This window comes from Sulfitobacter sp. SK025 (assembly GCF_003352105.1).
Classification (GTDB): domain Bacteria; phylum Pseudomonadota; class Alphaproteobacteria; order Rhodobacterales; family Rhodobacteraceae; genus Sulfitobacter; species Sulfitobacter pontiacus.
Genome location: NZ_CP025808.1, coordinates 768,736 through 994,444 on the forward strand (window position 1 = coordinate 768,736; position 225,709 = coordinate 994,444).

228 protein-coding genes, 3 tRNA genes and 1 pseudogene (2 of these 232 running past the window's edge) are annotated in these 225,709 nt (G+C 61.1%); 123 read left to right on the forward strand and 109 right to left on the reverse strand.

The features are described from left to right. The 6 genes from hydA to C1J04_RS03645 form a co-directional block, all read left to right on the forward strand. Positions 1-107, forward strand: the 3' end of a protein-coding gene (gene hydA / locus C1J04_RS03620) for a dihydropyrimidinase (protein WP_009825999.1). 1,354 nt of this gene lie to the left of the window's left edge; only the last 107 of its 1,461 coding nucleotides appear in the window; its start codon lies beyond the left edge, outside the window; the stop codon is at positions 105-107. Between the two features lie 7 nt (positions 108-114). After that, positions 115-786, forward strand: a complete 672-nt coding sequence (locus tag C1J04_RS03625) for a hypothetical protein (RefSeq protein WP_009826000.1) — start codon at positions 115-117, stop codon at positions 784-786. Further along, entirely contained in the window at positions 783-1,559 is a 777-nt protein-coding gene (locus C1J04_RS03630; protein ID WP_009826001.1) for an ABC transporter ATP-binding protein, read from the forward strand. The genes C1J04_RS03625 and C1J04_RS03630 overlap by 4 nt, the downstream gene beginning before the upstream one ends. Before the next feature lie 69 nt (positions 1,560-1,628). After that, the gene (locus C1J04_RS03635) at positions 1,629-2,495 is read left to right on the forward strand and encodes an ABC transporter permease (protein WP_009826002.1); all 867 of its coding nucleotides are present in this window, start codon (positions 1,629-1,631) and stop codon (positions 2,493-2,495) included. Then, positions 2,492-3,331 carry an ABC transporter permease gene (locus tag C1J04_RS03640; RefSeq protein WP_009826003.1) on the forward strand — a complete coding sequence of 280 codons (840 nt, stop codon included), beginning with the start codon at positions 2,492-2,494 and terminating at the stop codon, positions 3,329-3,331. Before C1J04_RS03635 ends, C1J04_RS03640 begins: the two co-directional genes overlap by 4 nt. A 47-nt stretch (positions 3,332-3,378) precedes the next feature. Beyond that, positions 3,379-4,368, forward strand: a complete 990-nt coding sequence (locus C1J04_RS03645; protein WP_005851387.1) for an ABC transporter substrate-binding protein — start codon at positions 3,379-3,381, stop codon at positions 4,366-4,368. 102 nt (positions 4,369-4,470) lie between these two features. Here the strand turns inward: C1J04_RS03645 and C1J04_RS03650 are convergent, their stop codons facing one another. Together C1J04_RS03650 and C1J04_RS03655 are read right to left on the reverse strand one after the other, a co-directional pair. Then, on the reverse strand, positions 4,471-5,022 hold the full coding sequence (locus tag C1J04_RS03650; protein WP_005851389.1) for a L,D-transpeptidase: 552 nt from the start codon (positions 5,020-5,022) through the stop codon (positions 4,471-4,473). Between the two features lie 138 nt (positions 5,023-5,160). Continuing rightward, the gene (locus C1J04_RS03655; protein ID WP_005851393.1) at positions 5,161-5,367 is read right to left on the reverse strand and encodes a cold-shock protein; all 207 of its coding nucleotides are present in this window, start codon (positions 5,365-5,367) and stop codon (positions 5,161-5,163) included. Positions 5,368-5,762: 395 nt separating this feature from the next. Between C1J04_RS03655 and C1J04_RS03660 the strand changes: the two genes are divergently transcribed. Beyond that, the gene (locus tag C1J04_RS03660) at positions 5,763-6,722 is read left to right on the forward strand and encodes a response regulator (RefSeq protein ID WP_009826004.1); all 960 of its coding nucleotides are present in this window, start codon (positions 5,763-5,765) and stop codon (positions 6,720-6,722) included. Between the two features lie 99 nt (positions 6,723-6,821). Here C1J04_RS03660 and ettA read toward each other — a convergent pair whose 3' ends face one another. Then, a complete protein-coding gene (ettA, locus tag C1J04_RS03665) occupies positions 6,822-8,477 on the reverse strand; it encodes an energy-dependent translational throttle protein EttA (protein WP_005851397.1) in 1,656 nt (551 codons plus the stop codon). Positions 8,478-8,845: 368 nt separating this feature from the next. On the opposite strand from ettA, the gene C1J04_RS03670 reads away from it, so the two are divergent. The 3 genes from C1J04_RS03670 (at position 8,846) to C1J04_RS03680 (ending at position 11,558) form a co-directional block, all read left to right on the forward strand. Then, positions 8,846-9,286: a universal stress protein gene (locus C1J04_RS03670; RefSeq protein ID WP_037954115.1), complete on the forward strand. Its 441-nt coding sequence runs from the start codon at positions 8,846-8,848 to the stop codon at positions 9,284-9,286. Between the two features lie 11 nt (positions 9,287-9,297). Continuing rightward, the gene (locus C1J04_RS03675) at positions 9,298-10,851 is read left to right on the forward strand and encodes an alanine/glycine:cation symporter family protein (protein WP_005851401.1); all 1,554 of its coding nucleotides are present in this window, start codon (positions 9,298-9,300) and stop codon (positions 10,849-10,851) included. Positions 10,852-10,964: 113 nt separating this feature from the next. Further along, a complete protein-coding gene (locus C1J04_RS03680) occupies positions 10,965-11,558 on the forward strand; it encodes a nicotinate-nucleotide adenylyltransferase (protein WP_009826007.1) in 594 nt (197 codons plus the stop codon). Here C1J04_RS03680 and C1J04_RS03685 read toward each other — a convergent pair. After that, positions 11,523-12,347, reverse strand: a complete 825-nt coding sequence (locus C1J04_RS03685; RefSeq protein WP_009826008.1) for a DMT family transporter — start codon at positions 12,345-12,347, stop codon at positions 11,523-11,525. The two genes, C1J04_RS03680 and C1J04_RS03685, sit on opposite strands and share 36 nt — an antisense overlap. Positions 12,348-12,435: 88 nt before the next feature. Here C1J04_RS03685 and C1J04_RS03690 point away from each other — a divergent pair, with 88 nt between their 5' ends. After that, the gene (locus C1J04_RS03690) at positions 12,436-13,947 is read left to right on the forward strand and encodes a D-alanyl-D-alanine carboxypeptidase/D-alanyl-D-alanine-endopeptidase (RefSeq protein ID WP_009826009.1); all 1,512 of its coding nucleotides are present in this window, start codon (positions 12,436-12,438) and stop codon (positions 13,945-13,947) included. Positions 13,948-13,962: 15 nt separating this feature from the next. Here the strand turns inward: C1J04_RS03690 and C1J04_RS03695 are convergent, their stop codons facing one another. Then, on the reverse strand, positions 13,963-14,385 hold the full coding sequence (locus tag C1J04_RS03695; RefSeq protein ID WP_037944901.1) for a tellurite resistance TerB family protein: 423 nt from the start codon (positions 14,383-14,385) through the stop codon (positions 13,963-13,965). Positions 14,386-14,504: 119 nt separating this feature from the next. Here C1J04_RS03695 and C1J04_RS03700 point away from each other — a divergent pair, with 119 nt between their 5' ends. The 3 genes from C1J04_RS03700 to C1J04_RS03710 all read left to right on the forward strand — a co-directional run bounded on the left by C1J04_RS03700 (position 14,505) and on the right by C1J04_RS03710 (position 19,010). Next, on the forward strand, positions 14,505-16,085 hold the full coding sequence (locus tag C1J04_RS03700) for a lysine--tRNA ligase (RefSeq protein ID WP_009826010.1): 1,581 nt from the start codon (positions 14,505-14,507) through the stop codon (positions 16,083-16,085). A gap of 62 nt (positions 16,086-16,147) precedes the next feature. Further along, positions 16,148-16,561, forward strand: coding sequence for a DUF4864 domain-containing protein (locus C1J04_RS03705; protein WP_009826011.1), 414 nt, complete (start codon positions 16,148-16,150; stop codon positions 16,559-16,561). Between the two features lie 160 nt (positions 16,562-16,721). Beyond that, positions 16,722-19,010 (forward strand): glycosyl hydrolase family 28-related protein, encoded by a 2,289-nt coding sequence (locus C1J04_RS03710; protein ID WP_037954117.1) that lies wholly within the window; start codon positions 16,722-16,724, stop codon positions 19,008-19,010. Here the strand turns inward: C1J04_RS03710 and C1J04_RS03715 are convergent. Next, on the reverse strand, positions 19,007-19,681 hold the full coding sequence (locus tag C1J04_RS03715) for a hypothetical protein (protein WP_009826013.1): 675 nt from the start codon (positions 19,679-19,681) through the stop codon (positions 19,007-19,009). The genes C1J04_RS03710 and C1J04_RS03715 overlap by 4 nt on opposite strands. Before the next feature lie 128 nt (positions 19,682-19,809). Then, entirely contained in the window at positions 19,810-19,995 is a 186-nt protein-coding gene (locus C1J04_RS03720; RefSeq protein ID WP_005851419.1) for a PLDc N-terminal domain-containing protein, read from the reverse strand. 155 nt (positions 19,996-20,150) lie between these two features. Here C1J04_RS03720 and C1J04_RS03725 point away from each other — a divergent pair, with 155 nt between their 5' ends. Then, positions 20,151-20,429 carry a hypothetical protein gene (locus C1J04_RS03725; protein WP_009826014.1) on the forward strand — a complete coding sequence of 93 codons (279 nt, stop codon included), beginning with the start codon at positions 20,151-20,153 and terminating at the stop codon, positions 20,427-20,429. 73 nt (positions 20,430-20,502) lie between these two features. Here C1J04_RS03725 and C1J04_RS03730 read toward each other — a convergent pair whose 3' ends face one another. Then, on the reverse strand, positions 20,503-20,757 hold the full coding sequence (locus C1J04_RS03730) for a hypothetical protein (protein WP_009826015.1): 255 nt from the start codon (positions 20,755-20,757) through the stop codon (positions 20,503-20,505). A 167-nt stretch (positions 20,758-20,924) separates the two neighbouring features. Between C1J04_RS03730 and C1J04_RS03735 the strand changes: the two genes are divergently transcribed. Further along, positions 20,925-21,110 (forward strand): DUF3008 family protein, encoded by a 186-nt coding sequence (locus C1J04_RS03735; RefSeq protein WP_005851426.1) that lies wholly within the window; start codon positions 20,925-20,927, stop codon positions 21,108-21,110. A gap of 9 nt (positions 21,111-21,119) precedes the next feature. Here C1J04_RS03735 and uvrB read toward each other — a convergent pair whose 3' ends face one another. Then, positions 21,120-23,336, reverse strand: a complete 2,217-nt coding sequence (uvrB, locus tag C1J04_RS03740) for an excinuclease ABC subunit UvrB (protein WP_009826016.1) — start codon at positions 23,334-23,336, stop codon at positions 21,120-21,122. 100 nt (positions 23,337-23,436) lie between these two features. After that, the gene (locus C1J04_RS03745; protein WP_009826017.1) at positions 23,437-23,721 is read right to left on the reverse strand and encodes a hypothetical protein; all 285 of its coding nucleotides are present in this window, start codon (positions 23,719-23,721) and stop codon (positions 23,437-23,439) included. A gap of 140 nt (positions 23,722-23,861) precedes the next feature. Between C1J04_RS03745 and C1J04_RS03750 the strand changes: the two genes are divergently transcribed. The 7 genes from C1J04_RS03750 (at position 23,862) to C1J04_RS19680 (ending at position 30,930) form a co-directional block, all read left to right on the forward strand. Continuing rightward, a complete protein-coding gene (locus C1J04_RS03750; protein ID WP_005851432.1) occupies positions 23,862-24,173 on the forward strand; it encodes an ETC complex I subunit in 312 nt (103 codons plus the stop codon). 130 nt (positions 24,174-24,303) lie between these two features. Beyond that, positions 24,304-25,230, forward strand: coding sequence for an MYG1 family protein (locus C1J04_RS03755; RefSeq protein WP_005851434.1), 927 nt, complete (start codon positions 24,304-24,306; stop codon positions 25,228-25,230). A gap of 126 nt (positions 25,231-25,356) precedes the next feature. Beyond that, complete coding sequence (gene selA / locus C1J04_RS03760) at positions 25,357-26,727, forward strand: L-seryl-tRNA(Sec) selenium transferase (RefSeq protein ID WP_009826019.1); 1,371 nt, start codon at positions 25,357-25,359, stop codon at positions 26,725-26,727. After that, positions 26,724-28,595: a selenocysteine-specific translation elongation factor gene (gene selB, locus C1J04_RS03765; protein WP_009826020.1), complete on the forward strand. Its 1,872-nt coding sequence runs from the start codon at positions 26,724-26,726 to the stop codon at positions 28,593-28,595. Before selA ends, selB begins: the two co-directional genes overlap by 4 nt. Positions 28,596-28,636: 41 nt before the next feature. Then, positions 28,637-28,731: transfer RNA gene (locus tag C1J04_RS03770), tRNA-Sec, on the forward strand. Between the two features lie 63 nt (positions 28,732-28,794). Next, positions 28,795-30,384, forward strand: a complete 1,590-nt coding sequence (locus tag C1J04_RS03775) for a TlpA family protein disulfide reductase (RefSeq protein ID WP_009826021.1) — start codon at positions 28,795-28,797, stop codon at positions 30,382-30,384. 24 nt (positions 30,385-30,408) lie between these two features. Beyond that, entirely contained in the window at positions 30,409-30,930 is a 522-nt protein-coding gene (locus C1J04_RS19680) for a UGSC family (seleno)protein (protein ID WP_302621061.1), read from the forward strand. A gap of 71 nt (positions 30,931-31,001) precedes the next feature. Here C1J04_RS19680 and nagA read toward each other — a convergent pair whose 3' ends face one another. Together nagA and C1J04_RS03795 are read right to left on the reverse strand one after the other, a co-directional pair. Beyond that, positions 31,002-32,132, reverse strand: coding sequence for an N-acetylglucosamine-6-phosphate deacetylase (gene nagA / locus C1J04_RS03790; protein ID WP_009826023.1), 1,131 nt, complete (start codon positions 32,130-32,132; stop codon positions 31,002-31,004). Continuing rightward, the gene (locus tag C1J04_RS03795) at positions 32,129-33,004 is read right to left on the reverse strand and encodes a BadF/BadG/BcrA/BcrD ATPase family protein (protein ID WP_005851462.1); all 876 of its coding nucleotides are present in this window, start codon (positions 33,002-33,004) and stop codon (positions 32,129-32,131) included. The genes nagA and C1J04_RS03795 overlap by 4 nt, the downstream gene beginning before the upstream one ends. Positions 33,005-33,173: 169 nt before the next feature. On the opposite strand from C1J04_RS03795, the gene edd reads away from it, so the two are divergent. Then, entirely contained in the window at positions 33,174-34,976 is a 1,803-nt protein-coding gene (gene edd / locus C1J04_RS03800) for a phosphogluconate dehydratase (RefSeq protein ID WP_009826024.1), read from the forward strand. A gap of 21 nt (positions 34,977-34,997) precedes the next feature. Continuing rightward, a complete protein-coding gene (gene eda, locus C1J04_RS03805) occupies positions 34,998-35,645 on the forward strand; it encodes a bifunctional 4-hydroxy-2-oxoglutarate aldolase/2-dehydro-3-deoxy-phosphogluconate aldolase (RefSeq protein WP_005851466.1) in 648 nt (215 codons plus the stop codon). Here eda and C1J04_RS03810 read toward each other — a convergent pair. After that, a complete protein-coding gene (locus C1J04_RS03810) occupies positions 35,642-36,166 on the reverse strand; it encodes a winged helix DNA-binding protein (protein ID WP_174226595.1) in 525 nt (174 codons plus the stop codon). The two genes, eda and C1J04_RS03810, sit on opposite strands and share 4 nt — an antisense overlap. A gap of 184 nt (positions 36,167-36,350) precedes the next feature. Here C1J04_RS03810 and C1J04_RS03815 point away from each other — a divergent pair, with 184 nt between their 5' ends. Beyond that, a complete protein-coding gene (locus tag C1J04_RS03815; protein ID WP_009826025.1) occupies positions 36,351-37,268 on the forward strand; it encodes a lipid A-modifier LpxR family protein in 918 nt (305 codons plus the stop codon). A 93-nt stretch (positions 37,269-37,361) separates the two neighbouring features. Next, positions 37,362-38,435: a Hint domain-containing protein gene (locus tag C1J04_RS03820; RefSeq protein WP_009826026.1), complete on the forward strand. Its 1,074-nt coding sequence runs from the start codon at positions 37,362-37,364 to the stop codon at positions 38,433-38,435. Positions 38,436-38,468: 33 nt separating this feature from the next. On the opposite strand, the gene C1J04_RS03825 is transcribed toward C1J04_RS03820, so the two are convergent. Further along, on the reverse strand, positions 38,469-39,038 hold the full coding sequence (locus C1J04_RS03825) for a TlpA disulfide reductase family protein (RefSeq protein WP_009826027.1): 570 nt from the start codon (positions 39,036-39,038) through the stop codon (positions 38,469-38,471). 22 nt (positions 39,039-39,060) lie between these two features. Here C1J04_RS03825 and argH point away from each other — a divergent pair, with 22 nt between their 5' ends. From argH to C1J04_RS03850, 5 genes are all read left to right on the forward strand, one after another. Beyond that, a complete protein-coding gene (gene argH / locus C1J04_RS03830; protein WP_005851479.1) occupies positions 39,061-40,452 on the forward strand; it encodes an argininosuccinate lyase in 1,392 nt (463 codons plus the stop codon). Further along, the gene (locus C1J04_RS03835) at positions 40,449-40,628 is read left to right on the forward strand and encodes a hypothetical protein (protein ID WP_009826028.1); all 180 of its coding nucleotides are present in this window, start codon (positions 40,449-40,451) and stop codon (positions 40,626-40,628) included. Before argH ends, C1J04_RS03835 begins: the two co-directional genes overlap by 4 nt. Beyond that, positions 40,625-40,828 (forward strand): hypothetical protein, encoded by a 204-nt coding sequence (locus tag C1J04_RS03840; protein ID WP_005851483.1) that lies wholly within the window; start codon positions 40,625-40,627, stop codon positions 40,826-40,828. The genes C1J04_RS03835 and C1J04_RS03840 overlap by 4 nt, the downstream gene beginning before the upstream one ends. 148 nt (positions 40,829-40,976) lie before the next feature. Then, positions 40,977-42,242 carry a diaminopimelate decarboxylase gene (gene lysA, locus C1J04_RS03845; RefSeq protein WP_009826029.1) on the forward strand — a complete coding sequence of 422 codons (1,266 nt, stop codon included), beginning with the start codon at positions 40,977-40,979 and terminating at the stop codon, positions 42,240-42,242. 39 nt (positions 42,243-42,281) lie between these two features. Further along, entirely contained in the window at positions 42,282-44,873 is a 2,592-nt protein-coding gene (locus tag C1J04_RS03850; RefSeq protein ID WP_009826030.1) for a TIGR02302 family protein, read from the forward strand. A 52-nt stretch (positions 44,874-44,925) separates the two neighbouring features. Here C1J04_RS03850 and C1J04_RS03855 read toward each other — a convergent pair whose 3' ends face one another. After that, positions 44,926-45,834 (reverse strand): zinc-ribbon domain-containing protein, encoded by a 909-nt coding sequence (locus tag C1J04_RS03855; protein ID WP_009826031.1) that lies wholly within the window; start codon positions 45,832-45,834, stop codon positions 44,926-44,928. 165 nt (positions 45,835-45,999) lie between these two features. Between C1J04_RS03855 and C1J04_RS03860 the strand changes: the two genes are divergently transcribed. From C1J04_RS03860 to C1J04_RS03870, 3 genes are read left to right on the forward strand one after another with little or no spacing between them, the layout of a single operon-like run. Further along, positions 46,000-46,677 carry a cell division ATP-binding protein FtsE gene (locus C1J04_RS03860; protein ID WP_037954577.1) on the forward strand — a complete coding sequence of 226 codons (678 nt, stop codon included), beginning with the start codon at positions 46,000-46,002 and terminating at the stop codon, positions 46,675-46,677. Beyond that, the gene (locus C1J04_RS03865) at positions 46,674-47,579 is read left to right on the forward strand and encodes a cell division protein FtsX (protein WP_009826033.1); all 906 of its coding nucleotides are present in this window, start codon (positions 46,674-46,676) and stop codon (positions 47,577-47,579) included. Before C1J04_RS03860 ends, C1J04_RS03865 begins: the two co-directional genes overlap by 4 nt. Next, on the forward strand, positions 47,579-48,310 hold the full coding sequence (locus C1J04_RS03870) for a lysophospholipid acyltransferase family protein (RefSeq protein ID WP_009826034.1): 732 nt from the start codon (positions 47,579-47,581) through the stop codon (positions 48,308-48,310). Before C1J04_RS03865 ends, C1J04_RS03870 begins: the two co-directional genes overlap by 1 nt. A 110-nt stretch (positions 48,311-48,420) precedes the next feature. Here C1J04_RS03870 and lpdA read toward each other — a convergent pair whose 3' ends face one another. The 13 genes from lpdA to C1J04_RS03935 all read right to left on the reverse strand — a co-directional run bounded on the left by lpdA (position 48,421) and on the right by C1J04_RS03935 (position 61,333). Then, the gene (gene lpdA / locus C1J04_RS03875; protein WP_009826035.1) at positions 48,421-49,809 is read right to left on the reverse strand and encodes a dihydrolipoyl dehydrogenase; all 1,389 of its coding nucleotides are present in this window, start codon (positions 49,807-49,809) and stop codon (positions 48,421-48,423) included. Between the two features lie 147 nt (positions 49,810-49,956). Then, the gene (locus tag C1J04_RS03880; RefSeq protein ID WP_005851499.1) at positions 49,957-50,352 is read right to left on the reverse strand and encodes an MAPEG family protein; all 396 of its coding nucleotides are present in this window, start codon (positions 50,350-50,352) and stop codon (positions 49,957-49,959) included. Between the two features lie 12 nt (positions 50,353-50,364). Continuing rightward, positions 50,365-50,751 carry an MAPEG family protein gene (locus C1J04_RS03885; RefSeq protein WP_005851501.1) on the reverse strand — a complete coding sequence of 129 codons (387 nt, stop codon included), beginning with the start codon at positions 50,749-50,751 and terminating at the stop codon, positions 50,365-50,367. A gap of 30 nt (positions 50,752-50,781) precedes the next feature. Then, positions 50,782-52,311, reverse strand: coding sequence for a 2-oxoglutarate dehydrogenase complex dihydrolipoyllysine-residue succinyltransferase (odhB, locus tag C1J04_RS03890; protein WP_114865247.1), 1,530 nt, complete (start codon positions 52,309-52,311; stop codon positions 50,782-50,784). A gap of 2 nt (positions 52,312-52,313) precedes the next feature. Then, positions 52,314-55,277, reverse strand: coding sequence for a 2-oxoglutarate dehydrogenase E1 component (locus tag C1J04_RS03895; RefSeq protein WP_009826037.1), 2,964 nt, complete (start codon positions 55,275-55,277; stop codon positions 52,314-52,316). Between the two features lie 76 nt (positions 55,278-55,353). Beyond that, a complete protein-coding gene (gene sucD / locus C1J04_RS03900) occupies positions 55,354-56,241 on the reverse strand; it encodes a succinate--CoA ligase subunit alpha (RefSeq protein WP_009826038.1) in 888 nt (295 codons plus the stop codon). Between the two features lie 43 nt (positions 56,242-56,284). Then, positions 56,285-56,629 carry a hypothetical protein gene (locus C1J04_RS03905; protein WP_009826039.1) on the reverse strand — a complete coding sequence of 115 codons (345 nt, stop codon included), beginning with the start codon at positions 56,627-56,629 and terminating at the stop codon, positions 56,285-56,287. Continuing rightward, complete coding sequence (locus tag C1J04_RS03910; RefSeq protein ID WP_009826040.1) at positions 56,626-57,087, reverse strand: hypothetical protein; 462 nt, start codon at positions 57,085-57,087, stop codon at positions 56,626-56,628. The genes C1J04_RS03905 and C1J04_RS03910 overlap by 4 nt, the downstream gene beginning before the upstream one ends. Before the next feature lie 91 nt (positions 57,088-57,178). Continuing rightward, entirely contained in the window at positions 57,179-58,372 is a 1,194-nt protein-coding gene (gene sucC, locus C1J04_RS03915) for an ADP-forming succinate--CoA ligase subunit beta (RefSeq protein ID WP_009826041.1), read from the reverse strand. 281 nt (positions 58,373-58,653) lie between these two features. After that, positions 58,654-59,691: a MaoC family dehydratase gene (locus C1J04_RS03920; protein WP_009826043.1), complete on the reverse strand. Its 1,038-nt coding sequence runs from the start codon at positions 59,689-59,691 to the stop codon at positions 58,654-58,656. Further along, entirely contained in the window at positions 59,691-59,894 is a 204-nt protein-coding gene (locus C1J04_RS03925) for a DUF1737 domain-containing protein (RefSeq protein WP_009826044.1), read from the reverse strand. Before C1J04_RS03925 ends, C1J04_RS03920 begins: the two co-directional genes overlap by 1 nt. A gap of 18 nt (positions 59,895-59,912) precedes the next feature. Continuing rightward, the gene (locus tag C1J04_RS03930; protein WP_009826045.1) at positions 59,913-60,470 is read right to left on the reverse strand and encodes an NnrU family protein; all 558 of its coding nucleotides are present in this window, start codon (positions 60,468-60,470) and stop codon (positions 59,913-59,915) included. Between the two features lie 5 nt (positions 60,471-60,475). Further along, positions 60,476-61,333: an HpcH/HpaI aldolase/citrate lyase family protein gene (locus C1J04_RS03935; RefSeq protein ID WP_009826046.1), complete on the reverse strand. Its 858-nt coding sequence runs from the start codon at positions 61,331-61,333 to the stop codon at positions 60,476-60,478. A 174-nt stretch (positions 61,334-61,507) separates the two neighbouring features. Here C1J04_RS03935 and C1J04_RS19420 point away from each other — a divergent pair, with 174 nt between their 5' ends. The 11 genes from C1J04_RS19420 to C1J04_RS03985 all read left to right on the forward strand — a co-directional run bounded on the left by C1J04_RS19420 (position 61,508) and on the right by C1J04_RS03985 (position 70,253). Continuing rightward, positions 61,508-61,684, forward strand: coding sequence for a hypothetical protein (locus C1J04_RS19420; protein WP_009826047.1), 177 nt, complete (start codon positions 61,508-61,510; stop codon positions 61,682-61,684). Between the two features lie 120 nt (positions 61,685-61,804). Next, positions 61,805-62,827, forward strand: coding sequence for a PRC-barrel domain-containing protein (locus tag C1J04_RS03940; protein WP_009826048.1), 1,023 nt, complete (start codon positions 61,805-61,807; stop codon positions 62,825-62,827). Positions 62,828-63,015: 188 nt separating this feature from the next. Further along, positions 63,016-63,978, forward strand: coding sequence for a malate dehydrogenase (gene mdh, locus C1J04_RS03945; protein ID WP_009826049.1), 963 nt, complete (start codon positions 63,016-63,018; stop codon positions 63,976-63,978). A 434-nt stretch (positions 63,979-64,412) separates the two neighbouring features. After that, on the forward strand, positions 64,413-64,796 hold the full coding sequence (gene sdhC / locus C1J04_RS03950; RefSeq protein ID WP_009826050.1) for a succinate dehydrogenase, cytochrome b556 subunit: 384 nt from the start codon (positions 64,413-64,415) through the stop codon (positions 64,794-64,796). 11 nt (positions 64,797-64,807) lie between these two features. Further along, positions 64,808-65,179 carry a succinate dehydrogenase, hydrophobic membrane anchor protein gene (sdhD, locus tag C1J04_RS03955; RefSeq protein WP_009826051.1) on the forward strand — a complete coding sequence of 124 codons (372 nt, stop codon included), beginning with the start codon at positions 64,808-64,810 and terminating at the stop codon, positions 65,177-65,179. A gap of 31 nt (positions 65,180-65,210) precedes the next feature. Next, entirely contained in the window at positions 65,211-67,016 is a 1,806-nt protein-coding gene (sdhA, locus tag C1J04_RS03960) for a succinate dehydrogenase flavoprotein subunit (RefSeq protein WP_005851527.1), read from the forward strand. A 100-nt stretch (positions 67,017-67,116) separates the two neighbouring features. Beyond that, positions 67,117-67,434 carry a hypothetical protein gene (locus tag C1J04_RS03965; RefSeq protein WP_235208538.1) on the forward strand — a complete coding sequence of 106 codons (318 nt, stop codon included), beginning with the start codon at positions 67,117-67,119 and terminating at the stop codon, positions 67,432-67,434. Further along, positions 67,434-68,249, forward strand: a complete 816-nt coding sequence (locus C1J04_RS03970; RefSeq protein WP_009826052.1) for an FkbM family methyltransferase — start codon at positions 67,434-67,436, stop codon at positions 68,247-68,249. Before C1J04_RS03965 ends, C1J04_RS03970 begins: the two co-directional genes overlap by 1 nt. A gap of 53 nt (positions 68,250-68,302) precedes the next feature. Then, positions 68,303-69,082: a succinate dehydrogenase iron-sulfur subunit gene (locus tag C1J04_RS03975; RefSeq protein WP_005851531.1), complete on the forward strand. Its 780-nt coding sequence runs from the start codon at positions 68,303-68,305 to the stop codon at positions 69,080-69,082. Positions 69,083-69,143: 61 nt separating this feature from the next. Beyond that, positions 69,144-69,359 carry a hypothetical protein gene (locus C1J04_RS03980; RefSeq protein WP_009826053.1) on the forward strand — a complete coding sequence of 72 codons (216 nt, stop codon included), beginning with the start codon at positions 69,144-69,146 and terminating at the stop codon, positions 69,357-69,359. 51 nt (positions 69,360-69,410) lie between these two features. After that, positions 69,411-70,253 carry an urea carboxylase-associated family protein gene (locus tag C1J04_RS03985; protein WP_009826054.1) on the forward strand — a complete coding sequence of 281 codons (843 nt, stop codon included), beginning with the start codon at positions 69,411-69,413 and terminating at the stop codon, positions 70,251-70,253. A gap of 79 nt (positions 70,254-70,332) precedes the next feature. Here C1J04_RS03985 and deoD read toward each other — a convergent pair whose 3' ends face one another. The 3 genes from deoD to C1J04_RS04000 form a co-directional block, all read right to left on the reverse strand. Continuing rightward, positions 70,333-71,043, reverse strand: coding sequence for a purine-nucleoside phosphorylase (gene deoD, locus C1J04_RS03990; RefSeq protein ID WP_009826055.1), 711 nt, complete (start codon positions 71,041-71,043; stop codon positions 70,333-70,335). 82 nt (positions 71,044-71,125) lie between these two features. Next, positions 71,126-71,440: an H-NS histone family protein gene (locus C1J04_RS03995; protein ID WP_037954132.1), complete on the reverse strand. Its 315-nt coding sequence runs from the start codon at positions 71,438-71,440 to the stop codon at positions 71,126-71,128. A gap of 85 nt (positions 71,441-71,525) precedes the next feature. Further along, positions 71,526-73,493, reverse strand: coding sequence for a protein meaA (locus C1J04_RS04000; RefSeq protein ID WP_009826057.1), 1,968 nt, complete (start codon positions 73,491-73,493; stop codon positions 71,526-71,528). A 205-nt stretch (positions 73,494-73,698) separates the two neighbouring features. On the opposite strand from C1J04_RS04000, the gene C1J04_RS04005 reads away from it, so the two are divergent. The 3 genes from C1J04_RS04005 (at position 73,699) to C1J04_RS04015 (ending at position 78,204) form a co-directional block, all read left to right on the forward strand. After that, positions 73,699-75,045, forward strand: coding sequence for a 1-acyl-sn-glycerol-3-phosphate acyltransferase (locus C1J04_RS04005; protein ID WP_009826058.1), 1,347 nt, complete (start codon positions 73,699-73,701; stop codon positions 75,043-75,045). Between the two features lie 164 nt (positions 75,046-75,209). Further along, positions 75,210-76,490, forward strand: a complete 1,281-nt coding sequence (ccrA, locus tag C1J04_RS04010; protein WP_009826059.1) for a crotonyl-CoA carboxylase/reductase — start codon at positions 75,210-75,212, stop codon at positions 76,488-76,490. A gap of 178 nt (positions 76,491-76,668) precedes the next feature. Further along, on the forward strand, positions 76,669-78,204 hold the full coding sequence (locus tag C1J04_RS04015) for an ATP-dependent DNA helicase (protein WP_114865248.1): 1,536 nt from the start codon (positions 76,669-76,671) through the stop codon (positions 78,202-78,204). Here C1J04_RS04015 and C1J04_RS04020 read toward each other — a convergent pair. The 12 genes from C1J04_RS04020 to C1J04_RS04075 all read right to left on the reverse strand — a co-directional run bounded on the left by C1J04_RS04020 (position 78,201) and on the right by C1J04_RS04075 (position 88,172). Continuing rightward, positions 78,201-78,971, reverse strand: a complete 771-nt coding sequence (locus C1J04_RS04020) for a TIGR02186 family protein (RefSeq protein ID WP_009826061.1) — start codon at positions 78,969-78,971, stop codon at positions 78,201-78,203. The two genes, C1J04_RS04015 and C1J04_RS04020, sit on opposite strands and share 4 nt — an antisense overlap. Beyond that, positions 78,968-79,876, reverse strand: coding sequence for a sulfite exporter TauE/SafE family protein (locus C1J04_RS04025; RefSeq protein ID WP_005851548.1), 909 nt, complete (start codon positions 79,874-79,876; stop codon positions 78,968-78,970). The genes C1J04_RS04020 and C1J04_RS04025 overlap by 4 nt, the downstream gene beginning before the upstream one ends. 79 nt (positions 79,877-79,955) lie before the next feature. Beyond that, a complete protein-coding gene (locus C1J04_RS04030) occupies positions 79,956-80,924 on the reverse strand; it encodes an ABC transporter permease (protein ID WP_005851549.1) in 969 nt (322 codons plus the stop codon). After that, positions 80,924-82,054 carry an ABC transporter permease gene (locus C1J04_RS04035; protein WP_037954135.1) on the reverse strand — a complete coding sequence of 377 codons (1,131 nt, stop codon included), beginning with the start codon at positions 82,052-82,054 and terminating at the stop codon, positions 80,924-80,926. The genes C1J04_RS04030 and C1J04_RS04035 overlap by 1 nt, the downstream gene beginning before the upstream one ends. A gap of 1 nt (position 82,055) precedes the next feature. Then, positions 82,056-83,684 (reverse strand): ABC transporter ATP-binding protein, encoded by a 1,629-nt coding sequence (locus C1J04_RS04040; protein WP_009826063.1) that lies wholly within the window; start codon positions 83,682-83,684, stop codon positions 82,056-82,058. 2 nt (positions 83,685-83,686) lie between these two features. After that, positions 83,687-84,682, reverse strand: a complete 996-nt coding sequence (locus tag C1J04_RS04045) for a BMP family lipoprotein (RefSeq protein ID WP_005851554.1) — start codon at positions 84,680-84,682, stop codon at positions 83,687-83,689. A 160-nt stretch (positions 84,683-84,842) separates the two neighbouring features. Beyond that, on the reverse strand, positions 84,843-85,259 hold the full coding sequence (locus C1J04_RS04050) for a GNAT family N-acetyltransferase (protein WP_037954138.1): 417 nt from the start codon (positions 85,257-85,259) through the stop codon (positions 84,843-84,845). After that, a complete protein-coding gene (gene tsaB, locus C1J04_RS04055; RefSeq protein WP_037954140.1) occupies positions 85,256-85,912 on the reverse strand; it encodes a tRNA (adenosine(37)-N6)-threonylcarbamoyltransferase complex dimerization subunit type 1 TsaB in 657 nt (218 codons plus the stop codon). Before tsaB ends, C1J04_RS04050 begins: the two co-directional genes overlap by 4 nt. Next, the gene (locus C1J04_RS04060; RefSeq protein ID WP_005851560.1) at positions 85,905-86,465 is read right to left on the reverse strand and encodes a NifU family protein; all 561 of its coding nucleotides are present in this window, start codon (positions 86,463-86,465) and stop codon (positions 85,905-85,907) included. The genes tsaB and C1J04_RS04060 overlap by 8 nt, the downstream gene beginning before the upstream one ends. Before the next feature lie 98 nt (positions 86,466-86,563). Continuing rightward, a complete protein-coding gene (locus C1J04_RS04065) occupies positions 86,564-87,022 on the reverse strand; it encodes a universal stress protein (protein WP_005851562.1) in 459 nt (152 codons plus the stop codon). Between the two features lie 32 nt (positions 87,023-87,054). Beyond that, positions 87,055-87,921 (reverse strand): branched-chain amino acid aminotransferase, encoded by an 867-nt coding sequence (locus tag C1J04_RS04070; RefSeq protein WP_005851564.1) that lies wholly within the window; start codon positions 87,919-87,921, stop codon positions 87,055-87,057. Between the two features lie 14 nt (positions 87,922-87,935). Continuing rightward, positions 87,936-88,172 carry a hypothetical protein gene (locus tag C1J04_RS04075; protein ID WP_005851566.1) on the reverse strand — a complete coding sequence of 79 codons (237 nt, stop codon included), beginning with the start codon at positions 88,170-88,172 and terminating at the stop codon, positions 87,936-87,938. 124 nt (positions 88,173-88,296) lie between these two features. Between C1J04_RS04075 and C1J04_RS04080 the strand changes: the two genes are divergently transcribed. Then, positions 88,297-89,004: a M48 family metallopeptidase gene (locus tag C1J04_RS04080; RefSeq protein ID WP_005851568.1), complete on the forward strand. Its 708-nt coding sequence runs from the start codon at positions 88,297-88,299 to the stop codon at positions 89,002-89,004. A 9-nt stretch (positions 89,005-89,013) separates the two neighbouring features. Next, entirely contained in the window at positions 89,014-89,364 is a 351-nt protein-coding gene (locus tag C1J04_RS04085) for a YigZ family protein (protein WP_009826067.1), read from the forward strand. Positions 89,365-89,371: 7 nt separating this feature from the next. Here the strand turns inward: C1J04_RS04085 and trhA are convergent, their stop codons facing one another. From trhA to rimO, 3 genes are all read right to left on the reverse strand, one after another. Next, positions 89,372-89,992, reverse strand: coding sequence for a PAQR family membrane homeostasis protein TrhA (trhA, locus tag C1J04_RS04090; protein WP_009826068.1), 621 nt, complete (start codon positions 89,990-89,992; stop codon positions 89,372-89,374). A gap of 123 nt (positions 89,993-90,115) precedes the next feature. Next, positions 90,116-90,493 carry a hypothetical protein gene (locus tag C1J04_RS04095; RefSeq protein WP_037954142.1) on the reverse strand — a complete coding sequence of 126 codons (378 nt, stop codon included), beginning with the start codon at positions 90,491-90,493 and terminating at the stop codon, positions 90,116-90,118. Positions 90,494-90,709: 216 nt separating this feature from the next. Then, a complete protein-coding gene (gene rimO / locus C1J04_RS04100; RefSeq protein ID WP_009826070.1) occupies positions 90,710-92,080 on the reverse strand; it encodes a 30S ribosomal protein S12 methylthiotransferase RimO in 1,371 nt (456 codons plus the stop codon). 64 nt (positions 92,081-92,144) lie between these two features. Here rimO and C1J04_RS04105 point away from each other — a divergent pair, with 64 nt between their 5' ends. Continuing rightward, complete coding sequence (locus tag C1J04_RS04105; RefSeq protein ID WP_009826071.1) at positions 92,145-94,088, forward strand: AsmA family protein; 1,944 nt, start codon at positions 92,145-92,147, stop codon at positions 94,086-94,088. 169 nt (positions 94,089-94,257) lie between these two features. Next, on the forward strand, positions 94,258-95,484 hold the full coding sequence (gene trpB / locus C1J04_RS04110) for a tryptophan synthase subunit beta (RefSeq protein WP_005851582.1): 1,227 nt from the start codon (positions 94,258-94,260) through the stop codon (positions 95,482-95,484). A gap of 75 nt (positions 95,485-95,559) precedes the next feature. Here trpB and C1J04_RS04115 read toward each other — a convergent pair whose 3' ends face one another. The 8 genes from C1J04_RS04115 to trpA form a co-directional block, all read right to left on the reverse strand. Then, positions 95,560-96,153, reverse strand: a complete 594-nt coding sequence (locus tag C1J04_RS04115) for a DUF4893 domain-containing protein (RefSeq protein ID WP_009826072.1) — start codon at positions 96,151-96,153, stop codon at positions 95,560-95,562. Next, positions 96,153-96,542, reverse strand: coding sequence for a DUF2237 family protein (locus C1J04_RS04120; RefSeq protein WP_009826073.1), 390 nt, complete (start codon positions 96,540-96,542; stop codon positions 96,153-96,155). Before C1J04_RS04120 ends, C1J04_RS04115 begins: the two co-directional genes overlap by 1 nt. Beyond that, entirely contained in the window at positions 96,539-97,711 is a 1,173-nt protein-coding gene (locus C1J04_RS04125) for a serine hydrolase domain-containing protein (protein WP_037954144.1), read from the reverse strand. The genes C1J04_RS04120 and C1J04_RS04125 overlap by 4 nt, the downstream gene beginning before the upstream one ends. Positions 97,712-97,778: 67 nt before the next feature. After that, positions 97,779-98,813: a DUF2332 domain-containing protein gene (locus C1J04_RS04130; RefSeq protein WP_037954146.1), complete on the reverse strand. Its 1,035-nt coding sequence runs from the start codon at positions 98,811-98,813 to the stop codon at positions 97,779-97,781. After that, positions 98,810-99,541, reverse strand: a complete 732-nt coding sequence (pth, locus tag C1J04_RS04135) for an aminoacyl-tRNA hydrolase (protein ID WP_009826076.1) — start codon at positions 99,539-99,541, stop codon at positions 98,810-98,812. Before pth ends, C1J04_RS04130 begins: the two co-directional genes overlap by 4 nt. Before the next feature lie 152 nt (positions 99,542-99,693). After that, positions 99,694-100,341 carry a 50S ribosomal protein L25/general stress protein Ctc gene (locus C1J04_RS04140; protein ID WP_005851594.1) on the reverse strand — a complete coding sequence of 216 codons (648 nt, stop codon included), beginning with the start codon at positions 100,339-100,341 and terminating at the stop codon, positions 99,694-99,696. Between the two features lie 225 nt (positions 100,342-100,566). Then, positions 100,567-101,733 (reverse strand): alpha-hydroxy acid oxidase, encoded by a 1,167-nt coding sequence (locus tag C1J04_RS04145; RefSeq protein WP_009826077.1) that lies wholly within the window; start codon positions 101,731-101,733, stop codon positions 100,567-100,569. Positions 101,734-101,830: 97 nt separating this feature from the next. Then, positions 101,831-102,622, reverse strand: coding sequence for a tryptophan synthase subunit alpha (trpA, locus tag C1J04_RS04150; protein WP_009826078.1), 792 nt, complete (start codon positions 102,620-102,622; stop codon positions 101,831-101,833). Positions 102,623-102,799: 177 nt separating this feature from the next. Between trpA and C1J04_RS04155 the strand changes: the two genes are divergently transcribed. The 4 genes from C1J04_RS04155 to C1J04_RS04170 all read left to right on the forward strand — a co-directional run bounded on the left by C1J04_RS04155 (position 102,800) and on the right by C1J04_RS04170 (position 105,384). After that, complete coding sequence (locus C1J04_RS04155) at positions 102,800-102,991, forward strand: hypothetical protein (protein WP_005851599.1); 192 nt, start codon at positions 102,800-102,802, stop codon at positions 102,989-102,991. A 59-nt stretch (positions 102,992-103,050) separates the two neighbouring features. Next, complete coding sequence (ychF, locus tag C1J04_RS04160; RefSeq protein WP_005851601.1) at positions 103,051-104,148, forward strand: redox-regulated ATPase YchF; 1,098 nt, start codon at positions 103,051-103,053, stop codon at positions 104,146-104,148. Positions 104,149-104,405: 257 nt separating this feature from the next. Further along, positions 104,406-104,495: transfer RNA gene (locus C1J04_RS04165), tRNA-Ser, on the forward strand. A gap of 181 nt (positions 104,496-104,676) precedes the next feature. After that, a complete protein-coding gene (locus C1J04_RS04170; protein ID WP_009826093.1) occupies positions 104,677-105,384 on the forward strand; it encodes an SDR family oxidoreductase in 708 nt (235 codons plus the stop codon). A gap of 108 nt (positions 105,385-105,492) precedes the next feature. Here C1J04_RS04170 and C1J04_RS04175 read toward each other — a convergent pair whose 3' ends face one another. Both C1J04_RS04175 and C1J04_RS04180 read right to left on the reverse strand, forming a co-directional pair. After that, complete coding sequence (locus tag C1J04_RS04175; protein ID WP_174226620.1) at positions 105,493-106,329, reverse strand: NAD-dependent epimerase/dehydratase family protein; 837 nt, start codon at positions 106,327-106,329, stop codon at positions 105,493-105,495. 102 nt (positions 106,330-106,431) lie between these two features. Beyond that, complete coding sequence (locus tag C1J04_RS04180; protein WP_114865249.1) at positions 106,432-107,634, reverse strand: NAD(P)/FAD-dependent oxidoreductase; 1,203 nt, start codon at positions 107,632-107,634, stop codon at positions 106,432-106,434. 305 nt (positions 107,635-107,939) lie between these two features. Here C1J04_RS04180 and C1J04_RS04185 point away from each other — a divergent pair, with 305 nt between their 5' ends. The 4 genes from C1J04_RS04185 (at position 107,940) to C1J04_RS04200 (ending at position 110,459) form a co-directional block, all read left to right on the forward strand. After that, complete coding sequence (locus C1J04_RS04185; RefSeq protein WP_005851609.1) at positions 107,940-108,482, forward strand: sigma-70 family RNA polymerase sigma factor; 543 nt, start codon at positions 107,940-107,942, stop codon at positions 108,480-108,482. Further along, positions 108,479-109,171: an anti-sigma factor gene (locus tag C1J04_RS04190; protein ID WP_009826096.1), complete on the forward strand. Its 693-nt coding sequence runs from the start codon at positions 108,479-108,481 to the stop codon at positions 109,169-109,171. The genes C1J04_RS04185 and C1J04_RS04190 overlap by 4 nt, the downstream gene beginning before the upstream one ends. A 404-nt stretch (positions 109,172-109,575) precedes the next feature. Further along, positions 109,576-110,070, forward strand: a complete 495-nt coding sequence (gene msrB / locus C1J04_RS04195) for a peptide-methionine (R)-S-oxide reductase MsrB (RefSeq protein ID WP_005851613.1) — start codon at positions 109,576-109,578, stop codon at positions 110,068-110,070. Further along, on the forward strand, positions 110,070-110,459 hold the full coding sequence (locus C1J04_RS04200; RefSeq protein ID WP_009826097.1) for a DoxX family protein: 390 nt from the start codon (positions 110,070-110,072) through the stop codon (positions 110,457-110,459). Before msrB ends, C1J04_RS04200 begins: the two co-directional genes overlap by 1 nt. Here C1J04_RS04200 and hrpB read toward each other — a convergent pair. Beyond that, positions 110,433-112,847 carry an ATP-dependent helicase HrpB gene (gene hrpB / locus C1J04_RS04205; RefSeq protein WP_009826098.1) on the reverse strand — a complete coding sequence of 805 codons (2,415 nt, stop codon included), beginning with the start codon at positions 112,845-112,847 and terminating at the stop codon, positions 110,433-110,435. The two genes, C1J04_RS04200 and hrpB, sit on opposite strands and share 27 nt — an antisense overlap. Positions 112,848-112,957: 110 nt before the next feature. Here hrpB and meaB point away from each other — a divergent pair, with 110 nt between their 5' ends. Continuing rightward, positions 112,958-113,929, forward strand: coding sequence for a methylmalonyl Co-A mutase-associated GTPase MeaB (gene meaB, locus C1J04_RS04210; RefSeq protein WP_005851619.1), 972 nt, complete (start codon positions 112,958-112,960; stop codon positions 113,927-113,929). Positions 113,930-113,938: 9 nt separating this feature from the next. On the opposite strand, the gene C1J04_RS04215 is transcribed toward meaB, so the two are convergent. The 3 genes from C1J04_RS04215 to fsa all read right to left on the reverse strand — a co-directional run bounded on the left by C1J04_RS04215 (position 113,939) and on the right by fsa (position 116,476). Beyond that, on the reverse strand, positions 113,939-114,886 hold the full coding sequence (locus C1J04_RS04215; protein WP_009826099.1) for a tyrosine recombinase XerC: 948 nt from the start codon (positions 114,884-114,886) through the stop codon (positions 113,939-113,941). After that, positions 114,883-115,590, reverse strand: a complete 708-nt coding sequence (locus C1J04_RS04220) for a DUF484 family protein (RefSeq protein ID WP_005851624.1) — start codon at positions 115,588-115,590, stop codon at positions 114,883-114,885. Before C1J04_RS04220 ends, C1J04_RS04215 begins: the two co-directional genes overlap by 4 nt. A gap of 232 nt (positions 115,591-115,822) precedes the next feature. Next, complete coding sequence (gene fsa / locus C1J04_RS04225) at positions 115,823-116,476, reverse strand: fructose-6-phosphate aldolase (RefSeq protein WP_009826101.1); 654 nt, start codon at positions 116,474-116,476, stop codon at positions 115,823-115,825. Between the two features lie 163 nt (positions 116,477-116,639). Here fsa and C1J04_RS04230 point away from each other — a divergent pair, with 163 nt between their 5' ends. The 4 genes from C1J04_RS04230 (at position 116,640) to C1J04_RS04245 (ending at position 121,555) form a co-directional block, all read left to right on the forward strand. Beyond that, positions 116,640-118,790, forward strand: coding sequence for a primosomal protein N' (locus C1J04_RS04230; RefSeq protein ID WP_050766235.1), 2,151 nt, complete (start codon positions 116,640-116,642; stop codon positions 118,788-118,790). Positions 118,791-118,933: 143 nt separating this feature from the next. After that, positions 118,934-120,166 (forward strand): MFS transporter, encoded by a 1,233-nt coding sequence (locus C1J04_RS04235; RefSeq protein WP_009826103.1) that lies wholly within the window; start codon positions 118,934-118,936, stop codon positions 120,164-120,166. 59 nt (positions 120,167-120,225) lie between these two features. Continuing rightward, positions 120,226-121,098, forward strand: a complete 873-nt coding sequence (locus tag C1J04_RS04240; RefSeq protein WP_009826104.1) for a 50S ribosomal protein L11 methyltransferase — start codon at positions 120,226-120,228, stop codon at positions 121,096-121,098. A 109-nt stretch (positions 121,099-121,207) separates the two neighbouring features. Further along, positions 121,208-121,555: a hypothetical protein gene (locus C1J04_RS04245; RefSeq protein WP_009826105.1), complete on the forward strand. Its 348-nt coding sequence runs from the start codon at positions 121,208-121,210 to the stop codon at positions 121,553-121,555. A 133-nt stretch (positions 121,556-121,688) separates the two neighbouring features. On the opposite strand, the gene C1J04_RS04250 is transcribed toward C1J04_RS04245, so the two are convergent. Next, positions 121,689-121,907 carry a DUF1127 domain-containing protein gene (locus C1J04_RS04250; protein ID WP_005851636.1) on the reverse strand — a complete coding sequence of 73 codons (219 nt, stop codon included), beginning with the start codon at positions 121,905-121,907 and terminating at the stop codon, positions 121,689-121,691. A gap of 330 nt (positions 121,908-122,237) precedes the next feature. Between C1J04_RS04250 and ruvC the strand changes: the two genes are divergently transcribed. The 16 genes from ruvC to folD all read left to right on the forward strand — a co-directional run bounded on the left by ruvC (position 122,238) and on the right by folD (position 137,642). Beyond that, the gene (gene ruvC / locus C1J04_RS04255) at positions 122,238-122,744 is read left to right on the forward strand and encodes a crossover junction endodeoxyribonuclease RuvC (protein WP_009826106.1); all 507 of its coding nucleotides are present in this window, start codon (positions 122,238-122,240) and stop codon (positions 122,742-122,744) included. Beyond that, positions 122,741-123,409 carry a Holliday junction branch migration protein RuvA gene (gene ruvA / locus C1J04_RS04260; RefSeq protein WP_009826107.1) on the forward strand — a complete coding sequence of 223 codons (669 nt, stop codon included), beginning with the start codon at positions 122,741-122,743 and terminating at the stop codon, positions 123,407-123,409. Before ruvC ends, ruvA begins: the two co-directional genes overlap by 4 nt. 49 nt (positions 123,410-123,458) lie before the next feature. Next, positions 123,459-124,478, forward strand: coding sequence for a Holliday junction branch migration DNA helicase RuvB (gene ruvB / locus C1J04_RS04265; protein WP_009826108.1), 1,020 nt, complete (start codon positions 123,459-123,461; stop codon positions 124,476-124,478). A 47-nt stretch (positions 124,479-124,525) separates the two neighbouring features. Next, positions 124,526-125,149, forward strand: a complete 624-nt coding sequence (locus tag C1J04_RS04270) for a hypothetical protein (protein ID WP_009826109.1) — start codon at positions 124,526-124,528, stop codon at positions 125,147-125,149. Next, positions 125,146-125,532 (forward strand): tol-pal system-associated acyl-CoA thioesterase, encoded by a 387-nt coding sequence (ybgC, locus tag C1J04_RS04275; protein ID WP_005851645.1) that lies wholly within the window; start codon positions 125,146-125,148, stop codon positions 125,530-125,532. The genes C1J04_RS04270 and ybgC overlap by 4 nt, the downstream gene beginning before the upstream one ends. Positions 125,533-125,664: 132 nt before the next feature. Next, a complete protein-coding gene (gene tolQ, locus C1J04_RS04280; protein ID WP_005851646.1) occupies positions 125,665-126,360 on the forward strand; it encodes a protein TolQ in 696 nt (231 codons plus the stop codon). A 3-nt stretch (positions 126,361-126,363) separates the two neighbouring features. Then, entirely contained in the window at positions 126,364-126,843 is a 480-nt protein-coding gene (tolR, locus tag C1J04_RS04285; RefSeq protein ID WP_005851648.1) for a protein TolR, read from the forward strand. Positions 126,844-126,845: 2 nt separating this feature from the next. Then, a complete protein-coding gene (locus C1J04_RS04295; protein WP_009826110.1) occupies positions 126,846-128,015 on the forward strand; it encodes a hypothetical protein in 1,170 nt (389 codons plus the stop codon). Beyond that, complete coding sequence (gene tolB, locus C1J04_RS04300) at positions 128,012-129,334, forward strand: Tol-Pal system beta propeller repeat protein TolB (protein WP_005851653.1); 1,323 nt, start codon at positions 128,012-128,014, stop codon at positions 129,332-129,334. The genes C1J04_RS04295 and tolB overlap by 4 nt, the downstream gene beginning before the upstream one ends. Positions 129,335-129,434: 100 nt before the next feature. Beyond that, positions 129,435-129,959 (forward strand): peptidoglycan-associated lipoprotein Pal, encoded by a 525-nt coding sequence (gene pal / locus C1J04_RS04305; RefSeq protein ID WP_005851654.1) that lies wholly within the window; start codon positions 129,435-129,437, stop codon positions 129,957-129,959. Between the two features lie 28 nt (positions 129,960-129,987). Beyond that, positions 129,988-130,839 carry a tol-pal system protein YbgF gene (gene ybgF / locus C1J04_RS04310; RefSeq protein ID WP_005851655.1) on the forward strand — a complete coding sequence of 284 codons (852 nt, stop codon included), beginning with the start codon at positions 129,988-129,990 and terminating at the stop codon, positions 130,837-130,839. A 4-nt stretch (positions 130,840-130,843) separates the two neighbouring features. After that, positions 130,844-132,103: a tRNA lysidine(34) synthetase TilS gene (gene tilS / locus C1J04_RS04315; protein WP_009826111.1), complete on the forward strand. Its 1,260-nt coding sequence runs from the start codon at positions 130,844-130,846 to the stop codon at positions 132,101-132,103. A 78-nt stretch (positions 132,104-132,181) separates the two neighbouring features. Further along, positions 132,182-134,098, forward strand: a complete 1,917-nt coding sequence (ftsH, locus tag C1J04_RS04320; protein WP_037954161.1) for an ATP-dependent zinc metalloprotease FtsH — start codon at positions 132,182-132,184, stop codon at positions 134,096-134,098. Between the two features lie 115 nt (positions 134,099-134,213). Beyond that, complete coding sequence (locus C1J04_RS04325) at positions 134,214-134,795, forward strand: MOSC domain-containing protein (RefSeq protein WP_009826113.1); 582 nt, start codon at positions 134,214-134,216, stop codon at positions 134,793-134,795. A 173-nt stretch (positions 134,796-134,968) separates the two neighbouring features. Then, positions 134,969-136,645 carry a formate--tetrahydrofolate ligase gene (locus tag C1J04_RS04330; RefSeq protein ID WP_009826114.1) on the forward strand — a complete coding sequence of 559 codons (1,677 nt, stop codon included), beginning with the start codon at positions 134,969-134,971 and terminating at the stop codon, positions 136,643-136,645. 94 nt (positions 136,646-136,739) lie between these two features. After that, the gene (folD, locus tag C1J04_RS04335) at positions 136,740-137,642 is read left to right on the forward strand and encodes a bifunctional methylenetetrahydrofolate dehydrogenase/methenyltetrahydrofolate cyclohydrolase FolD (RefSeq protein ID WP_009826115.1); all 903 of its coding nucleotides are present in this window, start codon (positions 136,740-136,742) and stop codon (positions 137,640-137,642) included. Here the strand turns inward: folD and C1J04_RS04340 are convergent. From C1J04_RS04340 to C1J04_RS04415, 15 genes are all read right to left on the reverse strand, one after another. Continuing rightward, positions 137,639-138,067: a PaaI family thioesterase gene (locus tag C1J04_RS04340; RefSeq protein ID WP_009826116.1), complete on the reverse strand. Its 429-nt coding sequence runs from the start codon at positions 138,065-138,067 to the stop codon at positions 137,639-137,641. The two genes, folD and C1J04_RS04340, sit on opposite strands and share 4 nt — an antisense overlap. A gap of 41 nt (positions 138,068-138,108) precedes the next feature. Next, positions 138,109-138,774 (reverse strand): ligase-associated DNA damage response endonuclease PdeM, encoded by a 666-nt coding sequence (gene pdeM, locus C1J04_RS04345; RefSeq protein ID WP_009826117.1) that lies wholly within the window; start codon positions 138,772-138,774, stop codon positions 138,109-138,111. A gap of 258 nt (positions 138,775-139,032) precedes the next feature. Continuing rightward, positions 139,033-141,477, reverse strand: a complete 2,445-nt coding sequence (locus C1J04_RS04350) for a ligase-associated DNA damage response DEXH box helicase (protein WP_009826118.1) — start codon at positions 141,475-141,477, stop codon at positions 139,033-139,035. Between the two features lie 102 nt (positions 141,478-141,579). Beyond that, the gene (locus C1J04_RS04355) at positions 141,580-142,887 is read right to left on the reverse strand and encodes a hypothetical protein (protein ID WP_005851665.1); all 1,308 of its coding nucleotides are present in this window, start codon (positions 142,885-142,887) and stop codon (positions 141,580-141,582) included. A 61-nt stretch (positions 142,888-142,948) separates the two neighbouring features. Then, positions 142,949-143,443: a prepilin peptidase gene (locus C1J04_RS04360; RefSeq protein WP_009826120.1), complete on the reverse strand. Its 495-nt coding sequence runs from the start codon at positions 143,441-143,443 to the stop codon at positions 142,949-142,951. A gap of 3 nt (positions 143,444-143,446) precedes the next feature. Then, positions 143,447-144,301 (reverse strand): tetratricopeptide repeat protein, encoded by an 855-nt coding sequence (locus C1J04_RS04365; protein WP_009826121.1) that lies wholly within the window; start codon positions 144,299-144,301, stop codon positions 143,447-143,449. Between the two features lie 28 nt (positions 144,302-144,329). Next, entirely contained in the window at positions 144,330-144,884 is a 555-nt protein-coding gene (locus C1J04_RS04370; protein WP_009826122.1) for a tetratricopeptide repeat protein, read from the reverse strand. Positions 144,885-144,940: 56 nt separating this feature from the next. Next, entirely contained in the window at positions 144,941-145,897 is a 957-nt protein-coding gene (locus C1J04_RS04375) for a type II secretion system F family protein (protein WP_373276849.1), read from the reverse strand. A gap of 12 nt (positions 145,898-145,909) precedes the next feature. Further along, positions 145,910-146,872 (reverse strand): type II secretion system F family protein, encoded by a 963-nt coding sequence (locus C1J04_RS04380; RefSeq protein WP_005851670.1) that lies wholly within the window; start codon positions 146,870-146,872, stop codon positions 145,910-145,912. A gap of 12 nt (positions 146,873-146,884) precedes the next feature. Beyond that, positions 146,885-148,330: a CpaF family protein gene (locus C1J04_RS04385; RefSeq protein WP_009826123.1), complete on the reverse strand. Its 1,446-nt coding sequence runs from the start codon at positions 148,328-148,330 to the stop codon at positions 146,885-146,887. Positions 148,331-148,369: 39 nt separating this feature from the next. Beyond that, positions 148,370-149,608 (reverse strand): AAA family ATPase, encoded by a 1,239-nt coding sequence (locus C1J04_RS04390; RefSeq protein ID WP_037954165.1) that lies wholly within the window; start codon positions 149,606-149,608, stop codon positions 148,370-148,372. Positions 149,609-149,880: 272 nt separating this feature from the next. Further along, positions 149,881-150,585 carry an OmpA family protein gene (locus C1J04_RS04395; RefSeq protein WP_009826125.1) on the reverse strand — a complete coding sequence of 235 codons (705 nt, stop codon included), beginning with the start codon at positions 150,583-150,585 and terminating at the stop codon, positions 149,881-149,883. Then, positions 150,572-152,011 (reverse strand): type II and III secretion system protein family protein, encoded by a 1,440-nt coding sequence (locus C1J04_RS04400; RefSeq protein ID WP_005851674.1) that lies wholly within the window; start codon positions 152,009-152,011, stop codon positions 150,572-150,574. The genes C1J04_RS04395 and C1J04_RS04400 overlap by 14 nt, the downstream gene beginning before the upstream one ends. A 211-nt stretch (positions 152,012-152,222) precedes the next feature. Next, on the reverse strand, positions 152,223-153,086 hold the full coding sequence (gene cpaB / locus C1J04_RS04405) for a Flp pilus assembly protein CpaB (RefSeq protein ID WP_009826126.1): 864 nt from the start codon (positions 153,084-153,086) through the stop codon (positions 152,223-152,225). 393 nt (positions 153,087-153,479) lie between these two features. After that, complete coding sequence (locus C1J04_RS04415) at positions 153,480-153,668, reverse strand: hypothetical protein (protein ID WP_009826128.1); 189 nt, start codon at positions 153,666-153,668, stop codon at positions 153,480-153,482. A gap of 375 nt (positions 153,669-154,043) precedes the next feature. Between C1J04_RS04415 and C1J04_RS04420 the strand changes: the two genes are divergently transcribed. Further along, entirely contained in the window at positions 154,044-154,835 is a 792-nt protein-coding gene (locus tag C1J04_RS04420) for a lytic transglycosylase domain-containing protein (protein WP_009826129.1), read from the forward strand. 77 nt (positions 154,836-154,912) lie between these two features. Here C1J04_RS04420 and C1J04_RS04425 read toward each other — a convergent pair whose 3' ends face one another. The 6 genes from C1J04_RS04425 to tldD all read right to left on the reverse strand — a co-directional run bounded on the left by C1J04_RS04425 (position 154,913) and on the right by tldD (position 162,754). Next, entirely contained in the window at positions 154,913-155,539 is a 627-nt protein-coding gene (locus C1J04_RS04425; protein ID WP_009826130.1) for a 3-oxoacid CoA-transferase subunit B, read from the reverse strand. Next, complete coding sequence (locus C1J04_RS04430; RefSeq protein WP_009826131.1) at positions 155,539-156,243, reverse strand: CoA transferase subunit A; 705 nt, start codon at positions 156,241-156,243, stop codon at positions 155,539-155,541. The genes C1J04_RS04425 and C1J04_RS04430 overlap by 1 nt, the downstream gene beginning before the upstream one ends. Positions 156,244-156,446: 203 nt before the next feature. Next, a complete protein-coding gene (locus C1J04_RS04435) occupies positions 156,447-157,019 on the reverse strand; it encodes a L,D-transpeptidase (protein WP_005851682.1) in 573 nt (190 codons plus the stop codon). Positions 157,020-157,121: 102 nt separating this feature from the next. Beyond that, the gene (topA, locus tag C1J04_RS04440) at positions 157,122-159,788 is read right to left on the reverse strand and encodes a type I DNA topoisomerase (protein WP_009826132.1); all 2,667 of its coding nucleotides are present in this window, start codon (positions 159,786-159,788) and stop codon (positions 157,122-157,124) included. A gap of 245 nt (positions 159,789-160,033) precedes the next feature. Then, positions 160,034-161,173, reverse strand: a complete 1,140-nt coding sequence (gene dprA / locus C1J04_RS04445; RefSeq protein ID WP_174226596.1) for a DNA-processing protein DprA — start codon at positions 161,171-161,173, stop codon at positions 160,034-160,036. Positions 161,174-161,329: 156 nt separating this feature from the next. After that, positions 161,330-162,754 carry a metalloprotease TldD gene (gene tldD, locus C1J04_RS04450; protein WP_005851686.1) on the reverse strand — a complete coding sequence of 475 codons (1,425 nt, stop codon included), beginning with the start codon at positions 162,752-162,754 and terminating at the stop codon, positions 161,330-161,332. Between the two features lie 179 nt (positions 162,755-162,933). Here tldD and coxB point away from each other — a divergent pair, with 179 nt between their 5' ends. The 10 genes from coxB to C1J04_RS04500 all read left to right on the forward strand — a co-directional run bounded on the left by coxB (position 162,934) and on the right by C1J04_RS04500 (position 170,892). Beyond that, on the forward strand, positions 162,934-163,830 hold the full coding sequence (coxB, locus tag C1J04_RS04455; RefSeq protein WP_037954173.1) for a cytochrome c oxidase subunit II: 897 nt from the start codon (positions 162,934-162,936) through the stop codon (positions 163,828-163,830). A gap of 63 nt (positions 163,831-163,893) precedes the next feature. Next, positions 163,894-164,829: a heme o synthase gene (cyoE, locus tag C1J04_RS04460; RefSeq protein WP_009826135.1), complete on the forward strand. Its 936-nt coding sequence runs from the start codon at positions 163,894-163,896 to the stop codon at positions 164,827-164,829. After that, a complete protein-coding gene (locus C1J04_RS04465; RefSeq protein ID WP_005851690.1) occupies positions 164,829-165,005 on the forward strand; it encodes a hypothetical protein in 177 nt (58 codons plus the stop codon). The genes cyoE and C1J04_RS04465 overlap by 1 nt, the downstream gene beginning before the upstream one ends. Beyond that, a complete protein-coding gene (locus tag C1J04_RS04470) occupies positions 165,005-165,580 on the forward strand; it encodes a cytochrome c oxidase assembly protein (protein WP_005851692.1) in 576 nt (191 codons plus the stop codon). Before C1J04_RS04465 ends, C1J04_RS04470 begins: the two co-directional genes overlap by 1 nt. Positions 165,581-165,603: 23 nt before the next feature. Continuing rightward, positions 165,604-166,407: a cytochrome c oxidase subunit 3 gene (locus tag C1J04_RS04475; RefSeq protein WP_005851694.1), complete on the forward strand. Its 804-nt coding sequence runs from the start codon at positions 165,604-165,606 to the stop codon at positions 166,405-166,407. A 120-nt stretch (positions 166,408-166,527) separates the two neighbouring features. After that, positions 166,528-167,208, forward strand: coding sequence for an SURF1 family protein (locus C1J04_RS04480; protein ID WP_009826136.1), 681 nt, complete (start codon positions 166,528-166,530; stop codon positions 167,206-167,208). A gap of 5 nt (positions 167,209-167,213) precedes the next feature. Then, on the forward strand, positions 167,214-168,602 hold the full coding sequence (gene thrC, locus C1J04_RS04485) for a threonine synthase (RefSeq protein WP_009826137.1): 1,389 nt from the start codon (positions 167,214-167,216) through the stop codon (positions 168,600-168,602). Beyond that, positions 168,599-169,861 carry a M16 family metallopeptidase gene (locus tag C1J04_RS04490; protein WP_037954175.1) on the forward strand — a complete coding sequence of 421 codons (1,263 nt, stop codon included), beginning with the start codon at positions 168,599-168,601 and terminating at the stop codon, positions 169,859-169,861. The genes thrC and C1J04_RS04490 overlap by 4 nt, the downstream gene beginning before the upstream one ends. Further along, positions 169,861-170,445: a GNAT family N-acetyltransferase gene (locus C1J04_RS04495; protein WP_005851700.1), complete on the forward strand. Its 585-nt coding sequence runs from the start codon at positions 169,861-169,863 to the stop codon at positions 170,443-170,445. Before C1J04_RS04490 ends, C1J04_RS04495 begins: the two co-directional genes overlap by 1 nt. A gap of 9 nt (positions 170,446-170,454) precedes the next feature. Then, positions 170,455-170,892: a VOC family protein gene (locus C1J04_RS04500; protein ID WP_009826139.1), complete on the forward strand. Its 438-nt coding sequence runs from the start codon at positions 170,455-170,457 to the stop codon at positions 170,890-170,892. Between the two features lie 58 nt (positions 170,893-170,950). On the opposite strand, the gene C1J04_RS04505 is transcribed toward C1J04_RS04500, so the two are convergent. After that, positions 170,951-171,550, reverse strand: coding sequence for a GcrA family cell cycle regulator (locus C1J04_RS04505; RefSeq protein WP_009826140.1), 600 nt, complete (start codon positions 171,548-171,550; stop codon positions 170,951-170,953). Between the two features lie 432 nt (positions 171,551-171,982). Here C1J04_RS04505 and C1J04_RS04510 point away from each other — a divergent pair, with 432 nt between their 5' ends. The 3 genes from C1J04_RS04510 (at position 171,983) to C1J04_RS04520 (ending at position 175,134) form a co-directional block, all read left to right on the forward strand. Beyond that, positions 171,983-173,158, forward strand: coding sequence for an aspartate aminotransferase family protein (locus C1J04_RS04510; RefSeq protein ID WP_037954177.1), 1,176 nt, complete (start codon positions 171,983-171,985; stop codon positions 173,156-173,158). Between the two features lie 75 nt (positions 173,159-173,233). Then, a complete protein-coding gene (gene argF / locus C1J04_RS04515; RefSeq protein ID WP_009826142.1) occupies positions 173,234-174,139 on the forward strand; it encodes an ornithine carbamoyltransferase in 906 nt (301 codons plus the stop codon). Further along, entirely contained in the window at positions 174,136-175,134 is a 999-nt protein-coding gene (locus tag C1J04_RS04520; protein ID WP_009826143.1) for a 2-dehydropantoate 2-reductase, read from the forward strand. Before argF ends, C1J04_RS04520 begins: the two co-directional genes overlap by 4 nt. A 24-nt stretch (positions 175,135-175,158) precedes the next feature. On the opposite strand, the gene C1J04_RS04525 is transcribed toward C1J04_RS04520, so the two are convergent. Both C1J04_RS04525 and C1J04_RS04530 read right to left on the reverse strand, forming a co-directional pair. Continuing rightward, complete coding sequence (locus tag C1J04_RS04525; RefSeq protein ID WP_009826144.1) at positions 175,159-176,640, reverse strand: inorganic phosphate transporter; 1,482 nt, start codon at positions 176,638-176,640, stop codon at positions 175,159-175,161. 87 nt (positions 176,641-176,727) lie between these two features. Next, positions 176,728-177,186 carry an NUDIX hydrolase gene (locus C1J04_RS04530; RefSeq protein ID WP_009826145.1) on the reverse strand — a complete coding sequence of 153 codons (459 nt, stop codon included), beginning with the start codon at positions 177,184-177,186 and terminating at the stop codon, positions 176,728-176,730. 153 nt (positions 177,187-177,339) lie between these two features. Between C1J04_RS04530 and gndA the strand changes: the two genes are divergently transcribed. Beyond that, positions 177,340-178,767 carry an NADP-dependent phosphogluconate dehydrogenase gene (gene gndA / locus C1J04_RS04535; protein ID WP_009826146.1) on the forward strand — a complete coding sequence of 476 codons (1,428 nt, stop codon included), beginning with the start codon at positions 177,340-177,342 and terminating at the stop codon, positions 178,765-178,767. A 9-nt stretch (positions 178,768-178,776) separates the two neighbouring features. On the opposite strand, the gene truA is transcribed toward gndA, so the two are convergent. Continuing rightward, positions 178,777-179,565, reverse strand: coding sequence for a tRNA pseudouridine(38-40) synthase TruA (gene truA / locus C1J04_RS04540; protein WP_005851709.1), 789 nt, complete (start codon positions 179,563-179,565; stop codon positions 178,777-178,779). A 92-nt stretch (positions 179,566-179,657) separates the two neighbouring features. On the opposite strand from truA, the gene C1J04_RS04545 reads away from it, so the two are divergent. From C1J04_RS04545 to C1J04_RS04565, 5 genes are all read left to right on the forward strand, one after another. Further along, positions 179,658-181,070, forward strand: coding sequence for a YcjX family protein (locus C1J04_RS04545; protein ID WP_174226597.1), 1,413 nt, complete (start codon positions 179,658-179,660; stop codon positions 181,068-181,070). Next, positions 181,067-181,522, forward strand: coding sequence for a GNAT family N-acetyltransferase (locus tag C1J04_RS04550; RefSeq protein WP_005851714.1), 456 nt, complete (start codon positions 181,067-181,069; stop codon positions 181,520-181,522). The genes C1J04_RS04545 and C1J04_RS04550 overlap by 4 nt, the downstream gene beginning before the upstream one ends. Continuing rightward, on the forward strand, positions 181,522-182,523 hold the full coding sequence (locus C1J04_RS04555; protein WP_009826149.1) for a YcjF family protein: 1,002 nt from the start codon (positions 181,522-181,524) through the stop codon (positions 182,521-182,523). The genes C1J04_RS04550 and C1J04_RS04555 overlap by 1 nt, the downstream gene beginning before the upstream one ends. Before the next feature lie 196 nt (positions 182,524-182,719). Continuing rightward, the gene (gene ileS, locus C1J04_RS04560) at positions 182,720-185,635 is read left to right on the forward strand and encodes an isoleucine--tRNA ligase (RefSeq protein ID WP_009826150.1); all 2,916 of its coding nucleotides are present in this window, start codon (positions 182,720-182,722) and stop codon (positions 185,633-185,635) included. A gap of 33 nt (positions 185,636-185,668) precedes the next feature. Then, positions 185,669-186,127, forward strand: a complete 459-nt coding sequence (locus C1J04_RS04565; RefSeq protein WP_009826151.1) for a methylated-DNA--[protein]-cysteine S-methyltransferase — start codon at positions 185,669-185,671, stop codon at positions 186,125-186,127. Positions 186,128-186,169: 42 nt separating this feature from the next. On the opposite strand, the gene C1J04_RS04570 is transcribed toward C1J04_RS04565, so the two are convergent. Beyond that, entirely contained in the window at positions 186,170-186,865 is a 696-nt protein-coding gene (locus tag C1J04_RS04570; protein ID WP_009826152.1) for a CDP-alcohol phosphatidyltransferase family protein, read from the reverse strand. Between the two features lie 188 nt (positions 186,866-187,053). Between C1J04_RS04570 and rpmB the strand changes: the two genes are divergently transcribed. The 3 genes from rpmB (at position 187,054) to C1J04_RS04585 (ending at position 188,374) form a co-directional block, all read left to right on the forward strand. Next, the gene (gene rpmB / locus C1J04_RS04575) at positions 187,054-187,353 is read left to right on the forward strand and encodes a 50S ribosomal protein L28 (protein WP_005851725.1); all 300 of its coding nucleotides are present in this window, start codon (positions 187,054-187,056) and stop codon (positions 187,351-187,353) included. Between the two features lie 99 nt (positions 187,354-187,452). Beyond that, the gene (locus tag C1J04_RS04580; protein WP_009826153.1) at positions 187,453-187,929 is read left to right on the forward strand and encodes a hypothetical protein; all 477 of its coding nucleotides are present in this window, start codon (positions 187,453-187,455) and stop codon (positions 187,927-187,929) included. After that, positions 187,844-188,374, forward strand: coding sequence for a copper chaperone PCu(A)C (locus C1J04_RS04585; protein WP_037954180.1), 531 nt, complete (start codon positions 187,844-187,846; stop codon positions 188,372-188,374). Before C1J04_RS04580 ends, C1J04_RS04585 begins: the two co-directional genes overlap by 86 nt. A gap of 39 nt (positions 188,375-188,413) precedes the next feature. Here C1J04_RS04585 and C1J04_RS04590 read toward each other — a convergent pair whose 3' ends face one another. Together C1J04_RS04590 and C1J04_RS04595 are read right to left on the reverse strand one after the other, a co-directional pair. Continuing rightward, positions 188,414-189,127, reverse strand: coding sequence for an NAD-dependent deacylase (locus C1J04_RS04590; protein ID WP_009826155.1), 714 nt, complete (start codon positions 189,125-189,127; stop codon positions 188,414-188,416). Between the two features lie 58 nt (positions 189,128-189,185). Further along, a complete protein-coding gene (locus C1J04_RS04595; RefSeq protein ID WP_009826156.1) occupies positions 189,186-190,151 on the reverse strand; it encodes a LysR family transcriptional regulator in 966 nt (321 codons plus the stop codon). A gap of 181 nt (positions 190,152-190,332) precedes the next feature. On the opposite strand from C1J04_RS04595, the gene C1J04_RS04600 reads away from it, so the two are divergent. The 6 genes from C1J04_RS04600 to C1J04_RS04625 all read left to right on the forward strand — a co-directional run bounded on the left by C1J04_RS04600 (position 190,333) and on the right by C1J04_RS04625 (position 193,531). Continuing rightward, positions 190,333-191,214, forward strand: a complete 882-nt coding sequence (locus tag C1J04_RS04600) for a carbon-nitrogen hydrolase family protein (protein ID WP_009826158.1) — start codon at positions 190,333-190,335, stop codon at positions 191,212-191,214. 81 nt (positions 191,215-191,295) lie between these two features. Beyond that, on the forward strand, positions 191,296-191,514 hold the full coding sequence (gene infA, locus C1J04_RS04605; RefSeq protein WP_005851736.1) for a translation initiation factor IF-1: 219 nt from the start codon (positions 191,296-191,298) through the stop codon (positions 191,512-191,514). A gap of 54 nt (positions 191,515-191,568) precedes the next feature. Then, positions 191,569-192,147, forward strand: coding sequence for a Maf family protein (locus tag C1J04_RS04610; RefSeq protein WP_009826159.1), 579 nt, complete (start codon positions 191,569-191,571; stop codon positions 192,145-192,147). Continuing rightward, on the forward strand, positions 192,144-193,166 hold the full coding sequence (locus tag C1J04_RS04615) for a ribonuclease E/G (RefSeq protein WP_114865253.1): 1,023 nt from the start codon (positions 192,144-192,146) through the stop codon (positions 193,164-193,166). The genes C1J04_RS04610 and C1J04_RS04615 overlap by 4 nt, the downstream gene beginning before the upstream one ends. After that, positions 193,163-193,354 (forward strand): DNA gyrase inhibitor YacG, encoded by a 192-nt coding sequence (locus C1J04_RS04620; RefSeq protein ID WP_009826161.1) that lies wholly within the window; start codon positions 193,163-193,165, stop codon positions 193,352-193,354. The genes C1J04_RS04615 and C1J04_RS04620 overlap by 4 nt, the downstream gene beginning before the upstream one ends. Positions 193,355-193,456: 102 nt before the next feature. After that, a tRNA-Phe gene (locus tag C1J04_RS04625) sits at positions 193,457-193,531 on the forward strand. Positions 193,532-194,173: 642 nt separating this feature from the next. On the opposite strand, the gene C1J04_RS04635 is transcribed toward C1J04_RS04625, so the two are convergent. The 4 genes from C1J04_RS04635 to C1J04_RS04650 all read right to left on the reverse strand — a co-directional run bounded on the left by C1J04_RS04635 (position 194,174) and on the right by C1J04_RS04650 (position 196,625). Continuing rightward, positions 194,174-194,776 carry a sulfite oxidase heme-binding subunit YedZ gene (locus tag C1J04_RS04635; protein ID WP_050766220.1) on the reverse strand — a complete coding sequence of 201 codons (603 nt, stop codon included), beginning with the start codon at positions 194,774-194,776 and terminating at the stop codon, positions 194,174-194,176. A gap of 58 nt (positions 194,777-194,834) precedes the next feature. Further along, positions 194,835-195,680, reverse strand: coding sequence for an SDR family oxidoreductase (locus C1J04_RS04640; RefSeq protein ID WP_037954183.1), 846 nt, complete (start codon positions 195,678-195,680; stop codon positions 194,835-194,837). Positions 195,681-195,743: 63 nt separating this feature from the next. Then, entirely contained in the window at positions 195,744-196,154 is a 411-nt protein-coding gene (locus C1J04_RS04645) for a nuclear transport factor 2 family protein (RefSeq protein WP_235208608.1), read from the reverse strand. A gap of 186 nt (positions 196,155-196,340) precedes the next feature. Beyond that, entirely contained in the window at positions 196,341-196,625 is a 285-nt protein-coding gene (locus C1J04_RS04650; protein WP_009826165.1) for a DUF2218 domain-containing protein, read from the reverse strand. 116 nt (positions 196,626-196,741) lie between these two features. Here C1J04_RS04650 and C1J04_RS04655 point away from each other — a divergent pair, with 116 nt between their 5' ends. Further along, positions 196,742-197,605, forward strand: coding sequence for a LysR family transcriptional regulator (locus C1J04_RS04655; protein ID WP_254655143.1), 864 nt, complete (start codon positions 196,742-196,744; stop codon positions 197,603-197,605). Positions 197,606-197,770: 165 nt separating this feature from the next. Here C1J04_RS04655 and C1J04_RS04660 read toward each other — a convergent pair whose 3' ends face one another. Further along, on the reverse strand, positions 197,771-198,640 hold the full coding sequence (locus C1J04_RS04660) for a LysR substrate-binding domain-containing protein (RefSeq protein ID WP_009826167.1): 870 nt from the start codon (positions 198,638-198,640) through the stop codon (positions 197,771-197,773). Between the two features lie 164 nt (positions 198,641-198,804). Here C1J04_RS04660 and C1J04_RS04665 point away from each other — a divergent pair, with 164 nt between their 5' ends. Next, positions 198,805-199,920 (forward strand): S-(hydroxymethyl)glutathione dehydrogenase/class III alcohol dehydrogenase, encoded by a 1,116-nt coding sequence (locus C1J04_RS04665; protein WP_174226621.1) that lies wholly within the window; start codon positions 198,805-198,807, stop codon positions 199,918-199,920. Positions 199,921-199,989: 69 nt separating this feature from the next. Here C1J04_RS04665 and tcuB read toward each other — a convergent pair whose 3' ends face one another. Genes tcuB through C1J04_RS04680 form a run of 3 tightly spaced genes read right to left on the reverse strand, consistent with a single transcriptional unit; the run spans position 199,990 to position 203,109 of the window. Then, entirely contained in the window at positions 199,990-201,057 is a 1,068-nt protein-coding gene (gene tcuB, locus C1J04_RS04670) for a tricarballylate utilization 4Fe-4S protein TcuB (protein WP_114865254.1), read from the reverse strand. Further along, complete coding sequence (tcuA, locus tag C1J04_RS04675) at positions 201,047-202,432, reverse strand: FAD-dependent tricarballylate dehydrogenase TcuA (protein ID WP_009826170.1); 1,386 nt, start codon at positions 202,430-202,432, stop codon at positions 201,047-201,049. Before tcuA ends, tcuB begins: the two co-directional genes overlap by 11 nt. Next, positions 202,429-203,109, reverse strand: a complete 681-nt coding sequence (locus tag C1J04_RS04680) for a GntR family transcriptional regulator (RefSeq protein ID WP_009826171.1) — start codon at positions 203,107-203,109, stop codon at positions 202,429-202,431. The genes tcuA and C1J04_RS04680 overlap by 4 nt, the downstream gene beginning before the upstream one ends. Before the next feature lie 88 nt (positions 203,110-203,197). Here C1J04_RS04680 and C1J04_RS04685 point away from each other — a divergent pair, with 88 nt between their 5' ends. After that, on the forward strand, positions 203,198-204,244 hold the full coding sequence (locus C1J04_RS04685; protein WP_009826172.1) for an AbrB family transcriptional regulator: 1,047 nt from the start codon (positions 203,198-203,200) through the stop codon (positions 204,242-204,244). On the opposite strand, the gene C1J04_RS04690 is transcribed toward C1J04_RS04685, so the two are convergent. The 6 genes from C1J04_RS04690 to C1J04_RS04710 all read right to left on the reverse strand — a co-directional run bounded on the left by C1J04_RS04690 (position 204,219) and on the right by C1J04_RS04710 (position 210,466). Continuing rightward, positions 204,219-205,193: a D-2-hydroxyacid dehydrogenase family protein gene (locus tag C1J04_RS04690; protein WP_009826173.1), complete on the reverse strand. Its 975-nt coding sequence runs from the start codon at positions 205,191-205,193 to the stop codon at positions 204,219-204,221. The two genes, C1J04_RS04685 and C1J04_RS04690, sit on opposite strands and share 26 nt — an antisense overlap. A gap of 8 nt (positions 205,194-205,201) precedes the next feature. Further along, positions 205,202-205,360 carry a hypothetical protein gene (locus C1J04_RS19280; RefSeq protein WP_009826174.1) on the reverse strand — a complete coding sequence of 53 codons (159 nt, stop codon included), beginning with the start codon at positions 205,358-205,360 and terminating at the stop codon, positions 205,202-205,204. Positions 205,361-205,367: 7 nt separating this feature from the next. After that, a complete protein-coding gene (locus C1J04_RS04695; RefSeq protein WP_037954185.1) occupies positions 205,368-206,183 on the reverse strand; it encodes a universal stress protein in 816 nt (271 codons plus the stop codon). 1 nt (position 206,184) lies between these two features. Next, positions 206,185-207,273, reverse strand: coding sequence for a 4-oxalomesaconate tautomerase (locus tag C1J04_RS04700; protein WP_009826176.1), 1,089 nt, complete (start codon positions 207,271-207,273; stop codon positions 206,185-206,187). Between the two features lie 11 nt (positions 207,274-207,284). Beyond that, complete coding sequence (locus C1J04_RS04705; RefSeq protein ID WP_009826177.1) at positions 207,285-209,315, reverse strand: tripartite tricarboxylate transporter permease; 2,031 nt, start codon at positions 209,313-209,315, stop codon at positions 207,285-207,287. Positions 209,316-209,389: 74 nt separating this feature from the next. Then, positions 209,390-210,466 carry a tricarboxylate transporter gene (locus C1J04_RS04710; protein ID WP_009826178.1) on the reverse strand — a complete coding sequence of 359 codons (1,077 nt, stop codon included), beginning with the start codon at positions 210,464-210,466 and terminating at the stop codon, positions 209,390-209,392. Between the two features lie 150 nt (positions 210,467-210,616). On the opposite strand from C1J04_RS04710, the gene C1J04_RS04715 reads away from it, so the two are divergent. Continuing rightward, positions 210,617-211,288 carry a response regulator transcription factor gene (locus C1J04_RS04715; RefSeq protein WP_009826179.1) on the forward strand — a complete coding sequence of 224 codons (672 nt, stop codon included), beginning with the start codon at positions 210,617-210,619 and terminating at the stop codon, positions 211,286-211,288. Then, positions 211,285-212,655 carry a sensor histidine kinase gene (locus C1J04_RS04720; protein WP_009826180.1) on the forward strand — a complete coding sequence of 457 codons (1,371 nt, stop codon included), beginning with the start codon at positions 211,285-211,287 and terminating at the stop codon, positions 212,653-212,655. The genes C1J04_RS04715 and C1J04_RS04720 overlap by 4 nt, the downstream gene beginning before the upstream one ends. Positions 212,656-213,147: 492 nt before the next feature. Here C1J04_RS04720 and C1J04_RS04725 read toward each other — a convergent pair whose 3' ends face one another. From C1J04_RS04725 to C1J04_RS04740, 3 genes are all read right to left on the reverse strand, one after another. After that, positions 213,148-213,930, reverse strand: coding sequence for a DUF4437 domain-containing protein (locus C1J04_RS04725; RefSeq protein WP_368074097.1), 783 nt, complete (start codon positions 213,928-213,930; stop codon positions 213,148-213,150). Positions 213,931-214,945: 1,015 nt separating this feature from the next. Then, on the reverse strand, positions 214,946-215,932 hold the full coding sequence (locus tag C1J04_RS04735) for a zinc-dependent alcohol dehydrogenase family protein (RefSeq protein WP_009826183.1): 987 nt from the start codon (positions 215,930-215,932) through the stop codon (positions 214,946-214,948). Positions 215,933-216,126: 194 nt separating this feature from the next. Continuing rightward, positions 216,127-216,972 (reverse strand): enoyl-CoA hydratase/isomerase family protein, encoded by an 846-nt coding sequence (locus tag C1J04_RS04740; RefSeq protein WP_009826184.1) that lies wholly within the window; start codon positions 216,970-216,972, stop codon positions 216,127-216,129. Between the two features lie 381 nt (positions 216,973-217,353). Between C1J04_RS04740 and C1J04_RS04745 the strand changes: the two genes are divergently transcribed. The 6 genes from C1J04_RS04745 to C1J04_RS04770 all read left to right on the forward strand — a co-directional run bounded on the left by C1J04_RS04745 (position 217,354) and on the right by C1J04_RS04770 (position 221,317). Further along, complete coding sequence (locus C1J04_RS04745; RefSeq protein ID WP_254655146.1) at positions 217,354-218,343, forward strand: thiamine pyrophosphate-dependent dehydrogenase E1 component subunit alpha; 990 nt, start codon at positions 217,354-217,356, stop codon at positions 218,341-218,343. A gap of 15 nt (positions 218,344-218,358) precedes the next feature. After that, positions 218,359-219,378, forward strand: a complete 1,020-nt coding sequence (locus C1J04_RS04750; protein ID WP_009826186.1) for an alpha-ketoacid dehydrogenase subunit beta — start codon at positions 218,359-218,361, stop codon at positions 219,376-219,378. A gap of 76 nt (positions 219,379-219,454) precedes the next feature. After that, positions 219,455-219,688, forward strand: coding sequence for a biotin/lipoyl-containing protein (locus tag C1J04_RS04755; protein ID WP_005851830.1), 234 nt, complete (start codon positions 219,455-219,457; stop codon positions 219,686-219,688). Then, positions 219,685-220,356 (forward strand): 2-oxo acid dehydrogenase subunit E2, encoded by a 672-nt coding sequence (locus C1J04_RS04760; RefSeq protein ID WP_009826187.1) that lies wholly within the window; start codon positions 219,685-219,687, stop codon positions 220,354-220,356. The genes C1J04_RS04755 and C1J04_RS04760 overlap by 4 nt, the downstream gene beginning before the upstream one ends. Beyond that, positions 220,353-221,051 (forward strand): lipoyl protein ligase domain-containing protein, encoded by a 699-nt coding sequence (locus C1J04_RS04765; protein WP_009826188.1) that lies wholly within the window; start codon positions 220,353-220,355, stop codon positions 221,049-221,051. The genes C1J04_RS04760 and C1J04_RS04765 overlap by 4 nt, the downstream gene beginning before the upstream one ends. Before the next feature lie 56 nt (positions 221,052-221,107). Continuing rightward, positions 221,108-221,317 carry a DUF1330 domain-containing protein gene (locus C1J04_RS04770; RefSeq protein ID WP_009826189.1) on the forward strand — a complete coding sequence of 70 codons (210 nt, stop codon included), beginning with the start codon at positions 221,108-221,110 and terminating at the stop codon, positions 221,315-221,317. Positions 221,318-221,619: 302 nt separating this feature from the next. Here the strand turns inward: C1J04_RS04770 and C1J04_RS04775 are convergent, their stop codons facing one another. From C1J04_RS04775 to C1J04_RS04785, 3 genes are all read right to left on the reverse strand, one after another. Continuing rightward, positions 221,620-223,386, reverse strand: a complete 1,767-nt coding sequence (locus C1J04_RS04775) for a sigma-54-dependent Fis family transcriptional regulator (protein ID WP_162797823.1) — start codon at positions 223,384-223,386, stop codon at positions 221,620-221,622. Between the two features lie 167 nt (positions 223,387-223,553). Then, complete coding sequence (locus C1J04_RS04780; protein WP_009826192.1) at positions 223,554-224,336, reverse strand: SDR family NAD(P)-dependent oxidoreductase; 783 nt, start codon at positions 224,334-224,336, stop codon at positions 223,554-223,556. Positions 224,337-224,378: 42 nt separating this feature from the next. After that, positions 224,379-225,155: a CmcJ/NvfI family oxidoreductase gene (locus C1J04_RS04785; protein ID WP_009826193.1), complete on the reverse strand. Its 777-nt coding sequence runs from the start codon at positions 225,153-225,155 to the stop codon at positions 224,379-224,381. A 157-nt stretch (positions 225,156-225,312) separates the two neighbouring features. Between C1J04_RS04785 and C1J04_RS04790 the strand changes: the two are divergent. Then, a pseudogene (locus tag C1J04_RS04790) lies at positions 225,313-225,709 on the forward strand (LysR substrate-binding domain-containing protein); it runs 509 nt beyond the window's last position.

Here is a 225,709-nt window from a genome sequence, read left to right on the forward strand (position 1 = left end):
CGCGGCCTGCTTTCCCGTCGGCCAACCTTGCGTTGAGCAAGTGGAAAGAGTTGACTGCGCCGAAACTGATCAAACGCGATCCGCTGAACATCCCTGCGGGGATCTGAGGCTATAATGTATGAACAGCAAAGCCGGCAACCGCAGATCTTCTATAGCCTTTGGTCTCCAGCTATTGGGGATTTCATCGTCAAGCTTGGATGCCTAGAAACTCTTTTAGATGAAATTGCATGGCAAGCGCACAGCGGCCTAGATCGATCAGTGATTTACGCACTCTCAAAGGATGTACCAAAGTCTTTTCAAGACAAGTTCAAGCTTGTGAGAAAGCTGATAGACTCTGACTTAGTAGCCAAACCGGAACGCGCCATCTTAAACTTGGGTGGTTGGCCTCAAATAGATGTTTTAGTCTCAGAAATCTTGGAGTTTCGAAACGCAGTTGCTCACGGGCAGGTCTCTATGGTCAGCAAAAGAGAAATAGTGTTTCAAAGATTCAAACTAAAGCGGATCGAGCCTAGTAAGACGCATAGTGCTACATATCAGAACACGGAAATGAAGTTTGAGACGCTTGCGAGGGTTAACTCTGAGTTAGCAGGTCTCATGTTGGTTATGGAGCTGATAATTCAAGGTATTTCCCACGGAACGGTCGCTTGGAATGAAATGGAGGTGCATCGAACTCCAAATGCACTGGTCCGAGAAATATACGACCTCCATCATGAGAAGATGCTAAATGCAGGGTATATTCGCATTCGAAACGGCTCGTATAGGTTAAACAAGGAAGAAGAAGCTTGAAAACAGTGATTAGCGCCCAGAACCTATCCCTGACATTTGAAACCAACGACGGCCCTGTGCATGCGCTGAAAGATGTGTCGCTTGATATCGAGAAGGGCGATTTCGTCAGCTTTATCGGGCCGTCGGGCTGTGGCAAGACGACGTTCCTGCGCTGTATGGCGGACCTGGAGCAGCCCACGGGGGGCGAGATCACGGTGAATGGCGTCAGTGCTGCCGAGGCACGGCGGGCGCGGGCCTATGGCTATGTGTTTCAGGCGGCGGGGCTTTATCCCTGGCGGACGATTGGCGGTAATATCCGGCTGCCGCTTGAAATCATGGGGTATTCCAAGGCGGATCAGGCGGCGCGGGTTCGCCAAGTGTTGGAGCTGGTGGAGCTGGCAGGGTTCGAGCGCAAGTTCCCTTGGCAGCTGTCGGGTGGGATGCAGCAGCGGGCCTCGATCGCGCGGGCGCTGGCGTTTGACGCGGATATCTTGCTGATGGACGAACCCTTTGGCGCGCTGGACGAGATCGTGCGCGACCATTTGAATGAACAGCTGCTACGCCTGTGGGCGCGCACCGAAAAGACGATTGCTTTTGTCACCCACTCGATCCCGGAGGCGGTGTATCTGAGCACCAAGATCGTGGTAATGAGCCCGCGCCCCGGACGGATTGCAGATGTCATCGACAGCCCTTTGCCGAAAGAGCGCCCCCTGGACATTCGCGAAACGCCCGAGTTTCTGGAGATCGCGCATCGGGTGCGGGAAGGATTGCGGGCAGGGCATGCGGATGATTGATCGCGCGCCTGCTGCAGCCCGGCCCTTCGGGGAGGATTTTAGGACCATCTGGAAGCAGGGGGGCGCGCGATGAGGTCGAGCTTCTTGCCTGTCCTGACTGTGGTCGGGGTCTTGTTTGCGCTTTGGTATGCGGCGGCGGTCTGGCTGAATGCGGACTGGACCTATGACAAGGCCACGCGGTCGGGCGAGACGGTGACCGCCACGTCACTGGTCGCGGATACCTGGGCGCAGAAAAAGCCCAAACTGCCCGCGCCGCATCAGGTCGCGTCAGAGATCTGGGACACGACGGTGATGAAGAAAGTCACGTCGAAGCGGTCCTTGGTCTATCATTCCTGGATCACGCTCAGCGCGACCCTGCTGGGCTTTGGCATGGGCACCTTGCTGGGCGTCTTGCTGGCGGTGGGGATCGTGTTCAACCGGGTGATGGATATGTCGGTGATGCCTTGGGTGATCGCCAGCCAGACCATTCCCATTCTGGCGATTGCGCCGATGATCATCGTGGTTCTGAACGCCGTGGGCGTGTCGGGGCTGCTGCCGAAAGCGATGATCAGCATGTATCTGTCGTTCTTCCCCGTCGTTGTCGGCATGGTGAAAGGGCTGCGCAGCCCTGACCAGATGCAGTTGGACCAGATGCGCACCTGGCATGCGAGTGCGGGTCAGACCTTCTGGAAGCTGCGGTTGCCTGCGTCGATGCCGTATTTCTTTACCTCGCTCAAGATCGCGATGGCTGCGTCGCTGGTGGGGGCCATCATTGGTGAGCTGCCAACGGGTGCCGTGGCGGGTCTGGGGGCGCGGTTGTTGGCTGGCAGCTACTATGGCCAGACGATCCAGATCTGGAGCGCATTGATCATGGCGGCGGCCTTGGCGGCGTTGCTGGTGGGGATCATCGGCTTGATCCAGCGTGTGACATTGAAACGGATGGGGATGGCGCGATGATCTGGCTGGTTTTTGCCGCAGTGGCCTGGGCCTTTGGCATTTGGGTCAACATCCGGTTGGCGCGATTGCGGCCGGCCCGCTGGGTGTCCCTTGCAGCGCCCTTGGTTTTTGGCGCGACGCTGATCGCTGTCTGGGAAGGCATTGTGCGCGGGCTCGAGATTTCGCAGGTCTTGCTGCCTGCGCCGTCGCTGATTGCCCTGCGGCTGGTGTCATCGCTTGATATCCTGTGGGTGGATTTCGTGCAGACGGTGCTGAAGGGCGCGTTATCGGGCTATGTGCTGGGCTGTGGTGCGGCTTTTTTGATCGCCGTTGCGATTGACCGTTTCCCCTTCTTGCAACGGGGGCTTTTGCCGGTGGGGAACTTTGTGGCCGCGCTGCCGGTGATCGGGATGGCCCCGATTCTGGTGATGTGGTTCGGCTTTGACTGGCAGTCCAAGGCCGCCGTGGTCGTGGTCATGGTGTTCTTTCCGATGCTGGTGAACACGGTGCAGGGCTTGCAGGCCACCGACGCCATGCAGCGCGATCTGATGCGGACCTATGCGGCCAGCTATTGGGCGACGCTGTTCAAGCTGCGCTTGCCTGCCGCGATGCCTTTCGTGTTCAATGGGCTGAAGATCGGCACGACCCTTGCCTTGATCGGGGCGATTGTTGCTGAATTTTTCGGCTCTCCTGTGCGGGGGATGGGGTTTCGGATCTCTACCTCGGTGGGCCAGCTTGCGCTTGATCTGGTCTGGGCCGAGATTGTTGTCGCGGCGATTGCCGGGTCCGCATTCTACGGCGCGATGTCATTGTTTGAACGGCGGGTGACCTTTTGGCACCCGAGCCAGCGGAACTAACGCGGAACTAACCAAGACGACCAACCAACCAAGAGGGAGATATAAAAATGAAAAAACTATCAACATATGTCGCCGGGGCCGCTGTGGGCCTGATGGGGACCATGGCCCAAGCGGCGGATGATGTGACGCTTCAGCTGAAGTGGGTCACGCAGGCGCAGTTCGCGGGCTATTATGTGGCGCAGGACAAAGGGTTCTATGACGAAGAAGATCTAAACGTCACGATCAAGCCTGGCGGTCCGGACATTGCGCCGACACAGGTGCTGGCCGGTGGCGGTGCCGATGTCGCCGTTGAATGGATGCCCGCCGCTTTGGCCGCGCGCGAGAAGGGTCTGCCGATGGTGAACATCGCGCAGCCGTTCAAATCCTCGGGCATGATGCTGACCTGCCGCAAGGATGCCGGGATCGAGACCACGGATGACTTCAAGGGCAAGACGTTGGGCGTCTGGTTCTTTGGCAATGAATTCCCCTTCCTCAGCTGGATGAGCAAACTTGAGCTGCCAACCGAAGGCGGTGAGGATGGTGTGACCGTGCTGAAACAAGGCTTTAACGTGGATCCGCTGCTGCAAAATCAGGCCGCCTGCGTGTCGACCATGACCTATAATGAATACTGGCAGGTGATCGACGCAGGTCTGACGCCGGATGATCTGAACGTGTTCAAATACGAAGAGCAGGGCGTTGCCACATTGGAAGACGGGCTTTACGCGCTGGAAGAGAACCTTGCCGATCCGGCCTTCGAGGACAAGATGGTGCGCTTTGTGCGGGCCTCTATGAAGGGCTGGAAATACGCCGAGGAAAACCCCGATGAAGCGGCGGAAATCGTGTTGGACAACGATGCCTCCGGTGCGCAAACCGAAGAGCATCAGAAACGCATGATGGGCGAAGTGGCCAAGCTGACCGCAGGCAGCAACGGTGCGCTGGACGAGGCGGATTACGAGCGGACCGTGCAATCGCTGCTGTCCGGTGGGTCGGACCCCGTCATCACGGTAGAGCCGTCGGGCGCATGGACCCATGCGATCACCGACAAAGCCTTGAACTAAGGCGCGCTGAACTAAGGGGACACGTCCCCGACACAGTGCAGAAATGCGAAGGGGCTGGCAGCGCTGCCAGCCCCTTTTGCGTGGTGAATAAAGCCAGCGGCGTTAAAGCACCGTGACCTTGGTGCCGATGGGCACACGTTGGTACAGGTCTTTGACGTGTTCGTTCAGCATGCGGATACACCCGTTCGAGACAGAGCGCCCGATGCTGCTGGGTTGGGTGGTGCCGTGGATGCGGAAATATGTATCGCGGCCGTTCTGGAACAGATAGAGCGCGCGCGCCCCCAGCGGATTGGACGGGCCACCGGGTTGCGCATCGGTATTGCCGATGAACCGCGCATAGGTCTTGGGTTCCCGTTCGATCATCTCGTCCGTGGGGCGCCAGGTGGGCCATTCCTTTTTGACGTCGATCGTCGCGGTGCCGGTAAACTCCAGCCCCGCCTTGCCGACACCCACGCCGTATCGCATGGCCTGACCGGGGGCGGTCACCAGATACAGGTAGTGGCTGCGGGGCAGGATCAGCAGCTCGCCCACGGCATATTGTGGTTTGATCGACACCATTTGCGGCGTGGGGTCATAGGCGGCACCCGCGGCAAACAGCGCGTGGGGAAAGGCGAGGGCGGCCAAAGAACCTGCGATAAACTGACGGCGGCGCATGGGGGGGCTCCTTTAGGATGTGATGCCGGTATTTTGCCCCTTGGGTTGTGTTTGGCAACCCTGAGGACATAAAAAAACCGGCTGTCCCGTGAGGGTCAGCCGGCAAATTCATCCTGCGGGCCTAAGGCCCTGCATGGCTTATGCCAGTGCGATGTTCGACGCGGATTCGCGGCCGTCACGGCCAGCTTCGATGTCGAATGTCACTTTCTGGTTGTCGGCCAGACCGGTCAGGCCTGCGCGCTCAACAGCGGAGATGTGTACGAATACATCTTTGCTGCCGCCATCGGGTGCGATAAAGCCGAAGCCTTTTGTTGTGTTGAACCATTTTACGGTGCCAGTGGCCATATCCGTAGTCTCCTCTAGTATGCCATCCGCGTCGTGCGATGGCTTGGCGTTGTCGGTCTGGATCGAAGTCTGAACGCCGTATGAGGGAGACAGTTGGTCGAAAAAGAATAACGTTAGCCATTCGGATATGGCAGGTCGTGGGGATTCGCGCAAGGGGCTGTCAATGGGCCTTGAAAAACAGGCCGATCCTTGCTGATTCCGGCACATTTGCGCCTTATTCTTCGGAGAGGCAAGGTGAAACCCTAACGCGCATTGGCAGAGGCAGCGGGGCAAAGGGTTAACGGATTGGCCGAAATTGCCTAACTGCTGACAGATTCATCTGCGATTTTGCTCCGAGCCATAAGAGAATTTAACCAGTCCCCCTTCTGCCGACACGACAACGAGTGAGCCACCGTATGAAAATCCTAGCCGTAGATGACGATCCCACCATTCTTGACCTGTTGCGCGACTGTCTGACGCCGTCGCTGGGGTTCGATCTGGTCTGTGCGGACTCGGCCGAGGATGGGTTGGCCAAGATCGACGAACACGGGGCAAGCTTTGACTGCTTCTTGCTGGATATCATGCTGCCCGGCGTTGACGGGATCACCCTATGTGACGACATCCGCAATATGCAGGCCTATAAAAGTGCGCCGATCATCATGATCACCGGCAGCCGGAAACATGACCTGATGGACACCGCCTTCCGCGCCGGGGCGACGGATTTCATCTTCAAGCCCTTGAACGGGATCGAGTTGGGCGCGCGTATCAACATGGCGGGCATGCTCAGCGACAGCCTGCGGCGTGAACGCGAGGCCGCGCATACGCTGGCGGAGCTGTCGGGCCTGATGAAGGTACGGGTCGAGGAAAGCTTTGATCTGAACGTTGTCGGCGTCGACGATCTGCACGGGTTCGAAAACCACATGCTGCGTCTGCCCGAAGGCTGCTATGCCATGAGCCTTTTTGCGGTCAAACTGCCGCAAATCCGCAATATCTTCGAGACCGCAAGCCCGGCTGAGTTCTGTCGCCAGATGGGCTTGGTCGCGCAGGCCACGGTCGCTGCGCTGGCCCATGAGAAATGCTTTATGGGCTATGCGGGCGAGGGGATCATCGTGGGCACCGTGATGGGCCGCCACCGGATCAAGCCCGAAGAGATACAGAAAGACATCGAAGACATCCTGTCCCATGATGGCACCGCCGCACGTATCGGTGGGGATTTCAGCGCCGATGTCACGGTGAAGCTGGTGTCGAACCAGCGGCTGTGGTCGGGGCTGTCTGCCTGCAACACGCTGCGCGATTTTCTGGGCCGTGAAACCGTGCCCGACAGCACCAGCACCGACCGCACCGATGGCTATACGGAACTGGCCGACGGGCTGTAACGGCACACCCGTGCCGCGTCGCTGCGGCGCGTTGACCGACACATAAAAAGGCCCCCGCAGTTTCCTGCGGGGGCCTTTTTCTTGAAGCTTTCGCTTAGATCAGCGCGAGAATTTCTTGTGCTTCATGCGCTTGGGTTCCATGGCGTCTTCGCCCAGACGACGCTTCTTGTCCTCTTCGTAGTCAGAGAAGCCGCCTTCGAACCATTCAACATGCGCGTCGCCTTCAAAGGCGAGGATGTGCGTACAAATCCGGTCGAGGAAGAAACGGTCGTGCGAGATGACCACGGCGCAACCCGCGAAATCGACCAGCGCGTCTTCGAGTGCGCGCAGGGTTTCAACGTCCAGATCGTTGGTAGGTTCATCGAGCAGCAGCACGTTGCCGCCTTCTTTCAGCAGACGTGCCATATGCACACGGTTGCGTTCACCGCCCGACAGCAGGCCGACTTTCTTCTGCTGGTCACCGCCCTTGAAGTTGAAGGCGCCGCAATAGGCGCGGGAGTTCACTTCGGCATCGCCAAGCTTGATGATCTCGGCCCCGCCCGAAATGGCCTGCCAGACGTTGTCATCAGGGTTCAGGTCATCGCGCGACTGGTCAACATAGGACAGATCAACGGTATTTCCGAGTTCGATCGTGCCGGTATCGGGTTGTTCGTGGCCAGTTATCATCTTGAACAGGGTTGATTTACCCGCGCCGTTGGGGCCGATCACGCCAACGATCCCGCCTGGCGGCAGAGAGAAGTCCAGCTTTTCGATCAACAGCTTGTCGCCCATGGCTTTGGACAGGCCCTCTACCTCAAGCACCTTGTTGCCCAGACGGGGACCGTTGGGGATAACGATCTGGGCACGGGTCAGGCGTTCGCGCTCTGAGCTGTCGGCCATCTCGTTATAGGACTTGATCCGCGCTTTGGATTTCGCCTGACGGGCCTTGGCCCCCTGACGCATCCATTCCAATTCGCGCGACAGGGTCTTTTGCTTGGACTTATCCTCGCGGGCTTCCTGTTCAAGCCGTTTGGCTTTCTGGTCGATCCAGCTGGAATAGTTCCCCTCGTAGGGGATGCCATTGCCGCGGTCGAGTTCCAGAATCCAGCTGGTGATGTTATCCAAGAAGTACCGGTCGTGGGTGACGATCAGGATCGTGCCCTTATAGTCGATCAGGTGCTGTTGCAGCCACGCGATGGTTTCCGCGTCCAGGTGGTTGGTCGGTTCGTCAAGCAGCAGCATTTCGGGCGCTTCCAGCAGCAGCTTGCACAGCGCCACGCGGCGGGCTTCACCACCGGACAGTTTGGTGACATCGGCATCGTCGGGCGGGCAGCGCAGGGCTTCCATCGAGACGTCGATCTGGCTGTCGAGATCCCAGAGGTTCTCCGCGTCGATCTGATCCTGCAAGGCGGCCATTTCGTCGGCTGTCTCGTCGGAATAGTTCATCGCCAGTTCGTTGTAGCGGTCCAGAATGTCCTTCTTGGCTTTCACGCCCAGCATGACATTTTCGCGCACGGTCAGGGCAGGGTCCAGATAGGGTTCCTGTTCCAGGTAGCCGACCTTGGCCCCTTCAGCGACCCATGCTTCGCCCGAGTAATCCTTGTCCTTGCCGGCCATGATCTTCATCAGCGTGGATTTACCCGCGCCGTTGACACCGACCACACCGATTTTCACACCGGGCAGGAAGTTCAGGTTAATGTTGTCGAAACACTTTTTGCCGCCCGGGTAGGTCTTTGAGACACCGGACATGTGATAGACATATTGATAGGCGGCCATTGAGAATCCTCGGATAAGCTGAATACGGTTTGGAACGTGCAATATCGCCACAGGCGGGCAAGAGCAAACATTCAATATATAAGGCCTGTGCCGCGGTTTTGAAGCCCGCCTGTTGCCGGGCGATTCACAAGGCGCAGGGGAAAGACGCACAAAGCGCGGATCGCGCGGGCGGCAAAGGCTGTTTTTCCGATAACTATCCCTTTTTACCGTTTTCGAACGGTGAACTGGGGACGAATGACCGAATTTTACGCGAAATTCAGTCGAAAAAAATTTTGGACCTCGTTTATATTCGCCTAATCCGGGTGCGTTCAGCGCCCCGGTACAACGCGGGCGCAAAAAGACCGCGTCATACACAAAGGGACAAATACATGACAGCATCCACTATTGTTGTTGGACTGGACGGGGGGGAAGCCGGGGCGCGCGCTTTGGATTTCGCAGCGAAACAGGCCAAATTGATCGGCGATTGCGAGCTCAAGCTCGTTTACGTGATTGAATGGTCTCCATTCAGCTTCCAGACCTCGGAAGAGAATGACCAGCGCCACAAACGGCGCGAAGAGGAACTGGCACTGGCCCGCGAACGTATCGTTGATCCGGCGGTCAAGAAGGTCAGCGAAGACGGCGTCACCGTTCAGGGCATCGTGAAACACGGCGATGTGGCCGATATTCTGGACGACCTGGCCAAGAAGCACGGCGCACAGCAGATCGTGGTGGGCCGTGTCGGTCTGCGCGGCCTGAAAGAGCGTATGTTCGGCGGCGTAACCGGCCGCTTGGCCGTGGCGTCCCGCGTGCCGCTGACGATCATTCCTTGAAAGGTCATATCATGAAAAAATTTCTGACAACGGGTGCGGGGGCTGCTGCTGTCTCTGCCTTGCCCATGGTTGCTGCGGCACAAGAAACCGTCGGCATGGATCAACGCATCAATGATATCTTCGCAGGTTCGACGGGCTGGTTCGTCAATCTGATCTTTATGTCGCTACCCGGCACCAACTTCCCGTGGATCGTGCTGTGGCTGGTGGTCGCGGCGTCGGTGTTTACGCTGTATTTCGGCTTCATTCAGGTCAAAGCGTTCTGGCATGCGATCTCGCTGGTCAAAGGTGATTATTCCGATCCCGATGACGCGGGCGAGGTGAGCCACTTTCAGGCGCTTGCAACGGCGCTGTCGGGGACTGTCGGTCTGGGCAATATCGCGGGCGTCGCGGTGGCCGTGGGCATCGGCGGTCCGGGGGCGACCTTCTGGATGATCCTGGCGGGTTTGCTGGGCATGGCCTCCAAGTTCACCGAATGTACGCTGGGTGTGAAATACCGCAATGAATACGCCGATGGCACCGTCTCCGGTGGTCCGATGTACTATATGACAAAGGGCTTCAAGGAACGCGGACTGCCTTTGGGCGGGGTGCTGGCGGTGATCTTTTCGATCTTTACCATCGGTGGTGCCTTGGGCGGCGGGAATATGTTCCAGGCCAATCAGGCCCATGCGCAGCTGTCCGGTATCATCGGAGACTACCCTGGCTGGATCACGGGCATCGTCTTTGCCGCGGTGGTCTTTGCGGTCATCGTCGGCGGGATCAAATCCATCGCCAATGTCACCGAGAAAATCGTGCCGCTGATGGGCGTGATCTATGTTGGTGCCGCGCTGATCATCCTGATCGTTGAATACGACAAGATCGGTTGGGCCTTTGGCCAGATCTTTGAAGGCGCGTTCAGCGGTCTGGGTGTTGCAGGCGGTCTGGTTGGTGCGCTGATCCAAGGCTTTAAACGGGCGGCGTTCTCGAACGAGGCGGGTGTCGGCTCGGCGGCGATCGCACACTCTGCCGTGCGCACCAAAGAGCCGGTGACCGAAGGTGTCGTTTCCCTGTTGGAGCCCTTCATCGATACCGTTGTCATCTGTACGATGACCGCGCTGGTGATCACCATCTCTGGCGTGCTGGTGATGGACCCCGAAACGGGCCGCTTCATCCTGAATGACGCTGGCACCGCGATCCAGACCATCGACGGGTCAAGCGGCGTTCAGCTGACATCGGCTGCCTTTGCGACCGGGTTCAGCTGGTTCCCCTATGTGCTGGCGCTGGCGGTGATCCTGTTCGCCTTCTCCACCATGATCAGCTGGTCCTACTACGGGCTGAAGGCGTGGACCTATCTGTTCGGTGAAGGCAAAACCAAAGAGATCGTGTTCAAGGTGATCTTCTGCCTGTTCATCATCGTGGGGGCGGCGGCCAATCTGGGCGCGGTTATCGACTTCTCTGATGCGATGATCTTTGCGATGGCGGTTGTGAACATCACGGCGCTGTACTTCCTGATGCCGATCGTGAAGCGCGAGATGAAGAGCTATTTCGCGCGGTTGAAATCCGGCGAGATCAAGAAGTTCGTCGATTAACGCACGGATAACGCGATTGACAAAGGGGCGTTGCTGCCCTTCTTTCGGCCCCTGATGTATATCGGGGGCCGTTTTCGTTGGGTTATCCATTTCCATATGCGCCCCCGGGGCAGGTGATCGGGCTGCTTGGCGGGTCGTTTGATCCGGCGCACGAGGGGCACGCCCATATCACCCGCGAGGCGATCAAGCGTTTCGGACTGGATCGGGTGTGGTGGATGGTCAGCCCGGGCAATCCGCTCAAGGCGCATGGGCCGGCCCCGATGGCGTCCCGTTTGACGCGCGCGCGCGAGGTGATGCAGCACCCGCGGGTCGAGGTCACCGATATCGAGGCCCATCTTGGCACCCGCTACACCGCGCAAACCCTTGCCGCGCTGCGGGCCCGCTATCCCGGTGTGCGCTTCGTCTGGCTGATGGGGGCGGATAATCTGGCGCAGTTCCACTTATGGCAGGACTGGCGGCAGATCATGGAGACAGTGCCCCTAGGGGTGCTTGCACGGCCCGGCCAGCGCATATCGGCACGGATGAGCCACGCCGCGACGCTTTATGCTCCCTACCGGATTTCGGGGCGGCAAAGCCAGCTCTTGGGGCAGGCACCGGCCCCCGCGTGGTGTTTCGTGAACGTCCCGATGGTCGATGTCAGCTCAAGCGCGATCCGGGCCGCGGGCAAATGGTCAGCGCAATCTGGCAGAGGCGATACCCGCCCCTAGGATCATCGCCATGCCGGCCCATGTCAGCGCATCGGGCCATGCGCCGAACACCAGCCACCCCAGCCCCACGGCGGACAGCAGTTGCAGATACACCAGCGGTGCGACCTTGGTCGCAGGGGCCATGCAATAGGCGTATAACATAAGCAGGTTGCCCAGCATCGAACACAGCGCGCTTGCAAGGCTTAGCCCCAGGACAGGGCCGGACAGGGGCGGGAAATAGACCAGCCCCAGCGGCAAAAGCAGCAGCCCGCTGATCACCAACTGGCTGAAGGTCAGCGCAAGGGGCGGGGCCAGATGCGACAGCCAGCGCGACATCGTGAGGAATACGCCATAAAGCGTCCCCGCGATCAGCGCCCAAAGCAGCCCCGCGCTGGGTTCAAGCCCCGGTCGGACCACGACCAGCACCCCCAGAAACCCCGCCACGATCAACGCGCTGCGCTGAAGCGATATCGCCTCGCGCAGGAAGAGCGCGGCCAGCACATAGCTGAGCAGCGGACCGATAAAGAAGGCGGCAAAGACATTGGCCACGTCCTCGGTCACCAGTGCTGTCTGGATGCAGGTGATGCTGCCGCACAGGATGGCGGCACGGACCCAGATGCGCCAGTTGCCGAACAGGGCGCGCGTTTGCGGCGGGGCGAAGGGCACCAGCAGCAGCGCCCCTATGGCAAACCGCGACCACGCCACAAAAACGGGGGCCACGCCAAGCTGTGAGGTCAGGATCTTGCCCGCGCTGTCGCCTGCGGGAATCAGTGACATGGCGACAAACATGATCAAAATAACGCGTTGCATGTCTTGTCAGTTAGCATGGGCCCCCGCCCATGAAAATGTGATTTGCAAGCGCTTGTGTCGCTCTGTCCTGTCAGGTTTAAGTCGCCCCATGAAAACTGTTTTATCCCGTCGTTTGTTTCTGAGTACCGCTGCGGCGGCTGTTGCGGCTCCAGCGGCCTTTGCGGCACCGCCAACTGAATCGCTGCGCCCCGTCTTGCGCGGGGACGATCTGTTCCGGCAGGCGATCCCCTCGGCGCAAGAACTGATCGACAAGGCGCGGTTGAACGGGGCTGTGACCTTTAGTCTGGCGGATGCGGAAACCGGTGCGGTGCTGGAACAGAACGGCCCGCTTGACGGGATGCCCCCGGCGAGCGTGACCAAGGCGATTACCGCGCTTTACGCGCTGGATACCCTGGGCGCGGCGCATCAGTTCCAGACGCGCATCATGGCGACCGGCGGCATTGTGGACGGCGAAGTGCAGGGCGATCTGATCCTTGTGGGCGGGGGCGATCCGACGCTGGATACGGACGGGCTGGCCAAAATGGCCGATGACCTCAAGGCGGCGGGCATTGTCGGCGTCAAAGGCGGGTTGAAGATTTACGAACGCAGCCTGCCGGTCTTCCCGTTGATTGATGCGGATCAGCCGGATCATGTGGGCTATAACCCCGCTGTGTCAGGGCTGGCGCTGAACTTTAACCGCGTCCACTTTGAATGGAAGCGCGAGAACGGCAGCTATTCGGTGCTGATGGACGGGCGGTCGGGGTCTTATCGCCCTGACGTGGCGATGGCCGCGATGGAGATCAGCGACCGCAGTGCGCCGGTCTTTGCCTATCGTGACGCAGGCACCCGCGATGACTGGAGCGTCGCGAAAAGCGCCTTGGGCAATGGTGGGTCGCGCTGGCTGCCGGTGCGCAAGCCGGGGCTATATGCGGGCGATATCTTTAAGACATTGGCGGGGGCACAGGGCATCCGTCTGCGCGACATGGCGTTGATCACCAGCTTGCCCGAGGGCGAGGTGCTGGTGACCCGTTCCAGCGCGCCGCTGCGCGATATCCTGCGCGATATGTTGAAGTATTCCAATAACTTGATCGCAGAGATGGCGGGGCTGTCCGCCACGGTTTACCGCACGGGCACGCCCGCGTCACTGCGCGCGTCTGCGGCAGAGATGAACGTGTGGGCCAAGGCCAATCTGGGCATGGATGCACCCGCGCTGGTGGACCATTCGGGGCTGGGCGAAGACAGCCGCGTGACCGCGCAGGATATGGTGACGGCGCTGGTGCGGGTCTATGGATCGGGCACATTGAAACCGTTGCTCAAGTCGATTTCTCTGCGCGATTCCAAGGGGAGGCCCGTGCAAGATCATCCGATCAAGGTAGAGGCGAAGACCGGTACGTTGAACTTTGTCTCGGCCTTGGCGGGGTATCTGACGGCACCGGACGGGCGGGTGATGGCCTTTGCCGTGTTCACCGCCGATATGCCACGTCGCGCCACCCTGACCCGCGCGCAACGCGAACGCCCCGAGGGGGGGCGGGCGTGGAACGGGCGCTCCAAACGGTTGCAGCAAGGGCTGATCGAACGCTGGGGGGCGTTTCATGTGGCTGCGGATTCGGCCTCTCTTTGATCGCGGTGACGCGGCCTATTTGACGTGACGGGCGCGGGCACCGCGCTCGATGGCGGCGGCGTGCAGGCGGTCGAGGTCAAGCTCGTAGCGGATTTCTTCCAGCAGACGCAATTCGGCTTCGTCCAACGTGCCGTCGGCCGCGGCCACATCGCAGGCCAGCGCATAGGCCGTTTCGTTCAGCCGGTCGGGCAGCGCGCCCTTGATCAGGCCGAACAGGGCATCCAGCCCGTCTTCCTGTTCGAACAGGTCAAACACCATCGAGCTGACAGAGCTGATGCGGTCCACATCATAGCCGGAAAAGACGGGGAGCATGTTTACAGCCGTCTGGATCTTGAGCAATTCGGTGGTGCGGATGTCCTCGTCTGATGCGGAAACCGCGATCATCACGGCGACAAGGCAATCCTGCGCGCTGAGGGTGAGGGAGGTGTCGTCATTCATGCGCATTTCCGTTCGGTCATTCCGTTGATCTGCAGATTATTGACGGGCCTACGGGGACGCAATAGGTACGGGCTGCCTGCGCGCATTGGGTGCGGGGTGAAAATGATGGAATTGATGACATGTCGCAGATGCGTGAAGCAGCCCTAACCAGTAAAGCGTGGCCGTTCGAGGAAGCACGTCGGGTGTTGAAACGCTATGCAAACAAGGCCCCCGAGAAGGGATACGTCTTGTTCGAGACCGGCTATGGCCCGTCGGGTCTGCCGCATATCGGGACTTTCGGCGAAGTTGCGCGCACGACGATGATCCGCCGCGCATTTGAGCAGATCAGCGACATTCCGACGCGGCTGGTGTGCTTTTCGGACGATCTGGACGGGATGCGCAAAGTGCCGGGTAACGTGCCCGACCCCGCCGCATTGGAAGAACATCTGCAGCGCCCGCTGACATCGGTGCCCGATCCTTTCGGCAAATACGACAGTTTTGGCGCGCATAACAACGCGATGCTGCGGCGTTTTCTGGATACCTTCGGGTTCGAGTACGAGTTTATCTCGGCCACGGAATTCTACGGCTCCGGCAAGTTCGACGAGGTGCTTTTGCGCGCCGCCGAGAAGTATGACGAGATCATGGAAGTGATGCTCAAGTCGCTGCGCGAGGAGCGTCGGCAGACCTATTCGATCTTCCTGCCGATCCACCCTGAAACAGGGCGGGTAATGTATGTGCCGATGAAAGCGGTCAACGCCAAGGAAGGCACGATCACCTTCGACGATGAAGACGGCACCGAAATGACCCTGCCGCTGACCGGCGGCAATGTGAAGTTGCAGTGGAAGCCTGACTTTGGCGCCCGTTGGGCCGCCCTTGATGTCGACTTTGAGATGTACGGCAAGGATCACAGCACCAACACACCGATCTATGACAAGATCTGCCGTATTCTGGGCAACCGCCCGCCCGAGCATTTCACCTACGAGCTGTTCCTTGATCAGGACGGGCACAAGATCTCCAAGTCGTCGGGCAATGGTCTGACCATCGACGAATGGTTGACCTATGCCAGCGCGGAATCGCTGTCGTATTTCATGTACCTCAAGCCCAAGACGGCCAAGCGCATGTATTTCGACGTGATCCCCAAGGCGGTCGACGAATACCACCAGCAGCTGCGCGCCTATGAAACGCAGGACGACAAGGGCAAGCTGAACAACCCCGTTTGGCATATCCACGGGGGGGATGTGCCCAAGTCGGATATGGTTGTGCCCTTCTCGATGTTGCTGAACCTCGCGTCGGTGTCCTCGGCCGAGGACAAGTCGCAACTGTGGGGCTTTATCCAGCGGTATGCGCCGGATGCGACGCCCGAAGGCAACCCCGGTATGGATGCGGCGGCCGAGCATGCGGTGCGCTATTACAATGATTTCGTGAAGCCCGCCAAAGTGTTCCGCGCCCCTTCCGAGCTGGAGCGGGAAGCCTTGGAAGACCTGCGGGACCAGCTGAAGACATGGGACGGCGGGCTGGATGCCGAGGCGTTGCAAACGATGGTTTTTGCCGTCGGGAAAGAGCGTTTCGACCCGCTGCGCGACTGGTTCACCGCGCTTTACGAAGTGTTGCTGGGCGCCAGCCAAGGGCCGCGGTTCGGTGGGTTCATCGCGCTGTATGGCGTGGATGAAACGGTCGCCCTGATCGACGACGCGTTGGCGGGCAAGCTAACCACGGCGTGAAACTATTGCCCTATGATGTGCGTGGCTTAGGTTAAGTTCAACACATCATAGGGAGCATTCTCATGCGTGGCGCGGTTCTTTCGGCATTTTTCGGGATGGTTTTGACCTTTGCGACGGCACTTGGTGCCATGGCGCAGCAGGCGGATATCGAAAGCACGATCAGCGGCCAGTTCGAGGCTTTCAAAGCTGATGATTTCGAGGGTGCCTTCGCATATGCGAGCCCCAATCTGCAGATGATGTTCCAGTCTCCGGAAAATTTTAAACGTATGGTGACCACGGGCTATCCGATGGTCTGGAAACATGCCGAAGTGCGGTTTCTGGATCTGCGCGAGATCGCCGGTGCGCAGTGGCAGAAGGTGCAGGTCACGGACCTGAAAGGATTCACCTATTTGCTGGATTATCAGATGGTTGAGACGCCCGAGGGCTGGCGTATTGCCGCCGTTCAATTGCTGGATGCGCCAAGCGTTTCTGCCTGACAGGCGCGACATCTTTGGCACGCTCATGTGACCGTTTGCGGCGTACGCTGCGGTTAGGCGTGGTTAACCCTTTGTGCATAAATCTTTCCCCCTGCCGGCCAAGCGCCGGAGTTTTGCAATTCATGGGGGGCGACATCGCAACCCGACGAAGGGGATGACGATGAACAAGGCAATCACGGACGGTTTGCTACTGACACCTGCGGCTTTTGCGCAAGGCTTGGATGTGTACTCAAGCGGAGATGGCACGGCGGGGTCTGATACCTATGCCAATGCCATAAATGCGGCGTTTATCCCTGCGGATCAGGACTTTGGCGGGGCGCTTGAGCTGATAAAAACGCAATCCACACAAAAGCTGCGATATATGGGGCAAACGCCACTTTTGCCGGGGTGTTACCTGCGGATCACGGCGCGGGTGAAGGCGATCAGTGGGAATCTACCGTCGGTGCGGATCGCGGGGTATCCGGCGCTTGGCAATGGCAGCCGAGCGGGCGGGCTGGTGGAGGCCGGTCCGGCGGTGACGCTGACCAGCTACGGCGAGGTGGTCGAGGTCAGCGCGATTGTCGGGTCGGGGCTGCGCGGCGGGGTCGATATGGTCTGGGGCAACGCGCCGGTCTATGGGCATTTCGGGCTGGACCTCACGGGGCAGAATGGCGGGGTCGTTCGCATTGACGATTTGCAGATCGAGGATGTGACGGGCGTTTTCCTGCGCGACATGCTGGCACAGGTGGATGTGCGGGACTATGGCGCGGTGGGGGATGGCAGCACCGATGATACGGCGGCTTTTGTGGCGGCGAATGCGGATGCGCAGGGGCGCAGCGTGTTGATCCCGCGCGGGACGTATCTGCTGAACGGGGACGTGACCTTTGACGCGCCGACGCGGTTTGAAGGGACGGTGACCATGCCCGCCAGCGCGATCCTGCTGCTGCGGCGCAACTTTGATCTGCCGAATTATATCGAGGCTTTCGGGAATGAAGAGATCGCCTTTCGCAAGGCGTTTCAGGCGCTGCTGAACAATGCGGATCATGAATCGCTCGATCTGGGCGGGCGCAAGGTCAACGTGACCGGCCCGATCGATATGCAGGCCGCGACGCCCGAACGCAGCAGCTATGCCACGCGGCGGGTGATCCGCAATGGCCAGTTTGAAGCGGCCACGAATGGCGATTGGGATACGGTCACGGTGACCTCGCAAGCCAGCTATTCGCCCTCGGATGCGCGCAAGCTGACAAATGTGGTGAATGTGGCGAATGTGCCTGTGGGGGCGCTGATCACGGGCAATGGCGTCGGGCGCGAGATTTATGTGCGCGCCAAGAACGTCGCCACGCAAGAGATTACCCTGAACGCGCCCTTGTATGATGCGGCGGGGACGCAGAATTTTATCTTTACGCGGTTCCAGTATCTGCTGGATTTCAGCAACTACAGCCAGCTGAGCAAATTCGTGCTGGATGACATAGAATTCCAGTGCAACAACGTGGCCAGCGCCATCAACCTTGCGCCATCAGGGACGATTTTCCATGTGCGGGACTGCTTTATCTCGCGCCCGAAGGATCGCGGTATCACGTCGATCGGGGGGGGCTGTCAGGGGATGTTCGTGGACCGTTGCCAGTTCCTGTCCGCCGAGGATGCCTTGGACGTGCCGGACCGGACCACGATCGCGATCAACTGCAACGCCAATGACGTTAAGATCCGCGACAACCGTGCCACCCGCTTTCGCCATTTTGCGCTGCTGGCGGGGCAGAATAATATCGTCACGGGGAACCACTTCTTTCAGGGGGATACGGTCAAGAACGGCGTCCGCTCTGCCGGGTTGATCCTTGCGGCACAGCACACGGCGAGCGTGGTCAGCGGGAACTATATCGACAATTGCTTTGTCGAATGGACCAACGAACAAGACCCCGCGCCGGACTACAGCAGCGAGTATTCTTTCAGCTCCCTGTCGATCAGCGGTAATATCTTTCTGTCGGGTGAGGTGGCCCCGTGGTTCAGCTATATTGTGATCAAGCCCCATGGGGCGGGTCATGTGATCAATGGGCTGACAATCAACGACAACCGCTTCCGCAGCATCAACGGGTTCATTGATCGGGTCGAACGGATCGATACGAGCTTTGCGGATATGGACTTCTCGCGGATGCGCAATATCGAGATGACGGGCAATTCGTTCCACGGCATCCACAATCCGGTGTCGAACCCGGTGCAGGTTGAACATACCGAAGCCAGTCTGGCCAAGACCTGGGTGGTTGATATTGCCGACCGCTTTCCGTTCGGCGGGTGGGCGATTGCGGTGGATAGCATCACGATGGACGGGCCGGTGCGCAACGGATCGAATGTGGCGCAATACAGCGTACCCTATGTGCTGACGGATCAAGGTGCGGATCGTGATCTGCTGCATCTGGTCTGGAGCACCAGCGTCAAAGGGTCGATCTTTATGCAGGCGCGCATGGATAAACGCTAGAACTCGCGCCAGATCGAGAGTTTTAGCGCGGGGTTGGAGGTGTCGTTGATCAACGTTTCTGCCCCGATCTGGAAGCGGATATCGGGGCGGCTTTTCAGCGGGCGCATGACGATAGAGGGCGCGACAGAGGTGGCGCTGGCGACAGAGGTCGAAGCATAGTAGATTTGCAGCATTCCCGAAAACCGGTCGCCGAAGTTGATGCCTATGGTGCCGTCGACTTTGGCGAGATGCTCTTGCAGGTAGATGTCCCACGCGAGGGAGCTGTCGATGGACACCCAGCCGTGTTTCTGCCCCAGCGTATAGCCGCGGCCCCAAGACAGCCCTGCTTTGACATTGGGATAGACCGCATCCCCCACCCATGCCGCGCCGAACCCCAGCTCTGCCGACCAGACGTTCGGGCGGTCACGACGGCCTAAGGGGCGGCGCAGGAAGACCGACCCAAATCCCGATTGCAGGCCGATGGAACTGGCGAGAAATCCGACCTCTGCCCCCAGGGTCAGGTCGTCGCGCACGCCATATTCCATGAAGGTGCTTTCCGAAATGTCGTAGTTGCGCGTGACGTTTACCGTGGTGGAGGTAAATCCCGTGCCCTTTTCGCGCAGCCACGCGCCGCCCTGTGCAGGGGTGGGAAGCTGCAGTAAGCCAAGCAGGAGGATCGGCCAGTAGCGCATGGGATACCCTTTCGGCGGGTAGCTTGGCGCGTCATGCTTAACAAATTACTTACAGACCTTTGGGGCGGCATGCGAAAAGGCCCGCAGCAATGCTACGGGCCTTTCTCGTCAAATGGTGTGTGCGTCGCTTAGACGTTGACGCTGCCGCCGCGTGGGCCAGCGATCAGCCATACGATAAAGCCGACGACCGGGAAGATCAGGACGCCAAGAATCCAGAGGATTTTCGCAAGCCCCGAAGCGCCGGAGGTGAAGATTTGATAGATCGCGTAGATGTCTGCGATCAGGATAATGAGTCCGAGAAGGCCGAATTCCATTGTAAAGCTCCTAGGTTGTAATCTGCATTACTGTCTGGGGTCACAACTTCCCGTTCGGCCCAGATGTTCCCGAAAATGTTACTGGAACCATTTCCCGCTTCGCCGAGTTGCCCTTGCATCGCCTAGAACGGCAAGTGAATTTGGAAGGAAATACTATGAAGACCTCTACCGCAGTAATCGCAGGCCTTGCCGCAATTCTGGTCATCGCATTTGCGATCTTTTTCATCGATATCGATCAGACTGAAGAAGGCTCGCTGCCGGATGTTGATGTGTCCGTCGAAGGCGGCAACCTGCCCGAGTTTGACGCACAGACCGGTTCGGTTTCCGTGACTGAAGAAGAGGTCGACGTTGAAGTTCCTGACGTTGAAGTGACCACCGAAGAGAAAACGATCACCGTCCCCGGTCTTGAGGTTACTCCGCCCGCAGGTGACTGATATCGTTTGATGGTTTGAACGCAGAAAGCGCCCTCTGATTTGGTCAGGGGGCGCTTTTGTTATGGGATAGGGCTTAGTTGCGGGTCAGTTTGGTCGCGGGTTTCGCACCGTTGTCGCCGTCGGAGGCGAAGGTCAGCGTGACTTTATCGCCCGCCATCAGGTCGGACGGAACAAGGGTTTTGGCATCCAGCGTCCAGGATGATTTGTCTTGCAGGACGATGATATTGGCAAGGCGGTCATAGGCAAGGATCGTGCCGGTTGTCTCATCGGCAAAGGCGGGGGCAGAGAGGGCGGTCAGGCCCAGTGTAACAAGGGCGATCAGGCGCATTTGGGATCCTCCGGATAAAGCGCAGACTCCGAATGTGGGGTGGGTGCGGGTGCAAAGCAATCACCTTGCAACGGGCGCATGAAAATAATTATGCGCCAAGCCGTAGCAGGGGAACTGCGGGCGGGTGGACGGGTTGTGCCGCTACATCCAACTGACAGGAGACAGCGATGAAAGCCCAATCGAAAGCCCAACAACGCGCCGCCGGTGCAGCCCTGTCTGCCAAGCGGGGCGAGACCAAGGTCAAGGATCTGCAAGGCGCGTCGAAAGATATGTACGACAGCATGTCGGAGGACGAGCTGGAGGAGATGGCCTCGACCGACCATGACGGGTTGCCGGACGAGGTGGATGACTAGACGCGCCGCCTAGCGTTTTTTGCCGCCGTAGCGGGATTTGCCACCGCGCATCCCGCCGCGACCGCCGGTTGATCGGCCCGACGCCTTTTGCGCGTCGTCGACGGCTTTTTCGACAGCGTACTGACGCGCCATCGGATCGTCGGCGATGGCCAGATCGACAGATTCGAGCCGTTTGACCTCGTCGCGCAGGCGTGCGGCTTCCTCGAATTCGAGGTTCTCGGCCGCTTTGCGCATATCGGTGCGTAGCCCGTCGAGCACGGTTTGCAGGTTGCCGCCCGCGAGCGGGTTATCGATCTTGGCCGTGACGCGGCTCATGTCCACATCGCCTTTGTAGAGACCGGCGAGGATATCATCGACGTTCTTCTTGACCGTTGTCGGCGTGATCCCGTGTTCTTCGTTATAGGCCAGCTGCTTGGCGCGACGGCGGTCGGTTTCGCCAATCGCACGTTCCATCGAGCCGGTGATGCGGTCGGCGTACATGATCACGCGGCCTTCGGCGTTCCGCGCGGCCCGACCGATGGTCTGGATCAACGAGGTCTCCGAGCGCAGGAACCCTTCCTTATCCGCATCGAGAATCGCCACCAGCCCACATTCGGGAATGTCCAAGCCTTCGCGCAGAAGGTTGATCCCGATCAGCACATCGAAAGCACCAAGCCGGAGGTCGCGCAGGATTTCGATGCGTTCGATCGTGTCGATATCGCTGTGCATATAGCGCACGCGGATGCCCTGTTCGTGCATGTATTCGGTCAGGTCTTCGGCCATGCGTTTGGTCAGAACGGTGCAAAGCGTGCGATAGCCGTCAGCGGCGACCTTGCGCACCTCGTCCAGCAGATCGTCGACCTGCATTTCGACAGGGCGAATCTCGATCTTGGGGTCGATCAGGCCGGTGGGGCGAATGATCTGTTCGGTAAACACACCGCCGGATTGTTCGATTTCCCACGCGGCGGGGGTGGCCGAGACAAAGACCGACTGCGGGCGCATGGCATCCCATTCCTCGAACTTAAGGGGGCGGTTATCCATGCAAGAGGGCAGGCGGAACCCGTGTTCGGCCAGCGTGAATTTGCGTCGGTAGTCGCCTTTGTACATCCCGCCGATCTGCGGCACGGAGACGTGGCTTTCGTCTGCAAAGACAATCGCGTTGTCGGGGATGAATTCAAACAGCGTGGGGGGCGGTTCGCCCGGCGCGCGGCCCGTGAGATAGCGCGAATAGTTTTCGATCCCGTTGCAGACGCCAGTGGCTTCAAGCATCTCGATGTCGAAGTTGCAGCGTTGCTCAAGCCGTTGCGCTTCCAGCAGTTTGCCTTCGGCGACGAGCTGGTCCAGCCGCATCCGCAGCTCTTTCTTGATGCCGATCACCGCTTGGTTCATCGTTGGTTTCGGCGTTACATAGTGGCTGTTCGCATAGACGCGGATCTGGTCGAAACTGCCGGTCTTCTCGCCGGTGAGCGGGTCGAATTCGGTGATGCTTTCCAGCTCTTCGCCAAAGAAGGACAGACGCCATGCGCGGTCCTCAAGGTGGGCCGGAAAGATTTCAAGGCTGTCGCCGCGCACGCGGAAGGTGCCACGCTGGAAGGCGGCGTCATTGCGTTTATACGCCTGCGCGATCAGGTCCGCGATCACTTGGCGTTGGTCATAGTTGTTGCCGGTCTTGAGGTCCTGCGTCATCGCGCCATAGGTCTCGACCGAGCCGATCCCGTAGATGCACGACACCGACGCGATGATGATCACGTCATCGCGTTCCAGCAGCGCCCGCGTGGCAGAGTGGCGCATCCGGTCGATTTGTTCGTTGATCTGGCTTTCCTTCTCGATGAAGGTATCGGACCGCGCGACATAGGCTTCGGGCTGGTAGTAGTCGTAGTATGAGACGAAATATTCCACGGCGTTGTCTGGGAAGAACCCTTTGAATTCGCCGTAAAGCTGCGCCGCCAGCGTTTTGTTCGGCGCGAGGATGATCGCGGGGCGCTGCGTTTCCTCGATCACCTTGGCCATCGTGAACGTCTTGCCCGTCCCCGTGGCCCCCAGCAGCACCTGATCGCGTTCGCCCGACCGCACCCCTTCGGACAGTTCCTTGATCGCCGTGGGCTGGTCGCCTGCGGGTTCGAATTCGGTCGCCAGTTTGAACTTCTTGCCGCCCTCGAGCTTGGGGCGTTCGCGCACGTTGGGCGCGGGATTGGCAAGATAGGCGTCTTTGCGCTCGGGCAGACTGTCAGAGTGGGCGTAGGCCATAACATCGTCCTTTGGGGGTGTTCCCTAAGGTGTCATGTTTTTGCGTAGGTTCAAGGGGCACAGCCTTGCGCGACGCGCATATGTCGCTTTCGTCGCAGGCTTATTTGGTCAGTCGCTTGCGGTTGGCCCTGACCTTTTTGCTGACCGGCACCATCGCGGCCGAGAAAATTTGGTCGGGCGTGCCCCCGGCAAAGGCGGCTTTGGTGGCCGCCTGATAGGCTTTGGCCATGGCGGGGCCTTTTTCATTGACCATGCGGGCGTTCTCTCCGCGGGTCTGGGGAAGGGCGCCGGCCATCCCCAAAAGCCTAAGCGTCATAACGGCTTGGGTGTCGATCATCAGCTTGGTGAGGTTGGCATTGAGCGTCATCAGGGTCAGGGGGTTCATGAGAGGTGCTCCGATTGCATGAAGTCAGTCTATGCTGCGCCGCAGCATATGTAACGCGAATTCGGCACAAATCACTGTGATGCCTTGATCCTTGGCCGTATTTGGCTGATAAACCGCCTGATCACAGCGGAGATTCAGCTATGCGCGCGCGTATTTATCAGCCTTCCCGAACTGCCATGTCCTCTGGCACGGCCAAAACCCGTGTCTGGTTGCTGGAATTCGACCCAGAGCACGCGCGCGAGATTGACCCGTTGATGGGCTGGACCTCGTCGAAGGACACGCAAACGCAGGTGCGTTTGCAGTTCGCCACCAAGGAAGAAGCGGTGGAATACGCCCGCGACCACAACATCGACGCGCTGGTGCAAGACCCCAACAAACGCCGCGCAAATGTCCGCGCCGGCGGCTATGGCGAGAATTTCGCCACAGGGCGCCGCGGGGCCTGGACGCATTAACTCTTTCTACGTTTTCTTATGCTAGGCCCGTGACGGGCGGTGTGAGCGATACATATTCACAGGGCGGCCCCTCGCACGGTCGCCCGTTTTCATTTCGACCTGCTGAACAGATGCGCAAAGGTACAGAAACATGACGATCACCCAACTCGTGACCCACTCAGGCGGTTTTCACGCGGATGAACTCCTATCCTCTGTCATCCTGACGCGGCTGTTTCCAGACGCCACGGTGCTGCGCAGCCGCGACAAGGCGCTGATCACACCGGCCGAGGGGCGCATCATCTACGACGTGGGCGGTGACTTTGATGCCGAAGCAGGGATTTTCGATCACCATCAACGTCCCAATCCGCTGCGTGAAGACGGGCAGCCCTATAGCTCTTTCGGGCTGATCTGGGCGCATTACGGGCATGATTATCTGCGCGCGCTTGACGTACCCGAGGCGGATGTGAATGCCATCCACGACAGTTTCGATCGCGGGTTTGTTCTGCCGATCGACCTGCTGGACAATGGTGCCGTCAACGCGTCAGAGGCGGGGCCGCTGTTTGCCGGTCTGACCTTGCCCGCGCTGTTGGAAAGCCTGAAACCCGTCTTCGATGACCGCGAGGAAGGCGTGGACGACCGCGCCTTTGCCGCCGCCTTGCCCATTGCGCGCGCCTTTGTCGAAGCGTCGATCCGTCGCAAAGCCGCCAAGTTCCGCGCCGAAGCGATGGTCATGACCGCCATTGATGCTGCGGGCGAGGGCCATGTGCTGGACCTGCCCATGGGCATGCCGTTTCGCGGGGCCGTGGTGAAGGCGGGGGCGGATCATCTGTTGTTCGTCATCCACCCGCGCGGCGAGGAATGGACGCTGACAACGATCCGGTCGGGGGATGATACGTTCGAGAACCGCGCTGATCTTCCGGTGGCTTGGGCGGGTCAAAAAGACGCCGCGCTTGAGGAAGCATCGGGCGTCAAGGGGGCAAAGTTCTGCCACAACGGCCGCTTTATCGCCGTCGCCGATAGCCGCGAGGCGATTTTGCAGATGGCCGACATCGCGGTGAAGGAAGCGCTGGCAGCGTAACCCGCGCGGCGGGCCTTTTGGTCGCCCGCCTGTGGCCTGCGTTCCGGCTTGCCCCCGTGGCCCGCGCGATTACACTGCGCGTTCAGCCATCGGGGGGCGTGACGCGTGACCAGCCAGCTTAGACATTTGCCACAGATCGATACGCTGTTGCAGCAACCGCATGTGGCGTCTTTGGTTGCGACCTACAGCCATGACGAGGTGCGCCGCGCCCTGCGCGAAACGCTCGACCAGCTGCGCCGTGATATTCAGGGCGGCGGGGTGGTCGGCTTGCCCGATTTCGCCAGTGAACCCTTTGCCCATAGAATTGCCGACCGGATTAAGGCAGCCCGCCAGCCGAACCTGCGCCCTGTCATCAATGCCACGGGTATCATCATCCACACCAATCTGGGCCGCGCCCGTCTTGCCCCCGAGGCGTTGCAGGCGATGGACCAGATCGCTGCGCGGCCTTCGAACCTTGAGCTTAACCTGAAAACTGGCAAGCGCGGGTCGCGCTATGACCATGCCGAGGCGCTGATCTGTCAACTGACCGGCGCAGAGGCGGCGCTGATCGTGAACAACTGCGCCGCGGCGGTTGTCTTGGCCCTGATGGGCACCGCCGCGGGGCGCAAGGTGATCGCCTCGCGCGGGGAGCTGATCGAGATTGGCGGGTCTTTCCGTCTGCCCGATGTGATCGCGCAAAGCGGTGCAGAGCTGAAAGAGGTCGGTGCCACGAATAAGACGCGGCTTAGCGATTATGCCGATGCGGTGGACGAGGATACGGCGGTTCTGTTGAAAAGCCACACCAGCAACTTTCGTATCGTGGGCTTCACCTCTGCCCCGTCACGCAATGATTTGGCGCAACTTGCGGCGGAGCGGGATCTGATCCTGATGGAAGATCTGGGCAGCGGCGTGCTGATTGACCTTGCCCCCTTTGGGCTGCGCGACGAACCCGTGGTGGCGGATATCCTCAAGGCGGGTGTCGATCTGGTCATGTTCTCGGGCGACAAGCTGCTTGGTGGGCCGCAGGCGGGGATCATCGCGGGACGGGCGGATATTATCGCGGGGCTGCGCAAGCACCCGTTGCTGCGGGCGTTGCGCATCGACAAGCTGTCGCTTGCCGCGCTCGAGGCGACCTTGCGTCTTTACCTGCCACCCCATGATCCGCTGGCGCGGGTGCCGGTCTTGCGCGCGCTCTCGCAGCCTTTGGCAGAGGTAGAGGCGCGGGCGCAAAGGCTCGCGGGTTCCCTCGCTGCGGTGAAGGGGGTGGATGTTGAGGTGATGGCGTCAGCCGCCTATGTCGGCGGCGGGTCGCTGCCGCAGCAGGACTTGGACAGTTTCAGTGTCGTCGTGGCCTCTGCCGCGCTGCCTGCTGAAACCCTTGCGGATCGTTTGCGGGCCGGGGTGGTGCCCATTGTCGGGCGTATCCATCAGGGCAAGCTGTGGCTGGACATGCGCACGGTGACGGATGACGAGCTGCCCGATATCGTCGCGGCGCTGGGCGCGATCGCCGCCACATGACATCGGCCTGCGTCATTGTGATCGGCCATGTGGATCATGGCAAGACGGCGCTGGTGCGCGCGCTCACGGGGATGGAGACGGACCGGCTGGCCGAGGAAAAAGCCCGTGGCCTGTCGATCGCGCTGGGGTTTGCCCATTGCGAGATGGCGGGTGGGACGCTCGACCTGATTGACGCGCCGGGGCACGAGGATTTCATTCGCACCATGGTGTCGGGTGCGAGCGGCGCGCAGGGCGCGATGCTGGTCGTCTCGGCCGTGGAGGGAGTCGCGGCGCAAACGCGCGAGCATGTGCAGATCGCAAGACTGTTGCAGGTGCCCGTGGCGGTGGTCGCGGTGACCAAGGTGGATTTGATCCCCGAGGCGACATTGCCCGCCCGTCTGGCGGAAATTGCGGATACCCTTGCCGCGCAAGGCGTTACCGGGGCCGAATTGGTGCCTTGTTCGGCCACGACCGCTGGCGGGACGGATCATCTGCGGCAGGTCTTGGCGCGGCGGTTCAACGCTTTGCCCGCGCGGGCCGCGCCGATGGGGGCGTTCCTGCCGGTGGACCGCGCGTTCACACTGGCGGGACGCGGAACGGTGGTGACGGGCACGCTGCTTGGCGGCGCGTTGGCGGTTGGCGCGGCGTTAACCGTGCAGCCAAGCGGTGCGGCGACGGTGGTCCGTGGCCTGCAAGCACGCGGCGCGGCGCGGGAGAGGGTCGCGGCGGGCGAGCGGGTCGCGGTGAACCTGCGCGGTATCGCGCTAGAGGATATTGCCCGCGGTGATGTGATCTGTACGGGCGGGCAGGGGGCGACGCTTTGTATGGATGTGTGGTTGACCGTCTCTGACATGGCACCGCGACCGGTCAAACATATGCAGGATTTGCGCGTGCTGTGGGGCACGGCGCATGAGGTCGCGACCCTGCGGCTGATGGGCGGTGGCCAGATCGCGCCGGGGGGCGCGGGGCTAGGGCAGTTGCGCTTTAAACGTCCCGTGGTGGGGTTCGCGGGGCAGGCGGCAGTGCTGCGCCAGCTTTCCCCTGCGGCGACGTTGGCGGGCGCGGTGATCCTTGACCCGCAGGCCACGGCAGTCGGGGCGGGCGACAGACGGCGGTTGGCGGTGATGCAGGCGGCACAGCAGCAGGATGGTACCGCCCTTGCCTCAGCGCTTTGTGCGCAGGGGCGCGGGGTGGCGCTGTGGTCTGATCTTGTCCGGTTGGCGCGCTGCGATGCGACGGCTGCGCTGCCCTCGGGCGTTGTGCGGTTATCGCCGGAACATATCGCGCTGGCTGACGATCTCGCCACGGTGCAAACGGCGGTGGTGGCGGCTTTGCAGCGCTTTCATACCGACCACCCGATCAAGCAGGGGGCGGCCCTTGCGGTACTGCAACGGGTGACGCCACTGCGGGGTTTGGTGCCTTTCGCCCAAGCTGAATTGCACAGGCGTGGAGAGGTTGTTTTGCGCGACGGTTTGGTCAGTCTCGCACGGCATGACCCCTTTGCAGCACTTGCCCCGCAACAGCTTGCCCGCTTGACCGAGATCGAAGAGAGTATGCGCACAGGCGGCACCTCCCCCCCGGATGTGCGGCAGTTCGATGCGCCTGAGGACGCGGATTTGATCGCGCTGATGGTGGCGCAGGGGCGGTTGGTGTCCTTGGCGAATATCGCGCTGAAACAACAAGTCGTGTTTCACGCGGCGACCATCGGTCACGCGCAGCGGAGCCTTGCGGCAAGCTTCCCCCCGCCCACGGCCTTTACCACCAGCGAGGCGCGCACCGCCTTGGGCACCAGCCGCAAGTTCATCGTGCCGCTGCTTGAGCATCTGGACGCGCTAGGCATGACCCTGCGGATTGGTGACACGCGGCAGATCGCGCCGCAGACGCATTAGGCTTTCGCTTGCCCTGCGGCAGGGCTACGGTGTGGCAACGCGGAGACGACCGGAGTCTGGTGGCTTCCCTGGTCTTCAAAACCATGGACGCGTCGATACGGCGTGTGGTGGGTTCGATTCCCATCCGTCTCCGCCAAGCTGTCTGGACATGCCTGACGATCCCCCACAGTATGCAGCGGCATACTTGGGAGGGGGCGACATGAGTGATCGGAAACCGGAATTTACCCTGAAGGATCTGCAAGGCGCGGCCCACCCTTTTGACGGCACGGGCCCTGCGCTGGTCTGTTTCGTGAAAGAGGATTGCGAGACCTGCAATATCGCGGGCCCGGTGCTGCAGGCGCTGTCGCAGGCTTATGGTGATGCGGTGCGGTTTCTGGTGCCGGGGCAATCCGGCGAGAAGAACGGCGATTTCGCGCAGCGCCACGGGCTGACCATGCCGGTGCTTGAGGATGCGGGCTGCAAGACCTCGTTCGACTGGGATTTCGAGATCGTGCCCGCGCTCTACTGGATTGATGAAAGCGGCGCTGTCGTGACCCACTTCGAAGGCTTCGTGCGCGATGACTGGCAGGCATTGTCCGACCAGATGGCCCGTGCGACGGGCAAAGCTGCGGCGCAGATCGATTGGGACAGCTTGCCCGGCTGGCGTCCGGGATGCGGGTCGAAACACTTTGACCCCGAGGTTTACGACGCGCTGCGGGCAGAGGCCGAGGGCAGCCGTCTGCGCGCCCGCAAGGTAGAGGTCGCCAGCGGCGATGACATGGCGGAATTCATGTTCGATCAGGGGTTCTCGGACGGGTTGCCCCTGGTGCCGCCGACGCCTGAACGGGTGATCCGCATGCTGGAAGGGACGCATCGTGATCCGCAGGATGTGATTGCCACAGTGCCGCCAAACATGGGTATCGCCACGGTCGAAAAGATCGCGATCAACGCGGTGATGGCGGGGTGTAAGCCCGAATATCTGCCCGTCGTGATCGCAGCCGTCGAAGCTGTCTGCACGGATGAATTCAACATCCACGGGGTCACCGCCACGACGATGGGCGCGGCCACAGTTATGGTGGTGAACGGCCCCGTCGTGGACAAGATCGGTATGAACGCGGGCCTGGGTGCGATGGGGGCAGGCAACCGTGCCAATGCCACCATCGGGCGCGCCTTGCGGTTGATTATTCGCAATGTTGGCGGGGCGACCACAGGCGGGGTTGAACGTTCTGTTCTGGGCAATCCGATGAAATATACGATGTGTTTTGCTGAAAACGAGGCGGTATCCCCGTGGGAGCCGCTGCATGTGGAGCGTGGGTTTGAAGCGCAAGATTCAGTTGTAACTGTTTTTGCCATGACCGGCGGGCCGGTGCATCTGGTGGACCAAACCTCGCGCAAGCCAGACCAGATCGCGGGGTCTTTGGGGCAGGGGCTTGAAGGGGTGTTCCTGCCGAAGATGCATAACCTGCCGATTGACGCGCTGTTGGTGGTCTGCCCCGAGCATATCCAGACGCTGACCGTCGATGGCCCTTATTCCAAAGACCGGCTGCGCGACCGTATCCAAGAGGTCACGGCGCGCCCCTTGTCGGAGATGGTGCAGGATGACCATTCGGGCGCGGGTATCCCCGTGGCGGACGCCGAACGCATGGGGCCGGAAAAACTGGCGCAGTTGGCCCCTAAATTTGCGGGCAAGGAATATATCCATATCGTCGTGGCCGGTGGGGATGCGGGCAAATTCTCGTCCGCGTTCCACGGGTGGGCCACGGGGGAGGTGGGGTCGATTTCCGTTTCCAGAAAGATCGATCTAGGCTAGCTTTCACAGCAGAGGAGGACGTGAATGACAATAATTCTTGACCCGACGGACGAACGTGTCCCCGTCGCGCGTCAGATCAGCGAACGGTCCGGTTCGGTCCAGGGGGTTGTCGGGCTGCTGAACATCAGCAAGCCGCGCGGCAATATACTGCTGGATGAACTGGACAGGTTGTTGACCGAAAACGCACCCGGCGTTGAGGTCCGGCATTATACCAAGCCGACTTTCGCCAAGCCGTGCCCCGACACGCTGCGCCACCAGATCCGCGATGAATGCGACTTTCTGGTCGAAGGGCTGGCGGACTGAGGATCATGTACCACGTGCAGTATGCACGATACAGTCTGGTTTGAAATCCAGGGGATCCCGTCTGTTTCCATCGCTTCAAGCGTGTTTGGCCAAGCCGCTGAAACGCAGCGCAAGGCCTTAGGCATGGAGGGCGCGCGCTATGTGCTGGTGCCGCATCCTATTCAGGATGCCACGGACGACGAAATGCGAGCCAAGGCGCGTGAGGCGTTCGACCAGATCATCGGGGCGTTGCGCGACGCATGACTGACGTGAAAAATTTAAGGCGGCGCGGAGAGATCCGGGCCGCCTTTTTCGTGAGCATGGGGTGGCGAGGGTTACAGCTCGGTCAGCCAGTGCAGCTCTGACAGGTCGTCGTTGATCCAGATCATCGCATCGACGCTGTCCGCTTCGGGGGGGTGCGCCAGCAGTTGCGCAGGGACTACTGTGGCACGGGCCAGCGCCCGCTTTAGCGGTTCGCCCACGGTGTTGTGCATATAGCGCACGGCTTGCAGCAGGGTCAGGTCGGCCCCGGCCAGCGTTCCGTCGGCCAGCGTCAGCCGTCCGTCGCGGCGCAGGATCTCGCGGTCGTTCAGGGTGAAGCTGGTGATATCAGAGCCGCCAGTCGCCATTGCGTCGGTCACCAGAAACACCTCTGCCGCGCCGCGATTGGCGGCAAGTGCGGCGCGGATCATGGCCGGATGTACATGCACCCCGTCGGCAATCAGGCCGGATGCCACGCGCGGATGATCAAGCGCCGCCCCCACCAGCCCCGGACTGCGCGCGTTGGCCTGGCTCATGGCGTTGAACAGATGCGTTGCCATGCGGGCACCGGCCTCAAAGGCGCGCATGGCGGTGTCGTAGTCGCAATCGCTATGGCCCAGCGATACCAGCACGCCCGCCTGCGTCAGCGCCGTAATCTGATCGGGGGTGACGTTTTCGGGGGCGAGCGTCATCATCAGGTTCGGGATCCGGGCCACGGCATCGGTCAGCACCGCCATATCATCGTCAGACAGGGGGCGGATCAGGCTGCCGTCATGGGCACCTTTGCGGGCAACGCTCAGATGCGGCCCTTCAAGGTGGAGCCCCGCGATACCCGGCATGCCCAGGTGCAACGCCTCTGCCACGGCGGCGATGGCGGCGCGGCTATGGGCGGGGGTGTCGGTGATCAACGTGGGAAGAAATGCGCGGGTGCCAAGTCGTCGGTGCGCGGCGGCCATGGTGTGCAGTGTGTCCAGATCGGGCGCGCTATTGAGCATCGCGCCGCCCCCGCCGTTAACTTGCAGATCCACAAACCCGGGGGAGAGGATGCCCCCGTTCAGCCTCCGGGTTTTGGCCCCCGTCGGCAGCGCGGTCAGGGATGTGATGCGCGGGATGCCGTCGGGGTGCACCACAAGCGCGTGACCGGTCAGCAGATCGTGCCCGTCAAAAATGCGCGCGCCGGTATAGGCGGTGAGGGGGGCGGTCATGCCCGCGCGGCGCGCAGGGCCAGTGCGACGGCCCCATCCAGTGCACGGCCTTTGGTTTCGACCAGATGGGCAGTCTGCGTGTCGGGCAGATAGGCGGCGTAATGGGGGCCGACGCCGCCGGTGAGGCACAGCGGGCCGCCGGGTTGATGGTCGAGCGCGATCAGGGCGCGGGTCAGGTAATCGGCCCCGCTTGCCATCAGCGCCCGTCCGATGCTGTCGCCCGCCGCGGCGGCCTGTACCACATCGGGGGCGAGGGTGGCGAAATCGCCGGGCCGCGCCTTGAGGCTGAACTGCACGATGCCCGCGCCACCGCCGAATTTATCCAGCATCTGCTGCGACAGGGGGCTGGCGGGGGTGATCCCGTCGACGACGAGCAAGGTCTGCTCTAGCACGCCATGCCCCAGCCACGCGCCCGACGCCTGATCCGAGACCTGATAACACCAGCCGCCGATACAGGTCTGCACGCCGGCCTTTTGGCGGCCCACGATGGTGCCGGTGCCAAGGGCGATCAGGTGGCAGTCCTGCTCTCCGACGGCACCGACGATGGTGGTGGTGGTGTCTTCGGTCACGACGGATTTGGCAAAGGGCAGACCCGCCTGCACGCGCGGGCCCATTTCCGGCCCCGTGTATCCCGCAAGCCCCAGATGAGCTACGGCACGGGGCATGTCGGCGACATCCAGACCGGCGCTCTCTATCGCGTTGCGCGTCGCGGTGAGCACGCTGTCGATCGCGGTGGCGCAATCGGTGCTGACATTCGCCCGCCCACCTTTGCCTTCGGCAAGGATACGGCCATCGGGGGTGGCAACAGCGGCGCGGCAACCGGTGCCGCCTCCGTCAACGCCGATCAGGAAAGGAGGGTCTATTTGTGTCATCCGAATTGTTTAGGGCACCTGTTTTGGCGGGGAAAGACAATTTTCGCCATTCGTTTTACCCATGGTCGCAACGGGTTTGCAAATGGCACATGCGCGTGATAAGTTAGCGCTAACATACTCACGTCTTTGTAGGAAGGCCCTTAGGCCCACCCACGTCACGAAGGAAAGCATGATGTTGAACGATACCGTAGCCCGTGTCACCGACCGGATCATCGAACGCAGCGCGCCAAGCCGGGGTGCCTATCTGGCGCGGATGCGCCGCGCCGCCGAGGAAGGGCCGGCACGGGCGCATCTTTCGTGCAGCGGGCAGGCGCATGCCTATGCCGGTGCGGGGCAGGATCAAGCCGCGCTGGCGACGCAATCGGCGGGCAATATCGGGATCATCACGACTTATAATGACATGCTGTCGGCGCACCAGCCGTTCGAACGCTTTCCGACCCTGATCCGCGACACCGCGCGCGCGGCGGGCGGGACGGCACAGGTTGCAGGCGGCGTACCTGCCATGTGTGACGGCGTGACCCAAGGCACCCCGGGGATGGAGCTGAGCCTGTTTTCGCGTGACATCATCGCCATGGCGGCGGGCGTCGGGCTTAGCCACAACACTTTCGATTCCGCGATCTATCTGGGGGTCTGTGACAAGATCGTGCCCGGTCTGGTGATCGCGGCGCAGGCTTTCGGGCATCTGCCGGCGGTGTTCCTGCCTGCGGGGCCGATGACCTCGGGCATCTCCAACGACGAGAAAGCGATCGTGCGCCAGAAATTCGCCGCAGGCGAGGCCACGCGCGAAGAGCTGATGGCGTCAGAGATGGCGGCCTACCACGGGCCGGGCACCTGCACCTTCTATGGCACCGCCAACACCAACCAGATGTTGATGGAGTTCATGGGCCTGCACCTGCCCGGCGCGTCCTTTGTGAACCCCAACACGCCCCTGCGTGATGCGCTGACCGTTGCGGGGACGCAGCGGGCGCTGGCGATCAGCCATCTGGGCAATGAATACACACCCGTTTGCGATGTGCTGGACGAAAAAGCCTATGTGAACGGCATCGTCGGCCTGCATGCGACGGGCGGGTCGACCAACCTGCTGATCCACCTTGTCGCGATGGCGCGGGCCGGTGGGATCGTGCTGGACTGGCAGGATTTCTCGGATCTTGCCGATGTCACGCCGCTGCTGGCGCGGGTCTATCCGAACGGCTTGGCCGATGTGAACCACTTCCACGCGGCGGGGGGCTTGGGCTTTATGATCGGTCAGCTCATGGCGGGCGGCTTGCTGCATGACGAGGTCAAGACCATCGCGGGCGACGGGCTGTCGCGCTATACCCAAGACCCCAAGCTCAAGGATGGCGCCGTCGAATGGGTCGCAGGCCCGTCCGAGACGCTGAACGAGAAGATCGTGCGCCCCATTGGCGACCCTTTCCAGCCCACGGGCGGGTTGAAACGTCTGGCGGGGAACCTTGGCAATGCGGTCACCAAAGTCTCTGCCGTGAAGCCGGAGCATCACATCGTCGAAGCCCCGATCCGCGTGTTCCATGATCAGGAAAGCGTGAAAGACGCCTATCGCAATGGTGAGTTCAACGAGGATGTCATCGTTGTCGTGCGTTTTCAGGGGCCCAAGGCCAACGGCATGCCCGAATTGCACAGCCTGACGCCGGTGCTGGCGAACCTGCAGGCGCGCGGGCTGAAGGTGGCGCTGGTCACCGACGGGCGTATGTCCGGTGCCTCGGGCAAGGTATTGAGCGCGATCCACGTGTGTCCCGAAGCGGTGGACGGCGGACCGATTGCACGTTTGCAAGACGGTGATATCGTGCGCGTCGACGCCCGCGACGGGCAGCTGACGGTCCTGACCCCCGGCGCGATGGAGCGCCCGGTCGCGACGGCTGATCTGTCGGGCAATGAATACGGGCAGGGGCGCGAGCTGTTTGCCACTTTCCGCAACACGGTTGGCGCGGCTGATACCGGCGCCAGCAGCATTTGAACCTGACCAGAGGATGATCCGATGACCCCGCAAGACGCCAGCGCCGCTGCCTATGCCATCTGTAAACGTGCCCCCATCGTGCCGGTCCTGGTGGTGCATGACGCGCTGCACGCCCGCCCCCTGGCCGAAGCTTTGGTCGCAGGCGGCTTGCCCGCGCTAGAGGTGACGCTGCGCACCGATGCCGCGCTTGAGGTCATTGCCGAGATGGCAAAGGTCGAAGGCGGCGTTGTCGGGGCGGGCACGTTGCTGACCCCCGATGATGTCAAACGTGCGGTGGATGCGGGCGCGACCTTTGGGGTGTCGCCCGGTGCCACGGATAAACTGCTGCAAGCGGCCGAAGATCTGGGTCTGCCGATGTTGCCCGGTGCCGCCACCGCGTCAGAGGCGATGCGTCTTTATGAACGCGGCTATGATATGCTCAAGTTCTTCCCAGCCGAAGCTGCGGGTGGGGCACCCTTCCTGAAATCGCTGTCCTCGCCGCTGCCTCAGGTGCGGTTCTGCCCCACGGGCGGCGTGAGCCCTGCCAATGCGGAAAGCTATCTGTCGCTGCCCAACGTGGTGTGCGCGGGTGGCAGTTGGGTCGCGCCGGACAATCTGATGCGCAAGGGCGATTGGGCGGCGATCACCGAGCTGGCCCGCGCCGCCAGCACCCTAGGCAGCCGCGGCTAAAGCGACGCCGCCGCGCGGCTGGCCTGATCATACTGTCCCGAGATCGCGCGCAGCTGCGCCGCGATCTCGCGCAGGTCGTCGCCCTTGATATCGGTGCGCCCCATGCTGTCGATCAGGCAGGTGTTGCGCACCGCGCGGTAGGTCTCTATCAGCTCGGCCCCGCTGGCGGAGGTGCGATAGAACACCTCTTTTCCGCGTTTCTCGGCCTCTAGCAGGCCGGATTTCAGCAGTTTGCGCAGCGCGTAGTTCACCGTATGCGTATCTTCGATATTCAGCAGAAAGCAGATGTCCGTCAGCCGTTTTTCACGGTCGCGGTGGTTGGTGTTGTGCAGCACCAGTATTTCCAGCGGGGTCAGGTCGGCATTGCCTGCCGCCGCCATGCAGCGCGACATCCAGCGCGAGAAGGCGTTGTAGGCGATGATCATCCCGTATTCGAGCTCTGACGCCTCCCATCCTTCGCCCTCGGCAAGGTGACGGGACGAGACGATACGGCGGGACGGGTGCGATTTTGGGTCTGACATCAGTGCCTCAAGGCTGGTTTTCACTGTCGTTATGTTAGCGAATTGTCGGTATCGCGCAATCCGTCTGTGCGCCAAGGACACGCCCGCCCGAGAAAAATGTACCAAGGATAGCGCGACGCGGCAGGGCGCGGTAGCAAAGGGGCAACGGGTGCCGACCCTTACAGCCATTGCGATAGGAGTGACGATGCTGCGATTTCTTGTACCGGTATTGGCCGCGCTTTTGCTTTTGCCCGTGGATGCACAGGCGACAGAGCGGGAACGCCTTGGTTATGGCCGTCTGATTTCCAATGATTCCATCGGAGAGTTTCGCGACCGCGAGCGCACGGGCTCCTATGTGTCGTCCCGCGTCTGGGGGCCGGCGTGGACGGGGCGCTTGCCGGACCGCTTTGGGCAGTTGATCGAGCTGCGTTTGGGGGTAGAGGTATTCTCCCCCGCGAACCTGCGTCGCCCGCAAGCCGGATCGCGCCCCTGGGCCGGTGCCCTGTCCGTCGGAATGCACACCCATTTCGAACGCGATGCTGTGGAGTATTCGGTCGGGGCCGCGATCTACGCCACCGGTCCGCAGACCCATCTGGATGATCTGCAACGGGGTATTCACGACATCATCGACGCGACCTCGCCCTCTGATCAGGTGCTTGATGACCAGATCGAAGACGGCTTTCACCCTACGGTTCTGGTCGAGATCGGGCGCAGCTTTCCGCTTGGCGCGCGGACAAGCCTGCGCCCCTTTGTCGAAGGGCAGGCGGGGATAGAGACATTCGTTCGCGCGGGCTTTGACCTGACCTTTGGCGACATCACACGCGGTGAAATGTTGGTGCGCGACAGCACCACCGGCCAGCGTTACCGCGTGGTGCAGAACCGGGACGCCACGGGCTTTGGCTTTGTCGTTGGGGCCGATATCGCGCGCGTCAGCGACAGCGTGTTCCTGCCGTCGGATCGTGGCTATGACCTGACCCCGCGCCGCGATCGTGTGCGTGCCGGGGTGCATTGGCAGGGCAAGCGGGCCTCGGCGTTCTATGGTCTGACGTGGCTGGGCAAGGAATACGAGACGCAGCCCGATCACCAGCTTGTCGGCTCTGTACGCATCAAGATCGACTTCTGACGCGCAGGCCCCGTGCATAGGGTGATTCGTTCTTTCCAGCGGGGAACGGTTTTGATAGCCTTGGGGCAATAATAATACGACGAGGCACGAACAGTGGTCAAAACGGGCTTTCGAGGCACGTTTGTCATAAGCTGGTCGCAGACAGAAATAGACGGGCTGGACGCCGCACCGGTGCAATCCCTCAAGGTGGGGGCAGCCTGGGCATGGCGGGGCGATTCAATTCGCGTTGACGGGCCGAATGACGTGTTGCGGCTGGATCAGGCGGACGAGGCAGGGGATCTGCGCAGACGGGCTGCGCGGATGGTGCATCGTTTGGTCGGGGCCGCCCTGGACGGCACCACGCCGCCGCACCGGTCTTTCGCCAGTGACCGCGACACCCCTTTGATGGACAACAGCTTTACCGTGACCGACGGCGCGCAGACCTATCTGGTGACAGTGATCGAGGTCGGGCAGGGCAGCCAGCCGCTGCTGATGTTCCTTGACGCGCTGCCGCCGCGCAATACCGATCTGTGGGTCGTCGCGCATACGTTGAATACCGCCGCGGCGGATCGGGCGGCGCAATACAGCAGCGGCGTCATCTGCTTTACCCCTGGCACAATGATCCGCACCGCCGATGGCGCGCGCCGGATCGAACAACTGCGCGAGGGCGATCACGTCCAGACGAAAGACAACGGCCTGCAACCCGTGCGCTGGATCGGTAGCCGCCGGATGAGCGGGGCGCGATTGTTCGCGATGCCGCAGCTGCGCCCCATCCGGTTTCGCGCCGGTGCTTTGGGGGCTGCGCAGCCTGACGCGGATTTGCTGGTGTCGCCCAGCCACCGGATGCTGGTGAAGGGGCGCGTCGCCCATGACTTGTTCAACACGGACGAGGTGCTTGTCACCGCGCGGGATCTGGTGAACGGGCGCAGTGTCACCATCGATGCCCATGCGCGCGAAGTGACCTATATCCATCTCCTGCTCGATTTCCACGAGGTGCTTTGGGCCAATGGCGTAGAGACGGAAAGCTTTCACCCTGCCTCTGCCGCGCTAGAGTCATTGGATGCGACCGACCGCGCGCGGCTGCTGGATCAGTTTCCGCAGATCGCCTTTGATCCGCATACCTATGGCGGCTATGCGCGGCGTAATCTGTCGATGTCCGAAGCGGCGATCCTCGCGCACGCCGCCTGACGCCGCCGGATCGCCTGCTTTCTTGGGGCGGGCCTAGCTGTCTGCCTTGCCCGCGATCAACGCCTGAACAATGGCTTTTGCGCTGTCGCTCGACCAATCCGCATCACCGCGCAGGCGTGCGATTTCACGTCCCTCGGGGTCCATGATCACGGTGATCGGCAGGCCGAAAATGCCCATCTGACTGGCCAGCGCCTGTTTCGGATCCTGATGGCGTGGCAGGCTATCGACGCCCGCATCCGCAAAGAACCGTTTGATCCCGTCGGGGGTGTTGCGGCCCGTGGCGATGGTCAGCACCTCGAAATCATCGCCGCCGAATTCCTTTTGCAGCGCGTTCAACTGCGGCATTTCCTTGCGGCAGGGCGCGCACCATGTGGCCCAGAAGTTGATCAGCACATATTTGCCCTGCCACGCTTCAAGCGTCGTCTCGCCGCCGTCATCCTCAAGCTGGAACGCGACAGAGGAGGTGGCAACGGGGGAATCGTGCACGACCAGTTTCTTCATATCACCGTCGCGCAGGGGCTTGATGTCGGCGCTTTGCCCAAAGCTGGGGTTTGCACCAAGGGCAAGGGCCGTATAAACGAGCGCGAGCATAATCTTTTTCATTTTCCCTCCGAGGGGTTGCCTGATGACCGATACGACTTCGAACAAAATGTGGGGTGGCCGTTTTGCCGCCGGACCAGACGCGATCATGGAGGCGATCAACGCCTCGATCTCGTTTGACCAGCGTATGGCCGCCCAGGACATTGCCGGGTCGCGTGCCCATGCTGCCATGTTGGCTGCACAAGACATCATTAGTGATAGCGATGCCGACGCCATTCGGAAAGGGTTGCTCACGGTGTTGTCAGAGATCGAGGGCGGGACATTCGCCTATTCGACCGCGCTGGAAGACATCCACATGAACGTCGAGGCGCGCCTGAAAGAGGTGATCGGCGAACCGGCAGGCCGTCTGCACACGGGCCGGTCGCGCAACGATCAGGTGGCGACCGATTTCAAACTGTGGACCCGCGACCAGTTCGACGCCGCCGAAAGCGGATTGTTGGCGTTGATCAAGGCCTTGCTGGGTCAGGCAGAGGCCGGAGCCGATTGGGTCATGCCCGGTTTCACACACCTTCAGACCGCGCAGCCGGTCACCTGGGGCCACCATATGATGGCCTATGTCGAGATGTTTGGCCGCGATCTGAGCCGGATGCGCGACGCACGTGCGCGCATGAATGAATCGCCTTTGGGCGCGGCTGCGCTTGCGGGCACGTCCTTTCCGATCGACCGCGACATGACCGCACAGGCGCTTGGCTTTGACCGTCCGGCCGCCAATTCGCTGGATGCGGTCAGCGACCGTGACTTCGCGCTTGAATTCCTGAGCGCTGCGTCGATCTGCGCCATGCACCTGAGCCGTTTCGCCGAAGAGCTGGTGATCTGGTCCTCGGCGCAGTTCCGTTTCGTGACCCTGTCGGACCGTTTCTCGACCGGGTCGAGCATCATGCCGCAGAAAAAGAACCCCGACGCGGCAGAGTTGATCCGCGCCAAGATCGGCCGGATCATGGGGGCCAATGTGGCGCTGATGATGGTGATGAAGGGGCTGCCGCTGGCCTATTCCAAGGACATGCAGGAAGACAAGGAACAGGTCTTTGACGCCGCTGACAACCTAATGCTGGCACTGGCCGCGATGGAAGGCATGGTCAAGGATATGTCCGCGAACCGCGAAAGCCTTGCTGCGGCGGCGGGATCGGGCTTTTCCACCGCGACCGATCTTGCCGATTGGCTGGTTCGCGTGCTGGGGCTGCCGTTCCGCGATGCGCATCACATCACCGGATCGTTGGTGGCGCTGGCCGAACAGAACGGCTGCGACCTGCCGGATCTGACGCTGGAGCAGATGCAATCGGCCCATGGCGACATCACGGCAGATGTCTTTGACGTTTTGGGCGTGGAAAATTCCGTCAATTCGCGTATGTCTTACGGGGGCACCGCGCCCGCACAGGTGCGCGCGCAGGTGGCCCGCTGGAAAGGGATCATCGGATGAAACCCGTCGCCATTATTGCCTTGTTGCTGACCCTCGCCGCCTGTGGTGTGGACGGGGAACCCGTGCCGCCGCAGGTCAATAGCACGGTGACGCTGTCGTCGTCGGGCATGTCGGTGGGCACTGGCGTCACCCTTGGCCGCGGCCCGTTCCGGCTGGGTCTGGGGGCGGCGCTGTGATCCGCGCGGCGGTGCTGGCCGTGGTTGCATTGGCGGTGCTGGCGGGCTGTGACAGCGCGCAACGCCATGCGCCAAGCGCCCATGACAGCCGCGCCTATCCCCCCGCGACGGATACCGCCACCCGCAAGCATCGCAGCAACTATGAGCCCGGTGTGCATATCTCGGGGCATGTGGATGTGGGCGTTTCCAAGACATTCTGACCGGCGGGGCGGGTGGCGCTGATTGCCATTCCCGCCGCCTTTGGTATTGGGGTAAGCTGTGGTCTGCCGCGATGCCTTTCCCTGCGGTCCGCCGCCCGTAAACGATCGCCGGCAGCTTTCGGCGGGAAAAGCTTAGGAGCCTGAAACTATGGATCATTTCCTGTACCGCGATGGCGCGCTGTTCGCCGAGGATGTCGCCATCTCCGAGATCGCAGCCGCGGTCGGCACGCCCTTTTACGTCTATTCCACCGCCACGCTGTTGCGCCACTTCAAGGCTTTTGACGATGCGCTGGACGGGATGGACCATCTGGTCTGCTACGCGATGAAGGCGAACTCGAACCAAGCGGTGCTGAAAACGCTCGCGCAGGCGGGGGCGGGCATGGATGTGGTGTCGGCGGGGGAATACCTGCGTGCCAAGGCGGCAGGCGTGCCCGGCGACAAGATCGTGTTCTCGGGCGTGGGCAAGACCGTGTCGGAAATCCGGCTCGCGCTTGAGGGCGGCATCCGCCAGTTCAACGTCGAATCCGAACCCGAGATGGAGGTGCTGGACGCCGTCGCACGGTCGATGGGCAAGGTCGCGCCGATCACCATCCGCGTGAACCCCGATGTCGACGCCAAAACCCATGCCAAGATCGCGACCGGCAAGTCCGAGAATAAATTCGGTATCCCCATCGCCCGCGCGCGCGAAGTCTACCGCATGGCCGCCGCGATGCCGGGCCTAGAGGTCGTGGGCATCGACGTGCACATCGGCAGCCAGCTGACCGATCTGACGCCGTTCGAACTGGCGTATCAAAAGGTTGCCGAGTTGACAGAGCAGCTGCGCGCCGACGGGCACACCATCCGTCGCCTGGATCTGGGCGGCGGGCTGGGAATCCCCTATGAGCGTAGCAATGCCGCCCCGCCGCTGCCCACGGATTACGGCGCGATGGTGCAAAAGACGCTTGGCCATCTGGGCTGCGAGATCGAGATCGAGCCGGGCCGCCTGATCGCGGGCAACGCCGGACTTATGGTGAGCGAGGTGATCTATGTCAAATCCGGCGAGGGCCGCGATTTCCTGATCATCGACGGAGCGATGAACGACCTGATCCGCCCCGCCATGTACGAAGCCCATCACGATATCATCCCCGTCGTCGAAGCCGAAGCCGGGGCCGAGCAGCAGCCCTATGACATCGTCGGGCCGGTCTGCGAATCCGGTGATACCTTTGCCAAGCAGCGCATGATGCCAAAGCTGGTGGCGGGCGATCTGGTGGCCTTCCGCAGTGCCGGTGCCTATGGCGCGGTAATGGCCAGCGAATACAACTCTCGTGCGCTGATCCCCGAGGTGCTGGTCCATGGCGATCAATTTGCGGTTATCCGCCGACGCCCGACCTTTGACGAAATGATAAATCGCGATACCATTCCCGAATGGCTGTGACCGCGTCTTGCGTGTCCGGCTTTTGAAAGCAGGGCCCGCATGACGCTTTTCACCGCCAAGGATGACGACCACTCGCCCGAGCAGGGTCTCAAGTCGATCCGTTGGCCCCTGCGTCTGACCTGGGCCGGTATCTGGGCCGAGGTGTTGGTGCAGGCGTTCTGGCCGCTGATTGCCTTGGTGCTGGCTGTTCTGGCGGTGCTGATGCTGGGGCTGCACGATACCGTGCCGATGTCCGTCGTGACGGGCGCTGTCGTTGCGGTGACGCTGGCAGCTGTCGGGGCGCTGGTCTATGCGCTGCGCCATTTACGCATCCCCCGCCGGATAGAGGCGCTGACCCGCCTTGACGCCAGCCTGCCCGGACGCCCCATTCAGGCGCTGATGGATGTGCAAGCGATCGGCACGGGGGATGATGCCTCTGCTGCGGTGTGGCAGGCGCATCAGCGCCGCATGGCCGCCCGTGCCGCCGCTGCGCAGGCGGTGCCTGCGGACTTGCGCATCGCGCGCCGTGATCCCTTTGCCCTGCGCTATGTCGCGCTGCTGGCTTTCGTTACGGCGCTGGTCTTTGGGTCGGTGCTGCGCATCGGGTCGGTTGCGGGGCTGACGGCGGGCGGGGGGGCGTTGGCTTCGGGGCCGGTCTGGGAAGGCTGGGCCGAGCCGCCGCGCTATACCGGCAAGCCGACGCTGTATTTGTCCGATCTTGCCGAAGGGCCGTTGTACCTGCCTGCGGGCACGCTGATCACGCTGCGCATGTATGGCGAAGTGGGGGCGCTGTCGGTGACCGAGACCGTCTCGGGCCAGTCTCAGCCAGAGGGGGACACCCCCGCCATCGTGCAGGATTTCAAGGTCAGCCAAAGCGGACAGATCGCCATCGACGGGCCGAACGGGCGGACGTGGGACGTGACGATGCTGCCTGATGCCAAACCGCAGGTCGAGATTGCAGGCCCGCCCGAGGTGACCGCCCTTGGCGAGATGCAACTGCCCTTTGTGGCGCGGGACGACTATGGCGTTGAAGCGGGCGAAGCGCGGATCGATCTGGATCTGGCCGCTGTGGACCGCCGCTATGGGCTGGCGATTGACCCTGACCCGCGGGCCGAGGTGATCGTGCCGCTGTCGCTGCCCATTGCCGGGGACCGCCGCGATTTCGAAGAGAACCTGATCGACGATTTTTCCAAACATCCTTGGGCCAACCTGCCGGTCACCGTCACGTTGAGCGTGCTGGATGCGTCGGAACAACAGGCGACCACCCCGCCGACGCAGATGACCCTGCCGGGACGACGCTTTTTCGATCCGCTGGCGGCGGCCGTTATTGAACAGCGGCGCGATCTGCTGTGGGCTAAGGGCAACGCCGACACCCTCGCGCAGGTCTTGCGGGCGGTGTCCTATCGTCCGGAGGATGTGTTCCGCTCTGACACGGCGGCGCTGCGCTTGCGGCGGCTGATTGAACGGATCGAAATTCGCGCCCGCTATGGTTTGTCCGACGAGGTGCAGACCGACATCGCGGATGATCTGTGGGACTTGGCGATTGAGCTGGAGGAAGGCGTGCTGGCCGATGCGCTGGACCGGATGCGCCGCGCACAGGAGCGTTTGCAAGAGGCGATGAAGAACGGCGCCTCGGACGCCGAGATCGCAGAGCTGATGGAAGAGCTGCGCCGCGCCACCGACGACTATATGCGTCAGTTGCAACGCCAGCAGGCGCAAGAAGGTGAGAACGGCGACCAGCAGCAAGGCCAGCAGGGCGAGACCATGCAGATGACGCAGGACGACCTGCAACGCATGATGGACCGGATTCAGGAACTGATGGAGCAGGGCCGCATGGCCGAGGCGGAACAGGCGCTGCGCGAGCTGCAAGAGATGATGGAGAACATGCGCGTTACCCAAGGCCAGCCGGGCGAAGGTGGGCAATCCGAGGGTGAACAGGCGATGGAGGGGCTGGCCGATAGCCTGCGTGAGCAGCAAGAGCTAAGCGATCAGGCGTTCCGCGATTTGCAGGACAGGTTCAACCCCAATGCCGATGACGGCCAGCAACAGGGGCAGGACCAGGGCCAGCAGCCCGGCCCGCAACAGGAGGGCAACCAGCCCGGCCAACCGGGGCAGCAGCCTGGCCAGAACAATGGCCAGGGCGAACCGGGGCAGGGACAGGGATCGATCGCTGACCGTCAGCAAGCGCTGCGCGATGAGCTGCGCCGTCAGGAAGGGCGTCTGCCCGGTGGCGGCACCCCCGAAGGTGACGCCGCGCGCGATGCGCTGGACCGTGCCGGCCGCGCGATGGACGGTGCCGAAGAGGCTTTGCGCCGCGACGATCTGGCCGAAGCGATCGATAACCAGTCGCAGGCGATGGAAGCGCTGCGCGAGGGGATGCGCGCCTTGGGCGAGGCGATGGAACAGGATCAGCAGGCGTCCGAGCCCGGACAAGGCACCGCGCAGGGCAACCGCCGTGCCGAGAACACGGACCCTTTAGGGCGCGAACAGGGGGCGAATGGCGCGCAGGGGTCAGAGGGTGATCTGGCGCTGGACAATGACGCCTATGGCCGCGCGCGTGAACTGCTGGACGAGATCCGCCGCCGCTCGGGCGAGGCGACGCGGCCAGAGGTCGAACGCGACTACCTGCGCCGTCTGCTGGACCGCTTCTGATAGGATTGATGACCCAAGGACAGGGCCGCCAAAAGGACGGGCCCGATCCGTTTTAGCTGCCCGACTGCGACGCCCGTGCATCCAGCCATTGCAACGTTGATTGCAACATCCCGTCCAGCCATTGGCGCGCGCTGTCCACCTGCGCGACGTAAAGCGCAAGATAGGGGCGCAGCGCGGGAACCGCCTCCGAGATTTGCGGCGAAAAGACGTATAGCAGCACCAGCACAGAGGCGAGCGCGACAATCAGCACGAACCCGCGGCTGAACCCGCTACGCTGTTTCGGGTCCGCATGGGTATCGCGCCCGGCGTCTGCGCCCGTGTTCGGGATCACGCGCCGTTCTGATCCGGTGCGCAGGGTTGAATTGATCTCTTCGATATCGGGCAGCAATTCGCGGCGCGATGCAACAGCCGCCGCGGCGGCTGTGGTCTCCGCAACGCTGTGCTGCTCTTCGCCGCGCAGACGCGACATGCGGGCCTTGGCCTGCTGCGCGCGGTCGCTTTCGCTGGGTTGGTCTGCTTCTTCAAGCCCCAGATCAGGCTGGCTTTCAAGGGTCTGAGCCTGACGGCGACGGCGGGCTTCTTGTTCCGCCTCGGCCTCTTGCCGGAGAATATCGGCGACCGAAGGGTCAAGCTGTTTGCGCGGTGGCGGGGCAGGATGCGCGGGTTCGCCCGCGTCGGGGTCTTCCGCTGCGTCTGCGTCGGGCTCGGGCGGGCTCGCTGGGGCGGGCGCATCTACATCGCGTTCGGGCGCGACGCCATTCTCCGCATCATCGTGCCCGGACAGAGCGGCGGAAACCGTGCTGATCCTGCTGTCGTCCTCTTCATCGAGAGGGGGGAAATCGGGGTGGTGCTGGAACCAGGTCTGGCCACAGTTCGAACATTGCACATCGCGACCGGAAGAGGGCATCACCTCGTCCGGGACCTCGTACTGCGCATCGCAATTGGGACAGATCAGTCTCATGTTGCGCCCCGAACCATTGGAAACCTCTTCGTTTTCACGTCAGATCAACCTTATGTCCTAGAAAACCGTAGGAAAAGTGCAATCTTCATGCAATGGCTGCGCCGGGGTGCATTGAAACCCAAGCGGTGCTGGGGCACAACAGTTCAAACCAAGCGGGATATGCGTGTGATCGAGTTTGAAAACGTGGCCTACAGCTATGGCGGGGGCGAGCTTTTGTCCGATATCTCGGTCAAGCTGGCGCCGGGATCGTTCCATTTTCTGACGGGTCCATCCGGCTCTGGCAAGACCACGTTGATGAAGCTCTGCTATGGCGCGCTGCTGCCCACGGCGGGGCATGTGTCGTTGTTTGGCAAGGACGTGCGTGCCATGGACCGCGATGACATCGCGATGATCCGGCGACGTGTGGGCGTGGTGCACCAGGATTGCCAATTCCTGAACCATTTGCCGGTTGCGGAAAACATCGGTTTGCCGCTGACCGTGTCGGGCCGCCATGCGGAAACCGGCGGCGATGACCTGCAAGAGCTGCTGTCGTGGGTCGGGCTGAGCAGCCGCGCCGATGCCCTGCCGCCAGAGCTGTCGGGCGGTGAGCGCCAGCGTGCGGCGCTGGCCCGTGCGGTGATCATGTCGCCAGATGTGGTGCTTGCGGATGAACCCACCGGCAACGTCGACTGGGAAATGTCGCAGCGCCTGCTTCGCCTGCTGGTAGAGCTGAACCGCATGGGCAAGACCGTGTTGATCGCGACCCACGATCTGGGGCTGATCCGTGCCACCAAGGCGCAGGTGCAGGCGCGTGTCTTGCGTATCGCCAACCGGCGCATCCAGTTGGCGGGGGCGGATCTATGAAGATGCTGCGCATTGCGCTGACCGCGCTGTGGAACGGCGACCGTCAGGCGGACCGTGTGGTGCCGCCGTCGGGGTTTACCGCCCAGTTGACCCTGTTTGCCGCGGGAACGATGGCGTTTCTGGCGGTCTTTGCGCTGGCGCTGTCGCTGGCGTCGGGACGGTTGGCGAATATCTGGGGGCAAGAGTTGGCACGCACCGCGACGATCCGTGTTGTGGCCCCCATCGACCAGCGCAGCGCTCAGACCGAGGCCGCCTTGCGCATCCTCGAGACGACCAAAGGGGTCGCCACAGCCCGCGCCCTCACGGATGAAGAGCAGCAATCTCTGCTGGCCCCATGGTTCGGTCCGGAACTGGCCATTGACGCCCTGCCGGTGCCCCGCCTGATCGAGATCATCGAAGAGGACGACGGCATGGATGCCGATGGCCTGCGCCTGCGCCTCGCGGCAGAGGTGCCAGGGGCGGTTCTGGACAATCACAGACGCTGGCGCGCGCCGCTGGTCAAGGCCGCGTCGCGGCTGAAGCTTCTGGGCTGGGTCTCCATGATCCTGATCATCGCGACGCTGGCCGCGATGGTGACACTTGCCGCCAATGCGGCGCTGTCGGCCAACGCTCAGGTCATTGCCGTTTTGCGTCTGGTGGGCGCGACCGACAGCTATATCGCGCAGGCCTTTATCCGGCGTTTCACCCTGCGCGCGCTGACCGGCGCTGCGGCGGGCACGGGGGTCGGGCTGCTGGCGATACTGCTGTTGCCAAGCACCGCTGACGCGGGGGGCTTTCTGACGGGCTTGGGCTTTCAGGGCTGGCACTGGGTTGTGCCGCTGGTGATCCCGTTTCTGTCCGGTGGTGTCGCCTTTGCGGCCACAGGGGCGGCCGCGCGCCGTACATTAAAGGAACTCGCATAATGTTGCAGTGGATACGATCCTTGACCTTCATCGTGCTGGCCACGGTCTATATGCCGCTTCTGGGGCTGTTTTACGCGCCTTGGGCGATGTTCTCGCGGCGGGGGGCCTATGCGGCGTGCAAGGCCTATGCGGCGGGGACCATGTGGATGGCGAAGGTCATCGTCGGGTTGCGGTGCGAGGTGCGGGGCGACGTGCCGGACGGGGCCGTGTTGGTCGCCGCCAAACACCAGTCCTTCCTTGATATCCTGATGATCTTTCACATTCTGCCGCGCGCGAAATTTATCATGAAACGCGAGATTTTGATGACGCCGGTGATCGGGCAATATGCCAAGCGCATGCAGATGGTCGCGGTGAACCGTGGCAAACGGGGCGCGGCGATTTCCAAGATGCTGGCCGATGTCAAAGCGGGCGAGGCCGAACCGGGTCAGCTTGTCATCTATTCGCAGGGCACACGCGTCGCGCCCGGCCTGTCTGTACCCTATAAGGCAGGCACTGCCGCACTTTACGAGCAGATGAACCAGCCCTGCGTCCCCGTCGCCACCAACGCGGGTTACTTCTGGCCACGGCGCGGGCTGTACCGGCGTCCGGGTGTGGCAGTGGTCGAGTTCCTGACCCCCATCGCGCCGGGGTTGGAGCGGGCCGCCTTCATGAAACGGCTTGAAGAAACGGTCGAGACACGGTCGGACGCGCTCTTGGCCGAGGCGGGGTTCAAAGCCCCTCAACCGAAATAGTCGCTGCCCATACCGATCGGCGCGCGCGACGGATAGAGCACGACGGTTAGAACACAAAAAAGGGTGGGCCAAGCGGTCCACCCTTTGTCGTTTCGATGCAGGCGGCTGCCTTACATGTGGATCGGGCCGTCGCCACAGGCCAGCGCGGCTTCGCGGACCGCTTCGGAGTAGGTCGGGTGCGCGTGGCAGGTCATCGCCAGATCCTCGGCAGAGGCACCGAATTCCATCGCAACGCAGACCTCGTGGATCAGATCGCCGGCACCGGGGCCGATGATATGCGCGCCGAGGATGCGGTCTGTTTCCTTGTCGGCGATCAGCTTGACGAAGCCTTCGCCCGCAAAGACGGCCTTGGCACGGGCGTTGCCCATAAAGCTGAATTTGCCGACCTTATAGGCGCGGCCTGCTTCTTTCAGTTGCTCTTCGGTGGCACCGACATTGGCAACCTCGGGGTGGGTGTAGATCACGCCGGGGATCACGCCATAGTTCACGTGGCCATGCTTGCCTGCCACGACCTCTGCCGCGGCCATGCCTTCATCTTCGGCCTTATGCGCCAGCATTGGGCCTTCGATAACGTCGCCGATGGCGTAGATGCCCTTGACCGAGGTTTCCCAGGTGTCGCTTACCGCGATCTGGCCGCGTTTGGTCAATTCGACCCCCAGACCTTCAAGGCCCAGACCGTCGTGGAACGGCTTGCGGCCTGTCGATACCAGTACAACGTCGGCGTCCAGCGTGTGTTCGCTGTCATCCTTGCGCAGCTTGTAGGTCACCTTGGCTTTGGTCTTGGAGGCTTCGGTGCCTTGTACGGCGGCGCCCATGACAAAGTTGACGCCCTGCTTTTTCAGGATACGCATGAAGTTCTTCTGGACTTCGCCATCCATGCCGGGGGTGATCGCGTCAAGGTATTCAACGACGGTCACTTCGGTCCCGAGACGCGCGTAGACGGACCCAAGCTCGAGCCCGATCACGCCTGCGCCGATCACGACCAGCTTTTTCGGGATCTTGTTCAGCGACAGCGCGCCGGTAGAGGTGACGACGACCTTTTCGTCAACCTCGACACCGGGAAGGGCGGAGGGTTCGGACCCTGTGGCGATGATGATGTTCTTGGCCTCGTGGACCTCGTCACCGACCTTGACCTTGCCGGCTTCGGGGATGGTGGCCCAGCCTTTGATCCAGTCGATCTTGTTCTTCTTGAACAGGAACTCGATCCCCTTGGTGTTGGTGTCGATCGTGTTCTGTTTGTAGGTCTGCATCTGCGCCCAATCGACCGAAGGGCTTTTGCCCTTGAGGCCCATATCGGCGAAGTTGTGTTCGGCTTCGTGCAGCATATGCGTGGCATGCAGCAGCGCCTTGGACGGGATACAGCCGACGTTCAGGCAGGTGCCGCCCAACGTCTCGCGGCCCTCGACACAGGCGGTTTTGAGGCCCAGTTGGGCGCAGCGGATGGCGGATACATAGCCGCCGGGGCCGGAGCCGATGATGATGACATCGTAGCTGGACATGGAAGGTCTCCTTGGTGGTCGGGAATTGGGGTAGAGTAGAAAGTGTGGCGTTCAGGCATGCAGGGGCGGGGCGTGTTGCGGTGAAGGCTAGGGGGCGCTGCCCCCGTGCGCAAGCGCACGCCCCCGGGATCTATGCCATTTGGAAGATCAAAACAGCGCGGCCAGCAGCATCAGCACCGTCGCACCAAGGCCCACGGCCCAGATCAGCGAGCGTCCGGGACGCAGGCCAAGCGCATAGGCGGGCACATAGGCGACGCGGGCCGCGAGGAAGATCCATGCGAGAATGGCGGTGTAGGTCGTGTTCTGACCGGACATTTGCAGCACCACGACGGCGACGGCGAAAAGCGCCAGCGCTTCGAACATATTGTTGAAGGCGCGGCCCAGACGGGCGGTCCTGTCAGAGAGCGATTTCGACGGCTCTCGGTCGCGCGCGGACATGGTGTAGCCGGGGCCGACCTCGCGGTTGGCAGGGATCGCATAGGCGACAAAGGTCACGACCTGGAGCAGCGCCGCGAGGGTCAGAACGGTGAGTTCGGGTGTCATCTTGGCGGTCCGCTATAGCGCGAGGAAATAGAGAATGGCGGTGGCGGCAAAGCCCGCCAGCCATGCGAGAGTCCGGATCGCGGGCACGCCAAGCGCATAGACCGGCAGATAGATGATCCGCGCGATGAGGAAGACCTGCGCGGCCAGCAGGGACGTGGCATTGGTGCGGTCCAGCATTTCGAGGATCAGCACCGCCGGGGCAAAGAGCGCCATTGCCACGATGGAGTTGTCCAATGCGCGTTTCAGCCGGGCCGTCATGCCGGTCATCGACCGGTCTTCGTCGCGCGACGAGAGCAGATAGCCCAGGCTGAGTTGTTGTGCACCGCCCAGAACCTGAAGCAAGATTGTCAGCATAACGAGCAGGCCATAGGCGGCGAGGATCGTGGTCTCTGTCATCATTTGTCCTTTCCGGGCGGTGGGTGTGGTGGGTTACAGGTCCATCAACAGACGGCGTGGGTCTTCGAGCGCTTCTTTCACGCGGACGAGGAAGGTCACGGCCCCTTTGCCGTCCACGATGCGGTGGTCATAGCTGAGCGCCAGATACATCATCGGACGGATCACGACCTGACCATTGATCGCCATGGGGCGGTCCTGGATCTTGTGCATCCCGAGGATACCCGATTGTGGCGGGTTCAGGATCGGCGAGGACATCAGCGAGCCATAGACACCACCGTTAGAGATAGTGAAAGTGCCGCCCTGCATTTCCGCCATGGAGAGTTTGCCGTCGCGGGCCTTGGCCCCCAGTTCACCGATTTCCTTTTCGATGTCGGCAAAGGACATCGCTTGCGCGTCCTTGACCACGGGCACGACCAGACCGGTGGGGGTGCCGGCCGCGATGCCCATGTTGACGTAGTTCTTGTAGACCACATCGGTGCCGTCGATTTCGGCATTCACTTCGGGCACTTCGTTCAGGGCGTGGATACAGGCCTTGGTGAAGAAGGACATGAAGCCGAGTTTAACGCCGTGCTTTTTCAGGAACAGGTCTTTGTATTCGTTCCGCAGGGCCATGATCTCTGTCATGTCGACCTCGTTATAGGTCGTCAGCATGGCGGCGGTGTTCTGGCTGTCTTTCAGACGTTTCGCGATGGTCTGGCGCAGACGGGTCATCTTGACGCGTTCCTCGCGGGCGGCGTCCTGGGGGGCCGATGGGGCGCGTGGCGCGGCGGCGGCAGGTTTTGCCGCGTTCTTGCCAGCGGCAACGGCCTTGGCCACGTCTTCCTTCATTACACGTCCGTCGCGGCCTGTGCCGGTGACCTGATCGCGGCTGATGCCGGCTTCGGCCATGGCTTTCTTGGCGGAAGGCGCGTCTTCGACATCGCCCGAGGGCGCGTTGCCGGGGGCAGGGACCTGACCGCCCGCTTTGGGTTCAGCGGTATCATCGGCGGGTTTGCTTGCGCTGCCGCCTTCGCCCTGGCTGATCACGGCGAGCTTGCCGTTGGCCTCGACCGTGCTGCTTTCTTCGGCGATGATCTGGGTCAGCGTGCCCGATGTCGGCGCGGGCACTTCGACGCTGACCTTGTCGGTTTCCAACTCGCACAGCATTTCATCGGCTTCGACGTGGTCACCGACGTTCTTGAACCACGTGCTGACGGTCGCCTCGGACACGGATTCGCCCAAGGTGGGGACCATGACGTCGACATCATCCGCAGCGTCGCGGGGTTTCACGTCTTCGGCACCGACATCGACCGCCTTGGGGGCTTCGGATTTCGCCGGGGCCGCATCGCCTTCGGAGATATTGGCCAGCAGCGCGTCAACGCCGACGGTTTCGCCTTCGTCGGCGACGATATCGGCCAGAGTGCCCGCCACGGGGGAGGGCACTTCGACGGTGACCTTATCGGTTTCCAACTCGCAGAGCATTTCGTCGACTGCGACGCTATCGCCGGGCTTTTTGAACCATGTTGCCACGGTCGCTTCGGTTACGGATTCACCCAAGGTAGGGACGCGTACTTCGCTAGTCATGGTTATTTTCCTTCGATGGTCAGCGCTTCGTCAACGAGGGCTGCTTGTTGTGCTTTGTGTTGGGAGGCAAGGCCGGTCGCAGGCGAGGCCGAGGTGGCGCGACCGACATAGGTCGGACGGGTGTGGGTGGCGTCGATACGGCCCAGAACCCATTCGATATTGGGTTCGATGAAGGACCATGCCCCTTGGTTCTTGGGCTCTTCCTGACACCATACCATTTCCGCATTCTTAAAGCGTTCCAGCTCTTTCACAGCGGATTGCGCGGGGAACGGGTAGAATTGTTCGAAACGCAGCAGGTAGATGTCGTCGATGCCACGGGCGTCGCGTTCTTCCAGCAGGTCGTAATAGACCTTGCCCGAACACATGACGACGCGCTTGATCTTGTCGTCCGCCGCCAATGTGGTGTCCGAGTTGCCCTGTTCAGCATCGTCCCACAGGACGCGGTGGAAGGAAGAGCCGGTGGTGAATTCCTCGGCCTTGCTGACGGCCAGCTTGTGGCGCAGCAGGGACTTCGGCGTCATCAGCATCAGCGGCTTGCGGTAGCTGCGGTGCAGCTGGCGGCGCAGCAGGTGGAAGTAGTTCGCGGGTGTGGTGCAGTTCGCCACGATCCAGTTGTCGCCACCGCACATGGTCAGGAAGCGTTCCAGACGCGCGGAGGAGTGTTCGGGCCCTTGCCCTTCATAGCCATGGGGCATCAGGCAGACGAGGCCGGACATGCGCAGCCATTTGCTTTCGCCCGAGGAAATGAACTGGTCGAACATGATCTGCGCGCCGTTGGCAAAGTCGCCGAACTGCGCTTCCCACAGGGTCAGCGCGTTGGGTTCCGCCAGCGAGTAGCCGTATTCAAAGCCCAGAACCGCGTATTCCGACAGCATGGAGTCGATGACTTCGTATTCTGCCTGACCTTCGCGGATGTGGTTCAGCGGGTAGTAGCGGTCTTCGTTTTCCTGGTTGATCAGGGCCGAATGACGCTGCGAGAAGGTGCCGCGGGCGGAGTCCTGACCGGACAGACGGACCTTGTAGCCTTCGGTCAGAAGCGAGCCAAAGGCCAGCGCCTCGGCTGTGGCCCAGTCGAAGCCTTTGCCGGATTTGAACATCTCTGCCTTGGCGTCCAGCAGACGCGCCACGGTTTTATGCAGCGGAAAGCCGTCGGGTGCGGCGGTCAGCGCCTTGCCAACATCCGCCATGGTTTCGGCGGCGATGGCTGTCTTGCCACGCTGGTATTTCTTTTCCTTGGCCTTATCGAGGTGCGACCACTTGCCATCCAGCCAATCGGCCTTGTTGGGGCGGTATTCTTTGCCGGCCTCGAATTCGGTGTTCATCTTTTCCTGGAAGGCGGCTTTCATATCCTCGATCTCGCCCTCGGGGATCAGGCCGTCTTTCACCAGCCGTTCGGTATAGAGCGTCAGCGTGGTCTTTTGCTTTTTGATCTTCTTGTACATCACCGGGTTGGTGAACATCGGCTCGTCGCCTTCGTTGTGACCAAAGCGGCGGTAGCAGATCAGATCGATGACCACGTCTTTCTTGAACTTCTGACGGAATTCCGTCGCCACGCGGGCCGCGTGCACGACCGCTTCGGGGTCGTCGCCGTTGACGTGGAAGATCGGAGCCTCGACGACCAGCGCGTTATCGGTCGGATAGGGGCTGGAGCGGCTGAAGTGCGGCGCTGTGGTGAAACCGATCTGGTTGTTCACCACGATATGCATGGTCCCGCCGGTACGGTGCCCGCGCAGGCCCGAGAGGGCGAAACATTCGGCCACGACGCCCTGACCGGCAAAGGCCGCATCCCCGTGCAGCAGGATCGGCATCACGGATGTGCGTTCCTTGTCGTTCAGCTGGTCCTGCTTGGCGCGGACCTTGCCCAGAACAACGGGGTTCACCGCTTCAAGGTGGGACGGGTTGGCGGTCAGGGACAGGTGGACGGTGTTGCCGTCGAATTCGCGGTCGGAGGACGCGCCGAGGTGGTATTTCACATCGCCGGAGCCGTCGACATCATCGGGTTTAAAGCTGCCGCCCTGAAACTCGTTGAAGATCGCGCGGTAGGGTTTCTGCATGACATTTGCCAGCACCGACAGACGGCCACGGTGCGGCATGCCGATCACGATGTCCTGAATGCCCAGCTGACCGCCGCGTTTGATGATCTGTTCCATCGCGGGGATCAGGCTTTCGCCCCCATCAAGGCCGAACCGCTTGGTGCCCATGTATTTGACGTGCAGGAATTTCTCGAAGCCTTCGGCCTCTACCAGCTTGTTCAGGATGGCTTTGCGGCCATTGCGGGTGAACTGGATTTCCTTGCCGTAGCCCTCGATCCGCTCTTTCAGCCACGCGGCCTGTTCGGGATCAGAGATGTGCATATATTGCAGCGCGAAGGTGCCGCAGTAGGTGCTTTTGACGATATCGACGATCTGTTTCATCGTCGCGATCTCAAGGCCAAGCACATTGTCGATAAAGATCGGGCGATCCATGTCCTTGGGCCCGAACCCATAGGCGGCCGGGTCCAGTTCGGGTTGGGTGTCGCTGTCGCGCATGCCAAGCGGGTCAAGATCGGCGGCAAGGTGGCCACGGATACGGTAGGCGCGGATCAGCATCAACGCGCGGATACTGTCGAGCACGGCACGTTGTACCTGCGCGTCAGACAGTTCGATCCCCTTGGAGGAGGCTTTTTCGGTAATCTTCTGACCGGCGGCTTTCGCTTCGGTCGGGACGGGCCACTGGCCGGTCAATGCCGAGGTCAGATCGTCCTGCGGGACGGGGGGCCAATCGCTGCGCGCCCAGGACGGGCCTGCGGCCTCTGCCTGAACATCGGCGTGGTCATCGTCCATCGCTTCGAAGAACGCCTGCCATGCGCCATCAACCGCATTGGGATCGCTGGCATAGCGGGCATACATTGCCTCTAGGTATTCGCCGTTCTGCCCCTCGAGAAAGGAGGTATCGTGGAACTGGTCGTTTTTGGGTTGGTCTGTCATGGCGATACCTCTGATGAGAGCGCGACGTTTAAGTAAGAGCGGCGGGGCCTGAAAAGTCAGGCCCCACCATCTGGCGTTAGCCTTTGTTGATAGCTTCCTGAACAGCTTCACCCAGCGTTGCGGGGCTATCCGCAACAACGATGCCTGCTTCTTTCATAGCTGCGATCTTGGATTCCGCGTCACCTTTGCCGCCTGCGACGATCGCACCGGCGTGGCCCATACGACGGCCGGGAGGGGCTGTGCGGCCCGCGATGAAACCGGCTGTGGGCTTCCAACGGCCTTTTTTCTTCTCGTCGGCCAGGAATTGTGCCGCTTCTTCTTCGGCAGAACCGCCGATTTCACCAATCATGATGATCGACTGTGTTTCTGGATCGGCCAGGAACATCTCGAGGATATCGATATGCTCGGACCCTTTGATGGGGTCGCCGCCGATACCAACCGCAGAGGATTGGCCGAGGCCAAGATCGGATGTCTGTTTCACAGCTTCGTACGTAAGCGTGCCCGAGCGCGAGACAACCCCGCAGGTGCCGCGCTTGTGGATGTGGCCGGGCATGATGCCGATTTTGCAGGCGTCAGGCGTGATCACGCCGGGGCAGTTTGGCCCGATCAGGCGGGATTTGGACCCTTCGAGCGCGCGCTTGACGCGCATCATGTCCAGAACCGGGATGCCTTCGGTGATGCAGATGATCAGCTCCATCTCGGCGTCGATCGCCTCGAGGATGGAATCCGCGGCGAAGGGGGGCGGCACGTAGATGACCGTGGCGTTGGCTTCGGTGACGTGACGGGCTTCGTGGACAGAGTTGAACACGGGCAGGTCAAGATGCGTCTGGCCGCCTTTGCCGGGAGTTACACCGCCGACCATTTTGGTGCCATAGGCGATGGCCTGTTCGGTGTGGAACGTGCCCTGCGAGCCGGTGAGGCCCTGGCAGATCACTTTGGTGTTTTCGTTTACGAGTACGGCCATGTTATGTGCTTTCTTCTCAAGTTCAATTCAGGTGGCGCCGGTCTCAGGGCGCGGTGGAAGGTGCGGCCGCCGCAAGGCGCGGCAGTCGGTATGTCAGATAGATTGCAACAGCGAACATCAGCGGTGCCGCGCCTTTGGCGACCCCACGGATGAAGCCCCATGTCTCGCGGCGCAACGGGATCAAACCGGTTGCGATGATCGCCAGCAGGATGCACAGGCCATAGCCAACGACCGACAGTGTCTCGAACGGGCCGCCTTCGGCCAGCAGGGAATCCTGCATCGGCATGGGCAGCTGTGCGACGACAGCCATCATTGCGAAGACCAGAACGGTCATCCCGAAGACGATAGCCTTGCCACCGGTGACGGTGTTTTGCGCGGACGCGGTCATTGGCTTGCCTCGTTCAGCGGGATCAGGCGTTCGACGCGGGCAAAGGTTTCAACCCCCTGCGCCCCGTCGCGTACCCCCGATTGTACCACAGCCATGCGGTTGGGGTTCAGCATGACGGCGGCGCGATAGGTGGCCCCCGTCGTGATGGGGAACCCTGCGGGGACATCTACCAGATCGGTCAGGTTTTCCTGTGCCAATCCGGTGGCGATCCCCTGTTGCGCAACCTGCGGTGCCGCCCCGTCAAAGGACACTTCGCAGCGGCGGTCCGTGCCCGCCGTTGCTGCCGCGCCCGTCACCGGAGACTGTGGTGCCGAGGTAAAGGGACGCAGATCATAGAAATCGACCCGTGCCCCTGTGCTGCCAAGCTGTGCCTGCGCTGTCCGTGCGGTCAGACGCGGGCTGAAACAATGGTCTGCAAAGGCCTGGGCGATGTCGGCTCCGCGCGTTGTCTGTGCCATAGCGTTACTGGCCGCCCCGAAAGGGACAGCCAGCGCGGCAATGGAAAAACAAAAGGCGAGACGATGCATCATCCAAGCTTTCCAGCCAGTTTTAGCCTTTGACCGCTTTCACGATCTTTTGCGCGCCATCTTTCAGGTCGTCCGCTGCGATCACGTCCAGGCCGGAGTTGTTGATGATGGCTTTGCCTTCTTCAACATTTGTGCCTTCCAGACGGACGACCAGCGGAACCTGCAGGCCGACTTCCTTCACGGCTGCAACCACGCCTTCGGCGATGACGTCACAGCGCATAATGCCGCCGAATATGTTGACCAGAATACCTTTGACCTGCGGGTCGGAGGTGATGATCTTGAACGCTTCGGTCACTTTCTCCTTGGTGGCACCACCACCAACATCAAGGAAGTTCGCAGGCTCGGCACCGTAAAGCTTGATGATGTCCATTGTGGCCATCGCCAGACCGGCACCGTTCACCATGCAGCCGATTTCACCGTCCAGAGCGATGTAGTTCAGGTCGTACTTGGACGCCTCGAGCTCTTTGGGGTCTTCTTCGGTGGTGTCGCGCAGATCGGCAATATCGCCGTGGCGGTACATCGCGTTGCCGTCAAAGCTGACTTTGGCGTCCAGCACTTTCAGGTCGCCGCCGTCGGTGACGATCAGCGGGTTGATTTCCAGCATTTCCATGTCTTTTTCGACGAAGGCTTTGAACAGCTGGCCCATCAGGGTCACACATTGTTTGACCTGCTTGCCTTCCAGCCCCAGGGCGAAAGCAACGCGGCGGCCGTGGTAGGGCTGGAAGCCCGCGGCGGGGTCTACAGAGAAGCTGATGATTTTCTCGGGTGTGGACTCGGCCACTTCTTCGATGTCCATGCCGCCCTCGGTGGAGCAGACGAACCCGATGCGCGAGGTCTGGCGATCCACCAGCAGCGCGAGGTACAATTCGGTTTCGATGCCCGAACCGTCTTCGATGTAGATGCGGTTGACCTGTTTGCCCGCGGGGCCGGTCTGGTGCGTGACCAAGGTGCGGCCCAGCATTTTCTTGGCTTCTTCGGCGGCTTCTTCAACCGATTTGGTCAGGCGTACACCGCCTTTGTCGCCAGCGTCGGCTTCTTTGAAAGAACCCTTGCCGCGGCCACCTGCGTGGATCTGTGCCTTGACGACCCAAAGAGGTCCGTCCATCTCGCCTGCGGCTGTTTTCGCTTCTTCAGCTTTCAGCACGACCCGGCCGTCGGATACTGGCGCGCCGTAGCTACGCAAAAGGGCTTTTGCCTGATATTCGTGGATGTTCATAAAAAACGGTCCCGTCTTTGTTCCAGTCTAATCGCGGTATACGATTGAGTCTTGATACTCGGTAAACAGTTTTTCGGAGAAATACAGGGTTTTCCAGATAAAAGCGACATTTGTGATCACACGAATTTCGCGTGTGATCACAAAATAGCGCTAACGGTGGAAAATCTGCGGAATGTTGCCGACGCAGCGGCTGCCGCGCTCGGAAACCCCACGTTTTAAGGGCCGAACGCGACATATAGTTGTTTGTTTTGCGACCGGTCGGCCGTCGTCAAGGGGGCGTCTTACTTGGGAATCAGTGCCCAGTAATCGAGGTCGAGCAGGACATCGGGCAGGTATTTACCGTCTTCGCCCTTCAGCTTGAACGGCTCTCCGCCTTTGGTCGCGACCAAGCGCAAGCGCAATGCGCCGACGCCGGGTTTGTCGGTATCGGCTTTGTCCAGAACCTCGGTCCAGGCGCGGATTGTGTCGCCGGACAGGCAGGGGTTCGCATGCGCCCCGCCGTTTAGCCCCACGATCATCTGCGCATTGGCCAGTCCGTTGAACGACAGCGCCCGCGCCATAGAGATCACGTGACCGCCATAGATCAGCCGCGACCCATCGGGACGGGCAGAGGTGTCAAAGTGCACTTTCGCCGTGTTCTGCCACAGGCGGGTGGCCATCATATGCTCCGCCTCTTCGACGGTGACGCCATCCACGTGGTCGATCATCTCACCCACGGTATAATCGCCCCAGCGATGCGCCTCGCCCGCGAGGGTAAAGTCGTAATTGCTGAAGTCGAGCGTTTCGGGAATCGTCAGATCGTCAACCGTCAGCGCCTTGGGCAGATCGGGCACGACAGTTTCGGGGGCAGGGGCGTCGACATCGCGTTTGCGCACCATCACCCAGCGGACATACTCCAGAACTTTCGTGTCGTTCTGGTTAAAGCCGGTGGTGCGTACATAGACGACTCCGGTTTTCCCGTTCGAGTTCTGCTTGAGCCCGATCACCTCGGATTCAGATCGCAGGGTATCGCCAGGCCAGACCGGTGCCAGCCAGCGCCCCTGCGCATAGCCAAGATTGGCGACCGCGTTCAGCGATACATCCGGCACGGTTTTCCCGAACACGATGTGAAAGGTAATCATATCGTCCAGCGGGCTGGCAGGCAGGCCGCAGCTTTGCGCGAATTGATCGGAGGAATAGAGCGCATGACGTGCGGGATACAGCGCGTGGTACAGCGCGCGTTCACCATCCTTGACCGTGCGGGGCACAGCATGATGCAACGTCTCGCCTATTTTATAGTCCTCGAAGAAACGGCCCTTGTTGGTCTTTGCCTGTGCCATCAATGCGCCCCCAGTTTGGTGTCGGGCGTATAGGTGCCTTCGACCTCCTTGGTCACGGCCTGACCGCAGCGCATGACATTTGCCTTGGCATCCCATGTCTGCGTGGGCGTGCCGTAAAGCTCCCACCCCTTGTTCAGCGCGTCGGTGACCTTGTGGCAAAAGGCGGAAGTGTCCTCTTCGGACAGGAAACGATAGAGTTTCATGGGGGTTCTTTCAGTAACTCAGGAAAAGGGAGAGACGCCAAGCAGGGTATGGATCGCGGTTACAACGACCAGCATCACCAGCGTGATCACCGCAAGGCGGATATAGGTGGCCTTGCCCGCGGGGGCAGGGGGTGTCCAGTTGGGTTCCGCGCGGTTGATCAGGATCACGGAACCGACCGCCCATGCCAGCATGGATCCAAACAGCAGGATAGAGGCGAGATCCCCGTTCACCAGCAAATGCGCGACCGCCCAGATTTTGACGGCCATCAGCTGCGGGTGGCGGGTTTTATAGGCGGGCCAGGCCTTGGCCCCTTTGGCCGCGCTGGACCCGTAGACCCAGAATGCCAGCACCATCAGCAGGTTGTTCAGATGCGTCAGGAAGGGCGGGGGCGTCCAGACGGGGATAAACTCGGCCCCGCGGTATCCGATAATGATCATGACCAGCGCCGCCACGATGGCGACGGCGATGATGCCTTTGCCCCGTCGGCCCATAGCCGCGCGCTGGTCCGGCATGAAGCGACGGAAATAATGGGCACCGACCCATAAGATCAGACCAAGGATCAAAAGTGCCATCATCAGGTTTACTCCGTTTGCAGGGCCGCGATCGCGTCCAGCTTTGCCAATGTTTCGCGTGCGGTGGCGACATGCAGGTTTTCAACGATGCGCCCGTCCACAACGGCCACACCCTGACCTGTCGCCTGCATTTCGTCAAACGCCTCGATCTGGCGGCGCGCCAGATCGGCTTCGGCCTCGGAGGGGGAGAATGCCTCGTTCGCGACGTCCAGCTGCGCGGGGTGGATCAAGGTCTTGCCGTCAAAGCCCATGTCGCGGCCCTGATCACATTCAACGCGGTGGCCTTCGTCGTCCTTGAACGCATTGTAAACGCCGTCGACAATCGCGATGCCGTTGGCCTTGGCTGCCAGCACGCATAGGCCAAGCCCGGTCATCAGGGGCAGGCGGTCGGCGCGCACGCGGGTTTGCAGGTCTTTATTCAGGTCGTTGGTGCCCATCACCATACATTGCAGCTTGGAATGCGCGCCAATCGCGGCGGCATTCAGCATCGCACCCGGGGTTTCCATCATCGCCCAAAGCGGGATGTCGCCCGTGATCTCGGCCAGTGCATCCAGATCGGCGGGGCTGCCGACTTTGGGCAGCAAAATGGCGTCGCAGTCCATCTTCGCCGCGGCGCGGGCATCGTCGGCACCCCATTCGGTGTCCAGCCCGTTGATGCGGATCACCTTATACCGGCTGCCATAGCCGCCGTCTTTCAGCGCCTTGGCGAGTGTTTCACGTGCAGCGGTTTTCTCTTCCGGGATCACAGCGTCTTCGAGGTCAAAGATAATCGCATCGGCCGGCAGCCCGCGGGCTTTGTCTAACGCGCGGTCCTTGGAGCCGGGGATATACAGAACGGAACGCAGGGGGCGGGTGATTTTCGACATTTGCGACTCTCCAAGAAATAATGTTGCGTGCAGGTCTGCATTTTTAGACGAAAACTTCAAGCGCAAACGCGCCGCAGCGCAGCGTCAGATAATTTGCGGCTTTAACGCGGCCTTCAGGTTTTGCTGCCAGAAGGAAAGGCGTCTTGGTGCGTGTGTAAGTGTAAGAGGTGTAGAATGGTAAAACTGTTTAACCTGATCGGGCTGGCAACTGCCGCGGCGGCGGCGGTGGCGCTGACGCAGGATGTCGCTGCGGGAACGCGAACCGCAGGTTGTGACGGATGCCACAAGATTTCCGCGAAAATTTCGCACCCGCCGCAGGATCAACAAACTAAGGAGGTGGGCCCCATTTGATATGTCATAGATTATAAAAGCGGCGAAAAAAGATGCGGATCGCCGGAACGCAATCGCCACATCATCGTTGATATCACAACCGAGTGATTATCACCCGGAACTTCTAAAGGAGTATCAACAATGAAACGTATTCTTGGCACAACCGCAATCATCCTGAGCTTGACTGGTCCCGCATTTGCAGATGCACATGCAGCTGGTTTTGGTACCGTGACAGCGCAAGAAACTGACTTCTTCGCGTCCGACCTGATCGGCATGCGTATCTACAATTCCGAGACAGAAGTTGAAGCGAACTCCACCATCGCCGCTGACGGCGAAAAGGAGTGGGACGACATCGGCGAAATCAACGACGTCCTGCTGGATTCCGAAGGCAACGTTAAGGCCGTTATCCTTGGCATTGGCGGCTTCCTCGGCATGGGTGAGCGCGATGTAAGCGTGAACATGGACGAGATTCGCATCGTGACCGAAGAAGGTGACAGCGACGACCGTTTCCTCGTGGTGAACACAAGCAAAGAGATGCTTGAAAAAGCCCCAGCGTTCGAACGTATGGACGACGAAGCTGACATGGAAGCCGAAGCAGACATGGACGCCAACGCCGACATGAAGGCCGACACAGACATGGCAGCGACCGACATGAACGCCGAAGCCGAGGTCGACACAGAGACCGAAATGGAAGCGGATGCCGAAGCACTGGCAAACGAAGCTGAAATGGAAGCCAAAGAAGCAGCCGCTGAAACTGAGCAGGCGGTTGATAAAGCGACCACCGAAATGGCCGACGGGGCAAACGAACTTGAACAAGACATGGAACGCCCCATGCTGACAGCCCCAGCGGTTGAGCGTGAAGGCTATACCAACGCCACAGTCGAGGACCGGAACGCGCTGACCGCAGAAGACCTTGAAGGGTCCTATGTTTACGGTGCCAACGATGAGACCGTCGGTGAAATCGGTGCCCTCGTTATGGGTGACAACGGCGAAGTTGGCCAAGTTGTGATCAACGTCGGTGGTTTCTTGGGCATTGGCGAAAAGCCCGTTGCTGTCACCTGGGACGAACTGCAGATCATGAAGAACGCTGAAGGCGACGACTTCCGCATCTACATCGACAGCAGCAAAGAAGCGCTGAAAGCACAGCCCGAATACCAAGGCTAAGCTTAACGCTAAGTCAAATCCGGCAATACTTGCTGAAAAGCTGACCAAGACGGGATCGTTTCGAAAGGAACGGTCCCGTTTTTTATGGCTCTGCGCGATGTGACGTGATGCCAGACCAAGCGCAACTTGCACGGTGCGCTTCATTTCGGTATCCCGAAGCGAAATGTAACCCTGTCGGAGTATACCACATGGCCAGACCCAAGATCGCGCTTATCGGCGCAGGGCAAATCGGGGGCACGCTTGCCCATCTCGCAGCAATCAAGGAACTGGGCGACGTTGTCCTGTTCGACATCGCCGAAGGTATCCCGCAGGGTAAGGCCCTCGATATCGCAGAATCGGGCCCATCCGCCAAATTCGACGCGACCATGACCGGCGCGAACGACTACTCTGAAATCGCTGGCGCAGACGTTTGCATCGTGACCGCCGGTGTTGCGCGTAAGCCCGGCATGAGCCGTGATGACCTGCTGGGAATCAACCTGAAGGTCATGAAATCGGTTGGCGAAGGCATTGCTGCCCACGCGCCAGACGCATTCGTTATCTGCATCACCAACCCGCTGGACGCGATGGTTTGGGCGCTGCGCGAATTCTCCGGTCTGCCCCACCACAAGGTTTGCGGCATGGCCGGTGTGCTTGATTCGGCACGCTTCCGTCACTTCCTCGCGACTGAATTTAACGTCTCCATGAAAGACGTCACTGCCTTCGTTCTGGGCGGCCACGGCGATACAATGGTGCCCCTGACGCGATATTCCACCGTTGCGGGTATCCCATTGCCTGATCTGGTGAAAATGGGCTGGACCACACAGGAAAAGCTGGACGCGATCGTTCAGCGGACCCGTGATGGCGGTGCCGAAATCGTTGGCCTGCTGAAAACCGGTTCGGCGTTCTACGCGCCTGCGACATCGGCAATCGAAATGGCCGAAGCCTATCTGAAAGACCAAAAACGCGTTCTGCCATGCGCCGCCTATGTTGACGGTGCCTATGGTCTGGACGGCTTCTACGTCGGCGTGCCTACTGTGATCGGTGCTGGTGGCGTCGAACGTGTGGTCGAGATTGCGATGAACAAGGACGAACAGTCCATGTTCGACAACTCTGTGAACGCCGTTAAAGGCTTGGTCGATGCGTGCAAAGGCATCGATGAATCGCTGAAGTAATACCCCAAGGTGCAGCGGGCGGACGTGGTCGAGATCACGATAAACCCCGCCCGCTGCGCCTGCACTTTGCTATTGGACGATCCCGCGGGATGATGCCAAGGCCGCTCTCTCCCCCCGCTCAGATCAGTTTCCGCAGGTAGCCAAATCTGCCGCGTCGCAATTTGAGGACATGCGCATCATGCGGCGCGCAAACGGGCGCTTGGGGCTGAGTTTTCGCCCAAACGGTCGCCGAAAAGCCCGATGAATTTGGTTGGCTTTAGTGCTTGTGATCACAGCTGGAAAATTAGTGATCACAAACTTCCGAAATGTCCGGCGCTAACCGAAGGGTTTGGGCAACTGCGCCAATAAACCGCTTCAAATTCACGCCTCTGGACGTGACAGTCCCAAAAATACCGTTATCTATGACCGCAACCTGACGAGAAAAGGAATCCATCATGGCAGATGTGAACCGGGGCAATCGCCCGCTGTCACCCCACCTGACGATCTATCGCCCGCAACTGACCTCCATGACGTCGATCCTGACGCGCATCACCGGCAACGCGATGCTGGTTGCCGCCCTGCTGATCGTCTGGTGGTTCCTCGCGGCGGCAACGTCGGCGGAGTATTTTGATATCGCGAACGGTTTCATCACCAGCTGGTTCGGTGATCTGGTCATGTTCCTGTCGCTGCTGGGGCTGTGGTATCACACGCTCGCCGGTATCCGGCACCTGATCTGGGACAACGGCTATGCGCTGGATATCCCAACGGCTGAAAAGCTGGGCTGGGCCGCGCTGATCGGTTCCGTCATTTTGACCATCATCACCGCGCTGATCATCTGAGGGATAGACACATGGCTTATTTGACAGACCGCAAACGCGCTATGGGCTTGGGCTCGGCTAAATCGGGCACCGCACATTTCTGGGCGATGAAAGTCAGCTCTGTTGCGCTGCTGATCCTGATCCCGCTTTTCGTCTTTACCTTCGGGTCCGCCCTTGGGGGCACCTACGAAGAGATCATCGCCTACTACAGCAGGCCTTTCCCCGCGATCGTCGCCGCCCTGACGCTGATCGTTGGCTTCAAACATTTTAACGACGGTGTCCAAGTGCTGATCGAGGATTACGTCCACGGGCTGTCGCAGAAAGTTGCGATCATCCTGATGACCTGCCTCAGCTATGGTGCGGCCGCGGTTGGCGTTTTCGCCATCGCCCGCATCGCGCTTTAACACACGCCTACGCTATACCGGAGACCGAGACATGGCTGCATATGAATATGAAACGCATGAATATGATGTCGTTGTCGTGGGGGCTGGCGGCGCTGGCCTGCGTGCGACACTTGGCATGGCAGAGCAAGGGCTGAAAACAGCCTGCGTGACCAAAGTTTTCCCGACCCGTTCGCACACGGTTGCGGCGCAGGGCGGTATCGCGGCGTCGCTGTCCAACATGGGCCCCGATAACTGGCAGTGGCATATGTATGACACGGTCAAGGGCTCTGACTGGCTGGGTGATACAGACGCGATGGAATATCTCGCACGCGAAGCCCCCAAAGCGGTCTACGAGCTTGAACACTACGGTGTGCCTTTCTCGCGGACCGAAGCGGGCAAGATCTACCAGCGTCCCTTCGGCGGCCACACCACCGAATTCGGCGAAGGCCCCCCCGTGCAGCGGACCTGTGCCGCCGCCGACCGGACCGGCCACGCGATCCTGCACACGCTTTATGGTCAGTCACTGAAGCATAACGCTGAATTCTACATCGAGTATTTCGCCATTGATCTGATCATGTCGGATGATGGCGTCTGCCAAGGCGTGCTGTGCTGGAAGCTGGACGACGGTACCATGCATCTGTTCAGCGCCAAGATGGTTGTTCTGGCGACAGGTGGCTATGGCCGTGCCTATTTCTCGGCGACATCGGCGCATACCTGCACCGGCGACGGCGGCGGTATGGCGGCGCGTGCGGGCCTGCCCCTGCAGGATATGGAATTCGTGCAATTCCACCCCACCGGCATCTATGGCGCGGGCTGTCTGATCACCGAAGGCGCGCGTGGCGAAGGCGGGTATCTGACCAACTCCGAAGGCGAACGCTTTATGGAGCGGTATGCCCCCACCTACAAAGACCTTGCCAGCCGTGACGTTGTTTCGCGCTGTATGACGATGGAAATCCGCGAAGGCCGCGGCGTGGGCGAGAACAAGGACCACATCCACCTGCACCTGAACCACCTGCCCAAGGAAACGCTTGATCTGCGTCTGCCCGGGATCTCTGAATCCGCGCGCATCTTTGCCGGTGTGGACCTGACCAAGGAACCGATCCCGGTTCTGCCGACCGTACACTACAACATGGGCGGCATCCCCACCAACTATTGGGGCGAAGTACTGGCACCGACCGAAGACGCGCCGGACCGCGTGGCACCGGGCCTGATGGCCGTTGGCGAAGCGGGCTGTGCCTCGGTACACGGGGCGAACCGCTTGGGTTCGAACTCTCTCATCGATCTTGTGGTCTTTGGCCGTGCCGCCGCGATCCGCGCGAAAGAGGTCGTCGACGCAGAGGCCCCCGTGCCAACGCCGAACCAGAAATCGGTCGATGCCGCCTTTGAACGCTTCGACAGCCTGCGCTATGCCAAGGGCCAGATCCCGACCGCCGAGCTGCGCCTTGAGATGCAGAAAACCATGCAGGCCGATGCTGCGGTTTTCCGTACCGACAAGACGCTGAACGAAGGCAAGGTCAAGATGGACGAGGTCGCCGGCAAGATCGCTGATCTGCACGTGACCGACACATCGCTGGTCTGGAACTCTGACCTGATGGAAACGCTTGAGCTGACCAACCTGATGCCGAACGCCGTGGCCACCATCACCGCCGCTGCTGCCCGCAAGGAAAGCCGCGGGGCGCATGCCCACGAAGACTACCCTGATCGCGACGACGAGAACTGGCGCAAGCACAGCCTCGCGTATTTCGACGGGAACGCGGCAACGCTCAGCTACCGTGGTGTGCACCTTGATCCGCTGACCGAGGAATCCGAAGGCGGGATCGACATGAAAAAGATCGCACCCAAAGCACGGGTGTATTGATCTGAAACCCTGCCTCCGCTTTTGGGGGCAGGGGACCAAACCGGGGGCCGTGCCCTCGTCCTGCAGGCGGAGGGCAGGCGACATGAAACAGTTTATCGCTATGACCATGATTTTGGCCGCGTCCGCTTGTGCGCAAGCAACGCAGCAGGTTGACAGCATCGCCCGCGAAGGCACCAAGGGGGTCATCACCGAAACCCTTGCCACGCGCTTTCCGCAGGTGCCCAAGCAGCTGATCACGCCCTTCACCGATTGTATCGTCGACAATGCCGATGCGGCTCAGGTGCGCGTTTTCGCCAAATCCGCCGTGATCGGCGTGGATGACACCACCGTCGCCACCGTGCGCGCCGTACTGTCACGCCCCGAAACCGTGCAATGCCTGTCGCGTTCCGCTGGCAGCGTCCCGGGGTTGCTGGGCTAATGGGGCACCCGAACGTCACGCCGGATACGCAGGGCAAGGATGCAGGCCATATGGCCGATCTGCGCGCGCAATTCCGTGACGGCGACACCAGCGAACGCACCCGCATCAAGGCGCAGCTTGGCCCCACAGAGGTGGAGTTCGCTGACATCCGCATGGTGGTGGACCCGCGCGATAACTATACCGAAACCTGCCTTTGGCTGAACGAATATCCGCCCGAGATCAAATCGCTGGTGGCTTTGGTCGAACTGGTGGAAGACCGCAACATGCTGGTCTTTGACATCGGTGCCAACTGCGGGGCCTATTCGATCCCGCTGGCGATGGCCGCGGGCGACGGGTCGCGCGTTGTGGCATTTGAACCTAACCCGCTGATGATTGGCCGGCTTGGCATGAACATCGCGTTGAACAATCTGACCGACCGCGTGCGTATCGAAGGCTGCGCGCTGTCCGACCGCGAGGGCGAGGCGATGCTGAACTTCCGCGGGCACAACTACGGTCAGGCATCGCTGCTCCCGATCGAGGGCAAGCAACAAAACGGCGGCGTGCTGGTGCCCACACGGCCCCTGTCCGCCTTTACACACGCCGCACGGCACCATGACGGCACGATCCTCAAGATCGATGTCGAAGGGGCCGAGGAGGTCGTGCTGAACCCCATCCTCACGCAGGGCAAAACCGGCGGCTGGCTGCCGGATGCGATCTTGATAGAGGTCCGCCATGCGGATCAGTGGGACGGCGATCTTTGTGCAGAGATACTGGCCGCCGGGTACCGCCGAACCCTGCGCGCCGAGGGAAATGCGCTTTACATCCGAAAGACGTAAGCGCCAGAATTGTAACGAACTGGGCAACTGCCCGACAGACCAGGAGAAGCGATATGGTTCAACTCACGCTCCCCAAGAACTCCCGGATGACGACCGGTAAAACATGGCCCAAACCCGAAGGTGCCAAGAACCTGCGGCAGTTTCAGGTCTATCGCTGGAATCCGGATGACGGCAAGAACCCGGCCATCGACACGTATTTCGTCGATATGGACACCTGCGGCCCGATGATTCTGGACGCGCTGATCAAGATCAAGAACGAGATCGACCCGACCCTGACCTTCCGCCGCTCCTGCCGCGAAGGCATCTGCGGATCCTGCGCGATGAACATCGACGGGATCAACACGCTGGCCTGTACCTATGGCGTGGACGAGGTGAAAGGCGCGGTGAAGATCTATCCGCTGCCACACATGCCCGTGGTCAAGGATCTGATCCCCGACCTCACGCATTTCTACGCGCAGCACGCCTCCATCCAGCCGTGGCTTGAAACCAAGACGGCAGAGCCCGCGAAAGAATGGAAACAGTCGATCGACGACCGTGCCAAGCTTGACGGGCTTTATGAGTGCATCATGTGCGCCTGCTGCTCGACATCCTGCCCCAGCTACTGGTGGAATGGCGACCGCTACCTCGGGCCAGCCGCGCTGCTGCATGCCTACCGCTGGATCATCGACAGCCGCGATGAAGCCACAGGCGAACGTCTGGACGATCTGGAAGATCCGTTCAAACTGTACCGCTGCCACACCATCATGAACTGCGCCAAGACCTGCCCCAAGGGCCTGAACCCTGCCGCAGCCATCGCCAATATCAAGAAGATGATGGTCGAGCGCACCGTTTGATCCCATCGCAACCTGCGCCTCCCGCTGCCCTATGGCGCGGGGGGCGTGACATGTGCCCCCTATGATCCTGATTGCCTTTGCCATCGCTTTTGCGATCGTCGCCTATGTTGCCTACCGTGATAAGGCGGTGCGTGGATGCCGCTGGCGCAAGGACAGTACCCGCGACAAGGGCAGCCTGCAGTTCTACCACTGTGTCGCCTGCGGAGCAGAGGCCTATACCGCCACCCAATCGGCCCCCCGCGATTGCAAGGCAAATGTCGGCGGCCGGCCTCTCTGACGCCGTGCGCGATGGCCTCAGGATCGGACCCAACCGTCAGGAGTTTCCGCTATGACACCGCCCCATGATGCCGACGCCCGCCGCGCTGTCGCGCCCGTAATCTGCTATCCCGTCGAAACGCTGCCCGTGCCTGACATGGCACTTTACGCGCGCGCGCGCGAAGCGCTGACCAAAGTGGACGAGGTCACCGTCGCCCCTCGTGACGCAAGCTGCTTTACCGTGCCTGCGGGACATTTCTTTCGGATCACCTCGGTCGAGGGGCCACAGGTCGGTGATCTGAACCTCTGGTCGCAAAATGATCTGTCCGAGCGGTTCTACTCCGGCAAAACCCGCGCGCTGCATGGCACGCATATCACCACTGGACAGCGCATGTGGAGCAGTTTTCCCACGCTGCGCCCTATGGCGACGCTGACCCATGATACGCTCGACTGGTACGGCATGGATGCCTTCGGGGGCTCGGTGCATGATGTGATCGGCACGCGCTGTGATCCCTATACCAACCAGCTGTTGTCGGGCGGGCAATACCACCATTGCTGCCACTCCAACCTGATCCGGGCCCTGGCGGATCATCAGGGCATCACGCGCGCCGAGGCAGAGCCTTTCGTGCATGACGTGCTGAACGTCTTTATGTGCACCGGCTTTACCCGCGACACTGGCCAGTATTTCATGAAGGCCAGCCCCGTGCGCCCCGGCGACTACCTTGAGTTTTTCGCCGAGATCGACCTGCTCGGCGCGCTCAGCGCCTGTCCGGGGGGGGATTGCTCCGCCAAACATTCCTCGGACGTTGCCGCCTGCTATCCGCTGCTGGTAGAGGTGTTCGCCCCCGCCAAAGGCGCGCTTGATGGGTGGCAAAGCCCGCCCGCCAACGGCTACGACCGCAGCCACGGGAGCTAAGGGATCGGGATAGCGCCCGGCCATACTTCCAAATGGATATAAATCCCCCGCGGAGCGTCCGACGGGGGATCATCGCGCATCAGCTGTTGGGGAAAGCCGCCTGTAGCGCGATTTCGACCATATCGCCAAAGGATTTCTCGCGCTCTTCCGCGGGCAGCGCTTCGCCGGTTTGCAGGTGGTCGCTGACCGTCAGCACCGCCAGCGCACGGCGTTTGTGGCGTGCGGCGAGGGTATAAAGCTCTGCCGCTTCCATCTCGACACCCAGAATACCGTGGCGGGTCATCTGCTCGTCCAGATCGGGGCGTTCGGCATAAAAGACATCCGAAGAATAGATCCCGCCGACATGGGTTTTCGTGCCTTTCGCCTCTGCCGCGTCCACGGCAGCACGCAGCAGGGACCAATCGGCGCAGGGGGCGTAATTCATCTCGCGGAAGATACCGGAAGAAGGCGAGGTAATTGTCGTGGCGGTCATGGCAATAATGACATCGCGAATACCAACCTGCGGCTGCATCCCGCCACAAGATCCAATCCGAATAAGGGTTTGCGCGTTGTATTCGGACATCAATTCATTGGCATAAATCGACAGCGAGGGCATTCCCATGCCAGAGCCTTGAATAGTGACGCGGTTACCATTCCATGTGCCGGTGAAACCCAGCATGCCACGTACTTCATTTACAAGTTTTGCATCTTTAAGGAATGTTTCCGCAGCCCATTTCGCGCGATACGGGTCGCCGGGCATAAGGACTGTTTCGGCAATATCGCCGGGTTTTGCGCCAATATGAATTGTCATAGGATGCTCTTTATATTTCCAAAGCCAAGGGGATGCGCCGAGGCGACGCAATAACCGCACGCTGTGCGCAGGTTAGACCGATTTACAGTTCCAACGTTTCCGGATCGGTGCCGCTGGCGATCAGGTCGCGGAACCAGTTGGGCTGGCGGCCCTTGCCGGTCCATGTCTGGCTGGGGTCTTCGGGGTTGGCGTATTTCGCGGCAGCTTTCGCGGCTTTGCCCTTTTTCGCACGGCCGGATACTTCATCCAGCGAGAACCCGTATTCGGCGGCTGCTTTTTCCGCGGCTTTGCGGGCTTCTACGCGGTCGCGTTCATATGCGTTTTTAATCGCCATCTTCACGTCTTCCAAATGCTGTTCCAGCTGTTTGTGGGACATTGTGCTTAGATCAATACTCATTCTCGCTCATTCCTTTGTCGAAAAGCCAATTAATGCTTTACGCCAAAAGAATGAACAAACAAAGAGTTTTTGAATTGGCCGTTTTTTATTCGGCGGCCACAGTTTCGGGATCGGCGAGTGTGACGATGTCTGCCATAATTGTATTCAATTCAAAGTCTTTCGGCGTGTAAACACGAGCGACTCCCATAGCACGCAATCTTTTGGCGTCTTCTTCTGGAATAATACCACCCACGATTACGGGAATGTGATCCAATCCGGCGGCGCGCATTTGTTTCATTAAATCCTCGACCAATGGAATATGCGATCCCGAAAGAATCGACAGCCCGACGACGTGATGTTCTCCTTCAGCGGCGGCGGAAACAATTTCCGACGGCGTCAGGCGAATACCCTCATAGGCAATTTCCATGCCGCAATCGCGGGCGCGGACGGCGATCTGTTCGGCCCCGTTCGAATGCCCGTCGAGCCCCGGTTTCCCGACAAGGAAGCTCAGCCGGCGGCCCAGACGGGTACTGACGGCATCCACGGCGTCGCGCAGGTCGTCCAGCCCCTCGGTCTTGTTTGACCGGCCCGAAGCAACGCCTGTTGGCCCACGGTATTCGCCGTGCACGCTGCGCATCTGTTCGGCCCATTCGCCGGTGGTAACCCCCGCCTTGGCGGCGGCGATCGACGGCTCCATTACATTGCGGCCCTCTGCAGCGGCGGCGCGCAGATCGGCCAGCGCCTTGTCCACGGCGGCCTGATCACGGCTGTCGCGCCATGCGTTCAGACGGTTGATCTGGTCGGCCTCGACCGCGGGGTCCACGACCATGATGCCGCCATCACCCGTCATCAGCGGCGAGGGTTCGCCCTGTTGCCACTTGTTCACGCCCACGACGATGGTCTCGCCGGCCTCGATCCGGCCCAGACGGTCCGCGTTGCTTTCGACCAGACGGGACTTCATATAGTCAATCGCCGAAATCGCGCCGCCCATATCGTCAAGGTTCGCCAGTTCAGCCCGTGCGCCCTCTTTCAGCGCTTCGACCTTGCGGTCCACGGCGGGGTTGCCATCGAACAGGTCGTCAAACTCCAGCAGGTCGGTCTCGTAGGCCATGATCTGCTGCATCCGCATCGACCATTGCTGGTCCCACGGGCGCGGCAGGCCAAGCGCTTCGTTCCACGCGGGCAGCTGCACGGCGCGGGCGCGGGCGTTCTTTGACAGGGTCACCGCCAGCATTTCGATCAGGATGCGGTAGACGTTGTTTTCGGGTTGCTGTTCGGTCAGCCCAAGCGAATTGACCTGCACCCCATAGCGGAAGCGGCGATATTTCGGGTCTTCAACGCCATAGCGGTCGCGGCAGATTTCGTCCCACAGGTCGCCAAAGGCGCGCATCTTGCACATCTCGGTGACAAAGCGGATGCCCGCGTTCACAAAGAAAGAGATCCGCCCCACCAGCATGGGGAAGTCCTCTTCGGGTACGCGGGGACGCAGGGCGTCCAGTACGGCGGTGGCGGTGGCAAGGGCAAAGGCCAGCTCTTGCTCGGGCGTGGCACCAGCCTCTTGCAGGTGGTAGGAACAGACGTTCATCGGGTTCCACTTGGGCACGTTGGTATAGCAATATTCGGCCACATCCGCGATCATCTTGAGCGATGGGGCGGGCGGGCAGATATAGGTGCCACGCGACAGGTATTCCTTGATCAGGTCGTTCTGCACGGTGCCTTGCAGCTTGGACACATCCGCGCCCTGTTCCTCGGCCACAGCAATATACAGCGCCAGCAGCCACGGCGCGGTGGCGTTGATCGTCATCGAGGTGTTCATCTGCTCAAGCGGGATATCCTTGAACAGGCTGCGCATATCGCCCAGATGCGCCACGGGCACGCCCACTTTGCCGACTTCGCCGCGCGACAGGATGTGATCGCTGTCATATCCGGTCTGGGTGGGCAGGTCGAAGGCGACCGACAGGCCGGTCTGCCCTTTCAAAAGGTTCGCGCGATACAGCGCATTGGATGCCTCGGCGGTGGAGTGTCCGGCGTAGGTGCGGATCAGCCAGGGGCGGTCTTTTTGCGGTTGCGACATGGGGCGGCCTTTCGTGAATCGAATGGGTAATATTCTTGCGCTGGTCGATTGATACGTGAAATAATCAGGCGCTGTCAATTCGCTGCATTGCGGCATGGGCGAAAGCCGCTGCGTTACGGTCGCGTGTGCCTTGCCTAGGGGTGCCCTATGTGTGGTTGACTGTTTTATGTTGCCCAGACAGCGCGGGTCCTGCAAGGGTTGGGCGATGACGCAAACGATTGAACTTCCCGTCTGGCTTTTCGCGGTGATCCTGCTGTTCGCGGCTGTGACCGCGCTCAGCCATTTTTTGTTGCCCTCGGTCCGGTGGTTCTTTCGCAGACGGCTGGAGAAAGCTGTCGCGCAGCTGAACACGCGGCTGACCCGCCCGATTGAACCGTTCAAGCTGGCGCGTCGGCACGATATGATCCAGCGGTTGATCTATGACCCGCAGATCAGTCAGGCGATCGTCGATCACGCGCGCGCCGAAGGGATCCCCGAGAACGTCGCCTCCGAACAGGCGCGCCGCTATGCCCGCGAGATCGTCCCGAGTTTTAGCGCCTTCGCCTATTTCAGCTTTGGCATCCGGCTGGCGCGGTTTCTGGCGAATGCGCTGTATGATGTGCGCACCGGATCGCAAAACGACGCGGTGATCGAAGCTATCCCGTCAGACGCCACGGTCATCTTTGTGATGAATCACCGCAGCAACATGGAGTACGTGCTGGTGACCTACCTCGCGGGGGAGGCGTCGGCGCTCAGCTATGCCGTGGGGGAATGGGCGCGGGTCTGGCCGCTTAGCCGGTTGATCCGGTCGATGGGGGCGTATTTCATCCGGCGCAAATCGCGCGGTGCGCTGTATCGCAAGGTCTTGGCCCGCTATGTGCAGATGGCGACCGAAGGCGGGGTGACCCAGGCGATCTTCCCCGAGGGCGGGCTGAGCCTGAACGGCAAGTTGATGCCGCCCAAGATGGGGCTGCTTGGCTATGTGCTTGAGGCAGAGTTGAAGGACCGCGATGTCGTCTTTGTGCCGGTGGCGATCAACTATGACCGCGTGCTGGAAGACCGCGTGTTGATTGCTGCGGACGCGGCAGGCACCCGCCGGTTCGATGCGCAAATCTCGGTCATTTTGAAATTCATTGTTCGCAAGATCTGGCTGCGTATGCGCGGCAAATTCCTGCGCTTCGGCGAGGCTGTGGTCGTGTTCGGCACGCCGGTACATTTGCGCGACTATGGCGACGCGCCGAATGTGGACGGGCTGGCGCAGGATCTGATGGGGCGGATCGAACACGAGATGCCGCTGTTGTTCGTGCCCCTGCTGGCGCGGGTGCTGTTGCTGGCGGAAAAGCCGCTGGATGGCGTCGCGCTGGAACAGGAAATGCAAGGCATGGCCGCGCGGGCCTCTGACGAGGCTGCGGTCGTGGCGCAGGACTTCTCCGCCAATGTCGCCACAGCACGCGATCATCTGGTGCAGCGCGGGATGATCGCGGCGTCGGATCGTGGCTATGCCCCCGTCGACGGGCAACGCCCCGCCTTGCGCTTCTACGCCAACTCTATCGCCCATTTCTTTGACAGATAGGTCACACAAGCGAAACTACTGCCGAAATTGCTGCGGCTGCAAAGTCATAAAATTACAATTACAGGTCAAATGGTGTTGCATTGTTGCGCGAAGGGTCATATTCCACCAGTAGACGCCGCGATTCTGCACTGCGGCACAAACCTATTCTGACTGTGGAGACCGACATGGCCTTGGACACGAATATCGCGCAATACGACGCACCGGAAAAAGACCTTTACGAGATCGGGGAAATCCCGCCGATGGGCTACGTTCCAAAGCAGATGTACGCATGGACCATCCGCAAGGAACGCCACGGGAACCCCAATACCGCGATGCTCGAAGAGGTCGTGGATGTGCCGACGCTCGACAGTCACGAGGTGCTTGTCCTCGTGATGGCGGCGGGTGTGAACTATAACGGTGTCTGGGCTGCCTTGGGCAAACCCATCAGCCCCTTCGACGGCCACAAGCAGCCCTTCCACATTGCGGGCTCTGACGCATCGGGCATCGTCTGGGCGGTTGGCGACAAGGTAAAACGCTGGAAGGTCGGCGACGAAGTCGTGATCCACTGCAACCAGGATGACGGCGACGATGAAGAGTGCAACGGCGGCGATCCGATGTATTCCCCCAGCCAGCGTATCTGGGGCTACGAGACCCCAGACGGATCTTTCGCCCAGTTCACCAATGTGCAGGCGCAGCAGCTGATGCCACGCCCCAAGCACCTGACATGGGAAGAGGCCGCTTGCTACACGCTGACGCTGGCTACTGCCTACCGGATGCTGTTCGGCCACGAGCCTCATGACCTGAAACCGGGCCAGAACGTGCTGGTCTGGGGCGCCTCGGGCGGTCTGGGGTCCTATGCGATCCAGCTGATCAACACCGCTGGCGCGAATGCGATTGGCGTGATCTCGGACGAATCCAAGCGTGACTTCGTGATGGATCTGGGTGCCAAGGGCGTTCTGAACCGCAAGGACTTCAACTGCTGGGGTCAGATGCCCACCGTGAACACGCCCGAATATGCGGCCTGGTTCAAAGAGGCGCGCAAGTTCGGTGCCGCGATCTGGGAAATCACAGGCAAGGGCGTGAACGTCGACATGGTGTTTGAACACCCCGGCGAGGCAACGTTCCCGGTGTCCACCTTCGTATGTAAAAAGGGTGGCATGGTCGTAATCTGTGCCGGTACTTCGGGCTTCAACCTGACCTTCGACGTGCGTTATATGTGGATGCACCAGAAGCGTTTGCAGGGCAGCCACTTTGCCCACCTCAAGCAGGCGTCCGCCGCCAACAAACTGATGGTAGAGCGCCGTCTTGATCCGTGCATGTCCGAAGTGTTCACCTGGGCCGATCTGCCCGACGCGCACATGAAGATGATGGCGAACGAGCATAAGCCGGGCAACATGTCGGTACTGGTGCAATCGCCCAAGACCGGCCTGCGCACGCTCGAAGACGCGCTGGACGCGAAAAAGTAAGTCGCTGGCCCCCGTTCAGGGGGCGCTGACGACCGGCTGACCAGACACCCGCGCACCAATCCATCGGTGCGCGGGTGTTGTCGTATTTGGCATCACGCGGCGGTTTGGCACGGGCTGATTGCGCGAATAGCGGCGATGCCATCTGGCCCCCGGTGCCGCGCTGAATTAGGGTCGCGCCATGACAGTACCTGCCCTTACCTATTCCGCCGATCAGGCGGCTGCCTTTGACAGCGTGACCGAGATGTTGCGCCATGCGGGCATCGATCTGGATGACAATCTGCTGATGCCCCCTGCGGGCGGGGCGGACCAAGTGCTGGCGGTGACCGGCAAGGCGGGGTCGGGCAAAACACTGCTGCTGGCAGAACTGTACAAGGCGCTGGAAAATGCCGGCGTCGACATCGTTTCCGGCGATTACGAGCGCAAGAAGAAAGACAAGCGCACCCTTGCCATTCTGGCGCCCACCAACAAGGCGGCATCAGTCCTGCGGCTGCGCGGTGTGCCCGCGACGACGATCCACCGCATCCTCTATACGCCTGTCTATGACCCCGAATACGAACGCATCGCGGAATGGCTGGCGGGCAGCGGTGAACGCCCGGTGATCGAGGGGATGAACGAAGTCTCGCTGGACCGCGCCTTCGCGTTCTACGAGAACAATAAATCCATTCCCGGCGCCTTGGCCGCTGCGGGGCTGCGCGGCAGCGATTTCATCACCGGATGGAAGCGTCGCGAGGAACCGCTGGATATCGGGTTTGTCGATGAGAGTTCGATGCTGGACGACAAACAGTTCGAGGATTTGAAAGAGATCTTCCCGACGTTGCTGCTGTTTGGCGATCCGGCGCAGTTGGCTCCGGTGGGGCAGTCGGGCACGATGGTGTTTGAAAAGCTGCCCAAGGAACGGGTGCTGAACCTTAGCCGAATTCACCGGCAGCAGGCCGATAACCCGATCCTTGATCTGGCCCATGCGCTTGCCGACCCTGACCTGAGCTTTGAACAGTTCGAGCGTATGGTCGAAGACGCGTCAAAGAAGGACGACCGTGTCGTCTGGGGCCAGCGGGTAGAAGTGGACTTGATGGCGCGGTCGCCCGTGCTGGTCTGGCGCAATGCCACGCGCATCCGGCTGATCAATGCTTTCCGGTCGGTCTATGGCGCGCCCGAAGACGCGCTGCTGGAGGGTGAGCCGCTGATCTGCGACGGGATCGAGCTGCCGTTGAAACACCGCAAGAAACGGCTCGACCTTGAAGCGCGCGGCCTGATCAAGGGTGCGCAGGTCGTCTATCTGGGGGCAGGGCGCAAACCGGGCTTTAGCCGCCTGCATGTGATGGGCGCGGACGACCCGCAAATCTCTGCCGCGTCGATCGTGAAGATCGAAAAACCGGACGAGGAAGAACCCTTTATCCCCTTTGCCGCGCGCATGGGGGCGACGTTTTTGCATGGGGCGGCGGTGACGATCCATAAGGCGCAGGGCAGCCAGTGGGACACGGTGCAGGTCTTTGCGCCTGACCTTTATGCAGCGGCGCGGATGGGCCGGTCAGAGGCGGGGCAACCGCTGTGGAAGCGGCTGGCCTATGTGGCGATCACCCGCGCGCAAGAGCGGTTGATCTGGGTCGTGCGCAACCGCCTGTCGAAACCGTCCGGAATGCTGCGGGTGGATGATCTGCGCGCGGCCCCTGCCGCCCCGCTGAGCCTTGAGGCCCAGACGGATGATCCCGCCTAGCGGCGCAGCGCCGCAAAAAGGCTAGAGGCCCCCCAGCCCGCCGCGATGGCAATCGCCAGCGACAGCAGCCCGTAGACCAGCGCGTTTTCCCGCGACAGGTTGAACAGCCAGCGTTCCAGCCCGACCTTGCGCACGTCGATCAACGTCCCGTATTGCGCCACGACGGACCCGCCACGGGTCAGGAAGATGCGGGTGTTGTAATCGCCCTCGATCAAGGACGCGGGCAGTTGCACCGTCGCGCGGAACAGGGTCTGTTCGTCCACGGTCACGCCTTCCTCGTCCAGTTGATACTGGTTCGCCTTGCTGCGGATGCGCACAAGCGCGTCCGAGAAGGCGGCGGAATCCTCGATATTCATCGGCGCACCGACCGACCGGATTGCCCGCGGGACAGAGACTTTATAGCGCAGGTCCTCGGTGCGGTTCAGCACGTCCTGCAAGGGGCCACTGGTGGCGACGGCATAGAAGCTGGGGGCACGGTCGACCTCTACGGCGGCGGTGTTCACCCAGATGCCAAAGGTCTTTTCCTTGCGCCGCACCGTGACCGGGGCCGACGGGCCGGACACGGTTACCACGACCTCAAGCTCGGGGCCTTCGGGGATTGGCGCCTCGCGTTTGACGGCCCCGAAGATGATGATCTCGGACCCGTTGAAATTGGTGGAGATAGAGACTTCGCTTTGGTTCAGGCCCAGCACAATCGCCTCGTCCGCGGTGGCGGAGAAAGACAGGCAGGCCAGCGCTGCCACCAAAAGGGCACGCAGACGGATCATGACGTGAACCCGACGGAATAAAGCTCTGCCGGTTGCAGCAACAGTTCCAGCGCCAGCTTGCCGCAGACGACCAGCACCAGCAGTGCAAGCAGGATCCGCAGCTGTTCCGCCTTGAGCTTGGTGCCAAGGCTGGTCCCGAACTGCGCGCCGATCACCCCGCCGATCAGCAGCAGCACGGCCAGTACGATGTCGACGGTATAGTTGGTGGTGGCGTGCAGCATCGTGGTAAACGCGGCGACAAAGATGATCTGGAACAGCGAGGTCCCGACAACCACCTTGGTCGGCATCCCCAGCAGATAGATCATCGCCGGCACCATGATAAAGCCGCCGCCCACGCCCATGATCGCGGCCAAAAGCCCGACAAACGCCCCGACCAGCAGCGGTGGAATGACCGAGATATAAAGCCCCGTGACCCGAAAGCGCATCTTGAACGGCAGCTTCTGGATCCACGTGTGTTTCTTGCGCGGGGGGCGTTTGCCGCTGCGGGTCTTGTACATCGCATTCAGCGATTCAATCAGCATCAGCCCACCGATGATGCCAAGGAAAACGACATAGCACAGGTTGACCAGCAGATCGACCTGACCCAGCGATTTGAGGTAGTTGAAGATGGTGACGCCCGCCGCGGCCCCGACCAGCCCGCCCGCCAGCAGCACGCTGCCCATGCGCAGATCCACCGTCTTGCGTTTCAGATGCACCAGCAGCGCCGAGAAGGACGAGGCAACGATCTGGTTCGCGCCGGTCGCCACAGCGACCGCAGGGGGGATGCCGATAAAGAACAACAGCGGTGTGATCAGAAATCCGCCGCCGACGCCGAACATGCCGGATAGAACGCCCACGATACCGCCCAACCCCAAAAGGAGGAACGCGTTGACCGACAGCTCGGCAATGGGCAGGTAAATTTGCATAGAAGCAGTTAGACCGATCCAAAGGTCGAAATCAATCGTGGATGCTGCGCCGCCGCAATTTGCGACGGCGCGGGGAGCGTTAACGCTCTTTGACGTAGGGCTCGCCACCGGCACGGGGTGGGATCGCCTTGCCGACAAAGCCCGCGAGGATGATCACGGTCATCACATAGGGCAGGGCGGCCAGCAATTGACCCTGAACCTTGAAGTTCACCAATGCCTCGATCACGTCGGGGCGGGTTTCCAGCGCGCCGAACAGGCCGAACAGCAGCGTGGCCCACAGCGCGTACCACGGGCGCCACTTGGCAAAGATCAGTGCCGCCAGCGCGATATAGCCGCGGCCTGCGGACATATCCTTGATGAAGCCGGCCTGCAGCGCCGTGCTGAGGTAGGCACCGGCAATACCGCAAAGCACGCCACAGATCAGCACCGCGGCATAGCGCAGCCCGATAACGGAAACCCCTGCGGTATCCACCGCCGCGGGGTTTTCGCCCACAGCGCGCAGGCGCAGGCCAAAGCGTGTCCGATACAGCAGCCACCATGTCGCAGGAACCGCGAGGAACGCGAGGTAGACAAGGATCGAGTGGCCCGAGATCAGCTCGGCATAGAGCGGGCCGATGATCGGGGTCTGGGCGATGTCATCGGCAAAGGGCAGGGTGATCGGATTGAACCGCGCCCCGCCGATCAGCGATGGCGTTCGCCCGCCTTGCTGGAACCAGTCCTGCGCGATCAGCACCGTCAGACCGGCGGCAAGAAAGTTGATCGCGACGCCGGAAATCAGCTGGTTGCCGCGGAAGGTGATGGAGGCAAGCCCGTGCAGCAGGCTCAGCGCCATCGACGCGGCGATGCCGGCCAGCAGCCCCAGCCAGACGTTCCCCGTCAGCGACGCCACGGCCGCCGAAAAGAACGCCGCCGCCAGCATCTTGCCATCAAGGCCGATGTCGAAAATACCGGCGCGTTCGGAAAACAGACCGGCAAGGCAGGCCAGCAGCAGCGGTGTGGCAAGGCGCACGGTGCTGTCGAACAGTTGGATGAGCGTGATATAATCCATTATTCAGCAGGCTCCACCGGTTTGCGTTCGGGCTTGGGGGCCCGTGCGGCGCGCAGCGCCAGAAAGATTTTCTCGAGCGGCATACGCACCATGTTGTCCAGCGCTCCGGTAAAGAGGATCACCAGCGCCTGAATGACGACGATCAACTCGCGCGGGATCGAGGTCCAGAGCGCCAGTTCAGCACCGCCCTGATAGAGGAACCCGAACAGGATCGCGGCAAGGAAAACGCCCAAAGGATGGCTGCGGCCCATCAGCGCCACAGCGATCCCGATAAAGCCCGCGCCTTCGGTCGCGTTCAGCACCAGCCGTTCGGCTTCGCCCATGACGTTGTTGATCGCCATCATGCCCGCCAAACCACCCGAGATGACCATCGCGATCATCGTGATCTTGACCGGAGAGATACCGGCGTATTTCGCGGCGGATTCCGAATGGCCGTAGGCGCGGATCTCATACCCCAGCCGTGTGCGCCAGATCAGCACCCACAGGAAGATACAGGCCGCAACTGCCACCAGAAGCGAGATATTGGCGGGCGCGGCCTTGGAAAACTCGATCCCCAGCGGGGCAAGGATATCATGTAGCGTCGGCAGTTTGGTCGCGTCAGGAAAACGCGCCGTTGCGGGATCCATGCTGCCTTGGGGGCGCAGCATGTTGACCAGAATATAGTTCAGCACCGCCGCCGCAATAAAGTTGAACATGATCGTGGTGATCACGATATGGCTGCCCCGTTTGGCTTGCAGGAACGCGGGGATCGCGGCCCAGGCGGCACCGAACACGGCAGCCATCGCAGCTGCACCGATCAGGGCCAGCGACCAATGGGGCCACGGGATATACAGACAGGCCAGCGCCACGCCCAAACCGCCCAGCATCGCCTGGCCTTCACCACCGATATTGAACAGCCGCGCGTGAAAGGCGATGGCAACGCAAAGGCCGGTGAACATGAAGTTCGTGGCGTAATACAGCGTATAGCCCCAGCCATAGGTGCTGCCCAATGCGCCGGACACCATCAGTTTGACGGCCGCAACGGGGTCTTCCCCGATGCCCAGAATGACCAGCGCCGACAGGATCGCTGCCAGCAATAGCGAAATCAACGGCACGAGGACGACCTCGGCCCATTTTGGCATTACGTCCATGTTACACTTCCTTATGCGGATCGCCGCCCGCATGGGCCAGATTGTCTTCGATCTCTTCGATGGAATGGGGCGCATCGGTATCGGTGATGCCCGCCATCAGCAAGCCCAGTTCCTTTTCATCGGTCTGACTGGCGTCGCGGATGCCCATGACCTGACCGTCGAACATGACAGCCACCCGGTCGCTGAGTGCGAGAATCTCTTCCAGCTCGACCGAGACCAGCAGGATCGCCTTGCCCTGATCGCGCAGGGCAACGATCTGTTCGTGGATGAATTCGATCGCGCCGATATCCACGCCACGGGTCGGCTGGCCGATCAGCAGCAGGTCGGGGTTGCGTTCGATCTCGCGCGCTAGAACGATCTTTTGCTGGTTCCCGCCGGAAAAGTTCTTGGCCGCCAGTTTGGGGTTTGGCGGACGCACGTCGAAACGTTCCATCTTTTCAACGGTGTCGGCCTTGATCGCGGCGTTATCCATCAACATGCCGCTGCGGTAGGCAGGGTCTTTGTGATAGCCGAAGGCGGTGTTTTCCCACGCCTGATACTCCATGATCAGACCTTCGCGCTGGCGGTCTTCGGGGACATGGGCGATGCCGTGGTTGCGGCGGGATTGGCCGTCGGATTTGTTGCCGGTCAGGTCCAGTGCCGTGCCATTGACGCGCACGCTGCCCTTGCCGGTCTGGTATCCGCCCAGAACCTCAAGCAGTTCGGACTGGCCATTGCCGGCCACGCCTGCAACCCCAAGGATTTCGCCCGCGCGAACTTGCAGATCGATGCCGCGCAGACGCTCGACACCCTTGTCATCAACGACGCGCAGCCCTTCGACATCCAGAATGACCGGGCCGGGGGCCGCGGGTTTCTTGTCGACACGCAGCAGTACCTTGCGGCCGACCATCAGCTCCGCCAGTTCGGCGGGCGAGGTTTCGGCGGTCTTGACGGTAGCGGTCATCTCGCCGCGGCGCATGACCGATACGGTGTCCGTCGTCTCCATGATCTCGCGCAGCTTGTGGGTGATCAGGATGATCGTCTTCCCTTCGGAGCGCAGACGCCCGAGGATGCGGAACAGCTGGTCCGCCTCGGCTGGGGTCAGCACGCCCGTGGGCTCATCCAGAATGAGGATATCGGCCTGACGATACAGCGCCTTGAGGATTTCCACCCGTTGCTGCATGCCGACGCCGATGTCTTGCACCAGCGCGTCGGGATCGACCTTGAGCCCGTAGTCATCGGCCAGCTTCATCAGCGATTTGCGCGCCTTGGCCAGTGATGGCTTCAACAGCCGCCCGTCTTCGGCACCCAGAATGATGTTTTCCAGGACCGTGAAATTTTCAACCAGTTTGAAGTGCTGGAACACCATCCCGATGCCTGCAGCAATCGCGGCCTGGCTGTCAGGGATGTCGGTCTTTTTACCGGCGATAAAGATGTCGCCTTTGTCGGCTTTGTAGAATCCGTAAAGGATCGACATCAGCGTCGATTTGCCCGCGCCGTTTTCCCCGATGATCCCATGGATCGTGCCGGGCATGACGCGGATAGAGATGTCTTTATTGGCCTGTACCGGACCAAAGGCCTTGGAGATGCCTTTCAGCTCGATCGCCGGAGCGGCAGTTTCCTGCCGCTCCGTATGTGTTGCAGTGCTCACGCTTAGAAGCTCAGGCTCGGGCAGCTGTCATCGGACATGTAGTCATGTACCTCAAGCGACCCGTCTGCGATCTTGGCTGCTGCTTCATCCACAGCGGCCTGCATTTCAGCGGTAACCAGTGCCTTGTTGTGTTCGTCAATCGCGACGCCTACGCCTTCGTTGCCAACGCCCATGACGTTAAAGCCTTTTTCCATGCCGGGGCCATCGGACATCGCGTCAAACACAGCGTTGTCCACGCGTTTGATCATCGAGGTCAGGACTTTGCCCGGGTGCAGGTGGTTCTGGTTGCTGTCTACGCCGATCGACAGGATGTCTTCGTCCGCTGCGGTTTGCAGAACGCCAACGCCTGTGCCGCCCGCGGCTGCATAGACAACATCAGCACCCTGGCTGATCTGCGCTTTGGTCAGTTCGGACCCTTTTACGGGGTCGTTCCATGCGGCAGGGGTCGAACCTGTCATGTTCGAGATCACGGTCGCGTCGGGGTTCACGGCCAGAACACCTTGGGCGTAGCCGCAGGCGAATTTGCGGATCAGGGGGATGTCCATGCCGCCGATGAAACCGACAGTGTTGGATTCGGAGGCCATCGCCGCCATCATGCCGACCAGATAGGAGCCTTCGTGTTCGTTGAAGACAACGGAACGGACGTTGGGCGCGTCGACAACCATGTCGATGATGACAAAATCGGTATCAGGGTAATCGCCCGCAACCTGACCAAGCGCATCACCAAAGGCAAAGCCGGTCATCACGATAGGGTTGGAGCCCGCTTCGGCGAAACGGCGCAGCGCCTGTTCACGCTGTGCTTCGGACTGCAGTTCGATCTCGCGGAAGCTTTCACCGGTCTCTTCGGCCCAGCGTTGCGCGCCAGCAAAGGCGGCTTCGTTGAAGGATTTGTCGAATTTGCCGCCAAGGTCGAAGATCAGGGCGGGTTCGGCCAGAGCCGCACCGGCACTAAGAGCCGTGGCCGCAGCAGCGCCGAGGAATTTGGTCATAAGGGTCATGGAGTGTCTCCCGGTTTATTGTGTTGGGGCGCAAGCGCGAAGCCTTTGTCCGGTCGCAGTTCCGCGCTTGCGCCCGGTTCCGTCGATCAGATGTACGATACTGCGTAGCCCATGGGTAGGGTCAACCGGATTCTCAAGCGCTTGGGGATGATATTGCCTATTAACCGTGCGTAAACTGACGCGAAAGGATCAATGCATCAACGGATGGCGCATCTTTACGCTGATAATACCCGCGACGTGTGGCCGTCTGGTGAAACCCTGCGGATGTGTAAAGCGCGATGGCAGCGGTATTGTCAGCGGCGACCTCTAGGAAGGCGGTGTCGGCCTGCGCTGCAAGCCCGTCGATCCAGCGGTGCAGCAAGCGGCGGCCAATACCCTGACGTTGGGCTGCGGGATCAACGGCGAGGGTCAGCAGCTCTGCCTCTCCCGCGATGAGGCGGGTCAGGGCAAAGCCCTGCGGTTCCGCCAGATACCTCACAAAGGGGGAGGCCAGCAGATCGGCGATCTCTTGCGCCGTCCACGCACGGTCGTGCACAAAAGCAACGGCGTGAATCCGCGCCATATCCTGCGGCGTCATGAAAAGATCGCGGGCGGTGTGTCGCGGGCCGGGGCGGCATCGGCGGGGCGCAGATACAGCGGGGCAGGGCGCGGGGTCTGGGTGCCAAGCTGCGTGGCGGCAATGCGTGCCGTTGCCTCTGCCACGGGCATACGAGGGGGCAAGGCGGTGCCGTTACAAAGTGCTGCGATCATATCGGCCTGATGACCCACACAGACGGGATCGGCGCGCGAGGGCACCGAAGGCAGATCATCCAGCCCACACATCACAGGGGCGCGGTCATCCATCGTGCCGAACACCTGCACGAACAGCTTGTCCTGCCGCGCATCGATGCTGCTGATGACAACGCCATCATGCCCGAAGGCCAGCGCCTGAAGATGCGAAATCCCTATCGCGGGCACCCCAAGGCCAAGCGCCAGCCCGCGCGCGGCCGAGACCGCGATGCGGATTCCGGTGAAGTTCCCCGGCCCGATGCCGACGCCAATCGCTGTCAGATCGCTATAGGCCACATCTGCGCTGGCCAGCACCTCGGCACATAGGCCAAGCAGCCGTTCGCCCTGACCCTTGTTCATCGGTTCCTCGACGCTGGCGATGATCTGGTCGCCCGACAGCAAAGCGGCCGCACAATGTGCGGCCGATGTATCAAACGCCAGGAGAAGAGGCGTCTTAGGCAACCGGGCGTACCTCGGTTACTTCGGGGATGTAGTGGCGCAGCAGGTTCTCGATGCCCATTTTCAACGTCAATGTGGACGATGGGCAGCCCGCGCAGGCCCCTTGCATGTGCAGATAGACAACGCCGCGCTCGAACCCGTGGAAGGTGATGTCACCGCCGTCCTGTGCCACGGCAGGGCGCACGCGGCTGTCCAGCAATTCCTTGATCTGGCCGACGATCGCACCGTCTTCGCCGGTATGCTCCGCATGGCCCGATGCGTGGTCATGGCCGGTTTCCATCACGGGCTGACCGGATTGAAAATGCTCCATAATCGCGCCAAGCAGGGCGGGTTTCAGGTGGTCCCATTCGATCCCGTCAGCCTTGGTGATGGTCACGAAATCGGTGCCGAAGAACACGCCGGTCACGCCTTCGACAGCGAACAGACGCGTGGCCAAAGGCGAGGCGCTGGCGGCTTCGGGGGCGGGGAAATCGGCGGTGCCCATCTCTAACACGGTCTGACCGGGCAGGAATTTCAACGTTGCGGGGTTGGGCGTGGATTCGGTCTGAATAAACATCACATGCTCCTGAAAGGGTTGATGCAGATATGCGACCTGAACGCACGCAAGTCAAGGTTTGGAACGATTCTAAGTTTGCGACGGCCTGCGGTGCCGCCTCAGGTGATCATCTCGAGCCGTTCTTTGCTCATGTCACCGGGAACGATGGTGATCGGCACCGGCAGCGAGCCTGCGTTGCGGGAAAGCTGGGTCACCAAGGGGCCGGGGCCAGATTTCTTGTCGGTGCCCGCGCCAAGGACCAGCACGCCGACTTCGGGGTCATCGGCCAACTGGTTGATGATCTCGTCCACGATCACACCTTCGCGAATGACCAGCGCGGGCTCCACGTTCAGCCGGTCCCGCATCCATTTGGCGAAGACCTCGAAATGCACCTCGATCCGCTCGCGGGCTTCCTCGCGCATGACCTCGGCCACACCGATCCAGTGATTGAATTCGTCAGGCGGGATGACCGACAGCACCACCACCCCGCCGCCAGAGTTGGACGCCCGCATCGCGGCAAATCGCATGGCGTTCAGGCATTCGCGGCTGTCATCCAGCACAACCATAAATTTACGCATAGCATCCTCCTGTTGAACGGCGGGGGGCGGGGTCAGCCACGGTCAGAGGCCGCCCAATCCCAATACATCTCGCGCACGCGGCGGGTCATGGGGCCGATCTGGTACTGCGTGTCGTCAAACGCTTTGACCGGCGTGACCTTCATCATATTGCCGGACAAAAAGACCTCGTCCGCGGCATGGAAGTCATCAAAGCTAAGCACTGTTTCGTGCACCTTGATCCCGTCGGCGCGCATGTTCGACATATGCCGCGCGCGGGTGATACCGGCCAGAAACGTGCCATTGGGGATCGGGGTGAACACCTCGCCATCCTTGACCATGAACACATTGGCAGAGGCCGATTCGGCGACATTTCCCATGGCATCGGCGACCAGCGCGTTGCCAAAGCCCTTGGCGCGGGCTTCAACCATCATGCGGGCGTTGTTGGGATAAAGGCAGCCCGCCTTGGCGTTGACGACGTTGTCTTCAAGCACGGGACGCCGGAAACGGGTCCGTGTCAGCGTCGTGGCCGCATCGGGTGCCGCCATAGGGATCTGTTCAAGGCTGATGGCAAAACCGGTCGCGTCCTTTAATGGCACGATCCCCAGCTCGTCGCCCGCCAGCGCCCAATACATCGGGCGGATATAGACGGCGGCGTCTTTGGGGTAGCTTTTCAGACCCTCGCGTACCATCTCGACCATATCGGCGGTCTCGACCGTGGGGGTGATCATCAGCGCCTTGGCCGACCGGTTGATCCGCGCGCAATGCGCCTCCAGATCGGGGCTAAGACCGTCGAACAGCCGCGCCCCGTCGAATACGGTCGTGCCTAGCCATGCACCGTGGTCCGCGGCCTTGATGACAGAGATGTCTCCCTCGTGCCAACTGCCTTCGTAAAATGTCTTGATATGTGTGCCAGTGGCCATTGCGTGTCCTTTGGTTACCGCTTGGGCGCGGTGCGGTAGATGCCCTCGGGCAGGTTCAGCGCGGCTGTCAGATCGTGCAGCTGCTCGGGCGAGAGGCTGATCTTGCAGACAGAGTTGGTGCGCGGGTCCCATTGCTCGAATGTGATAACGCTGGCAAAGGCCTGCACCGTCACATCTTCACGCAAGGGTGCTTTGCCTTCGTCGATCAGAGTGATCACACTGGCATCGAATTCGTGTTCAATCGTAAACATGAAGGCACAGTATTCTTTCGGCGGTCCAATGCAAGAGCAGCACTGCGCCGTCTGTTCAAATCCGCGCCGCCGCGTTAAAACGGTGGCAGATCTATTCGTTGCCCTTTTGAGGATGCGTTACGTGATGTTGAGATACTGTCTTGCTCTGGCCGCTGCGGCATTTATGGCTGCCTGCGAACCGACGACCATGTCGGGGCCTGTCTCCACCCAACCCGAGCAAGGGCAACCCGCTAGTTTTTCCGCCAATGAATCCGCCCGCAGTTTTATCCGCGTGTTGCAAACGGTCGAACCTGTCGCCGAACGCGAATGTCGCGTGCGGACCTCGCAGGTGAATTGCGATTTCAATATCGTGGTCGATGACCGTCCCGGCCAGCCCGCCAACGCCTACCAAACCGAGGATAAGGCCGGGCGTCCGGTCATCGCCTTCACGCTCGCCCTGATCGCCGATGCGCGGAACGAGGACGAGCTTGCCTTTGTCATGGGGCACGAGGCTGCCCACCACATCGAAGGGCATATCGCACGCCAGCAGCAGAACGCGGTCGCCGGTGCGGTGATCTTTGCCGGTCTCGCCACGCTGAGCGGGGGCGATGCCACAGCGGTCGAATCGGCACAGCGCCTTGGGGCGCAGGTGGGCGCGCGGACCTATTCCAAGGACTTCGAGCTTGAGGCAGACGCCTTGGGCACCATTATCACCGCACGCGCAGGGTATAACCCGCTGCGGGGGGCCGAATTCTTTACCCGTATTCCTGACCCCGGTGACCGTTTCCTGGGCACGCACCCGCCCAATGCATCGCGTCTGGATACCGTACGGCGGACCGCGGCGGGGCTGTAACGGCACCGCATGAAGCAGCTTGGCCAGATACTGTCGGACCGCGGGTCCAAATATGCCGTGTCAGGCTGCCCCGCGTCCGATCGCGCCGCCGTGGATGCTGCGCTGAAAGAGCTCAAGCGCGATAAATCCTATGCCAAGGCAACCCACAACACCTGGGCGGTGCTGCTGTCAGACGGCGGCCCGCTGAAAGGCGATGACGGAGAATCCGGTGCGGGGATGGTGATCATCCGGATGCTAGAGCGTGAGGGGCTGGAGGATCACCTGATCGTGGTCACGCGTTGGTATGGCGGGAAACATCTGGGCGGTGACCGGTTCCGCCACGTGCAATCCTGCGTGCGCGCCTATCTGGATGCGGCCTGACACAGGCTTACAAGCTGATAGAGATGGCGGCGAAAAAGCAGATAGAGGCGGCAAGCACAAAGCTGTGCCAGATCGCATTCTGAAAGCGCATGCCGGGGTGTGCAAAGACGATCGTCCCCAGCGTATAGATCAACCCGCCGATGCCAATCAGCGTCAGCGCCGTGGTGGGCAGGCTTTGCCACATCGGCCAGACCAGCAGCACAGACAGCCACCCCATGCCAAGATACAGATAAAGCGACGCTTTAGACTCCGTGCTCCAGAAAGACAGTTTGGCGACCGCGCCGATAATGGCCAGCGCCCAGACCACGGCGAGGATGCCATAGGCGAACCCCGTTCCGATGAGCACAACAAACGGTGTGTAGGTGCCCGCGATCTTGAAGTAGATCGCCGCATGGTCAATCCGCCCCAGCAGGGCACGGGTACGATCAAACGGTAAAAGGTGGTAAATCGCCGACGCCAGAAGCGACAGGACAAAGCAGGCCGCGTAAACCAGCGTCGGTGTAAGCTGCTCCCCCTGGCTTGCAGCATAGGTCGTCAGCAGGATTGTTGCCGGTATCGCAAATCCCAGACCCAACACGTGGATCGTGCCATCGGCGAGAGTGTCAGCGGTTGGGTGCGGATAAGCCATAGGTCAAATCTAGCACCCGTTTGCAACATTCCCATGTCAGATTTGGTCTAATTAATGGCGCTTTGGTATCTCGGCCTATCCATTCGTATAGGAGGTTATGCCGACGCGTGGCGCGCGTCCGGATCAACGGGGCTTATTGCCGTCGATCCAGCGCGACATCATCGTCTTGTCGCGGAAACATTCCTGCGGGATATCGCGGCGCTTCAGGCGGGCGATGCGTTCGGCAAAAGCGACCTGCTTTGACGAAGGATACTGCGAGAACGGCCCGTCCACCGGCTTGGGCTTATGGGCGTCGATCCATTCAGACAGCGCGGCGCGGTCGGTCAATGCCCGTTTTGGCACAGGCGCGCCGGTCTTGAGGCTAAGCGAGGTAGCATAGTGCATCTGCTTTTCCGTCGGCGGCAAAGCGGCGCGCGCGTCGCGGGCTGAATCTTCTGCATGAGCAGGTACGGCCCCGTGGTCGGGATCGAACATGCCGGGAAACTGCGGTTGGTAGGACATCGTATAGGCCCCCTTGTTCTGGTTAGAACATATATAGAACGTCGCATGCGCATTTTCAAGGGTTTCACCTCTGATACGCCATAACATGTCTATATGTAGGGTGCGGATTTACAATTTCCACTACATGGGCTGCGCCTGCAATCGGGCCTGCCTGTGCGAAAAGGAACGCCAAGGCGCTCGGATTGTTCCACGGTTGAGAAGGGGGATGGCGGTGGCCTAGACCACGCGCCCCCAAAGATCGTATTCGCCGGCTTCTTCGACTTCGACGGTCACGATCTGGCCCACGCTCAGGTTTTCAAAGCCTTCGTCGATGAACAGGTTGCCGTCGATCTCTGGCGCGTCTGCCTTCGTGCGGCAGGTGGCGGCCTCGTCGTCGATCTCGTCGATGATCACATCCATGCGGCGACCCACTTTGGCTTCCAGCTTGGCGGCCGAGATGGCTTGCGCCTTCTCCATAAAGCGGTTCCAGCGGTCCTGCTTGACCTCGTCCGGCACGTGATCGGGGAGCGCATTTGACCGCGCCCCGTCCACGTTTTCGTACTGAAAGCACCCGACCCGGTCGAGCTGCGCCTCGTCAAGCCAATCCAGCAGGGTCTGGAACTCTGCCTCTGTCTCGCCGGGGTAGCCAACGATGAATGTCGACCGCAGGGTGATGTCGGGGCAGGTGTCACGCCACGCGGCGATTTCATCCAGCGTCTTTGCTGCCGCTGCAGGACGGGCCATGCGTTTCAGCACGTCGGGATGCGCGTGCTGGAAAGGAATATCCAGATAGGGCAGCACCAGACCTTCGGCCATCAGCGGGATCAGGTTGCGCACATGGGGGTAGGGGTAGACGTAGTGCAGCCGTACCCACGCCCCGAGCGACCCCAGATCACGGGCCAGATCGGTGATATGTGCGCGGTGGCCACGGTCTTCGGCGTGTTTGATGTCGACGCCGTAGGCCGAGGTATCCTGAGAGATCACCAGCAGTTCGTTCACGCCGTTCTGCACCAGCTTTTCAGCCTCGCGCAGGATCGCATGGGCAGGGCGCGATTGCAGGCGGCCGCGCATGTCGGGGATGATGCAGAACTTGCACTTGTGGTTACAGCCTTCCGAGATCTTCAGATAGCTGTAGTGGCGCGGCGTCAGGCTGACGGCCTGCGCGGGCAGCAGATCGATAAACGGATCGGGCGAAGGCGGCACGGCCCCATGCACCGCGTCCAGCACCTGTTCATATTGGTGCGGGCCGGTGACGGCCAGAATACGCGGGTGATGTTCGCGGATATAATCCGGCTCGGCCCCCAGACAGCCGGTCACGATCACTTTGCCATTTTCGTTCAGCGCCTCGCCAATCGCATCAAGGCTTTCGGCCTTGGCGGAGTCAAGGAACCCACAGGTGTTCACAATCACCGCATCCGCCCCTGCGTAATCCGGCGACACGCCGTAGCCTTCGGCGCGCAGGCGCGTCAAAATCCGTTCGCTGTCGACCAGCGCCTTGGGGCAGCCCAGCGATACCATGCCGATGGTCGGCTGGCCGGGGCGGGACGGATTGGTGATCTGGGCCTTTGGCGCAAGATCGGGGCGTAGATTTGGTGGGTTTGTGCTCATGAACTGCGCTATAAGCCATGCAAAGGGTCTGGGAAAGGCCCCGCATCAGGCAAGGAGACGGGCGATGAAGTGGATTATTCGGGCAATTGGCATACTGCTGCTGATTTTGGTGGTCGCGGTGGGGTCGCTGTTCTTGCTGCCCGCTGACCGTATTGCGCGAATCGCGGCGGACCAGCTGCGCAACCTGACAGGGCGCGAGGTCACGATCACGGGCGATGTGGGGCTGACCTTCTGGCCGGTGCTGGGGGTGACCGCAGGCGGGCTCGAGGTCGGGAATGCCGATTGGGCCAAGGATGGGGCGATGCTCTCGGCCGCCAATGCCGCCATCGGGGTTGATGCGATGGCGCTGATCCGGGGCGAGATCAAAATCACCAACATTGAAGCCCAAAGCCCCACCATCCGGCTGGAGCAGCGCCGCGACGGGCGCGCCAGCTGGCAGTTCAGCGACGGCGGCGGCGAGGCAGCCATCGAGACCGCTCCGACCGCGCCTGCGCGCAGCCCGCGCCCGCTGACGATCCAGCGGCTCGATATCACCGACGCCACGTTGATCTATGATGCCGAGGGCAGCGATCTGGTGCGATTTGACGGTGTGGACCTGTCGCTCGACTGGCCCGAACGGGCGGGCGATGCGGTGATCAAGGCCGCCCTGCGCCCCGCGGCCGATCGCGTGTCGATCGAGGCGACGATCAACCGGTTTGATCAATTCCTGAACGGCGATATCCGCCCGCTGCGTGCCCGTGTGGACACCAAAGGCGGCGGCGTCTCGCTGACCGGACGTGCGGGGCTGGCCGGCGCTGTCGCAGGGGATCTGTGGCTCAAGACGTCGGACACGGGGCGTTTTCTGGCAGCGCTCGGGGTGGGTGACATCGCACTGCCGCAGGGCTTGGGAAAGACGGCGGATATCAACCTTGATCTGACCCTGACGCCCGACCGGCGCTTGGCCCTGCGCGAAGTGGTGGCCGATCTGGGCGGGAACGCCCTGACCGGTGCGGCGGATATCACGCTGAACGGCACGCCCGATGTGAACGCGCAGATCAACGTCGGCGCGCTGGACCTGACCGGCTTTGCAGGCAGCGCCCCCAGTGGCACCGCGCCCGCGTCCACCACCCCCGCGCCTGCGTCCCCGACAGGGTGGTCGAAAGCACCGATTGATGCCTCCGCGCTTTCCGCCTTCAACGGCGAGGTCGCACTGCGGGCAGATAGCATTGATCTGGGCACGCTAAGCTTGGGCGCGACGCGCGTATTGCTGCGCAACGACCGATCGCGTCTGGTCGCCGAGCTGCGCGAGATCAGGGCCTATGCCGGTGTGATCAGTGGCGAGTTCGTGGTCAACAACCGCAACGGCCTGTCGGTGGGCGGGGCGCTGAACGCGACCTCCATCGCCATGCAGCCTGTGCTGCAACAGACCGCAGGGCTGGGCCGGTTTCACGGTACGGGCGATGCAGAGGTATCTTTCCTCGGGTCCGGCGCATCGCTGGACGCGATCATGCGGTCGCTTAGCGGATCGGGCGCGGTGAATGTCGGGCGTGGGCATATCGAGGGGATCGACCTTGATGCGCTGATGGGCAATTTCGACGTTGAGGGTGGCACGACGGTCTTCGATTCCCTTGCCGCGACATTCGACATGGATCAAGGCGTGCTGCGCAACGACGACCTGCTCATGCAGCTGCCGAACTTTACCGCCACGGGCACAGGGCAGGTGGGGCTGGGGGCGCAAACGCTGGATTATACCGTCACGCCCAAGGCACTGCGGGTGAACGGCGATCGGGGGCTGGCCATTCCGGTGCGCATCTTCGGGCCGTGGGCCGCACCGCAGATCAAGCCGGATTTGCAGGCGGCGCTGGACATGAACTTTGCCAAGGAAAAGGAACAGGCCCGCCAAAAGCTGAACGAAAAGCTGGAGGAGGAGCTGGGCGTATCGCGGCAGGACGGGCAATCGGTCGAGGATGCGGTGAAACAAAAGGTAGAGGACGAGCTGCGGCGCGGGCTGTTCAAGCTCTTTGACTAGCGGCGCGCCACGCAGGCGGTGTATTTCCAAAACCTCGGTTTGGAAAACTGCAATTTTCCGTGGCGTTTTACGGGCGAGGGGCGGTACGGGCCCTTCGCCGCCCCCACCCCGTCTTTACCTGTCGCGGCGGGGGCGTTAAGGCTGGTCGCCAAGCGCAAGGAGCACCTCCATGGACAATGATCTTTTCAACTCTTTCATGACCGGACCTGACGAGAATGGCCGCTTTGGCGATTTCGGGGGGCGGTTTGTGTCGGAAACCCTGATGCCGCTGATCCTCGAACTGGAAGCGGAATATGAAAAGGCCAAGACGGACGACAGCTTTTGGGCCGAGATGGACGACCTGTGGACCCACTATGTCGGTCGCCCCAGCCCGCTGTATTTCGCAGAGCGTCTGACCGAACATCTGGGCGGTGCCAAGGTTTACATGAAGCGCGACGAGCTGAACCACACCGGCGCGCATAAGATCAACAACGTGTTGGGCCAGATCATTCTGGCGCGGCGCATGGGCAAGAAACGGATCATCGCGGAAACCGGTGCGGGCCAGCACGGTGTGGCCACGGCCACCGTCTGTGCCAAGTTCGGTCTGCAATGCGTTGTCTATATGGGCGCGCATGATGTTGAACGACAGGCCCCCAACGTCTTCCGCATGCGTCTGCTGGGTGCCGAAGTGATCCCCGTGACCTCGGGCCGTGGGACGCTGAAAGACGCGATGAACGACGCGCTGCGCGATTGGGTCACCAATGTGCGCGACACATTCTATTGCATCGGCACGGTCGCAGGGCCGCACCCCTATCCGGCGATGGTTCGCGACTTTCAGGCGATCATTGGCAAGGAAGTGCGCGAACAGATGGACGCCGCCGAAGGCCGTCTGCCCGACACGCTGGTCGCCGCGATCGGTGGCGGGTCGAACGCGATGGGGCTGTTCTATCCGTTCCTTGATGACAAGGACGTCAATATCATCGGCGTCGAAGCCGGCGGCAAGGGCGTGAACGAAAAGATGGAGCATTGCGCGTCATTGACCGGTGGCCGCCCCGGCGTTTTGCACGGTAACCGTACCTATCTGTTGCAGGACGACGACGGGCAGATCCTTGAAGGATTCTCTATCTCGGCCGGTCTGGATTACCCCGGGATCGGGCCCGAACATTCCTGGCTGCACGACATTGGCCGCGCGCAATATGTGTCGATCACCGATAAAGAAGCGCTTGAGGCGTTCCAACTGAGCTGCGCGCTTGAAGGGATCATTCCCGCGCTCGAACCCAGCCACGCGCTGGCGCATGTGATGAAGATCGCACCAGAGCTGCCCAAGGATCACATCATCTGCATGAACATGTGTGGGCGCGGCGACAAAGACATCTTCACCGTCGCCAAGGCGCTTGGTTTTGACATGAAGGTCTGAGGATCAGACGAAAGCTTAGACACTGACGATCACGAAGGGGGCGGCGCATCGCCCCCTTTTCTTTTGGCGCTGGCCCTATCGGGTCAGCTCTAGGATATCAAAGTCGCTTTCGACCACCGGCGCGGGAAACATCAGCCGCGCCCGCTGGTTGCTGACACGTTCGAACACCGCGACATCGGGTTGCAGGGTGCCATCTCCGGCAAAACCGGGTGGCAGGGCGTCGTAAGCGGGCGGTACCTCTCCCGCGACATAGCCGACGCCAGCATAGACCGCGCGCCCGTCTCGCAGCGTGATGACCCCCGTGGTGCGCTGCGACCCGCTGAGCTTTTCAAACAGATACCCGTTACCCTGAAAGGTCAGGCGGCATTTGAACGGGCTATAGACCACCAGCGCAGGCAGGCCGCCCAGTTTCATCGTGCGGCAGGACCAATCGCCGGCCAGCCCCTCGTCAAAGGCAACTTGCGGCGTGCCGGACAAGGCGCGCGACAGAGCGGACAGGTCATCCGCGCTGCCGCTTTGGAACGCTTGCAGCAGAGCATCGCCCGCCGTGGCCTCGAACCGGTCGAGGCGGAGCTGCTCTTGCGGGCGCAGGGCGTCTTGGGCGATGGCTGGGGCGGCGCAGAGCACTGCGGTCAAGGCCGTAGTCAGGGCAGCAGTCAGGCGCAGCATCAGTCTGCCCCGCCGTTAGGGCGCAAGGCATGGGCCTGCAGGATATTCAGCGGCACGATATCCAAGGCGCGCTGATGGGTTGCCTCAAGATGCACCTTTGGCGCGCAGCCCTCGTCCGCCGCTTGCAAGAAACGCCCCGCACAAAGACACCACGGATCGCCCGCCGACAGTCCGGCAAAGCCGAATTCGGGGCGCGGTGTGCTGAGGTCATTGCCGACATACTTGGAATAGGCCAGAAACTCGGCCGTCATGATCGCGCAGACCGTGTGGCTGCCCTGATCGGCGGCACAGGTATTGCACGACCCGTCGCGGAAAAAGCCCGTGACGGGGTCGGTGCCACAGACGGCCAGCGGGCCGCCCAGAATATTGATGCTTTCGTCATGTGTCATGTGCCCCCCAAGGCTGCGCTGATCTGGCGGAAGATGGCGATGTTCTGATCGCTGACCCCGGCCTCGCGGAACTTGCGGTCGGCGGCATTGGTCGCGATCACCACCCCGTCAGCGCGGTTGATGTAGATATACTGACCATACACACCGCGGGCCATGAAATCACCCTCTGTCGCGCCTTGGGGAATCCACCACTGATAGCCATAGCCGATCTGCCCCTCTGCCGTCGGGGCCGATGGCGCGGTAGAGGCGGCGACCCAGTCTGCCGGTACAATCTGCTGACCGTTGTAGCGACCGTTTTGCAGGAACATCTGCCCCATGCGCGCGTAATCGCGGGTCGTCAGGTTCAGCCCGCCCAAGACAAAGGCGACACCCGCGCCGTCCGTCACGTAATAGGGCGCATGCTCAAGACCCATGGGGGTGATGACCTTTTCCGACAAAAGATCGGTGACGGACCGGCCTGTTGCCCCCCGAACGACCATGCCGATGACATGGGTGTCGATCGACACATACTGCCACTGGCTGCCGGGCGTGGTGAAAGTATCGTTCAGGCTTGCGGTGAAATCGTCCAGCTCTCCGCCAAGGGCGAGGGCGCGGCCCATCTTGTTGATGTCGGAATCCGGGTCGAGGTAATCTTCGTCAAAGGTAACCCCGCTGGCCATGTTAAGCACGTTGCGCAGCGTCGCCCCGTCATAGGCGGTGCCTTTCAGCTTGGGCGCATAGGTCGTGACAGGGTCGTCAAGCGATGCAATCGCCCCTTCGTCCAGCAGGATACCCACAAGCGCGGAAAGGTAGCTTTTGGCGACAGACCAGCTGATCCGCAGATCATCGGGCTGGGTGCCTTTAAAGTAGTTCTCATAGACAATCTGACCGTCTTTCAGCACGACCAATGCCGTCACATCCCGCGCTTTGATCCAGTCGTTGACCTCGGCAGGGGGGGCGTATTCGGGTCCATAAGACAGCTCTGCCGTGGGGCCATCACCGCGCGACAGGGGTTTGGACAGGAAGGCCTCGTCCATATGGCTGAAGTTATGCACGATCTTGTCTTCGGCAAAGAGCGAGTTCACCGCCAGCAGCCGCGTGATCTCTTCGCGCTTCCACAGGCCGACAACGACCACAGCCACCACTAGAGCCAGTAAAATACGGCCCAGCCATTTCCCGAATGTGCGCATGAAATCCTCCCTGATATGCGGGGATACCCAAGCACGAAGGCTGCGGTGGTGCCAGATAAACTTGGCGTCAGCCGGTGTAGGTCCAATCGATCCAGCGACCGTGGAAATCGACCCGCGCCAAGGGCAGGGTGATGTCACCGGGCCAGAGCCTGAGCGTCAGCGCCGCCCCCTTGAGGCCCGATCCGTCCTGCTCCATCGACAACCATGCCAGCGGGCGGTTGCGCGTGGCGCGTTTGCCGGCAGCCTCGATCAACGCTTTGCCACGGGCCTGTGCCGCTTTGGGGAAATACTGCCACGCGACGGTGTGCTGGATCAGGTGCAGGCAGCCTTCGGGGGATTGGGGCAGGGTGCGCGCCAGCCAGTCAATCGCATCGCCGCGTTGCACCTGCGCCGTCATGACAGAGGCCGCGGTCCGCGTCAGTGTCAGGCGTTCGGGTTGGTCCGCCCAGATATAGGACATCAGCCGCAACAGGTGGTCGGGCCGTGTCGGGTCCAGCGGGTTCAGATCAACGCCGCGACGTTTTTCGACCTGCGGGTTGATCGCCGGTGGCAGTTTGCCTGTCCAGTCAGGCGACAGCAGGATCGTGGACATGTTCGACCCGAAGCGATGCCCCTCGATCTCGAGCACGAAGTGGTCCCACATCAGGTTGAGCCCGCCGCTGGCCCCAAGTTCGGACAGGCGGATCGGCAGGTTGAAATGCTGCGCCGCGACGCGGGCCCCCGCGATCAACGCGGCAGAGCGGCGGACCTCGTTCGTTTGCGGCGCGCTGTCGGTCCAATCAAGCAAGAAGGCTTCATGCGTGGTGATCGCGTCGCGCACGGCCTCTGACAGGGCTTGGTCGCTCGCCTTGTGCGGGGGATACACGGCCATCAGCGCAGGCGCTTTGCGTTTCAACACCAGCGCATGCAGCCCGCCCGCGATGCGCAGGGGAAGGGACGCGCCCGACGGGCCGATATCCCCTTCGATCGCCGCAAATTTACGGCCAAGGGCTGTGTCGGCGGGCCAGTCCCGCGCCAGCACGCCCATCAACTGCCCCATGAAGGGAGACCCAAGTGCGATGCAATGCCCGGCTTGCTCTTCAAAGGCGGCTTGCAGTGTCACTTGAACCGGTCCAGCAGTTTTTGCATGGCGCTGCGGTCGTCGGTCTGGGGGGCAGGCTCTGCCTTGGGCTGCGTTGGGGCCGGCTGCGCGGGCTTTGGCGCAGCGGCTTGAGCGTTGGCCGCAGTGCCCGCGGGTTTCTTGGTGCCCGTGCCGGATCGTGGCGGGGCAACACGCAGGGCCACAGCGTTCATGAACTTGGCCGTATCGCCGCGCGCCAGTTCCGCAGCACCGTCGCTGATCCCGCGCAATACGTCGTCCAGCCAGTCTTGCTCTGCCTTGGCAAAGTCGCGCAGGACATAGCCCGGAACGGCGTCCTTATGCCCCGGATGCCCCACGCCAAGGCGCACACGGTCGTAGTCGGGACCGATATGCGCATGGATCGACCGCAAGCCATTGTGCCCCGCATGCCCGCCGCCAGTCTTGCATTTCACCTTGCCGGGGGCGAGGTCGATTTCGTCGTGCAAAACGATCACGTCCGCCGGTTCAAGCTTGTGGAACCGCATGGCCGATTGCACCGACTGACCAGAGTTGTTCATGAATGTCTCGGGCTTGAGCAAGACCACGCGGTCCGCGCCAAAACGCCCTTCGACCGTTAGCCCGTTGTGCTTGGTCTTCCATCCGGCAAAGCCGTGATCCTGCGCGATGCGGTCCAGCGCCATAAAGCCGATGTTATGCCGGTTGCCCGCGTATTTGGCACCCGGATTGCCAAGCCCTACGATCAGTTTCATGCGGACCCCTTCAAGTGGATAAAAACGTTTGTTTGGCCAAGGATAGCAGACCGCGGGGCCAAACGAAATAACGCCCCAACGAAAAACGGGGCCGCCCATGGCGACCCCGTCTCGACCCATCCGCGCCCGTGGGCGCGACGGATATATCGGTATCAGTCTTCTTTGACTTCTGTTGCGGGCACTTCGTCTGCTGCAACATCTTCGTCTTCATCATCGTCCTGGCTGGCCAGACCGGAAGGCGCGGAAATCTGCGCGATCACGAAGTCACGGTCGATGACCGGCTTGGTGCCGTTTGGCAGCTTCACGCTCGAGATGGTGAGGCTGTCGCCGATTTCCAGTTCGGAAACGTCGATTGTGATGTGATCAGGGATATCGCCTGCGGTCACAACCAGTTCAACTTCGGGACGTACCAGCGTCAGAACGCCACCTTTTTTCAGGCCGGGGCTGACTTCTTCACCTTCGACTTCAACCTGGATGAAGAGGTTGATTTTGGTGGTGCGCTTCAAACGCATCAGGTCGACGTGCGTTGGCAGGTCTTTAACAACGTGACGCTGAACGTCGCGGCAGATGACGCGGACGTCTTCTTGGCCTTCAACCTTGAGGTTGAACAGGGTCGCCTTGAAGCGGCCTGCGCGCAGTTTGGTCAGCAGCTTGTTAAAGTCCAGGTTGATCGGCAGCGGATCAAGGTCACCACCGAATACGATACCAGGAACCATGCCGTCGCGGCGTGCCTGACGAGCGGCGCCCTTGCCTGTCCCCGTGCGTTCGAAAGCTTCAAGATCAGGAATCTCTCCAGCCATTGTAATCTCCAATATGTTTAGGGCGGACATCCTCCAAGGCTGTATGTCCGCGTGAAGCCGCGCGTATAGACGGGTTTGGGCGTTTGGGAAAGACTAAAACGCCGCTTTTGCGCAAGTTGGCTTTGGTTTGCGACCTATGCGGGGCGGGGCAGGGGCTGCGCGCAGGGTTTCCGCCGCCCTGACATATCAGCCAAGGCTGGCGTATCATGCGAAGAAGGCGCAGTCTCAGGGCTGCCAGTCGCCTTCAAAACCTTTTGGAATAAGCAGGTTATGCTTGCCCAAACCCGCGACAGAGGTTTCACCGCAAAGCGCCATGGACAGGTCGAGCTCCTTGTGGATGACCTCCAGCGCCGAGGTAACCCCGGCCTGACCCATCGCGCCAAGCCCGTAGATGAAGGCGCGCCCGATATAGGTGCCTTTGGCCCCCATCGCCATCGCCTTGAGCACGTCCTGACCGGACCTGATTCCACTGTCCAGATGGACTTCGATCTGGTCGCCCACGGCCTCCAGGATCGACGGCAGCGCCCGGATAGAGCTGATCGCCCCGTCCAGCTGGCGCCCGCCGTGGTTGCTGACGATGATCGCATCCGCCCCGACTTTCAGCGCCATCCGCGCATCGTCGGCGTCAAGAATACCCTTGAGGATGACCTTGCCGCCCCATTGCTCTTTCAGCTTGGCGATCTTGCCCCAGTCGAGGGTGGGGTCGAATTGCTCTGCCGTCCATGCGCCGAGGTTGGCTGTGTCGTCGACGCCGTGCACATGGCCCACGATATTGCCAAAGCTGCGCCGCTTGGCTCCCATCATGCCGATGCCCCAGCTCCATTTGGTTGCCAGATTGGCGAGCGTTTTGGCGGTCAGCTTGGGTGGGGCAGAGAGGCCGTTCTTCAGATCCTTGTGGCGCTGGCCAAGGATTTGCAGATCAAGCGTGATGACAAGGGCCGAGCATTTTGCATCCTTGGCGCGCTGGATCAGCCGCGCGACATAGTCTTCGTCGCGCATGGTATAAAGCTGGAACCAGAAGGGTTTCGTCGTTGCCTCTGCCACATCCTCGATGGAATTGATGGACATGGTCGACAGGGTGAAGGGCACGCCAAAGGCTTCGGCTGCGCGTGCGGCTTTGATCTCTCCGTCGGCGTGCTGCATGCCGGTCAGCCCGACAGGGGCCAGTGCCACAGGCATCGCCACATCCTGCCCGATCATCTGCGTCTTGGTGCTGCGCCCGCTCATATCCACGGCGACGCGCTGGCGCAGGCGGATCTGTTCAAAATCGGTCGTGTTCTCGCGAAAGGTCTGCTCTGTCCAGCTGCCCGATTCCGCGTAGTCATAGAACATCCGCGGCACGCGGCGTTCATGCAGGCGCTTGAGGTCGTCGATGGTGGTGATCACGGGCATGGTGGCAAGTTCCTATGTATTGGTCAGATGATCTAACCAATACGGCCCGTTGAAATCAATTGCTTTACGCCACGACATCGGGCGCCGAGCCGGGCGCTCAGGCCCGATGCGCACCATCCGACAGGGTTTTGACAAAGCTCAGCACATCTTCGACAGGCAGCCCATCCGCGATTTTCGACACGATGGCAGAGCCGACAACAACCCCATCAGCAACGCTTGCAATGGCTTCGGCCTTGGCGGGGGTGTTCACACCGAACCCGACAATCACGGGCAGGCCGCTGGCCTTCTGGATGCGCTCAACCTCGGGGGCGACATCGCCCGCATCCGCTTCGGCAGAGCCGGTGATGCCGGTGATCGACACGTAATACACAAAGCCCGAGGTGTTCTGCACAACCCGCGGCAGGCGTTTGTCATCGGTCGTAGGGGTCGCAAGACGGATAAAGTTCATACCGGCGGCTTGCGCGGGCAGGCACAGCTCCGCGTCTTCTTCCGGTGGCAGGTCCACGACGATCAGCCCGTCCACGCCGGCCTTCTTGGCCGCCTCTAGGAATGTATCCACGCCTTTGGAGTAGATCGGGTTGTAATAGCCCATCAGCACGATCGGCGTCGTGTCATCCTGTTCGCGGAACGCCGCGGCAAGCGCCAGCGTCTTGTCCAGCGTCATCCCGCCTTCAAGCGCGCGCTGTCCCGCCAGCTGAATGGCAGAGCCATCGGCCATCGGATCTGTAAACGGCAGCCCCAGTTCGATAATATCGACGCCCGCGCCAGGCAGGCCGCGCACCACCTCAAGCGACGTGTCAAAGTCGGGATCGCCTGCCATCACATAGGCGACAAAGGCTTTCTTGCCTTGGGATTTGAGGTCAGCGAATTTGGCGTCGATACGTGTCATGAGGGCGGCCTTTTTACGTTACCCTGCTGCAATGCCGAATATATCACGGGAAATCAATCCAACTCCGCCGGTGGGCTCGGGCGATTTTCCGAAAAACAAGGGTCAAAGGCACTGTATTTATGCAGGGGCGCATCACATAGTCCTTTAAATCCCGCCGCCGGTGCCTACATTTACCGCATGAATTATGTACTCGCCCTGCTGTTGCCGCCGCTTTCCATCCTGCTGACAGGACGGATCTTCACGGCGATTATCGTCTTCCTGATCTGGATCCCGGCCGTGATCTTTTCGGGCGGGTTGACCCATCCGATGTTCATCGTGCTCGCATGGATCCTGATTTACCAGACGCACGAGGACCGACGCCTGCGCTAAGACTTGCGCAAAGGCGGCCAAAACCCTAGGACAACGCCAACTTATAAAGGATGCTTGTCATGGGCTTTAAGATGGGAATCGTGGGTCTGCCGAATGTCGGCAAGTCGACCCTCTTCAACGCGCTGACCAAAACAGCGGCAGCGCAGGCGGCCAATTTTCCGTTCTGCACAATCGAACCGAACGTCGGTGAAGTCGCGGTGCCGGATTCGCGCCTTGATAAACTCGCCGCGATTGCGGGCTCCAAGCAGATCATCCCGACGCGGATGACCTTTGTGGACATCGCAGGCTTGGTCAAAGGCGCGTCCAAAGGGGAAGGTCTGGGCAACCAGTTCCTGGCCAATATCCGCGAGACGGATGCGATCGCCCATGTGCTGCGCTGCTTTGAAGACGGCGATGTGACCCACGTCGAAGGGCGCGTGGACCCCGTGGCAGACGCCGAGACCATCGATACAGAACTGATGCTTGCCGATCTGGAAAGCATCGAAAAACGCCGCGCCGGTCTGGTCCGCAAGATCAAGGGCAACGATAAAGACGCAGCGCAGCAGGACCGCCTGTTGGCCGCCGCGCAAGAAGCCATCGAAAACGGCAAGCCCGCGCGCACCGTCGAGGTTGACGCGGATGATGCAAAAGCCTGGCGCATGCTGCAATTGCTGACAACCAAGCCGGTGCTCTATGTCTGCAACGTCGGTGAATCCGAAGCGGCCGAGGGCAATGCCCTTTCTGCCAAAGTCGCGGAAATGGCCGCGGCGCAGGGCAATAGCCATGTCGTGATCTCTGCCCAGATTGAGGAAGAAATCAGCCAGCTGGAGCCCGAAGAGGCCAGCATGTTCCTGGACGAGATGGGGCTAGAGGAAGCCGGGCTTGATCGGTTGATCCGCGCGGGCTACGAGCTGCTGCACCTTGAGACATACTTCACCGTCGGCCCGAAAGAGGCCCGCGCCTGGACGATCAAGGCTGGCACCTCTGCGCCGAAAGCCGCAGGCGTGATCCACGGTGATTTTGAAAAAGGCTTCATCCGCGCCGAAACCATCGCCTATGACGATTTCGTGGCCTTGGGCGGTGAAGGCCCCGCCAAGGAAGCCGGCAAGATGCGCGCCGAGGGCAAAAGCTACACCGTCAAAGACGGCGACGTGCTGCACTTCCTGTTCAACACCTGATCCAATCTGGCGGGCCGCTTTCCAGGCGGCCCGCCGATCTGGCGCGTGAGCGGCCCCTCCCGCTTCCATCGCCCCGCGGCTCTGCCCGCCTCCCCCCCCCTCGACCCACGGACGCCCCCGGCCCACGCCGCGCGCATAGCGCCGCAAGCCGTATCCCGCCCCCGATATCCTTCGCTATCCCCGCGATCCCGACATTCCCGCTATTTTCTGAGATTACCGCTTGTGCCCCATGCGTTTTCTTGGATATACGCGTCGACGGAGACGTGGCCGAGTGGTCGAAGGCGCTCCCCTGCTAAGGGAGTAGGCCCGGAAGGGTCTCGAGGGTTCGAATCCCTTCGTCTCCGCCATACACCTCGACATTTTCCACATACTTGATCAGGTGTTGCGCGGCCCGAGATGGGGCGCGACGTTGCGCTTGGCTTTCCCCTCCGACAGTTTCGCCGCCACCCGCCTTTTGCAAACCGTGCGCCCGTGCTTTCGCGAGGAAACGAGGTGGGATAGAGGGGGTGTAATACTCAGGAGCGGATCATGGAATTAAAGAACAAGCGTATCATCGTCACTGGTGGCAGTGATGGTATTGGGCGGCATATTTGCCTTAAACTCGCGGCATTAGGGACGCGTCTGGCCATTCTGGGGCGCGATGCTGACCGGCTGGCTGCGGTAGAGGCTGAATGTATCGCCGCTGGAGCCAGCGAAGCGATCGGCATTGCGTGTGATATCCAGAACCCGGATGCGATCAGCGGGGCGGTGGAGCAGGTGACAGCTGCATTTGGCGGGCTGGATATTCTGATCAACAATGCGGGCATCTGGCACAAAACCGGTCCGCTGGATGAGATCCCGCCGCAGCTTTTGCAGGCGACCGTGCAGACCAACCTGACGGGTTTGATGCAGATCACGCAAGCCGCCATTCCGGCGCTGCGGGCGAATGACGAGGCGATCATTCTGAATGTCGTCTCCAAGTCCGGCGTCGTCGCGCAGGCCGGGCAATCTGTCTATACCGCCACGAAATACGGGGTGCGGGGCTTTACCGAGGTGTTGAAAGCGGACGAGGAAAACACGGGCGTGCGCGTGGGCGGAGTTTACCAGTCGGGGACAAACACGGGGATGTTCTCGAAGGCGGGGGAGGATGTGCCCAACCATATCTTTACCGAGCCCGACGATCTGGCGGATGTGGTGGTCTTTGTGCTCTCGCGGCCGCCAAAACTGTGGATCCACGATATCCGCATCGAATTGTGAGTTTGGGGCGCACCTGTCGCGCCGGCTGACAAGACGGGTGCCAGTCCAAACATCGCGTCACGTGAAACATGGGGGGCGGGGGTAAAGCCCCGCCCCGCCCTCAAGGCATCAGGTGGTTTTCTTGTCGTTGACGATGTTCATCGACGCCACGCCGCTTTCGCCGAGGTCGACCGCGGCAAAGGGGCCACCGTGGTGCATCTGGCCGGGGTCTTTCAGATCGACCGGTGGTGCTTCGGCAAGGATCTTCTCGGCGAACTGCTCTGCGTTGTCCTTCGGGCGATAGCCGAGGAAGGACGCTTTGGCATTGTCCACCGGCGCGCGGTCGTTGTTGGACACGCCGTAGACCACGCTGAAGCCGACCGATGGCGTATCGATGGCGCGGGTGACCAACTGGATCAGATCGTCATAGGACAGCCACGATCCCAAGGCGCGGGTGTTGTTGACCTGCGCGCAGCTGAGGATGCGCAGGCACACGGCCTCTAGCCCGCGTTTGTCCCAATACATGGACGCAAGGTCTTCGCTAAAGCATTTGGCGAGGCCATAGAATGTATCGGGCTTGTGGGGCGCGTCGATGCCGATGAAGTCGGATTTCTTGTGCATGCCCACGGCGTGGATGGAGGACGCATAGACGACCCGTTGAAGCCCGTGCTGATAGGCGGCTTCCCACACGTTGTAGGATCCGACGAAATTCGGCCCCAGCAGTTCCTCGAAGGGTTTTTCGTCGACGATGGCGCCGAAGTGGACAACCATATCGGCACTTTCCAGCAATGGCGCGATCTGGTCATAGACGGCGACATCGGCCTTGGCGTAGCTTTCGCCTTCGTAGAGCTTGCCGATGTCATCGACGATGTCGGTGCTGACCAGTTCTTGGCACATTTTGGACAGGGGTTCACGCAGGTAGGACCCAAGCCGCCCTGCGGCCCCCGTCAGAACCAGTTTCTTCATCATGTCGTTTTCCTTCCACTATCGTTTTGCGAGGCCAAGCAAGGCTGCGCGCCCGCACAAAGGGGTGTTGCCTGGCATGGGTATGTCATCGGGGCAGGGGGATCAAATCACCGCCTTTTCAATCAGCGATTGGTTTTCCTCGATCCGGCGGTAGGCGTAGGGGCTTAGGTCCAACGTGCGGTATGCGCCATAGGCGATCCATTCAGCGATGCCACGGCCAAGGGCGGGTGCCTGTTGCAGCCCGTGACCGGAAAACCCGTTCAGGCACAGAAAATTCTCGACCACACTGTGCGGCCCGACAATCGCGTTCTGGTCCAGCGTGTTGTAATCGTAGTGCCCGACCCATTCGTTGATCACCTTGACCTGATCGAACTGCGGGACACGGGTGGCGATGGCGGGCCACACCTTGTCCTCCCAAAGGCTGTGATCAAAGGCAAAATCGTCATAGGCGACCGCAGGATCTTCGCGCGGGGGGCAGCCCGCCATGTAGTATTTCCCTTCGGTCCTGAAATGCACCCGCGACGGGTCGATTGTCAGCGGCAGGTCGCGGTCCAGCGGTTTGGCGGCATCGAACACAAAGGTATAGCGTTTGCGCGGCTCGACCGGGAGGGTGATGCCGGCCATGCCCGCCGTCGCGGCCGCCCGCGGGCCAGAAGCGTTGACCACCGTCCCGCAGGCCACCGTTGCGCCGGATTTCAGCATGACATGGGTGACGGATGTGCCATCGGCGGCTTTGGTCATCGCGGTCACTTCGTCGTGCAGGTATTCCACTCCGTTGCGGCGGGCCATGCGCTTGAACCAGTCAAACATGGTGCCGCCGTCGAAATAGCCTTCATCCACACGGTTGTGGTTGGCGGCAATGATGTCATCAAGCTGATAGAACGGGTAGGCGGCGGCGACTTCGGCGGCGGTCATGTGCTGCGTGCCCGCCCCCAGTGCCACCTGTATCTGCTGGTTCTGTTGCAGCGTCTGCGCAAACTCGGGCGTGTGCGCGAGGTAGAGATAGCCAAAGCTTTGCAACGCCAGATGCGGCACCTCTGGATCATCGCCCATAAACCGGCGGAAGTTCTTGATAAACTCGGCCCCGAACTGCGACACCTTCACGTTGATGGCCGAGCTGAACTGCTGGCGGATGCAACTGTTGGTATGGCTTGTGGCGGCGTATTCATAGGTGGGGTCGCGTTCGACCACCAGAACCTTGCCGTCAAAACCGGCCATCTGGGTCAGCCACCATGCGACCGACGATCCAAAGATCGCGCCACCGATAATGACAACGTCATAGGTGCTGTGATTGGGCTGCGGCATCGCGATACTCCTTCCACATTTGGGCCACATAGGGCCAGACAGAGGGGATGCCGTGCAGCGGTGTACAGCAAGGCAGCCCTGCCACGACTAAACGCGCAACACCGTCCCCCGTCCATAGCTTGTGAACGCGGGGGGGCAATTTCCGCGCCCGCTTGCCGTGCGATAGATTACCCATTGGCCAACGCGATGCGCCTGGGTTACACAAAACCGTCCAATGACAACGCTTTGCTGGACAAATGTAGTGAGTGCCGTAGGTTTCGGTGTAACGCTGGAAACCCGTTCAGGTGGAGAAAAGGCCCGTGCAAATGGACCGACAAGAAATCGAAAACTTGATTGCCCGTGTCGCGTTGAAAGACCGCGCGGCGTTTGACCAGCTCTATGATCGTGTTTCTGCGAAACTTTTCGGGGTTTGTCTGCGTGTGTTGAACAAACGCGCCGCAGCAGAGGACGCCATGCAAGACAGTTTCGTCAAAATCTGGAACAATGCCGATAAGTATAATGCCAATGGCCTGAGCCCGATGACGTGGCTGATCACCATTGCGCGAAATACCTCTATCGACCGTCTGCGGGCCCGCAAAAAAGGCCATCAGGACGTGAATACGCCCGGTTTTGAACTTGTCTCCCCCGGTCCCACGCCCGAACAATACGCCGTTGCCTCGTCAGAGGCGTCGCGCCTGTCGGGCTGTCTTGATACGCTGGAAGAAGACCGTGGCAAAGCCATTCGGGGTGCCTATCTGGATGGCGAGACCTATTCCGATCTGGCTGAACGCTTCGGCGTGCCGCTGAATACGATGCGAACCTGGCTGCGCCGCGGCCTGATCGCCCTGCGGGAGTGTATGAGCCAATGACCCAAACGCCTGAAACACCCCATGATGATGATCTTCTGGCCGCCGAAATGGCGCTGGGCCTGTCGTCTGACGACGATATGATCGCCGCGCGTCATCGCATTGCGACTGAACGTGATTTCGCGGACCGCGTTGTGTTCTGGCAGGAACGCCTGACCGCAATGACCGACGGCATCGACCCGGTCTCGCCGCCCGCGCGCGTGAAGAAAAAGCTGATGGCGCAGGTCTTCCCCAAGCAGCGGGTTTCGATCCTGCAACGTTTGTGGCTCTGGCAGGGGGTGGCGATGGCATCGCTGCTGTTTGCGGGCTACCTTGGCGTGCAACTGCTTGAGATCAACACACGTCCGGGCGATCAACCGACCGTTCTGGCCGCACAGCTGGTCAGCGACACCAGCCCGTTGCAAGTGTTGGCCGTGGTCGAACCGATCAAGCACGAGATCGCGCTGCGCCGCGTTTCGGGCGCCGCGAACGAGGGGCGTGTGCTAGAACTTTGGGCGATCCTGCCCGATCAGGCTCCGGTTTCCTTGGGCGTTCTTCCCGACAGCGAGACGACGCGGATTCTTGTTCCGGCAGAGCTGCGCAGCCAGGCGGCACAGATCACGCTGGCGATTTCGGATGAGCCCGTCGGCGGCTCGCCCACGGGGGCACCTACGGGCGATGTCCTGGCCGCAGGGGCTATGTCTGAACTGTAATCCGGGTTTTATCGGGGTCGCTGACTATTCAAACAAAGACTTCGTCCGCTTTCATGCGGGCGAAGTGGTTGTTTCTTAAGGGTATTTGAGAAAGTTTAATAAAAACTGCGGTTTTTTGCGTTTTCGGTGAAACTTCTCGTTTTCTACTTCCGTGTATTTCCACAACTCAGGCCGACACTGGTTGCAAGCCGATGTCGCTGAGGGACCGTGCCGTGTTTTTGGCGCGGTTTGGTAACGAGTTTGTTGGCGTGGAACCATGCATTCCGCCAACGGGTTTATCCAGTATCGGCACCTCGCGTGCCTTGTAACGAGTACCGCCGGATGTCAGCGCCACGCGCGACGTCCGGCGGCCCTTTCAACAGACATCCAATCTATCCGCAGTACCGCAACCTTAAGGGGGCATTATGAAACGCCGGAATTTCCTGAAATGCACAACGATGACGATGGCGGCCTTGCCGTTTGGCGTAGGCGCGGCGGCGCAGGCCGGAACCGTGGCACAGGGCGACTTTGAAGTCAGCCGTACCCCTGCCGAATGGCGCGCGCAACTGGGCGATGACGCATATGCCGTCCTGCGCGAGGGGGATACCGAACGCGCATTTACCAGCCCGCTGAACGATGAGGTCCGCAAAGGCGTGTTCCATTGCAAGGGTTGTGATCAGGCGCTGTATAGCTCCGAGACCAAGTTCAAAAGCGGCACCGGCTGGCCAAGCTTCTTCGCCCCGCTGGACGATGCTGTCGAAACGATGCCGGACAAGGGGTTCTTTACCACGCGGACCGAGGTGCATTGCGACCGCTGCGGCGGCCATCTGGGCCATGTGTTTGATGATGGACCTGCACCCACGGGCAAACGCCACTGCATCAATGGTTTGGCGATGACCTTTACGCCCGCCGCCGCCTGATGCAGCGGGTTGAAAGAGTTGCGATTTACACGGGCCGCCTGCTTTTGGCGGCCCTTTTCGTCGCGGGATTTGTACAAAAGCTGGTCGACCCTGCAGCGGCACAGGGGTTGCTTTCAGATCGCGGGTTGCCCGTGTTCCTCGTCTGGCCCGCGATGCTGTTCAACGGGATGGCGGCGATCAGCCTGATCTTCGGTCTCTGGCTCGCCCCGATGAGCGCAGCACTCGCGCTTTATTGCATGGCAACGAGCATTTTCCACTTCATACCTGATGACCCGTGGCAGATGTCGATCTTTGTCAAGAACTGGGCGATTGCGGGCGGATTACTGGTACTCGCAGGGCACGCTGCGCGACATCGCGGGGCCTCAGGTGCCGCGGGGTTTGGCCCGTAGCGTCGGATCGGCCTGCGTCGGGTCTTCGGGCCACGGGTGGCGCGGATAGCGGGCGCGCATGTCCTTGCGCACATCGGCATAGGAGCCAGCCCAAAACCCCGGCAGATCGGTGGTCACCTGCACGGGGCGCTGCGCGGGGGACAGCAGCGTGATCTGCAAGGGCTGCCCTGCGATCATGGGGTGACGGGTGGTGCCAAAGACCTCTTGCAGACGCAGAGCGATCTGGGGCTGCGTTTCGCTATAGTCAATCGCGATCTTGCGCCCCAGCGGCGTGGTGAAATGCGCAGGCGCGGCACGATCAAGCGTTTGCTGGTCGTCCCAGCTCAGCCGCGCGGTCAGGGCAGGCAGCAGGTCAAACGCCTTCCAGTCGGCGGTGTTGCGGACGCCTGCCAGATGACCGGGCAACCAATCCTCCAAGGTCTCAAGCAGGTGATCCTCGCTGAAATCGGGGAAACCATCGCCCATCAGCCGTGCCCGCGCCAGAAACAGCGCTGCCGCTTTGCCGGGCATCAGACCCAGCTGCCGCACCCCGTCGAGCATGGCCTGCGCTATGTCTTCGGCGGGGGCGTCGGACCACGCCCTGTCGTCCAGCACTAATGCGCCAAAACGTTCCTGCTGCCGCGCCAGCACGCGGCCCTCGCGGCGGGACCAGACGCAGAGTTTATGCCATCCGATTTGATCCGCGAAGCTGCCCCGCAGATCGCTGTCGGACAGGCGCGTGGCTTGGCGAATGCGTGCTTCTCGCGGGTCGCCGTCAAGATCGGTCGCCACCAGCAAGCGTTCCCCCGCCAGCGGATCGCTCTCGGACAGGATCGCGCCTTTGCCGCCCGACATGACGTATCGCGGCGCGTCGCCCTTGCGCCGCAGCGCCACCCTATCGGGGTAGGCAAGGGCCGCCAGCACCCCCAGCGTATCGGGGCCGTCACCGGTTTGCCCTCTGGCCAGCCGTTTGGCGTCTTGCTTGATGCGTGAAAGGGCCGCGTGGTTGACCTCGGCCGGGACGCGCTTGCCCGCGACCGCATCCAGACGCAGCGCCAGATCGACAGAGCCGCCGCGCAAGGGGTCACGCTCCGACAGGATCGCGGCCAGCGTCGGGGCGCTGCGCCCGCCTTTGGCAACCATATGCGCCAGACGGGGATGCAGCGGCATCTTCGCCAAGGTGCGGCCATGCTCTGTGATCCGACCCGTCGCATCCAGCGCCCCCAGCATGTGCAGTACGGCCTGTGCTTCGGCCAGACGGCCTGCATGAGGCGGAGTCACGAACTTCAGGTCATCGGCCTGCGCCCCCCAGACTGCCAGCTCTAACGCGAAGGCGCATAGATCGCCGGCCTCGATCTCGGCGGGGGGGTAGGCGGCCAGCGCGCCTTCCTCGCCACGGGTCCAGAGTTTGAACGCGGCCCCTTCCGACACACGCCCCGCACGGCCCGCGCGCTGCGTCGCTTCGGCGCGCGTTACGCGGTCGGTGATCAGCCGCGACATGCCAGAGGACGGATCGAACTGCGCCCGACGCGCGCGGCCCCCGTCCACCACGATCTGCACCCCTTCGATGGTCAGCGAGGTTTCCGCGATAGAGGTCGCGAGCACGACCTTGCGGCCCGTTTTGGCCGGGGCAATCGCAGCGCGCTGCGCTTTGAAGTCCATCGCGCCGAACAGCGGGGCGAGCGTGCAATCGGTGGGCAGCCGTCCGGTCAGCGCGCTTTCAACCCGTCGTATCTCGCCTTCGCCGGGCAGGAACACCAGCGCCGATCCGGGGGCGGTATCCAGCGCGTGCAACACCAGATCAGCGACTGCCTGCTCGAACCGTTGCTTGCCTACGGGCCGGTCCAGCCAATGGGGCGTCACCGGAAAGCTGCGCCCTTCGGAGGTGACCACCGGAGCCTGCATCAGGGCAGCGACGGGGCCGGCGTCCAGCGTGGCGGACATGGCGATGATCAACAGGTCATCGCGCAGCGCTTCGGCCACCTCTAGACAAAGCGCGAGGCCCAAATCCGCGTTCAGGGATCTTTCGTGGAATTCGTCAAAGATCACCGCGCCGACACCGGGCAGGTCGGGGTCGTCTTGCAGCATGCGGGTCAGAATGCCCTCGGTCACGACCTCGATACGGGTGGATTTACTGACGGCGCTGGCACCGCGGACGCGAAAGCCCACGGTTTGCCCCGGTTCTTCGCCCAAGGTCGCAGCCATGCGTTCGGCAGCTGCACGCGCGGCAAGGCGGCGCGGTTCCAGCATCAGGATGCGGCCGTTGGTCAGCCCCGCGTCCAGCATCGCCAGCGGCACGCGCGTGGTCTTGCCTGCACCGGGGGGCGCTTGCAGCACAACACGGCCCTGACCGCGCAGCGCGTCGATCACCTGCGGCATCACGTCGTCAATGGGAAGGGTAAAAGCCATACGCGTGGTTATGGGCGAAACCCGGCGCGGGGCCAAGACCCGGCCTGCGGTCTGGACATTTGCGACGCCGGGATCGAAACATGGGCCAAAGGGCGTGAGGGGCAGAACCTATGAACATCGACGATCTGGCAAAGGGTATCGCAGCAGGGGAGCGCCGCGCGCTGGCGCGGGGGATCACCTTGATCGAATCCGGTCGCGAGGATCACCGCGCACAGGCGACAGAGCTGCTTGCCGCGCTGCCCAAGGGGCGCGAGGCGCTGCGGATCGGGTTGTCGGGGACGCCGGGGGTGGGGAAATCCACCTTTATCGAAAGCTTTGGCATGATGCTGATCGGGCGCGGGCTCAAGGTTGCGGTGCTGGCCATTGATCCGTCCTCTTCGCGATCGGGCGGGTCGATCTTGGGGGATAAGACGCGAATGGACCTCTTGTCGCGCGAACGCGATGCTTTTATCCGCCCGTCTCCCAGCCAGACGCATCTGGGCGGTGTGGCCCGCCGCACCCGCGAGGCGGTGACCCTGTGCGAGGCCGCAGGTTTTGACGTGGTGCTGATCGAAACGGTCGGCGTCGGCCAGTCAGAAACGGTGGTGGCAGAGATGTCCGATGTTTTCATGCTGTTGCTGGCGCCTGCGGGCGGGGACGAGCTGCAAGGCGTCAAGCGCGGCATTATGGAGATGGCGGATATCATCGTGATCAACAAAGCCGATGGGGATCTGAAGCCCGCCGCGTCGCGGACCTGTGCCGATTACGCCGGTGCCCTGCGGTTGCTGCGCAAACGGCCGCAAGACCCCAAGGGGTTTCCCAAGGCGATGATGGTCTCAGCGCTGGAGGAAAACGGGCTGGACGAGGCATGGGCCGAGGTAGAGGCGCTGACCGAATGGCGCCGCGCCGAAGGGTTCTGGCAACATGCCCGTGCCGCACAAGCCCGCTATTGGTTTGAACAGGCGGTAAAGCAGGCGTTGCTTGCGCAACTGGAAAAGCCCAAGGCCAAGGCCGCGTTGACCGAGCTGAGCGATCGTGTGGCACAGGGGCTGGCGGACCCCACCAAAGCCGCGCAGGATTTCGTCACCCAGCTGGACCGTTAACTGCCGCCGTTAGTTGCCGCCGCCCGCCTTGGGGTGGGCGCGGTTATAGACATCCATCAGACGCGCGGTATCGACAGCCGTATAGGCCTGCGTGGTCGAGAGCGAGGCATGGCCCAAAAGCTCTTGGATCGCACGCAGATCGCCCCCCGCATCCAGTAGATGCGTGGCAAAGCTGTGGCGCAGCGCGTGGGGTGTGGCGCTGGCAGGCAGGCCAAGCTGCATGCGTGCATCCGCCATCACCTGCGATATTGCCCGCGCCGCCAAAGGCCCACCGCGCACTGCGCGAAACAGCGGCGCATCCCGTTCCTTCCCAAAGGGGCAGACGCGCAGATAGGCCTCCACGGCATCGCGCGCCGCAGGGAGCACGGGCACCACCCGTTCCTTACCGCCCTTACCGATGATACGCAGCACCTCGGGCAGGGGCGCGTCGGCCCCCTTGAGGCCAAGCGCTTCGGATATCCGCAGCCCGCACCCCCACAGCAGGGTCAGGACCGCCACATCCCGCGCGGCCACCCAGGCATGACGCGACTGCATTTCCACGCTGTCGATCATCGCCTGAGCGGCATCAATCGCCAAGGGGCGGGGCAGCTTTTTGGGAAACTTCGGCGATCTGGTCGACAGCACGGCGGTAGGCTCGAACCCCTCGCGCTCTGCCAGCCAGCGATAGAACGCCTTGACCGCCGACAGCTTGCGCGCCATCGACCGTGGCCCGACATCCCCGCTGCGGGTCTGCGCCATCCAGGCGCGCATGTCCGAGATGGTGATCTTTGACAACGCGCCCAAGCCTTGGCTGTCGCCCTTGTGCAGCGTCATGAACGCAAGGAAATCGACCAGATCCCCCTGATAGGCGGTGATCGTGTTCTCGGCAGCCCCTTTCAGGGCGCGTTGATGGTCCAGCCAGCTTTGCAGGGCGTCCCGCGCGGCGGGGCTGATCAAAAGCGCGTTTGCCCCGCTCAAGACAGCCAGCGGCGCATCGTCCGCTCGAACACGCCAGCGAAGAAGCCCAGCAGATCGGTGCCCTGTTGCGGGCTGAACATATGCGGGTCTTCGGAGCCAAGGATCAGCAGGCCCGGCAAACGGCCCGCGCCAAAGTTCAGTTTCAGGCAGGCTTCCGACCGGATCCAATCCGCCGCGCCGCCGTAGATATGTTCTGGGCTGTGCTGCACACCGCGCAGGGTCACCTGACGCACCGTGCCGCCGCGCCCGTGCGACAGGTAGTCGTCAATAAACCCCGGCTCGGCGACGTTCAGCACATCGCCCAAGCGCTTGATCGCGGGATCATCGTCATTCTCGGCAGATTCCAGCACCAGCCGCACGGCGTCGACCCGCAGGATATCGGCAACCTCGCCCCCGAGATCCTTGAGGAAGGGTTCGAAGTCTACAGGGTCAAGCATGCGCAGGATCGCGCGGTGGATCTGGTTGGTCCCCGCAAGGTTTTCATAAGCCGCGGCGATCACGTTACGGTGCGTGTCCTCAAGTCGATCCAGACGGGTTTCCAGCCGGTCCATGGCGATGCCGCGCAGATCGACAATATTGCCCCCCATCGCGCGTTCATTCGCGGCGATCAGGGCCTGCATCACGTCGTTGTCGTCAAGGATGACGTCGGGCTGTGAAATAATCGCTTCCCGAAGGGAATCTTCGATCTTGTGGTTACTGCTCATGCGGGTCTCTTTTTATATTTGGCACTGACATAGCATGCGCGTCAGGCTAAATCTGCTTTTTTCTTTTGGCGTCTGGCTGGTTTTTCGGCGTCAAACCGCCCGCTCGCCGCGCATGGACGGGGCTGCTGCGGTTTTCTGCGAGGGCATGGGCCAGCGACGGGCACATGCAGATCGTGGTGGGCACGCGCAGCCTGTGACGCGCGTGCCCCTTTGTCGTCGCCTTAAGGCGGGATCAGAGGATGTTCTGACCTGTCTTTGCCCAATCGGCCATAAAGGTCTCGAGCCCCTTGTCGGTCAGCGGGTGCGCGGCCAGCTTCTTGATCACTTCTGGTGGGGCGGTCATGACATCGGCACCGATACGCGCGGCATCCAGCACGTGGTTCACGGTACGGATCGACGCGGCGAGGATTTCAGTCTCGAACCCGTAGTTGTCATAGATCGTGCGGATGTCCTGGATCAGGTCCATACCGTCAAGGTTGATGTCATCCAGACGCCCGATGAATGGCGAGATGAAGGTGGCACCGGCCTTAGCCGCGATCAATGCCTGGTTCGCCGAGAAGCAGAGCGTGACGTTGACCATCTTGCCCTCGTCCGACAGCACTTTACAGGCTTTGAGACCGTCCCATGTCAGGGGCAGCTTCACGGTGATGTTTTCCGCGATCTCGGCCAGTTTGCGGCCTTCGGCGATCATGTCGTCCGCTTTGGTCGCGACAACTTCGGCAGAGACAGGGCCGTCGACCAGATCACAGATCTCTTTCGTGACTTCCAGAATGTTGCGGCCAGATTTCAGGATCAGCGACGGGTTTGTTGTTACCCCGTCTACCATGCCCAGATCGTTCAGCTCGGCGATGGCATCGATTTCGGCGGTATCTACGAAGAATTTCATGTTACGTCCTTCAGGTTGGAATAGGCAGCAGGAATGGCTATGTCTGTCGCCTAGGGCTTTAGCGCATCATCCGCCAAGCTGGAACCCTAATTCCCGTAACCCCGTTCCGGAGCGATTGGTGAAGCCGCCAGAATTTTTTCATGCAAATGAGCTGGTGGCCGTGATGACCACCCAGCCGCTGGGCCGTGCGCTGGATTACAAAGCGCCCGAAGGCGGCTGCCATATGGGTGCCTTCGTCGAGGTGCCCTTGGGCCCGCGCAAGGTGATCGGTGTTGTCTGGGGCGCTGGGCAGGGGGACTATGAGCCGTCCAAGATACGGTCGGTGATCCGCGTGCTCGATGCGGCCCCCATGCGCGAGGAACTGCGCAGTTTTCTGACCCGTGCCGCCGCCTATACGCTGACGCCGATGCCCGCAATGCTGCGGCTGGCGACGCGTGCGCCGGGGTTGGGCGACCCGCCGTCGATGCGCAAGATTTACCGGCGCGGGGAGGGGGAGCCTGACCGGATGACCGACGCGCGCCGTCGCGTGTTGGACACTCTGGCGGAGTATGGCGACCTTTCGTTCACGCTCAAGGAACTGGCCGAGATGTCGGGGGTGACGGCGTCGGTGATCAAGGGGTTGGTGACCCAGGGCGCAGTGCTGGAACAGGACAGCCCGCGCGATCTGCCGTTCATGCGCATGGACCCGAGTTTGCCCAGCAAAGAGCTGACGGAGGATCAGGCCTCGGCCTCGGCGCTGCTGGCGGCGGGGGTGGCCTCGGGCACATATGGCACGACCTTGCTGCGCGGCGTGACCGGATCGGGCAAGACCGAAGTCTATCTGGAGGCCGTGGCCGCTGCGCTGAAATCCGGCAGGCAGGCTTTGGTGCTGCTGCCGGAAATCGCGCTGACCGAACAGTTCTTGCACCGTGTGCAGGCGCGGTTTGGCGCGAAGCCTGCGGAATGGCATTCGGGTGCCACCATGACAGAGCGGCGTCGCATCTGGAAAATGGTTGGGCAGGGACAGGCTCAGGTGGTGATCGGTGCGCGGTCGGCGCTGTTTCTGCCGTTCCAGAACCTTGGTCTGATCGTCGTCGACGAGGAACATGACACCTCCTACAAGCAGGAAGAAGGCGTGCTGTATAACGCTCGTGATATGGCCGTGCTGCGGGCGTCGATCTGCGGGGCTCAGGTGGTTCTGGCCTCTGCCACACCGTCGTTGGAAAGCTGGGCCAACGCCGAGGCGGGAAAATATACGCGGGTCGAGCTGACCTCGCGCTTTGGGCCGGCGGTGATGCCGACGATGGGCGCGATCGACATGCGCAGCGAAGGCCTGCCGAGCGATAAATGGGTGTCGCCCACGTTGAAGGTCGAGGTCGACAAGCGGCTGGAACGGGGCGAACAGGCGATGCTGTTCATCAACCGCCGCGGCTATGCGCCGGTGACCCTGTGCCGCGCCTGCGGGCATCAGATCGGCTGCGATCACTGCGATGCGCGGATGGTCGAACACCGCTACCTCAAACGGCTGGTCTGCCACCAATGCGGCGAAAGCAAGCCCATGCCCGAGGTCTGCCCGTCGTGCGAGGTCGAAGGCAAGCTGGCTGCCGTGGGTCCAGGGGTGGAACGTCTGGGCGAAGAAGCCGCCGCCCTTTGGCCCGAGGCGCGGGTCGCGACGCTAAGCTCGGACATGTACGGTTCGGCCCGCGCGCTCAAGGCCGAGATCGCAGGGATCGCTGACGGGGCGGCGGATATCATCATCGGCACGCAGCTGGTCGCCAAAGGACACAACTTTCCCAACCTCACGCTAGTGGGGGTCATCGACGCGGATCTGGGGCTGATGGGATCGGACCTGCGCGCGGCAGAGCGAACCTATCAGCTGATGCGGCAGGTGGCGGGGCGCGCCGGACGGGCAGAGGCTCCGGGCACCGCGCTGTTGCAGACCTTTCAGCCGGATCACCCGGTGATCCGCGCCATTCTGGCAGGGGATGAGGAGGGGTTCTGGAAAGCCGAAGCCGGAGAGCGCCGCCACGCCGGCGTGCCGCCCTATGGCCGAATGGCGGGCATCATCCTGAGCGGCCCCGATGTGGCCGCGCTGTTTGATGCGGGCAACCAGCTGGCGCGACAGGATGCGCCCCTGCGGGCCGTCGGCGCGCAGGTCTATGGGCCCGCGCCCGCGCCAATCGCACGGGTGCGCGGACGCCATCGGGTACGGCTGCTGGTCAAGGCCGAAAAGGCCGCCCCCTTGCAAGAGGCATTGGCGAAATGGGTCGCACAGCTGCGGTTGAAGAATGATGTGCGCATCGCCGTCGATATCGACCCGCAAAGTTTTTATTAGCGGTGCGAAGTGCTTGCCCCTGCGGGGCAAAGGCCTTCGGCGAGGATTTTAGGCCATTTGGAAGCTGCGGTTGCGCGGAGCATGCGCGTGAGGCGGGTGATTTGATCTCGTCAAGGGGCGGGAACGGGGGTAAGGAATTGCCCATGACCCAATATGTGACCCTTGAAGATGCCAAGCATCAACCGTTCTGGCGCCGCCCTGTGGCGCTGCTGTTCCTGATGGCGCTGGCGATGCCCATTGCCTTCAACACATGGTCGGCGCTGCTGAATAACTTTGTGATCGAGGTCGCAGGGTTCGACGGATCGGACATCGGGTTGCTGCATACGGTGCGCGAGATACCGGGCTTTCTGGCGGTCGGCGTGATCGCGATTATCCTGTTCGTGCGCGAACAGGTGCTAGGTTTGGTGTCGCTGGTGCTGCTGGGGGTGGCGACGGCGCTGACCGCGTGGTTCCCGTCGATGGGCGGTATCCTGACGATCACCATGCTCAGCTCTATCGGGTTTCACTATTACGAGACGGTGAACCAGTCGCTGCAGCTGCAGTGGCTCAAGATCGAGGACGCGCCCCGCATGATTGGCTGGCTGATGGCGGCGGGGTCGGCGGCGACGCTGGTCGCCTATCTGGCGATCATGGCGCTGTGGGATACCTTGTCGCTGTCCTATAACATCGTCTATCTGATTGGCGGCGGGGTGACGGCGGTGATCGCGCTGGTGGCGTTGCTGGCCTATCCGCAGTTCGAGGCCCCGACACCGCAGGTCAAGAAGATGGTGCTGCGCAAGCGGTACTGGTTGTATTATGCGCTGCAATTCATGTCAGGCGCGCGGCGACAGATCTTTGTCGTTTTTGCGGGCTTCATGATGGTCGAACGCTTTGGCTTTGATGTGCATGAAATCACCCTGCTCTATCTGATCAACCTGATCGCCAATATGGTCTTTGCCCCGCTGATGGGCCGTGCAGTCGGCTTCTTTGGAGAGCGCCGCACGTTGAGCTTTGAATACATCGGGCTGATCATCGTGTTTCTGGCCTATGGCGGCGTCTATTATCTGGGCTGGGGCGTAGGGGTGGCCGCGACGCTTTATGTGCTGGATCACATGTTCTTTGCGCTGGCGCTCGCGCTCAAGACCTATTTTCAGAAGATCGCCGACCCTGCCGACATTGCGCCGACGGCGGCGGTGGCCTTTACCATCAACCATATCGCAGCGGTGTTCCTGCCTGTGGGGCTGGGGCTGCTGTGGCTGATCTCGCCCGCGGCGGTCTTTTTCCTTGCGGCGGGGATGGCGCTGGTGTCGCTGTTGCTGTCACTGATGATCCCGCGCCATCCCGTGCCGGGCCACGAGACGATCTTTTCCAATCCGCTGCCGGCCCCGGCCGAGTAGCACCCCCTGACATAGCCGGACGTCGCGCGGCGATATCGGCGATCCTGACGGAGTTTCCCATGCCAACATTCACAGCTTTGACGACCCTTGAAGGACGCAAGCCCGCCTATGCTTTGGGCGAGGCGATGGAGCGGCTGGTGCCCGAACCCACCGGTGTCGGCGTTTTCGAGATGGAAGACGGCTCGGGCCTGTGGGAAGTCGGCGGCTATTTCGAGGAAAGCCCGGATGAGACGGCGCTGGCGGTGCTGGCGGCCTCGATGGGGGCGAAAGAATTTGTCGTGTCAGAGCTGCCGGAAACCGACTGGGTCGCCCATGTGCGCCGCGAACTGTCGCCGGTCGAGGCGGGGCGGTTCTTTGTTTACGGCAGCCATGACGCGGACAAGGTGCCCGAAGACTGTGAGCCGCTGTTGATCGAGGCGGCAATGGCCTTTGGCACCGGGCACCACGGCACCACCTTGGGCTGCTTGCGCGCACTGGACCGTTTGGCGAACGGCGGCATGGTCGGGCAGAACGTGGCAGACATCGGCTGCGGTACAGCGGTGCTGGCGATGGCGGCGGCGCGCATCTGGCCGAACCCCGTGTTGGCCAGCGACATCGACGAGGTTGCCGTCGACGTGGCCCGCGCCAACGCGGCCGCGAATAATCTGGCCGACCGTTTGATCTGCGTCGAGGCAGCGGGGTTTGACCATCCCGAACTGGCATCGCGCGCGCCCTTCGATCTGGTATTCGCCAACATCCTGAAAGGGCCGTTGGTCGCACTTGCCCCCGATATGGCCGAGGCGCTGGCCCCCGAGGGCTATGCGATTCTATCTGGCATTTTAAACGAACAGGCGGATGACGTGATCGAGGTTTATGCGCAATCCGGCATCAATCTTGTCAACCGAGAGGTGATTGGTGACTGGACCACGTTGACGGTCCAGAAAATGCCATAATCTTTGTCGCTTTTCGCCATGAACAAGGTCGAAATGCAGAGAATTTGACACATTCTTGCTTTATTATGATCTTGCGAGAGGTGGGGGCCTTTAGCGACTAGAGGCTGCCATGGTTGATGCTCGTCAACAATTTGGGACACGCGTAAAGAGTTTAGAGAGTAAGAACGTCAAGCTCGCCCGGGGCTATTACACCACCATCCGTGCCGACGGGCTGGTTGTCGCGCGGCCGGCGCGGCGCGGCCTGCGGGTGCCGACCAAATTACTGGTCGCGTTGGTGGTCCTGTTCGTCTGCTTCAAAGGGTTCGTTCTGGCGGCGATCGGCCCCACGGCCTATGACAGCAGGCTGGACAGTTTGGCGCAGGGCACCGTTATCGAACAGGCGGGGGCTTGGGTTTTGCAGGTCGATCCGGTGACGCAAACGCTTGCCCGTAAGCTGGGGCCGATCTTTCGCGGATAGGGACGCTGCGGGACGGTGGCCTGCACCGTCGTATTTCACTGTCGTAGAATAAATGAAGCCACGCAGATCATTCAGATGTGCGTGGCTTGTGCTTTGGGTTGGCAGCCCCTTGGGCGCTATGAAACATCGACCCTTAGCGGATGAAGTGGTTCATTGCGACGCGTTCGATGTCGCCACGGACCAGACCGATATCGTCGAGTTCACGGTCGGACAGCGCGGACAGGGCGTTGCGTGTGACACGTGCGTCGTTCCATTTGATGATGCTGCCGACAACGTCGCCAAGATGCGCGAAAAAGCGGTTAACAGCTGCGGCGGTGCCGTAGGTGGTTGGGGTATTATAGTAAACAGCCATTGGAGCCATCCTTGAATAAAGAAAAGCCGGATAATCCGGCGGTGCGCTGTGCAATTAGGCAGAATGAAAACACTTCACAACACACACCGGCGCATGTGTGTTCTGCGTTTGCTGCATAGCAGCATTTGGCGGTTTAGCGCCTATTCATAAGGGGTTTGCCGCCATTGACGCCGGGGTCGTTTTCAATGGCTTGAGCGTCGCAGCCCGCCCCGAAACCCACCTTCTAGGTTGAATTGTGACTTTTGTGTGGCGCGGTGCAAAAACCTTGGTGGATGTTCGCGTTTCGTGCTACTGCCTTGGAAAAAGAAAATTCTTGAGGATAATGGGCATATGATACGGGTAATCGGCATTGATCCGGGCTTGCGCAATATGGGCTGGGGCGTCATCGACGTGGCCGGCAGCCGGATCACGCATGTGGCGAACGGCATTTGTCAGTCCGAGGGGGCCGATCTTGCCACGCGTCTTTTGTCGCTCCATGCGCAGTTGACGCGCATCATGGTGACCTATCGACCCGATGCCGCGGCGGTGGAGCAGACGTTTGTGAACAAGGATGGTGCCGGGACGCTCAAGCTGGGGCAGGCGCGGGGGATCGCGATGCTGGTGCCTGCGCAGGCGGGGCTGGCGGTGGGTGAATATGCGCCCAATACGGTCAAGAAAACGGTCGTTGGCGTCGGCCACGCGGATAAGGGGCAGGTGCTTCATATGGTACGCATGCAGTTGCCGGGGGCAGAGATTGCCGGCCCCGATGCCGCGGATGCTTTGGCGATCGCGATCTGTCACGCGCATCACGGGGGGGCGTCGACCTTGGCGCAGGCCGTTGCAAGGGCAAGCGCATGATTGGCAAGATCACAGGACGTATTGATTATCGCGCGCCGGACCATCTGCTGATTGACGTGCGTGGTGTTGGTTATCTGGTCTATTGCTCTGACCGGACGATGGCCGCGCTGCCCGGCGTGGGCGAGGTGGTGGCGCTTTTCACCGATCTGGTGGTGCGCGAAGACCTGATGCAGCTTTTCGGCTTTCAGACATTGGCGGAGAAGGAATGGCACCGGCTGCTGACCTCTGTTCAGGGGGTGGGGGCCAAGGCATCGCTGGCCATTCTGGGCGCGCTTGGGCCAGATGGTGTCAGCCGCGCCATCGCGCTTGGCGACTGGAACGCGGTCAAAGTGGCCAAGGGCGTCGGCCCCAAGATCGCGCAGCGCGTGGTGCTGGACCTCAAGGATAAGGCTCCGGGGGTGATGGCGATGACCGGTTCGCTGGCCGAGGCGCATGGCGAGGTCGAGGCAGCAGCAGAGGTGATCGAAACCGCTGCCCCCAAACGCCGCCCCGTGGCTCCGCCGAACCAGTCCGCGCAGGCAGAGGCGCTGTCGGCGCTTGGCAACCTCGGCTATGGTCCGGGCGATGCGGCAGGGGCCGTGGCGCAAGCCGCCGGAGAGATGCCCGAGGCCGAGACGCCGCAGTTGATCCGCGCAGCGTTGAAACTGCTTGCCCCCAAAGGATAGGATGCGCATAGCCGCGTGGCCGTCCGTATGAACCTTGCTTGGATATTTGATGATCGACAGTGACCCAACTTTGCGGCCGGACCCGCAGCCCGGTGATATAGACCGCGCCCTGCGCCCGCAGATGCTGGACGAATTCGTCGGTCAGGCCGAGGCGCGGGCCAACCTCAAGGTGTTCATCCAATCCGCCAAGCAGCGGGGCGAGGCGATGGACCACACGCTGTTCCATGGCCCGCCCGGATTGGGGAAGACCACGCTGGCGCAGATCATGGCACGCGAGCTGGGGGTCGGGTTCCGCATGACCTCTGGCCCTGTGCTGGCCAAGGCGGGCGATCTGGCGGCGATCCTGACCAACCTCGAAGCCCGAGATGTGTTGTTTATCGATGAAATCCACCGTCTGAACCCAGCCGTGGAAGAGGTTCTGTATCCCGCGTTAGAGGACTTTGAACTGGATCTGGTGATCGGCGAAGGCCCCGCCGCGCGCACCGTGCGGATCGAGTTGCAGCCCTTTACGCTGGTCGGGGCGACGACGCGCATGGGGCTGCTGACCACGCCGCTGCGCGACCGTTTCGGCATTCCGACGCGCTTGCAGTTCTATACCGAGGATGAGTTGTTCATCATCGTCGATCGCAATGCCCGCAAACTGGGGGCCCCCGCCGATGAGGGGGGCGCACGCGAGATCGCCAAGCGCGCCCGTGGCACCCCGCGTATCGCGGGCCGTCTGCTCCGGCGCGTTGTGGATTTCGCCGTGGTCGAAGGCGACGGCCGCGTGACCCGCGCGCTGGCGGATATGGCGCTGACCCGTCTTGGTGTCGACAAGCTGGGGCTGGACGGGGCCGACCGCCGCTATCTGCGTCTGATCGCCGAGAATTATCAGGGCGGACCGGTCGGGATCGAAACCATGTCGGCGGCGCTGTCTGAATCCCGTGATGCGCTGGAAGAGGTGATCGAGCCCTACCTGCTGCAGCAAGGGCTGATCCAGCGCACGCCGCGGGGACGGATGCTGGCGCAGAAAGCCTGGACGCATCTGGGGATGGCACCGCCCAAACCCCAAAGCGATTTGTTTGGCTGAGGGCGGGGAAGCCTTCGGCGAGGATTTAAGACCATTTGGAAGTTGAGATGACACCACAAGAGATCGAAGCGCTGTTTACCCGAAGCGACGACAGCTATGCCTTTGCCCGTTGGGGCCGCCCGTTGGCTCCTGTCGTCTTTGGCGTGGATGATGCGACGCTGACCGTGGTCAAAAGCGCGATCGAGGCGGTCTGTCAGTTGGCGGGGCACAGCATGTCAGAGACCGACCCCGAGCTTGGCAGCAATCTGATGATGTTCTTTTTCAAGGATTGGGCAGAGCTGTTGGAGGTGCCCGATCTGGACCGTCTGGTGCCTGATCTTGGCACGTTGGTGGAAAAGCTGGATGTGGCGGGGGCCAATCAGTATCGTCTGTTCCGCTTTGACGAGACAGGTGCCATCAAGGCATGTTTCGTCTTCCTGCGCATGGACGAGCAGCTGAGCGCGATGCCTGCGCAAGCTCTGGCACTGGGGCAGATCGTGCAGTCGTTCTTGCTGTGGTCTGATACTGCGTTCCGCGAGGTGTCGCCACTAGCACTGCACGAGGGGGCGACGATCCTGAAGCCTGAGGTGGCGGCACTGTTGCGTGCCGCCTATGACCCCGTGATGCCCGTGGTAGCGCAAGACCCGTCTCATGCACTGCGTTTGTTCGCGCGGGTGGGGGCGGCGCAATGACCCACCATCTGCCGATCCGCGTGTACTATGAAGACACCGATATGGCGGGGATCGTCTATTACGCGAATTACCTGCGCTATATTGAACGGGCGCGCAGTGACTGGGTGCGCGAGATGGGAATTGACCAGCTGGCCATGAAGGCCGAGGGCGTGGTTTTTGCCGTGCGGCGGGTAGAGGCGGATTACATCCAGCCTGCGGTATTCGACGATATGCTTGATGTAGAGACATGGGCCACGTCGATCACGCCGGCCCGCATGGTGATGCAGCAAGAGGTCAAACGCGGCGATACGGTTCTGTTTCGAGCGGTGGTCACGATTGTTTGTATCGCGGCTTCAGGCAAACCCTGCCGATTGCCAGCGAAACTTCGCTCAATCCCCGTCTAGCAGGCGGATTGGCCCCATAATCCTAGCAATAGATATTGCACTCGGCTAAGCTTGTGCCAAATAGCGCCTTGGAAAACAGGGCCGTTGAGGCAGATGAAGCCCCTTTTGGGCGCAACAAAAAGAGCAGAACCGATGGAAGCAGAAACGCTGGCGGCGGCAAGCGAGATTGATTTCTCGCTCTTGGGTCTATTTCTCCGCGCAACGATTACCGTAAAACTCGTGATGATCATGCTGATCGTCGCGTCCTTCTGGTCGTGGTCGATCATCATTCAGAAGATGATCCAGTACCGCCATGCCAAAGCCGAGGCAGAGCGGTTTGACCAGGCATTCTGGTCGGGCGAGCCATTGGACGGGTTGTATGACACAATCGGGCCGGATCCGGATGGGGCCGCAGAAAAGATTTTCGCCGCCGGTATGACGGAATGGCGCCGGTCGCATCGCGAGGATGGCGGGCTGATCCCCGGTGCCACCGCGCGGATCGACCGCAGCATGGATGTGGCGATTGCCAAAGAGGCAGAGCGTCTGCAAAAGGGCTTGCCCGTGCTGGCGACCACAGGGTCCACCGCGCCATTTATCGGTCTGTTCGGGACCGTGTTCGGGATCATGAACTCTTTCATCGAGATCGCGGCCCAGCAAAACACCAGCCTCGTCGTCGTTGCCCCCGGTATTGCCGAAGCGCTTTTGGCCACGGGCATCGGCCTTCTGGCGGCTATTCCCGCGGTTATCTTCTATAACAAGCTGAGCGCGGACTCAGACCGTATTCTGGGCGGCTACGAAGCCTTTGCTGATGAATTCGCCACCATCCTCAGCCGTCAGCTGGATAGCTGAGCCATGGCAGGTGGGGTGATGAAAAAGCAGGGCGGGGGTGGCCGTGGCCGCCGTCGCGGCCGTGCGCAGCCGATGGCAGAGATCAACATCACGCCCTTCGTTGACGTGATGCTGGTGCTCTTGATCATCTTTATGGTCGCGGCACCTTTGCTGACCGTTGGCGTGCCGGTCGAGCTGCCCAAAACAGCGGCCACCGCCCTGCCGTCCGAGCAGGAGGAGCCGTTGACCGTGACCGTTCTGGCGGACGGGTCCGTGCAGATCCAGAAGACAGAGACCGGGCGTGACGATCTGGTTGCCAAGCTGCGTGCCATTTCGGCAGAGCGTGCGAGCGACCGCGTGTTCCTGCGTGCGGATGGGGCTGTGCCCTATGCCTCGATCATGGAAGTCATGGGGGCGCTGAACGCAGGTGGCTTTAGCAACATTGGTCTGGTGACTGAAACCGGTGGGCCGAAGTTGGACGGCACAGGCGCGTCAGGCGGGTAACCATGCACAAGGGGCATTACATCTCTGGCGCGGGTCACTTGGGGCTCATCGGCTGGCTATTGCTGGGAAATATCTTTAGCTCGCACAGCGACCCTGTAGAGATGCAGGAGGTGTCGGTCATTTCGGCCGCGCAATATGACGAGATGGTCGCCGCGGCGCAATCCGCGCAGGCGGAGGCCGCAGCGCAGCCCGAGCCTGCCCCTGAACCGGAACCTGCGCCCGAACCAGAACCGACCCCTGAGCCTGCGCCGGAGCCCGAGCCCGCCCCGGAGCCGGAGCCTGTGCCAGAGCCTGAACCCATCGCACCGCCCCCCTCGGAGGACGTGAGCGATCAGGCCCCCGAGCTGCCCGAGCCGCCAGCCGATGTCGCCGTTCTGACGCCAGAGGAAGCACCCGTCGCGGTGCCGCGCCCTGTAGAGCGTGTGGCCCCCGAACCCGTAGAAGCCCCGGATCCCGAGGCGCGCACCGATGATGTGCTGCGCGAGGCCGCGACACCGGATGCGCCGGCAGACAAGGTCGTGGAAGAGGCACAGGAAGCCACCGCCCCCGAAGAGGCGACGACGCAGATTGTGACCGAAGCAACGGAAGCGCCCAAAGCGTCGCCGACCCAATCCGCACGCCCTCCGGCCCGCCGCCCCACACCTCCTGCGCCGCAGGTGGCAGAGGCACCCGCCGAGACGCCGAAACCCGAAACGCCGAAACCCGCCACACCGAAGCCGGAAACACCCAAGCCAGAGGCCCCCAAGCCGACGCCCGAACCGACAACGGACAAGGACGCCGTGGCAGCCGCCCTCGCCGAAGCCATGGGAGAGACCGACGCGCCTGCAACGCCGGCGGCACCCTCTGGCCCGCCATTGTCGGCTGGCGAGAAAGAATCGCTGCGCGTGGCGGTATCGTCGTGCTGGAACGTGGGGTCCCTTTCCTCCGAGGCATTGCGCACTACTGTAGTGGTGAGTGTCGCAATGAACCAAGATGGCACGCCACAGACCAATTCGATCAAGATGACCAGCAGTTCGGGCGGATCACAGGGGGCTGCCAATCAGGCGTTCGAGGCCGCACGGCGGGCAATTATCCGCTGCGGCGCGCGCGGGTATCAGCTTCCTGTAGAAAAATTCGGTCAATGGCAGAATATTGAGATGACCTTTAATCCTGAAAGGATGCGCATCAAATGATTGTACGAATTCTGAGCCTCTGTCTCGCGCTTATCGGCGGTGTTGCCTCGGTCGCGCAGGCGCAGGATGGACCATTGCGGATCGAGATTACCGAAGGTGTGATTGAACCTTTGCCCTTTGCCGTGCCCAGCTTTCAGCCCGAAAGCGGGGACGCGGGGCAGATGGCCGTTGATCTGGCGCGGGTCGTGTCCGAAGATCTTGTCGGCTCTGGTCTGTTCCGTGAAGTACCGGCAAGCGCCTATATCTCGACCGTAAGCGATTTTAACGCGCCGATCCAATATGCTGACTGGAAGGCGATCAACGCGCAGGCGCTGATCACCGGTGCCGTCAGTGTCTCGGGCAATACGTTGAACGTGAAGTTCCGCCTGTATGACGTGTTTTCGGGCGCTGAACTGGGGTCGGGCTTGCAGTTTTCGGGCACGGTCGATGGCTGGCGTCGCATGGCGCATAAGGTGGCGGATGCCGTCTATTCGCGTATCACGGGCGAAGGGGGCTATTTCGACAGCCGCGTCGTCTATGTCTCCGAGACGGGGCCCAAGGATGACCGCGCGAAACGGCTGGCTGTGATGGATTATGATGGGGCCAATGTGCGCTATCTGACCGACAGCTCGTCCATCGTGCTGGCACCGCGGTTCTCGCCCTCGGGGGATCGTATTCTCTACACCAGCTACGAAAGCGGCTTCCCGCGGATCTATGTGCTCGACATCGGGTCGGTGCAGCGTCGCGTGCTGGAAAGCGCCGAAGGCACCATGAGCTTTGCACCGCGGTTCTCTCCGTCCGGCAATACGGTTGTCTATTCGCTGACCCAAGGTGGGAACACGGATATCTACACGATGGATATCAACACCGGCCAGTCGACACGGCTGACCAATACGCCTGCGATCGAAACCGCGCCCAGCTATTCGCCGGACGGCAGCCGGATCGTTTTCGAAAGCGACCGTTCGGGATCGCAGCAGCTCTATATCATGCCAGCGACCGGCGGCGAGGCGACACGGATCTCGTTTGGCGAAGGGCGCTATGGCACGCCGGTCTGGTCGCCGCGCGGCGATCTGGTGGCCTTTACCAAGCAGAACAAGGGCCGGTTCCACATCGGCGTGATGCGGCTGGACGGGTCGGAAGAACGTCTGCTGACCGCGTCGTTCCTGGATGAAGGCCCCACATGGGCCCCCAACGGCCGCGTCATCATGTTCGCGCGGGAAACCCAAGGGGCAGGCGGGGCGTCGTCGCTTTATTCCGTCGATATCTCGGGCCGGAACCTCAAGCCTGTGCGCACCCAAGAGGGCGGATCGGATCCGTCTTGGTCGCCGCTTCAGAAGTAAACAACAGCCATAATGCCTTGGTGTTTCCCAATACCAAGGCACTATGGTAACACCGTCACAACAGACACATTAAAATGCTATCGTCAAAAAGGCACAGTCCATGAACCGCATTCTCACCGCAACTCTATTGATCGCAGCCCTGGCCGTATCGGCTTGTACCAACCCTGACCGCTTTGGCGCGGACGGCATGAATAACGGTGCCGCGAATGGCGCAGGCCTGAACGGGGGCATTATCCCCGGCAGCGCGAACGACCCGGCTTCTACGGCATATTTCCAGCAAGCCGTTGGGGATCGCGTGCTGTTCCTGGTGGACCAATCCAACCTGACCCCCGAAGGTCAAGCGACGCTGGACGGTCAGGCAGCCTGGTTGAACACCAACACCGATTACCAAGCTGTGATCGAAGGTCACGCGGACGAGCAGGGCACACGGGAATACAACCTTGCGCTTGGCGCACGCCGCGCCAATGCCGCGCGCGAATATTTGATCTCGCGCGGGATCGCCGCCAGCCGTCTTCGCGTTGTAAGCTATGGCAAGGAACGCCCGATCGAAGTCTGTTCGAGCGAGGCATGCTATGCCAAGAACCGTCGGGCCGTGACCGTACTTGCGGGCGGTCTGACCAGCTAAGTCGTCTACGATAGGTTAGGATTTTAATATGCGGTTTGCTTTGATTGTAGCGCTTGGACTGGCCTTCGGGCCGGTCGCAGCGCAGGCGCAGGATGCGCAGACTTTGGCGGATGTGCGTCAGGAACTGACGGTGCTGAACGTCGAGGTGCAAAAGCTGCGCCGGGAACTGTCCACCACGGGCGGCGCGAGCGTTGCCGTGACCGGTGGGTCGGTGCTTGAGCGTGTCAATGCAATGGAAAGCGAACTGCAGCGCCTGACCTCTAAAACCGAAGAGCTGGAAAACCGGATCAACCGCGTGGTCACCGACGGGACCAACCGGATCGGTGATCTGGAATTCCGGCTCGTGGAGCTTGAAGGCGGCGATGTGGGCAGCCTCGGCCAGACCTCTACCCTTGGCGGGGGCGAGATGCCCGCGACCATGGCACCCGCCACGCCCGTGCCCGCACCAGCGGACCCGTTGGCCAATACCTCTACCCCCACCAATACCGCAGAGCTTGCGGTGGGTGAAAAAACAGACTTCGAGCGGGCGAAGGCGGCGCTCGCTGACGGTGACTTTCGCAGCGCCGCAGACCAGTTTGCGACCTTCAATCAGACCTACCCGGGCGGACCGCTAGGCCCCGAAGCCGACCTGCGGCGCGGCGATGCGCTGGACGGTCTCGGGGACACCCGCGAAGCGGCACGCGCCTATCTGGCAAGCTTTAGCGCCGATCCCGCGGGGCCTGTCGCGGCAGAAGCACTGTACCAGCTTGGCAGCTCTTTGGGGGCCTTGGGCCAAACCCAAGAAGCCTGCGTGACCTTGGGCGAAGTCGCATCGCGCTTCCCCACAAGCCCCTTCGTTGCGCAAGCCCAATCCGAACGCAGCGTGCTTGCCTGCCAGTGATCCGATGACCGACCCGCTGGCGCAGAGCATCGCCGCCAGCTTTGACCCCGCGCCGCCGCCCGTATTGGGTGTGGCGGTGTCGGGGGGCGGCGACTCTGTCGCGCTTTTACATCTTCTGAACGACTATGCCCGCAGCCGCGGGATCGCGCTGCGCGCAGCGACCGTCGATCACGGCCTGCGCCCGGAGGCCGCTCGCGAAGCCGCGATGGTCGCCGCCCAGTGTCGCGCGCTTGGCGTTCCGCATGACACGTTGATGTGGACGGGCTGGGACCACAGCGGCAATTTGCAAAACGAGGCCCGCAAGGCGCGTTACCGGTTGTTGGCGGATTGGGCACGGGGGCAGGGCATTGGCGCTGTCTGCATCGGGCATACCGCCGACGATCTGGCAGAGACTTTCGTGATGCGTTTGGGGCGCCGGGCAGGGGTCGACGGGCTATCCGCCATGCCTGCGATTTTCGACCGTCACGGCATGCGTTGGCACAGGCCCTTGCTCAACGCCCGCCGCGCCGACCTACGCGCGCATCTGACGCAACGCGGGGTGACTTGGGTTGATGACCCCAGCAACGAGGATGACAGCTTTGCGCGGGTGCGTATCCGCAAGGCGCTGGCGGTGCTGACCGACCTGGGCGTTGATTCTGCCGCACTTGCCGATGTCTCGCGCCACCTTGCCGACGCCCGTACCGCGCTTGACGCGCAGATGTTTGCCGCCGCGCGCGCCCATGCCCACGTTCAATGCGGTGCCGTGGCGATGGATTGGCAGGCGCTGTGTGATCTCCCGACAGAGACACGCCGCCGTTTGCTGACCCACACGATCGCCTGGATCAACGGGGCCACCTACGCCCCACGCAGCAGCGCCGTGGCAGAGGTGCTGACGGCGCTTGATGATGCTGGTGCTGCGACCGTGCAGGGGTGCGAGCTGCGTTTGAAGCACGATAAACTGTGGATTTACAGAGAGTTACAGGCGGTGCGGGCGGTTGATGCGCCCGCGGATGCACTCTGGGACGGCCGCTGGCGTCTGGAACCTTGCGGCGATACGCCCGCGCCCGACACGCAAACCATGATCCGTGCCTTGGGCGCTGAGGGGCTGCGCAGCTTTGCTGATTGGCGCGATTTGGGCGTGCCGCGCGGCGTCTTGCTGGCCTCTCCGGCGGTGTGGCAGGGCGCGGAACTGGTCGCTGCCCCCCTTGTCGGTCGGTCGCAAAACTGGCAAGCAGTGCTCGAACGCGGCGAAGATGCCTTTTTCGCCGCACATATGACGCATTGAACATGCGCCGATCGTGTCTATCTTACACGCATTGGGCGCTGTGTTTGGTGCCGTCCCCCGGATGTAGGAGACTTTCCTTTGGGTAATATGCGCAATCTCGCCTTTTGGGTTGTATTGATGCTTTTGGTTTTGGCGCTGTTCAATCTGTTCAGCGGCTCGACTGGCGGGCTGCAAAGCCGTGAAATCAGCTATTCCGAATTTGTGACCGCTGTCGAAGCAGGGGACGTGCGCAACGTCACGCTTGATGGTGAACAGGTTCGTTTCCGTCGTGCCGATGGCAGTGACTATGTCACGATCCGGCCCGAAGACGCCGAGGTCACCAGCCTGCTGATGTCCAAGGACATCCCTGTGCGCGCTGAACCCCAGCAGCAATCCGGTTTCCAGACCTTCCTGATGTCGCTGTTGCCCATCCTTCTGCTGATCGGAGTGTGGATCTATTTCATGAACCGCATGCAGGGCGGTGGCAAAGGCGGGGCGATGGGGTTCGGCAAGTCCAAGGCCAAGATGCTGACCGAAAAACACGGTCGTGTGACGTTTGACGACGTGGCGGGCATCGACGAGGCAAAGGAAGAGCTGGAAGAGATCGTCGAATTCCTGCGCAACCCGCAAAAGTTCAGCCGTTTGGGCGGCAAGATCCCCAAAGGCGCACTGCTTGAGGGCCCTCCCGGTACCGGTAAGACCCTGCTGGCGCGGGCGATTGCCGGCGAAGCGGGTGTGCCGTTCTTTACCATCTCGGGTTCCGACTTCGTCGAGATGTTCGTTGGTGTGGGTGCCAGTCGTGTGCGCGACATGTTCGAACAGGCCAAGAAAAATGCGCCCTGCATCGTGTTCATCGATGAGATCGACGCCGTGGGCCGGTCCCGTGGCGCGGGCTACGGTGGCGGCAACGACGAGCGCGAGCAAACGTTGAACCAGCTGCTGGTCGAGATGGACGGCTTTGAGGCGAACGAAGGCGTGATCATCATCGCCGCGACCAACCGCAAAGACGTGCTGGACCCTGCCTTGCTGCGTCCGGGCCGCTTTGACCGTCAGGTCACCGTGGGCAACCCCGATATCAAAGGCCGCGAGAAAATCCTTGGTGTGCATGCGCGCAAGACACCGCTTGGCCCTGACGTAGACCTGCGCATTATCGCGCGCGGTACGCCCGGTTTCTCGGGTGCGGATCTGGCGAACCTCGTGAACGAGGCCGCTCTGACCGCCGCGCGCGTGGGCCGTCGCTTTGTCGCGATGATGGATTTCGAGGCCGCGAAAGACAAGATCATGATGGGTGCCGAGCGCCGGTCGATGGTGTTGACGCAGGACCAGAAGGAAAAGACCGCCTACCACGAAGCCGGTCACGCCATCGTCGGGATAAAGCTGCCGAAATGTGACCCTGTCTATAAGGCCACGATCATTCCGCGCGGCGGTGCCTTGGGTATGGTGATGAGCCTGCCCGAAATGGACAAACTGCAAATGTTCAAGGACGAAGCCGAGCAAAAGATCGCCATGACGATGGCGGGCAAAGCGGCTGAGATCTTCAAATATGGCGCTGAAACCGTATCGTCGGGCCCGATGGGCGATATCATGCAGGCCAGCCAGTTGGCACGTGGCATGGTGATGCGCATGGGCATGTCCGACAAGGTCGGGAACATCGACTATTCGGAAGCGGCGGCTGGTTACCAAGCCAACGGCGGCGCGGGCGGGTTCAGCGTTTCTGCGGCCACGAAAGAGCTGATCGAATCCGAAGTGAAGCGCATCATCGACGAAGGCTACGACCGCGCCTATAAAATCATCACCGATCACGAGGAAGAATTCGAACGTCTGGCCCAAGGTCTGCTGGAGTACGAAACGCTCACCGGCGAGGAGATCAAGCGCGTCATGGAAGGCAAACCGCCACAAGACCCGGACGGCGACGACACCAGCGGCATGGACAAACCAAGCCTGACCGCGATCCCCAAGGCCAAAGGCAAGAAGACGCCTCCGCCAAGCGGGATGGAGCCAGAGCCAAGCGTCTGACGCCTAGGCATTGATCACCAGAATACGAAAGAAAAGGCCCTGCACCCGCGGGGCCTTTTCTTTTGTCGCGGCTTTGCGCAGGTTACGGACAACGCAGCGCGAAAGGATGCCGGTCATGCCGACGATGAAAGAAACCGATTTTACCGCAACGATCACATGGCTTGGTGTGGTGCCCAAGCTTGCCAAGGGCATCCGCGCCGAACCCCGGAGCGAAGCTTTCGCCAGCTACGCCGGTTTCGAGGATGACGTGCACACGGGGCTGACCCGCGCGTCCTGTGTGCGGGTCACGAACCTCTATCCCAAGGGCACCGAGATCCGGAACGTGCGCCAGCTGTCGATCCTGTCTGCTGAAGAAATGGCCCTGATCGCGGCCGACATGGGGCTGGAGACACTGGACCCCGTGCACCTTGGCACGTCGATGGTGATCAAGGGCATCCCCGATTTCACCCATGTGCCGCCCAATGCGCGGCTTCAGGCTGCCTCGGGTGCGACGATCACGATTGATACCGAAAACCGCCCCTGCGTATTGCCCGGTCGCGAGATCGAACAAGACAGCCCCGGCCACGGTCCCAAGTTCAAATCCGCCGCCGAGAACCGTCGCGGCGTGACCGCCTGGATCGAACGCGAGGGGCTGTTGCGCGTCGGTGATACGCTGCGCCTGTTCATCCCCGACCAGCCAGCCTGGCAGCACGGCTAGACCCAATGGGGCGCGGGGTCACAGCGACCCGCCATGCTCAAATCAGCGGCACACCCGCCGGATCGCCGCATCAAGCGCCGGATATGTCGGAATTGCCCCCTCTGCCCATGCCCTCACAGGCGTATTGAGGACATAAGAAACATAGAACGCCGACGGCGCATCAGGGAGGACATATGACCTTTAAATCCGACATCCAAATCGCACGCGAAGCCAGCAAACGCCCCATTCAGGAGATCGGGCAAAAGCTGGGCATCAGCAGCGATGATCTGCTGCCCTACGGCCATGACAAGGCGAAGGTGTCGCAAAAGTTCATCAACTCGGTGCAGGACCGTCCCGATGGCAAGCTGATCCTCGTCACCGCGATCAACCCCACCCCCGCGGGCGAGGGCAAGACGACCACCACCGTTGGTCTGGGCGATGGTTTGAACCGCATCGGCAAGAATGCCGCCGTCTGTATCCGCGAGGCGTCTCTTGGCCCGAACTTCGGCATGAAGGGCGGGGCCGCGGGGGGCGGCTATGCGCAAATCGTCCCGATGGAAGAGATGAACCTGCATTTTACCGGTGACTTCCACGCCATCACCTCGGCGCACAACCTGCTCAGCGCGATGATCGACAACCACATCTATTGGGGCAACGCGCTGGAGATCGACCTGCGCCGTGTCGTCTGGCGGCGCGTCGTCGACATGAACGACCGCGCCCTGCGCCAGATCACGGCGTCCTTGGGCGGTGTGTCGAACGGTTTCCCCCGCGAGGCCGGGTTCGACATCACCGTCGCGTCCGAAGTCATGGCGATCTTGTGTTTGGCCAAAGACCTGAACGACCTGCAAAAGCGCCTTGGCGACATGATCGTCGCCTATACCCGCGAGCGGAAACCGATCTATGCGCGCGATATCAAAGCGGATGGTGCGATGACCGTGCTGTTGAAAGACGCGATGCAGCCGAACCTTGTACAGACGCTGGAAAACAACCCCGCTTTCGTCCACGGCGGGCCTTTCGCCAATATCGCGCATGGCTGCAACTCTGTCATCGCGACCACCACCGCGCTGAAGCTGGCCGATTACGTCGTGACCGAAGCGGGCTTTGGTGCGGATCTGGGGGCAGAGAAGTTTCTGAACATCAAATGCCGCAAGGCGGGGCTTACACCGGCCTGCGTGGTCGTTGTGGCCACCGTGCGCGCGATGAAGATGAACGGCGGCGTGGCCAAGGCCGATCTGGGCGCTGAAAACGTCGACGCCGTGCAGGCCGGTTGCCCCAACCTTGGCCGCCACATCGAGAACCTGAAATCCTTTGGCGTGCCAGTCGTCGTCGCGATCAACCATTTCGTCACCGACACCGACGCAGAGGTGCAAGCGGTCAAAGACTATGTCGCCTCGCAAGGGGCCGAGGCCGTGCTGTCCCGCCACTGGGAATTGGGCAGCGCTGGCTCTGCCGAACTTGCCGAGAAAGTGGTCGAGACGATCGAGAAGGGTCAGGCGAATTTCGCCACGCTCTACCCCGACGCGATGCCGCTGGCCGATAAGATCAACACCATCGCCACAAAAATCTACCGCGCGGATGGGGCGGTGATGGACCAGAAAATCCTCAACCAGTTGAAAGACTGGGAAGAGCAGGGATATGGCGATCTGCCGGTCTGTATGGCCAAAACGCAATACAGCTTTACCACCGATCCCGAAGCCCGCGGCGCGCCGACCGGCTTTACCATCCCCGTGCGCGAGGTGCGCCTGTCTGCCGGCGCGGGCTTTGTCGTGGCCATCTGCGGTGAGATTATGACCATGCCGGGCCTGCCACGGGTGCCTTCTGCCGAAAATATTCGTCTCAATGACATCGGCGATGTTGAAGGTCTGTTCTAAGCGCGTATGAACAGGGCGCGGAGGGTCGCCCCTTCGCGCCTTCGCCTGCTGTGGCAGGTGATAGCAGCGCCACAACAGACAAAGGACGGTCCCCATGACAGCGACGATCATTGACGGCAAGGCATTTGCAGCACAGGTGCGGGGGCAGGTCGCCCAGCATGTCACGCGGCTGAAGGACGATCACGGGATCACGCCGGGGCTGGCTGTGGTGCTTGTCGGGGCCGATCCTGCCTCCGAGGTTTATGTCAAATCCAAGGGCAAGATGACCAAGGAAGTGGGCATGAAATCGGTCGAACACCGGCTGACGGACACCACATCAGAGGCGGAGCTTCTGGCCCTGATCGACACGCTGAACAAGGATGATACGATCCACGGTATCCTCGTGCAGCTCCCCTTGCCCGATCACCTGAACGAAGACCTTGTGATCGGCGCGATTGATCCGGCCAAGGATGTCGACGGGTTTCATATCTCGAACGTCGGTCTGTTGGGCACCGGGCAGAAATCCATGGTGCCCTGCACGCCGCTTGGCTGTCTGATGATGCTGCGCGACCACCATGGCACCCTGTCGGGGATGGATGCGGTCGTGATCGGGCGCAGCAATATCGTGGGCAAACCTATGGCCCAGCTTCTGCTCAACGACAGCTGCACCGTGACCATCGCCCATTCGCGGACCAAAGACCTTGCCGCTGTTGTGCGCCGCGCTGATATCGTGATCGCCGCCGTGGGCCGCCCCGAGATGGTGCCGGGCGACTGGATCAAACCGGGGGCCACAATCATCGACGTGGGCATCAACCGTCTCGACGCGCCAGAGCGGGGTGAGGGCAAGACCCGTCTGGTCGGGGATGTGGATTTTGACAGCTGCGCCAAGGTGGCCGGTGCGATCACCCCGGTGCCGGGGGGCGTGGGCCCGATGACGATCGCCTGTCTGCTGGCCAATACGGTTACGGCCTGCTGCCGTGCCCATGAGCTGCCCGAACCCGAAGGGCTGACCGCCTAAGCGGCGGTTGCCGGAACCGGCACCATCGTGCCCTGAAGCAAGGCGATCAGCACCTGCTGGTCGCCGGTTTGGGCAAAGACCTCGGCCGTGACCACACAAAGCCGCTTGCCCGGTTTCACCACCTTGCCAATCGCGATCAGCCGGTCTCCGCGGGCGGGGGCCAGCAGGTTGATCTTGATCTCTGCGGTGACGACCTCGGTATCTAAGGGCAGTGTCGTCAGCGCGGCATAGCCCGCGGCGCTGTCCCCGATAGAGAACGTCAGCCCCGCGTGGCCAAACCCCTGCTGCTGGCGCGTGCCGGGCAGGATCGGTGCCTCGATCCGGATGAGCCCCTTTGACACATCACTGAGTTCAGCGCCGAGGGTCTGCATCATCGATTGTGCGGCATAGCTGTCGCGGATGCGGGCGATTTCTTGAGGGGTCATAGGGGCTCTTTCAACATGGATAGCCGGCCCCGTGGCTGCGCTTAGCGCGGCATGGGGATCGCGGTGGGCTGCGGTCCGGTAAGTATGGCGCAGGCCTGCGGACCCATCAATGCCTGTAGCACCGGCGCGTCACTGTACAACCCGCCGGTATAGGTGCCAAAGGCGGGCATGATCAGCCGTCGGTCGTCATAGAGGAAGGCCGGACGCGTCACCGACCGCCCGCGCAGCCGCAGCCGTGCCTTGGGGTGATAATGCCCCGAAACCTCGGCCTGCGTGCCTGCCTGTGCGATATGCCGGAACTGCAAGGGGCCGATCACAAGCTCGGCCAGATGCTCCCCGCCCAGTTCGACGGGGCCGGGGTCGTGGTTGCCCTCTACCCACAGCCACTGCCGCCCCGCCTGCAGCCGCGCCAACGTTAGCCGTGCCGGCTCGGGCAGGGCATGGGCCGCGTGCAGATCGTCGAAACTGTCGCCCAGACACATCACGACGCGCGCGGGCACACGGTCAAGCGCCGCCGCAAGCCGGATCAACGTGTCCATCGTCTCGTAAGGGGGAAGCGCCGTGCCGCCGCGCCGCGCAATCCGTTCGGCTTTGCCAAGATGCAGGTCGGACACGCAGAGCAACCCGTGATCTGCCCACCACAAGGCACCAGAGCCAAGCGCCGTCAGCCGCGCGCCGCAAAAGTCGAATTCATACCCGATGTTCATGCTGCGTTCATCACCAAGTTTGCCCGCGGGCGCAAGGGGCGCTGGCCGATGGACGCGCCTATGGCGGGGCGCAGGAGTATTTGAAAAAGGGTGAAGCGGAAGACGCCCCCGCCTGATCCCGAGGGGCGTGGGGGCGTCTTCACCCTTTACGGTCATCGGCTCTCCAGCCTGTACCGCGGGGTGATCATGGGGCAAAATACCTAAGCGAAGGTTAATTCACCCTTTCAAAAATACTCAGCTGCGCAGCGATTGCCACGTCTAGCGCCGTTTAAGGGGGATGTTATCCGGCGCGGGCGTGATCTTTGCGAGGCCGGAGGCTTCCATCAACCGCGCGGATTCCTCGGCCAGCAGACGTTCTTCTGCCTGCCCCTTGACCGGCACGCGACCCATTTCCAGAAACAGCGGTGCGGACAGCGGGCTGACACGGTCGAGGATACGGTGGTCTATCCGGCCCTTGATACGATGCAGCATTTCCTCGATCCGGCCAAAGTCGACCAGCCCGCGCAGGGCCTCTTCGCGGGTGATATCGAGCAGGAGGTGATCGGGTTCGTATTTCTGCAAGGTGTCATACAGGATATCAGAGCTGAAGGTCGCCTGCCGGCCAGACTTACGGGCTTGGGGGGTGTTCCGTTCGATCAGCCCTGCGATGGTGGCGGCGGCGCGGAACGTGCGTTTCATCACCGCATTGCCGGCCAGCCAATGGTCCAACCCGTCATGCAGGGCCGTGGCATCAACGAGCGGGGCGGGGTCGTCGACCGGATCCAGCCCCCAGATCAGCGTGGCATAATCGGTGGCGACGAAGCCCAGGGGGTTCAGGCCCAGTTCCTCCATCCGTTTTGTCAGCAGCAGCCCGAGCGTTTGCTGCGCGTTGCGACCGGCGAAGCCGTAGAAGACCGTTTGGGCGCGGCCCTCATGGGGGAAGCTTTCGATCAGCAGTCGGCCCGGTTGCGGCAGTTGGCTGACCTCGCGTTGCAGGGTCAGCCATTCGGCCGTGTGGCGCGGCAACTCGGGCCAGCTGTCTTGGGTGAACATGCGTTGCACGCGGGCGGAGAGCTGGGTCGAGGTGGCGAATTTGGTGCCCATGAACGTGGCGACGCGTGGTTTCTTGGCGGCGGAGCGGCTGACCTCTACGGTCATTTCCCGCAGCCCTTCGTATTTGACGATTTGGCCGCCGATCAGAAAGGTGTCGCCCGCGCTGAGCGAGGCGGCGAAACCTTCCTCGATTTCGCCCAAAGGGGCACCGCCGCGGTTGCGTTTCATGCGGACCTTCAGCGTGTCCGTGTCCTGAATGGTCCCGATGTTCATGCGGATACGCTGGCTGCTGCGAGGGTCGCGCAGGTGCCATTTGCCGTTTGTGCACATCAGACGTTGCCATCTGTCGTAGGCGCGCAGGGCGTAGCCGCCGGTGGCACAGAAATCGAGGCAGGCGTCAAAAGCGGCGCGGCTGAGGCTGGCATAGGCCCCGGCAGAGGTCACCTCGGCATAGAGCGCGTCGGCGTCGAAGGGGCCGGCGCAGGCGGTGATCAGGATATGCTGGCATAACACATCGCGAGGGCCGGGGCCGCGCGGGTCGCCGTCAAGATCGCCTGCCAACACGGCGTCGAGGGCGGCGACACATTCGACCACCTCGAACCGGTTGGCAGGCACCAGCAGCGCTTTGGAGGGCGCGTTATAGCGATGGTTGGCCCGCCCGATGCGCTGGACCAGCCGTTTGACATTTTTCGGCGCACCGATCTGGATCACAAGATCGACATCGCCCCAGTCGATCCCCAGATCAAGGCTGCCGGTACAGACAATCGCGCGCAGATCACCGCGCACCATCGCGGCTTCGACCCGCTCGCGTTGCTGACGGTCAAGAGAGCCGTGGTGGATACCGATGGGCAGGCTGTCTTCGTTGGCAAGCCAGAGGTTGTGAAAGAAAACCTCGGCCTGAGCGCGGGTATTGTGGAAGATCAAGGTGGTTTTATGCTGGCGTATCTGGTCGAGCACCGCCGGAATCGCATAGGCCGCCCCATTGCCGGACCACGGCGGGGCCGCGTCCGTGCGCAGCATCCGGATGTCGGGCGGCGGGCCGGGATCAGCCAGCAGGATCGGACAGGGGTCGGGGTGACGTGCCATGAAATGCGCGATGGCGGCGGGATCTTCGACGGTGGCTGACAGGCCCACCCGTTTCAGCCCCGGGCACAGACGTTGCAGCCGTGCCAGCGCCAGCATCAGCTGGTCGCCCCGCTTGCTGTCGGCCAGCGCGTGGATCTCGTCGATCACGACACGTTTGAGCCCTTTGAACATGCGCGGTGCATCCTCGTAGGAGGTCAACAGCGCAAGGCTTTCGGGGGTGGTCAGCAGGATATGGGGCGGGTCGGCGCGTTGCCGGCGTTTGCGCGTTTGCGAGGTGTCGCCGGTGCGGTCCTCAATCCGGATGGGGAGGCTCATTTCGGTCACCGGGGTGGTGAGGTTGCGCTTGATATCCGCGGCCAGCGCCTTGAGCGGCGAGATATAGAGCGTGTGTATGCCGTCGTGGCCGCCCTCGGCCAGATCGACCAGCGTGGGTAGAAAACCAGACAGCGTCTTGCCCCCCCCGGTCGGCGCGATCAACAGCAGGGCGGGCGCGTCGGCGCGGTCCAGCATGTCCTGCTGGTGGGGGTGGATGGACCAGCCTTTGGTGGCGAACCAGTCGGAGAACTTGGGGGGCAGGGTCTGCATGGGGTGCAAGATAGGCTGTTTGCACGCGGGGGCCAGCCCCCGCACCCCCGGAGTTTATCTGGCAAAATGAAGCGGATGCCCGCGCCGGTGTCGAGCGCGGTGCTACCTTACGATGGTTTCATCCTCGACGAACATATTGGCCCAAGCTCGGTCAATCAGATCAGGGCGCATCTGGTGCGGGATACCTTCGAAATCGCAGATGGAAATCATCTGGTCGATCAGGAAGATCGGCTGATAGTTGGCGAACACATTATTGATCGTAGGGTATTTTGTTTTCAGCAAATGGATCAGCGTCGCCTCGTCCAGTTTGATGTTTCGTTTCTTGGCGACCATGGCAAAGATCTTGAGGAAGTTTTCCTGATTGGGTCCGTCGATCTTGATCTTGAAGAAGATCCGGCGCAGGGCGGCCTGGTCGAAGATCTCATTGGGGTGGAAGTTGGTGGAGAAGACCACCAGCGTGTCGAAGGGAACTTCGAACTTCTCGCCGGATTGCAGGGCGAGGATGTCCTTGTTTTCTTCCAGTGGCACGATCCAGCGGTTGACCAGCGCCTGTGGCGATTCTGCCTGTCGGCCAAGGTCGTCGACGATGAAGATGCCGCCGGTGGATTTCAGTTGCAGCGGGGCCTGATAGGTCCGTGCGGTGGGGTTGTAGACCAGATCAAGCATATCGAGCGTCAGTTCGCCCCCGGTGATCACTGTGGGGCGTTCGCATTTGACATAGCGGGTGTCAAAGCGCGTCACGCGGCGCAGGGATTTCGGGTCTTGTTTTTCTTCGGAAATGGCGGTGTGCACGATGGGGTCATAGACCGTGATCACCTGACCGGCGTATTCAATCGCACGGGGGACATAGATCCGGTCGCCAAGCGCGTCGCGAATGCCGTTGGAGATGCTTGATTTACCATTGCCGGGGGGGCCGTACATCAGGATGGAGCGACCGGCCGTCACGGCTGGGCCAAGGTTGCCGATCAGCTCGGACGGGAGCACCAGATGGCCCATGGCGGCTTCGAGCTTTGCGCGGGTGATTTGCATATTGCGCACGGACTGGCGCTTGATCTGTTCGCGGTAGACATCAAGCGGCACGGGCATCGGGCCGAAGTATTCCGATTGCGCCAAGGCATCCAGCGCGCGGGCCTTGCCCAGATCGGTCAGCTGGTAGCCCATTTCATTGCCGTTATTCGCGTTGAGCGTGCCCGTCGCTTCGAGAAGGCGTTGTTCGCGCGACAGATCCACCAGTTCCTGCGTGACCTGAAGCGGCAGGCAGATCGCCGCTGCGAGTTCGCTGACCATGGTGACGTTCTTGCGGAACATTGTCTTGATCATGATGTCGCGCATCATCACCACGGGCAGCTTCATCTCTTGGATGGTGCGCGGCGGAGGGGGAGCCATGACGGCGCTGGTTTGCATATTCATGAAGGCTTCTTTCATGGGGACACGAGCGTGCCCCAAGGCGTAGCGGTTGAATATGGCGAAATCAGGCCCCGAAGTAGGCACCGAGCATTAAATATGCGGCAAGCACAGTGCCAAGGGCGAGGCCCATGGGGAATTTCTTGGCTTCGTGCCAGCTGACCCATTGCGGGGCAAGCTTGCGCAGGGGGGAATATTTGGCGGCGCGGTGAATGATATAGGCGGCAACCAGCGTCGCCATGAACAGCGCCATGACGAAGCGCACATCTCCGAGCGCGATAAAGGGCGTGGCGGCGGCGATGAATTTCGCATCCCCCGCGCCCATCAGCCCGCCTGCGTTCATGAAGATGCCCACAACAAGGGCTATCACCATCGCCAGCAGGTGCCAGAGGTAGCTGTCAAAGGGCAGGGCAATCGGGCCGATCAGCACGAACACGGCGGCCAATGCGATCACCGTGACATTGGTGATCCGCATAAAGGCCAGATCGGTGTAGATCGTATAGGCACAAAGGGGCAGCGCGAAGGGCAGGAACCACAGCGCTGCGTAGCTGGTGATCTCCACGCGTTAGCCTGCGTTTTCCAGCGCGCGCAGCGACCGGACGGCGGCCTCGAAGTGCTGCGGGTGGGTGCTGATGGCGTCGCGCAGCAGCCCTTTACCGGTTTCAACGTCGCCCTTCTTGATCGCGGAGAGGGCGAGGGTGTGCAACAGTTGCGCGCGCTCGGTCTGGTCCATCTCGATCGGGGGGAGGCTGTATTCACGTTGCGCGCCACGGGCGAGGATCAGGTTGTTCTTGGCGGTAAACAGCGTTGAATCCTGCTTCACAGCCTCGCCGAAAAGGCGTTCGGCAGCCTGATAGTCGCCGCGCGTCAATTTGGAGTAGCCCCAGTTGTTCATGACCGAACCGGGCTTGGTGGTCAGACCAATGGCGATCTCGTAAAAACTGTCGGCCTTGTCCCATTCCTGCTTGCTGTCAGCGACGATCGCCTCAAGCCTGTAGCGGTTGTAGGTTTCATGGGTGGGCGGGACGGAATCCAGCGTCTTTTCCGCCTTGGCCCAATCGCCTGCGCGGATCAGCGCATCGGCGTAATCAACCTTGTCGTCGGGGGTGGCATCCTTGGAAGTGGCAACTTTGCCCCAGACGGATGCGGCCTCTTGGTTGCGTTTGGCGCGGATCAGGGATTTGCCCAAGCTGCGCTGGATGTCGATGCGGTCGGGGTTTTCCTGCGCGGTGCGGGTGAAATAGCTGACCGCCTCGTTCGGGTCGGCCACTGTCAGCATCACATCGTTGAGGTTGCTTTCATCCACGACATTCACGTCCTGGAAGGCGCGGGTGACGGTATCCTCGCCGGATTTCTTGCCGCAGCCTGCTACTGCGACGACGCCTGCAATGCAGGCGGCCAATAGGATAGGGTGGCGCATTTTTGCGTCCTTTTACTGCTCTGCCTCGTTATGATGCTGGCCGAACCAGATAGTCGCCCGAGCCGCGCCGCACCAATTTATAACTGTCTTCTTGATCCGGGATCGTAACAGAGTTTTCCGATTTTGCGAGTGCTAAGCGCAAATTGTCACGGATTGCGTCACTTTCGCCATTATCGAGCGCATATGCCTTGCGAAAGGTCAGCTGGGCTTCGGCGAGTTTGCCGCGTTCCATCAACACAACGCCGAGATTATTCCAGACCTCGGGGTGGGTTTCGTCCTTTTCTACAGCGTCGCGCAGCAGCTTTTCCGCCTGACCCAATCGCCCCAGCCCAAGGTTGGCGCTGCCCAGTCCCGACAGGATTTCGGCGTCCAACTGGGAGGCGAGCGCGGCGCGGTTGAAGGCGCGGATGGCCAGTTCGTATTCGCCCGCGCGCATCAGACGGTGGGCGACCTCTACCCCGTCTTCGGCGTCCTTGCGGGTGTTGACACCGGGGGCAAAGGGGCTGTCAGGGCTGGCGCGCTTGCCCCCAAACGCGGAAAGACTGCCTGCAGAGCAAGCGGCCAATCCGGCGATCAGGGTCATACAAAGCGCGAGCCTGAAGGGTAACGCGCGCTTGGGAATGTGGATCATGCAGAGCCTTACTGACCTAGTTTGGTAATGTTCATCACCGATGGCGCGACCAGAATGATCAGCAGTGGAGGAACGGTCAGCATCATTGTGGCAAGTGTCATCTTGGTTGGCAACTTGTTTGCGGCCTCTTCGGCGCGCATCACGCGTTTGTCGCGCATCTCGGCGGCATAGACCCGCAGCGCGTCGGCGATGGATGTCCCGAAGGCGGCGGATTGTACCAGCACCGTCACAAAGGACGACACATCTTGCACGCCGCAGCGTTCGCCCATGGCGTTCAGCACGCTGACCTTGTCTTTACCGGCCTTCATCTCATAGGCGACGATTTCGAACTCTTCCGCCAGCGCAGGGTAGGAGGCGCGCAATTCGCGGGCCACGCGGACGATACATTGATCAAGCGACTGGCCGGCTTCGACGCAGACGAGCATCATGTCCAGCGCATCGGGAAAACCGCGTGTGATTTCCTCTTTCCGCTCGGCGACGCGGCGGGTCACCCAATAGCGCGGCAGGAAATATCCGATGCCGCCGGGGCCCACGGTATACAGCATCATCTTGTTGGTGGTCATGCCTTCGCCGCCGCCAAGGAAGTTGATGTAGACGGTGCCGATCACCAGCCCGGCAATACCAAGCGCCATCTGGGCAAAGTGAAAGAACCGTACCGCATCGCGCGAGCTATAGCCCGCCTGACGCAACAGCAGCGCCTTGGCGCTTAGCTCTTCCACGTCTTCGGGTTCAAGGAACTTGGCGAACTTTTGCAGCTTCTCGTTGCGGTCCGACTGGCGCAGGCGCTGTTGCTTGCCTGCATCGGCAGCCTCGGTCTGGCTCCGTTTGAGCTTGGCCAGAGGGTCTTCGGGCTGGCGCAGGATCATGACAAGCGTTGCGCCCACCATGGTCAGGCCCAATGCGCCCAGAATGGCGATCCAGCCCATGGGACCAAGTGCGGTGTCGAGTGAGTTGAGGAAATTCACAGTGAGGCCCCCTTAGACTTTGATATCGGTCAGCTTGCGCATGACGATGAGGTTAAGCGACAGGAACAGGACAACCGCGATACAGCCGGGGATGAACAGCGGGTGGGTCATGACTTCGTCATAGTAATGCGGGTCACCGAGTTTGATCACGATCAGCGCGAGGATCGGGAAGGCAGACAGGAACTTGCCGGACCATTTTGCTTCGGCGGTGATGGCGCGCACGCGGCGGAACAGGCGGAAGCGGGCGCGGATGACCTTGGCCAACCCCGCAAGGATTTCGGCAAGGTTACCCCCCGATTGCTGCTGGATGGTCACAGCCACCGCGAGGAAGCGCAAATCCTGCATATCAAGCCGTTCGGCCATATCCTTGAGCGCCTCGCCAATGTCGCGGCCATAGGCGGTTTCATCGGCGATCACGCCGAATTCCGACGCCAGCGGGTCCTGGATTTCCTTGGACACGATAGAGATCGCGCTGGTGAAAGGGTGGCCCACGCGCAACGACCGCACCATCAGTTCCACCGCGTCAGGCAGTTGCTCTTCGATCATGTCCATGCGCTTTTTCGCTTTGGACGAGATCCAGAAAAATACCGCCCCGACACCGATCCCGACAGAGATCAGAATGCGAACGGGCACTTCGGTATTGGTGCCGATGGTCAGCCCCAGAAAGGCGACGACCGACAGGCCGGCCATGATCATGATCAGCTGTTTCGGCGCAAAGGCGATCGCGGCCTTTTGTGCTTTCTCGGCGAGCAGGGAATAGACCGGAATGGATTTATTATCCATGTGCTGCTGCATTTCCTTGCGCAGCTTGTCCAGAACCTCTTCGCGGCGGGCCCCTTTTTCCAGCATTTCAAGCCGGCGGTTGACCTTGCTGTTGAGGCTGATGGATTTACCGAAAGCGACCAGATACAGCCCTTCGACCAGCACAAGGACACCGACGAAGATCAGGCCATAGATAATGGGTTCTGCACTCATGATTGATAATCCTTACTTGACCACAACGGGTTCATAGATCGACGATGGCAGGTCATAGCCCCACATCTTGAAACGTTCAGAGAAGTGGCTGCGCACGCCGGTGCCGGTGAAGTGGCCGATGATCTTGTTTTCGGGGGTCAGGCCGACGCGCTGAAAGCGGAAGATTTCCTGCATAGAGATCACGTCGCCCTCCATGCCGGTGATTTCGGTGATCGACGTCATGCGGCGCGACCCGTCCTGCAAGCGCGATGCTTGTACGATCAGGTTCACAGCCGACGAGATCTGGCTGCGGACCGCTTTCAGCGGCATTTCGATACCGGCCATGGCGATCATGTTTTCCAGACGGCTGACACCATCGCGGGCAGAGTTGGCGTGGATCGTGGTCATCGACCCGTCGTGGCCGGTGTTCATGGCCTGCAGCATGTCGATCACTTCCTCGCCGCGCGTCTCGCCGACGATGATCCGGTCAGGCCGCATCCGCAGGGCGTTTTTCAGACAGTCGCGCGGGGATACCTCGCCCTTGCCTTCAACGTTAGGCGGGCGGCTTTCCATGCGGCCCACATGGGTCTGTTGCAGTTGCAGTTCGGCGGTGTCTTCGATGGTCAGGATCCGTTCATCGTTGGCAATAAACGATGACAGCGCGTTCAGCGTGGTGGTTTTACCAGAACCTGTACCGCCCGAGACGATGATATTCAGACGGGTGGCGACGGCGGCTTGCAGATAGGCTGCCATCTCTTCCGAGAAGGCCCCAAAGCTTACCAGATCATCAATGCCCAGTTTGTCTTTCTTAAACTTACGAATGGAGACAAGGCTGCCGTCCACGGCAATCGGCGGGACCATAGCGTTGAAACGCGAGCCGTCTTTCAAGCGCGCATCGACATAAGGGTTGCTTTCATCGACGCGACGGCCAACGGCTGAAACGATCTTGTCGATGATCCGCAGCAGGTGCTTTTCGTCTTTGAAGGTCACGTCGGTCAGCTGCAGTTTACCCGCGCGTTCCACAAAGATCTGTTGCGGGCCGTTAACCAGAATATCGTTGACGCTGTCGTCTTTCAGCAGCGTTTCCAGCGGACCAAGGCCGGTCACCTCGTCATACAGTTCCGAGTTCAGTTGAAAGCGATCCTCGCGGTTCAACACGATGGATTTCTCGGCCAGAATCTCGGTCGAGATTTCGTTGATCTCGCTGCGCAGATCCTGTTCCGAGGCATGTTCAAGGGCGGCGAGGTTCAGGTTCTCAAGCAGGGCACGGTGCAGTTCGAGCTTGATGTCGCTCATGCGTTGCTTGCGCTTCACGTCGCGATCCTGCGGGGCGACGGTTGCGGCCTGGGCCACGCGGCGCATGCTGGCGGGCTTGGGCGCGACCGCTTCCTCTGGCTGTTGCTGGGGCGCGGGAGCCTTCGCCTTTGGGGCGGGTGTGGCTACGGCAACGTCACCTGGCTTTTTATACTTCGAGAACATCTGAATACTCTTTCTAAATTATCTGGCGCTTGGGCCGGATCAGGCGGCTTTGGCTTCGTCAGCCTTGAGGTCGTGGATAGAAGACGCGAGCTTTGCGATCTCGCGGCGTAGCGGGTTCTTGGCGGCGGTATTGGCGAGCGGCAGACCGTGGTCGTTGGCCTGCGTCACCTGCTTGCCGCCATCAGGCAGCTGCACGTCGATGGAAATACCAAGGCTTTCTGCCATCCGTTTGACCCGCGCTTTGGCGTTAAGGTCGGTAAATTTCGGCGCGCGGTTCATGACATAGCGCAGCTTTTCGACCGGCAGCTCTTCGGATTGCAGCGCGCGTTTGAAACGCAGGGCGTTTTGGGCGCAGCGCATATCCAGTTCGAGCATGGCAAAATAGACATGCGCATTGCTCAGCACGGTTTCGGTCCATTGCACCAGCGTCGACGGCATATCGACAACAACGTAGTCGAACTGGTTGCGCGCCATATCCAGTATCCGCGTCACATCTTCCGAGGTGATCAGATCAAGCGGCAGCATATCGGCGGGGGCGGTCAGCACCTGAAGCGTGTCTTCATAGGTCAGCAGAGCCTGACCAAAGCTTTCCTCGTCCATCTCGTCTGTCTCGATCAGCATGTCATAGACGACTTCGCGGCGCGGCAGGTCCAGATAGGTCGCCACGGCCCCGAACTGCAGATCGAAATCCAGCAGGCAGACCTTTGGCGGGTTCTTTTTGTCGGAAGTCGCCAGCTCCCAAGCCATATTAACGGCCATGCTCGTCGCACCGGTGCCACCGGCCAAACCATGTACCACGATCACCGCGCCGTCTTTATCGGCACCGGGTTTCAGCTTGGGGCCTGCCTCGATGTGTTCGGCTGTGGGCTCGGGGCCTGCGCGCAGACGTTCGATGGTCGCCGCCAATTCGCCTTCGGGCAGCGGGTAGGGGACGAATTCATCCGCACCTTGACGCAATAGGGAATGGAGCGAGGCCGGGGACATGTCTTCGGCGATCAGGATCACCTTGATATGACGCGATTTAGCCTGCGAGATGATTTCGGACATCATCGGCAGGTTCTCTTCGTCCTCGGAATCAAGCGCCAGTGCAATCAGCTCGAGCGTCGCCGCTTCGGGCTGGCTGAAAAAAGCGAGGCTTTCAGAAAAGCCGAGATCACCCCAGGCTTCGCCCAAAGCTGATTCCATATCCTCGATCAGCAGGTCGAAGTTCTGTACATCACGGCTGACAGTGCAGGCGATGATCTGTGGTGCGTCAATCTGTGGCATACTGCTGCTCATACCTAAACTTCCCCTTCTTCTCTTTGGGGCGCGGCAAGGGCTGATCGGGCGTCGCCCTGTTCTTTGCCTTGCGGTCCCCTGCGTCAGACCACGGTGGCCGGGCGCAACTGTCCTATTGCAGTGAATATCCCTGCCAAGTTGGGCAAGATTGGGGCTAAATAGTTTCTATTGTTTGGTCTTTTGAAACGATCCGCAGTGATTTGCCGGATTGAAACGCAAAAGGCCCGACCGTCAGCGACGATCAGGCCTTTCTCGAGGTATCTGTTATCCGGTTATTCCGTCGCTGTACCGGTAGCAGCGGCACCGCCCGTTAGCTGAGTCGGTGGCACGGCGCTGGCAACGTAATCGCGATAGATGATCTGCGCGTATTTGCCGTCCAGAACGGTGGGATGTCGCCCGACAAAGCCGCTGACTTCGGTCACTGTGCGACGGTTCGCCCGTTCGCGGCCCTGTGTCACGATCAACGGCTGTGTTTCGCCAAAGGAAACAACGGCCTCAAGACGGCTGCGGCTGATGCCTTGCGTTGACAGGAACCCAACAACGGATTGTGCACGGCGCAGGCCCAACGCCTTGTTGTAGCTGTTCGAACCGACGGCATCGGTATGGCCATACACGCGGAAGCGGACCTCGGGGAACTGGCGGATCCATCCCGCTTGGCGCCGCAGCACGGCCTGCGCGGCCCCGTCCAGCTGGGCCGAGTTAAAGGCAAAGGTCACCGTGGATTCGACTTCGCCGGCAAAGCGGTTGGCCAGATCGAAGGTGTACTGGCGTTCGCCTGTCATCACCAAACGGTTGTTCAGCGTGGCGTTTCCAAAGGTGCCCAGATCGGTCAGGGATCCTGCTTCGCGGTGGAACTGGGTATAGACCGGATCAGGGCTGCTGACGCAGCCTGCTACGGTCATCGCCAAAGCGGCGCATAACCCGGTGATTTTGCCTGTCGAAGGGATCGCTGAAGTCATCTGATCAATCCAATACATAGCCATATGACCCGCTAAAGTCCTGTTTGGCAACCTCGCCAGCGGCCCCTTTTGTGGGCGCTGTGCTGCCTTTGGACGTGCGACCTGACAGGAACAATTCGCTTTCCGTGGGCGGTTTGATCCGGTCGGTGGGCAGGGCCAAAGCCTCGCCGCGGGTGGGGGTCACAAGATGGGCCGTGATAATGATCACCAGTTCGGACTGGCTGCGCTGATAGTTCGCGCTGCGGAACAACGCGCCCAATACAGGCACATCGCCGATCCAGGGTAGCTGGCTGGAGTTATCGGTGAAATCATCGGTCAGCAGACCCGCGATCGCAAAGCTTTCGCCGTCGCGCATTTCAACCGTGGTCGAGGTTTCGCGGCGGGTGAAGGCCGAGATGTCGAAGCCATTGCCCAAGGACACGCTGTTGCTGGCATCAATCGCCGATACAGCGGCTTTGAGTTCGAGGTTAATCAGGTCTTTATCCACGACACGGGGGATAAAGCTCATCTCTACGCCGAAGGGTTTGTACTGCACGGAAATCTGGTCGCCGGTCTGGGCGACAGGTACGGGGTATTCGCCACCGGCAAGGAACGTCGCCTCTTGCCCGGACAGCGCAACGAGGTTCGGTTCGGCAAGGAAGCGTACGGCGCCCTTCTGCTCCAGGGCTTCAAGCAGCAGACCGACTTGGGTGGACCCTGCGTTAAAGCCGAACAGTACCGCGCCTGCGTTGCTGTTGGACGCAGGTGTCGTGCCACCAAGAGAGTTCGCAATCGCGCCTGCCGTATTTGTCGTATTGGTCCCGCCGTTGATCGCAAGATCATTGCCCACCAACCCGTTCAACGCGAGCGACGCGCTTAGGGATTTGGAGACAGATCGGCTCATCTCGGCAAAGCGGACTTTCATCATCACCTGCTGTATGCCGCCGACGCTCATCAGGTTGGAGACGCGTTCTGGCGCGTAGCGTTCGGCCAGATCAAGGGCGCGCTGCAGGCGTTGGGTGGAGGACACGATGCCCGACAGGACGATACCGTCGTTGGCTGTGCGCACTTCGATCTTTTCGCCGGGCAGGATCTGCCGCAGGCGTTCCTTGAATTCAGAGACATCCGCCGCGACGCGCACATCCACGTTGGTGATCAGCTGACCGGCCGCATCCAGCAGGGTCAGCGTGGTCAGGCCAGGGGATTTGCCCAGCACATAGATGGTGCGATCGGAGAGGGATGAGATATCTGCGATCCCCGGATTGGCGATGCTAAGCTCAGCAAAGGGGATGTCGCTTTCAACCACAACCGCGCGGTTCATCGGGACTTCCAACACACGGTTGGTGCCCTTCTTGACCACACGGAGTGTGTTGGCCTGCGCGTCGATCGGCGCCGTCAATGCAAATGGCATCGCGCCAATGGTCAGTCCCAATAGGGCTGCTTTAATAAACTTATCGATTTTCATGTGACCTGCCTTTGTGATCACGCCTCAAAATAGGGTCTTTGCGCCCGCCGTTTGCGACACTGTGCGGTCCTTTGCGTTTTTTTGCAAGAATCAATGACAGGGGGGGGCGGGTATATGTGGATTAACAGCAACATATCCGAAATGGCAAAACGCCGCGCAAAGTGATGCGCGGCGTTGCTGAGGTCCGTATTTGCCCTGCCTGATAAGCAGATCAGTTGGTGCAGGGGATCGGGATTTCGACCACTTCGGCACCACGACGGGTCCGGATGGTGCAGACTTTTTCGGTAGTCGTTTCGACTTTGACCGTTTCTTCCGTCAGGCCGAGCAGGCGGCGTTGGTCGACTTCGATCTCGCCGGCGACGGTGTCATCCTCTGCCCCGACGAGCGAGAGGGATAGGTCACCAGTCGATTGCGCCTGTGCCAATGCGGCAACTTGATAGGGCTGAACGGCAACAGTCACAGTATTCGCAATGGCCGCTTCGCTGCGTTCGCCGCCGGCGCTTTGGTCGATCGCGATGATCTTGACGCCTGCCTCGATCAGTTTGGTCACGTCTCCGGTATCGGCACGGTCGTTGCCGCCGCGGTTGATGCGGCCAGTCCAGTAGACATCGACACGGTCACCGGGGCGCAGGAAGCCCGAGACGCCGCTTGATACATCGACGCGGATCGCGAAAGCACGGCTGCCCCGTTCCAGCTGCGAGGTGAGGCCGGTATCGGCACCGGGTTCGGTCACCTTCGCCGCCATAATGGCTTCGTCTTTTTCCATCGCACGCAGCACGACACGCAGGTCATCGCTGTTTTCGGGGAAAAGCGCTGCTTCTTCGATAAACGTGCCTTCGGGGATCGCATCCTCGGGCCATTTTACCTGCCGCACATCTTCGCGGGTCAGGCGCTGTCCGTATTTCAGCGGCCCATTGGCCACATATACACCAACCGTCGGCACGATCTGGGCCAGAGCCTCTTGGGCCTGTTGGTTGGCGCGTTGATATTCACCGATGCGGCCCTTTGCCAGATACACAGCACCACCTGCCAAGGCGATACCGGCGAGCAGGACCAGTCCAAAAACCATCCGCATGTTACTTACCTCTCTTGAGTGTGTGCCGGTCCCAGGACGCGGCGCGAAACTTATACCAATGGATAGGCGGTGATTGTGTTCAGACTATGGATAATCCGCGACCAAGCTGGGTCATTATGGTGGTTGCTTGGGTTAAATGTCGCTTGGGATTCTGGTTGCGATTTCATCGGCGTAGTCTTTGGTTTGCGTCGTAACAGCCACTATGGCCCCGACAGCAATTGTAACGATAGCGGCACATAGGATAACCCAATCGACCGTGACCGCCCCGGATTGGTTCTTGAGAAATGTTTGGATATTTGAAAGCACAGTTTTGTTCGCTTGTTGTTGAAGAACTACGCTTAAAATGCATAGCAGCTGCAACCAGAGATTTGATTGCAGCTGCTCATGTTAAGTTTAGTCTACGGTGGAGGCGCGGTGGGCATCCATCTTGAGTGCAGTTTTGGACGTCAGATTTGACGCACTGCTTTCGATCGAGGAGTAAGCTGCGACGGCCAGGCCAACAACGGCGGCGGTCAGAACAACCCAGTCAACAGTCACAGCGCCGGATTCGTCGTTTTTGAAGTTCTTGATAAAGTTCATCATGGTATGTCCCTCCAAGGATCATAAAGTTTTCAATCTCAACCCTGTCGTCCGTTTCGATGCTTCTCTCTCAATTCCGCATCTGGCTGACTTGGTATGAGCCTATATAGCCCTGTGAATGGGGCACGAATTTGGCGGCAATTGTGACATTTCGTTTTTCAGGGCAGGTTTTTGGCAGAATTATTGTAGCCCGCTGATACAAAACAATTTTCCATCTTCATTTTTTGTTATCCTTGATGAGAAGCGGGGCAGGATTGCATCAATTATGGCGAAATCGCCATGTTCCCTGCCATGTTTGGTTGGTTTGGCGAGGGTTTCCGTGCGAGATTGCTGAAAAAGAGCATTAAATAATCAGTGCAGGCAGCGATGTTTCGACGAATGACCGTATCTTTGATGGTGGGGATGCTGGCGGCCTCGGCTGTCTGGGCAGACACGCCCAAGCCGTTTCCCAAGTTCGAGGCAAAACGTGTGAAGCCGCCCAAGCCGGGCAGTACCAATCGGATCAATGTCTTTATCGAGCCCAAGGCTGACGACGTACCCGAGGTTGTCGCAACCGAATCCGGTGCCATCGTGCCAGCGTCGCCGGGGCAATATGATTGGTTCTGGGATCGTGTCTCTCCGGCGGTCGAGAAATCTGGCCCGGGCCGGCTGGAGGCCGCGATGGTCACGCTGGCAACGGCCAGCAGCAAAATCCCCGCGCCACGCATGCAACAGATGCAAGAGATCGCCAAGGCCAACGGGATCGACATCCTCCGCTCTACCATCGGGACACAGGTGTCACCTGCGCTTGTGCTCGCGGTGATCACGGTTGAATCCGCAGGACGGCCCGATGCCATCAGCGGGGCAGGGGCGCAGGGCTTGATGCAACTGATGCCTGATACAGCGACGCGCTTTGGGGTAACCGATAGTATGGTCCCGACGCAGAATATCGCGGGCGGCGTAAAATATCTTGATTGGCTGATGGGCGAATTCGACCGCGATCCGATCTTGGTGCTGGCCGGTTATAACGCGGGCGAAGGGTCCGTGCACAAGCACGCGGGCGTGCCGCCTTTTGCCGAAACCCGTGACTATGTGCCCAAGGTGCTGGCCGCTTTTCAGGTCGCCAAGGGCCTGTGCCAGACCCCGCCCGAGCTGATCTCGGACGGATGTGTCTTTGCGGCGATGAACTGACACCAGTTCGGGGCCGAGTGTAAAAAGGGGCGCGGCCATCGCTGGCTGCGCCCCTTGTCGTTCATCGCGTCAGCAGTTTAGACGATTGTCGCTTCGGTCGCGGCGCGCAGTTCGTCTTCCGTGACGCCATCGGCGCATTCAACGATCTTCAGCCCGCCTTCAACGACATCCAGCACACCCAGATTGGTGATGATGCGGTCAACGACGTTCTTGCCGGTCAGCGGCAGGGTGCATTCTTTCAGCACCTTGCTGTCCCCATGCTTGCTGGCGTGGTCCATGACCACCACAACGCGGCCCACACCCGCGACCAGATCCATTGCGCCGCCCATGCCTTTGACCAGCTTGCCGGGGATCATCCAGTTGGCGAGGTCGCCGTTTTCAGCCACTTCCATCGCGCCCAGAATGGCCATGGCGATCTTGCCGCCGCGGATCATCCCGAAGGAGGTCGAGCTGTCGAAATACGAGGTGCGGTCCAGCTCGGTGATGGTCTGCTTGCCCGCGTTGATCAGGTCGGCGTCTTCCTCGCCCTCGATGGGGAAAGCCCCCATGCCCAACATGCCGTTTTCCGACTGCAACGTCACATCCATCCCGTCGGGGATGTAATTGGACACCAGCGTCGGAATCCCGATGCCAAGGTTCACATACCAACCGTCTTGCAGTTCCTGCGCGGCGCGTGCCGCCATTTGATTGCGATCCCAAGCCATTATACGTCCTCCCGCTGACGTGTGGTGCGCTGTTCGATGCGTTTCTCGTGATCACCCTGAATGATGCGGTGCACATAGATGCCGGGCAGGTGGATCGCGTCGCCGCCAAGGCTGCCACGGGGGACGATCTCTTCGACCTCGGCGATGCAGATCTTGCCACACATGGCCGCTGGCGGGTTGAAGTTGCGCGCAGTTTTGCGGAACACCAGATTGCCAGTGTCATCCGCTTTCCAGGCTTTCACGATCGCCAGATCCGCAACGATGCCCCGCTCAAGGATATAGGTCTCGCCGTCGAAATCCTTGTGCTCTTTGCCTTCGGCGATCACAGTGCCAACGCCGGTTTTGGTATAGAAACCGGGGATGCCCGCACCACCCGCACGCATACGTTCGGCCAAGGTGCCTTGCGGATTGAATTCCAGCTCAAGCTCGCCGCCGAGATACTGGCGCATGAATTCCTTGTTCTCGCCGACGTAAGAGCTGATCATTTTCTTGACCTGCCTGGTCTGCAACAAGATACCGATGCCGAAATCATCTACGCCCGCATTGTTCGAGGCAAAGGTCAAATCCTTGGTGCCCGCGTCCCGGATCGCGTTCAGCAGCAGTTCGGGAATACCGCAAAGGCCAAAGCCCCCCGCTGCGATCAGCATGCCATCGTGCAGCACGCCTTCCAGCGCCTCGGCAGCGCTTCCATAGATTTTCTTCATTCCGGCTCCTTTCAAGAGAGGCTCACGGCCCTGTCGTTTTATAATTATACGACTTCTATGACGCGGCGTAACGAACGTGTCAAACCGCCGACGCTAACGTCAGCGGTACCAGTGAAGCCTGCCGGAAAATTCGGGGGAATGCGCGCCCACCCTGCGTCGGGTGGGCAGCTGTCGTCGCGGGGTCAGTGCAGCCCGCAGCGAGGTCAGACGATGCGTACCTGCGTGCCGATGGGGGCAATCTGGTACAGCGCCTCGATCATGTGGTTGTAAAGCCCGATGCACCCGTCAGAGCTTTGCCGCCCGATCTTGCGCGTGTCATGGGTGCCGTGGATCAGATAGGCGGGCCAGCTGAGGTACATCGCATGGGTGCCAAGCGGGTTGTCCGGACCGGGCGGCATATACTTCAGATCGGGGTCGCGTTCGATCATGCTGGGGGTCGGTGTCCAGTCGGGCCCGACACGTTTGCGCACAATGCGGGTGTAGCCGCGTTTGGTCAGCTCGTCGCTGCGGGGCACGGAGGTCGGGTAAATCTTGTAGGTCTCGCCATCGCCGCCCCAATAGTGCAGCGCGCGGGAAGAGGTATCAGCCACGATTGCGGCTTTGCCCAATGTATCAAAGTGGTCCTGCCAGTTCTGGCTGGAAAATCCGTTGGTGTTATGACGTACCGGTGCCGCGATCTCTGGCACCGGCGTCTGTGCGCGCAACAGGGCCGGCGTGAAAAGCGCCGCGCCCGCTGTCAGGATCAACCCGCGTCTTGAGAATGTCTGCTCTGCCATTTTTATGTCCTTCTACCGTGGCGATTGTCACAGGTAAAAGCAGCAAGGGCAGGGCGGGGCAACTCACATATATGTCATTTCATGAATATGTGAGTTGCGCTCTCACTCTTCCGGTGCGGTGGCCGATTTTGCGGGTGCCTTTTTGGCCGCTGGTTTCTTTGCGGGGGCCTTCTTGGCAGCCGTTTTCTTGGCCGGAGCCTTTTTCGCAGCGGTTTTCTTTGCTGCGGGCTTCTTGGTTGCGGCTTTGCGCTTGGCAGGGGATTTCGCCAGCTTTTCCTCGATCAGCTCAACCGCACGTTCCATGGTCAGATCGGCAGGCTCGACCTCTTTGGGGATGGTGGCGTTGACTTTCTCCCACTTCACATAAGGCCCATATTTGCCTTCCATGATGTTGACCTCGCCGCCCAGATCAGGGTGTTCGCCCATCTCGCGGATCGGTTTTGCCGCTTTGCCACGCCCGCCACGGCTGGCGACTTTCTCGGCCAGAAGCTGCACGGCGCGGTTCATGCCAACGGTGAACACCTCGTCCAGTGTTTCGAGGTTCGCATTGGTCCCGCCACGGTTCGACGTGCTGTCGGCGTGTTTGATATAGGGGCCGTAGCGCCCGATATTTGCCCAGACCATCACCCCATCTTCCGGGTGCGGGCCGATCTCACGCGGCAGCGACAGCAGCATGACAGCGCGTTCCAGCTCCAGCTCTTCGGCGGGCCAGTCCTTGGGCACCGATTGGCGCGGCGGTTTTTTGTTCTCTTCGGTGACGGGGCCGCGCTGCACATAAGGGCCGAAGCGCCCTTTGAACACGCGAATCTCGTCGCCCATATCCTCGCCCAGCAGTTTGCCATCGGGCGGAATAGCCGAGGCTTCGGCCTCGGGGTCGGGCGGGCCGAAGGGGCGGGTATAGCGGCATTCAGGGTAGTTCGAACAGCCGATGAACGCGCCGCCGGAACGTGCGGTGCGCATGGACAAACGTCCGATCTCGCAGTTGGGGCACAGGCGCGGGTCGCTGCCATCCTCATTGGGCGGGAAGAGATGCGGCTCGAGTACCTCGTTGATCTTCTCCAACACCTCGGTGATGCGCAAATCGGCGGTTTCGGCAATCGCAGCCGAAAAATCCTGCCAGAACCGGCCCAGCACATCCTTATAGTCGGCATCCGCCGCGCTCACCTTATCAAGCTGGTTTTCCAGATCGGCGGTGAAATCATAGCCCACATATTTGCGGAAGTAATTCTCGAGGAAGGCCGTCACCAAACGGCCCTTGTCCTCGGGGAACAGACGGTTGCCTTCCTTGCGAACGTATTCGCGGTCCTGAATGGTGGTGACAACGCTGGCGTAGGTCGACGGGCGCCCGATTCCCAGCTCTTCCATGCGCTTGACCAATGTCGCTTCAGTGTAGCGGGGGGGCGGCTGGGTAAAGTGCTGCTCTGGCGTGACGGCGCGTTTGTCCATCTTGTCACCTTGGGTGATCTGCGGCAGGCGCTTGTCATCCTCGTCCACGACATCGTCGCGGCCTTCTTCGTAGACACGCAGGAAGCCGTCGAATTTCACCACCTGGCCGGTGGCGCGCAGCCCGACCTGTTCGTCCTTGCTGCCGATCTCTACCGTGGTGCGTTCCAGACGCGCGCTTTCCATCTGGCAGGCCAGCGTGCGCTTCCAGATCAGGTCGTAAAGCTTGCGTTGATCCGGTTCGGTCAGTTTCAGCGCGCCGGCATCTTTGGTCATGTCGGTGGGGCGCACACATTCGTGCGCCTCTTGCGCGTTCTTGGCCTTGTTCTTGTAGATACGCGGCTCGGACGGAACATACTCCGCCCCGAACCGGTCCGAGATGGCGTCCCGTGCCATCGTGATCGCTTCGGGGGCCATGTCGATGCCGTCGGTCCGCATATAGGTGATGTGACCGGCTTCATAGAGCCGCTGCGCCGTGCTCATGGTCTGGCGTGCGCCCATGCCGAACTTGCGGCTGGCTTCCTGCTGCAGGGTCGAGGTCATGAACGGGGCCGAGGGGTTGCGGCTCGCGGGTTTCGCCTCGACGCTGGTAACCGTCAGATCGCGGCTGGTGATCGCCTGCACCGCCATCTCGGCCTGGGTTTCATTGCCAAGATCAAAACGGTCCAGCTTCTTACCGGCAAGCGTCACCAGACGGGCCTCGAACTCTTGCCCGCGCGGCGTGGCGACCAGCGCCTTGACGCTCCAGTATTCGCGGTTGCGGAAGGCCTCGATCTCCATCTCGCGCTCGACGATCAACCGCAAGGTGACCGACTGTACCCGCCCCGCCGATTTCGCGCCGGGCAATTTGCGCCATAGGACGGGCGACAGGTTGAAGCCCACCAGATAATCCAGCGCGCGCCGTGCCAGATAGGCCTCGACCAGTGGCATATCGACCTGACGCGGGTTCGCCATCGCTTCGGTTACGGCCTTTTTGGTGATCTGGTTGAACACCACGCGGCTGACCGGCGTGTCCTTCTTGATCGACTTGCGTTTGGTCAGCGCCTCTTGCAGGTGCCAGCTGATCGCTTCACCTTCGCGATCGGGGTCAGTCGCGAGGATCAATGCGTTGTCGTCTTTCAGCGCATCAGCGATGGCTTTGACGTGTTTCTTGCTTGCTGCGGCGACTTCCCAGGTCATGTCGAACCCGTTTTCCGGGTCGACCGATCCGTCTTTGGGCGGCAGATCGCGGACGTGGCCGTAGGACGCAAGCACGGTGTAATCACTGCCGAGATACGAGTTGATCGTTTTAGCTTTGGCAGGTGATTCGACGACGACAACTGGCATAAAATTCGGCACCTTGGATCAAATTAATTCGCGTGGCTTATGCTGTGACATGTGGCGTGAAGCGAAGTTTGTCAATCCGCAGAACAGCGCGCCCCCTTTGATACACGGGCTATAAAGCGCCTTTTCGGGGGTGTTTCACGGTGTAATCCGGCCGGGGTTCCGGCTTCCAGATGGTCTAAATCCCGGGGGCGCTTTGGAGGGTCTCCAAAGCGGGGGCTGGCCCCCGATCTGCGGCCGCCTCACGCTCAGTCCGCGCGGGATACCAGCCCGCCTGCGTGGCGCAGGATATGCCCATTCAGCTCAAGCTCGACCAGAACAGGTGTGGCGATTCCCGGTGCGACGGCCAGATCGCGCAGCAGCTGGTCTTCGGCAACGGGGCTGGGGCCAAGGCGTGACAATATATCGGTGTGCAGCGCTGCAATGTCGCGCTGGGGCGCGGGGGCGGCTGCTTGGGAAATGGGCGGGCTGGCGGCGGCAGCCTTTGCCGGCCCCAGTTGATCCATCACATCTGCGGCATTGCGCACCAGCGCCGCCCCGTCACGGATCAGCATGTTGCAGCCCGCGGCACGGGCATCGAAGGGGTGGCCGGGCACGGCAAGCACCTCTCGCCCCTGATCCAGCGCGTCACGGGCGGTGATCAGGCTGCCGGATTTCGCCGCCGCTTCGACCACGACCGTTGCGCGGCTTAGCCCTGCGATGATCCTGTTGCGGCTGGGGAAATGCCGCGCCATCGGTTGCAGCCCCATCGGTTGTTCCGAAATGCGCAGCCCTTGGGCCGCGATGTCTTGGGCAAGCGTCGTATTCTCTACCGGATAGATCACATCGACGCCCCCCGCTTGCACCGCGATTGTGCCGGATTCGAGCGTGGCCAGATGTGCCGCGGCATCAATCCCCCGCGCCAATCCCGAGACGACCGTAAACCCCGCCTCACCCAAGCCGGATGCCAAGGCGCGGGCCATGCGCGTCCCGAGCGATGAGGCGTTTCGCGCGCCCACAATCGACACCAAGGGGCGGCGCAGCAGCTCGATATCTCCGATTGCCCATAGAAACGGGGGGGCGTCGTCAAGCTCTGCCAGATGAGGGGGGTAGGTTGCGCAATCATGGGCTATCAAGCGCGCGTTCGCGGCCTTTGCCGCGCGCAGCTCTGCGTGCACGACATTCTCGGGGCAGATGCGATAGTCTTTCACACCTGCGGCGCGGGCGACGTCGGGCAACGCCTCAAGCGCGGCACGCGCGGTGCCGTAGTCGCGCAGCATGCGGTAATAGGTGACAACGCCGACACGGCGCGAGCGCAACAGACGAAGCCGCGCAAAGCTGTCGTCTTCCAGGGTGGGTTGGACCAAGGGGGGCGTGGAAGAGGAAGGAGTGTTGTTCCTGTCAGTCATCCCGCGTCTCCGTCCGTTGCCTCACCAGCTTTAGGCAAAGCTGCTTAACGAAACGTGAACGGCGAAGGTTTAATCCGAACTACTAATCTTCTTCTACGTGCCATGCCGTCTTGGATCACCGGAGCACCTGGGTGCACTCCGGCAATCCGGTGTTGCTCAGGCGGCAGCGGCACCGCCGACGGTCAGGCCGCCGATCATCAATGTCGGCTGTCCGACGCCCACAGGCACCCATTGGCCCGCCTTGCCGCAGTTGCCCATGCCCGGATCCAGCGCGGGATCATTGCCGATGGCGCGGATCTGTTGAAGCGCCGTGGCCCCGTCTCCGATCAGCGTGGCCCCTTTGACGGGGTCGCCGACCACGCCATTGCGCACACGATAGGCTTCGGTGCAGGAAAAAACGAACTTGCCGTTGGTGATATCCACCTGCCCGCCGCCAAAACCGACCGCATAGATGCCGTCCTTGAGGTCCGCGACGATATCGCCGGGGGCCACGTCACCGCCCAGCATATAGGTGTTGGTCATGCGCGGCATCGGCGTGTGGGCATAGGATTCGCGGCGGCCATTGCCGGTAGGGGCCACGCCCATCAGCCGGGCATTCTGCCGGTCCTGCATATAGCCTACCAGCACACCGTCCTCGATCAGCACATTCTTGGCCGAGGGCGTGCCCTCGTCATCAACAGAGATAGATCCGCGCCGGTCGGGGAGGGTGCCATCATCCAGCACCGTCACGCCTTTGGCGGCGATGCGTTGGCCCATGAGGCCGGCAAAGGCGCTTGAGCCCTTGCGGTTGAAATCTCCTTCCAATCCGTGACCGATGGCCTCGTGCAGCAGGATGCCGGGCCAGCCGGGGCCAAGCACAACATCCATGACGCCCGCAGGCGCGGGCACGGCACGCAGGTTGACGCAGGCGATGCGCAGGGCTTCGCGCGTTTTGGCCTGCCAGTCGGCAGGGTCCAGCAGCCCGTCCAGCCCGACACGCCCGCCGCCACCGGCGGTCCCGCTTTCGCGGCGGCCATCCTGTTCGACGATGACCGACACGTTCACCCGCGTCATCGGGCGCACATCGCGGACAGAGGTGCCCTCGGGGCGCAGAATCTCGACCTCCTGGATAGAGGCAGAGATAGAGGCAGAAACCTGTACGACACGCGCATCAAGGCTGCGGGCGAAATCATCGATCTCGCGCAGGGTGTCGACCTTGACGGGAAAGGCCGCGCCCGCGATTGGATCTTCGTCGGTATAGAGCTTTTGATTAGTCGCGGCAGGCGCATCCGCCCATGTGCCGCCCCCCGCACCCACGGCCAGCCGTGCCGTCTCGCTTGCGCGGCGCAAGGCGGCTTCGGTGATCTCGGTCGAGTGGGCATAGCCCGACACATCGCCGCGCACCGCCCGCAGGCCAAAGCCTTCGGAGGCATCGTAGCTGGCCGTTTTCAGCCGCCCGTCGTCAAACACCAACCCTTCAGACCGCCGGCGTTCGAAAAACAGTTCCCCGTCGTCGGCACCTGCCACAGCGTCGCGCAGGATGGACAGCGCGGCGTCACGGTCAAGCTGCGCCTCAAAGGGGTTGAAAGGCGGCTGGCTCATAAAAATGTTCCCTGAATCGTGTCATAAAAATCGCTTCGCGTCCGTTTGACGCAAGCAGAAGTCTTTATCTTGAAGTTAGAATATGATTGTAAGCGTACAGATTACAACGGGACAGCTGCCTCCAATTGCGGGGTGCTGCTGGGATTCGCTTATCAATGGTCACAAGATCAGGACGACATATGAAACATCTTCTCTCTTTTTCGGGTCTCATGGCCGCTTTTTCCGCCGTGCCAGCAATGGCGCAGGAAAACCTTCGCATCGACGGGCTGGAAATCATTGGTGAGCCGGTAGACGGCAAGATGGGCTTTCAGCCAGCCGTGACCCGCGTCGCGCAAGACATCCACGATCTGGACCACCTGATCCTGATCATCATCACCTTGATCACCATCTTCGTGACCGGTCTGATCCTTTGGGTGGCGGTCCGTTATAACCGCAAGCGCAACCCCGTTGCCGCATCCTTCACACACAACACGCCGGTTGAAATCCTCTGGACCGTCGCACCGATCGTGATTCTGGTGCTGATCGGGGCCTATTCGCTGCCGATCCTGTTCCGTCAGCAGGAAATCCCGCAGGCCGACCTGACCATCAAAGCCACCGGCAACCAGTGGTACTGGTCCTATGAATATGTCGACGAGGGCTTTGGCTTTGACAGCTATATGATCGGTGCACCGGCTGTTGGCGGCGAAAACCGCAAAACACCCGAAGTCGTCGCACAGCTTGAGGCCGCCGGCTATACCGAACAGCAGTTCCTGCTGGCGACCGATACCGCCGTTGTGATCCCTGTCGGTCAGACCATCGTTGTTCAGGTCACCGGTTCGGACGTGATCCACTCTTGGGCGATGCCCGCCTTCGGTGTGAAACAGGACGCCGTGCCCGGCCGTCTGGCGGAAACATGGTTCACCGCCGAGAAAGAAGGCGTGTACTTCGGTCAGTGTTCCGAGCTGTGCGGCAACGCCCACGCTTATATGCCGATCACTGTGAAAGTCGTCTCGGAAGAGGCCTATGCCCAGTGGCTTGGCAACGCGAAAGAAGAGTATGCGGGCATCCCGCAGACTCTGACCGTTGCGTCCAAGTAAGGCACAATTGCTGATGCGGGGTGCGCGACGCGCGCCCCGGGTTCCTTTTGTATGAGAGATCGCATGACAGATACCAGCACGACACCTGCGGGCGAGTATGAGGCGCAGTTCGGCGATTATTTCGCCCTGATGAAGCCGCGCGTCATGCAGTTGGTGGTATTTACCGCACTTGTTGGCATGCTCGCCGCGCCCGAGTCTGTGCACCCCGTGATCGGCTTTGCCTCGATCCTGTTTGTCGCCATCGGAGCAGGGGCCTCGGGGGCGCTGAACATGTGGTGGGACGCCGACATCGACGCGATCATGCGCCGGACCCAAGGCCGCCCGATCCCGTCGGGGCGCGTCCAGCCGGGCGAAGCGCTGGCGATCGGTGTGGCGCTGTCGGGCATGTCTGTCGTCATGCTGGGGCTGGCGGCCAACCTGCTGGCCGCGGGTATGCTGCTGTTCACGATCCTCTTCTACGCCGTTTTCTATTCCATGTGGCTTAAGCGTGCGACGCCGCAGAACATCGTCATCGGCGGTGCTGCGGGGGCGTTCCCGCCCGTGATCGGCTGGATCATCGCCACCGGCAGCTTCTCGGTCGAGGCATGGCTGATGTTCGCGCTGATTTTCATGTGGACCCCGCCGCACTTCTGGGCCTTGGCGCTGTTCATGCGCAATGACTATGACGACGCGAAGGTGCCGATGCTGACCGTGACCCACGGCCGCCGCTCCACCCGTCGTCATATTCTGGCCTATACTGTTTTGCTGGTCATTCTGGCGGTCGGCACCGGCTTCACCTCGATCGGCGGGCCAATCTATCTGGCGACCGCGGGTGTGCTGAACCTGTTGTTCCTGGTCGGGGCCTTCCGCATCTGGCAGCGTGATGAAGACGACAGCGAAGCCGATGATTTCCGCGTTGAACGCAAGTTCTTCCGCCTGTCGCTATGGTATCTCTTCTTGCACTTCGGTGCCATTCTGCTGGAGGCCACCCTGCGGGGCTACGGCTTGGGAGGCTGGTAATGGGTATTCGCGCTGAACACGAGATTCACACACGCCGCCGCGGGCGCAACCTTGGCGTCGGTCTGCTGCTGGCCGCCTTTGTCGTGCTGGTCATGGCGCTGACCTTTGTCAAAATCACCAACATCGATTTCAACGATCTGCCCGGTGGTGAGCTTCAAACACAGGAGAGCAACTGATGGCCCTGTCCGGACCCGCGAAGACTGTGGTGCAAACCGTCTCTGTCGTCATCCTGATGGGCGGGCTGGCTTGGGCATCGGTGCCGTTCTACGATTGGTTCTGCCGCGTCACCGGCTTTGGCGGAACGCCGGGGCAGGTCGCGGGGGCCGAGGGCGAGGTGCTGGATCAGACGATCAAGGTGCGTTTCGACGGCAGCTTGAACGAAGACATGCCGTGGGAATTCAAACCCGTCGTCAACGAGATGGAACTGCGCATCGGCGAGACCGGGCTGGCGTTCTACGAGGCCTACAACCCAACCGATCACCCCGTGGCGGGGCAGGCGTCCTACAACGTGACGCCCTATGCCGCCGGGGCCTTCTTTGAAAAGATCGAATGTTTCTGCTTTACGGAACAGGTGCTCGCCCCCGGTGAGCGTGTTCAAATGCCCGTCAGCTTCTTTGTTGACCCCGAAATCGTCGAAGACCGTGATGGCAAGTATGTACATACGATCACACTGTCTTATACGTTCTATGAAATTGACCTGCCCGAGGACTATGAAGCCCCCGATCAGGACAGCGAGACAAACCTGAATTAAGAAAAAGGTGAGGGACTGAACCAATGGCCCATGAAAAGAACCATGACTATCACATTCTGCCGCCGTCCACATGGCCATTGCTCAGCTCCATCGCCGGCTGTGTCATGCTGGTTGGTGGTGTCTTCTGGATGCACGATGTAACCCCCTTCGTCTTCTTGGGTGGTCTGGTTGCCGTTCTGTACTGCATGTTCGGATGGTGGTCCGAGGTTGTTGCTGAAAGCCACGTCGGCGATCACACCAACGTCGTGCGCATCGGTCTGCGCTATGGCTTCATCCTGTTCATTATGTCCGAAGTGATGTTCTTTGTGGCGTGGTTCTGGACCTTCTTCAAAGAAGCCCTGTACCCGATGGATGAATTCCCGGGCTCCACATATGTGCAGCCGGATATCATTCCCGTTGACGCCTTCCACCTGCCGCTGATCAACACACTGATCCTGCTGCTGTCGGGCTGCGCTGTCACATGGGCACACCACGCGCTGGTACATGAAAACAACCGCAAAGACCTGATCGCCGGCCTGTCCATCGCGATCGTTCTGGGCATGCTGTTCACCGCGTTCCAGGCCTATGAATATTATGAACTGCTGGCCCATGACGACTGGACCTTCGGCGGCGACCTGTTCTTCTCCAGCTTCTTCATGGCGACAGGCTTCCACGGTTTCCACGTTGTGATCGGCACGATCTTCCTTGCGGTCTGCCTGTTCCGCGCGATGAAAGGCCACTTTACCCAAGAGCAGCACGTCGGCTTTGAAGCCGCTGCCTGGTACTGGCACTTTGTTGATGTGGTCTGGCTGTTCCTCTTCTTCGCCGTCTACATGTGGGGCATCTAAGCCCGCAGTCGGCTTGCAAACCGGGCCGCAATCACTAAAAGCAACAGGCGCGCGAGGGGGACCTTGCGCGCCTTTGCATTGCCGCCACCCGTCCACGGGTGCCAACCTCAAGAGAGCTTTATGCGTCGTACGCTATTCCTGCTGATTGTCGGCCTTGGCGGGGCTGCTATCCTGATTTGGCTGGGCGTTTGGCAGATCCAGCGGCTGGCGTGGAAAGAGGCGATTATCGCCGACATCAACACCCGCATCGCCGCCGCCCCCGTCGACCTGCCCCCTACCGTCAACGCCGAGGATGACGCCTATTTGCCCGTCGCGGTGACCGGTGCCTATCGCGCAGGCGAGGTGCATGTGCTTGTGTCCCAGAAAGACGTCGGCGCAGGATACCGCGTCATCGCGCCTTTCGCGCTAGAGTCTGGCCGCCGCATCATGGTCGACCGCGGTTTTGTCCTGACAACGGACAAGGACGCCCGCCGCGCTTTGGGCCCCGCGACGGTGACGGGCAATCTGCAATGGCCGCGCGAAACCGATAGCTTCACCCCAGAGGCCGACCTGAAGGGCAACATCTGGTTCGCGCGCGATGTGCCGGATATGGCGCAAACGCTTGGCACCGACCCCGTTCTTCTGGTTGCGCGCAGCAGCACGCCTCAGCCAGCGGGGATCAGCCCGTTGCCCGTCGATACCGCCCGTATTCCCAACGACCACTTGCAATATGCCATCACTTGGTTCTCTCTTGCCGCGATCTGGCTTGGGATGAGCCTGTTCTTCTTGCGCCGCCGCCGCGCGCCCAAAACCGAAAGCTGACCCTTATGCGTTATGTCTCCACCCGTGGTTCCGCCCCCGTTTTGTCGTTCGAAGAGGCGCTGCTGACCGGCCTCGCCCGTGACGGCGGCCTGTATGTACCCGAAACGATCCCGACGCTCGGCACCGATGAGCTGCGCGAGATGGCCACGATGTCCTACGAGGATGTCGCCTTTCGTGTGATGAAACCCTTTGTCGGCGACACATTCAGCGACGATGAATTCAAGGCGCTGATCGCCAAGGCCTATGCGGGCTTCAACCACAAGGTGCGCGCGCCGCTGGTGCAGCTTGAACAGGGGCACTTCCTGCTTGAACTGTTCCACGGACCCACGCTGGCGTTCAAAGACTTTGCCATGCAGTTGATCGGCCACATGTTCCAGGCCGTGCTGTCGCGCAAGGGTGAACGGGTGACCATCGTCGGTGCGACCTCGGGCGATACCGGATCCGCCGCGATCGAAGCTTTCCGCGGGCTGGATAACGTTGATGTCTTCATCCTCTTTCCCCACGGTCGCGTGTCCGAAGTGCAGCGCCGACAGATGACCACACCATCGGAAAGCAACGTGCACGCGCTGGCGCTGGACGGTGATTTCGACGACTGTCAGGCGCGCCTGAAAGACATGTTCAACGACCACGCTTTCCGCGACGGGGTGCAGCTGGCAGGGGTCAACAGCATCAACTGGGGCCGCGTGCTGGCGCAGGTGGTCTATTACTTCACCGCAGGGCTCGCTATGGGCGCGCTGGACCGCAAGGTCAGCTTTACCGTCCCCACGGGCAACTTCGGCGATATCTTCGCGGGCTACATCGCGCGCGAAATGGGCCTGCCGATTGCCGATCTGGTGGTTGCGACGAACCAGAATGACATCCTGCACCGCTGCCTGACCACAGGCGGCTACCACAAGGGCGAGGTTCATGCCTCTATCAGCCCATCGATGGATATTCAGGTCAGCTCCAACTTTGAACGCGCCTTGTATTTCGCCTACGGCCAAGACAGCGACGCGATCAATGCGCTGATGGGTGATCTGGCGAAGGGTGGATTCGACGTGGGCGACAATGCCCTGCGCGACCTCCAAAACACCTATAAATCGGGCCGCGTGTCCGAAGAGGAAACCAGCGAGACGATCAAGGCCTTCTACGCCGACACAAACGAACTGCTGTGCCCGCATTCTGCCATCGGGGTCCGCGTGGGGGCGGCCTTGCGTGATCCGGCGACGCCGATGATCACGCTGGCCACCGCGCATCCGGCCAAGTTCCCCGACGCGGTCGAAGCCGCCACAGGCCAGCGCCCGCCGCTGCCCGACCACATGGCCGATCTGTTCGACCGCGAAGAACGCGTAACCCGCGTGCCGAACGACCTTGAGGCGCTCAAGGATATCATTAAAGGGGGCATCGCTCAGTGAGCTTGCAACAACACCGCCTGTCCAATGGCTTTCGTATCGTAACCGAACATATGCCGGGGCTTGCATCGGCATCTATCGGGGTCTGGGTTTCGGCGGGCGCGCGGCATGAGACGGCCACGCAAAACGGTATCGCGCATTTCCTTGAGCATATGGCGTTCAAGGGCACGGCCAAGCGCACCTCGTTGCAAATCGCCGAAGCGATCGAGGATGTGGGCGGCTATATCAACGCCTATACCTCGCGCGAGGTGACGGCATACTATGTGCGCGTGCTGGAAAATGACGTATCGCTGGGGCTGGATGTGATCGCGGATATCTTGCGCAATCCGGTCCTTGATAATGGCGAGATCGAGGTAGAGCGCGGCGTGATCCTGCAAGAGATCGGTCAGGCGCTGGATACGCCGGATGATGTGATCTTTGACTGGTTGCAGGAAAAGGCATACCCCAACCAACCCATCGGGCGCACCATTCTGGGCCCGTCCGAACGCGTGTCGAATTTCAGCCGCGACGACCTGTCGGGCTTTATCAGCCAGCATTACGGCCCCGACCAGATGATCCTCGCCGCCGCAGGGGCGGTGGACCATGACGAGATCGTGCGCCTTGCTGAACAGCTGTTCGGCGACATGCCCCCCAAGCCTCTCTTCGACGTTGATGCTGCCAAATTCAGCGGCGGTGAAGTGCGCCAGTTGAAACCGCTTGAGCAAGCGCATTTCGCGCTCGGGTTCGAAGCGCCCGGCTACCGCGCCGATGATATCTATGTCGCGCAGATCTATGCCTCTGCCCTGGGGGGCGGCATGTCGAGCCGCCTGTTCCAGGAGGTCCGCGAGAACCGCGGCCTGTGCTATACGATCTTTGCGCAGGCAGGGGCCTATGCCGACACAGGCATGATGACGATCTATGCAGGGACCAGCGGTGAACAACTGCCCGAACTGGCGGGCATCACCATTGACGAGATGAAGCGCGCCGCCTCCGACATGTCCCCGGCCGAGGTTGCAAGGGCACGGGCGCAGATGAAGGCTGGCCTGCTGATGGGGCTGGAAAGCCCGTCGAACCGCGCGGAACGTCTGGCGCGTCTGATCCAGATCTGGGACCGCGTCCCCCCGCTGGAAGAGACCATCGCGCAGATCGACGCGGTCACCACAGGCGACGTGCGCGACTTTGCCCAGAATATCGCCGCCAGCGCCCCTGCGGCATTGGCGCTTTATGGTCCGGTAGATGGTGCCCCCACATTGGAAGAACTTCAGGAGCGTCGCGCTGCCTGATGCAACTGCTGAAACGAAAGCTTGCCATTGAAACCGAAAGGCTGACGTTGCGCCCACCGGTGCATGCTGACTTCCGCCCCTGGGCCACCCTGCGGTCGGACAGCATCACCTACCTCACCCCGTGGGAGCCGTCTTGGGCACCGGACCACCTGTCGCGCAAAGCGTTTACCAATCGGGTCTACTGGGCCAATCGGTCGGTCTCTGCGGGGACGGCGCTGCCGCTGTTCCTGATCCGCCGCAAGGACAACATGCTGATCGGGGCGATCACGCTGGATAACATCCGCCGCGGCCCGGCACAGGCGGGCACCTTGGGGTATTGGACCGGCGAACAATTCGCCCGCCGTGGCTATATGCGCGAAGCGATCGAGGCGACGGTGCACCACGCCTTCACCCGTCTGGACATCAGCCGCGTCGAGGCCGCCTGCCTGCCCGAGAACATCGCCTCGCGCGGGTTGCTGGAAAAGACCGGTTTCAAATACGAAGGCGTCGCGCAAAGCTATCTGCAAATCGACGGGCGCTGGCGGACCCATGTGCTGTATGCGCAGCTGCGCGGGGACCGTCGGGGCAAGACCGCAGCGGGGTAGGGGTTTCTGATGATCGCCTATGTCACCGTCGGGGCAGACGACCTTGCACGTGCCAAACGCTTCTATACCGCTTTCCTGCCAGCCTTGGGCTATGCCCTGACCGAAGGCCCCGAAGGCTTGAGCTTTGTGCTGTCGCAGGCTGCGGGGCAGCCCGCGGCCTTGCCGGATTTTTACGTCAAACCGACCTTCGATGGCGCGCCGGCTTCTGCTGGCAACGGGTCCATGATCGCGTTCGAAGCACCCACTCAGGCACAGGTGCGCGTGCTGCACGCCGCAGCGCTGGCCGCGGGCGGCAGCGATGAGGGCCAGCCGGGGTTTCGCGTCACCTATGGTCCGCGCTTCTACGTCAGCTACCTGCGCGACCCCCAAGGCAACAAGATCGCGGTCTTCTGTGATAATCCGGCAGAGCCGGGCAGGGATGATCCACCCCCTCCACCGACGCGTTGATATGAAAAAGGCCAGACAGCGATGTCTGGCCTTTCGTTACTCTGATGTCCGCAGCGAGTTAGCGGCGGCGGTCGCGCCGCGCGCTCATCGGTTGGAAGGCGACGCCGACGTGGGCCTCGCAATAGGGCTTGCCCTGCTGTACGGGCAGACCACAGAACCAGAAATCATCCGTTGCAGGGTCACCGACGGGCCATTTGCAGGTCCGCTCTGTCAGGTCCATCAGGCCGATCTTCTTCGACTTTTTCTCGACCTCACTCACCTTGGCAAGCGCTTCCGGGCTGATCTCGTTCGCGGAGGGCTGCGGTGGCAGCGGCTGACCGGCGGGAATGATCTTGGCGCGCGCGGGCAGGTTGGGGCGGGGCGCTGGCGTGGCCTCCGCCGGTTCCGGCTCTGCGGCTTCGGGGGCGGGTTCAGCCTTGGGCTTGGCGGCTGCGGCGGGTTTCGCGGCAGGCTTGGCCTTGGCTTCCGGTTTCGCCGCCGCAGTAGGGGCGGCGGCGGGCGCTGCGGTTGCGGTCCGGTTGGACAGCCCCAGACGATGCACCTTGCCGATCACGGCATTGCGGGTCACACCGCCCAACTCCTTTGCAATCTGGCTTGCGGATTGGCCCTCGCCCCACATTTTCTTCAGGATCTCTACGCGGTCATCGGTCCAAGACATTTGGCGTCCTTAGCTAACAAGCGGCCCTTCTCAGGACCGCCGTGGAAAAATCTCAAGCCCCTATACTAATCACTGACAGCTTGGGTGCAAGGCGCGAACGGGCGATTGGGGCGGCAGCGGGGACAAACGCTCCCCTAAAACCACAGCAAAGCAGCCACCGCACCGTTCGTGCGACAGATTGCGGCGATCGCGCGCCAATTTTTGCTTTGCAAGCCGCGAAAAGCTGCTTATGCAAACGGCATGATCAACCGTTCGACATCCTCTTTGCGACGACGCCAAGGCTAATTGGCGACACCGGCCCCTGACAAGGGGGGCACGGCATTGATCTTTTGCGACATAAATTGCGTCGCACCCCTTCAAATCTTATTGACCCTCTCCGTCACACATGGCCTTTTGTGCCTTTGATGCGGCCAACCCATAAGGATGATCCTGATGATCCCATCTGTTCTGCCGACCTATTCACGCGCCCCCCTGAGCTTTGTCAAAGGCGAAGGGTCCTGGTTGATTGAACAGGACGGCCGCCGATTTCTGGATCTGGGCGCAGGCATTGCGGTGAACGCGCTTGGCCATGCGCACCCCGCGCTGGTGGCGGCGCTGACCGAACAGGCGGGGCAGCTTTGGCATACCTCGAACCTCTACGAGATCCCCCAGCAACAGGAACTGGCCGACCGGCTGGTCGCGCTCAGCTTTGCCGATACGGTGTTTTTCACCAACTCCGGCACCGAGGCATGCGAACTGGCGGTCAAGATGGCGCGCAAGTATTTCTACGACAAGGGCCAGCCCGACCGGACCGAGATCATCACCTTCTCGGGTTCGTTCCACGGGCGGTCATCTGCCGGGATCGCGGCGGCAGGATCCGAGAAAATGACCAAAGGCTTCGGCCCGCTGCTCCCCGGTTTCAAACATATCGAATTTGGCGATATGGAGGCGCTTGGCGCGGCGATCACCGATACCACAGCCGCCATCATGATCGAACCGGTGCAGGGCGAAGGCGGCATCCGTCCCGTGCCGGATGCTGACCTCAAACAGATGCGCGCGCTGTGCGAAACACACGGGCTGTTGCTGATCTTTGACGAGGTGCAATGCGGCGTGGGCCGCACCGGCAAGATGTTCGCCCATGAATGGGCCGGCGTCACCCCCGACATCATGATGGTCGCCAAAGGCATCGGCGGCGGTTTCCCCCTGGGCGCCGTGCTGGCCACAGAAAACGCGGCCTCTGGCATGACGGCGGGCACCCACGGGTCGACCTATGGCGGCAACCCGCTGGGCTGTGCCGTGGGCAATGCTGTGGTCAATATCATCGGCACAGACGCCTTTCTTGAGGATGTGAACCGCAAGGCCGGCTTGATGCGCCAAAAGCTCGAAGGGTTGGTCGCCAGCCACCCTGACGTGTTCGAAAGCGTGCGCGGCAGCGGGCTGATGCTGGGGCTGAAATGCAAAGCCACCAACAGCGATGTCGTCTCTGCGGGCTACCGTTACGAGGTCATCACAGTACCGGCGGCGGATAACGTGATCCGCCTGCTGCCCCCTCTCAATATCACCGATGAAGACATCGCCGAGGCCGTCTCCCGCCTTGATCAAGCGGCCAGCAGCCTTGCTGCCAGCTGACCTTCATTTTGCCCTATAAACTCCGGGGGGCCGGGGGGGCTGGCCCCCCAACTCCCTAAAATAAAAGAATAACCCATGAAACATTTTCTCGATATTCACCAAACCGATCCGGCTGACCTGCGCAGCATCATCGACAATGCCGCCACGATGAAATCGTCCCGTCTGGGCCGCCCCCGTGGTGCGCCGGATGATGAACAGCCGCTCAAGGATCACATGGTTGCGCTGATCTTTGAAAAGCCCTCGACACGGACGCGGGTCAGCTTTGACGTGGGCGTGCGTCAGATGGGCGGGCAGACGATGGTGCTGTCTGGCGCAGATATGCAGCTCGGCCACGGAGAGACCATCGCCGACACGGCACGGGTGCTCAGCCGCTATGTCGATCTGATCATGATCCGCACCTTCGAAGAGGCGACCCTGCTGGAAATGGCGGAATATGCCTCTGTCCCGGTGATCAACGGGCTGACCAACCGCACCCACCCCTGCCAGATCATGGCCGATATCATGACCTTTGAAGAGCATAGCGGCCCGATCAAGGGCAAAAAGGTGGTCTGGTCCGGTGACGGTAACAACGTCTTCGCCAGCTTCGCGCATGCGGCTAAAGCCTTTGATTTCGAACTTGTGTTCACCGGCCCGCAGACACTTGACCCCGAGGCCGCGCTGAATGGCCTTTACACAACCGAGCGTGACCCAAACAAAGCGGTAGAGGGCGCGGATCTGGTCGTGACAGACACATGGGTGTCGATGCATGATCCGCAATCGGCGCGCGAACGTCGGCACAACCAGCTGCGCGGCTATCAGGTGAATGACGCGCTGATGGCCAAGGCAAAGCCCGACGCGCTGTTTATGCACTGCCTGCCTGCACACCGCGATGACGAGGTGACAAGCTCTGTCATGGATGGCCCAAGCTCGGTCATCTTTGACGAGGCTGAAAACCGGCTGCACGCGCAAAAGTCGGTCATGCGCTGGTGCTTGGGGAAATGAGCGACCGGCGGCCCATCGTTGTCGCGGGTGCGGGGGCGATCGGCTGCTTTGTGGGTGGCATGCTTGCCGCCCACGGTCGCGATGTCACGCTGTTGGTACGCCCCCGCGTGGCAGAGCAGATCCGCAAGCATGGTCTGCGGCTGACGGGTTTTGACGGGCTCGACCAACAGGTGCCTGCCGCAAGCCTGACCCTGTCTCAGGACCCTGCCTGTCTTGCCGAGGCGGGGATCGTGCTGGTCACGGTCAAGACCGACGACACCGCCGATATCGCGCGGCTGGTGGCGCAGCACACGCCGGCGCTTTCGACCATTGTCAGCCTGCAAAACGGCCTCGACGCGGCCGAGATCCTGCGCGAGGCCTTGCCGTTGCATGATGTACGCGGGGGCATGGTGCCCTTCAACGTCGTCCCCCATGGCGACGGGCGGTATCACCGCGCGACCAGCGGGGATATCTTCGTCGAAACGGGCCGGATGCCACTGGCGGGCTATCTGTCGGTGCCGGGATTGCAGGTTACGGGAACGGGGGCGATCATCGGCGTTCAATGGGGCAAGCTGTTGCTGAACCTGAACAACGCGCTGAACGCCCTGTCAGGGCTGACCTTGCAGCAACAACTGCTTGACCGGCGCTGGCGACGCGTGATGGCCGCCCAGATGGCCGAGGCGCTTGCCGTGCTGAAGGCTCATGGCATCCACCCTGCATCCTCTACGCCACTGCCCGCACCGCTGATCCCTTGGGTGCTGCGCCTGCCGACGCCGCTGTTCACGCGTGTCGCGGCCAAGATGCTGACGATTGACCCGATGGCGCGGACCTCGATGTCCTATGACCTAGAGGCGGGTAAACCGACCGAGATCGACGCGCTTCAGGGCCGGATCATCGCGATGGGGGCGCAGGAAGGCGTCGCCACGCCGCTGTGTCAGCGGGTCTCTGATCTGGTGAAAGAGGCGCAGGCGCGCGGTCCGGGGTTGCCCGATATGGACCCCTCGGACCTTCGCTAGGCGGCAAGCCATGCGCCACAGCGCTTAGTTGACTAGCGCGTTCAGCCCCAGAAAGATCATCGCTGACATGGTTGCTGCCGCGGGGACGGTGATGACCCAGGCCGCGACGATGGTCATGAAGTGCGACCGGCGCACGAGTTTTCGGCGGCGGCGTTCCTCTACAGCGATGCGTTTGACCTGACCGGCTTTGGCACCGGGGCGACGCAGGCGGCGCTCCATATGCCATTCGCGGTAGAAGCCTACGCCAAAAACGCCCCCCACAGCGATATGGGTAGAGCTGACGGGCAGGCCCAGCCACGAGGCGATGATCACGGTGATCGCCGCAGAGAGGGCGACGCAATAGGCGCGCATCGGGTTCAGCTTGGTGATCTGGCTGCCCACCATGCGGATCAGTTTCGGCCCGAAAAGGAACAGCCCGAAGGAAATGCCGAAGGCCCCGATCACCATCACCCACATAGGGATAGAGACTTTGGCCTCGAACCCGCCGAACTCCGAGGCGTGGACGATCGCGGCAAGGGGCCCAACCGCGTTGGCGACATCATTAGCCCCATGTGCAAAGCTGAGCAGCGCTGCGGAAAAGACCAGCGGCAGGCCGAACAACACTTTGACGGATTTGTTGCGGTTCTCCATCCCGACCGACGCGCGGCGGATGGCGGGGTAGGAAATGGCATAGGCCAGAACGCCACAGGCCAAACCGATCAGCAGGGCCGAGCCCATGTTGATCTCGACGATCTTCTTGAGCCCCTTGAGCGCCAGATAGGTGGCAAAGACGCCGGACATGACGCCAATCAGGATCGGCACCCAGCGACGCGAGGCTGCGATCTTGTCCTCTTGGTAAAGGATTTGCGACTTGATCAGCGCAAGGAACATCGCCGCGACAGCGCCGCCCAAGACGGGCGAGATAATCCAGCTGAGGGCGATCATACTCATCGAAGGCCAGTTCACTGCCGCCATCCCCGCAGCCGCGATGCCGGCACCCATGACGCCGCCCACGACCGAGTGTGTGGTCGATACCGGTGCGCCCACCCATGTGGCCAGATTGACCCACAGGGCCGACGAGATCAGCGCGGCCATCATGGCCCAGATGAACACTTGGGAATCCGCGACCGACGCGGGGTCGATGATCCCTTTCGAGATGGTCGATACCACATCGCCACCAGCCAGAAGGGCACCGGCACTTTCGCAAATGGCAGCAATGATGATCGCACCGCCCATGCTCAGCGCCTTGGCCCCGACGGCGGGGCCCATATTGTTGGCAACGTCATTGGCCCCGATGTTCACCGCCATATAGGCCCCGAAGGCCGCGGCGGCGATCACCACATAGTTGGACGGCTGCGCGCCAAAGAACAGACCGGCGACCAGCGCGGCCAATACGATGAAGGCAAGGGCAATGCCAAATCCGACCATAGGGCGCGCCACATAGGTCGCGGCCTGTTCCACCCGCGAGATGCGGTTCAGGTCAGAATCCAGTGTTTTCCACTGTTGGCCTTTGGGTCCGTCGGTCATTGCTGCCTCATTTTCTAAAACCATGCGCTCGTGGCACAGTGAAAACGGTTTCGCAAGGCCGCACGGGGGGCTATCGGGGCGTGGCGACTAGAGGTTCAGAAGGATTTCGCGCAAATCAGGCTCTGCCACCAGTTCGGCGGCTTCCTTCGGGGGCATCCAGCGGCGGGTGCGCAGGTCGACCTCGGGGTATTCATCCTCGATGTGGCGGACGCGGGTCAGGTAGACCTGTGCGATGACGGGCGTGGTCATCCCTTCGGACAGGCCCTTGTCATAGTCATAATACCCGATCGGCTCGCTTTCGATATCGGCCTTGGACACGCCTGCCTCTTCCCATGCTTCGCGCAGGGCGGCACCGGCACCGTCCAGTCCGTCAATCGGCCAGCCTTTCGGCACGATCCACCGGCCGGTGTCACGGCTGGTGATCATCAGGACTTCTTTACCTTCGGGGGTTTCACGGTAGCACAATGCGGCGACCTGAATACGTTTGGGGCGGCGCCAGATGGGGAGGATCATCCCCTCCCACGCGCGTTTGAGTTCATGTATCATAATTAAAACGTTAACCTGTAACTTCGTTGTTCTTGCTTTTATCCGGTCATCGTAGCTGAAAAAGAGACGAGAATCAATTTCACCCCCGCAAACCCTTGTGCAGCGGCGGTGTGCATCCCACTGTTTGATGGACCTTATAGGAGACTTAGCGCGATGGCCGCAGATTTAAAGACCGCAGATATTGGCGTTTATGGTCTGGGGACGATGGGCAGTGCGCTGGCGCTTAATCTGGCCGAGCAGGGGTTCCGTGTGGCGGTCAGCAACCGCGAAGCCGATTGGATCGCGCCCTTTCTGGAGGAGGCCGGACCGCTGGCGGGTCACCTCTCGGGCCACGCGACGCTTGAGGATTTTGTCGACAGTATCGCGCAGCCGCGCAGCATCTTGTTCATGATCCCGTCGGGTGCTCCGATGGATGCGATGATCGACGCGGTGATGCCGCTGCTGGATGAGGGCGACACCATCATTGATGGCGGCAACGCCGATTTCCACGACACCCGACGCCGCGCCGCGGCCTTTGACGGTACGGGGCGGCATTTCGTCGGCATGGGCGTGTCGGGCGGCGAAGAGGGTGCGCGCCACGGCCCGTCGATGATGGTGGGTGGTACCGATCACAGCTGGACCCAGCTGCGCCCCATGCTCAGCGCGATTGCGGCCAAGTTTCAGGGCGCGCCTTGCGTCGATCATCTGGGGCCGGACGGGGCGGGGCATTTCGTCAAGACCGTGCATAACGGGATCGAATATGCCGACATGCAGATGATCGCCGAAGTCTACGGGCTGCTGCGCGACGCCGGTGGGCAAACGGCACCGCAGATCGGGGCGCTGTTTGAAAGCTGGCAGAAAGGGCCGCTCAGCTCTTACCTGATCGAGGTGTCTGCCGCCGCGCTGCAAACCGTGGATGCCGAGAGCGGGACGCCAATGGTGGATCTGATCCTTGATAAGGCGGGTCAGAAAGGCACGGGCCGCTGGACCCTGATCGAGGCGCTGAAGCTTGGCCAGTCGGCCAGCACGATCGAGGCGGCCGTCGGTGCCCGTGGCTGGTCGAGCGAGAAAGCCTTGCGGGTCGCGGCGGCGCCGCTCTTGCCGGATGCGGTGACCGGCGGCACGCTGCCAACCGAGGATGAGATGAAATCGGCCCTGCTGGCCGCGCGCATCCTGGGTCACGCGCAGGGGTTCCGCGTTTTGTCTGCCGCCTCTGACGAATTCGGCTGGCAGCTGGATATGGCCCGCATTGCAGAGATCTGGCGTGCGGGCTGTATCATCCGGTCAGCCTTGCTGGACGATCTGGCCGATGCGTTCCACGCAGGATTGCCCGAGGGGGCCTTGATCCTCGCCCCCGCCATCCGCGATATGCTGGGCGATCACCTTGCTGGCCTGCGCAAGACCGTCGCCGCCGGGGTGAGCCTGGGCGTGCCCATGCCCGCGCTAAGCGCGTCACTGGCGTGGTATGACAGCATCCGAACCGCACGCGGGTCTGCGAATTTGATCCAGGCGCAGCGCGACTTTTTCGGCGCGCACGGGTTTGAACGCGGCGATATCGCGGGGGCGCACCACGGGACATGGAACGCGATCCGGCGCGACTAGGGCGCTGGTTTAGCCACGGCGCAGGGACGATTGTGCGAAAGGGTCTGTCTCGTAGGTGACATGCGACAGATACAGACCCTGCGGCGGGGCGACGGGGCCGCAGGCTTGACGGTCCCGCGCAGCGAGCATCTGTTTCACATCGTCGGGCGCAAATGATCCGGCCCCGACGCGTTCAAGCGTGCCCACGATGCTGCGCACCTGATTGTGCAGGAACGACCGCGCGCGCACGTCGAACTGCACCTCGACACCGCCGCCGACGGGATGCTCTGTCATATCCACGCGGTCCAGCGTTTTGACCGGCGTTTGCGCCTGACAGATGGTCGAGCGGAAGGTGGTGAAATCATGCTCGCCGATCAGATGGGTCGCGGCCTCGCGCATGCGGTCGATGTCCAGCGGCTTCTTGACCTGCCAGACCAGCCCCGCCTGATGTGTCGCCGGAGGGCGACGTACCAGCACACGAAACAGATACCGGCGTTCGAGCGCGGAAAAGCGGGCGTGAAAGTCATCATCCACCGCGACGCAATCGACGATCGCAATGGGCAGTGGTTTCAGATGATAGTTGATCGCCTCGGACAGGCGGAACGGGGTCCAGTCACGTTCCATATCGCAATGGGCGACCTGCGCCAGCGCGTGGACACCGGCGTCGGTGCGCCCTGCGGCGGCGATGTTATGGGCGCGCGGTTCGATCTTGGCCAAGGCGTCCTCTATCGCGCCTTGGACCGACGCAAGGTCGATCTGGCGTTGCCAGCCGACAAAAGGTGCGCCGTGGTATTCGATTTTCAGGGCATAGCGTTGCATGGCGGGCGTTTACCCTGAGGGTGGCCATCTGGCAATCCCTGACCCGCGTGCCTATGTTAGAGCTTAACGACAGGTGAAGGCGGGCACGGGCTTTGGTACTCTCAAGAATTGCCGATGGCATATGGCGGCAGGTGGAAAATGTGCAGGACGGCGTGTCCGAGACGTTTTTCGAGCCTGTGATCCGTCTGGGCGTGACCGGTTTGGCGCGCTCCGGCAAGACCGTGTTTATCACCTCGCTTGTGGCGAACCTGCTGGATCGCGGGCGGATGCCGGGGCTGCTTGCGGCCTCCGAAGGGCGGATCGAGGCGGCGTTCTTGCAGCCGCAGCCCGACGATACCGTGCCGCGGTTCGAATATGAAAACCACCTTGCTGCGCTGACGGGGCCCACGCCGCATTGGCCCGACAGCACCCGCGCCATATCTGAGCTGCGCCTGTCCTTGCGGGTGCGGCCAAACGGCTTGCTTGCGGGGTTTCAGGGGCCGCGCACGGTGCATCTTGATATCGTGGATTACCCCGGCGAATGGCTGCTGGATCTGGCGCTGATGGATGTGGATTATGCCACGTGGTCGGCGCAGGTGCTGGCGCGGATCGCCAACCGCGAAGAGGCCGCGGGCTACCGCGCGCTGGTGGAGGGGATCGACCCCGAGGCGGCGTTGGACGAACCCGTGGCTCAAGCGCTGGCCGCCAGCTTTGCCGAGTATCTGCAAACGGCACGTGCGAATGGCTATTCCGACTGCACACCGGGGCGGTTCCTGCTGCCCGGTGATCTGGCCGGATCGCCGGTGCTGACCTTTGCGCCCCTGCCGGGCGGCGAGGGGCCGCGCGGGTCACTGCTACGCGAGATGGCGCGGCGGTTCGAGGCGTATAAGCGGCGGGTGGTCAAACCGTTCTTTCGCGATCACTTTGCGCGGATCAACCGGCAGGTTGTGCTGGTGGATGCGCTTGGCGCGATCAATCAGGGCCCCCGTGCGGTCGAGGATCTGCGCGCTGCCATGAGCGATATCCTTGGCAGCTTCAAACCCGGACGCAACGGATTTCTGACGCAGCTTTTGCGCGGCAAACGGGTCGAGAAAATCCTCTTTGCCGCGACCAAGGCCGACCATTTGCACCACAGTCAGCACGCCAGCCTCACCGCGATCATGGAGGCGCTGACACGTGATGCCCGCGACCGCGCGCGCTTTGCGGGGGCTCAGACATCGGCCATGTCGCTGGCGTCTTTGCGTGCCACGACCGAAGCCACAATGACGCACAACGGCGAAACCCTAGAGGTCGTGCGCGGCAGCCTGCTGGATACCGGCAAAGAGGCCGCGTTTTATCCCGGCGAACTACCCAAAGACCCGGCACATCTTCTAAGTCCGGCGCGGGCGGGGGCGAAAAAATGGCTGGATCAGGATTATCAGATCATGCGTTTCGCGCCTGCTCGGCTGAACCTGCGCCCCGGTGACGGGCCACCGCATATCCGTCTGGACCGCGCGGCGGAATTCCTGATCGGGGATCGTCTGTGACCGGTGACGATGTGACCATCGCACCCGCGCGGGTGCTGGATGCCGGCCGCCTGTCAGAGGTGATGGCCTGCGCCAATGCAGACCACGATTGGCTGCCTCAGGCCCACAGCCGCGCAGAAGAGATCGGCACACTGGGCGACATGATTGATGTGGGCTGGGTGCAGGTGGCGCGGACCGAGGGGCATGTTGTGGGCTTTCTTGCACGGCGTGCGGCCGAGATTCACGGGCTGTATCTGCACCCCAAGGCCCAAGGCAAAGGCATCGCGCAGCGTTTGCTGAACGGGGCCAAGGCGCAAAGCGATCGGCTCGCGCTGTGGAGTTTCGAGGCGAACCTGCGTGCGTCGCGGTTCTACCGTGCCGCGGGCTTTATCGAGGTGGCGCGCAGCGACGGGGCAGGCAATGATTTCGGGCTGCCCGATGTACGGTTTGAGTGGATGAAAGGGGCGGCGTGATGGCCAAGGGTCCGGTGCTATTCGATCTTGAAGAAGACACAACCGCGCGGCCTTCGGTATCGGATGCGCCGCCGGTGCCCGATGTGGGGGCACCCGCGCCGCAAGGGCAGGCGATGCAGATCGCGGCACGGCTGGCCGCGCGCAAGCCGTCAAAGCTGGTGCGTCTGTTCTGGTGGCTGCTGACCACGCTGATCGGCGCGCTGGTGTCCATTGCCGCGTGGAACTTTATCATGGGGCTTCTGGCGAGCTATCCGCTGTTGGGGATGGTGATGACCGTGCTTATTGGTGCGGTGCTGTTGGTTCTGGTACTGCTCTGTCTGCGTGAATTGGCGGCGTTTAGCCGTTTGGCGCGGCTTGACGGTTTGCATCACGATGTGGGCGAGGCGCTGGCGCAGAATGATCTGACGGCGGCGCGGGCTGTGACGGACCGGCTGGTCGGCCTGTATCAGGGCCGCGAGGATACCCGCTGGGGCCGCGACCGTCTGGCAGAGCTGCGCGGCGATCAGTTGGATGCGCAGACCTTGCTGGCGCTGACCGAGGCAGAGCTGTTAGGCCCTCTCGACATCGCCGCCAGCCGCGAGGTCGAGGCGGCGGCCCGTCAGGTCGCGACGGTGACAGCGCTGGTGCCCCTGGCGCTGGCCGATGTGGTCGCGGCGATGACCAGCAACCTGCGCATGATCCGCCGCGTCGCCGAGATATACGGCGGGCGCTCGGGCTTCTTTGGGTCGTGGCGTCTGACGCGGGTGGTGCTGTCGCATCTGGTGGCGACAGGGGCCGTGGCAGTGGGCGACGACATGCTGGAACCGATCCTTGGCGGAACGATGCTGGCAAAACTGTCGCGCCGCTTTGGCGAAGGGCTGGTGAACGGTGCGTTGACTGCCCGCGTTGGCGTCGCCGCGATGGAGGTTTGTCGCCCCATGCCGTTCTCGGAAGCGCGCCGCCCCAAGGTGCGCAGCATCATCAAACGCGCGCTGTCGGGGCTGTTTTCCAAAGGCAGCTAGATGCCGGGGCGAGGGGGCTTGTCGGTCGATCTGCTGCGGCCTATAAGGCTGCATATGACCCGGAACTCCGCGATCATTATTCGAATTATTTTCCCGGCGCTCTGATTGACGAGACGCCGGGCAGAGGTGCTTGAGTTTTTCGCACCGCATCCGAAGATTCACCATTCCGAAATACCGTTGCCAAAGGACGCCCGCCATGTGCGCCGACACCCCCGAAACGCTTGACTATAAATCCACGCTGAACCTGCCAAAAACCGATTTCCCGATGCGCGCGGGCCTGCCCAAACGCGAACCCGAATGGCTGGAGCGGTGGGAAAAGATCGGCGTCTATGACCGCCTGCGCGAAAAGCAGGGGCGCAAGCCCTTTACGCTGCACGACGGCCCGCCCTATGCGAATGGCAACCTGCATATCGGCCACGCGCTGAACAAGACGATCAAGGATATGATCGTGCGGTCGCACCAGATGATGGGCTTTGACGCGCGCTATATCCCCGGTTGGGATTGCCACGGTCTGCCCATCGAATGGAAGATCGAGGAACAGTACCGCCAGAAGGGCCGCGACAAGGACGATGTGCCGATCAATGATTTCCGCGCCGAATGCCGCAAGTTCGCCGCCGGCTGGGTCGATGTCCAGCGCGAGGAATTCAAACGTCTGGGCATCACCGGCAACTGGGCTGATCCCTATCTGACGATGGATTTCCACGCGGAGCGTGTGATCGCCGAAGAGTTCATGAAGTTCCTGATGAACGGCACGCTTTATCAAGGCTCCAAGCCCGTGATGTGGTCGCCGGTTGAAAAGACCGCGCTGGCCGAGGCCGAGGTCGAATACCACGACAAGGAAAGCTTTACGATCTGGGTGAAGTTCAAGGTTGTTGGCACGGATGACGCCAGCCTTGACGGCGCTCACGTCGTGATCTGGACCACGACGCCCTGGACCATGCCGTCCAACAAGGCCGTCGTCTATGGCGAAGATATCTCTTACGGTCTGTACGAAGTCACCGGCCGCCCCGAGGAATCCTGGGTCACCATCGGTGATCGCTATCTGCTGTCGGACAGCATGGCGATGGATGTGTTCGGGCGTGCGCGTCTGGATGACACCATGGTGCGCCGTTTGCGGGATGTGACGCAGGACGAGCTGGCAAAGATTAAGCTGCAGCACCCGCTGGCGGGGGCCGAAGGCAGCAATGGCGAATGGGACGATCTGCGCGACTTCCGCGCCGCTGATTTCGTGACCGACACCGAAGGCACGGGCTTTGTCCATTGTGCGCCGTCGCATGGTCTTGAGGAATATGAACTTTACCGCGGTCTGGGGATGCTGGATCAGGTGATCACCTATAACGTGGTCGAAGACGGGTCTTTCCGCGCCGATCTGCCGTTCTTTGGCGGCAAGAAGATCCTCAAGCCCAACGGCAAGGAAGGCGACGCCAACACGGCCGTGATCAACAAGCTGGTCGAGGTCGGCGGGCTGCTGGCGCGCGGCAAGATCAAGCACAGCTATCCGCATTCCTGGCGCTCCAAGGCTCCGGTCATCTACCGCAACACGCCGCAGTGGTTTGCCGCGATCGACCGTCCCGTTGGCGACGGGCAGGACACATTCGGCAAGACCATCCGTGAACGCGCCCTGACCGAGATCGACAACGTCAACTGGGTGCCCAAAAAGGGCCGCAACCGTCTGCATTCGATGATGGAGGCACGCCCTGACTGGGTGCTGTCGCGTCAACGGGCCTGGGGCGTGCCGCTGACCTGCTTTACCAAAAACGGCGCGCTGCCAACGGATGAAGACTTCTTGCTGCGCAACCCAGAGGTCAACCAGCGCATTGTCGAAGCGTTCGAGGCTGACGGTGCGGATGTCTGGTACGAAGATGGCGCGAAAGAGCGGTTCCTTGGCGGCATCGTGAACCCCGACGACTATACCCAAGTGTTTGACATTCTGGACGTGTGGTTCGATTCCGGTTCGACCCACGCCTTCGTTCTGCGCGACCGTGAGGATGGCTCGGAAGACGGTATCGCGGATGTCTATATGGAAGGCACGGACCAGCACCGCGGTTGGTTCCATTCGTCGCTGCTGCAATCCGTGGGCACCACGGGCCGCGCGCCTTATCGTAACGTGGTGACGCATGGGTTCACGCTGGATGAGAAGGGCATGAAGATGTCCAAATCCATCGGCAACACCATCGTTCCCGAAAAGGTCGTGCAGCAATATGGCGCGGATATCCTGCGTCTGTGGGTGGCGCAGACGGACTATACTGCGGATCAGCGGATCGGGCCGGAAATCCTGAAAGGCACCGCCGACAGCTACCGCCGTCTGCGCAACACCATGCGTTATATGCTGGGCGCTCTGTCGGACTTTACCGATGCCGACCGGACAGAGCCTGCAGATATGCCAGAGCTTGAACGCTGGGTGCTGCACCGTGTAGCTGAACTGGATCAGGTCGTGCGCGAAGGCTATGCGCGCTACGACTTCCAAGGCGTGTTCCAGGCGGTGTTCACCTTCGCCACCGTTGATCTGTCCGCGTTCTATTTCGACGTGCGCAAGGATGCGCTGTATTGCGACGGCGACACGCTGCGCCGCCGTGCTGCGCGCACGGTGCTGGATATCCTGTTCCACCGTCTGACGACGTGGCTGGCCCCTGTGCTGGTGTTCACCATGGAAGAAGTCTGGCTTGAACGGTTCCCCGGCGACGAAAGCTCGGTTCACCTGACGGATATCCCTGAAACGCCCAAGGCGTGGCTGGATGCCGATCTGGCGGCAAAATGGGCCAAGGTGCGTGCCGCGCGGCGGGTTGTGACCTCGGCTTTGGAAGTGCAGCGGGTCGAGAAGGTCATCGGGGCCTCGCTTGAGGCCGCACCTATGGTGTTTGTTGCCGATGACGCTCAGCGGGCGGCGCTTGAAAGCGTTGCGTTCGAGGATGTCTGTATCACGTCAGCCATTGCCATCACCGGCGATGACGCCCCGGCAGAGGCGTTCCGTATGCCAGAGACCGACGGCGTTGCCGTGGTGTTCGAGAAAGCGTCGGGCGAGAAATGCGCACGCTGCTGGAAGGTACTGCCGGATGTCGGCACCCATGATCACGCGGGCGTTTGTGCCCGGTGTGACGAGGCTGTGTCCTAAGATGACGCCGCGCCGCTTGATCCGGAAACTCGGGTGAAGCGGCGCAGCGTCCCCACGCGCTTTGGCACCTTGGTCGTGACCGAGGATACGGGCGCGATTACCCACCTGCATTGGGGGCAGGATACCCTTCATCAAGACAAAAGCGCACTGCTGGATGAGGCGGAGGCGCAGCTGCGTGCCTATGATGCGGGGCGGCGGACACAGTTCATTTTGCCACTGCGCATTGGCGGAAGTGCCACGTTGCAAGCGGTCTGCGCCGAGATGTCGGAGATCCCCTTTGGCGATACAGTGACCTACGGCGACATCGCGACCAAACTGGCGATCCCGGCGCAAGTGGTGGGGCAGGCCTGCGGGCAGAATCCTGTACCTGTCATTGTGCCGTGCCACCGTGTGATGGGGGCTAAGGGGTTGACCGGATACTCGGGTGCTGGCGGGGTAGAGACCAAGATCGCCCTGCTACGCCACGAAGGGGCGGCGGGACTGCTTATCTAGTTTAGAGGTTTCGTGCTGCTGCCTTGGCCCTGCGCGCCTGTATCAGGCCTCGCGGTCGTAAAGATGCTGCTGCGCGACACCGGCAAACATCAGATAGACGCTGGTGATGATCAGGCCCCAATGGGCCCAGCTTTGCGGGTGAAAATCGACCCACGCGGCCCAACCGGCAAAGAAGGTCCAGCCCAATGCCATGGGCAGGGTGACCACGCGCCAACGCTCTGTCCGGACGGGGTGCACGAATTTCAGCGGGGCGAACATGGTAATGGCCAAGACCGTGACAAGCACCAGCGACACCCACCATGGCGGCGACAGGGCAAAGAGCACCAGTACCAGCATGTTCCAGCATCCGGGGAAGCCCCAGAACGAGTTGTCCTTGGTTTTCATGCGTGTGTCGCAGAAATACATGGCGCTGGTGAAGGTGACGATGATGATCATGACCCAACCGCTCCACCCGTCCATGAGGCCGGAATGGAATAGCGCAAAGGCCGGAATAAACACATAGGTGAGATAATCGATGATCAGATCAAGCAGCACGCCGTCGAATTCGGGCGCGTTGGTTTTTACGTCGTATTTACGCGCCAGCGGCCCGTCGATCCCGTCGACAAAGAAGGCGACAACCAGCCAGAGAAACATCATATCCCAGCGTTCGTCGGCGGCAGCAAGCATGGCCAGCATGGCGAAAATCGCACCCGTCGCAGTGAACAGATGGACTAGAAGGGCACGGGAATGAATATTCATATGCGACAGATGACAAATCTTTTCGACGGATGCAAAAGGAAAAGCGTGTGTTGCCGCGCAGGCTTGGGTTGACCCCGCTCGCGATTCCGCCTAAAGCCAGCAAACCAATTTCAGGGTTTGCCGTAGCGCGGCCCATATGGGTATTGCACCGGATCGCCGGAAATGCCCCGCAGCAAAAGGATAGACCCATGTCGCGCGTTTGCGAATTGACCGGAAAAGGCCCGATGACGGGCAACAACGTAAGCCACGCCAAGAACCGTACACGTCGTCGGTTCTTGCCAAACCTGAACGATGTCACCCTGCAGTCCGAAGCACTGGGCCGCGGTTTCAAGTTCCGCATCTCGGCAGCTGCTTTGCGCACTGTTGACCACCGCGGTGGCTTGGACAAGTTCATGGCGAAGGCTAAGGACACTGAACTGTCCGTCAACGCGTTGAAAGTTAAGAAAGCAATTGCAAAGTCCAGCGCCACAGCCGAAGCGCTGTCGTAAGACTTTCCAATCGTTACGATGTTGTAGCCCTGGCCCTCGGCCGGGGCTGCGTCGTTTTGGGCTGGTGCTTTTTCAAGCGCTTCGTCTAGGGTGCGGCCCATGATCCTGCGTTCCCTCTCGGCTTTGGTTCTGGCGTTGATGCTGGCCCTCACGGGTCAAAGCATGGCTGTCGCGCGCGGGGCCTCTGCGGCTACGGGGCAGATGGTGTTGTGCACCGGTGCGGGCCCTGTAGCGATTTATGTGGATGCGCAGGGCAAGCCGACCTCGGCCCCGCATATCTGCCCCGATTCGGCGCTTAACGTTGCAATGGCAGGCGCGGTGGTTCTGGCGGCCGCACCGATGCGGATCGTGACTTTTGTCGCGCCGGCGGTGCATGTCCTGACAGCCGATGTGCCGCGACGTAAAACGCGCCACGACCCAAGGGCCCCGCCTGTCGCTGTCTGTCCCACACCCTTCACAGACATTTTGAATATGACGACAGGATATCCCAATGACACCTGCTTTGCTGACCCGCGCTGTCTGCGCATTGTTTCTCTTTTCCGCCCCTCTCGCTGCCGAGGGCATCATGGTAGATGACGCCTACATCCGCAGCTCGACCGCGAAATCCACCTCCGGTGCGGCGTTTATGGTGGTGATGAACCACTCTGGCGCGGATGACCGTTTGATCGGGGCGTCCTCTGACGTGGCCGAGAAGGTCGAATTGCATTCCCACACCTCTGACGACAATGGCGTCATGCGGATGGGCGAGATCGAAGGCGGCGTGGCCATTGCGGCGGATGACATGCACGCCTTCAAACGCGGCGGCGACCACCTGATGTTCATGGGCCTGAAAGGCCCGCTGGAGCAGGGCGCGATGGTGCCCGTCACACTTGAGTTCGAAAAAGCCGGTGCGGTCGAGATCGAGGTGATGGTCGATCAGGACCGTAAGCCGAACCATGGCAAGATGAAGCATGACCACGGTGATATGAAGCACGACCGCGGTGATATGGATCACACCGGTCACGAGATGCCGAAAGACTGAGCCTTTTCGCCCCCATGAATGGTAGCGGCCCGATCTGTGTTAAAACGCGGGCCGTTGCTGGGGTGGGGCGCTCAAGAGTTGCTCCACCCAATCGGTGACCACACGTGTCGCCGGACCGGTGCGGTGTTCGGCGAACTGGTTCCCCACGGCCGAACGTTCGAGGTTCAGCTCTACCGTATGGGCCCCGTTGCGCCGCGCCTCTGCCACGAAACCGGCGGCGGGGTAGACGTTGCCAGAGGTGCCGATGGCTGCAAAGATATCGGCCTCGGCCAGATGGTCAAAAATCTCGTCCATGTCATAGGGCATTTCGCCGAACCAAACGATGTCGGGCCGCGCGGCTGGGGCATTGCAGGCGGGGCAGGGATCACCAACGGCCATGACCATAGGTGCGGGCCAACGGTGGTCGCAGGCAGCGCAGAGCGCCGAATTCAGCGCGCCGTGCATATGGATCACCCGCGCGCCGCCCTGTTCGTGCAGATCATCGACATTCTGCGTCACAATCACCACCTGTCCGGCATAATTCGCCTGCAGTCTGGCCAGCGCTTGATGCGCGGCGTTCGGTGATACCTCTGCCGCCTGTTTGCGGCGACCGTTATAGAAATCCACAACCAGTTGCGGGTCGCGGGCAAAGCCTTCGGGAGTGGCGACGTCCTCGACCCGGTGCTGCGCCCAAAGCCCGTCTTCGGCGCGGAAGGTATCAATGCCGCTTTCCGCAGAAATGCCCGCGCCGGTCAGAATGACGATCTTGCTCATGTCAGCCCCTTTGTTTTACGCGCCAAGTGAACCAGCCGCGCAGCTTTTGCGCAAGCGGTCAGCCCTCTAACGCCTCGAAGCTGGAAGAAAGCCACGGCAACTGCGCCACCGTTGGCGCGATCATGTGGGACCGAAGCAGTTGCCGCATCGTGTCGGCAATATTCTGCGGCACCGGCCCCGTCCAGTCTGACCCCGCAAACAGCGAGATCTGTCGCGTTAATCCGGGCGTGGGGAGCGGGTGCACCGCAAGCTGCTGGTGAAACCGCTCTGCGCGGCAATAGCCGAAGGGCGTCGTGATGGCCCAGCCGATGCCCCGTGCCACCATCGCCATCAGGGCGAGATGGCTGCCGATCTCGAATTGCGAAGGCAGGGTGATATTGCTGCGCGTCAGGTGGTTGTTGATCTGGTCGGCGATCAACTGGTCTGCCGCGTACTTAACGAAGGGCAGGGCGGATCGCCCCGTCATCAGCGCGGCGCTGTCGCCGTCAAAGCTGGCGGGGGTGACGATCACAAAGGGATCGCGGGCCAGAGGAATCTCGATCAGCCCGCTTTTGGCATCCCCGCTGGTGGCGGCAATGGCGATATGAAGCGATTTGTCCTGCACCGACTGGATCAGCCCCTTGCTGCCGTCGGTCACCATGCGAAAGCGACAGCCTGCCATACTGTCGGCCAGTAGGGTCGCCAGACGCGGGGTGACATCGTTGTCAAAGTCGTCGATCACGCCAAGGCTCAGGTCGCTGAGGTTGGCAAGATCCATGACCGTCAGCTCGGATTGCGCGAGCCGGATATGGGTCAGCGCCGCGCCGCTGTGCCGCAGAAAGCTTTCGCCCGCCGCGGTCAGGCGCATGGGGCGCGTGCTATGGTCGATCAGGGCGGTGCCCATGGCGGCTTCTAGGTTGCTGATCTGCTGGCTCACGGCGGGTTGGCTTAACCCTGTCAGCGTCGCGGCCTGTGCGACCGATCCACGGCTGGCCAAAGCCTCGAACACCTCTATACCGCGCAGGGTGATGCCCTTTTTAATCATGATGCTCGCCCCCTTCGTTCTTTCCAATTTTGTGAAGCATGCCCGATAAATTGGCAAGCTTGTCGCGGATCATGCACCCATAGTTTCACAAAAGTGAAATGAGCCCTGGGGTGGGGTGGTGGTACTTGAAGCTTGGCTGCGCGCGGCGCACCATAAGGGAAATCACGCACCCGGAGGCCCCATGAAAATCGCAACCGCCGCATACCCGCTGGATGTCCTGACCAGCTGGGCGCAATATGAAGACAAGCTTGCAGGCTGGGTCGCGACGGCGGCCGCCAGCGGGGCAGAGCTGTTGGTTTTTCCCGAATATGGCGCGATGGAGTTGGCGACGCTCGCTGGCCTTGACGTGGCGGGCAATCTTGAGGCGTCGCTGTTTGCAGTCTCTGACCGGTTGGCGGATGCGGATGCGGCGCATCAAAAGCTGGCGGCGGAATATGGCGTGCATATCGTTGCGGCATCGGGGCCCGCGGTGACGCCTGCCGCTGCCCGTCCGGTGAACCGCGCACGTCTGATCACCCCTTCAGGTCAAGTCGGGGTGCAGGACAAGCAGATCATGACCCGATTCGAACGCGAGGTCTGGGGCGTCGTCGGCGGGGAGCCTCTGCGCATCTTTGAGACAACATTGGGCAAGATCAGCATCCTCATCTGCTATGATAGCGAGTTTCCCCTGCTGGGCCGTGCTCTTGCCGATTGCGACATCATCGCCGTGCCGAGCGTGACGGAGGCGCTGGCAGGCTATTGGCGTGTCCGTATCGGATCCATGGCGCGGGCACTGGAAAATCAATGCGTTACGGCCATGTCATCCTGCATCGGCCCTGCGGATTGGTCAGAGGCGCTTGGCACATCTTACGGGGCAGGCGGCATCTTCTGCCCGCCGGATGTGGGCTTTCCATCCACCGGTGTCCTTGCCGCCGCAGAGATCAACGTGCCCGGCTGGACCTTCGCCGAGGTCGACATCGCCCAGATCAGCCGCGTGCGCGCAGACGGGGTGGTGTTGAACCGAAACCACTGGGAGGATCAGTTCGGGCGTGACGCAACGGCCATAAACGTGCCTTTGATGTGAATACCCCTTGAAAAAAGGGAAAATTGCGCCCATTTAAGCCTGCGTCCTGAAATTGCAGGGCAAAGTGTTCAAGGAGAGACCATGGCCAAGGAAGACACGCTCGAATTCCCCGGTATCGTGAAAGAACTTCTGCCGAACGCGACGTTCCGGGTCGAGCTTGAAAACGGCCATGAGATCATCGCACATACGGCAGGAAAGATGCGCAAGAACCGCATCCGTGTTCTGGCTGGCGATAAGGTACAGGTGGAAATGACCCCCTATGATCTGAGCAAAGGCCGGATCAATTACCGCTTTAAATAATACGCTTTTCCGAGAATCACCTGGTGGTTTTCGGGCAGCGATCTAGGATCGCATATGAGTTTTATCCTCGGATCAGGAAGTCCGCGCCGCAAGGAATTGCTGGCGCAAATCGGCGTCGTGCCTGACGATATTCGCGCGCCCGATATCGACGAAACCCCCCATGCCGCCGAACTGCCGCGCCCCTATTGTGCGCGTATGGCCCGTGAAAAAGCCGCCGCGGTGCAGGCGGGGGCCGATGATATCGTGCTGTGTGCCGATACCACCGTCGCGGTGGGGCGGCGAATCCTGGGCAAACCCGCGGATGAAGCAGAGACGATCCGTTTCCTGCGCCTCATGTCGGGGCGTCGCCACAAGGTTATCACGGCAGTCGCGGTCAAGCGCGGCGACAAGCTGTGGCAGCGCGATGTGGTCAGCACCGTCCGCATGAAACGACTGTCGGACGCCGAGATCACGGCCTATCTGGCAACCGGGGACTGGCAGGGCAAAGCCGGCGGCTATGGTATTCAGGGCCCGGCAGGTGCCCTTATCCCGTGGATCAGCGGATCATTCACCGGCATTGTCGGCCTGCCACTGGCCGAAACCGCAAACCTGCTGCGTGCTGCAGGATATGTTTTCGCAGGAGAGACCTCATGAAGGGCCGTACGATCGTTCTGGACCATTTTGGCGACATCGAAGCCGCCGCGCTGATCGTGGACGGCAAGCTGGATGACCTTCTGATCGACAGCGACGGCCCGCGCCCCGGCACGATCTACCGCGCCATCGCGGATCGTCCGGTCAAGGGGCAGGGGGGGATGTTCCTGAAAACGCCCGACGGCTCTGCGTTTCTGCGCCAGATCAAGGGGCTCGCACCGGGGCAACCCATTCTCGTGCAGGTGTCCGGCTATGCTGAACCCGGCAAGGCCGTTCCCGTCACCCAGAAGCTGCTGTTCAAAAGCCGCTATGCTATCGTGACGCCAGGCGCACCCGGCACCAATATCTCGCGTAGTATCCGCGACGAGGAAGAACGCGACCGGCTGCTCGAAATCGCGCACGAAGCGTCCGACGGGGCCGCACATGGCCTGATTCTCCGGTCCTCTTGCGCTGGCGCGGATGCCGATGACATCGCCGATGATATCGACGCGATGCTGGCGCTGGCGGACAAGGTATTGGACGACCCATCCACCGACATGGAGGTCCTGTCCGAAGGCGATGGTCCGCATATTCTGGCTTGGCGCGACTGGGTCGAGCCCGCCGACGTCGTGACCGACCCAGGTGGTTTTGAAACCCATGGCGTGTTGGACACTGTCGACAGCCTCTCGCAGCCGCGCGTCGCGCTTGACGGTGGTGCCTTTCTGTTTGTGGAACCCACCCGTGCGTTGGTGGCCGTTGATGTGAACACCGGTGCGGACGTGTCCCTTGCTGCCGGGATCAAAGCGAATATGGCCTGTGCCCGCGCCTTGCCCCGTGCCCTGCGTCTGCGCGGGTTGGGCGGGCAGATCACGCTTGACCTTGCGCCCATGCCCAAAAAAGATCGCCGCCCGTTCGAGACCGCGTTGCGCCAGGCCTTCCGCGCCGACGACGTGGAAACGACGCTGGTCGGCTGGACCCCGCTGGGCCACTACGAACTGCAACGCAAACGCGCCCGTATGCCTTTGGCCGAGGTTCTGAAGTGACCTGCCCGATCTGCGACCGTGAAACCTCTCCCAAGTATCGCCCCTTCTGTTCCGGGCGCTGCGCTGACGTGGATCTGGCCAAGTGGCTGAACGGCAGCTACGCGACCCCCAGCCGCGACCCCCAGGATATCGAGGCCGCAATCGAAGCCACCGAGGCCGCTTTGAACGCCCCCGACAAGCCGCATTAGAATTTTCCGAAAAAACCTTTGCCAAACATGGCAAAACCCTCTGGACACCCCCGCCGCAAACTCCTAGAACCCGCACACCCGACCACTACGGTGGTCTCCGGTGCCCGGGTAGCTCAGGGGTAGAGCAGTGGATTGAAAATCCTCGTGTCGGTGGTTCGATTCCGCCCCTGGGCACCATTTAAACAGCTAACACATTGGTAATGCTTCAGCTTTTAGCCACTGCTAGGAGCCGTAGACCATGTCGGAGACCATTTGCCCCCCGTTCACTTTCGTTAAGGGTGGGGTCTATTACTTCAGCCGACGCATTCCGAAAGAGCTGAAGTCTCATTATTTGGCGCAGGCCACGACCAAACCACCGGCTGTTCAAACCCGTGCAACTGTCACTCCCTTTGTAAGGGCGGCCCACCCGCCGTTTGCCTCAGCCCGAGCCAAAGCTTCCGATCATTTCGGGTCCGCCAAGGCGACGCTCAGCGGAACCGAAGCCATTTGAACTACCATCCAAGGCCAAGCTCATCACGAGTATCCGGGTGTCGGAGAGGAGATCCAGTTTAAGTGGCTACGTGGCAGCTTTGTCCCGCGTTGGGTCAGTTCGGCCCGCATCACGTTTTGCTCTTGCAGCAAAGGTCGGCAATGTCGGCTGCGACCGCAGCATCGAAGGACTGGGACGGATGTGGGCTCTGGGCCGTTCGCTGCGTCCGACACGATGGGTGGCTTATGCACTTTGACGGTAGGTGCGAAGATTCCCTATAAAGGTAGGGAGATCGGCTATTTAGCTTTAGATCGCCGAACGAACGGAGAATTTGCCCCGCAACCCTTCGCTTACGTCATCGCGCGCTGGCGGCGGCGTTGTTGGGTTGACCACAGACGGTACACCTCAAGAACGGCCAGAGGCGCAAAATGCACGAGAGCCGCGCCGACGCCGCCCCAATCGTGCAGGGCAGCCCAGTGGATGAGGGTTAGTATAGCCGCAGCATAGACAAACTGCTGTAGCTTTTTCCACGACCGCCCAAGGCGGCGCACCCATGCGTCTGTCGACGTAACAGCCAATGGCACAAAGATAAGAAAGGCGATCCAGCCGGTCCAGATGTACAGCTTTGATACCTCGTTGCCAGTGAAGGCTATGGCGCCTTCATCAATGAGGTAAAGCACCGTGTGGGCCAGCGCGTAGAAGAACGCGGCCACGCCAAGATAGCGCCGACGCTTCATCAGCCAGCGCGGCCAGCTCGCATCGCGAAAAAGCATCATCAGCGGGGTGATCATCATCGCGATGATCATGAACCGCGCGGCGAACTCACCGGTGGGATGCAAAAGAGTTTTGACCGCGTCCGGCGCGCCGGAGGTCAGGCCAAGGGTCATTGGAATGGCGGGGAGGCTCAAGAGCGCCCAGAAGGTGAGGGGGTGATCCCATGTGGATTTCAGCACGCAAATATCTCCGAAAGGTTGGTCGTTCTACGCGGGTCGCCCCGCGTATCTGTGGCGATCAGCATAACAGCGAGGTGAAATAATCTTCCCAGCTTTGATGCGGGCGTCCGGTCGCGGCTTCATAATCGCCGGAGGCGTCAAAGGCGCCGCGGCGGATACCGTCGTAGATGCCGCCGATAATCGGGCCGATAAAATCGCCAAGCTCGGCGGTGCGGTCAGCGACATAGTCTTCGGCCGACATGCCGCGATAGGTAAGCGCGGTGCCATATGCGGCGTTCATATACTGCGTTAGTTCCGCCTGAGTGATCGGCGTGCCGTTCAAATCAAAGGTTTGACCGTTCAGCTCGTCCCGCGTCAGCAAAGCCGCATAGGCATGGGCCAATTCGGAACGGGTCGTGTAGCCGCATTTGCCGTCCCCCGCGCTGTTGGCGATCTCGCCCTTGGCGCGGTAGCTGTCGATATACTCAACGTCAGGCTCGATGTAGATGCCGTTGCGACCGATGGCCCAGTCCAGACCGCTGGCGCGGATGTCGGCCTCGGTCTGGCGGTTGCTCTGCACGACGGGTGAGAAGGCGGTCCCAACTTCGGGACCTTGAATGCTGGTGTAGACGATCTTGCGAATGCCGGCGGCCTTGGCCGCCTCGATCACGTTACGGTGCTGGCCGATACGGTCTTCGGGCGGGGCCATGCCTGAGACGAGCACAAGGGCATCAACGCCCGCAAGAGAACTCCGAAGCGCGTCCGGCTGATCATAATCGCCGGGGCGCACCTCGATCCCTAACTCGGTGGCATTGCCCGGCGTCCGAGCAAGGCCGATGACCGAGGCGTGATCTGTTCGTTCTATGAGTTTACGGACGATTTCTTGACCGAGTTGTCCTGAAACGGCGGTGACAGCATAGCGCATCGGGCTCTCCTTTGACTGGGATCTCGCTGGCAGGGCCTGACGGGCCCTGCCATGTTGCGGATATTAGCCGTGGTAGGCTTTGCTGACGGCAAAGCTGTCTTCGAACCAGTGCCACAGCACCACCTGACCATCGCGGACCTTGGCACGCAGGGCAAAGGTGAAGGGGCCAGTCTCTTTGCCGGATTTCGTGGTTATGCCGCTCATCTTTCCAAAGACGGCAACGGTGTCGCCTGCGGCAAAGGCATCTGTGTTGTCCCAAGCGGTTGTCTGAAAATTCTGGCCAAAGACGCCAAGAAAGTCGAAGACTGCCTCCTTGCCGCGTGCCTCACCGATCCACGGCAAGCTTTCGTCGCCCTCGTTGTGCCAGACCATATCGTCGGCCATCAGGGCCCGCATTTTCTCCATATCGCCCGCCCCCATAGCGCCCATGAAGGCCATTACGGTGTCAAAGCTCTCTTGTGTAACTGTGTCCATGTCTTTTGCTCCTGCGTGTTGTCCGAGAATGATGGCCAGAGATGCGCCGAGTGACGTTTTCAGAAGGGTTCTGCGTTTCATGTGTCGCTCCATATCGGGTGCCCCGAAGGAATGGGGCCTTGGTTAAGTTCAAGATTTCGGGTGCCACTCCGCGCGGTACCCGAAAAGTTCGGGCCAGCTCAGCTCTCAGGCGGCGTCGGTCCAAGTGAGCTTGGGGTCTTCGCGGAAGGCAAAACGCTCGAGGTGGCTGGTAATGACCTGCACGACCTTATCGAGCGCGGCCCGGTCATCGGCTGTCGCGCTCAGTGACAACTGGCCCTTTGTTGCGGCCAGTTCACATGCCCCGAAAGGCAGTTCGATATGGCCGTTTTGGTGCGTGTGGGTGACGGGCACCTTGTGGCCGAAATGTTTGCAGAGCGTGCCCAGATAACGTTCTGCGCTTTCGGTGTTGAGATGAGTGGTCGCTTTCATGGCGGTGTTCCTCGTGTTGCAAGGAACATCTATTCCCGGCGGATTGATCGGGGTATTCATGGAATCCAGAAGTGATAGTTCCGGCAGGCCGAACAATGATCGATCATCTAAAGCATATGGCCATCTTCGCCCGGGTGGTGGACGAAGGCTCGTTCCGGGCCGCGGCGAAAGCCCTTGGCGTCGCACCGTCGCGGGTGAGTGAAACCGTCTCCGAACTCGAAGATTTCCTTGGCGTGACACTGCTTTACCGCACAACCCGCAAGATCGCGCTCAGCAACGAAGGGCGGATGTTCTACGCCCGGGTGACCGACATGCTGCGGAGCGCCGAAAGCGGATTGAATGACCTCAACGCCCTGTCGTTGGAGCCTGTGGGCGCGCTTAGGGTGTCGATCCCTGCCTTTATGTCGTCATCGACCCTGTCGACGGCGATCGCTGAATTTTCCCGTCTTCATCCGCAAGTCGCTCTGTCGTTGGCTTTTTCGGATCAGAGGATGGACCTTATCAACGATGGTTTTGATGTGAATATCCGGGCGGGCTGGCTCGACGACAGTGCGATGATGTCGCGCAAGCTGGGTGAAAGCGCGCGCGCCTTGGTGGTTGGCAGCGACTATGCCGCAACGCGCCCGGCCCCCGAACATCCTTGCGATCTGGAAGACTGGGACTGGGTGCGCTACCGACATCGCTCAGACTATACCCGCCTTAGCGGCCCCGGTGGGGAAGAGGCGAAAGTTCTGGGCCAAGCCCGGCTGGAAGTGGACAGCGTGGATGCCCTCTACCATTTCGCCTGCAAGAACCTTGGCGCCACGGTTCTGCCCGAGCATCTCGCCGCCCGGGGGGAGGCGGAGCGCAAGCTGAGCCGCCTGTTCCCCGATTGGCGGCTGAAACCGTTGGGAATTTTTGCCGTCTGGCCAGACACCTCGCGTCGCGAGAACCTCACGCTTCTGTTCGTTCGGTTTTTGGCAAAAGAGCTCCATCAATAGGACGGTGCCTATCGGCCCATTTGGTCCCGCATGAAGGGGGCATCTGCCACGTCGCCATAGATTACCTCATGGTGCGGCCAAATGAGCCTTTCGCTGAACGAAGCACCGGTGCAGGTGGCTGAACGCCAGGCCGAGAGATACGATCTTTGCCCAGTCCTCGCTCCTTCATCGCAACCCTTTCTCAAGGTGGTCAAGCAATAGTCGGACCTTTGGCGAAAGATGCCGGTTCTGCGGATAGATCGCCCAGATGCCATCGTCCGGCGCGCGGTAGCTGTCCAGCACGGGTATCAACCGACCGGCCCGCAGTTCCGCCTCGACATAATAATCCGGCAGTTGGATGATCCCGAGGTTCTTCAGCGCCGCATCGACCAGCGATGCGCCGCTGTTGCAGCGGAGATTGCCTTTCACCCGGATGTGGCGGGTGGTTCCTTTTTCCTGAAACCGCCAATAGCCCAAAGTGCCTTGCAGACAGTTGTAGCCGTCAAGTTCGGACAGGGTGTGCGGGGTTCCGTGAGCGGAAAGGTATTCGGGTGCCGCGCAGGTGTAATGCCTGCGAGAGGCCAGTCGCTTTGCCATCATGGAGCTGTCTTCCAACTCTCCCAGCCGGATTGCCAGATCGTAGCTTTCCGCTACAAGATCGAGCAGCTGATTGGTCAGCCTGAGGTTGACCTCAAGATCAGGATAGCGCCGCACGAAGTCATTCACCAAAGGCGCGATGCGGTTCTCGCCATATGTCACCGGGGCTGTGAGATTGAGCCGTCCCTTGGGGCTTTGATGCAGATCGGTGATCGCGCGCTCGGCTTCGGCCAGCCCATCAAGCACCTGCCGGCAATGGTTGTAATACACCTGACCCGTCTCGGTGATCGTGACCTTGCGCGTGGTGCGGTAGAACAGCTTGGTGTCCAATCGCGCCTCAAGTGCGCCGACTTGGCGGCTGACCTGAGCCGTAGAAATACCCAAGCTGTTGGCAGCAGCTGTAAAGCTTTGGGCTTCAGCGACGGCCACAAATTCTGATACCCCCTCCCAACTCAGCATGATGTTCCTTTCAATCTTAATGGCGGAATAACTATTGCTAATAGGTAATGGTGTTTTACGAATATCTCTGATTATCGCCAGTGGGAAACAGTGTAAATGACTGTCCCTACACCTTCACCCGCCAAAATAGTCCTAACCGCGAAGCGAGACCCATGACCGATATCATCAAATGCAAAGCGGCCGTCGCCTGGGCCGTTAACGAACCTCTCTCGATCGAGGAAATCGACGTAATGCCGCCTAAGGCTGGCGAAGTGCGTATCAAAATTATCGCCTCGGGAGTTTGCCATACCGATGCTTTCACTTTGTCGGGCGAAGACCCCGAAGGCCTGTTCCCGGTCATTCTGGGCCATGAAGGGGGCGGGATTGTCGAATCCATCGGCGAGGGCGTCACCAGCGTGGCGGTGGGTGACCATGTCATCCCGCTCTACACGCCAGAATGTGGCGAGTGCAAATTCTGCAAATCCGGCAAGACCAACCTCTGCCAGAAGATCCGGGAAACCCAGGGGCGCGGTCTGATGCCCGACGGTACCAGCCGGTTCTACAAGGATGGTCAGCCCATTCTGCACTACATGGGCTGCTCGACCTTCTCGGAATACACAGTGCTGCCCGAGATATCGCTTGCCAAGGTCAACCCCGACGCGCCGCTGGAGGAGGTCTGCCTGCTGGGCTGCGGCGTCACTACCGGCATGGGCGCGGTCATGAACACCGCCAAGGTCGAGGAAGGCTCATCGGTTGCGATCTTCGGCATGGGCGGCATTGGCCTGTCCGCCGTGATCGGCGCGACCATGACCAAGGCCAGCCGGATCATCGTGATCGATATCAACGAAAGAAAATTCGATCTTGCCCGCAAGCTGGGCGCCACCGATTTCATCAACCCCAAAGATCACGACAAGCCCATTCAGGACGTGATTGTCGAGATGACCGACGGCGGCGTGGATTATTCGTTCGAGTGTATCGGCAACGTCAATGTTATGCGCTCGGCGTTGGAATGCTGCCACAAGGGCTGGGGCGAATCCGTAGTCATCGGGGTTGCCGGGGCGGGGCAGGAAATCTCTACCCGGCCGTTCCAGTTGGTCACGGGCCGCGTCTGGCGGGGGTCGGCCTTTGGCGGGGTCAAGGGACGCTCCGAGCTACCTGACTATGTCGAACGCTATATGAACGGCGAGTTCAAGCTGAATGATTTCATCACTCACACCATGGGGCTGGAAGAGATCAACGAGGCCTTCAAGCTCATGCATGAAGGAAAAAGCATCCGCTCGGTCATCCACTTCGGCGAATGATCGTCTCCCGGTCGCGCCGTCTGTAGGCGCGGCCGGGGTGATCTGGAAGCGTTGCCGGAAAGCCTAAAGTCAGACCCTTTCGCGCCGCTGTGCATCCCTGACCAGCGCTGCCATTCGGTAGAACCCATGCGCCATCTTGGTGAAAGGCGTGAGCAGGAAAAACGCCAGCACCGCGCCGAGATGTATGACCAAAAGACCCGGCATCCAGCCGGTGCCGCCTGCCGCATAGAGCAGCAGACCAGACAGGCCGACAAACCCCAGCAACCCTGTAAAGGCTATTTCGCCGCCAAAGGCATTAGTCGCGCCGAGTGATTTGTCAGACCGCAGCTTGAGCCAGACCATCTTGCCACAGCCCAACAGCAGCAGAACACCGCCGGAAAGGCCGAGGATCTTCGGGGCGGAAAACAGCCCGTAGGGGGCGGGCATATCGAGCAGGTAATGGATCAGCGTCGCCACGCTGGTCGAGGCAAAGCACAGAAGAAAGCCATACATGATTGCCTGATGCGCATAGCGGCGGGCATGGGTGAAGCGGTCTTCGTCTTCAAAGTTGCAGCCGTCGCCGTGGCCGCCCTTGAGGTTGCGCATGTTCGCGACAGAGGCGATGGCCCCGCGCAGATGCGACAGGCGCACCGGGGTGCCACCCACGGTTTGCCAGTAGCGGCGCAGCCCGATGGCGATACTGAACAGCGGGAATAGAAAAGCGGGCAGGAAGATCGCCACCATCGCATTGTGAGACAGCACCGCATAGAAACCTTCGCCTCCTGCGGAGGCCAGCGCACGGGCAGCCCAAAACAGCAGTGCAAAGCCCAAGACTGTGGCGAGCACGATGGCGAGGCCGTTTTTCTGGAAGGCTTTCCCGGCGGCACGTGGAAAGGCAAACTCTTCCCAACTGTCTTGGCGCACATCGGCCAAGGCTTGCGGCAGGTTCAGTTCAAACTCATGCGGGGCGGTGTATTGGCAGGCATAGTAGCAGCCCCGGCAATTGTGACAGAGGTTCGCCAGTTGCGTTAGATCCCCGTCCGAAAAAGCGCGTTCGGCCTGAAGGGCAGGGAAGACCGAGCAGTACCCCTCGCAATAGCGGCAAGCGTTGCAGATTTCGGCCTGACGGCGTGCCTCTTGGAGTAGATCAATTTGCATGGGCTGCGGCCTCCTTGCCTGCGATACGTCCGAAAACGGTGCCGATGGTCATGCCGAAACCGGCGAGATACCCTTGGCCCAGGATCGACCCGGCCATGGTTTCGCCCGCTGCCCAAAGGTTGCTGACCGGGCGGTCGTTGATGGAGCATTGCGCGTTTTCGTCCACTTTCAGGCCGAGGTAAGTGAAGGTGACGCCGGTCCTGAGGGAATAGCCGTAGAACGGCGGCTCGGTGATCGGCCGCGCCCAGTTTGTCTTGGGAGGGGTGAGGCCGGATGTCGCCACGCCATCAAGCTCGGTGGGGTGAAAGCTGCTTTGATCGCCGCAGGCTTCGTTGAAGTTGGCCACCGTCTGCTCTAGCGCCTCACCGGGCAGGCCCAACTTGTCGGCCAGTTCCGCCAGCGTGTCTGCCTTGATCGGCGGGAACACCGAGGGCATAAACAGGTTCAGCGATTTCGCGTCAATGATGACATAACCGACCTGATCGGGCTGGGCGGCCACCAGTCGGCCCCAAATGGCGTAGCGTTTCGGCCAAACATCCTCGCCCTCATCATAGAACCGCTGAGCGTCTTTGTTCACGACGATGGAGAAGGGCACGCAATCCAGCCGCGTCACGATCCCGCCGTCGAACTTTGGCGCGCGCCCGTCGATGGCGACGGCGTGGCACTGCGTCGGGTCGCCCACCTGTGCGATGCCTTGGTCCAGCAGGTCCGCCAATACCACGCCGCGGTTATAGGGCGTGCCGCGGATCAGGAAATTCTTCGCCGCTGGCCCCCATGCGCGTGCCAACCAGTCGGTGTCGGCCTGAAATCCGCCGGAGGCAACGACGACGGATTTGGGCGAGAGGCTCTTGGCCGCCCCCTCATGGGTATAATCCACCCGCGTCACCCGGTCGCCTTCCAGCTCCAGATGGGTGACGGCCGCTTCATAAAGCACATCTACGCCCAAACCCTCGGCGGTGCGGTAATAGGCGTTCACAAGGCTTTTGCCGCCGCCACGGAAAAACGCATTGGTGCGGGCCAGTGACAGGGTGCCCGACAGCGATGGCTGAAACCGCACACCATGTTCTTCCATCCACGGCAGGCATTCCTCCGAGGTGCGGATGGCAAGGCGTGCGAGACGTTCATCGGTCTTGCCACCCGTCACCTTCATCAGATCGGCGAGGTATTCGTCCTCGGTGTAGCTCTCGACCAATGGCCCCAGTGGCCCGTGGTGCATGCAGCGGAAGTTGCGGGTATGGCGCGAATTGCCTCCGCGGTAGGGTTTCGGCGCGGTCTCTAAGATCAAGACGCGGGCACTAGCCTCGGCTGCGGTGATCGCTGCGCAAAGGGCGGCATTGCCGCCGCCGATCACGACGATATCGTAAGCCTCGGTCACAGCAGGTCTCCGTCATAGGTCTCATCACGGGACGGCTGCGCGCGCAGGGCGCGAACGCGAACCCGTTGGGCCGCTTCGATATGCGCGCGCATCGCCGCTTCGGCGAGGGCAGCATCGCGGGCCTTTATCGCGTCGAGTATGCCAAAGTGCTCTTCCACCGCTTTTTCGGCGCGATCCGGATCGGTCAGCGTCGTTGGGCCGAGGATCATCAGCGTCTTTTGCAGCGTGTGGATCGAGCGGGTCAGAAAACGGTTCTTTGCGGCGTCCAGAAGGGCGGCGTGAAACTGGCGGTTGAGGGTAAAGGCTTCGGGCACATTGCCCAGGGTGGCAAGCTGCTGGTTCATGTCTTGCAACTCTTCAATCTCGATGTCCGAGGCAGCGCGGGCGGCGAGCCGTGCGGCGGTGCCCTCCAGCACGGCGCGCATCTCGTAGAGTTCCATCACCTCGGCGTAGTCCAGCGTGCGGATGCTCGCCCCTTGGCGCGGAATGTGTGCCACGACGCCGTCCGCCTCTAACTGTCGGATCGCCTCGCGCACGGGGGTGCGGGAAACGCCCAAGCGTTCGGCTAGTTCAGTTTCTCGCAGCCTGTCCCCGGGGTTCAGCCGTCCGGCGCGTAGCTCGTCCATCAGTTGAGCATAGGCAGAGTTGCCCTGCGGTGTGCGGTCTTCTTCGCTCATAAAGCGCCCCTACGATCACTATTGCATACAGTTGGATACAATCGTATGCAATATAGGTCAAGGCCGATAAAATACAGGAGTGGACCCCATGCGCATCGCCCAGCCAACCCAAAGCCGAGCGCTTACCCTGATCCTCGCCGGGGGTGGAACTTTGCTCTTCTGGTGGCTTGATCTGCCGCTGCCGTTTCTTTTCGGCCCTATGGCGGCTTGTCTCATCGCGGCATTGTCGAACGTACCGATCAAGGGTTTCGGACAGGTCTCGGTCGCGGCGCGCACGATCCTTGGGGTGGCGGTTGGGGCTTCGATCACGCCTGACCTTTTCCACCAACTCCCGCAAATGGCGATGTCGGTGGGGCTGGTCCCGGTCTTTATCGCGCTGATCGGGATTATCGGCGTCCCGTTCTTCCGCCATGTCTGGGGGTTCGACGGGCCGACAGCCTATTACGCTGCCATGCCGGGTGGCCTGCAAGACATGGTGATTTTTGGCACCGAAGCGGGGGGCGATCCGCGGGCGCTGTCGTTGATCCATGCCACGCGGGTGCTGATTATCGTCACCCTCGCGCCTGCCTTCTTGACGCTGGTTTACGGAGCAAGGCTGACCAATCCCATCGGCGCGCCGGTGACGGAACTGCCGGTGCGCGAGATGGCCCTGATGGCCGCCGCAGCCCTGATTGGCTGGAAAGGAGGAGAGAGGATCGGCCTTTTTGGCGCGTCCATCCTTGGCCCCATGATTGTGACCGCCGTTCTGTCACTGGCCGGCCTGATCCACAGCCGCCCGCCCGCCGAAGCCATCCTTGCCGCGCAGTTCTTTATCGGCTGCGGGATCGGCGTGCATTTTCTGGGCGTGACATGGGGCGAGCTGACGCGGGTGGTTCTGGCGGGCATCGCCTATGTACTGGTGCTCGCCGTCTTGGCCGCTGGGTTTACAGGTCTCGTTACCTGGGCTGGCTTGGGCAATCCGGTTGAGGCGTTCCTCGCCTTCGCGCCGGGCGGGCAGGCCGAGATGACGGTGCTGGCCATCGTGACCGGTGCAGACTTGGGTTTCGTCATCACGCACCACCTGACCCGCATCGTGCTGGTGATCGTGGGCGCGCCGCTGGTCGCGGGGCTTATGGCGCGTAGACGGAAGGGTTGATCATATGGTTCGGATCGCCCGCCGCATAGGCGTTCACCTGCTCAAAGATATCCGCGAATTGCTTGTCGAATTCGTCTTCGGTGACAAAGCCGATATGCGGGGTGGCGATCAGCTTGGGGTGCGAGAGCAGCGGGTCGTTGGGATCGGTCAGCGGCTCGGTATCAAAGACATCCACCGCCGCCGCGCCCAGATCCCCGGCGTCGAGCGCGTGCAGCAGCGCGCCTTCGGCAATCAGCCCGGCGCGAGAGGTGTTCACTAATACCGAACGCGGCGGCATCGCACCGAGGTCGTCGGCGGTGACACTGCCGCGCGTCTCAGATGTAAGCCGCAGATGCAGCGAAACCACGTCGCAGGACCCGAAGAACGCCGCGCGGCTTTCGGCGACGGTTTCGCCATCAGCTTCCGCCCGCGCGCGCCCGGCTTCGGAACTCCACCAGACAACCTCCATCCCGAAGGCGCGGGCATAGTCCGCCACCACACGTCCGATGCGCCCATAGCCATAAAGCCCCAGCCGCCGCCCGCGCAGGCTGCGTCCGACGCCCATCTGCCAGTTGCCTGCCTTCACGCTCGCCATCTGCTGCGGCAACTGCCGCATGGCTGCAAGGATCAGCGCAAAGGTCAGTTCCGCCGCCGCATGGTTGGCCCCATCCGCGCCTTTGTTGGAACACAGCAGCACGCCCTGATCGGTGCAGGCCGCGACGTCGACATGCGGATAGGCGCCGCGTTGCGAGATCAGGCGCAGGTTCGGCAGGCGCTCAAGCAGCCCGCGCGTCACCTTGGTCCGCTCGCGAAAGAGCACCACGCAGTCGGCATCCTGCAAACGGTCGGCCAAGATCGCCTCGTCAGGCTGATGATCCGTCCAGACGGTGACATCATGCCCCGCCAGCAGGTCAAAGCAAGGCAACCCGCGGAGGGTGTTGAACCAGTCGTCGAGGATATGAACCTTCATCCCTGCACCTATGCGGAAAGCGCGTTGATCGCTTTGCTGACCCGTTCGTGCAGGATCAGCAGATCGGGGTCGCGGTCTTTTTGCGTGTTGAGGCTGGCGATCAGCTCGGCACGCAGTTTTTCCAGATCACGGCGGGCGGTTTTGATTTTCTCGTAATTGGTCATCATTCGCTTCTCAATGGGACAACAAAACGGGGATTTTGATCTTTTCCAGCACCTCGGCGGTCACGCCACCAAGGAAATCTTCGCGAAACTTGGAGTGCTCATAGGCACCCAGCACCAGCAGCGAGGGATCGTGCCGCTCGCAATAGGACAGCAGAGTCTGTGACACCGGATGGGTTGTCGGAAAGTCCTCGTGCACCGCTTCGACACCGTGGCGATCGAGATGGGTCATCAAATCGGTGATCGGCCAGGATGTGCGTTTACCGACCGTCAGCACGCTGACCCGGCCATCGGCCTCAAGCAGGCGCAAGCTGTCCGACAGCGCCCGCGCGGCGGCGCGACCACCGTCCCATGCCAGCGCCGCGTGGCTGTGCTGCGCGCCTGCGTCATAGCCCGCGGGCACCACGATCACCGGACGCCCGGACTGCAAGGCGATGCGATCGGGGTGGTGTGTCACATGGGCGTCGTCACTCTCGGTCCGGGCACCGACGATCAGCATGTCATAGTACCGCGCGCCTTCGGAAAGCAGCATATCGACGCGGCCGGTCTCCTCGCGGAAATCCAGCGCGTCGCCCAGACCGAGGGCGGGGCGGAGTTCTTCGAACCGGCGGGTGACCTCGGCCAAGATTTCGCTGTTGGCAGCCTCCAACAGGGCGCGGGCCTCTTCGGGGATCCAGCGCGAGCGGCGGTCGATCACCTCATGCGCGGTATGCGCAAGGATCGCCGTGACATGCGCGCCCCGCCGTTTGGCGAGAGAAGCGGCATAGCGCAATGCGGCGACCGAGGCGTCGGAGCCGTTGAAGGCGACAAGCAGGTTCATTACGGGCATGTTAGCGACCCTCCCAAATGCGCGAGGGGACAAACACGTTGCCATCCGCCAGTTTACGCGCCGTCCGCAGCAGCCCTGCGGAGTTCAGCGCGAAGCCGTCCGACGTGTCATAATCCACCAGCACGGCAATCGTGCCCGACGCGTGTTCAAGTACCACGTCGGCGGGGCTTTGGGTGGGGCGGTCAAGCAGGCCATCTGCCACACTGCCGGGGGTGAGCGCACAGGAGGCAAGGCATTGCGCCCCTGTCACCGCCATGGATGGGTGCGTGTTCCACGGCATGAAATAGCGCGTCGCGATGGTGCCCCCGTCTCGGGCAGGGGCCAGCAAGCCGAACTTGGGCGTGACGGATTTTGTCACGTCTCCCATGCCCATGGCGGCCCCGGCCTGAAGGCGAATTGCCTCCATCCGCGCAAAGAAATCCTTGTTCGCGTCAAGCTCGGCCACGCTCTCGTACCCCGTCAGGCCAAAGTCCGCCGCGCGGGCGATGACCATCGGCATGGCAACATCCATGCAGGTGACTTCGATCCCGTCAAAGGTATCGCGGATCTTGCCCGTGGGCAAAAACGCCCCGGTCGAAGAGCCGACAACCCCCATGAAGTTCAGCGCCACGGCGGCACCGGCACCGGGCACGCCCGCGATCTCGGTGTCGCCGTCATAGGTGAGCACGCCGCCGGGGGTCAGCACTTTGGACAGCACCTTGGCCCCAGTGTTGACGGCGTGGATTTTGACATCCGTCACATCGCCACTGGGTTTAACAAGGCCCATTTCCACGGCCGCAGGACCAACACCCGACAGGATGTTTCCGCAGGTCGGTTTGAAATCGACCAACCGATCCTCGACCGAGACTTGGGCGAAGAAATAGTCCACATCGGCCCAACTGTCGTCTGAAGGCGATAGCATCGCGACCTTGGTGGTGACCGCCGCGCCGCCACCGATGCCGTCGATGTTGAGCGGATGGCCGGAGCCCACCACAGCGAGCAGCACTTCGGCGAGGGTTTCGCGGTCTTGGGGCAGATCCGCGCGGTTGAAGTATGGCCCCCGCGAGGTGCCGCCGCGCATGAAGAGATAGGGGATAGCAGTCTGTGTCATCTCAAAGCTCCTCAGTTCAGCGGCCAGGGCAGATCGACTGCGCCTTGCAGCAGACCCGGCGGGAAATCACGGTTGAGTGCCCCGGCCATGACGCACATCAGCGCGATGCCGCAGGCCGTCAGGATCAGGGTTTTCGGCCAATGCGCCTGTGCGCGGACCCGCAGGAAGCTGATCAAAAAGCCCAAGAGCGCGAGGATGAAGCCGACGAAATATGTGGCGACGATCAACCCCACGAACCACGCCAGCGTGCTCCAGAGGCCATAGGGCGCATCAGCGTCCTCGCCCGAGACTTCCTTGTCGGCGAAGATGGCATCGCTTTCGGGGCGCAGGATCATCTGCACCAGCAAGATCAACAGTGCAGCCAAGGCGATGCCCCCCACGACCAGCGGCACGATCTTGTCGGTCATGTTGTAATCAGGGATCAGCGAGGCATTGATCAGCGCGGCCACGACGTATCCCATGATGATCAGCAAAAAGACCAGCGGCGCGCGTTTGGAGCCGGACTGAACATCGCCTTCAGCCATGATCGACTTGGCCTGACGCAGACCCAGCACGACAGAGACCACGGTGACGATCAACAGCACGATCACAATGGGCGAGAAGACATAGTCCATCCCATCCTCAAAGGATTTGCGGAACCGGAACGACGCGATCTGAAACGCTTGGTTCGAGAATTTCTCGACCGGGTTCGACAGCACGAAGCCGATCAGGAAGGCCGGGCGCGACCAGTCGAAGCGGCGCAGGAAGATACCGATCAGGCCGATCACGAAAAGCGCGAGAATGTCTTCGAAGTTCTGCCCCGACTGGAACGCCGCGAAGGAGATCAGCATGAAAAGGAAAGGCGCAAGGTAGGTGAAGCGGATCGTGGTCAGCTTCGCGATGCCGCCCGAAGCCGCGATGCACAGTAGCGTGCCGACGACGTTGGCCAGTGCCAGCAGCCAGACAATCGAATAGGTGATGTCGAGGTTGTCGCGCAGCATCGAGGGGCCGACTTCGATCTCGCCAGACCCCAAGAGCGCGATGGCACCGATGAAGATCGCCATGGAGCCAGAACCGGGAATTCCGAATAGCAGGGTAGGGACCAAACCGCCGCCCTCTTTCGCGTTGTTCGAGCTTTCCGGCCCGATCACGCCGCGCACTTCGCCTTTGCCGAAGTTCGATTTGTCTTTCGTCGTTTGAACCGCGTGACCATAGGCGATCCAGTCAACGACTGACCCACCAAGGCCGGGAATGACGCCGACCACCACGCCGATCAGTGAGCAGCGGACCGACAGCCATTTGTTGGCCACCCAGTCACGCACGCCGTCGCCCCAGCCCGCGCCAAGCTTGGCTTCTTTGGAAATCGCCCGGTCTTGGCGCAGAAGCGATACGATCTCTGGCACGGCAAAGATGCCCAAGCCGACGATCACCAGTTTCAACCCGTCTGTTAGATAGGGGATGTCATAGGTCGCCATGCGCAGTGAGCCGCCCGCATCAGCCTCGCCGATGGTGCCGATAAGCAGACCGAGGCCCGCGGCCGCCAGACCTTTAAGCGCTACGCGACCCGCCAACACCGCCACCATCGACAGACCGAGGATCGAGATCATCAGCATCTCGGGCAGGCCGAAGGACAACACGATGGGACGCGCAACAACGATGAACAACGTCAGGAAAGCCGCGCCGACCAGCCCGCCGAAGAGCGATGAGGTGAAGGCCGCAGATAGCGCCCGCGCGGCTTGTCCTTTTTTGGCCATAGGAAACCCGTCAAGCACTGTGGCTTGGCTGGCCGAAGACCCGGGGATGCCCATTAGAACCGAAGCGAAAGTGTCAGAGGTTGGCACCACCGCGACCATGCCGATCATCAGCGCCAGACCCAGCACAGGGTCCATGCCGAACATGAAGGGCAAAAGCAGCGACAGCCCCGCGATCCCGCCGAGGCCGGGAAAGACCCCGACAGCGAGGCCCATGACCACGCCCAGCACCAGATATCCCAGAACCATAGGTTGCAGAATGAGAGCCCATGCCTGGCCAAGCGCAGGCAGAGCGGTTGCGAACAGATCCATCGCACCGACCTCGAAATGTTAGATTAAAGGGAGGGGGTGGCCCCGGGGCGCGCCCGGGGCCAAGAGGGTTTCGCTTACTTCAGCGAAACGCCATAGGCTTCTTGCAGCCAGTTGGTGACGAAGGCTTTCGCCTCCGCAGAGACGGTCGTGCCGCGCTCAGTCGCCTTTGCCGCGCCTTCGCCTACGAAGACGGGGTACTTACCGACACGTTTCTCGGCAATCTGGGCAAAGTCGTCGCGGTTGCGCACCGCGTCAAAGGCCGCCGTGTAGGTCTCGATCACGTCATCGGGCGTCCCTGCGGGCAGGAAGGCGATCTTTTGCACAGGGAAGCCTGCGATAAAGAAGGCTTTCCATGCGTCCCATGCTTCACCTTCGGTGGCGCAGCCTTCGGTGGCTTCGCAGACTTCCTTAAAGGTCAGGATGTCGGGGAAAGTGGGATCGCGGACGATGTTGCCATCGTCGTCAAGTGCGCCCCATGTCATCATCGGCACGGCTTGACCCTTTTCCACCAGATCAGCAGAGGCACCGAGGTAGCTTGACGAGGTTTGGTAGTCGATCGTGGCCTCGCCGCGCTCAAACATCAGACGGCCATCGCCACGGCCCTTGATGCCAAAGACCGGCTCAACATTCATGCCCAGCATCTCCCATGCCAGCAACGGCACGAGATCAAGGCGCGTGGCACCCTGCGAACCGTAGATGAAGTTGATGTCTTTAAGGTTATTGGCGGTGCCATCGAATTTCTCACCGTCCGCGGGGTTCAGATAGGCGACCCCGCCGGTGCCCGACGCCATGACAGGCTTCCAGTCGCTGTACTCATAGCGCACACGGGGATCGCCCAGCAGGTAGGGGAACTGGGTCGAGCCGGAGGTGCCGAAAAGAACCGTGCCCTCGTCATGCTCTTGCTCTTGGAACCAGTTGGCGCCTTTGGTTGAACCCGCGCCCGGCATGAATTTGACCACGACGGTGGGGTTGCCCGGAAGTTCTTCGGACAAGAGCGGCGCAAAGAAGTTGGCCCATTTGGCCGAGCCGCCGGTTTCCGAAAAGGGGATGACCCACTCGATGGTTTTCCCTGCAAAATCGACCTCGGCCAGCGCCGGGGCGGCAAGGCAAGCAGCAGATACAGCGGTTGCGGCGAAATACTTGATAGTCATTGGTGTCCTCCCGTAGACATTCTGTATCGGTCAGACTTTCACGCCTGCCGTAATTCGTATTTGTTTCAGGGAACGAATCCCTCCTCCAACATGGGCACACTGCCTTTCCAACCTTGCGCGAAACTTGCGCATCAGGATTAAGTTTTAATCATGCGCATTGCAGTCATCGAAGACAATGAGGCTCTGGCACAGGGAATTGCCCATCGCTTGCGCGATCGGGGCCATGCGGTGGACCTGCTGCATGACGGGGAAGATGCTGACATTTTCTTGCGACATGAGGGGGCTGACCTGATCGTGCTGGACTGTAACTTGCCCGGTTGTGACGGGCTGGAAGTTCTGAGCCGTCTGCGCCGCCGTGGCGATGGCACGCCAGTGATCCTGCTGACCGCGCGGGCCGAGACTTCAGAGCGAGTAGCAGGGCTGGATGCCGGAGCCGATGATTACCTGACCAAGCCCTTCGAGATGGACGAGCTCGAGGCGCGGCTTCGGGCCATGGCGCGGCGCAAGAACCTTGAGTTCGCCGCCCGCGACACGCTTGGCCCTTTGGTTTTCGACCGTACGAACCGTCAATTGTTGAAAGATGAAGCGCCACTGGCCTTCCCGCGCAAAGAACTGGCGACGCTGGAATGTCTACTGGAACGGCGCGGACGCATCGTGTCGAAATCCCAGTTGATCACGCATGTCTATGGCACCGGTGCCGCGCAGGAAGACAGCGCCATCGAGCCGCATGTGTCGCGTCTTCGCAAACGGTTGGAGCCTTTCGGCATCCGCATCAAAGCCGCCCGTGGGCTGGGCTATATGCTTGAAGTCGACAGCGCATGACCTCGATGTCGCTGCGCTCTCGGCTCTTCATGCTGATCCTGCCGCCGCTGCTGCTGCTTTCGATCGTTCTGGGGTTTTGGCGCTTTGAAGTGGCGCAGCGCACTTCTGAAACCCTGTTCGACCGCAGCCTGCTGGCCGCGGCCTTGGCAATCTCTCGCGATGTGGCAATCTCAGGCGGCGATGCGCTTTCTCCCAGCACGCGGGATTTCGTCTCGGACGCGGGGGGCGGTGAGCTTTTTTACCATGTTACCGGTCCTGGTGGCATCTACATTACCGGCTATGCCTATCCGCCCGTTTCCGGCGGCCGAACGGGCGAGGATCGGCTGGACTACACGATGGCGGAATATCGGGGCGAGCCTGTGCGGGTTTTGCGGATGCGAGAGAGCACGACCATCGGCAACCTCACGGGCGATACGATCGTCACCGTCTGGCAAAGGGACAGTGACCGAAATGCCTTTGCCGCCGCTCTGGCGCGCCGCGCGGCGGCGTTGATCGCCAGCCTGATGGCAGCACTTGCTTTGGTGGTCTGGTTCGGGGTGAAGATCGGCCTGCGCCCCTTGAACGATTTGCAAGATGCGATCCAACACCGATCCCCCGATGACCTGCGCGATATCCGCCGCCCGGTCCCGGCAGAAGTCTTTGGTATTGTCGCCACATTGAACCGGCTTTTCGGGCAGGTGCGCCAGAGCATTGAGGACCATCAGGTCTTTATCTCCAACGCCGCGCATCAGCTGCGCAACCCCGCCTCCGCACTGTTGTCATTGGCCGAGGTTTTGCCGGATGTCAGCGACCCGCAAGAGCGTCGCCTGCGCGAACGCGAGTTGATTGCCGCCGCACGTAAATCGGCGCGGCTCGCCAATCAGTTGTTGTCTCTCGAACGGTTGCGCTACGACGAGACGTCAACATTCGACGCGCTAGAACTCAACGCTGTCGCTGCCGAAGTCTGCAGTGACTTTGCCCCGACGGTCCTGTCGCGGGATATAGGCTTTGGCTTCGAGCCATATCCTGCCCCTTTGCCCGTGAATGGCGACAGCGTGCTGCTGGGTGAGGCGATCACAAATCTACTCGAAAACGCGCTGTCCCATGGGGGCCCAGGCCTCTCAGCGATCCGCGTGAGCACCGTGGCCGAGGCGGGGTATGCGGTGCTGACCGTACAAGATGACGGCATCGGCATCCCCAAAGACAGCACGCAGGCCGCGTTTCAACGGTTCGGTCAATTGAGCGAAGGGGAGGGCAGCGGGCTTGGGCTTGCCATTGTTCAGGATGTCCTGCGCCGACACGGTGGTGACGTCGAGCTGTTGCCGCAGGAGCGGGGGGTGGTCGTGAGATTGAAAGTTCCGTTGGTGTCGCCGGTCGCAAAGCCCTGACACAAACCGCGCGCTGCTTACTACTCTAATTGGTGTACCCAGTTACATAGGTAAATGCATCGATCCTGTAGACCGCGTCGTGGTTTGGTGCAGACTTTCCGTTCTAAATCAAATTCGCTTGCTTGCAGGTATTTAGCTTTATGCAATTCGGTTTGTGGTCTGCAAGCGGCGCATAGGGAGCGGCAAGGCGACAGAGTTCCGATGGTGCGACAAAGCACGAATGGCCGTTTTGGGCATATTGCGGACCTTCGCTGCAGGTGCGAAGCATGGGGAAGACAATGGTGAAAGCGGACGTATCACGAGCGGCTAAGACTTCATTGTCTTTCTAAAAAGCTGACCTGCCGAAAGTCGACAGTTCCACGTGCCGGTTTGTTCGATTTCAGAAAAGCAGGCGGATGCGCGATACAGGAGCTTGCTATTTTCTTTGCCAGTGGACCGCGATCGCTTGAACGTGGGACTAGAGCCATCTTTCAAACGACCGCGGCACTGCGATTACTTCCCGGTGAAAGTATATTTGCCTTCTGCCCGCACATACAGCATGCAATCATCTTCGATCTGGCAAGACAGATCATATGATCCGCCTGTTTCAGAGCCGAAATAGCTGCCGGGAACCAGATCGCTTTCTATGGAGCCTTCCGGGACGGTTAGGTCCGTTTTGCCGGAGATTGTGACAGCGCGGAGCAATCCAGCATTGCTTTCGAGCGTGCCGGAAGTTCCTGCCGGAATTTTCAGGAATGTTGCATTGGTTGCGCTGGTCTCTCCCCAAAGGTAGGCGAGCTGCGGGGCGGCGGTGTTGTCCTTGGCGGCAGGCTGATCGATCCCTGTCACATCATCCGTGCTTAGCCAGACAACGTTGCTTGAATCCAAATTCACTGGAAGTTCGTGGTTATCAAAAGCCTCTTCGGTCGGCCGGACCAGATATGGCCCTTCGAGGATCTCCAAAAAGATCGTTGCGCCGCCCTCTGCCGCCGCAGATGTGATGTGAGGCTCACCCGCCGGCTGTGACCAAAAAGAGCCCGGCCCCATCCACATGTTTGCAGCATCGGGATCATCATTGTGGACTGCACCTTCGATAACGATGCCCCGATAGGTAATGTTGTGAATATGGGGCGGCGAAGAAAAGTTCTCTCCGAATTTGATAATGGCACCGGTGGGCACGTCTTTGGCGATATCCCCCCAAATTCTTCCGTTGGTACGGACCACCTGTCCTTGGCCGAGATTCGCGGCGTCGGGGTGCTGCCATGCGGAATTTGTCCGTGTTGACCATACAGCCACAGAACAAAGTTATAGCGTTCGCCTTCAGTGATCGGCTCGGACGCGTGGGGGACGCTGCCGTGGTGGATCAGGGCAGTGCCAGGTTCAAAGGTCAGTTTTTCAACGCGGCGTGAAACCGGATCGATGAAGCTGACGGCCGAACCGGAGTACCCTTCGCCGGGCAGGTTCAGGTTGATGTTCAGTGTCACCGCAGAGGCATCAGAATGGGGGCGCAAGGATGTGTCTTTGCTGGCCTGCCACCGGATAGAGAACCCGAATGTTTGTGTGTCGTAACCCACGACGTCAGGGAACAGCAGACGAGACACGGGCCGCATGTAGGCGTCCATCATCTCGCGGTAGAAGCCCTGAAACCCGGGCGCGGCCAGATACCCTTCGGAGCGCGGGTCAAGCATGGCACCACCGCGGTTCAACACGATCCCGTAAGGGGGGCGCAATGGGATGTCCGCATCTGCAACACCGTCAAGGTATTCACGCAGGGCCGCAAGGCGTTCGACATCAAAGAATTGCGCGCGATAGACGCCGGGGAAGACTTCTTCCCACAAGTCCTTAACCGCATCTTCGGTTGTCGGGTCTGCCCAAGCCTGTTCCACAGCCGCGCGCAGTTTTGGATCGAAAATAGAGCTGTCGAGCTGAGGCAGCTTAGCCTCGCTCTCCGTCTGCCATTCTGACCAAGCGCGTTCAAACAGATCGCGGTTCTGGTTCCAGAATTGTTGGACAGAGAACTCGCGGTTGAGCATTTGTTCCCGGCTTGGGCGCGCAATGGCACGGGCTTGTTGAAGAGATGAAAGGGTCATTTAGAAGCATCCTTCTTATGTTGGAGCAGGTTTGACATGCAACACTTATTGATCTCTCTCAGCTTGATAAACGGGCGTATTTTGTAATCAAAATTCGGTTAATGGATATAATCGTCAGTTCGGGTTGGGGCGCAGTTTTTCTTCAAAATCCTATTTCGGAAAAACGAATGGCGCGGCGAGCCGAAGCCCGCCGCGCCATGCCGAACGCGCCTTGTGGTGCGTTATACGTCTACGACCACCTTGCCGATAGCCTTGCCGCTGGCGAGGCGGTCATAGGCTGCACCGACCTCTTCAAGGGTAAACTGGGGCTCATCCACGACCGGTTTCAATGCGCCGCTATCAACCAGATTTGCCAGTTCGGCCAGGATTGCACCGTGGTCTGCGCGGTCTTTGTCATGCAACATCGGGATCAGCATGAATACGACATGCAGTGAGGCACCCTTGAGGTGGGCGGGGGACAGGTCAAGCTCTGCCAACGCGAGCGTCGTGGCGACATGGCCGTTCAGGGCGACCGCGTTGAATGAGTTCGTCAGGTTGCCAGCGCCGACTGTATCCAGCACCGCGTCAAAACCTGTGCCGCCTGTGTGTTTGGCGACGTAGTCCTCGACGGTTTCCGCCTTGAAATCGATCGCTTCGGCACCAAGAGCGCGCACAACAGATAGGCGTTCGTCGCCGCTGTCGGTGGCATAGACATCTGCGCCGAACTCACGCGCCAATTGCACGCCGATGTGCCCGACACCGCCAGAACCGCCATGCACGAGTACCTTCTGACCCTCGCTTACGCCGGCCCGCTTGAGCCCCTCATAAGCGGTGATCCCGACCAGCGGGATCGCGGCTGCTTCGCGCATGGATAGGGATTTCGGCTTTTTCGCGATCAGCCGTGCATCAGCCGGCATGTATTCCGCCAGAGCGCCCTGAAGGTTGGCCAGACCACCGGCGCAGCCATATACTTCGTCGCCCACGGCGAAACCGGTCACACCCTCGCCGACTTCTTCAATCGTGCCAGCAAAATCCATGCCCAAAACAGCAGGTGTAGCGGGGGCAAAACCAAGATCCGTGCCCATATTGCGGATCATCATGTCGATTGTGTTGATACTAGTTGCTTGAACGCGAACAACCACATGACCGGTGTCTGCGGTTGGTTTGGGCAGCTCGGTCAATGCAAAGGGGGAGTTGGGTCCGTATTCGGAGAGGGCCATGGTTTTCATCGGGTTTTCCTTTCGATGTGTTTGTTGACACAGAACTAACACGTCTGAATATTTGGGTAATCGGTGCAATTCGGAGTTCAGTTTTCGGATTCTGAAGGTAATGCTGTCATCTGTGCGTGAACGGCGACAAAACAGAAAGAACCGCACCGTGAATACCGGCGCGGTTCTTGAGTAGTGCCCTTAAAAAGGGGGGGTTAGTTGATGTCTTGAACCTTCATGACCAGATCGCCCCAATTGCGCTGGTTCTCGATGTCGTGCTCAAGCCCTTGTTCGTCAGCCACTGTGAAACGCTTGATGGCCGGGGTTTTGCTGGTCGCTTGATAAAGCCAATAGGCCTCTGCCTTCAGGGCTTCTTCAATTGGTTTGTCGATAGATTCGTAAACCATCTGCTTACAGGCGTTAATCGAAGCCGCGGGAAATTTGGAAATGCGCTGCGCAAGCGCGTCAACGTAGGGGCCGATCTCATCGGGCTCGAGCGCCTTGTTGATTGTGCCGAACCGTTCCGCATCATCTGCGTCGTAATCATTTGCGCTAAGGATAATTTCCAACGCTTTGCCCAAACCGGTTTGACGGGCCATGCGCGACGCGCCGCCTCCACAGGGCAGAATGCCCATGCCGACTTCCATTTGCATAAACTTGTACTTGCCACGCGCGGCGAACCGCATGTCGAGCGCCAGTGCCAGTTCATGGCCGCCGCCACGTGCAAACCCTTCCAGCTTCGCAATGGTCGCTTGCGGCACCCTGCTAATCCGTTCGCACACCATTTGCAGGTCAAGCAATACCGCGTTTTCGCGCGAAACGGCTTCGATCGCCATATCTTTAAGAAGCTCCGTATCATAATGCGCCACCCAGATTTCGGGGTGCGCCGACTGGAAGATTACAACCTTTGTATCGCGGTCCCGCTCTAGCCGCATGGCAAGGCTGTTCAGGTCTGCGAGCATCTCTTGCCCCTGAATGTTGACCGATCCATAATCGAACGTCACGGTCGCGATGGCATCTTTGACATCGACGCTAAACGTTGTGAAATTCTCGTACTTCATAGCATCTCTCCGTTGTGGTGCCCTGTTTTGCGCAGGGCTTGAGTTGTGAGCCGAAGCTCTTTTTCGTGCCCCTATGATGAGATGATCCAAATCTTGGATAAACGGGGGTGAAGTTAGCTACAGAATTCGGATTTTGAATATAAATTGCGTGCCGCTTTATTGCTGAGTCGATGCCCGTCTTTCTTCGACGCGCAGACCAATTTCTGCTCAAGGTGCGCCACACTCTGGATCAAAGTGTCTCAAACTGTCTCACGGTGAGACAGTTTGCGCGATCAAGCCCCGCGTGGGCGTCAGCACCGTTGTTCTGCGGCCTAACAGGATCAATCCTCACCATAGCGTTCATGCGGCAGGGAGAGGCCGCGCACATGGGAGGAGGAATTCATGTCACCAACACGCGAAGAACAGCATTGGATGTATCGCAATATGGTCACGAGCCGGAGGTTCGAAGAGGCCATTGCGAAGATCTATTTCGAGGGAAAATCACCGGCCTTCAACATGGCCAACGGGCCGATCCCGGGTGAAATGCACCTGTCCGACGGGCAGGAGCCAGTGGCGGTGGGGGTTTGTGCGCACCTGACTCCCGAGGATGTGGTCACAGCCACCCACCGTCCACACCATCAGGCCATCGCCAAAGGCGTCGATCTGGACAAAATGGCCGCCGAGATCTTCGGTAAGAAAACCGGCTTGTCCGGTGGTCGTGGCGGACACATGCATCTGTTTGATGACAATGTGAACTTTGCCTGTTCTGGCATTATCGCGCAGGGTATGGGCCCCGCCGTGGGGGCGGCGCTCAGCCGCAGGATGCAAGGCAAGCCGGGCGTCGCCGTGGCCTTCGTCGGTGAAGGCGCGGTGAACCAGGGCGGCTGGCACGAGGCGATGAACCTCGCTGCCGTATGGAACCTGCCTTTTATCTGCGTGGTCGAGGATAACGGCTGGGGCATTTCTGTCGCCAAAGAAACCGCCAGCAGCATCGGCAGCCATGCAGACCGCGCGGCGGCTTATGGCATCCCCGGCAAACGGATTGAGGGCAACGACCCCTATGCCATCTTTGAAGCAGCAGGCGAGGCGATTGCCCGAGCACGAGCGGGTGAAGGCCCATCGCTGCTGGAATGTGAAACCTACCGTTTAGCGGGCCACTTTATGGGTGACGCCGAGGCCTATCGCCCCGAAGGGGAAAAGGACGCGCTGTTTGAAAAGGATCCGATCCCCAAAATGAGGGAAAGATTGCTCGCCGAAGGTGCTGCCAGCGAAGCGGACTTGAACACGATCGAGGAAGAATCTGCTGCGCGCGTTGATGCCGCGATCAAGTTCGCCCGCGAAAGCGATGATGCAGCCCCCGAAGATGCGCTGACGCGCGTGTTCGCGGCATAAACGGGAGGGAGAGACATGACCAAATCGAACGAGAGAAAACTGACCATCGCCCGCGCTATGGCCGAAGCCACCGCACAGGAAATGCGCATTGATCCCTCCGTCTTTGTGATGGGCGAGGACATCGGCCCTCTGGGTGGCGTCTATGGCAACACCCGTGGGTTAATCGAAGAGTTCGGGGCGGAGCGCATCCGCGACACACCGATTTCGGAAACTGCCTTTATCGGTGCCGCTGTTGGTGCGGCGCAGGATGGCATGCGTCCGGTGGTCGAACTGATGTTCGTCGACTTCTTTGGCGTCTGCTTTGATGCGATCTACAATCTGATGGCCAAGAACATCTATTTCTCCGGCGGCAACGTGAAAGTGCCAATGGTTCTGATGACCTCAACCGGTGGTGGCTATTCCGATGGCGGCCAGCATTCGCAGTGCCTGTACGGCACCTTTGCCCACTTGCCGGGAATGAAAGTTGTGGCCCCATCCAATGCCTATGACGCCAAAGGGTTGATGACGGCCGCCATGCGCGACGACAGTCCGGTGGTTTACATGTACCACAAGGGGCTGCAGGGCATGGGTTGGCTTGGTACCGAAGCGGGCGCGACTGTGCATGTGCCGGAAGAGCCTTACACGCTGGAAATCGGCAAGGCCAAGGTTGTGCGCGAAGGCAAGGACGTATCCATTGTCAGTTGCGGCATGGGCGTTCACAACGCGCTGAAGGCCGCCAAGAAGCTTGAAGACCAAGGCGTCAGTGCCGAAGTCGTCGATCTTGTCAGCCTTGTCCCACTGGACCGTGACACCATCCGCGCAAGCGTCGCCAAGACCGGCAGGCTGATCGTCGTGGACGAGGACTATATGAGCTACGGCCTGTCCGGCGAAATCATCGCCTCCGTGACGGAGCATGATATCTCGGTTCTCAAGGCCGCGCCAAAACGCGTTGCCTTCCCCGATGTGCCGATCCCATTCGCGCGGGTGATGGAGCAGTTCTGCCTGCCCAACCCTGACAAGATCGTCGCTGCCTGGGACGAGATGCAAGCGGCCTGAGCCGAACCAAAACCAACAAATCACTAATCAACGGGGTCGCATGCAGCGCGACCCCGAACAGGAAAGGACACTTCAAATGGCAACAGATATCGTCATCCCATCCGACCTCTGGGAAGAGGACGAAGAAACAGTGATCACCGGCTGGCTTGCTGATGATGGCGCGACCGTCGAAGAAGGCGCGTTGGTGGTCGAGATTATGACCGCCAAAGTGCAATACGAGATCAACGCACCAGCCTCTGGCACCCTGCGGATCAAGGAAGAGGCCGATGCCGTTGTGCCCAAGGGCGCCGTCATCGGGTCGGTCGAATGACCAAGGTCGTCCCTCTCAAAGGCGTGCGCGGCATGATCGCGGATGCCATGACCAAAAGCCTTGCGACGGCAGCGCAGCTGACCCACCACGGCAGCGCCGATGCGACGGCGCTGATGGCCGAAAAAACACGCTTGGGCGCGGCAGGTACCAAGATATCTGTTGAGGATCTCTTGATGCTGGCCGTGGTGCGCGCCCTGAAAAAGAACCCCGACGCAAACGGACGTGTCGAGGGGCGCGAGGTGCATCTGTCTGATGCGGTTGACCTGTCGGTGGCTATCGCCTTGCCCGGCAATCTGTTGGTCGCCCCTGCCATGTTCGGTGCCGATGCAATGGATGTGACCGAATTGCGTGCGGCGCGGCAGGATTTGGCCGCGCGGGCCAAGGTGAACAAGCTGACCGTGACGGAAATGACGGGCGGCACATTCACCGTCTCCAACCTTGGCCTCACGCGGGTGGAACATTTCACTCCGATCATCAATGCGGGCCAAATCTGCATCCTTGGTATTGGGCGTATGACGGATCGCGCGGTGCGGGGCGCGGATGGCGGGATCGAATTGCGCCCCCATGTGGGCCTGTCGCTGACCTTTGATCATCGCGCGCTTGATGGCGCACCAGCGGGTGATCTGCTGACTTCCATCTGCGAAGAGATCGAAAGGATGGCGGTGTGAACGCACCTCTCACATATGTGGAGGGCGTGGCAGAGGGGCTTGCCCTTGAGGCCGCGGCCTTCGCGGCGCAAGGTGCTGTAACCTGTCTCTGGAGCCCACGCCGCCGCGCGCTTGTCTGTCCGGCGAGCCTGAGGCTCAAACCCGGATTTGAAACGGCGAAGCGTAATTCAGCCACGCGCGGCTGGCCTTTGCATCTGCGCCCCACGGGCGGCGGCGCGGTCCCCCAAGGGCCGGGGGTGTTGAACCTCGCGCTGGCGTTTACCGCTGATCGGACGTTCTCCATCGAAGATGGTTACCGCCTGATCACACGGATCATTCAGAATGCAATCCCCGCCGGTTGGGCAACGGGTGCGACCCCGAACAGCTTTTGTGACGGCGCATGGAACCTGTCCCTGAACCGCCGCAAAGTCATTGGCACGGCGCAGCGCATACGCCCTGTTGGCAACGGGCAGCGCCGCATTCTGGCGCATGCGCTGATTTTGGTGGAGGGCGATCTGGCCGCCGGGGCCGCAGCCGTCGATGCGTTTCACCGTGACCTTTCCCTTGGCCCAATCGACGCGGGTGTTCACACGACGTTGGACAGGGCCATCCCGTCGCAGCGTGATCCGATGAACACATTGGCCGCATCACTCAATGAAATAGCACAGCGCGACATTCTGCGCGCAACACAGCATTTAGGCCGCCGAGCGGCCTGAACCCAAACCCGCGTTAACAACAAGGGTAATCGATACCAAAGAGGAGGAACCAACCCATGACAGCCTATTCAGTTCTGGCCGTGACACCCACCGACGACAGCTGGATACCCGGCTATATCGAGCCGGTCGGCAAGATCATCGCCAAACATGGCGGCAAGTATATCGCGCGCACAACCAGCCACGAACAGGTCGAGGGGGATGACCAGCCCGCAGCCCTGCGCGTCATCCTCGAATGGCCGGATGCGCAGCCGCCCGCGACTTCGTGAATGATCCGGACTACGCGCCCTATCTCGAGGCCCGCCACAAAGGATCGACCAGCGTTCACTTCATCATCGACGGCAAGGACGAGCTTGCCTGAGAACCTTAAGATACCCAGCAGTGTCCTTGCGAATTCCGCTCCTGCCGACGGCCTGTGAGGACGACAAGAAAAGCCAAATAAACCCACAATGTGATTGTGATCTGTACTCTATCACACCTCGCACGTGAGGCTCGGCGAAATGACGGAGCAACGCGCTCTGGTCGCCTTTGACAGGCGGTCCTTATTTACGCGACGGTGGGCCGGCCTGCTTCAGGTCGGCCGCCGGATCTCGTACATTTTCAGTTTCCGGTTAATCGTTGCGCGCCCCATGCCAAGTACACGAGCAGCTTCGCTGACATTCCAACGGCTGTTTGCGAGCGCATCAAGGATCATGCTGCGTTCGTCATAGGCGGTTACCGGATTGGCGGGTACAATGGCGCAAACCGGTTCCGGTATCGCAGAGGCCAGAGGAGCGCCAACACAGGCTTGTTGCAAATCAAGCAGGTTGATCCGGTTGTCCTGTGACGTTGCCAATGCGTTCTGAAGCGCGCCGCGCATTTCGCGGACATTGCCATGGAACGGTAGGCGACAAAGCGCATCTTTGGCCTCGGCACTGAAGGTGACGTTACAACCAGTCAGCTGCGCGCACAGGGCCTGTGCCAGAACCTCGGGATGTTCACGCCTTCGGAGAGGGGGCAGGAAGACCTTTGAGCCTGTTAGAAGATAAAATAGGTCGTCTCTGAAATGCCCCGCGTTGACGGCGTCTATCAAAGGTTTGCGGCTGGTGGAAACCACACGCAGGCGGCTGTCATGCCCATGGTCATCCGTTTGGTGGCGGTGTTCTTCCTGTTCATTCAGGAAACGTCGCAGCTCTGCCTGCGAAGTGCGCGGCAACTCGTCCACATTGTCAAACACCAAGGTAGCGCGGACGCCCTTGCCATAGGACATTCTTGAAACGACGCGGGCTTGCTCAATGACCCTGCGCAAATGGTCTGTGTCGGCGTCACTCTCGCCAAGCGTCGCACAATCCAGATCGAAAACCGGTACGTCAGGGGCATCGGTTTGCAGCAATGCGGCCACAAGCGCGGATTTCCCGGTTCCAGTTTCGCCTTCCAGATGCAGCATGGCTGTGTCTTCCAAGAGGGTTCGCGCACGGCGACAGGCGGCAGCCATGCTATGACTTCCGGTCGCCAACTGCTGTAGCGATGGTGGCAAGCGCCGTTTGCGCGCAGGGCCGGGCGGCAGCGGCTTGGACACCCGTTGGGGTGCGGCGGTCTTTGGCACAGCAACCGTCAGGTTCACGGCGGCCCCATGATTGGCTGGAAGCGAAAGTACCCTCTCGGGCACATTCACCAGCCGATTGCTGTCGACGTGAAAGATCGCCTCGAACGCCTGCCCCCTCAGCGATGCAGCGTTTGCACCGTCAAGGCAGGCGGAAACGGTCGAAGTGGCACCGATAATCATCCCTGCTTCGTTCACGGCGACCAGTGCATCGTCGGATAGGACGTGATCACGCCCCACACGAGAGACCGTCACAAGCATCGCGTCGTTGAATTCCTTTTCAAACAGGTTGCGCTGAATGCGATGCGCAGTCTTTGCCAACAGCTGCTGCCCAAACAGATAATCCGCGCGATTGCCCCGATCGACAGAGACAAGATTGATTGCACCAATCATCCCCCCGTTGGCATCCAGAACCGGAACGCCGGTACAGGCGAACTGTCTGAGCGTCGAAAAGTAATGATCCGCACCGCGCACAGTGATTGCGTGCCCCGTTCGCAAGGCCATGGATACGCCGTTTGTACCGGCCACGCGTTCGTCCCAACATGACCCAAGAGCGATGCCGTTCCATCCGTCAGAGCCACTCGTCGCCCCGCTATGCTCAATCCGAACAGAGACGCCATCGGCGTCGGTGACAACCAGACAATGACCGATTTCGCCCGCGACCGAAGCGAGATGTTGAAAGAAGCCCTGCCTGCCGCCGGTGCTCTCGACAATCTGTTCAAGTCGGGGGGCAACTTCGGAGGATTGGAGGCGCATGATAGGCCGCCCGGTATCGTGCCGCAGGTTATACTGCCGCGCACACCGGTCCCAGGATGCGGCAATCGCATCCGTTTGATTTGAGGTAATGAAACCTCTCATCACGTCTCCTCCCGACTCTTAGCTTAATGCGCAATCCCCTGGATCGGCAAACGTTTTGGGACGCCTCAGGCGCCAGCCAGCTCACGAATAGCCGCCATCAGTTGCGCGACATGTGCGCGGTCGGCGGCGGCGGGATGGGGCCGTGCGATGCGTCCGGCATCGTTGTCGTAATACTGCCCCGAGGCATTGGCGAATTCCTCGGACACTGCCGCACGGCGCAGGATGTCCGCCCCGATCCGCAGGTCATTGCCCGCCATTCCATAGGATTCCTTGACCATTTTTGTGGCAAGAAGAGACCCCGGGTTGACCGAGACAAACACCGGCCCTTCGGGGTGTTCGCGCGCCAATTCCTGCGACCAGATTGTCAACGCCAGCTTGCTTTGCGCGTAGGCTTCATTGTGGCCAAGCTGTTGCTCACCGCGCATGGCCTTGATGTTGACGGGCGCTTGTGCTGCTGAGGAAAGGCTCACCACGCGACCGTCTTTTGGGATGATCGGCAGCAGACCAACGGTCAAAGCCCAGGGCGCGATTGCGTTGACCATGAAACGCACATCCAGCCCGCTGTCTGTCTGTGTGTTGGGAACCTTCAGAACCCCGGCATTATTGATCAACACATCCAGGGTGTCATGTTTGGCACGGACATCTGCCACCAAGGCGTTAACATCCCCCAGCAGCGAAAGGTCAGCGCGGTAGGTTTCCGGATCGCCCCCGACCTCGCGTGCCGCGGCTTCCAACTTGTCCGCGCTGCGCCCGTGCAACAGGACGTTGTGGCCCTCGGCAGTCAGCGTCTTGGCTGTCAAAAGGCCGATCCCGTCCGTCGCGCCGGTGATAAGAATTGTCTTGGTCATGTGAATGTCTCCTCAGGTGTGCAAGGCGCGGGTGGGCGCTCTTTAATAGCGAACCAACGTACGGCTCTCGATGCTTTGGCGGGGCGCCGTGACTGTCGGGTCCTCGACCAGATCAATCGCACTGTGGCCAACGCAGGGGCGGCCGGAATTGTCGTAGATGTTGAAAAACGCGACCTCGTCAGGCGTCATCCGTGAGCGGTAAACCCATTCGTGCGCGTCGTCTTTTGCCAACCCCATCACCTGGCCTTTGCGATCGGGGTAGATCAAGTCAATCACGATCCAATCTGCGTCTCTGACCGTCGACGGCCGAATAAAGCCAAGAGGTGCAGAATTGATCGGGTTCGCGATCGGGCGCCAGACGTTGATAAAGGCATAATGACCCTGCGCCCATTCATCGGCCTGTCCGGGGCCGAGAATATCCACAAGACGCCTTTCCGCACCCTCGCGGCTATAATCGCTGTGGACGTGGCGGGCCGGGCGGCGCTTGGCCTGCGGATCATCGATGCGCACTGTATGATCAAAGGTGATCACCTCTGTTGCGCCAACTTCCTGTTTCAATAGATCGGCCAGTTCGGCATCATATCGGCTTTGCCAATTGCCACCTTTGAAATCAAATATAGCCGTTGGGGAGTTGGCAAAAGCAAAGCCATCCTCTGCAAAATCCGTGGCGGCCTCGCAGTTCCGTTGATCCTTCACTGCGATTTTGGCTGCGGAAAACTCCGGCTCGATGAGGTTGCCAGCAATGCCATCCACATCAATTTCGAACGCCTGCCGAAACGGCTTGTGGACGTGATAATTCACGGTTCCGGTCTGTGTCATCAGAGCCTCCTTTCCATCATGATCGGGCCAGTCTGCTCGGCGGATTACCGCAAAAGCCTTGAGTTGATGTCATCCTTAGGATGCGAATTTATACCTTGTGCTTCGTGCAATAAACTGCCGAGAGTGGAGTTCACTTTCTTGATTTTGGGTATAATCAATGGACACCGATCACCTGCGATTGTTCGTAATGGCAGCAGAGCGGCTCAATATCAGTGCTGCGGGTCGTGAACTTGGCCTTGCACCTGCCGTGGCAAGCGCCCGCCTCGCCAAGTCGGAAACCGAGCTTGGGGTGGAGCTGCTACGCCGCACCACCCGCAAGGTTTCATTGTCACTGGAGGGGGCGGATTTTCTACCCTATGCCCGCGAAATTCTTGCGCAGTCAGAGGCCGCATAGGCGGCGTTGGGCGGCAAGGGTGTCGGTGCCCATGGCACCTTGCGCTTTGCCGCGCCCAGCAGTTTCGCACAACTGCACATCATGCCGCTCTTACCCGAATTCCAAACCCTTTTCCCCGATTTGACGCTGGACCTGCGCCTGTCGGATACCAGCTTTGATG

Bases quoted from the DNA above. Each gene is read 5' to 3' on its own strand.
- folD (WP_009826115.1), top strand. From the start codon at position 136,740: ATGACAGCGACGATCATTGACGGCAAGGCATTTGCAGCACAGGTGCGG.
- C1J04_RS03870 (WP_009826034.1), top strand. From the start codon at position 47,579: ATGTTGCAGTGGATACGATCCTTGACCTTCATCGTGCTGGCCACGGTC.
- uvrB (WP_009826016.1), bottom strand. From the start codon at position 23,336: ATGGCCTACGCCCACTCTGACAGTCTGCCCGAGCGCAAAGACGCCTAT.
- C1J04_RS03815 (WP_009826025.1), top strand. From the start codon at position 36,351: ATGCTGCGATTTCTTGTACCGGTATTGGCCGCGCTTTTGCTTTTGCCC.
- C1J04_RS04140 (WP_005851594.1), bottom strand. From the start codon at position 100,341: ATGGCTGGAGAGATTCCTGATCTTGAAGCTTTCGAACGCACGGGGACA.
- ileS (WP_009826150.1), top strand. From the start codon at position 182,720: ATGTGCGCCGACACCCCCGAAACGCTTGACTATAAATCCACGCTGAAC.
- argF (WP_009826142.1), top strand. From the start codon at position 173,234: ATGAAACATTTTCTCGATATTCACCAAACCGATCCGGCTGACCTGCGC.
- rpmB (WP_005851725.1), top strand. From the start codon at position 187,054: ATGTCGCGCGTTTGCGAATTGACCGGAAAAGGCCCGATGACGGGCAAC.
- lpdA (WP_009826035.1), bottom strand. From the start codon at position 49,809: ATGTCCAGCTACGATGTCATCATCATCGGCTCCGGCCCCGGCGGCTAT.
- ruvB (WP_009826108.1), top strand. From the start codon at position 123,459: ATGATCGACAGTGACCCAACTTTGCGGCCGGACCCGCAGCCCGGTGAT.
- C1J04_RS04245 (WP_009826105.1), top strand. From the start codon at position 121,208: ATGGTTGATGCTCGTCAACAATTTGGGACACGCGTAAAGAGTTTAGAG.
- ybgF (WP_005851655.1), top strand. From the start codon at position 129,988: ATGCGGTTTGCTTTGATTGTAGCGCTTGGACTGGCCTTCGGGCCGGTC.
- C1J04_RS03850 (WP_009826030.1), top strand. From the start codon at position 42,282: ATGACGCTTTTCACCGCCAAGGATGACGACCACTCGCCCGAGCAGGGT.
- C1J04_RS04220 (WP_005851624.1), bottom strand. From the start codon at position 115,590: ATGAGCAGTAACCACAAGATCGAAGATTCCCTTCGGGAAGCGATTATT.
- C1J04_RS03865 (WP_009826033.1), top strand. From the start codon at position 46,674: ATGAAGATGCTGCGCATTGCGCTGACCGCGCTGTGGAACGGCGACCGT.
- C1J04_RS04080 (WP_005851568.1), top strand. From the start codon at position 88,297: ATGTTGAGATACTGTCTTGCTCTGGCCGCTGCGGCATTTATGGCTGCC.
- C1J04_RS04385 (WP_009826123.1), bottom strand. From the start codon at position 148,330: ATGTTCTCGAAGTATAAAAAGCCAGGTGACGTTGCCGTAGCCACACCC.
- C1J04_RS04685 (WP_009826172.1), top strand. From the start codon at position 203,198: ATGCGCATCGCCCAGCCAACCCAAAGCCGAGCGCTTACCCTGATCCTC.
- trpB (WP_005851582.1), top strand. From the start codon at position 94,258: ATGGACAATGATCTTTTCAACTCTTTCATGACCGGACCTGACGAGAAT.
- C1J04_RS04105 (WP_009826071.1), top strand. From the start codon at position 92,145: ATGAAGTGGATTATTCGGGCAATTGGCATACTGCTGCTGATTTTGGTG.
- C1J04_RS04270 (WP_009826109.1), top strand. From the start codon at position 124,526: ATGACACCACAAGAGATCGAAGCGCTGTTTACCCGAAGCGACGACAGC.
- C1J04_RS04690 (WP_009826173.1), bottom strand. From the start codon at position 205,193: ATGAAGGTTCATATCCTCGACGACTGGTTCAACACCCTCCGCGGGTTG.
- C1J04_RS04710 (WP_009826178.1), bottom strand. From the start codon at position 210,466: ATGACTATCAAGTATTTCGCCGCAACCGCTGTATCTGCTGCTTGCCTT.
- C1J04_RS04005 (WP_009826058.1), top strand. From the start codon at position 73,699: ATGACGCAAACGATTGAACTTCCCGTCTGGCTTTTCGCGGTGATCCTG.
- C1J04_RS04390 (WP_037954165.1), bottom strand. From the start codon at position 149,608: ATGAGCAGCAGTATGCCACAGATTGACGCACCACAGATCATCGCCTGC.
- C1J04_RS04435 (WP_005851682.1), bottom strand. From the start codon at position 157,019: ATGGCAGAGCAGACATTCTCAAGACGCGGGTTGATCCTGACAGCGGGC.
- C1J04_RS03940 (WP_009826048.1), top strand. From the start codon at position 61,805: ATGAAACGTATTCTTGGCACAACCGCAATCATCCTGAGCTTGACTGGT.
- C1J04_RS04145 (WP_009826077.1), bottom strand. From the start codon at position 101,733: ATGCCCGTGATCACCACCATCGACGACCTCAAGCGCCTGCATGAACGC.
- C1J04_RS03730 (WP_009826015.1), bottom strand. From the start codon at position 20,757: ATGCGCCTGATCGCCCTTGTTACACTGGGCCTGACCGCCCTCTCTGCC.
- mdh (WP_009826049.1), top strand. From the start codon at position 63,016: ATGGCCAGACCCAAGATCGCGCTTATCGGCGCAGGGCAAATCGGGGGC.
- pal (WP_005851654.1), top strand. From the start codon at position 129,435: ATGAACCGCATTCTCACCGCAACTCTATTGATCGCAGCCCTGGCCGTA.
- argH (WP_005851479.1), top strand. From the start codon at position 39,061: ATGACCGATACGACTTCGAACAAAATGTGGGGTGGCCGTTTTGCCGCC.
- C1J04_RS04500 (WP_009826139.1), top strand. From the start codon at position 170,455: ATGATCGCCTATGTCACCGTCGGGGCAGACGACCTTGCACGTGCCAAA.
- C1J04_RS04650 (WP_009826165.1), bottom strand. From the start codon at position 196,625: ATGAAAGCGACCACTCATCTCAACACCGAAAGCGCAGAACGTTATCTG.
- ettA (WP_005851397.1), bottom strand. From the start codon at position 8,477: ATGGCCGCCTATCAATATGTCTATCACATGTCCGGTGTCTCAAAGACC.
- rimO (WP_009826070.1), bottom strand. From the start codon at position 92,080: ATGAGCACAAACCCACCAAATCTACGCCCCGATCTTGCGCCAAAGGCC.
- sucD (WP_009826038.1), bottom strand. From the start codon at position 56,241: ATGGCCGTACTCGTAAACGAAAACACCAAAGTGATCTGCCAGGGCCTC.
- C1J04_RS03995 (WP_037954132.1), bottom strand. From the start codon at position 71,440: ATGAGTATTGATCTAAGCACAATGTCCCACAAACAGCTGGAACAGCAT.
- C1J04_RS03685 (WP_009826008.1), bottom strand. From the start codon at position 12,347: ATGCAACGCGTTATTTTGATCATGTTTGTCGCCATGTCACTGATTCCC.
- C1J04_RS03775 (WP_009826021.1), top strand. From the start codon at position 28,795: ATGAGTGATCGGAAACCGGAATTTACCCTGAAGGATCTGCAAGGCGCG.
- C1J04_RS04735 (WP_009826183.1), bottom strand. From the start codon at position 215,932: ATGAAAACCATGGCCCTCTCCGAATACGGACCCAACTCCCCCTTTGCA.
- C1J04_RS04760 (WP_009826187.1), top strand. From the start codon at position 219,685: ATGACCAAGGTCGTCCCTCTCAAAGGCGTGCGCGGCATGATCGCGGAT.
- C1J04_RS04415 (WP_009826128.1), bottom strand. From the start codon at position 153,668: ATGATGAACTTTATCAAGAACTTCAAAAACGACGAATCCGGCGCTGTG.
- edd (WP_009826024.1), top strand. From the start codon at position 33,174: ATGATGTTGAACGATACCGTAGCCCGTGTCACCGACCGGATCATCGAA.
- dprA (WP_174226596.1), bottom strand. From the start codon at position 161,173: ATGACTGACAGGAACAACACTCCTTCCTCTTCCACGCCCCCCTTGGTC.
- C1J04_RS03855 (WP_009826031.1), bottom strand. From the start codon at position 45,834: ATGAGACTGATCTGTCCCAATTGCGATGCGCAGTACGAGGTCCCGGAC.
- C1J04_RS04505 (WP_009826140.1), bottom strand. From the start codon at position 171,550: ATGTCTTGGACCGATGACCGCGTAGAGATCCTGAAGAAAATGTGGGGC.
- C1J04_RS04520 (WP_009826143.1), top strand. From the start codon at position 174,136: ATGAGCGACCGGCGGCCCATCGTTGTCGCGGGTGCGGGGGCGATCGGC.
- C1J04_RS04610 (WP_009826159.1), top strand. From the start codon at position 191,569: ATGAGTTTTATCCTCGGATCAGGAAGTCCGCGCCGCAAGGAATTGCTG.
- tldD (WP_005851686.1), bottom strand. From the start codon at position 162,754: ATGAGCCAGCCGCCTTTCAACCCCTTTGAGGCGCAGCTTGACCGTGAC.
- C1J04_RS03645 (WP_005851387.1), top strand. From the start codon at position 3,379: ATGAAAAAACTATCAACATATGTCGCCGGGGCCGCTGTGGGCCTGATG.
- C1J04_RS04340 (WP_009826116.1), bottom strand. From the start codon at position 138,067: ATGACCCCTCAAGAAATCGCCCGCATCCGCGACAGCTATGCCGCACAA.
- C1J04_RS04470 (WP_005851692.1), top strand. From the start codon at position 165,005: ATGGCCCTGTCCGGACCCGCGAAGACTGTGGTGCAAACCGTCTCTGTC.
- C1J04_RS04530 (WP_009826145.1), bottom strand. From the start codon at position 177,186: ATGATACATGAACTCAAACGCGCGTGGGAGGGGATGATCCTCCCCATC.
- C1J04_RS04785 (WP_009826193.1), bottom strand. From the start codon at position 225,155: ATGACACAGACCGGAACCGTGAATTATCACGTCCACAAGCCGTTTCGG.
- C1J04_RS04755 (WP_005851830.1), top strand. From the start codon at position 219,455: ATGGCAACAGATATCGTCATCCCATCCGACCTCTGGGAAGAGGACGAA.
- C1J04_RS04065 (WP_005851562.1), bottom strand. From the start codon at position 87,022: ATGCGTAAATTTATGGTTGTGCTGGATGACAGCCGCGAATGCCTGAAC.
- C1J04_RS04330 (WP_009826114.1), top strand. From the start codon at position 134,969: ATGACCTTTAAATCCGACATCCAAATCGCACGCGAAGCCAGCAAACGC.
- ruvA (WP_009826107.1), top strand. From the start codon at position 122,741: ATGATTGGCAAGATCACAGGACGTATTGATTATCGCGCGCCGGACCAT.
- C1J04_RS04640 (WP_037954183.1), bottom strand. From the start codon at position 195,680: ATGCGCTATGCTGTCACCGCCGTTTCAGGACAACTCGGTCAAGAAATC.
- trpA (WP_009826078.1), bottom strand. From the start codon at position 102,622: ATGACACGTATCGACGCCAAATTCGCTGACCTCAAATCCCAAGGCAAG.
- C1J04_RS04600 (WP_009826158.1), top strand. From the start codon at position 190,333: ATGAAAATCGCAACCGCCGCATACCCGCTGGATGTCCTGACCAGCTGG.
- C1J04_RS03700 (WP_009826010.1), top strand. From the start codon at position 14,505: ATGTCGCAGATGCGTGAAGCAGCCCTAACCAGTAAAGCGTGGCCGTTC.
- C1J04_RS04070 (WP_005851564.1), bottom strand. From the start codon at position 87,921: ATGGCCACTGGCACACATATCAAGACATTTTACGAAGGCAGTTGGCAC.
- deoD (WP_009826055.1), bottom strand. From the start codon at position 71,043: ATGACAATTCATATTGGCGCAAAACCCGGCGATATTGCCGAAACAGTC.
- C1J04_RS03755 (WP_005851434.1), top strand. From the start codon at position 24,304: ATGACGATCACCCAACTCGTGACCCACTCAGGCGGTTTTCACGCGGAT.
- pth (WP_009826076.1), bottom strand. From the start codon at position 99,541: ATGAAACTGATCGTAGGGCTTGGCAATCCGGGTGCCAAATACGCGGGC.
- meaB (WP_005851619.1), top strand. From the start codon at position 112,958: ATGAACATCGACGATCTGGCAAAGGGTATCGCAGCAGGGGAGCGCCGC.
- C1J04_RS03935 (WP_009826046.1), bottom strand. From the start codon at position 61,333: ATGTCGAAAATCACCCGCCCCCTGCGTTCCGTTCTGTATATCCCCGGC.
- C1J04_RS04655 (WP_254655143.1), top strand. From the start codon at position 196,742: ATGGCCATCTTCGCCCGGGTGGTGGACGAAGGCTCGTTCCGGGCCGCG.
- C1J04_RS04750 (WP_009826186.1), top strand. From the start codon at position 218,359: ATGACCAAATCGAACGAGAGAAAACTGACCATCGCCCGCGCTATGGCC.
- C1J04_RS04715 (WP_009826179.1), top strand. From the start codon at position 210,617: ATGCGCATTGCAGTCATCGAAGACAATGAGGCTCTGGCACAGGGAATT.
- C1J04_RS03975 (WP_005851531.1), top strand. From the start codon at position 68,303: ATGGTTCAACTCACGCTCCCCAAGAACTCCCGGATGACGACCGGTAAA.
- C1J04_RS19420 (WP_009826047.1), top strand. From the start codon at position 61,508: ATGGTAAAACTGTTTAACCTGATCGGGCTGGCAACTGCCGCGGCGGCG.
- C1J04_RS04420 (WP_009826129.1), top strand. From the start codon at position 154,044: ATGACCGTATCTTTGATGGTGGGGATGCTGGCGGCCTCGGCTGTCTGG.
- C1J04_RS03745 (WP_009826017.1), bottom strand. From the start codon at position 23,721: ATGAACCCCCTGACCCTGATGACGCTCAATGCCAACCTCACCAAGCTG.
- truA (WP_005851709.1), bottom strand. From the start codon at position 179,565: ATGCAACGCTATGCCCTGAAAATCGAATACCACGGCGCACCTTTTGTC.
- C1J04_RS03825 (WP_009826027.1), bottom strand. From the start codon at position 39,038: ATGAAAAAGATTATGCTCGCGCTCGTTTATACGGCCCTTGCCCTTGGT.
- infA (WP_005851736.1), top strand. From the start codon at position 191,296: ATGGCCAAGGAAGACACGCTCGAATTCCCCGGTATCGTGAAAGAACTT.
- selB (WP_009826020.1), top strand. From the start codon at position 26,724: ATGACATCGGCCTGCGTCATTGTGATCGGCCATGTGGATCATGGCAAG.
- C1J04_RS04045 (WP_005851554.1), bottom strand. From the start codon at position 84,682: ATGACCCTTATGACCAAATTCCTCGGCGCTGCTGCGGCCACGGCTCTT.
- tolB (WP_005851653.1), top strand. From the start codon at position 128,012: ATGATTGTACGAATTCTGAGCCTCTGTCTCGCGCTTATCGGCGGTGTT.
- C1J04_RS04120 (WP_009826073.1), bottom strand. From the start codon at position 96,542: ATGACACATGACGAAAGCATCAATATTCTGGGCGGCCCGCTGGCCGTC.
- tcuB (WP_114865254.1), bottom strand. From the start codon at position 201,057: ATGCAAATTGATCTACTCCAAGAGGCACGCCGTCAGGCCGAAATCTGC.
- C1J04_RS04525 (WP_009826144.1), bottom strand. From the start codon at position 176,640: ATGACCGACGGACCCAAAGGCCAACAGTGGAAAACACTGGATTCTGAC.
- C1J04_RS03910 (WP_009826040.1), bottom strand. From the start codon at position 57,087: ATGGCACAGACAACGCGCGGAGCCGACATCGCCCAGGCCTTTGCAGAC.
- C1J04_RS04155 (WP_005851599.1), top strand. From the start codon at position 102,800: ATGAATTATGTACTCGCCCTGCTGTTGCCGCCGCTTTCCATCCTGCTG.
- C1J04_RS03710 (WP_037954117.1), top strand. From the start codon at position 16,722: ATGAACAAGGCAATCACGGACGGTTTGCTACTGACACCTGCGGCTTTT.
- C1J04_RS03985 (WP_009826054.1), top strand. From the start codon at position 69,411: ATGACACCGCCCCATGATGCCGACGCCCGCCGCGCTGTCGCGCCCGTA.
- C1J04_RS03640 (WP_009826003.1), top strand. From the start codon at position 2,492: ATGATCTGGCTGGTTTTTGCCGCAGTGGCCTGGGCCTTTGGCATTTGG.
- C1J04_RS04175 (WP_174226620.1), bottom strand. From the start codon at position 106,329: ATGAAGAAACTGGTTCTGACGGGGGCCGCAGGGCGGCTTGGGTCCTAC.
- tolQ (WP_005851646.1), top strand. From the start codon at position 125,665: ATGGAAGCAGAAACGCTGGCGGCGGCAAGCGAGATTGATTTCTCGCTC.
- C1J04_RS03675 (WP_005851401.1), top strand. From the start codon at position 9,298: ATGAAAAAATTTCTGACAACGGGTGCGGGGGCTGCTGCTGTCTCTGCC.
- C1J04_RS03925 (WP_009826044.1), bottom strand. From the start codon at position 59,894: ATGAAACTCTATCGTTTCCTGTCCGAAGAGGACACTTCCGCCTTTTGC.
- C1J04_RS04400 (WP_005851674.1), bottom strand. From the start codon at position 152,011: ATGAAAATCGATAAGTTTATTAAAGCAGCCCTATTGGGACTGACCATT.
- cpaB (WP_009826126.1), bottom strand. From the start codon at position 153,086: ATGCGGATGGTTTTTGGACTGGTCCTGCTCGCCGGTATCGCCTTGGCA.
- sdhD (WP_009826051.1), top strand. From the start codon at position 64,808: ATGGCTTATTTGACAGACCGCAAACGCGCTATGGGCTTGGGCTCGGCT.
- C1J04_RS04350 (WP_009826118.1), bottom strand. From the start codon at position 141,477: ATGCAGACCCTGCCCCCCAAGTTCTCCGACTGGTTCGCCACCAAAGGC.
- C1J04_RS04570 (WP_009826152.1), bottom strand. From the start codon at position 186,865: ATGAATATTCATTCCCGTGCCCTTCTAGTCCATCTGTTCACTGCGACG.
- C1J04_RS03750 (WP_005851432.1), top strand. From the start codon at position 23,862: ATGCGCGCGCGTATTTATCAGCCTTCCCGAACTGCCATGTCCTCTGGC.
- C1J04_RS04660 (WP_009826167.1), bottom strand. From the start codon at position 198,640: ATGCTGAGTTGGGAGGGGGTATCAGAATTTGTGGCCGTCGCTGAAGCC.
- C1J04_RS04740 (WP_009826184.1), bottom strand. From the start codon at position 216,972: ATGAAGTACGAGAATTTCACAACGTTTAGCGTCGATGTCAAAGATGCC.
- pdeM (WP_009826117.1), bottom strand. From the start codon at position 138,774: ATGAACATCGGGTATGAATTCGACTTTTGCGGCGCGCGGCTGACGGCG.
- C1J04_RS04200 (WP_009826097.1), top strand. From the start codon at position 110,070: ATGCAGCGGGTTGAAAGAGTTGCGATTTACACGGGCCGCCTGCTTTTG.
- topA (WP_009826132.1), bottom strand. From the start codon at position 159,788: ATGCCAGTTGTCGTCGTCGAATCACCTGCCAAAGCTAAAACGATCAAC.
- C1J04_RS04180 (WP_114865249.1), bottom strand. From the start codon at position 107,634: ATGCCGCAGCCCAATCACAGCACCTATGACGTTGTCATTATCGGTGGC.
- trhA (WP_009826068.1), bottom strand. From the start codon at position 89,992: ATGGCTTATCCGCACCCAACCGCTGACACTCTCGCCGATGGCACGATC.
- C1J04_RS03725 (WP_009826014.1), top strand. From the start codon at position 20,151: ATGAAGACCTCTACCGCAGTAATCGCAGGCCTTGCCGCAATTCTGGTC.
- ychF (WP_005851601.1), top strand. From the start codon at position 103,051: ATGGGCTTTAAGATGGGAATCGTGGGTCTGCCGAATGTCGGCAAGTCG.
- C1J04_RS04680 (WP_009826171.1), bottom strand. From the start codon at position 203,109: ATGAGCGAAGAAGACCGCACACCGCAGGGCAACTCTGCCTATGCTCAA.
- C1J04_RS04125 (WP_037954144.1), bottom strand. From the start codon at position 97,711: ATGCGCACATTCGGGAAATGGCTGGGCCGTATTTTACTGGCTCTAGTG.
- C1J04_RS03720 (WP_005851419.1), bottom strand. From the start codon at position 19,995: ATGGAATTCGGCCTTCTCGGACTCATTATCCTGATCGCAGACATCTAC.
- C1J04_RS04465 (WP_005851690.1), top strand. From the start codon at position 164,829: ATGGGTATTCGCGCTGAACACGAGATTCACACACGCCGCCGCGGGCGC.
- C1J04_RS04075 (WP_005851566.1), bottom strand. From the start codon at position 88,172: ATGTTTACGATTGAACACGAATTCGATGCCAGTGTGATCACTCTGATC.
- C1J04_RS04590 (WP_009826155.1), bottom strand. From the start codon at position 189,127: ATGAGCAAGATCGTCATTCTGACCGGCGCGGGCATTTCTGCGGAAAGC.
- C1J04_RS04190 (WP_009826096.1), top strand. From the start codon at position 108,479: ATGACCCAAACGCCTGAAACACCCCATGATGATGATCTTCTGGCCGCC.
- C1J04_RS04780 (WP_009826192.1), bottom strand. From the start codon at position 224,336: ATGACCAAGACAATTCTTATCACCGGCGCGACGGACGGGATCGGCCTT.
- C1J04_RS04480 (WP_009826136.1), top strand. From the start codon at position 166,528: ATGCGTCGTACGCTATTCCTGCTGATTGTCGGCCTTGGCGGGGCTGCT.
- sucC (WP_009826041.1), bottom strand. From the start codon at position 58,372: ATGAACATCCACGAATATCAGGCAAAAGCCCTTTTGCGTAGCTACGGC.
- C1J04_RS04170 (WP_009826093.1), top strand. From the start codon at position 104,677: ATGGAATTAAAGAACAAGCGTATCATCGTCACTGGTGGCAGTGATGGT.
- C1J04_RS04700 (WP_009826176.1), bottom strand. From the start codon at position 207,273: ATGACACAGACTGCTATCCCCTATCTCTTCATGCGCGGCGGCACCTCG.
- thrC (WP_009826137.1), top strand. From the start codon at position 167,214: ATGCGTTATGTCTCCACCCGTGGTTCCGCCCCCGTTTTGTCGTTCGAA.
- C1J04_RS04295 (WP_009826110.1), top strand. From the start codon at position 126,846: ATGCACAAGGGGCATTACATCTCTGGCGCGGGTCACTTGGGGCTCATC.
- C1J04_RS03965 (WP_235208538.1), top strand. From the start codon at position 67,117: ATGACCATGATTTTGGCCGCGTCCGCTTGTGCGCAAGCAACGCAGCAG.
- tilS (WP_009826111.1), top strand. From the start codon at position 130,844: ATGACCGACCCGCTGGCGCAGAGCATCGCCGCCAGCTTTGACCCCGCG.
- C1J04_RS03735 (WP_005851426.1), top strand. From the start codon at position 20,925: ATGAAAGCCCAATCGAAAGCCCAACAACGCGCCGCCGGTGCAGCCCTG.
- ccrA (WP_009826059.1), top strand. From the start codon at position 75,210: ATGGCCTTGGACACGAATATCGCGCAATACGACGCACCGGAAAAAGAC.
- C1J04_RS04615 (WP_114865253.1), top strand. From the start codon at position 192,144: ATGAAGGGCCGTACGATCGTTCTGGACCATTTTGGCGACATCGAAGCC.
- C1J04_RS04510 (WP_037954177.1), top strand. From the start codon at position 171,983: ATGATCCCATCTGTTCTGCCGACCTATTCACGCGCCCCCCTGAGCTTT.
- C1J04_RS04095 (WP_037954142.1), bottom strand. From the start codon at position 90,493: ATGTCCTACCAACCGCAGTTTCCCGGCATGTTCGATCCCGACCACGGG.
- C1J04_RS03885 (WP_005851501.1), bottom strand. From the start codon at position 50,751: ATGATGACAGAGACCACGATCCTCGCCGCCTATGGCCTGCTCGTTATG.
- cyoE (WP_009826135.1), top strand. From the start codon at position 163,894: ATGACAGATACCAGCACGACACCTGCGGGCGAGTATGAGGCGCAGTTC.
- msrB (WP_005851613.1), top strand. From the start codon at position 109,576: ATGAAACGCCGGAATTTCCTGAAATGCACAACGATGACGATGGCGGCC.
- C1J04_RS04395 (WP_009826125.1), bottom strand. From the start codon at position 150,585: ATGTATTGGATTGATCAGATGACTTCAGCGATCCCTTCGACAGGCAAA.
- C1J04_RS03920 (WP_009826043.1), bottom strand. From the start codon at position 59,691: ATGGCACAGGCAAAGACCAACAAGGGCCGTTTCTTCGAGGACTATAAA.
- C1J04_RS04745 (WP_254655146.1), top strand. From the start codon at position 217,354: ATGTCACCAACACGCGAAGAACAGCATTGGATGTATCGCAATATGGTC.
- C1J04_RS03980 (WP_009826053.1), top strand. From the start codon at position 69,144: ATGATCCTGATTGCCTTTGCCATCGCTTTTGCGATCGTCGCCTATGTT.
- C1J04_RS04425 (WP_009826130.1), bottom strand. From the start codon at position 155,539: ATGGCTTGGGATCGCAATCAAATGGCGGCACGCGCCGCGCAGGAACTG.
- C1J04_RS04115 (WP_009826072.1), bottom strand. From the start codon at position 96,153: ATGCTGCGCCTGACTGCTGCCCTGACTACGGCCTTGACCGCAGTGCTC.
- sdhA (WP_005851527.1), top strand. From the start codon at position 65,211: ATGGCTGCATATGAATATGAAACGCATGAATATGATGTCGTTGTCGTG.
- sdhC (WP_009826050.1), top strand. From the start codon at position 64,413: ATGGCAGATGTGAACCGGGGCAATCGCCCGCTGTCACCCCACCTGACG.
- C1J04_RS04585 (WP_037954180.1), top strand. From the start codon at position 187,844: ATGACACCTGCTTTGCTGACCCGCGCTGTCTGCGCATTGTTTCTCTTT.
- C1J04_RS04695 (WP_037954185.1), bottom strand. From the start codon at position 206,183: ATGCCCGTAATGAACCTGCTTGTCGCCTTCAACGGCTCCGACGCCTCG.
- C1J04_RS03895 (WP_009826037.1), bottom strand. From the start codon at position 55,277: ATGACAGACCAACCCAAAAACGACCAGTTCCACGATACCTCCTTTCTC.
- C1J04_RS04365 (WP_009826121.1), bottom strand. From the start codon at position 144,301: ATGCGCCACCCTATCCTATTGGCCGCCTGCATTGCAGGCGTCGTCGCA.
- fsa (WP_009826101.1), bottom strand. From the start codon at position 116,476: ATGAAATTCTTCGTAGATACCGCCGAAATCGATGCCATCGCCGAGCTG.
- C1J04_RS04025 (WP_005851548.1), bottom strand. From the start codon at position 79,876: ATGCAAATTTACCTGCCCATTGCCGAGCTGTCGGTCAACGCGTTCCTC.
- eda (WP_005851466.1), top strand. From the start codon at position 34,998: ATGACCCCGCAAGACGCCAGCGCCGCTGCCTATGCCATCTGTAAACGT.
- C1J04_RS04020 (WP_009826061.1), bottom strand. From the start codon at position 78,971: ATGATCCGTCTGCGTGCCCTTTTGGTGGCAGCGCTGGCCTGCCTGTCT.
- tolR (WP_005851648.1), top strand. From the start codon at position 126,364: ATGGCAGGTGGGGTGATGAAAAAGCAGGGCGGGGGTGGCCGTGGCCGC.
- C1J04_RS04085 (WP_009826067.1), top strand. From the start codon at position 89,014: ATGAAGCAGCTTGGCCAGATACTGTCGGACCGCGGGTCCAAATATGCC.
- C1J04_RS03695 (WP_037944901.1), bottom strand. From the start codon at position 14,385: ATGAATGACGACACCTCCCTCACCCTCAGCGCGCAGGATTGCCTTGTC.
- ybgC (WP_005851645.1), top strand. From the start codon at position 125,146: ATGACCCACCATCTGCCGATCCGCGTGTACTATGAAGACACCGATATG.
- C1J04_RS04000 (WP_009826057.1), bottom strand. From the start codon at position 73,493: ATGTCGCAACCGCAAAAAGACCGCCCCTGGCTGATCCGCACCTACGCC.
- C1J04_RS04235 (WP_009826103.1), top strand. From the start codon at position 118,934: ATGACCCAATATGTGACCCTTGAAGATGCCAAGCATCAACCGTTCTGG.
- C1J04_RS19280 (WP_009826174.1), bottom strand. From the start codon at position 205,360: ATGATGACCAATTACGAGAAAATCAAAACCGCCCGCCGTGATCTGGAA.
- C1J04_RS03660 (WP_009826004.1), top strand. From the start codon at position 5,763: ATGAAAATCCTAGCCGTAGATGACGATCCCACCATTCTTGACCTGTTG.
- C1J04_RS04775 (WP_162797823.1), bottom strand. From the start codon at position 223,386: ATGCGCCTCCAATCCTCCGAAGTTGCCCCCCGACTTGAACAGATTGTC.
- odhB (WP_114865247.1), bottom strand. From the start codon at position 52,311: ATGACTAGCGAAGTACGCGTCCCTACCTTGGGTGAATCCGTAACCGAA.
- hrpB (WP_009826098.1), bottom strand. From the start codon at position 112,847: ATGGCTTTTACCCTTCCCATTGACGACGTGATGCCGCAGGTGATCGAC.
- C1J04_RS04475 (WP_005851694.1), top strand. From the start codon at position 165,604: ATGGCCCATGAAAAGAACCATGACTATCACATTCTGCCGCCGTCCACA.
- C1J04_RS03880 (WP_005851499.1), bottom strand. From the start codon at position 50,352: ATGACACCCGAACTCACCGTTCTGACCCTCGCGGCGCTGCTCCAGGTC.
- C1J04_RS04325 (WP_009826113.1), top strand. From the start codon at position 134,214: ATGCCGACGATGAAAGAAACCGATTTTACCGCAACGATCACATGGCTT.
- C1J04_RS04015 (WP_114865248.1), top strand. From the start codon at position 76,669: ATGACAGTACCTGCCCTTACCTATTCCGCCGATCAGGCGGCTGCCTTT.
- C1J04_RS03905 (WP_009826039.1), bottom strand. From the start codon at position 56,629: ATGACCGCGTCCGCGCAAAACACCGTCACCGGTGGCAAGGCTATCGTC.
- C1J04_RS03635 (WP_009826002.1), top strand. From the start codon at position 1,629: ATGAGGTCGAGCTTCTTGCCTGTCCTGACTGTGGTCGGGGTCTTGTTT.
- C1J04_RS04555 (WP_009826149.1), top strand. From the start codon at position 181,522: ATGGCCAAGGGTCCGGTGCTATTCGATCTTGAAGAAGACACAACCGCG.
- C1J04_RS04495 (WP_005851700.1), top strand. From the start codon at position 169,861: ATGCAACTGCTGAAACGAAAGCTTGCCATTGAAACCGAAAGGCTGACG.
- C1J04_RS03670 (WP_037954115.1), top strand. From the start codon at position 8,846: ATGACAGCATCCACTATTGTTGTTGGACTGGACGGGGGGGAAGCCGGG.
- C1J04_RS03970 (WP_009826052.1), top strand. From the start codon at position 67,434: ATGGGGCACCCGAACGTCACGCCGGATACGCAGGGCAAGGATGCAGGC.
- C1J04_RS03650 (WP_005851389.1), bottom strand. From the start codon at position 5,022: ATGCGCCGCCGTCAGTTTATCGCAGGTTCTTTGGCCGCCCTCGCCTTT.
- C1J04_RS04770 (WP_009826189.1), top strand. From the start codon at position 221,108: ATGACAGCCTATTCAGTTCTGGCCGTGACACCCACCGACGACAGCTGG.
- C1J04_RS04250 (WP_005851636.1), bottom strand. From the start codon at position 121,907: ATGGCTGTTTACTATAATACCCCAACCACCTACGGCACCGCCGCAGCT.
- C1J04_RS04230 (WP_050766235.1), top strand. From the start codon at position 116,640: ATGACCACCCAGCCGCTGGGCCGTGCGCTGGATTACAAAGCGCCCGAA.
- coxB (WP_037954173.1), top strand. From the start codon at position 162,934: ATGAAACATCTTCTCTCTTTTTCGGGTCTCATGGCCGCTTTTTCCGCC.
- C1J04_RS04720 (WP_009826180.1), top strand. From the start codon at position 211,285: ATGACCTCGATGTCGCTGCGCTCTCGGCTCTTCATGCTGATCCTGCCG.
- C1J04_RS03625 (WP_009826000.1), top strand. From the start codon at position 115: ATGTATGAACAGCAAAGCCGGCAACCGCAGATCTTCTATAGCCTTTGG.
- lysA (WP_009826029.1), top strand. From the start codon at position 40,977: ATGGATCATTTCCTGTACCGCGATGGCGCGCTGTTCGCCGAGGATGTC.
- C1J04_RS03835 (WP_009826028.1), top strand. From the start codon at position 40,449: ATGAAACCCGTCGCCATTATTGCCTTGTTGCTGACCCTCGCCGCCTGT.
- C1J04_RS04050 (WP_037954138.1), bottom strand. From the start codon at position 85,259: ATGACGCCGCAGGATATGGCGCGGATTCACGCCGTTGCTTTTGTGCAC.
- C1J04_RS04240 (WP_009826104.1), top strand. From the start codon at position 120,226: ATGCCAACATTCACAGCTTTGACGACCCTTGAAGGACGCAAGCCCGCC.
- C1J04_RS04035 (WP_037954135.1), bottom strand. From the start codon at position 82,054: ATGGACGTAATGCCAAAATGGGCCGAGGTCGTCCTCGTGCCGTTGATT.
- C1J04_RS04705 (WP_009826177.1), bottom strand. From the start codon at position 209,315: ATGGATCTGTTCGCAACCGCTCTGCCTGCGCTTGGCCAGGCATGGGCT.
- C1J04_RS04430 (WP_009826131.1), bottom strand. From the start codon at position 156,243: ATGAAGAAAATCTATGGAAGCGCTGCCGAGGCGCTGGAAGGCGTGCTG.
- ruvC (WP_009826106.1), top strand. From the start codon at position 122,238: ATGATACGGGTAATCGGCATTGATCCGGGCTTGCGCAATATGGGCTGG.
- C1J04_RS03690 (WP_009826009.1), top strand. From the start codon at position 12,436: ATGAAAACTGTTTTATCCCGTCGTTTGTTTCTGAGTACCGCTGCGGCG.
- C1J04_RS03705 (WP_009826011.1), top strand. From the start codon at position 16,148: ATGCGTGGCGCGGTTCTTTCGGCATTTTTCGGGATGGTTTTGACCTTT.
- C1J04_RS03930 (WP_009826045.1), bottom strand. From the start codon at position 60,470: ATGATGGCACTTTTGATCCTTGGTCTGATCTTATGGGTCGGTGCCCAT.
- C1J04_RS03795 (WP_005851462.1), bottom strand. From the start codon at position 33,004: ATGACACAAATAGACCCTCCTTTCCTGATCGGCGTTGACGGAGGCGGC.
- C1J04_RS04370 (WP_009826122.1), bottom strand. From the start codon at position 144,884: ATGACCCTGATCGCCGGATTGGCCGCTTGCTCTGCAGGCAGTCTTTCC.
- C1J04_RS03655 (WP_005851393.1), bottom strand. From the start codon at position 5,367: ATGGCCACTGGCACCGTAAAATGGTTCAACACAACAAAAGGCTTCGGC.
- C1J04_RS04580 (WP_009826153.1), top strand. From the start codon at position 187,453: ATGATCCTGCGTTCCCTCTCGGCTTTGGTTCTGGCGTTGATGCTGGCC.
- gndA (WP_009826146.1), top strand. From the start codon at position 177,340: ATGGCCGCAGATTTAAAGACCGCAGATATTGGCGTTTATGGTCTGGGG.
- C1J04_RS03715 (WP_009826013.1), bottom strand. From the start codon at position 19,681: ATGCGCTACTGGCCGATCCTCCTGCTTGGCTTACTGCAGCTTCCCACC.
- C1J04_RS04355 (WP_005851665.1), bottom strand. From the start codon at position 142,887: ATGAATATGCAAACCAGCGCCGTCATGGCTCCCCCTCCGCCGCGCACC.
- C1J04_RS04060 (WP_005851560.1), bottom strand. From the start codon at position 86,465: ATGTTTATTCAGACCGAATCCACGCCCAACCCCGCAACGTTGAAATTC.
- nagA (WP_009826023.1), bottom strand. From the start codon at position 32,132: ATGACCGCCCCCCTCACCGCCTATACCGGCGCGCGCATTTTTGACGGG.
- C1J04_RS04595 (WP_009826156.1), bottom strand. From the start codon at position 190,151: ATGATTAAAAAGGGCATCACCCTGCGCGGTATAGAGGTGTTCGAGGCT.
- C1J04_RS03810 (WP_174226595.1), bottom strand. From the start codon at position 36,166: ATGTCAGACCCAAAATCGCACCCGTCCCGCCGTATCGTCTCGTCCCGT.
- C1J04_RS04185 (WP_005851609.1), top strand. From the start codon at position 107,940: ATGGACCGACAAGAAATCGAAAACTTGATTGCCCGTGTCGCGTTGAAA.
- C1J04_RS04645 (WP_235208608.1), bottom strand. From the start codon at position 196,154: ATGGACACAGTTACACAAGAGAGCTTTGACACCGTAATGGCCTTCATG.
- C1J04_RS04030 (WP_005851549.1), bottom strand. From the start codon at position 80,924: ATGGATTATATCACGCTCATCCAACTGTTCGACAGCACCGTGCGCCTT.
- C1J04_RS04380 (WP_005851670.1), bottom strand. From the start codon at position 146,872: ATGAGTGCAGAACCCATTATCTATGGCCTGATCTTCGTCGGTGTCCTT.